Origin of the sequence: Microbacterium radiodurans, from assembly GCF_008710705.1 — a bacterium.
Classification (GTDB): Bacteria; Actinomycetota; Actinomycetes; order Actinomycetales; family Microbacteriaceae; genus Microbacterium; species Microbacterium radiodurans.
This window is the reverse complement of sequence record NZ_VYRZ01000002.1, coordinates 115,344-346,029: the sequence shown is the minus strand read 5'-3', so window position 1 is coordinate 346,029 and position 230,686 is coordinate 115,344. Positions and strand designations below refer to the sequence as shown.

Genomic DNA, 230,686 nt, shown 5'->3' with positions numbered 1-230,686 from the left:
CGCCTCGGCCTGTCGGAGCGAGATCGTCGCCTCGCGGAGCGCTCGCACGTCGGTGAAGGCGAGCGCCTCCAGCCCGCGCAGGTCGAGATCGGCGGCTCGCATCTCGCGGGTGTCGACCTCCTCGACGGTGGTGTTCGCGAATCGGACGCGTTCGAGAGACGCTCCCGGCAGATCGAGCGTGCCGATGACGCAGTCGACCACGAGGACGTCGCGGAGCGTGGCGGCGGGGGCCGAGAGGTAGTCGATCCGCACGCCGCGGAACTCGACCCCCTCGCACCGGGCACGCGTCAGATCGAGCGTGCCGATGCGCCCGCCCGAGACCAGGACGCTCTGCCAGCTGCCTTCGCGCGCCGCGAGGGAGGCCGCCGCCGGATCGTCGAAGCGGACGTCGCTGAGGATCGCCCCGGTCAGGTCGAGGCGATCGACGGATGCCGCGGCCACGACGCTCTCGGAGATGCGCGCGAACGCGCCGTCGGCGTCGGCCGGACCGGGCTGGACGAGTGCTTCGACGACGTCGGCCGAGCGCGCCAGCGGGGTCGGCGCCGGGTCCGGTGGCAGGTCGGGCGCGGTGGCACGGGGCGGGGCGGGGCGGGTGCGCGGTCGAGCCATCCGTTCAGCGTAGGCCGCCGTATGATGGTTCCATCAGCACCGATCCGGCCATCACCGGGGAGCTCTCGGAAGAACAGCGGCTCGCCGCCCAGTAGAACCGAGCGGGTCAGGCCCGTGACAGCCGTCGGAAGAGAGGCCCTTCGGGGCAAGCGGGGTGGTACCGCGGTCGCACGATCGTCCTCGCAGGAAGTCCGACCCTGCGAGAGATGCCATGACCTATCCGAAGTCCTCAGCTTTCGGCCCCGCCGCCGACAGCGTCGTGCCGAGCCCCCGCTTCCCCGATGTCGAGCACGACGTGCTGGCCTTCTGGGAGCGAGACGACACGTTCCGCGCGTCGATCCAGCAGCGCGACGGCGCGCCCGAGTGGGTCTTCTACGACGGTCCGCCTTTCGCCAACGGCCTGCCGCACTACGGTCACCTGCTCACCGGATACGCGAAGGACGTCTTCCCGCGTTTCCAGACGATGCGCGGCAAGAAGGTCGACCGGGTCTTCGGGTGGGACACCCACGGTCTTCCCGCCGAGCTGGAGGCGATGAAACAGCTCGGCATCACCGAGAAGAGCCAGATCGAGCAGATGGGCATCGCCGCCTTCAACGAGAAGGCCCGGTCGTCGGTGCTGGAGTACACCCGCGAGTGGGAGGACTACGTCACGCGGCAGGCGCGATGGGTCGACTTCGAGCGCGGGTACAAGACGCTCGACACCGGCTTCATGGAGTCGGTGCTGTGGGCCTTCAGAGAGCTGTGGGATAAGGACCTCGCCTACGAGGGCCACCGCGTGCTGCCCTACTGCTGGCGGGACGAGACCCCGCTCTCGAACCACGAGCTCCGCATGGACGACGACGTCTACAAGATGCGCCAGGATCCCTCCGTGACGGTGACCTTCCCGTTCGTCGGTGCGAAGGCGGAGTCGCTCGGGCTGACGGGCGTGCGTGCTCTCGCATGGACGACGACGCCCTGGACGCTCCCGACGAACCTCGCCCTCGCCGTCGGCCCGGCCATCGACTACGTCATCCTTCCCGGCGGGCCTTTGGGTGCTTCCGACGTGCACGAGGACCGTGCCGAGGCCGACGCCCACCGGTACCTCCTGGCCGCGGACCTCCTCGCCGCCCACGCGAAGGACCTGGGTTACGCCTCCGCCGACGACGCGCGGGACGCGGTCGAGCGCACGGTGCGCGGCGCCGACCTCGCCGACGTCCAGTACGACCGGCTCTTCGACTATTACGCCGACGCCGAGACCTGGGGCACCGGCTCCGCCTGGCGGGTGCTCGTCGACGACTACGTCACGACGACCGACGGAACCGGCATCGTCCACCAGGCCCCGGCCTACGGTGAGGACGACCAGCGTGTGACCGGGGCCGCCGGCATCCCGCTGATCATGAGCCTCGACGACGGCGGACGCTTCCTGCCGCAGGTGAGCGACGTCGCCGGCGAGCTGTGGATGGACGCCAATCGCCCGCTCATCCGACTGCTGAAGGCGGAGGGACGCCTGCTGCGCGAGGCCAGCTACGAGCACTCCTACCCGCACTGCTGGCGCTGCCGGAACCCCCTCATCTACAAGGCCGTCTCGAGCTGGTTCGTCCGCGTGACCGCGATCAAGGATCGGCTGCTCGAGCTGAACGACCAGATCACGTGGGCGCCCGAGAACGTCAAGCACGGACAGTTCGGGAAGTGGCTGGAAGGAGCGCGCGACTGGTCCATCAGCCGCAACCGCTTCTGGGGGTCGCCCATCCCGGTGTGGAAGAGCGATGACCCCGCGTACCCGCGGACGGACGTCTACGGGTCGCTCGCCGACATCGAGCGCGATTTCGGCCGCCTGCCGCGCAACGAGGCGGGCGAGGTCGACCTCCACCGCCCGTTCATCGACGAGCTGACCCGGCCGAACCCCGACGACCCGACGGGACGCTCCACGATGCGCCGCATCGAGGACGTCTTCGACGTGTGGTTCGACTCGGGGTCGATGCCCTACGCCCAGGTGCACTACCCGTTCGAGAACCGCGCGTGGTTCGACGAGCACGCGCCCGCGGACTTCATCGTCGAGTACATCGGGCAGACCCGCGGCTGGTTCTACGTCATGCACGTGCTCTCCGGCGCCCTGTTCGACCGTCCGGCCTTCTCGGGCGTGGCCTGCCACGGCATCGTGCTCGGCAGCGACGGGCAGAAGATGTCGAAGTCGCTGCGGAACTATCCCGACGTGTCGGAGGTCTTCGACCGCGACGGCTCCGATGCCATGCGGTGGTTCCTCATGGGGTCGTCGGTGCTGCGCGGCGGCAACCTCGTCGTGACCGAGGAGGGCATCCGGGCGGGCGTCCGGGAGTTCCTGCTGCCGCTGTGGAACACCTGGTACTTCTTCGCGACGTACGCCAACGCCGCCGGCGGGCCCGGGGGCGGCGGGTACGAGGCTCGCTGGCGCACCGATTCGACGAACGTGCTCGATCGCTACATCCTCGCGCTCACGGGCGACCTGGTGCGCGACGTCGCGGCCGATCTCGAGGCGCTCGATTCGACGATGGCCGCTGCCAAGCTGCGGGACTTCGCCGAGGCGCTCACGAACTGGTACATCCGCCGTTCGCGTGACCGCTTCTGGCAGGGCGCAGAGGCCGGCGACACCACCGCGACCGAGGCGTTCGACACGCTCTACACGGTGCTCGAGACCCTCACGCGCGTCGCCGCACCGCTCCTTCCGCTCGTCAGCGAGCGCATCTGGCAGGGACTCACCGGGGGACGCAGTGTCCACCTGGAGGACTGGCCCGACGCCGACGCATTCGCCCCGGCGAGCGACATCCGCACCGCGATGGACGCCGTCCGCGAGGTGTCGTCGGTCGCCAACGCCCTGCGGAAGAAGGAGGGCAAGCGCGTCCGGCTGCCGCTGCCGCAGCTGACGGTCGCGGTGACGGATGCCGCGGCGCTCGCGCAGTTCGAGGACATCCTGCGCGACGAGCTCAACGTCAAGGCCGTCTCCCTGGCCGAACTGGCCGACGACCTCGCAGCCTCGTACGGCATCACTCAGCGACTGTCGGTGAACGCCCGCGCCGCGGGCCCCCGGCTCGGCAAGCAGGTGCAGCACGTCATCGCCGGTGCCCGCGCGGGGCTGTGGAGCGAGCAGGACGGGGTGGTCGTCGTGGACGGCGTCGCACTCGAGGCGGGGGAGTACGAGCTCACCCTCGAGGCCGGCGGCGTCGCCGAGGGCACAGCGATCGCGCTGCTCTCGGGCGGCGGGTTCGTCCTGCTCGACACGACGACGACACCGGAGCTCGAGGCGGAGGGGCTCGCGCGCGACGTCGTGCGCGCCGTGCAGGACACACGCAAGGCCGCCGGCTTCGACGTCAGCGACCGCATCCGTCTCGTGCTCGCGTTCCAATCGCCCGACGACGCCGCCGCGATCCGCAGCGGCGAGCTGCTGCAGCGGATCGCCGACGAGACCCTCGCGGTCGACGGGATCACCGTGCTGGTGGGCCAGGAGACGGCGCCGCTCGGCTCGCACACCGAGACCTTCGCGGCGGGGGACTTCGCCAACGAGGGGGCGTTCGACGTGGACGTCACCCGGATCGGAGACGACGCATGACCGACCAGGCCCGAGCCGACGCCGTGTACGCGGCGCTCCTGCAGCGACAGGGCGAGCAGTGGGTGCAGCCGCGCGTCGAGCGCACCCGCCGCGTGCTCGAGCTCCTCGACGACCCGCAGCGGACCTACCGCGTCGTCCACGTCACCGGCACCAACGGCAAGACCTCGACGAGCCGGATGATCGAGAGCATCGTGCGCGCCCACGGGCTGCGGACAGGGCTGTTCACCAGCCCCCACCTCGAGCGCTTCACCGAACGCATCATGGTCGACGGCGAGCCGATCGCCGACGCCGCGGTCGCGGAGGCCTGGGAGGAGATCTCGCCCTTCGTCGACCTCGTCGACGCCGAGCTGGATGCCGCCGGCGACGCGCCGCTGACCTTCTTCGAACTCCTCACTGTTCTCGCCTTCGTCGCCTTCGCCGACGCGCCGGTCGATGTCGCCGTGATCGAGGTCGGGATGGGTGGGGCATGGGATTCCACGAACACGGCCGACGGCGACGTCGCGGTGATCGGCCCGATCGATCTCGATCACGCGGACCGTCTCGGCGACACGATCGCGGAGATCGCAGAGGTGAAGAGCGGCATCATCAAGCCGGGCGCCGTCGCGGTATCGGCGGTGCAGCGCCCCGAGGCCCTCGCGGCCCTCCGCCGCCGAGCCGACGAGGTCGGTGCGACGCTCGCGATCGCCGGCGAGGGGTTCGGTCTCACCGGGCACAGTCTCGCCGTGGGCGGACAGCAGGTGAGCGTGCGGGGACGCGCCGGCGACTATCCGGAGCTGTACCTGCCGCTCTACGGGGCGCACCAGGCCGAGAACGCCGCTCTCGCGGTGGCGGCCGTCGAGGCGCTCATCGGCGCGGACGATCAGCCGCTGCATCCCGAGGTCGTGGCCGATGGGCTCGGCGCGGTGACCTCTCCCGGACGCCTGCAGCTGCTCGGGGTGGCGCCCACCGTACTGGTCGACAGCGCGCACAACCCGCACGGCGCGCGCGCTCTCGCCGCGGCCCTCCGCGAGTCGTTCGACTTCGATTCGTGGGGCATCGTGCTGGGTGTGCTCGGCGACAAGGATGCCGCGGGCATCGTCGCCGAGCTGGCCCCGCTGGCCGCGCACGTGTTCGCGACCGCGCCCGACTCCGAGCGGGCCTCCGAGGCGAGCCTCGTGGCCGACCTGGCCGAGGCGCAGGGTCTCGCCGTCACCGAGCACCGCGATCTGATGGAGGCGGCCGAGGCCGCGCGCGAATGGGCGGCCGCCGGGGAGCGCCGCGCCGTCGCGATCGCGGGGTCGGTCGTGCTCGCGGGAGAGGCCATCGCCCTCGCCGCGGCGGAGGACTGGAAGTCGGGGTGGCAGGCGTGAGCCGGTCGCGTCGGCGCCGTGGCGCCGCCGAGTCGCTGGGCTCGGTCGTCCTCGGATTCGAGTCGGTCGTCGTCTTCCTCGGCGGACTCACCGTGTACGGACTCGACCCGCTGCCCGCCGCCGTCCCGGCCTGGTGGGGTGTCGTCGTCGGCTCGGTCCTGGCCGTCGTGATGATCCTCACGGCCGGTCTGCTCCGTCACCGCTGGGGGATCGCCCTCGGCTGGGCGCTGCAGGTGATCCTCGCACTCGGGGCCTTCCTCGTGCCCGCGCTCGCGATCGTCGCGCTCATTTTCGGCGGCATGTACGCGTATGCGACGATCAAGGGGTCGGCGCTGGACCGCCGCAATGCGGCTCTGGCAGCCGACCGAACGAACGGAGAATGACCATGCCCACCGAAGAGACCCTCGTCCTCGTCAAGCCCGACGGCGTCGCTCGCGGCCTCACCGGCGCGATCCTCGCCCGCATCGAGGCGAAGGGCTACGCCCTGGTCGACATCCGTCTGGTCGAGCCCGACCGCGAACGCCTCGAGAAGCACTACGCCGAGCACGCGGGCAAGCCGTTCTACGAGCCCCTCCTGGAGTTCATGCAGAGCGGCCCGTCGGTCGCCATCCGCCTCGCGGGCAACCGTGTCATCGAGGGTTTCCGATCCCTCGCCGGTACGACCGACCCGACGACGGCCGCACCCGGCACCGTCCGCGGCGACCTCGGTCGTGACTGGGGCCTCGCCGTCCAGCAGAACCTCGTCCACGGCTCCGACAGCCCGGAGTCCGCGGCGCGCGAGCTGGGGATCTGGTTCGGCTGACGAGCAGCTCGCGGCATCCAGCCCGCGAGTCGATCCGCATCGCGCGATCGGCTCGCGGGCTTTGTCGTGGGGTCAGAGGAAGCTGAGCCAGTCGAGGCGGATCTGAGCAATCACCGCGATGGCCACGTAGCTGAGCACGGCCATCAGCGGCACCCAGCCGCTCAGTGTGCCCGCGACCTCGCGGGCGCGGCGCGAGAGGGGGACGACCCCCGAGCGCAGCAGGTGCAGCGTCACCGCGTAGAAGCTCGGAATCGTGACGAACCAGGTGACCATGCACCACGGGCAGAGCGTTCCGATCGAGAAGATGCTCTGCGAGATCAGCCACACGATGAAGCCGAAGGCGAACGCCATGCCGGCCCAGAACAGCATCCAGAACCATCGCGCGAACCGGGCGCCCGCGAGGACCGCCGCACCCACCACGATCGGCGCGACCCAGCCGGTCAGTCCGAGCAGCGGATTGGGGAAGCCGAACACCGATCCCTGCGGCGACGCGAGATTGGCGCCGCACTGCACGACGATGTTGAAGTCGCAGGATGCCGAATCGCTCGGATTCTGCAGCAGGTGGATGCGCTCGGCGGTCAGCGCGAAGGCCGCGATCCACCCGATGACACCGGCGGCGATGAGCCAGATGGCGAGGGCGACCGGTCGGTGATGCGTGCGGGGAGCGGCCATGATCGCGATTATCCCATCGGCGTCGATGCGTCCGCCGAGAGAGCCGAGACGGGCGGGTCCCACACTCCGGCGCGCGAGATGCGATACTGGTCGTCGATGCACAATCGCGGCCGCGTCGCGAACCGCATCAGCTGAGACTTCGGGCAACGGATGCCCATCGCAGACCGCGCCGAGAGCCGGCTGCACACCGAGTGAGTTCGCGGCTCGTCCTTCCGGAGCGGCGCCGCCAGAGAATTGCCGGATGGCGCGCGGTGCCGTCCGAAGAGGAGTACGCCAGTGATGGCCGATGATCGCAACGACGTCAATGAGTCCGACAACCCGGCCGAGCCGGTAGACCCCGCAGCGGCGGAGCTCGCGGCGGCGGTCGCCTCGATCGACGCCACCGAGGAGCACATCGACAGCGGACGGGCCACGGACGCTGACGAGGCGCCGCAGGATGAAGCTCGGGCGGAGGAGCCCGCTCCGGCGGAGGAGCCCGCTCCGGCGGAGGAGCCCGCTCCGGCGGAGGAGCCCGCTCCGGCGGAGGAGCCCGCTCCGGCGGAGGAGCCCGCTCCGGCGGATGAGCCCGCTCCGGCGGATGAGCCCGCCCCGGCGGATGAGCCCGCTCCCGCGGATGAGCCCGCCCCGGCGGATGAGCCCGCTCCCGCGGATGAGCCCGCTCCCGCGGATGAGCCCGCTCCCGCGGAGGAGCCCGCTCCCGCGGAGGAGCCCGCTCCCGCGGAGGAGCCCGCTCCCGCGGATGAGCCCGCTCCGGAGGAGGCGGCGCCGGTCACGGCCGTGTCGCTCGGTCTCCTGCCGGCCGAGTTCGTCTCGGCCGTGTCGACCGCGCTGCACTTCTACGCCCCGGAGGTCGTGCCGCTTCCCGCACGGATCGACGAGGAGGACGACGACGATGCCGGAACGGGCGTCGCCGCCGGCTCGTCCTCGCGCCGCCGCGGCCGTCGTCGCGGCGGATCGGGAGACACCGACGAGCAGCAGCCCCGCCAGCGTGCCGTCGAGCTGATCACCGAGCCCCAGCGCATCAAGGGGTCGACCCGTCTCGAGGCCAAGAAGCAGCGTCGCCGCGACGGCCGTGAGGCCGGTCGTCGCCGCACGGTCGTCACCGAGGCGGAGTTCCTCGCACGCCGCGAGGCCGTCGACCGCGTCATGATCGTGCGTTCGAAGAACGGCCGCATCCAGATCGCCGTGCTCGAGGACAACGTGCTCGTGGAGCACTACGTCGCGCGGAACCAGGACGCGTCGCTCATCGGCAACGTCTACCTCGGCCGCGTGCAGAACGTGCTGCCGAGCATGGAGGCGGCCTTCGTCGACATCGGCCGCGGACGCAACGCTGTGCTCTACTCGGGCGAGGTCGACTGGGATGCCGTCGAGACCGGCAACCAGCCGCGGCGCATCGAACTCGCGCTGAAGTCGGGCGACCGCGTGCTGGTGCAGGTCACGAAGGACCCCGTCGGGCACAAGGGCGCACGCCTGACCAGTCAGATCTCGCTCCCCGGCCGATACCTCGTGTACGTCCCCGGCGGCGCCATGAACGGCATCTCGCGGAAGCTCCCCGACACCGAGCGCGCGCGCCTCAAGCGCATCCTCAAGGAGGTGCTGCCCGAATCGAGCGGCGTCATCGTCCGCACGGCCGCGGAGGGCGCGACCGAGGAGCAGCTCACCCGCGACGTGCAGCGTCTGACGTCGCAGTGGGAGCACATCAGCTCGCAGGTCGAGAAGCAGCAGGCGCCCGCGCTGCTGCACAGCGAGCCCGACCTCCTCGTCAAGATCGTCCGCGACGTGTTCAACGAGGACTTCTCGCGCATGCTCATCCAGGGCGATGACGCGCACGCCACCATCACCGCCTACCTCACGGGCGTCGCGCCCGACCTGCTCGAGCGCATCGAGAAGTACGAGGACGAGCAGGACCCCTTCGACGCGTTCCGCGTCACGGAGCAGATCGAGAAGGCGCTCGACCGGAAGGTCTGGCTGCCGTCGGGTGGATCACTCGTCATCGACCGAACCGAGGCCATGACGGTCGTCGACGTGAACACCGGCAAGTTCGTCGGCTCGGGCGGCAACCTCGAGGAGACGGTCACGAAGAACAACCTGGAGGCGGCCGAGGAGATCGTGCGACAGCTCCGGCTTCGCGACATCGGCGGCATCATCGTCGTCGACTTCATCGACATGGTGCTCGAGTCCAACCGCGACCTCGTCCTGCGGCGACTGATCGAATGCCTGAGCCGCGACCGGACGAAGCACCAGGTCGCGGAGGTGACGTCGCTGGGTCTCGTCCAGATGACCCGCAAGAAGCTCGGGCTGGGTCTCCTGGAGACCTTCAGCGAGGCGTGCGACGTCTGCGCCGGCCGGGGGGTCATCGTGCACCACGATCCGGTCGTGAAGCACCGTGGTCCTTCGTCTCAGAACGGCAACGGCTCCGGCCGTCGCGGCGGCCGCGGCAACGCTCCGGCGGCTGCGCCCGCGGGCGGCGGCACGCACACGATCACCGAAGGTGCGAAGAGCGCGCTCGCCCAGATCGCCGCCTCGACGATCCATCCGTCGGCGATCGAGGATGCCGCGACCGACGCGCCCGTCGTCGTCGAGGCCGAGCAGGCTCCCGCGGAGCGGCCCAAGAAGCCGCGGCGCAAGAAGACCGAGCCGAAGACGCCGCGCACGGAGAAGGATCTGCTCCTGGACTCGGTGCTCAACGCGCTGCCCGAGCCCAAGGCGCCCGGTCAGGGGCGCGGCCGTCGTCGCGTCACCACCGCCGGACTGAGCGGTACGCCGGTCTCCACCGCACCCGCGACCGAGAACTGATCGCCGTCGAACGCCGCGGGTGCGCGATCAGCGCCCGCGGCGTTCGCGTGCCGTGATGCGGAGTCCCGAGCCGATGAGCCGCCGCACGAGCTCACCTCCGGAGACGAACTCCGCCCCGCCGGCCACGAGACGGTCGAAGGCGGCGTCGGGCACGTCGTAGTGATCGAGATCGAAGCTGCGGCCGGGGAGATCGTGCGCGCGAGCGAATGCGTGCAGCTCATCGAGGCTGGTGTCGCTGACCAGGTGCGACCACAGCCGACCGTGCGCCGGCCACCGGGGTGCGTCGATGAGGATGGCCACCCTCCGATCCTACGAACGCGAGGCGGGACATCGGGCGGCCCGCGACACACCCGGGCGAGCTTTTGCCGGATGTCGCGGCATCCGGTAAAGTGGACCCTTGGTGCACCGAGTTCGCCGGCCTCCGGCCGCGGATCGACTCGTACAGGACGGCTGTGGTCGTCGGCACCAAGACTTCCCCGTCCTGCACGGACAGAGTCTCGCAAAGACAATCGGAGCCGAGCGCTCCACAGAAGAAACAGGTGTGAAGTGGTTTACGCAGTTGTGCGCGCCGGCGGCCGTCAGGAAAAGGTCGAGGTCGGCACGATCGTCGTCCTGGACCGTCAGGCGGCCTCGGTCGGCGACAAGCTCGAGCTTCCCGCCGTCCTCCTCGTCGACGGCGACGCCGTGACGACCGACGCCGACAAGCTCGCGAAGGTCACTGTCACCGCTGAGGTCCTCGGCGAGGAGCGCGGCCCGAAGATCGTGATCCAGAAGTTCAAGAACAAGACCGGCTACAAGAAGCGCCAGGGCCACCGTCAGGACCTCACGCGCGTCAAGATCACCGGCATCAAGTAAGCCAGGGAGACGCAGAGATGGCACACAAAAAGGGCGCAAGCTCCACCCGCAACGGTCGTGACTCCAACGCTCAGCGCCTCGGCGTGAAGCGCTTCGGCGGTCAGGCCGTCAACGCCGGCGAGATCCTCGTCCGCCAGCGCGGCACGCACTTCCACCCGGGCGCCAACGTCGGCCGCGGTGGCGACGACACGCTGTTCGCTCTCGCGGCGGGCGCTGTCGAGTTCGGCACGAAGGGCGGCCGCAAGGTCGTCAACATCGTGGCGGCCGCCGAGTAACTCGGTACAGACCACTTCGCGGCGAGGGGCGGGCTTCGGCTCGCCCCTCGCCCTGTTTTCAGGAGGCACCAGATGGTGACGTTCGTCGACCGCGTGACACTGCACCTGCGTGCGGGCAAGGGCGGCAACGGCTGCGTCTCGGTGCGCCGTGAGAAGTTCAAGCCCCTCGCCGGCCCCGATGGCGGCAACGGCGGCAGCGGCGGCGACGTCGTCCTCGTCGCCGACCCCCAGGTGACGACGCTGCTGTCGTATCACCACTCGCCCCACCGCTCCGGCGGCAACGGGGGCTTCGGCATGGGCGACAATCGCGCCGGTGCCGCGGGGGAGCACCTCGAGCTGCCGGTTCCCGTCGGAACGGTCGTGAAGGACCCGAACGGCGAGACGCTCGTCGACATGGTCACTCCCGGCATGCGCTTCGTGGCCGCTCCCGGCGGCCAAGGCGGCCTCGGCAACGCCGCGCTCGCCTCGCCGAAGCGCAAAGCACCCGGCTTCGCTCTTCTCGGCACCCCCGGGTGGGAGGGCGATGTCCAGCTCGAGCTGAAGGTCGTCGCCGACATCGCCCTCGTCGGATTCCCCTCCGCGGGCAAGTCGAGCCTCGTCGCCGCGGTCTCGGCGGCACGCCCCAAGATCGCCGATTATCCGTTCACGACGCTCCACCCGAACCTCGGCGTCGTTCAGGCGGGCGATGTCCGCTACACGATCGCCGATGTCCCGGGGCTCATCGAAGGCGCGAGCGAAGGACGCGGCCTCGGACTGGAGTTCCTCCGTCACGTCGAGCGGTGCTCGGCCCTCGTCCATGTGCTGGACTGCGCGACCCTCGAACCGGGGCGCGATCCGCTCACCGACCTCGACGTCATCCTCGCCGAACTCGGCGCGTACCCCGTCCCCGAGGGGCAGGTGCCGTTGCTCGAGCGCCCGCAGCTCATCGCTCTGAACAAGACCGACGTGCCCGAGGCGCGCGATCTGGCCGACCTCGTGCGCCCCGATCTGGAGGCGCGCGGCTACCGCGTCTTCGAGGTCTCGACGGTCAGCCGCCACGGCCTGCGGGAACTGTCCTTCGCCATGGCCGAGCTCGTCGCGGAACACCGCGCAGCGGTGGCAGAGCAGCCGCAGGCCGAGCGCGTCGTCATCCGGCCGAAGGGGTCGGAGCGCGAGTTCACGGTGCGCGTCGAAGGCGGCACGTACGGCAACATCTATCGGATCCTCGGAGCCAAGCCGGTGCGCTGGGTCCAGCAGACCGATTTCCAGAACGAGGAGGCGGTGGGCTTCCTCGCCGACCGCCTCGACAAGCTCGGCGTCGAAGACGAGCTCTTCCGTGCCGGCGCGGCACCGGGTTCGACCGTCGTGATCGGCGAGGGCGACGGAATCGTCTTCGACTGGCATCCCTCGCTCTCCTCTGCGGCCGAGCTCATGACCGCGCCGCGCGGCACCGACCCGCGTCTGGACATGAGCACTCGCCGCACCTCGAGCGAGCGCCGCGATCGCTACCACGAGCGGATGGACGCCAAGGCAGAGGCACGGGCAGAGCTCGAAGCCGAACGACGCGCCGAGAAGGCGCGACCCGCCGACGAACGAGGTGTCGACGAGGGCGAGGCGTGAGCCTGAACTCGCGCTCCGAGCTGAGCGGTGCGCGTCGTGTCGTGGTGAAGGTCGGCTCGTCGTCGATCAGCGGCGCGAACGCCGACAAGATCGAGTCGCTCGTGGATGCTCTCGCGGCCGCGCACGCGCGGGGGACGGAAGTCGTCCTCGTGTCGTCGGGAGCGATCGCGACGGGGATGCCGTACCTTCGCCTCGAGGAGCGACCCACCGATCTCGCGACACAGCAGGCGGCGGCCGCCGTCGGTCAGAACGTCCTGGTCTACCGCTATCAGAACGCCCTCCGCGAGTTCGGGATCGTCGCCGGTCAGGTCCTTCTCACCGCGGGGGACTTCGAGGACCCGACCCATCGCTCCAACGCCCGTCGGGCGATGGAGCGTCTGCTCGGTCTGCGCATCCTGCCGATCGTCAACGAGAACGATACCGTCGCGACCCACGAGATCCGTTTCGGCGACAACGACCGGCTCGCGGCACTCGTGTCCCGGCTGATCGGCGCCGATGCCCTCGTGCTGCTGAGCGACATCGCCTGCCTGTACACCCGGCCGCCGAGCGAGCCCGACGCTCGTCCGATCCATGAGGTCCCGTTCTCCGATGACCTCAGCGGGTACGAGTTCGGCGCCACCGTCGTCAACAGCGTCGGGACCGGCGGCGCTGCCACCAAGGCGTCCGCTGCGCGGCTCGCCGCCGCCGGCGGGGTGGCAGCACTCGTGACGAGTATCGACCTCGCCGATCAGGCCCTCGCCGGTGCCGACATCGGCACGTGGTTCGAGGCCGACCCGGCCGCGCCGCCGCACGTGGCGACCGGCACGGTCACCGTGCCGGCCGGCTGAACCGCCGTCACTAGACTGGGGCCATGAGCACCGTTGTCTCCGGCGTCTCGGAGCGCCTGCACGCGGCGCGCCGAGCCGCGCGCCAGATCGGCCTGCTGAGCGACGAGCGGAAGGCCGCCGTGCTCGCGCGCATCGCGGATGAGATCGTCGCCGCGTCGGAGGACATCGTCGCCGCGAACTCGGTCGATCTCGAACGCGGTGACGCCGACGGGATCGCCGCGGGCCTGCGCGATCGTCTCCTCCTGAATCGTGATCGCATCGTCGCCCTCGCGGACGCGGTGCGCTCCGTCGCCGCGCTGCCCGACCCGGTCGGTCGGGTCATCGACGAGCGCTTCCTTCCGAGCGGGGTGCGGCTCCAGAAGGTGTCGGTGCCGTTCGGCGTCGTCGCGTCCATCTACGAGGCGCGTCCGAACGTCACCGTCGACATCACGGCGCTGGCGCTGCGCTCGGGCAACGCGGTGGCGCTGCGCGGCGGGTCGGCGGCGCTCGAGACGAACGCCGCTCTCGTCCGCGCGATGCGCTCCGCGCTCGAGAGCGAAGGCGTGGATCCCGACGGCATCCAGACGGTCGACGACTTCGGGCGCGAGGGCGCTCGCGCGCTGATGCGCGCGCGCGGACTGGTCGATGTCCTCGTGCCGCGGGGAAGCGCGCAGCTGATCGAGACCGTCGTGACGGAGTCGACCGTGCCGGTCATCGAGACCGGCGCGGGTGTCGTGCACATCGTGCTCGACGAATCGGCCCCCCTCGACTGGGCACGCGACATCGTCGTCAACGCGAAGGTCCAGCGCCCGAGCGTCTGCAACGCGGTGGAGACCGTCCTCGTCGTGCGCGCGGCCGCGGAGCGGCTCATCCCCGCCGTCGCCGGCGCCCTGGTCGAGGCGGGTGCGACGGTGCACGGCGACGCCGAGGTGCAGCGACTCGTGCCGGACGCCGTCCCGGCCGTCGACGCGGATTGGGGGACCGAGCACATGAGCCTCGACCTCTCGATGCGCGTCGTGGACGATCTCGACGAGGCGCTGGCGCACATCCGCCGGTATTCGACGATGCACACCGAGTCGATCATCACCGCCGACGACGGCAACGCGGAGCGCTTCCTCGCAGAGGTGGATGCCGCTGTCGTCATGGCGAACGCCTCGACGCGCTTCACGGACGGCGGCGAGTTCGGCTTCGGTGCCGAGGTCGGCATCTCGACGCAGAAGCTGCACGCCCGTGGGCCGATGGGCCTTCCCGAATTGACCAGCACGAAGTGGCTCGCGCGCGGCGCCGGGCAGACCCGCGCCTGACCGCCTAAACTAGGACGAGCGCCGCCGCGCGAAACCGAACGGAGCCCCGATGACCCTCGCCACGATCGCCGCCATCGCCGCTGAGCAGACCGAGCACCACGGCAATGTGCAGGCGGAGACGATGATCTTCGGAGTGATCGCGCTCGTGATCTTCCTGAGCCTCGGTCTCGTCACCCTGTCGTACCGCAACGTGTCCAACCGCCACGCGGGCAAGGCCGAGGCCTACGCCGCGAAGCACGCGCCGCAGCTCACGCAGTCGGGGAACGGCCACCACTGAGGTCGCATCCATGACGGGAACACGTGCGCCGCGCATCGGCGTGATGGGCGGCACGTTCGACCCGATCCACCACGGTCACCTCGTGGCCGCGAGCGAGGTGGCGCAGTCCTTCGATCTCGACGAGGTCGTCTTCGTGCCGACCGGTACGCCTTGGCAGAAGTCGTTCGTCTCTCCGGGCGAGGATCGCTATCTCATGACGGTGATCGCGACGGCATCCAACCCGATGTTCACGGTCAGTCGGGTCGACATCGACCGCGACGGGCCCACCTACACGATCGACACACTCCGCGATCTGAAGGCGCAGCGGCCCGACGCCGACTTCTTCTTCATCACCGGAGCCGATGCGATCGCGCAGATTCTCAGCTGGAGGGACCATGATGAGCTCTGGGAACTCGCGCATTTCGTGGCGGTCTCCCGCCCCGGGCACACCCTGAGCAGCGCAGGCCTCCCCAGCGAGGACGTGAGTCTTCTCGAGATCCCCGCGCTCGCGATCTCCTCGACCGATTGCCGGGCGCGCGTCGGACGCGGTCACCCGGTGTGGTACCTCGTTCCCGACGGGGTCGTCCAATACATTGCGAAGCACCATCTCTATCGGAGTAAGGCATGAGCGAGAACGAGAACGAGAACGAGCACCAGCCACCGTCGTCTCCCCAGCTCACCCGTCGGCAGCTGCGCGAACTGCGCAACACCGCGTCGACGCCCATCATCATGGGCGATCCGGAACAGGCCGATGCCGACGCCTCGGCCCAGGGTGCGGACAGCGACGGCTCCCGCGGCGACGATCTCGCCGGCGGTCGGAGCGAGGCGGGAGCGACACCCGCACCGTCGGCTCCGCTGCCGCGTCCCGCCGACGATGCCGTGATCGCCGATGTTCCCGTGTTCGACCCCTCGGTCGACCTCGGTTCGCCCGCCCTCACGCGTCGTCAGGCCCGTCAGCAGGAGAAGATCCGAACCGCCTCGGTCCCCATCATCGCGCCGGAGGCGGCGGAGGCGGATGCCGCCGACCGGCTCGCGGTCGCCGGCGACGACAGCGCGGACCAGAGCAAAGACACCGACGAGAGCGTCGAGACCGACGAGAGCGTCGAGACCGACGAGAGCGTCGAGACCGACGAGAGCGTCGAGACCGACGAGAGCGTCGAGACCGACGAGAGCGTCGAGACCGACGAGAGCGTCGAGACCGACGAGAGCGACAACACCGACGAGAACGTCGAGAGCGTCGACGAGCTGCTCTCCGGGTCGTCCGGCGAGGGTGAGGACGCGTCCGACGAGGACGAACCGATCGTCGCCGGAGACGAGCGCACGGCAGCCGACGTCGAGTCCACCGTGGCCGACGACGGCGAGGCAGCGGAGCGCGAGCCGACGATCCTCGACGACGAGCCGGTGCCGGCCGAAGACGATGTCGACGAAGAGCGCCACGTGGTCTCCGAGGATCTCGGTGCCGCCCTGCTGAGCGGAGACATCGCCGCCGCGCCCGGGGGGGACGTGCCGGCGTCCTTCGACCAGCTGATCTCCCGCAGCGCTGCCGCGACCGGCGCGTTCACCGCGCCGAACGCGCTCATCCTCACGCAGTCGCCGGATGACGGACCCCTCGTCGCCCCGGTGACCGCGACGGGCGAAGTGCTCATCACGGGGACTTTCGCGCTTCCCGAGAACTACGGCTCGACGGGCGTCGTGCCCGGTTCCGCCGACGGCAAGGAGGTGGACGCCGTTCTCATCGACGGCGAGCTCCCCGCGTCCTCGTCACCCACACCGATCGCCGCGAGCGCGGCGATCTCCACGATCAAGAGCGCCGAGGACGTCATCCGTCCGCCGGCGCCGGAGAAGGGCAGTCGCTGGATGTTCGCCCTTGCCATCACGGCCGGCGTGCTCGCCGCCGCGCTGGTGGGCGTCCTCATCTACGCGCTGGCCACAGGAGTGTAAGTCATGTCATCACCCGCAGTCATCGAGATGGTCGGCATCGCCGCCGCGGCCGCCGACAGCAAGGGAGGCGAGGACCTCGTCGCCCTGGACGTGTCGCAGCCGCTGCCCCTGGTCGACGCGTTCCTGCTCGTCAGCGGCAGCAGCGAGCGGAACGTCGCCGCGATCGCGGACGCGGTCGAGGAGGCAATGCTCGAGGCCGGTCACAAGCGTCTGCGCCGTGAGGGCCGCACCGAGTCGCGCTGGGTGCTGATCGACTTCGGTGACCTCGTCGTCCACGTCTTCCACGACGAGGAGCGGATCTACTACGGGCTCGAGCGCCTGTGGAAGGACTGCCCGGTCATCCCCGTGGAGCTCGCCGTGGTCGGGAGCACGTCCGACGATGTAGTAAGCTAGACGAGTTGCCGCGAGAGCGGGAACGAGGGCCTGTGGCGCAGCTGGTAGCGCACCTGCATGGCATGCAGGGGGTCAGGGGTTCGAGTCCCCTCAGGTCCACCGAAAGCCCCCCGGTTCATCGGGGGGCTTCTTGGTTTTCAGTCCTGATCTGTGGTTCCTCGCACGAGGCGAGCGAGCGGCCCCTCCGGAAGCGCGATCCAGCCCTCCCGGCGCGCAGCCTCGAGGTGAGCAGTACTCGGCCTCTCGAAGAGACCGCGGCCGGCGGCGCGCGTCGCGAGTGATGCGATGACGGCATCGAACGCGTCGGCCGAGCTGACCATCAGTCGTTCGAGAGGACCGAGCGTGAGCCACGGTGCCTCCGCGTGCAGGCGCCCGATCAGCGTCTCGCGCGCCGAATGCGACGTCTTGTAGCCGCGCGTGTCGAACCCCCAGCCACGAAGCGCAGCACCGGGGTAGACCTCGAAGACGCCGTCCTCGCCCGAGCGGCGGAGCGGGGGCCCGTCGGGGCGCAGGCGGTGGAGGAGACCCGCGCAACGGAGCGCGGTCACACCGAGGCGATCGGTGGAGACGCTCAACGGCCAGCGGTTCGTCTTCTCGTGCACGACGAAATCCGTCACCCGGTAGGCGAGGGACCGGCGCCACTCGGGACCGCCGTCGACCTCTCGCGGGTCCGTGACGCCGTGCGCGTGCGCGGAGACGAACGCGACGAAGGAGTCCGGCCAGCCGAGCGGACAGTCGATCCCCACGACGTCGGCGGCATCCGCCAGCTCGACGATGTCCGCGTCATCGAGGCCGACCCGGAGATCGGTGAGGGTGGCCTCCCCGTTCCGCCAGGAGATCAGCGCCCCCGCCGTACCGGCGGGGGCGGCGGCGAGATCGATGCCCAGGGTGTCCACGAACTCAGCGCCTCACCGACATGGACGCATCAGGGGCGGTCTTCGCACCGAGGCCAGGCATCACGCGACGACATCGTCGGCGGCGCCGTCCGGAACACCGACGGCGTCCAGGACGGCGCCTCGCAGGAGCTGCGAGCGCTCGCTCAGCGCGCGCTGCTCGCGCACGTAGCGAGCCTTGCCCTCCGCGGTCTCGATGGGCACCGGTGCGTAGCCCCAGCCGGTCAGGTCGTACGGCGAGGCGCGCATGTCGAGCTCGCGGATGTCGCGCGCGAGTTCGAACGCGTCGAGGAGGAGGTGGCCGGGAACGAGCGGGCCGAGCTTGACGATCCACTTGTAGACGTCCATACCGGCGTGCAGGCAGCCGGGCTGTTCCCGAGCGCTGACGCCGACTCGATCGAGTACCTCTCGATTGCGCGGGACGGCCTCCGCGGTGAAGAAGCGGAAGGCGTCGAAATGGGTGCAGCGCAGCTCGGAGGCGGCGACGACCTCGTCGGTACCGGCCGGCCCCAATCGCAGCGGGAGGTCGTGCCGTAGGTGATCGGCTCGGTAGACCATCGCCCATTCGTGGAGGCCGAAGCAGCCGAACTGAGCGGTCCGTGCCCGTGTGGCGCGAAGCAGCCCCACGACACCGCGGTACAGCTGGCCTCTCTCGTCGCGGAAACGCGGGTCGTCGACGACCGCTCCCGTGTCGCCGACCGGCGCGTACCACCGCCAGGCGCGGCGCTCGTCGGCATCCTCGAGCACGACGCCGATGCCCGGGTGCCACCGGCGGAGAACCGCGGGCTTGTAGGAGTAGTACGTGAAGAGGAAGTCCTCGACCGGATGCTTCTCGCCGCGGGAAGCCCGACGGCGGTGTGCCGACGTCAGCGCGAGTGCGCGTTCGTCGTGCGTCTCCGCGAGCCCTCGCCATTCCGACGCCGGGACGGCGACGACCGCGCGCGCGGGCCCGAGCATCACTCCGCGCTCGACGCGCTCGACGCAGCGCCGTCCGCTGCGGTCGCCGCTGTCGTCCCGTCGACGGGGTCGATGAGCGACGGGTCGTCGTTGCGCACGTTCCCGACGGCCTTGCCGACCGGAACGGCGATCAGCTCGTCGGCACGAGCCGGCGCGGCATCGACGACGGCGTCGAGCAGGTCTCCGGCATACTCGGTGGTCGGGTCGAGCCACACGTCGGCGTGATCGGCGTCGATGAACAACGGCATCCGGTCATGGATGGATCCGAGTTCACCGACGGCATCCCGCGTGAGAATCGTGAAACTCAGCAGCCAACGCTGCGGGTCGTCCGCGGCGCGCGCGTCGTCCTTCCACCACTCGTACAGCCCGGCGAGCAGCAGCGGCTCGTCGGCTTCGGGGCGGATGTAGAACGGCGTCTTGCCGCCGGCATCCGTCCGCCATTCGTAATAGCCGGATGCCGGGATCACGGCGCGGCGCGCGGCGAGGGCGCCGCGGAACATCGGCTTGTCGGCAGCCTCCTCGGACCGTGCGTTGAACGCGCGGGACCCGATCGAGGGGTCCTTCGCCCACGGGGGAACGAGCCCCCATCGCGCGGCGGCGATGCGGCGGGTCGGCGGCTCGGTCTTGGCCGAGTCGAGCACGATCGCCGCCCGCGCCGTCGGCGCGATGTTGAACGAGGGAGCGGGCAGGTCGTCGGCGACGACGTCGGCACGCAGCACTCCGGCGAGCTCGGAGCCGACACGAGCCACCACGAATCGACCGCACATCACTCCAGCGTACGCGGGGCCGCCGACACCGTGCCCGATGAGGCGGCGTCAGGTGCCCGGATGGACCCCGACGTCGGTGAGGCGATCGAGGAGCGCGGCGCCGTCCGAGCCGGTCACCCACGGCACGTCGGCCGCGGCGTGGTCGTTGACAGCCGTACGACCACCCGCGAGCACGGCCTCGGCGGGGGAGAGCCGGCGGATCGCCACCCCGCGGACGCGGTCGGGGTGCTCGCTCGCGAACGCCGTGTAGAGCGCGTCGTCGTGCTGACCGTCGTCGCCGACGAGCAGCCAGCGGATATGCGGGAACTCCTTCGCGAGGCGCTGCAGATTCTCCGCCTTGTGGTCCTGTCCGCTGCGGAACCAGCGATCGTGGGTCGGGCCCCAGTCGGTGAGGAGCATCGGTCCCGAGGGGAAGAGGTGGCGGCGCAGGAAACGCATGAGCGTCGGGGCGACGTTCCAGGCGCCCGTCGACAGGTAGATCACGGGGGTGCCGGGCCGGTCGCGGGTGAGCCGCTCGAGCATGACGGCCATGCCGGGGACCGGCTGCCGCGCGTGCTCGTCGAGGACGAAGGAGTTCCAGGCGGCGACGAACGGGCGGGGGAGGGCGGTCACCATCACGGTGTCGTCGATGTCCGACACGATGCCGAAGTCGACGTCGGACGAGACGATGAAGACGCGGGTCTCGATGACATCCGATCCCTCGACGGACATCGAGATCGTCTGCCAGCCGGGGGTGAGGTCACCCGGCAGCTCGACGTCGATCACACCGCCGCGGTCGGCGACCACGTCGTGCGTGACGCCGTCGACCTCGATGCTCACCTGCGCGAAGGCGACGGGCACCGAGGCGAAGCTGCGCCACCCGCGGACGCTGGCGTACTCGCCGCCGCCGAGGGGCTTGACCTTCGGCGCGATGAGGACGCGGCCGAGGACGCGGACCCAGCCCTCGCCGCCGTACCCCGGGAATGCGGCGACCGTCGGGCGCTGCCCGCGTGCTCGTGCACGGCGCTCGCGCCAGGAGTGGAATCGCCGCTCGACGCGCGCGAGCCAGAGGATGTTCTTCCGCGGTGTCGATGGCATCGGTTCAGTCTTTCATGCCATCGCCGTCGGGCGAGGCATCACGCGCGGTGGCGAGGTGGCGGGCCTCCCGCCGCGAGATCGTCTTCTTGATCAGGACCACGAGCAGCAGGAATGCGACGATCACGGCGACGAAGAGATAGCCCGCGTACTGGATGTTGTCGGAGACCTCGCGGTACGTGTTCGCCGCAGCGGCGACGACCCCGACGTAGAGCGACGACCAGATGATGCACGCCGGAGTCGTCCAGGCGAGGAAGCGGCGGTACGAGTAGCCGCTCATGCCGACCGTGAGCGGGACGAGCGAATGGAGGATGGGGAGAAAGCGCGAGAGGAAGATCGCCGGCCCCCCGCGGCGGCGCAGATACAGCTCCGAGCGCACCCAGTTCCGCTCGCCGATGCGCCGGCCCAGACGCGAGAACCGGAACCGGGGACCGAGCCACCGTCCGAGGAAGAAGCCGATGCTCTCACCGGTGAGGGCGCCGACGACCACGACCGCTGCGAGGACGATTCCCTCGCCCACACCGTCCACGGCGGTGGCCGCGACGATGACGACGGTGTCGCCGGGAACGATCAGTCCGATGAGCACACTGGTTTCGAGCATGATGGCGATCCCCGCGACGATCGTCCGCAGCACGGGGTCGATGCTCTGCACCGTGTTCAGAATCCCATCGAGGATCTCGTTCACCCTCCGAGCCTACGGGGGATGCCACGCCTCTAGCCTGGGATCGTGCCCGATACCCCTGCGACGCACCAGCGCGTCGCCTGGACCGACCCCGCCACCGTCTTCGCGGGAATCGTGAACTCGCACGCCTTCTGGCTCGACGGCGGCGTCGACGCCACCGGCGGCTGGAGCTGGGTCGGTGTCGGCGAGCCGGACGACCGGCCCGACGTGTCGTTCGCCTCGGCATCCCGGACCGGCCGGGTGCCCACGTCTCCCGCCGGTCCGTTCCTCGGCGGCTGGGTGGGCTGGGAGTCGTACGACGCGGCGGCCCTGCTCGCCGGTGCTCCCGCCCGAGTCGATGCCACGGCTCCCGCGAGCGCGTGGATGCGGGTGACCCGCCTCGTCGCGTTCGACCACGAGCATCGCGAGTGCTGGCTCGTGGCCGAGCCCCGCGAGATCGATGCCTTCGCCACCGAAGCGGCGGGGTGGGTCGAACGGGGAACGGCCTCCCTCGCCACCCGGCCCGCTCCGGCGCCCCAGCGCACCGCGGAGGCGCGTGTCGCACCCGATCGCTACGCCGAGCTCATCGGGGACTGCCGCGCGGCCATCCGGCGGGGCGACGCCTACCAGCTCTGCCTCACGACGCGCTTCAGCGTGACGGATGCCGCGGCCATCGACCCCCTCGACGTCTTCCTCCGCCTGCGGGCGGCGACCTCGTCACATCACGGCGGCCTCATCAGGATCGGCCGCTCCGCCCTCGCGAGCGCGAGCCCGGAGCGATTCATCCAGGTCGACGACGATCTGGTGCGGACGAGCCCGATCAAGGGGACGCGGCCCCGGGGGGAGGATCGCGTCGCCGACGACCGACTCGCCGCCGATCTTCTGTCGAGCCCGAAGGAGCGGGCGGAGAACGTCATGATCGTCGACCTCATGCGCAACGACCTGCAGCGCGTGTGCCGCCCGGGCAGCGTCGTGGTCGAGAAGCTGCTGACGGTCGAGTCCTACCCGGCCGTGCATCAGCTCGTGAGCACGGTCGTCGGGACGCTGGATCCGGGGACCGCGTTCGCCGACCTGCTGTCGGCGACGTTCCCGGCGGGCAGCATGACCGGGGCGCCGAAGCTGTCGGCCATGACGCTCCTCCACGGACTCGAGGGCGCCCCGCGCGGCGCCTACGCCGGGTGTTTCGGTTGGGTGGGCGCGGACGGTTCCGCGGCTGACCTGGCGATGGTGATCCGCAGTGTCGTCTTCCATCCGGGCGGCGCCTACGTCGGTGCCGGCGGCGGGATCACGTGGCTCTCGAACGCGGATGAGGAGGTCGCGGAGGTCGCGGTGAAGGCCCGCGCTCCGCTCGCCGCCCTGGGGGCGTCGCTGCCGCCCCGGTGGGCGGAACGGGTCCGGTAGCCTGGGAAGCCGCGCCCCCGGCGCGTTCCCCGCACTTCCCAGATAGGACCACCGGTGACCGGTAACCCGACTGATCGCGCCGCGCTGCCCGAGAACTCCGCCTTCGACGCCCACGCCATCCAGGCGAGATGGCAGCGGGCGTGGGCCGACGCAGACCCGTTCCGCGCGGGCGGCGACGCCGACACCCGTCCCCGTAAGTACGTCCTCGCGATGTTCCCGTACCCCTCCGGCGACCTGCACATGGGGCACGCCGAGAACTACCTCTACTCCGACATCGTGGCGCGCTTCTGGCGTCACCGGGGCTACAACGTGCTGCACCCGATCGGCTGGGACAGCTTCGGCCTGCCGGCCGAGAACGCCGCCATCAAGCGCGGCGCCGACCCGCGGGCGTGGACCTACGACAACATCGCGCAGCAGAAGTCGAGCCTGCACGAGTACGGCGTCTCGTTCGACTGGAGCCGCGTGCTCCACACGAGCGACCCCGAGTACTACACCTGGAACCAGTGGCTGTTCCAGAAGCTGCACGAGAAGGGCCTGGCCTACCGCAAGGAGAGCCCGGTCAACTGGTGCCCCAACGATCAGACGGTCCTCGCGAACGAGCAGGTCGTGGACGGTCACTGCGAACGCTGCGGCTTCGAGGTCGTGAAGAAGAAGCTGACGCAGTGGTACTTCAAGATCACCGACTACGCCGACCGCCTCCTCGACGACCTGAACCAGCTCGAGGGGTTCTGGCCGCAGAAGGTCATCCAGATGCAGCGCAACTGGATCGGCCGTTCCGTCGGGGCCGACATCGACTTCGCCATCGAGGGCCGGGACGAGAAGGTCACCGTCTTCTCGACCCGTCCCGACACGCTCCATGGCGCGACGTTCATGGTCGTCGCCCCCGACTCGGACCTCGCCGCCGAGCTCGCGGCCGGTTCGTCCGCCGAGGTCCAGAAGCGATTCGGCGACTATCTGCAGACCGTCCAGAAGACCAGCGAGATCGACCGACAGACCGCGGATCGGCCGAAGACCGGTGTGTTCCTCGACCGGTACGCCGTCAACCCGATCAACGGCGAGCGCCTCCCGATCTGGGCCGCGGATTACGTGCTCGCGGACTACGGCCACGGCGCGGTCATGGCCGTGCCGGCGCACGACCAGCGTGATCTCGACTTCGCCCGCGCCTTCGACCTGCCGGTGCGCGTCGTCGTCGACACCACAGCGCCGGTGACCGGCGCGATGCCGGTGATCGAGCTCGACGACGACGGCGTTCCCATCGACCCGGGCGCCGGTCTCGACGACGTCGACCCGGTGCGCACCGGAATCGCGCTCACCGGCGATGGTCGCATGATCAACTCCGGAGCGCTCGATGGGCTCAGCAAGCGCAACGCGATCGCGCGTGCCATCGAGCAGCTCGAGGCGAGCGGCACCGGCCGCGGAGCGAAGACGTACCGGCTCCGCGACTGGCTCATCTCGCGTCAGCGGTTCTGGGGGACGCCCATCCCGATGGTCCACACGGACGACGGGCGCATCCTGCCGGTTCCGGCCGACCAGCTGCCGGTGCAGCTCCCTTCGGTCGATGGGCTGGATCTGACCCCGAAGGGCACGTCCCCGCTCGGCGGGGCGACCGAGTGGGTCACGACGACCGATCCCGAGACGGGTGAGCCGGCGCGCCGCGACCCCGACACGATGGACACGTTCGTCGACAGCTCGTGGTACTTCCTGCGCTTCCTCTCGCCGAACGATCCCACGCAGGCGTTCGCGGCGCGCGAGGCCGACAAGTGGGGGCCGGTCGACTTCTACATCGGCGGCGTCGAGCACGCGATCCTCCACCTGCTCTACGCGCGCTTCATCACCAAGGCGCTCTTCGACATGGGGCTCGTGGAGTTCACGGAGCCCTTCTCGAGCCTGATCAATCAGGGCATGGTGATCCTCGACGGCGCGAAGATGTCGAAGAGCAAGGGGAACCTCGTGCTCTTCCAGGACGAGCTCGAAGCCCACGGCGCCGACGTGTTGCGCGTCGCGCTCGCCTTCGCCGGTCCCGTGGAGGACGACAAGGACTGGGCCGACGTCTCGACCACGGGGGCCGCGAAGTTCCTCGCGCGGGCGCTGCGGATCGCCGCGGACGTCGACAGCGAGACCGACGTCGTCTGGGCCGAGGGCGACGCCGGCCTGCGCCGTGTCACCCACCGCGTCTGGGCCGACGTCCCCGGCCTCGTCGAGCAGACGAAGTTCAACGTCGTCGTCGCACGCCTCATGGAGCTCGTGAACGCCACCCGCAAGGTCATCGACAGCGGCGCCGGCGCCGGCGACCCGGCGGTTCGCGAGGCAGCGGAGGCCATCGCCATGGTGCTGGACCTGTTCGCCCCGCACTCCGCCGAGGAGATGTGGTCGCTGCTGGGCTACCAGCCGTTCGTCGGCCTCGCGGTGTGGCGTCAGCCCGACCCGACGCTCCTCGTCGAGGAGTCGGTCACGGCCGTCGTGCAGATCGACGGCAAGGTGCGCGGCACGCTGAGCGTCTCCGCGAAGATCTCCGCCGACGAGCTCGAGGCGCGGGCGCGCGCTGACGAAAAGGTCGTCCGTGCACTGAACGGGCGCGAGATCGCGCGCGCCGTCGTCCGCGCGCCGAAGGTGGTCAGCTTCACCACGGCACGGTGAACGTTCCCGGGTGATCCTCCGGTGAGGACCCCGCGGCGGGGAGGACGGCGCGCTGCGCTCCCTCCCCGACGGTGTCTCCGGCGCGCCTGTCCACCGGGTTCGGCGGTGCGCGGCGAGGCGGGCGGACCGCCTCCGTAATCTGACCGGGTGGAGCCGGGCGAACGACGGGATCAGCGCCGCAGGATCGGTGCCGGCGCGGCCGTCGTCCTGGTCCTCGCGGTAGCGACCCTCACCGTCGTCGTCGGTCTGGTCCGCACGTCGTCGGCTTCGACGCAGAGCGAGCTGCCGGCGCCACAGGTGACCTCGACGACAGCGGATGCCGCGGCGTACGTCCACGTGTCGGGCGCCGTGGCTGCTCCCGGTCTGTACCGCCTCGCCGTCGACGCTCGGGTCGTCGACGCGGTCGCGGCGGCCGGGGGCTTCACACCGTCGGCCGATCGCGCTGCCGTCAATCTTGCCCGCCCGATCTCCGACGGCGAGCAGCTGATCGTCCCGGAGGTGGGCGCCGCGCCGGCTCCGGCTCCCGGCACCGTCGCGGGCGGCGGGGCGGACGCCGTCATCGATCTCAACACGGCGGACGCGGCTCTCCTCGAGACGCTGCCCCGGATCGGCCCCGCCCTTGCGCAGCGGATCGTCTCCTGGCGCGAGGAGAACGGGCGGTTCACGAACGTCGAGGATCTGCTGTCGGTCTCGGGCATCGGCGAGAAGCTGCTCGACGGGATCCGCGAGCGGGTGCGGGTATGACGGCTCGGCGGGCTGTGACGGCCGCACGGTCGGGGCGGCGCGCGCGACGCCGCGACCTGCGCCTTCTTCCGGTCGCCCTCGGGACATGGGCCGCAGCGCTGGTCTCGACGGCGGCGCCGGGCGCCGCGCCGGGGATGGCGGTGGCGGGCTGGAGCGCCGCTGCGACGGTGACGGGACTGCTGCTCGTCGGTCGAAGCGAACGAGCCGTGGCCGGTCGGAACGCCACACGTGGTGCCCCCGTCGTCATCGTGCTCGTGCTCGCGGCCGTTGCCGCCGTCGCGTCGGGTGTCGCGGCTGCCGAGCCGGTACGCGCTCGGGTCTCGGACCTGCCGATCGGGGGTGGGCGCGTCCTCACCGTCGACGCGGTCGTCTCGGGGAAGGTGGAGCGAAGTCCTTCGGGCTGGCGCTTCGACGCGGTGTCCGAGCGAGCGCAGGCGGGACAGGCGGTGGCCAACGCGGCGGTACCGATTGTCGTGCGATCGGCCGAGCGTCCGGACGGCCTCGACCTCGGATCGTCCGTGACGATCTCCGGTACCGCCTTCGCAGCCGGCCCCGGAGAGCGCGCGGTGCTCGTCGTGGACGCCACCGCCTCGCTCGAGGTCACGGGCGCACCGACGGGCGTGCTCGCCGTCGCCGCCGAGCTGCGAAGCGCCCTCGTCGCCGAAGCCCGCAGCCTGCCGCAGCCGGGCGGCGGTCTCGTCGCGGGGATGGCGGTGGGGGAGACGAGCGGCGTGTCGGAGGACCTCGATGCGGACATGAAGACCGCGTCCCTGTCGCATCTGACAGCGGTCTCGGGCGCGAACTGCGCGCTGATCGTCGTGATCGCGTACGGGCTCGTGGCTGCCTGCGGCGCACGACGGGGCGTCCGTGTCGCGACGGGAGGGGTGGCGCTCGGAGCCTTCGTCGTTCTGGTGACGCCGGAGCCGAGCGTCGTCCGCGCCGCCGCGATGGCCGGGATCGCCATGATCGCGCTGCTCCTCGGCCGCGCCGGCGCGGGGGTCTCCGTGCTCTGCCTCGCCGTCACCGTGGCGCTCGTCCTGGATCCGTGGCTCGCGGGGTCGGTGGGGTTCGGACTCTCCGCAGCAGCGACCGCGGCCCTTCTCCTGTTCGCCGGACCCATGGCCGACCGGCTCGGACGGGTGCTGCCCCGCCCGCTCGCCCTGGCGGTCGCCACCTCGCTGTCCGCCCAGTTGGCGGTCATGCCGCTGATCATCACCATCGATCCGCGGATGCCGGTCTACGCGGTGATCGCGAACATGCTCGCCGCGCCCGCAGCCCCGGTCGCCACCGTGCTGGGGCTCGCGGCGTGCCTGGCCGCTCCTGTCCCCGTGCTCGCAAGCGGCCTCTCAGCCCTCGCGTGGATCCCCTGCGCCTGGGTCGCGGCGATCGCCGGGACCGCCGCCGATCTGCCGTTCAGCTCCGTTCCGTGGGTTCCCGGGTGGGGCGGAGCCGTCCTCGCGGCACTCGTCTGCGCCGCCGCGCTCGCATGGCTCACCCTGCCGGTCGACACCGCGCGGCGGCGGTGGGCGCGAGCCGTCGTCGCGGTCGTCGTCGGCGTCGTCACCGGGAGCGCGCTCCTCGCGGGGCCGATCACGCGCGCGAACACCCCGACCGATTGGGCGATCGTCGCCTGCGACGTCGGGCAGGGCGACGCCGTGCTGCTGCGCTCGGCGGGTCGGGTCGCCCTGGTCGACACCGGCCCCGACCCCGATGCCCTCGGGCGATGCCTCGACCGCTTCGGCGTCGGCGTCGTCGACATCCTCGTGCTCACGCATTTCGACCTCGACCATCGGGGTGGTGTCGACGCTGTCGTGGGTCGCGTCGGGGCGGTGCTCCACGGGCCGGTGAGCCGCGGCGACGACCAGAGTGCGCTGGCGATGCTCGGCGGGGGAGGGGCGCGCGTGATCCCGGTCGCGGCGGGCGTGAGCGGGACGCTCGGTGACGCCCGCTGGCGGGTGCTCTGGCCGCGAGAGCGTCGGAACGGCATCCCGGCCATGGCGACGCCGCCCGCGGAGTCCGGCAACGATGCGAGCGTCGTCATCGACATCCGGGGCGGGGGCATCCCGGCGACCGTCCTGTTGGGCGATCTCAGCGAAGAACCGCAGCGGATGCTGGCCGCCGGGGCGCGAGCGATCGGCACGGTGGACGTGGTGAAGGTCGCCCATCACGGCAGTGCCGACCAGTTCGCCGAGCTCTACCGGCGCATCGCGCCGCGGATAGCCCTGGTCTCGGTGGGCGAGAACGATTACGGTCACCCGCGCCGGGAGATCCTCGACGTCCTCATCGGCGCGGGCGCCGCCGTCGCGCGCACGGATCGCGCCGGGAGCGTCGCCGTGCTCGCGTCGGGCCCCGGCCCGGCGGGGGCGCTCAGGCTGTGGACCGAGCACCCCGACGGTGTCGGGCCCGACGATTAGGCTGGAGTCATGTCCCCGAGCCCGCGTCGTGCCCCCGCGCGCGGCGCCGCGCGCACACCTGCGAAGTCCGCCATTCCGCAGCTGTCGTGGCGGTCGCCCGAGCCCGCTCCCATCGTGCTGGTCTCGGGTCCCGAAGAGGTGTGCGCCGAGCGTGCCACGGCCGGTGTGCGCGACTATCTCAAGGCCGAAGACCCGAGCCTCGAGGTCTCCGATCTGCGCGCGGACGACTACGCCTCCGGGTCGCTGCTCGCGATGTCCTCGCCCTCGCTGTTCGGCGAGCCCCGCCTCATCCGCGTCGCGGGCGTCGAGAAGTGCTCCGACGCGTTCCTGACCGAGGCGCTGGCTTACATCGAGAATCCCCAGGACGGTGCGACGGTCGTCCTGCGGCACACCGGCTCGAGCGTCCGAGGCAAGAAGCTCCTCGACGCGATCCGTGCCGGCACGGGCGGCGGAGTCGAGGTCGCCTGCCCCGCCGTCAAGCGCGATTCCGACCGATTCGATTTCGCGGCCGGCGAGTTCAAGACGGCGGGCAAACGCATTGCGCCGTCGGCTCTCCGCACGCTCGTCTCGGCGTTCGCCGATGATCTGACCGAGCTCGCGGCCGCGTGCCAGCAGCTCATCGCGGATGTGCCGGGGGACATCGGTGATCAGGTGGTCGAGCGGTACTACGGCGGCCGTGTCGAGACGACGGCGTTCGCGGTGGCGGACACCGCGATCGCGGGTCGCTACGGCGAAGCCCTCCTGACGCTTCGCCACGCCCTCGCCAGTGGCGCCGACCCCGTGCCCCTGGTCGCGGCGATCGCATCGAAGCTCCGGACGATGGCCCGCGTCGTGGGCTCGCGGGAGCCGTCGACGGCTCTGGCCGCCCGCCTGGGGATGAAGGACTGGCAGGTCGACCGCGCCAAGCGCGACCTCGTCGGATGGTCGGAGTCGGCTCTCGCCACGGCGATCCAGGCCACGGCCCGTGCCGACGCGGAGGTGAAGGGCGCCTCGCGTGACCCGGTGTTCGCGGTCGAACGCCTCGTCACGGTGATCGCGACGCGGGCTCCCTACGGGGCCTGACCCGCCCCCATCGCGCGAGACATCAGTTCCGCGCCGAGACCGTGGGGCAACCCCGGTCTCTCGGCGCGAGAGTGCTGTCTCGCGGACACGCGTGCCGGGACGAACGAGAAGGCCCGCCCCGGGATCGGGACGGGCCTTCTCGGCGGGCGCTGCGGCTCAGAGAGCGGCGACCTGCTTGGCGATCGAGGACTTGCGGTTCGCAGCCTGGTTCTCGTGGATGACGCCCTTGCTCACAGCCTTGTCGAGCTTCTTGGTGGCCGTGGCCAGTGCCTTCTCGGCGGCGGCCTTGTCGCCCGCGGCGATGGCCTCGCGGGTGCGACGCACCTCGGTCTTGAGCGCGCTCTTGACGGCCTTGTTGCGCTCGCGCGCCTTCTCGTTGGTCTTGTTGCGCTTGATCTGCGACTTGATGTTCGCCACGTTCGACGTCTTTCGTTCGGAGTTTCGGTTGAGTGTGCCGTGCGACAGTAGAGGGATGCCGCGCGGCGGTCGTGTGAGGGAGGAACTCACACGGCAAGCCGACTACAGAGTCTATCAGGTCGCGCTGCGCGAGCCGGTATCGGCGAGCGTGGCGAGCGCGAGGTCGACCACCGCGTTGAAGACCCGCGGGCGCATCGCGGTCACGAGGTGACTCGTCCGCGGGATGACGATCAGCTCGGCGGCGGGGGCGAGCCTGGCGAAGAGGCGCTCGTTGAGGCGGAGCTGGTCGTACTGCCCGTTGACGAACCACATCGGGACGTCGATGCGGCGGAGCGCTGCGAGAAGATCGAGCACCGACAGACTCGCGAGGGCCACGTCCTGCGCGTCGTAGGCGTAGCCGCCCGCGCCGAAGTCGGGTCGCGTCTCGACGGGAAGGGTGCGGTCGAGCACCCAGTCGGTGATGCGCTGTCCGCGGCCGGGTAGACGGTCGAAGCCCAGGGCGAGCGCACGGTAGATCGCGAGACCGACACCTCGCGGGATCGCGGTGCATGACGCGGCGATGAACGCCGACACCGGTGGCCGATCCTCGCGCCCCACGTACGCCGTGCTCAGCAGCCCACCCATCGAATGCCCGATGAGCAGCACCGGGCCGCGCTCCGCCGCCTGTCGCACGGCGCCGTCGATCGTCTCGAACGCGCCGTCGAGGGTGAAGGGCTCCGCCATACGGGTGCCGTGGCCGGGCAGATCGACGGCGGTCACCGGGACTCCCCGGTCGCGCAGATGGGCGACCTGCGCGCGCCACATCGTCGCCGACGTTCGGATGCCGTGAACGAGCACCACCTGCGCAGCCATGCCCCCACTCTACGAAAGTCGGCCGGGGCGACGCCGATGCGGCGGCGCCCGGACCGAGGTCCGGACGCCGCCGCATCCGCGAGCTTCGCGCTGCGCTCGTCAGTCGTGCGCGCGCACCGTCCGCCGACGCGTCACAGTCAGCACTCCGCCGGCCACGAGCAGCATCGCGAGGGCGAGCATCACGCCGAGCGGAGTCTCCGCGCCGGTCGCCGCCAGCTGCCCGGCGGGCACGACGGTGATGGCGTACTCGAGCGGCTCTTCGCCCGCCGCCGTGATCTGCAGGGTGTGCGCGCCGAGCGACAGGTTCGCCGGGATCGCGACCCGGAACGACGTCACGCCAGCGGCGTTCGCGGCCGGGATGCCCGACACGACGATCGGATCGCTGAAGAGGGTCGCGCCGATCTGCTGGCCGGGAGCGAGACCCGACACGCGCACGTCGATCGATCCGCCGCGCTCGACGCGGGTGGTCGACAGCTCGACCTGCGCCCACGCGTCCGCACCGGGCTCCGCACCCGGTGCGGTGCCGGGCTCGCCGGCAGCGGCCACCTGCACGGGAACCGTGACCGTGGTTCCGGGCACGTCCGTCGTGAGCACGAGCTCGGTCGCACCGCCCGGCAGGTCGTCCGGCAACGTGACCGTGACGACCGCGCTGCCGCTCGCGACGGGCGCCGTTGCGAGGACCGCGCCGTTCCACGAGACGTCCAGCGCCGCGGTCTCCGGCGCACCCAGACTCGTCATGTTCAGATTCGACACGGTGAGCGTCAGCTCCGAGCCGGGAGCGGCCGTCTCGGGCACGCCCTGGACCTGGACCGCGTGCTTGGCGAACGACGGCGCGACCGTCTCCTGCGCACCGAGGTACTCGATCCAGGCCTCGTGGTCGAGGAAACCGGTGTCGACGTAGTCGGTGCCGGCGGCGAACGCCCGGAAGTTGTCTCCCGAACCCGTCGCGAGGAAGGAGAGCGTTCCGATGCGGTACTCGGCCGCCTCATCGAGCGGCTGCCCGTCGACGGTCACGGAGGTGATCCGGTCGCCCTCGGGCCGCGTCTCGTCGTACGTGTAGGTCACGTTGTCGGAGAGCCCCAGCTGCAGGTACGGCCGGGAGGGGACCGAGCCGTCCGCGGCGCGCTGCCACTGCTGCTCGAGCACCTTCACGAAGTCGGCACCCGTGAGGGTCACGAGGGCCATCGTGTTGTTGAACGGCAGCACGGCGTACGCCTGGCCCCACGTGATCTGGCCGTCGCCGACACCGGGCACGGCGTTCTCGCCGAACTCGGCCTGCGTGTCGTAGAGCTCGGCCCGCAGACCGCCCGAGTTCGTGATGCCGATCTGAGCACCGTTCGGCAGGTTGGCGAGGTTCGATCGGATCGACTCGGCCACGAGGTTGCCGAGCGACGACTCGGCCGCCCGGTTGTCGCGGGCACCGCCGGTGTAGACCCCGTTGGCGTACGTTCCACCGGCGTGAGCGGTCGTGATGTCGCTGTCGATCGTCGCGACCGGCGTGTTGCCGATCTCGGCGAAGTCGGCGAGCGCCTGCTGGACGATCGCGTTCACCTCGGCCACTCGGGGATAGGCCGCGATGAGATCGGCCGCGAGCGTCGCGGTCCGACTCACGTTCTCCTGGGTGTGCGCGAGCACGTCGCCGGTACGCGGGTCGACCGTCAGGACGACCTTGCCGATGTTGGCGCCGTACGAGCCGGTCTGGACGATCGGGCGGGTGCGCTCGGTGCCGGGGATCGTCGCCGACCAGGCGTAGAGCTTGTGCGTGTGGCCGGTGAAGATCGCCGCGACCTCGGGTGAGGTCTGCTCGACGATCCGGCGGAAGACCGCGCTGTCGGCGACGGCCTCGTCGAGGCTCGCCGACGAGGCGTCGTCGGGCGCCCCCTCGTGGTACACCGCCACGATCACGTCGGCCTGGTCGCCCTCGCCGTCGGTGAGGTCGGCTGCGACGCGGTTGACCGCGGCCACCGGGTCGCCGAACTCGAGCCCGGCGATGCCGGCGCCGCTGACGAGAGAGGCGGTCTCCTGGGTCACGACTCCGATGACGCCGACCGTCAGGCCCTGCGACTCGACCAGCTGGTACTCGTCGAGCTGCGGCGTCTCGGTACCCGCGGCGTAGACATTCGCGCCGAGGTGCGAGAAGTCGGCGCTCGGGATCACACGGTCGCGCAGGTCGGGGAACCCGCGGTCGAACTCGTGGTTCCCGACCGCGCTGGCCTCGAGGCCGAGAGCGTTCAGCACGTCGATCGTGGGCTGGTCCTGCGCGAGCGAGGATGCCGGGAGTGAGGCGCCGATGTTGTCGCCGGCCGAGAGCAGCACCGCGTCGGGTGCGTCGGCGCGCAGCTCCTCGATGGTCCCCGCGAAGCCGACCGTGCCGGCGTTCTCCGGCTGCGCCGGCGTCGTTCCCGCCGCCGGCTTCGGGGGTGTGATCCCCGTGATGCGGCCGTGGAAGTCGTTGAAGCCGAGCAGGGTGAGCTCGACCGGGTCCACCGGAGCCGCGGCATCCGCCGACAGACCGACCTTCACCGGATCGTGGTCCGAGGACCGGTACGGGCCGTCGGCGTGGAAGTCCACCGGGAAATAGTTGTGCCGGCTGTACTCGAGGAAGACCGATTCCCCGGCGTTGATGTTCCAGATGTCGGCATCCGTCGCACGCTCGTACGCGGCTTCGTTCATGAGGATGTGATCGAGCGATCCCGAGAGCCCCTCGAAGAGGTAGGTCGGCTGCGCGAGATCGAACTCGACGCTCGCGTTGACGTACCCCGACTCGTAGAAGACCTCGAGCGGATCCTCCTGCGAATACGAGTTGAAATCTCCGGCCAGGAGCACCGCGTCGACGTCGCCCTGCACCTCGGCGACCCAGGCATCGAGCGCTTCCGCCTGACGCACGCGCGATTCGTTGGAGAATCCCTGACCGTCGCGCGCATCGGCATCGCCGGGCCACGGACCGGCAGAACCCTTGGACTTGAAGTGGTTGACGACGAACAGGAACTCCTCGCCGCCGTCAGCCGGCTCGAAGACCTGACCGATCGGCGCGCGAGCGTTCTGGAACGCCTCGCCGTCGGCGGACTGATCACCGAGCGCCCGCGAGTCGCCCACGCGCTCGACCTCTGCCGGCTGGTAGATGATCGCGTTCGTGATGACGTCGCGCCCCGAGGCGGCGGGGAGCTCGTCAGACGACGGGACGAATGCCCACCGATCGGTTCCCGCGGCGGTGTTCAGAGCCTCGACGAGCGTCGAGACGGCTTCATCCTCGTCCTCGCCGAGGCTGGCCGAGTCCTCGATCTCCATGAGGCCGACGACCGACGCGTCAAGCGCGGTGATGGCGGACACGATCTTGGACTGCTGACGCTCGAACGACGCCGCGTCCCAGGCGCCGCGCTGCGGGCAGCCGGTGCGGACGTTGGTCCCCTGCCCCTGGCGGTCGGTGAAGGGCTGGCAGCTCGCGTTCTCGTCGCCGAGCGTCGTGAAGTAGTTGAGCACGTTGAACGAGGCGACGGTGACATCGCCGCCGACCGCCGCGGGGGCGTCCGTGCGGGTGTCGGCCACCGTGATGCCGTCGGTGCGAGCGCCGTCGCCGACGATGTGCCGCACCGGGTTCAGCTTCCAGGTGTTGTTGCGGTAGTCCAGAACCACAGGCTCGTCGAACGTCACCGCCGCGCCCACGCGAACCGGCTCCGTCGTCGAGATGTACGGGGGAGTGAGTGCGTCGGTGCGGAGATCGATCTTCGATCCGTCATCGAGGACGACGCGCCGAGCGGCGTTGTCGGCGACGACGGCCGCTGCCTCGGCCGAGCCCGGCCGGGCCACGTCGGTCGGCTGCCGCAGCGGCTCCGAGCCGGAGGCGAGCACGAGTTCGCCGTACGTGTTGAGGCTGTAGTTGTCCGCGACCACGAACTCGCCCTGCGGCGCCAGGAGCATCGACTGGAGCGACTCGCGCTGCGCCGAGTCGGTGGGCCACGCGACCTGCGCGGGAGCGACCGGAGCACCGTCCTCGACCGCGGTCGCCTCGCCTGCCGACACCGTCAGCTGAGTCAGACCGAAGTAGTCGCCGACCGTGCCGGTGACGCGCACCGTCTGGCCGGGCGCGACCTCGCCGACGCCGTCCGGTGAGTAGACGAAGATCGCGTCGGACGCCGCGTGGGTCGCGAGATCGATCGCACCGCCCGTCCCGGGCGTCTGGATGACGTACCCGTCGTAGCCGCCGGTCGGGTAATGGGCCGTCACGATTCCGACGGTGGTCACCCGCTGACCGTCGAGACGGGAGATGCCGCCGGCGCCCTGGATCTCGGCGATACTCGCCTCGACCGCAGCGCCGGGCTGCTCCGGCTCGCCGGGCTGTTCGGGCTCGCCGGGCTGTTCGGGTTCGCCGGGCTGCTCCGGCGCGCCGGATCCCTGCGGGGTGGGCGCGCCGGTCGTGAAGTCGGCGGCGTTGTCGGCGGTGTTCGTCGACGCGGCATCCCGCGAAACGCTCGTGGCGTTGGTCGTCGCGGGGGCGGCGGCCGAACCGGCGAAGTCGCTTGCTCCGCCCCAGCCGACGAAGTCGACGACGGCGTCCGTCGTGGTCAGTCCGGAGGACCCGCTCAGGATGGACGTGCCCGCGGGGAGCTTGGCGTCGTCGACCAGCGCGACCTTGCCCGTGGTGCCGCTCATGTTGATGGAGCCGTCAACGTCGACGTCGAGGGCGGGAAGGTCGCGGTTCCCGCCGAAGGCCTGTCCGACCAGCAGATACCCGCCCGGCTCGATCGATGCGTTCTCGAGCGTCGTCTTCTGCCACAGCGACGATCCGGCCCCGCCGGTGGCGGAGGCGTACTGCACGCTCCAGCCGCTGAGGTCCACGACCGCGTCGGAGACGTTGCGAAGCTCGACGAAATCGCGGTTGTACGCGGCGCCCGAGTTGCCGCCGCCGCCGTAGATCTCGTTGATCACGACGGGTGCGTCGGCCGAGACGGCCGCGCTGGCCGGTACCGCGGCCACCCCCACACCCCCCGTCGCGATCACGAGAGCGGCGCACGAGGCCACCCAGGGTCGGATCGATCGTCGCGGGCGCGCGACAGGTCGTGCTGTGCTCACGGTGTTCTCCCGAACGGCGTCCCGGGCGCGGAGGATTTCGCGCAGTTGCCGACCGCCTCATTGAGCATTCGATGCGATGAATGTGTTCGGCAAGTAGCGGATTGGTTAATTGTTTTTCACGGAGGTGATCTCTGGCGTGTCCCGGCGGGGCGCGCGTAGCCTCCCGCGCGCGAGGCGCGCCGGCACCGGCCGCGGCTCGCATCGCGGACGCCGGGACCGGCCCCGGGTAGACTTCCCGGGACATGTCTCCGCGCGCATCCCAGCCGCTCGCGCCTGCCGCAACGCCGCCCGAGCTCATCCGCAACTTCTGCATCATCGCCCACATCGACCACGGCAAGTCGACGTTGGCCGACCGCATGCTGCAGATCACCGGCGTCGTCGCCGACCGCGACATGCGCGCGCAGTACCTCGATCGCATGGACATCGAGCGCGAGCGCGGCATCACGATCAAGAGCCAGGCGGTGCGGATGCCGTGGGCCGCCGACGGCGGCACGTTCGCCCTCAACATGATCGACACGCCCGGCCACGTCGACTTCACCTACGAGGTCAGCCGCTCGCTCGCCGCGTGCGAGGGCGCGATCCTGCTCGTCGATGCGGCACAGGGCATCGAGGCGCAGACCCTCGCGAATCTGTACCTCGCGCTCGAGAACGACCTGCAGATCATCCCCGTGCTGAACAAGATCGATCTTCCTGCGGCCGACCCGGCGAAGTACGCGGCGGAGCTGGCGAACCTCATCGGCGGTTCGCCGGAGGACGTCCTGCGCGTGAGCGGCAAGACCGGAATGGGCGTCGAGGATCTCCTCGACCGCATCGTCGAGAAGATCCCGGCGCCGGTCGGCGACGCCGACGCACCGGCCCGGGCGATGATCTTCGACTCGGTCTACGACGCGTACCGAGGGGTCGTGACCTACGTGCGCATGGTCGACGGCAAGCTCGAGCCGCGCGAGCGCATCCAGATGATGTCGACCCGTGCTACCCATGAACTGCTCGAGATCGGCGTCTCGAGCCCGGAGCCCATCCCGACGAAGGGACTCGGCGTCGGCGAGGTCGGTTACCTGATCACCGGCGTGAAGGACGTGCGTCAGTCGAAGGTCGGCGATACGATCACCAACCATCGCAAGCCCGCGACCCAAGCGCTGCCCGGTTACACCGACCCCAAGCCGATGGTGTTCTCGGGGATCTACCCGATCGACGGCAGCGACTACGGGGATCTGCGCGAGGCGCTCGACAAGCTCAAGCTCTCGGACGCGTCGCTGCAGTACGAGCCCGAGACCTCCGTCGCGCTCGGCTTCGGCTTCCGGTGCGGGTTCCTCGGCCTGCTGCACCTCGAGATCATCACCGAACGGCTCTCGCGCGAGTTCGGGCTCGACCTCATCACGACAGCCCCGTCGGTGACCTACGAGGTCGCCACCGACACGGGCGAGACCGTCGTCGTGACCAATCCCAGCGAGTACCCCGACGGCCGCGTGGCCGAGGTGTCCGAGCCGGTCGTGAAGGTCGGCATCCTGCTGCCGAAGGACTACGTCGGCACGGTGATGGAGCTCTGCCAGACGCGGCGCGGCACGCTGCTCGGCATGGACTACCTTTCCGAGGACCGCGTCGAGCTGCGCTACAACATGCCGCTCGGCGAGATCGTGTTCGACTTCTTCGACCACCTGAAGTCCAAGACGCAGGGCTACGCGAGCCTCGACTACGAGCCCGCCGGCTCCCAGACCGCCGACCTCGTCAAGGTCGACATCCTGCTGCAAGGTGAGAAGGTCGACGCATTCAGCTCGATCGTGCACCGCGAGAAGGCGTACGCCTACGGCACGCTGATGACTGAGCGCCTGCGCAAGCTCATCCCGCGCCAGCAGTTCGAGGTCCCCATCCAGGCTGCGATCGGCGCGCGCATCATCGCCCGCGAGAACATCCGGGCCATCCGCAAGGACGTCCTCGCCAAGTGCTACGGCGGCGACATCACCCGCAAGCGCAAGCTGCTCGAGAAGCAGAAGGAGGGCAAGAAGCGCATGAAGATGGTCGGGCGGGTCGAGGTGCCCCAGGAGGCCTTCATCGCCGCGCTCTCGGGCGACGTCGAGGGCAAGGACAAGAAGTAGCCCGTCAGCACGACTGACAGCGGGGAACGAGGAATCCGATGCACCAGCGACGCGGTACCTTCCGAGACGAGACCGTCGACTACGCGGCGGTCGGCGCGACGCGCGCGCACGACCTGATGGCGTACCCGCCCGAGCGGAGCCTTCCGGCCGAGGATGCGTGGCGCATCGGCAGCGGCGAGGCGCGGTTCGCCACGGCCGCCGAGCAGCTCATGTCGTGGACGGCGCTGCGCGGCGCCGGGCTGCGCGTCGAGGACGTGCGACCGGCGTCGGGTCCGATGTACACCGGCGTCGCGTTCGACGAGGAGGGCAATGCCGTCGCGCCCAGCAGCCTGGCGCAGGAGCAGCGCTTCGACGCCGACGGCACGCCGTACGTCGGCGCCGGGACGACGCTGCGCCTGCACGGGCGGGTCGGCGGGCAGCGCGCCGACGCCGAGCTCCGGGTGATCTTCGTCGACGAGGAGCCCCGTCGCGTCGCATTCGCATTGGGAACCGTCGGGGGCTCCGTCGTCAGCGGCGAGGAGTCGTTCCTGCTCGAGTGGCGCGACAACGACGAGGTCTGGTTCACCGTGCGATCCTTCGACCGCCCGACGGCGTTCGCCTACCGGATGCTGCCGGCACTGGTGCGGCGCCGGCGGCGCCAGCTCTTCCAGGGCTACCTGCGGGCGCTCTCGCCGCTGTACGCCACGCCGACGCTCTGATGGGCTCGACCCTGCCGCTGGGAGATCCCGCCCCGTCCGACGGCGCCCTGCCGATCGACGTCGTCGCCGACGCGAACACCGATTTCGGTGTCTACCTGCACGTCCCGTTCTGCCGGGTCCGGTGCGGCTACTGCGACTTCAACACCTACACGGCGACCGAGCTGCGCGGAGCTCGCCAGGACGCCTATGCCGACGAGGTGCTCCACGAGATCGACCTCTCACGACGAGTGCTCGGCGACCGCGGACCGCTCCGTCCGGCGCAGACGGTCTTCTTCGGCGGGGGCACCCCCACCCTCCTTCCGCCGGGCGACCTCGCGCGCATGCTCGCCGGCGTCCGAGCGGCGTTCGGGATCGCGCCGGGGGCGGAGGTCACGGTCGAGGCCAATCCCGACACCGTGAGCCCGGAGCTCGCCGGCATCCTCGCCGACGCCGGCGTGACGCGACTGTCCATCGGCATGCAGTCGGCTGTGCCGCACGTGCTCGCGGCTCTCGATCGCACCCACGACCCGGCGAACGTCGCCACGGCCGTCGCCGCAGCACGCGATGCGGGCCTCCACGTCTCGCTCGACCTCATCTACGGGGCACCGGGGGAGAGCCTCGACGACTGGCGCCGATCGGTGGATGCCGCCGTGGCGTTGCGGCCGGACCACATCTCGGCCTACGCGCTGATCATCGAGGACGGCACCAAGCTCGAGCGACAGATCCGTCGCGGCGAGGTCCCGGCGCCGGACGACGACCTCCAGGCCGACATGTACGAGCTCGCCGACGATGTCTTCGCCGCCGCCGGATACGGCTGGTACGAGGTCTCCAACTGGGCGCGGTCCGCCGCCGACCGCTCGCGCCACAACCTGGCGTACTGGCGCGGCACCGACTGGTGGGGGTACGGGCCCGGGGCCCACAGCCACGTCGGCGGCCTGCGATGGTGGAACGTGAAGCACCCCGCCGCCTACGCGCAGCGGCTGGCCGCATCCGAGTCGCCGGCCGCCGGGCGTGAGCGTCCGGATGACGAGGCCCGTCGCCTGGAAGCGGTGCTGCTCAGAACGCGCATCGCCGAGGGCCTCGGTCTCGACGAGCTCCCCGCCGACGCCCGTCGCGCTGCGGCCGCGCTCATCGCGGACGGTCTGATCGACGGTGCGGCGGCCGTCCGTGGGCGGGTCATCCTCACGCGGCGGGGACGCCTCATGGCGGATGCCGTGGTCCGGGCTCTCACGGAGTGACGCGCCGGCGGCACGGCCGCGGCCGCTCGCGATAGAATTGGCACTCAGAGCCGACGAGTGCCAGCGAGGAGGGGTCATGGTTTCGGAGCGCGGACTGCAGGTGCTGCGCGCGATCGTCCAGGACTACGTGGACACGCGCGAGCCCGTCGGAAGCAAGACCATCGTCGAGCGGCACGCCTTCGGCGTCTCGGCGGCGACGATCCGGAACGACATGGCACTGCTCGAGGACGAGGACCTCATCGCGGCGCCGCACACGTCGTCGGGGCGCGTCCCCACCGACAAGGGCTATCGCGTCTTCGTCGACCACCTCGCGGGACTGCGCCCGCTCAGCACCGCCCAGCGGTCGGCGATCTCGACCTTCCTCGACGGCCCCGCCGACCTCGACGATCTGCTCGTCCGCACGGTGCGGGCGCTCTCGCAGCTGACCGGCCAGGTCGCCATGGTGCAGTATCCGTCGTTCGCACGGGCGCACGTGTCCCACATCGAGCTCGTCGATCTCGGCTCCGGCCGCATCGTCGTGATCGTCGTCACCGACACCGGTCGCGTCTCGCAGCGCGTCGGCGTCATCCGCACGGTGCTCGACGACGCCGGTTTCACCGCGGCGAAGACCGCCCTCCGCACCGCGGTCACGGGGCTGTCGCTGCGCGACGCATCGGTCGCCGTGTCCGCCCTCGCCGCAGACGCCCCGGGCGCCGGCGCCGTCGCCGACGCGGTGCGCGAGCTCGCCGTGATCCTCGACGAGGAGCTCGACACCTTCCGACAGGACCGCCTCGTGATGGCGGGCACCGCGACGCTGGCCCGCCGCGAAGCCGACTTCCGCGGCAGCATCTATCCGCTCCTGGAGGCGATCGAGGAGCAGGTCACCCTGCTGCGGCTGATGGGCGAGATGGTCGCCGACGAGCATGGCCTCGCCGCGAGCATCGGACGCGAGAACGAAGCGTTCGGCCTGTCCGAGGCCTCCGTCGTCGCGGGCGACTACGACGTCCCGGGCTCGTCCGCGCGCATCGGTCTGATGGGGCCGACCCGCATGGACTACCCGACGAACCTGGCGACGGTGCGTGCCGTCGCCCATTACCTCAGCCGGCTCCTCGACGAGGACGAGAACGCCCGCTGACCCGAACCGACCCGCCCGAACGGGCTGAAAGGCGATCCGTGGCCGACCACTACGACGTCCTGGGCGTCGCGCGCGACGCGTCCCCCGAAGAGATCAAGAAGGCGTACCGCCGCCTGGCGCGCGAGCTCCACCCCGACGTGAACCCGGGGGAGGACGCATCCGAGCGCTTCAAGCTCGTCACCCACGCCTACGACGTCCTCAGCGACCCCGAGCAGCGGCAACGCTACGACATGGGCGGAGACGGCTCGGGCGGATTCGGCGGGGCGGGCTTCGGCGGCTTCGGCGACATCTTCGAGACCTTCTTCGGCGGCGGGGGAGCCGGCGGCGGCCGCGCCGGCCGACCCCGGTCGCGGCGCGAGCGCGGACAGGACGCTCTCGTGCGCGTCACGCTCGAGCTCGGCGAGGTCGTCTTCGGCGTGCACCGCGACATCGAGGTCGACACCGCGGTGCTGTGCGAGACCTGCCAGGGGTCGTGCTGCCAGCCCGGCACGCAGCCGGTGACCTGCGACGTCTGCCACGGCGCCGGGAACGTGCAGCGAACCGTCCGCAGCCTTCTCGGCAACGTCGTCACGTCGCAGCCCTGCAACGTCTGCCAGGGCTACGGGACGACCATTCCCTATCCCTGCACGACGTGCCAGGGGCAGGGCCGGGTGCGCGCGCGCCGCACCGTCTCGCTCGACATCCCCGCCGGCGTCGAAACCGGTCTGCGTCTTCAGCTTCCCGGTTCGGGCGAGGTCGGCCCGGCCGGCGGCCCGAACGGCGACCTGTACCTCGAGGTGACCGTCGCCGCGCACGACGTCTTCAGCCGCGAGGGCGACGACCTCCTCGCCACCCTCGAGGTCTCGATGCCCGACGCCGTCCTGGGAGCGACGACGACCATCGAATCGCTCGACGGACCCGTCGACCTCGAGCTGCGGGCCGGCGTGCAGTCGGGCGATGTGCTGACGATCAAGGGACGCGGCATCACGCCGCTGCGCGGCTCGAATCGCGGTGACCTCCGGGTCGGCGTCCACGTCGTCACACCGACCCGACTGGACGCGAAGGAGCGCGCCCTCATCGAGGAGCTCCGCAAGCGCACGAAGTCGCCCGAGCCCCGCCTCGCCGAGTTCCACCAGGGCCTCTTCGCGAAGCTGCGCGACCGGTTCCGGACCAGCTGATCGTGGCGCTGCACTTCCTCGCCGACGACGCAGCACGCGCGAGTGCGGGCGACGAGGTGACGCTGACCGGGACCGAGGCGCACCACGCGGCGGCGGTGCGCCGCATCCGCATCGATGAGGAGGTGACGCTCGGCGACGGTCGCGGCGCGTGGCTCACGGCCGTGGTCGTGTCGGCGTCGCCGCGCGAGGTCGTCGTGCGCGTCCTGCGGCGTGCCGACATCGCCGACGACAACCCGCGCATCGTGCTCGTCCAGGCCCTCGCGAAGGGTGATCGCGACGAGCTGGCGGTCCAGGCCGCGACGGAGCTCGGAGTCGCCGAGATCGTCCCCTGGCAGGCGGCGCGCAGCGTCTCGCGCTGGGACGGCAAAGAGGCCAAGGGCGTCGCGCGGTGGTCGACCATCGTGCGCGAAGCCGCGAAGCAGGCTCACCGCGCATGGGTGCCGACCGTGCGGGAGCCGGTTCGGCTGGACGGGCTCGTGGAGCTCGCCGGCCGGAGCAGGATGATGCTCCTCGACCCTTACGCGTCGACGACGCTCGGCAGCGCCCCCCACGACCCGGTGGATGCCCGCGACATCGTGCTCGTCGTCGGTCCCGAGGGCGGGATCGCGGCCGAGGAGTCTGCGGCACTGGCGGCCGCCGGGGCCGAGAGCGTCCGACTCGGTTCGACCGTGCTGCGCACGTCCACGGCCGGTGCCGCCGCGATCGTCGCCCTCAATCTCCGGCTCGGCCGGTGGTGACGGCGCGCGAGCGGCAGCGTCGAACGGCCGCCGCGGCGACGCCGCGGATAGACTGGGAGCATGTCTGAGCCGTCCGTCTTCACACGCATCCTGACGGGCGAGATTCCGTCGGAGATCATCGCCGAGACCGAGAACGTGTTCGCGATCCGCGACATCGCACCGCAGGCTCCCGTGCACCTGCTCGTGATCCCCAAGACCGAGCGCTACCGCAACGTCGTGGAGCTGGCGGCCGGCGATCCCGACCTGCTCACCGAGCTCGTCGGACTCGCCAACGCCGTCGCGGCCGAGCACGCCGACGGGGATTTCCGACTCGTCTTCAACACCGGCGCCGGCGCCGGACAGACCGTTTTCCACGTCCACGCCCACGTGCTGGCCGGGAACCTGGCAGAAGGGAGCCTCGGTGCCTGAGGCGTCCGAGCACTCCGGCGCGTCCGAGCCGACCGTCGCCACGATCCTCGCCGACGGAGTCGCGATGGTGCAGCTCCTCGGCCCGCAGGACCGGCTGCTCCGGGTCGTCGAGCGGGAGCATCCCGACGTCGACGTGCTGGTGCGCGGGAACGAGATCACCCTCACGGGTTCGGCCGACGCCGTCTCCGCAGCGCGATCGCTCGTCGACGAGCTCATCGCGATGGCGCGGGCGGGCCAGGGTCTCGACCCGAGCGACGTGACGACGAGCAGCCGCATCCTGCAGCGACGGTCCGGCGACGATGGCCTGCGGCCCTCCGAGGTGCTCGGTGAGGCGATCCTGTCGTCACGCGGGCGCGTCATCCGGCCGAAGACCCTGGGGCAGAAGGCGTATGTCGACTCGATCGATGAGAACACGATCGTGTTCGGCATCGGCCCCGCCGGCACGGGCAAGACCTATCTCGCGATGGCGAAGGCGGTCCAGGCGCTGCAGCGCAAAGAGGTCAATCGCATCATCCTGACCCGGCCCGCCGTCGAAGCCGGCGAGCGTCTCGGGTTCCTGCCGGGCACGCTGACCGACAAGATCGACCCGTACCTCCGCCCGCTCTACGACGCCCTCAACGAGATGCTCGACCCCGAGCTCGTGCCGAAGCTCATGGCGACCGGCACGATCGAGGTCGCGCCGCTGGCCTACATGCGCGGTCGCACGCTGAACGATTCCTTCGTGGTGCTCGACGAGGCGCAGAACACGACGCCCGAGCAGATGAAGATGTTCCTCACACGCCTCGGGTTCGGCACCCGGATGGTCGTGACCGGCGACATCACGCAGGTCGACCTGCCGCAGGGTGCATCCGGACTGCGCACGGTCACCCGGGTGCTCAAGAACGTCGACGACATCCACTTCGCGACCCTGACGAGCGACGATGTCGTCCGTCACACGCTCGTGGGCCGCATCGTCGACGCGTACAGCGAGTACGACGAGCAGCGTCTCGCCTCCCGGCGCGAGCGCGACGAAGCGACCGAGTTCGCCAATCGCGCCGAGCGGCGCTCGAGCGCGCGCCCGGCCGGGCCGCGCGACCGTCTCCCGAAACGAGGACGCTCATCATGACGATCGAGATCACGAACGAATCCGGCGTCGAGGTCGACGAGACGGTGCTGCTGCGCCTGACCGAGCACAACCTCGCGCAGCTGAACGTGAGCGCCGACGCCGATCTGGCGATCCTGCTGGTCGACGAGGGTGCGATGGAGTCGCTCCACGTGCAGTGGATGGACGAACCGGGACCCACCGACGTCCTCAGCTTCCCGATGGACGAGCTGCGGCCCGGCACCGAGGAGGCGCCGACCCCGCCCGGGCTCCTCGGCGACATCGTGCTGTGCCCCCAGGTGGCCGAGACGCAGGCCCAGGCCGCGCGGCACACGACGCTCGACGAGCTCGTCCTCCTCACCACGCACGGGCTGCTGCACCTGCTCGGGTACGACCATGCCGAGCCCGACGAGGAGCGCGAGATGTTCGGGCTCCAGCGCGAGCTCATCGCGGCCTTCGGCGCCAGCGAGCGCCGCCGGTCGTGACCGAACTCGTCCTCGCCCTCGGCGCCGTCCTCCTGGTGGCTCTCGGGGGTCTGATGGCGGCGCTCGACGCGGCGCTGGGCGTCACCTCCCGAGCCGACCTCGGGGATTGGGCCGAACGCGGCCGGAACGCGGCGGCGCTGCGTCGGATCGCCGACGATCCGGCGGCGCACGGAAATGCGGTCGTCTTCATCCGCATCCTGACCGAATCGACCGCAGCGGTGTTCGTGACCGCCGCTCTCACGATCGCGCTCCAGAACCTCTGGTGGGCGATCCTCGTCGCCGCGCTCCTCATGACCGCCGTCTCGTTCGTCCTCGTCGGCGCGAGCCCGCGCTCGGTCGGACGCCAGCATGCGCGCGGCCTGCTGATCGCCTGCGCCCCGATCGTGCGGGGCGCCCGCCTCTTCCTCGGTCCGCTCGCGCACCTCCTCGTCATCGTGGGCAATCGTGTGACCCCGGGAATCTCGCGCAGCACGTCCTTCGCCTCGGAAGAGCAGCTTCTCAGCATGGTCGACGAGGCCGCCTCGCAGGACCTCATCGAGGCGGACGACCGCGATCTCATCCACTCGGTGTTCGACTTCACCGACACCTTCGTCCGGACCGTGATGGTGCCCCGCACCGACATGGTCACCGTTCCGCAGACCGCCACGACGCACGAGGCCATGGCCCTGTTCCTCGAGCGCGGGGTCTCGCGGGTGCCGGTCACCGATGACGAGCACGACGACATCGTCGGCGTCGTCTACCTGAAGGATCTCGTTCAGTTCTCCTACGCCGAGGCTCGCGGGTGGCGGGATGTGCCCGTCGGCCAGGTCGCGCGTGCCGCGGTCTTCGTCCCGGAGTCGATGCGCGCCGAGACCCTGCTCCAGCAGATGAAGAAGGATGCCGTCCACGTCTGCCTCGTCATCGACGAGTACGGCGGGGTCGCCGGCCTCATCACGCTCGAGGACCTGATCGAAGAGCTCGTGGGCGAGATCGCCGACGAGTACGACCGCGGTGCCGCCGAGGTCGTCGAACTGCAGCCGGGGCGATACCGCGTGAGCGCCCGCCTCGGCCTCGACGAGGTCGGCGATCTGTTCGGCCTCGAGCTCGAAGACGACGACATCGATTCCATCGGCGGTCTGCTCGGCAAGAGCCTCGGGCGGATCCCGCTGCCGGGCGCGAGCGTCGTCGTCTCGGGACTCCGCATCACCGGAGGCGCCTCGCGGGGACGCGGCCGGGGCCTCGCGACGGTCTTCGTCGAGCGCGCGCCGCTCGAGGACGACGACACCGCCACCACCTCGACCGGATCGATCCGCGTCGCATCCCAGGGAGAGCAGAGATGACCCACCCCCACCGTTCCGGCTTCGTCACCTTCGTCGGCCGGCCCAACGTGGGCAAGTCGACGCTCACGAACGCGCTCGTCGGCGAGAAGGTCGCGATCACCAGCGACAAGCCGCAGACGACGCGCCGGGCGATCCGCGGCATCCTGAACCGTCCCACCGGGCAGCTCGTGATCGTCGACACCCCCGGCATCCACAAGCCTCGCACCCTGCTGGGGCAGCGCCTCAACGATCTCGTCGAGCAGGTGCTGGGCGATGTCGACGTCATCGGGTTCCTCGTCCCCGCCGTCGACAAGGTCGGCCCCGGAGACCGGCGCATCGCGGCGTCGCTCGACGGATACCCGCGCGCGAAGAAGGTGGCGATCGTCACCAAGACCGACATCGCATCCCGCGACGAGATCATGGAGCGCCTCATGGAGGTCGACAGCCTCCGGGAGGACTGGGCCGCCGTGATCCCGCTCTCGGCTGTGACCACCGACCAGCTCGACATCCTCTCGGACGAGCTGCTCGGCCTCATGCCCGCAGGACCCGCGCTCTATCCCGACGACATCGTGACCGACGAGTCGACCGAGGACCGGATCGCGGAGATCATCCGCGAGGCCGCCCTCGACGGCGTCCGCGACGAACTGCCGCACTCCATCGCGGTGACCATCGAGGACCTGTCGCGGCGCGAGGACTCCGACCTCACCGACGTGTTCGCGAACATCGTCGTCGAGCGCGACAGCCAGAAGGCGATCATCATCGGTCGCGGCGGCAGCCGCCTGCGTGACGTCGGCGCCCGTGCGCGCACGCAGATCGAGCCGCTCGTCGGGACCCGTGTCTTCCTGTCGCTGCGCGTGCGGGTCGCCAAGGAATGGCAGCGCGACCCCAAGCAGCTGGGGCGGCTGGGCTTCTAGCTCTCGCCGATCGGGCGGAGAGCCGACTGCACGACGACCACGTCGTCGCCGAACTCGGCATCCGCCGCCCTCTGCAGGGTGCCGTCGTCCCAGACGACCGTGACCCACAGGCGGCCGTCGTAGGCGCCGGATGCCAGGACGGTGTCACCGAGGGTGTCGCGAACGCGTTCTTCGACGGTCCGCAGGGTCGCGTCGTCGGCCGTGCCCGGTACGCCGCCAGTCGGGTCGGGGAGGGGCAGGGCGTCGTAGAGCGCGAGCGGGACGGGTTCGGCCGTGACCGCGATCGTCGTGCCGTCGAAATCTCCCTGCACGGCATACGAGCCCCAGGTCGAGCCGGACGCCCGCTCGGCGTCGGTGCGCGCGGACCAGTCCCATCCGGCGAGGGGCAGGCCGCTGCACTGCGGAGGGTGCGACTCGGCGACGCCGCCGAGGCACAGCTGCGCTCCCGAGCCGTCATCGAGCACCGTTCCGGTGCCCACGACCTCGCCCGCGGGCGGGTCGGGCACGAGCTCCGACGGGGTGCCCGCAGCCGTCGTCGCGCAGCCGGCCGTCGCCAGCAGAGCGGTCATGGTGACCACGGTGACGGCGCGGGAGATCGGACGAGTGCTCATACTCCGTCAGTGTCGCGGATGCCGGGGCCGTCTCGTCGACGACGCGCCCGTGCGCGCGCGGCCCGCGAGCGGGTGTAGCCTGGGCGCATGCGCTTCGGCCGACTTCTCCTTCTTAGTCGCCGCGACGAGTCCTCGTTCTAGGGCCTCCCTCGTCGCGGAGCTTCGCGTTGGCCCGCCATCCCCGCTGAGGAAGAGCGAGACCACCATGGAGAACACCCAGAAGCCCTCGGGCATGCCGATCCACAAGTATCGGCCGTTCCACGAGCAGATCCGTGTCGATCTGCCCGACCGCACCTGGCCGTCGCGGCGTATCGAGACGGCGCCCCGCTGGTGCGCCGTCGATCTGCGCGACGGCAACCAGGCGCTCATCGACCCGATGAGCCCCGAGCGCAAGCGCGTGATGTTCGAGCTGCTCGTGAAGATGGGCTACAAGGAGATCGAGGTCGGCTTCCCGAGCGCGAGCCAGACGGACTTCGACTTCGTGCGGCAGCTGATCGAGGACGGGCTGATCCCCGACGACGTGACCATCCAGGTGCTGACCCAGGCGCGCGATCATCTGATCAAGCGGACCTACGAGGCGATCGCCGGTGCGAAGCAGGCCATCGTCCACCTGTACAACTCCACGAGCGTGCTGCAGCGCGAGGTCGTCTTCCGCACGGATCGCCAGGGGATCATCGACATCGCCCTCGAGGGTGCGCGCCTGTGTCGGGAGTACGAGAAGACCATCCCCGAGACGGCCGTGTACTACGAGTACTCGCCCGAAAGCTACACCGGGACGGAGCTCGATTTCGCTCTCGAGGTCTGCAACCAGGTGATCGAGATCTTCGAGCCCGCGCCCGATCGCAAGGTCATCATCAACCTTCCCGCCACGGTCGAGATGGCGACGCCGAACGTGTACGCCGACTCCATCGAGTGGATGAGCCGGCACCTGGCGCACCGCGAGAACGTCATCCTGTCGCTGCATCCCCACAACGACCGCGGCACCGCCATCGCCGCCGCCGAGCTCGGCTACATGGCCGGGGCCGACCGCATCGAAGGGTGCCTGTTCGGGAACGGCGAACGTACCGGGAACGTCGACCTCGTCGCGCTGGGCATCAACCTGTTCACGCAGGGCATCGACCCGCAGATCGACTTCGGCGACGTCGATGGGATCAAGCGGACCGTCGAGTACTGCAACCAGCTCCCGGTTCCCGAGCGGAGCCCGTGGGCGGGCGACCTGGTGTTCACCGCCTTCAGCGGCTCGCACCAGGACGCGATCAAGAAGGGCTTCGAGGCCATGGCGGCTCAGGCTGCCGCGGCGGATGTCTCTATCGACGAGATCGCGTGGTCGGTGCCGTATCTGCCCGTCGACCCGAAGGACCTGGGCCGATCGTACGAAGCGGTCATCCGAGTGAATTCGCAGTCCGGCAAGGGCGGAGTCGCGTACCTGCTGAAGAGCGACCACGCGCTGGACCTGCCTCGCAAGCTCCAGATCGAGTTCTCCGGCGTCGTCCAGGAGAAGACGGATGCCGAAGGCGGCGAGGTCACGAGCGCGCAGATCTGGTCGATCTTCACGGACGAGTATCTGCCGGCGGATGCCGACCACGACAAGTGGGGGCGATTCGAGCTCCTCGCGACCCGCACGCAGAGCGACATGTCCGGCGACGTCCGCCTGGACGTCACCCTGCGCGACGGCGACGAGCGCGACGAGGTCTCGGGCTCGGGCAACGGTCCGATCGCGGCCTTCATCGAGGTGCTGGGCCGTCGCGGCTTCGAGATCTCGCTCTACGACTACGTGGAGCACACGCTGAGCTCGGGTGGCGACGCGCAGGCCGCGGCCTACGTCGAGCTTCAGGTCGACGACCAGCGCCTCTGGGGCGTCGGCATCGACGGCGACATCTCCACGGCGAGCCTCAAGGCGATCGTGTCGTGCGTGAATCGGGCGATCCGCACGCGAGAGCGCGCCGGCGAGCTCGCCGCGGTCTGACCAGGATCTATGCGCAGGAGGGCGGTCATCATCGCGATGGCCGCCCTCCTCGTCGTGATGAGCTCGTGAGCACCGCCGGCTCAGCGGATGGGCCAGGCGCCGTCGATCTCGGCGTCGAGACGTCCGATGCTGACGAAGTACTCGCTCAGGCTCGCCGCCTGAGCGCGCGCCCACCCGATCTGCCGGGTGTGGAGCTCTGCAGCCGAGGGCGGCAGCCCGTCGGCGAACCGCGTCGCGAGCACTTGGGCCACGCGGCCCGCCGCGATGGCGTCGGCCGCGGCTTCGTGCGCGCCCATGAGGAGGACCGCGTAATGCTCGGCGACGACCGCGAGCGTTCGCTTGCCCCGTCGGTAGCGGTCGTAGCGCTTGTCGATCACGAGCGGGTCGATGACGGGCGAGGGGTCGAGGATGGGCTCGATGCCGTGGCGGAGCGCCTCGTACTTGAGCAGGGAGAAGTCGAACGGCGCGTTGTAGGCGACGACGGGGATGCCCGCGTCGAAGAGTCCGCGAAGAGCCGTCACCACCTCCGACACGACCTCTCCCACGGGGCGTCCCTCGCATCGGGCGCGTTCGGTCGTGATGCCGTGGATCGCGGCGGCGGCGTCGGGGATGTCGACCCCGGGATCGGCCAACCAGGTCTGCGCGCTGACGGCGCCGCCCTCGGCATCGAGCAGGCCGACGTGCGCCGTGACGATACGGTCCGACGTGACGTCGACCCCGGTCGTCTCGAGGTCGAACACCCCGACGAGCCGGCACCACCCCGGCGCCTCGACCGGCCAGAGGTCGAGCTGTTCGTCGACGAGAGCCGGCAGCGGGTCGGGTCGGGCGCGGTCGGATTCCACGTTCCGAGGCTAGGACGCCCCGCCGACACCGCTGCGGGGGCGCGCCGCATCCGTAGACTCGAAGCGTGTCTTCGCCCTCGCCCTACGCAGACCGTCTCTCGCGCATCCCGGTCGAACGGCGCGAGGCGGACGTGCTGGGCGCGATGACGGCCTACTGGGTCTACGGGCGCAGCGACGCCCCGCTGACGCTCCTCGCCGTTCACGGCTTCCGCGGTGAGCACCACGGACTCGAGCCGGTCGTGGCCCATCTCGGCGACGTGCGCGTCGTGATGCCGGATCTGCCCGGCTTCGGCGAGACCCCGCCGCTGCCGGGACGCACCCACGATCTCGCGGCATACGCGGAGTGGCTGACCGCCTTCGCCGCGGCCGCAGCACCCGGCGCCGTCGTCGTGGGCCACTCGTTCGGCTCGATCGTCGCGGCAGCGGCGGTGGCAGGGGGCCTCGCGACTCCGCGCCTCGTGCTCATCAACCCGATCGGCGCACCGGCGCTCGAGGGGCCGCGCGGCATCTTCACGAGGTTCGCCGTCTGGTACTACGCGCTCGGTGCGCGCCTGCCGCGTCGCGCAGGGGAGGCGCTGCTGCGCAACCGGGTGATCGTGCGGGTCATGAGCCTCGCCATGGTCAAGACCCGCGACACGTCGCTCCGCCGATTCGTGCACGATCAGCACGACACCTTCTTCTCGAGCTTCGCCGACCGCGACGTGCTGCGCGATGCATTCAAAACGTCGGTCTCGAATGATGTGCGCGCCTTCGCGCCGAGCATCTCGCAGCCCACGCTCCTCGTCGCCGCCGTTCAGGACGACATCACGCCGATCGCGGCGGAGCGGCACCTTCGCACGCTCTTCCCCGATGCCGAGCTGGTGGAGATCGACGGCGTGGGGCACCTGATCCACTACGAGACGCCGGCCGAGGCCGCCGCGGCGATCAGGCGGTTCCTGCCGCCTTCCGGCGCCGATACGCGATGACGTTCATGCGGTTGCCGCAGTTGCCGGTGTCGCAGTAGCGCTTCGAGCCGTTCTTCGAGAAGTCCACGTAGACGGCGGCGCAATCGTCGGCCTCGCACACCCGGACGCGGTCGTAGGCGTCGGCGCGAATCACGTCGACGAAGGCCATCGCGGCCTCGACGAGGATGCGGGTCGCCAGCGGAGCGTCGCCGGGAGTCGCGTGGATGTGCCAGTCGTAGTCGTCGTGGATGACGAGCTGCGGCTGAGCGTCGCCGTCCCGCAGCATCGCATTGACGTGCTCGACCGCTTCGTCTCGTTCCAGATCCCACAGGCGACGGAGTCGCGGCCGGATGGCGCGGATCTCCTGCAGCTCGGTGTCGTCGCGCACGATCGCCCCGGTGAAGGCGAAGTCGGCGAGGAAGTCGTCGAGGTCGGCGCGCTCGATCAGCGTGTCGGCCGTTCCCGCCGACGTGCGGGGGAGCGTGTTGACGAGGGCGGCCGTCGCTCGCAGCGACAGCTGCGTGTCATTGATGAAAACCATGTTGACTCCTGACAATCCGTCCCGCTACTGTCACTAGCGTAATCACTTTCACTGCTGACAATCGAGGGTGCTCATGACGAACCCCACCGCGTCCCTCCCCATCATCCCGGCTCCGCTCGACGTCCCTCGGCAGCTGTCGGCGGGTCGGCGCTCCGCCGGTATGGCGATGGCCGTCGCATCAGCTCTGGCGTTCTCATCCAGCGGCCCGCTCGTCAAGCCGCTCCTCGAGAACGGGTGGACGCTCGGCACGGCGCTCCTCGTGCGCATCGGGATGGCGGCGCTCATCCTCTCGCCGTTCCTCATTCGAGCCGTCGCCCGAGAGCGCGGACTGTTCCGCCGGCACGGGCTCTCGTTCCTCGCTTTCGGCCTCATGCCGGTCGTGGGATGTCAGCTGTTCTACTTCTCGGCGATGCAGCGGATGCCGGTGGCCGTCGCACTCCTCATCCAGTACCTGGCCCCCGTGCTCCTCGTCGCCTGGGTGTGGCTGCGCACCCGCCGTCGCCCGTCTCGCGTCGTGATGGCCGGCACGGTCGTCGCGATGCTCGGTCTCGTGCTGGTCGTCGACATCGCGGGGGCGCGCTTCGACTCCTGGGGCACCGTCCTCGCCCTCGGGGCCGCCGTCTGCACCTGCGTCTACTTCGTCATGGCCGAGCGAACCGGCGACGCGCTGCCGCCGCTGGTGCTCGCCGCGGGCGGCATGGTCGTCGCGACCGCCGCGATCGGGCTGCTGCTGCTCACCGGCATCCTGCCGTTCGCCGTCGACGGCGCCCTCGCGCCCGTTCTCGGGCTCGACGTCCCGCCCCTGCTCGTGCTCGTCTGGGTCGGAACGGCGACCGGCATCGCTTACGCCCTCGGCGTCACGGCCGTCCCCCGGACGGGGTCACGGCTGGCATCCTTCATCGGGCTGTCCGAGGTGCTCTTCGCCCTCGGGTTCGCGTGGCTTCTGCTGAACGAGGCGCCGGCTCCGGTGCAGTTCCTCGGCGGCGCGCTCATCCTGATCGGGGTCGTCCTCGTCCGACTCGATCCCGCGGAATCGACGGTGCTCAGCTCTGTCGACGACCCTGTTCCAGCAGCGGGCGGACGCGATGCGAGATCACCTCGTCCATGATGAGCGAGGTCTCGGTGCGCTCGACGCCGTCGATCGCGAGGATGCGTGCATCGATCGCGAAGAGATGCTGGGTGTCACGCGCCACGACGCGCACCATCAGGTCGACCTGGCCGCTGAGGCCCTGAGCCTGGATCACCTCGGGGATCAGCTCGAGCTCGGCCGCGATCCGGGGGAGGTCCGGCTGGCGCAGCACGACGCTCACCAGGGCCTCGATCGGGAACCCGAGCGAGCGCGTCGAGATCGAGCGTTCGTACGACAGGAACGCGCCCGAACGCTCGAGCCGTGTCATGCGCGCCTGGATGGTGTTGCGCGACATCCTGAGTCGTTCCGAGAGGGCGACGACGGTCGCTCGGGGATCGTCCGCCAGCGCATCGAGAAGTGCGAGGTCGACGGAATCGTGGCTTGCCATATCGCTGAACGCTAGCACCGCGGATGCCGCGATCCGACGCGATGTGCGCTCTATGACGCGCGCATCGAACGAGACCGTCGGTGCCGCCGGTGGCGCGCGCAGGGGGTCGGTGTCATGCGGGCAGCAGGACGGGCGAGTCGATGAGGCTCAGCCGGTCGCGCTCCCAGCGGAAGGTGTGGATCGAACCGTTGGCCAGCCGCACGCCCTGCGCGGGGAAGGACCCGCCGGTCGCATGACGGATGACCTCGCGGATGAGCGCGCCGTGAGCGACGACCACGAGATCGGGGGAGGCGGATGCGTGGTGGCGACGGGCGTCGCCGACGGCATCGCCGAGGGCGGCGAGTGCACGGCGACGGACATCGGGCCAGGGCTCGGCGCCGGGGACGTCGGCGACGGCCCACTCGCCCCACCGCGCGTGGAACTCCTCGATGCCGACGCCTTCCGCATCGCCGTAGTTGCGTTCGCGGAGTCCGGCGTAGGTGCGCGGCGGCCTCACCTCGAGGGCGGACGCGATCAGCTCGGCGGTCTCCCGCGCTCGCGCGAGGTCGCTCGAGGCGACGGCGAGGGCCGCATCCGCGGGCAGCGCGGCGCGGAGAGCAGCCCCGACCGCGCGCGCCTGATCGCGACCCGTCTCGTTGAGGGGGATGTCGGTGCTCCCCTGGATCCGCCGCTCGCGGTTCCAGTCGGTCTCACCGTGTCTCACGAGCGTCAGGATCGTCACCCCTCGAGCCTACGCGCCGCCCCGGGTCAGGCCGGGCGGGGGAGGGTGTCGGCGAGCGCCCGCAGCACCTCGGACGCGCCGCCGTCGATCTTGACGGTCGCCTTGGGGTCCGACCTCGTCGCGCCGCGATTGACGATGACGACGGGCAGGCGCCGCCGCCGTGCGCGCTCGACGAGGCGGACACCGGAATTGACCACGAGCGATGACCCGGCGATCAGCAGCGCGTCGCTCGTCCGGACCAGCTGCTCGGCCTCGGCGAACTTCTCGACGGGGACGAACTCGCCGAAGAAGACGACGTCGGGCTTGAGGACACCCCCGCACACCGTGCACAGGGGCACGACGAACTGATCACTCGCGCCCGGCAGGACATCGCCGTCCGGTCCGATCTCGACGTTCTCGGGGACGGAGATCCACGGATTGTCGGCTTCGATGCGTGCGGCGAGATCGCGGCGGTCGAAGACCTGCCCGCAGTGCATGCAGTACGCGCGGCGCATCGTGCCGTGCAGCTCGACCACGCGGCGATTGCCCGCCCGCAGGTGCAGCCCGTCCACGTTCTGCGTGATGACGCCCGACACGACGCCGGATCGCTCGAGGTCGGCGAGGGCGAGGTGTCCCTCGTTGGGATGCGCCGCGGCGAAGATCTTCCAGCCGAGGTGACTGCCGATCCAATACCGCCGCCGAGCGGTGTCGCTGGCGGCGAACTCCTGCGAGGTCATGGGGGTGCGAACCGGCGCACCGGCGCCGCGATAGTCGGGGATGCCGGAATCAGTCGAGACCCCGGCGCCCGTCAGCACCGCGATCCGGCGGCCGCTCAGGGCCTCGACCGCCCGCGCGAACTCGTCGCCGTCGGCGACCGGAGGACTCGGATGCTGCACGCCTCCCACTCTACGAGCGTCGACGTGCTCGGGACGCGTGTCAGAGTGGGGGCGTGCCTGTCATCGCCGTGGACGACCCCGCCGACCCCCGCCTCGCGGACTACCGCGACCTCACCGACGTCGCCCTGCGCCGGGTGCTGGAGCCGGCCGGCGGGCTGTACATGGCGGAGTCGGCGAAGGTCATCTCGCGTGCCCGCGCCGCCGGCCACCGGCCGCGTTCGCTCCTCGTGCAGGAGAAGTGGCTGGACGACGCGATCCCCCTCGCGGGCGACGCGCCCGTGTACGTCGTCTCCGACGCCGTCGCCGAGCAGCTCACGGGGTACGCCGTGCACCGGGGCGCGCTGGCCGCGATGCATCGTCCCGAGCTGCCGGCGCCGGCCGACGTCGTCGCGGGATCGCGCCTCGTGCTCATCCTCGAGGACATCGTCGATCACACGAACGTCGGGGCCGCCTTCCGCGCGGCGGCCGGCCTCGGCGCCGACGCCGTGCTGGTGTCGGAGCGCTGCGCGGATCCGCTGTACCGCCGTTCGGTGCGGGTCAGCATGGGGACGGTCTTCCAGGTGCCGTGGACGCGGCTGCCCGCCTGGCCGGAGGCACGCAGCATCCTGGGCGACGCGGGCATCCATCTCGCCGCGCTGGCCCTCGCCGACGACGCCGTCTCGCTCGAGGACTTCGCCGCAGCGCGACCCGAACGCCTCGCGCTGCTCCTGGGCTCGGAGGGCGACGGGCTCAGCCGCCGCGCTCTGGCCGCCGCCGACACGGTCGTGACGATCCCCATGGCGGGCGGCGTGGATTCGCTCAACGTCGCCGCGGCGAGCGCCGTCGCGCTCTGGGCGCTGCGCTGAAGCCGGCCCCCGCGGCGCGATCTCAGTTGCCGGGGTCGTCGGGGCGACGGGGCGCGACGGGAAGGGGCTCCGGACGCTTCGCCGTGACGTTGTCGCCGGAGGACTGGTGCCGCAGTCGTCGGAGCACCCACGGCACCAGGTACTCCCGCGCCCACACCAGATCGTTGCCGCGAGCGGCGCGCCAGGTGAGCGGGCGCAACGTCTCGGGCTGCATGGGCTGCAGCTCGTTCGGCACATTCAGCGTGCGCAGCACCATACGGGCGATCTCGTGGTGTCCGAGCGCGTTGTAGTGCAGCCGGTCGTCGTCGAAGAAGCGCATGTCCTGCACCTCTTTGAGCGCCCACTGGTCGGCGACGATGGCGTCGTACCGGTCGGCGATCGCCCGGATGTTCTCGTTGTAGATCGCCACCCGGCCGCGGATGCCGCGGAACACCGGCGTGAAGTTCGTGTCGATGCCGGTGAACAGCACGAGGGTCGCCCCCGTCGACGCGAGGCGGACGACGGCATCCTCGAACTGCTGGGCCACCGCGTCGGGATCGGCACCCGGTCGGATGACGTCGTTGCCGCCCGCCGAGAAGGTCACGAGGTCGGGCTTGAGCTCGAGGGCCGGCTCGATCTGGTTCGCGACGATCTGGCCGATCAGCTTGCCGCGGACGGCGAGGTTGGCGTAGGCGAAGTCCGGGACCTGCGAGGCGAGCACGTCGGCGACGCGATCGGCCCAGCCCCGGTGGCCGCCGGGGGAGTGCGGCTCGGGGTCTCCGATGCCCTCCGTGAACGAGTCGCCGATGGCGACCATACGGCGCCACGGGTGGGCCGTCTCGTTCGCGACGTAGGGACTGCGGGCGGCGTCCTCGGACGGCTCGTTCCTTCTCATCGACTCCCACCTTCCGGCCGCGCGATCGGCACGGCTCCATCGAGGCTATCTCCCGTGCGGGCGCCGGTGTGGGCGGTGTCGTTTAAGGTGGTCCCTCGTGACAGAGGACCAGCAGGAGCATTTCGGAAGCTTCGCCGCCGAGCACCTGTCGCCCTCCTTCCCGCAGCGCGCCCCGTGGGGAACGGCCCAGCGCCTGCGAGCGTGGCAGGCCGAGGCGCTCGATCAGTACTTCGGGGCAGACGGGCCCGACGGGGTCGGGCGCGGCCCGCGCGACTTCCTCGCCGCCGCGACCCCGGGCGCCGGCAAGACGACCTTCGCGCTCCGATTGGCCTCCGAGCTGCTGCGACGGAACGTCGTGGACCGCATCGTCGTCGTCGCCCCGACCGAGCATCTGAAGACCCAGTGGGCGGATGCGGCCGGCCGTGTCGGCATCCGGCTCGACCCGCGCTTCAGCAACCGGCATGCCGTGCCTGCCCGCCACTACCAGGGCGTCGCCGTGACCTACGCGCAGGTCGCCGTGAAGGCGTCCGTGCATCAGCGCCTGACGATGGACGCGCGCACGCTCGTCATCCTCGACGAGGTGCACCACGGCGGTGACGCCCTCAGCTGGGGAGACGCACTGCGCGAGGCCTACGGCCGCGCGACCCGGCGCCTGCTGCTCTCGGGCACGCCGTTCCGCAGCGACACCGCGCCGATCCCGTTCGTCGAGTACCACCCCAACGACAAGGGCATCCGGCTCTCTCGCACGGACTTCAACTACGGGTACGGCCGCGCCCTCGCCGACGGCGTCGTGCGGCCCGTGCTCTTCCTCGTGTACGCGGGCCACATGAAGTGGCGCACGAAGACCGGCGACGAGTTCGAGGCGCACCTCGGTCAGGACAACACGAAGGACATCACCTCGCAGGCGTGGCGGACGGCTCTCAACCCCGAGGGCGACTGGATCCCCGCGGTGCTGCAGTCCGCCGATCGCCGCCTCAGCGAGGTGCGCCAGGATGTTCCGGATGCCGGCGGCCTCGTGATCGCGACGGATCAGACGGCTGCTCGCGCCTACGCCGACATCCTGCACCGGATCACCGGCGAGGCACCGACGGTCGTGCTCTCGGACGACAAGGCCGCGTCGGGCAACATCGAGATCTTCGCGCAGGCGACGACGCGCTGGATGGTCGCCGTCCGGATGGTCTCCGAAGGCGTCGACGTGCCGCGTCTGGCTGTGGGCGTGTATGCCACATCGTCGTCGACCCCGCTCTTCTTCGCGCAGGCCATCGGACGATTCGTCCGCGCCCGTCGTCGCGGTGAGACGGCGAGCGTCTTCCTCCCGAACGTTCCCGTGCTGCTCGGCCTCGCGTCCGAGATGGAGCGCCAGCGCGACCATGCCCTCGATCGCGAATCGGGCGACGACGACGGGCTCGAGGACACGCTCCTAGCCGAGGCCGAGAGCGAAGACAAGGCGTCCGACGCGCTGACCGAGGAGTTCTCGTTCCAGGCGCTCGGATCGGTCGCCCACTTCGACCGCGTGATGTTCGACGGGGCGGAGTTCGGTCAGCTCGCGGTACCCGGCACCCCCGAGGAGGAGGAGTTCCTCGGCATCCCGGGGCTGCTCGAACCCGAGCACGTGCACGAACTCCTCATGCAGCGGCAGACGCGTCAGTCCCGTCACCGGACCGCTCGCGAGGCGCGCGAGAAGGAGGCGGGAGCGCCGAGCGAGCCCGCCGAGCCGCAGAGCACACTCCCCGAACCGCTTCATCGATCCCTGAAGGAGCAGCGGCAGCTTCTGAACAGCCTCGTCGGGCTGTACGCCCGACAGAGCGGCGAGCCGCACGGTCAGATCCACGCCGAGCTGCGGCGCGTGTGCGGTGGACCGGCGGTCTCGCACGCGACCGTCGCCCAGCTCCAGGCGCGGATCGGCGTTCTGCGCTCCCGCGTGCGGTCGTGAGAATCTGCGCGCGCCACGCCCGGCGTGCCGCCGATTCTTCGGCACCGCGGCGACGTGTTAGTGTTGATCCTCGGTTGGGAACAACCGGAAAAACACTGCGCGGGTGGCGGAATAGGTAGACGCGCTAGCTTGAGGTGCTAGTGCCCGTATAGGGCGTGGGGGTTCAAGTCCCCCCTCGCGCACAGTGCGAGAAGGCCCCGGACGAGATGCAGATCTCGGCCGGGGCCTTCTTCGTTTCCGCGTGCGATGCGGCGGTCGGGCGGGCGTGCGCGTCGCGGGTAGCGTTGGACCATGCCCGAGCTCGACGAACTCCCCGAGGTCGCCCGCGTCGCGCGAGACCTCATCCGATTCGACACCACGAACTTCGGCGAGGGGCGGTCCCGGGGCGAGCGCGAAGCGGCCGAGTACGTCGGGTCCTACCTCGAGTCGCTCGGGCTCCGCCCGGAGTACTACGAGCCCGTCGAACGACGCACGAACGTGAGCGTGCGCATCCCGGGCGCGAACCGCGACAAGCCGGCACTCGTCCTCCACGGGCACCTGGACGTGGTCCCGGCGGTCGCGGAGGACTGGAGCGTCGACCCGTTCGGCGGTGTCGTCCGCGACGGCATGCTGTGGGGTCGCGGCGCCGTGGACATGAAGAACATGGACGCGATGATCCTCACGTCGGTCGCGGATCTCCTGCGCGCCGGTCAGCAGCCGGAGCGGGACCTCATCGTCACGTTCTTCGCCGACGAGGAGAACGGCGGCGTCGAGGGCTCTCAGCTGGTCGTCCGCGATCGGCCGGAGTGGTTCTCGGGAGCGACCGAGGCGATCAGCGAAGTGGGCGGGTACTCGATCGGCGTCGACGGGCGGCGTGCCTATCTGCTCCAGGTGGGGGAGAAGGCACTGGTCTGGCTCCGCCTGCACGCGACGGGTCGTGCCGGTCACGGAAGCCGGCTGCATCCCGACAACGCGATCACGCGGCTCAGCGAGGCCGTCGCCCGGCTCGGACGCGCGCAGTGGCCGATCGAGCTGACGTCGACGACCCGCCGGCTCGTCGACGACCTCGCCGCCCTGAGCGGTCGCGACGCGGCCGACCCGGACGGGGTCGTCGCAGCCACCGGCGCGACGAGCCCCTTCCTCGCGTCGACGTTCCGCACGACGGCGAACCCGACCGGACTCGCCGCCGGCTACAAGCACAACGTGATTCCGGATGCCGCATCCGCCGCCATCGACGTGCGCACCCTGCCGGGTCAGGAGGACGCTGTCCTCGCGGAGATCCAGCGGATCGTCGGCGACGACATCCGCATCGAGATCGTGCACCGAGACATCGGCCTGGAGGTCCCCTTCGAGGGGTCCCTCGTCGACGCGATGGTCGGCGCGCTCGGGCGCCACGATCCCGGTGTGCCGGTGCTGCCGTACCTCATGGGCGGCGGAACCGACAACAAGGCCCTCGCGGAGCTCGGCATCGCCGGGTTCGGTTTCGCGCCGTTGCGCCTCCCGCCCGAGCTCGACTTCACCGGTATGTTCCACGGTGTCGACGAGCGCGTCCCGATCGATGCGCTCGTCTTCGGCCAGCGCGTGCTCGCCGATCTCATCCGCACGTACTGAAAGGCCCCCATGCAGCTTCTCGAGGCCATCATCCTGGGCGTGATCCAGGGCCTGACCGAGTTCCTGCCGATCTCCTCGAGCGCGCACCTGCGCATCGTGGGGGAGTTCCTGCCCTCCGCGCAGGACCCCGGCGCCACGTTCACCGCGATCACGCAGATCGGCACCGAGCTCGCCGTGCTCGTGTACTTCTGGAAGAAGATCACCCGGATCATCGGCCGCTGGTTCCGCTCGTTCACCGGCTCCGTCCCGCGCAACGATCCCGACGTGCGCCTGGGCTGGGTCGTCATCATCGGGACGGTTCCGATCGGCGCCCTCGGGTTCCTCTTCCAGGACGTCATCCGCGACACCTTCCGGAACCTCTGGCTCGTCGCGGTCGTCCTCATCGTCTTCGGCATCCTGCTCGGCGTCGCCGACGCGCTCGGGCGCCGCGTCCGAACCGAGAAGGATATGACCTACGGGCACGGTCTCACGCTGGGCTTCGCCCAGGCCCTCGCTCTCGTGCCGGGCGTGTCGCGCTCGGGGGCGACGACCACGATGGGGCTGGCGCTCGGCTACACGCGGCCCGCCGCCGCGGAGGTCGCCTTCCTGCTCGCGGTTCCGGCCGTCTTCGGCTCCGGCCTCTACGAGCTGCTGCAGGCGCTGCGCGAACCGGGCTCGGCGGTCTTCAGCCTCGGCGAGACGGCCGTCGCGACGGCCGTCGCATTCGGTGTCGGACTCGCCGTGATCGCCTTCCTCATGCAGTACCTCAAGCGCGGCAGCTTCCTGCCGTTCGTGCTGTACCGGCTGGGTCTGGGCGCCGTGCTCATCGTCCTGCTGGCGACCGGGGTCGTGCAGGCGTACTGAGCGGCGGTCTGGGCCGAACGCTCAGCGACGCGGCGGCCGGCCCCGCCCGGGGCCGGGGCCGCCGTCGCCGCGGTGGCGCAGGTAGCGCTCGAACTCCTGGGCGATCGCCTCGCCCGACGCTTCGGGTGAGTCCCACGTGTCGCGGGTCTGCTCGAGCTGCCGGATGTACTCCGTCATCTCCTCGTCGTCGGCCGCGGCGGCGTCGATCGTCGCCTCCCACGCCAGCGCCTCGCCGGGAAGCGAGCCCCGGGCGACCTTCGCTCCCGTGATCTCCTCGAGCTTGTCGAGGAGGGCGAGCGTCGCCTTCGGCGACGGCGAATGGCCCGCGACGTAGTGCGGCACGCTGGCCCAGAGCGACGCGGTCGGGATGCCGGCCTCCTCGGCGGCAGAGGTGATGACCGACAGGATGCCGACGGGTCCCTCGTACGTCGAGCGCTCGAGCGAGAGCGCGCTGCGCAGCTCGTCGTTCTCGCTGCTGCTGAACACGGTGATGGGGCGGGTGTGGGGGACGTCCGACATCATCGAGCCGAGGGCGACGATCCCCGTGACGTCCTCGCTCAGCGCCGCATCGATGAGGTCGGCTGCGAAGGACTTCCACGCGCGCGCCGGCTCGGCGCCCGACAGGATCCACAGTCGAGTGCCGCGCGCGGTGGCCTGCGGACGCCAGATCGTGGCTTCGGGCCAGCGCAACGCGCGGCGGCCGTCGGCATCCGTCTCGACGTGAGGGCGCGAGTACATGTAGTCGAAGTAGAGCTCGGGATCGACCGAGAACACGCGCTCGTACGAGCGGGAGCCGCGAAGCTGGTCGGTCGCGGCCGTGGCGGCCTCGCCGGCGTCGTTCCATCCGTCGAAGGCCACGACCAGTACCCGCCGTCCGAGTGTGTGCACCCGTCCTCCTTCCGCGCGACAGGTCTCCACGATACGCCGCACCCGGCGGCCCCGGGTCGGCGCCGCGCCTGCCGCGATGCCGAGACACGGCGTGCCCCGCCCGTCGGTAGCATGGGGCGAGTGACTTCGCCGCTCCCCGCCGCCGTCCTCTGGGACATGGACGGCACCCTCGTCGACACCGAACCGTACTGGATGGCCGCCGAAGGCCCGCTCGTGACGAGCCACGGCGGCACGTGGACCCACGAGCAGGCGCTCGGGCTCGTGGGGCTCGGACTCCACGACTCCGCCCGCATCCTTCAGGACGCCGGCGTGCAGATGGCTGCCGACGACATCATCGACCACCTCACCGAGACCGTCTCGCAGCAGCTCCGCACCGACGGCAACCCGTTCCGGCCGGGTGCTCTCGAGCTGCTGCGCGGCCTTCGCGAGGCCGGCATCAAGACGGCTCTCGTCACCATGTCGATGCGCCGGATGGCCGATACCGTCGTGTCGGCGATGCCGTTCGACGCCTTCGACGCGGTCATCGCCGGAGACGATGCGCGGCGCCCGAAGCCCCATCCGGACGGATATCTGCAGGCGTGCGAGGCTCTCGGCGTCGATGTGGCGGACGCCGTCGCGATCGAGGACTCCCCGAACGGCCTGCGCGCCGCCGTGGCCTCCGGGGCCGTGAGCATCGGCGTCCCCCTCATGGTGCCTCTCGAGGGCGTCGGGGCGCATGCCCTCTGGGACACGCTCGAGGGCCGCACCGTCGCGGACCTCGCCGCCCTTTTCGCCGAGCACCGAACCGGAGACCGATCATGACCGAAGATCTGCAGCCCCGCGGTCCGTTCCGTTACGGCGACCGCGTGCAGCTGACGGGGCCGAAGGGCCGGATGCACACCATCACCCTGCGGGAGGGCGGCGAGCTCCACACCCACCACGGCGTTCTGCGGCACGAGGCGCTCGTCGGCCAGCCTGACGGCTCGGTCGCCGTCAACAGCGGCGGCCACGAGTATCTCGCGCTGCGGCCACTGCTGCGCGACTTCGTGATGTCGATGCCCCGCGGCGCCGCCATCGTCTATCCGAAGGACGCGGCGCAGATCCTCGCGGCGGGCGACATCTTCCCCGGAGCCACGGTCGTCGAGGCCGGCGTGGGCTCGGGTGCGCTGTCGCTGTGGCTCCTGCGCGCCATCGGGTCGACGGGGCGGCTGCGTTCGTTCGAGCGACGCGAGGAGTTCGCCGAGGTCGCCACGGCGAACGTGACGACGTTCACCGGTGGCCTGCCCGACAACTGGGACGTCGTCGTCGGCGACCTCGTCGAGGAGCTGCCCGGCGCCGTCGAGCCCGGATCGGTCGACCGCGTCGTCCTCGACATGCTCGCGCCCTGGGAGTGCATCGACGTCGTGGCGGACGCTCTGGCACCCGGGGGAGTCGTGCTCTGCTACATCGCGACCGCCACCCAGCTCAGCCGTGTCGCGGAGTTCATCCGCGGCACCGGGCTGTTCACCGACCCCGAGGCCTCCGAGACGATGATCCGCGGGTGGCACGTGCAGGGCCTCGCCGTGCGCCCGGACCACCGGATGGTCGCCCACACCGGCTTCCTGCTGACCGCGCGCCGCCTCGCACCCGGTGCCGTGCCGCCCGACGTGCGCAAGCGGGCTTTGAAGAAGCCGACCTACGCCGATGACGACGTCGAGATGTGGACTCCGGGAGCCGTCGGCGACCGCGAGATCACCGACAAGAATCTCCGCAAGCGCGTCCGCGAGGCCCAGCGCGCGGCCGACGGCGCTCGGATCGCGGCGTCGGGCGGCGACGGCGAGTCCGCGTAGACTGCTGCGGTGCGTAGGATCCTCGCCGCCGCCGGCGCTCTCTCCCTGTCCGTGCTCGCTCTGACGGCCTGCTCGACGGGCTCGTCGAGCGTCGCATCCTGCACACGCGACCTGCCGGCCTCGAGTGCGCTGGATCTCGTGCAGGTGGGCGACACCGCCGTGGGCACGCGCCCGGACATCTCGCTGACCGCCCCCGTCCACGTCGGCTCCACGTCGGTCGCGGACCGTATCGTCGGCGAGGGCGAAGCGGTCACCTCCGACACGCAGGACGTGGTGTTCGACCTCACGGTCATCGACGGCTCGTCGGGAACGACGGTCGCCGCATCCGGCTACACGGGCGACCTCTCGCAGGTATACCCCGTCGACAGCTGGCAGGAGACCTTCCCCGGTCTCGTCGACGCCCTGGACTGCGCGACGGAGGGCTCGCGGATCGTCATGGCGCTCGGCCCGGACGACGTCGCCGCCGACACGCGCTCGCGCTTCGGTATCGGCGAGGACGCCTCGACGGTCGTCGTCCTCGATCTCCAGAAGGTGTACCTGGCCGCGGCCGACGGCGCGGATCAATTCAACGACCGCGCCGGCATGCCCTCGGTGGTGCGCGCGCCCGACGGCCGTCCCGGCATCGTCGTCCCCGACGGCGACGCCCCCGACGAGCTCGCCGTGGAGACCCTCAAGCGGGGCGACGGCGAGGTCGTGACGGGCGACGTGCCCGTTCGCGTGCACTACACCGGGGTGACCTGGGACGACCACGAGGTCTTCGAATCGACGTGGGGAAGCGGGGCGCAGTCCGTCGATCTGTCGACGATGATCCCCGGCTTCGCCGACGCGCTCCGCGGCGCGACGGTCGGTTCGCAGATCCTGGCGGTGATCCCTCCGGACCAGGCTTACGGCGACGCCGGTCAGGGCGCGATACCGGGAGGGGCGACTCTCGTGTTCGTCATCGACGTGCTCGGGCTCGACGCGCCGGCCTGACCGGTCGCGGCCCATCGACGCCGCCTAGAATGACTGGGTGCCGTCACCCGCTCTCCGCGTTCCCCCCGAGGAGCGCCTGGTCAACCTCGTCGTCGCCCTGATGGCGACGGAGCAGGGCCTGACGAAGGACACCATCCTCGGGTCGGTCTCGGGTTATCGGGAGCAGACCGAGGCGGGAGCGGGCAAGGACGCCCTCGAGAAGATGTTCGAGCGCGACAAGGAGAACCTCCGCGCGCTCGGCGTGCCGATCGAGACGATCGGCGACTGGATGGATCCGGACGATCTCCGCGCGGCTCGCTACCGCGTGCCCTCGTCGGACTACGAGCTCCCCGAGGACATCACCTTCACGCCCGCGGAACTCGCCCTCCTGACGCTCGCGGGCGGCGTGTGGGGCGAGCGTTCCATGTCGGCCGGCGCGCGATCGGGACTTCGGAAGATCCGTTCGCTGGGCATCGACGTCGACGAGCCGATCATCGGCTTCGCGCCGCGGCTGAACTCCCCGGAAGCCGCTTTCGCCCCGCTGCAGCGCGCCATCGAGCAGGGGCGCGTCGTCACCTTCGACTACTTGCGACCGGGTGCCTCGGATCCTCGTCGACGACGGGTCCGGCCCCTCGCCCTCGTCGAATTCGAGGCGCGCTGGCACGTCTTCGGCTACGACGAGAACGTCGAGGCCGAGCGGACGTTCCTCCTCTCCCGGATCTGCTCGACCGTCGACATCACGCGAGCCCGGTTCGAGATGGCCGAATTCGCGGGCTCGGGCGAGCGCGCGCTGGCCGGCCTCGAGGCGCTGGCCGAGCGCCAGCGCGCGCTCCTGGAGGTGACTGCCGGCACCGAGGCGGCGGTGCGGCTCGGACGCCGGGCTGTCGCCGACACCGCCGACCCGCAGGGCATCCGCGTCCCGTACGTCGACACCGAGGTGTTCGCCGACGAGCTCGCCTCATACGGCCCCGAGGTGCGGGTGGTCGAGCCGGCGGATCTCCGGGCGGCCGTCATCACGCGTCTGCGGGGCGCAGCGAATTCGGAGGGCACGCGATGACGCCCGCGGAGCCAATGGTCGCGACCGATCGCGCGGCCCTGATCCTGCAGCTCGTGCCGTACCTGGTGGGGAAGGGCGAGGTCACGGTCGAGGAGGCCGCGCGGGATTTCGACGTCACTCCGGAACAGGTCCGCTCGATGGTCGAGAAGCTGACCGTCATCGGGCTGCCGGGTGAGAGCGGCTTCTGGCAGATGGCGAACGACCTCTTCGACATCGACTGGGATCTCCTCGACACGCAGGGGCGGATCGTGATCACGAACACCGTGGGTCTCGAGCGCTCGCCTCGCCTCACCGCCCGTGAGGCCGCCGCCCTGCTCGCCGGCCTGCGTGTCGCCGTGTCGTTCCCGGGCGTGGGAGACAGCGACCTCGTGCAGGGCCTCCTCGCGAAGCTGGCTCGCGGAGCCGGTGGCCGGCCCGCCGACGTCATCGTCGCCCCCGCTCCGGTCGATGAGGTCCGCGAGAGCGTCGCCGCGGCGCTGCGTCGGGGCGTCGCGCTGTCGTTCACGTACCGCGCTCCGGATTCCGCACCCACCACCCGCACCGTCGACCCGGTGAAGGTCTCGATCTCCGCCGGGCAGTGGTATCTCCAGGGGTGGTGCCACACGCGCGAGGCGATGCGCACGTTCCACCTCGACCGCGTGAGCGAGGCCGTCCTCACCGAGATCGCGGCCACCCATTCGGGTGAACCGGTGCCCGAGCTGTTCGAGCCGAGCGCCGACGAATCCCTCGCTCAGCTCCGGTACCGCCGCGGGCAGGAAGCGCTGCTCGGCGAGTATCTCGCCCGCGCCGACGTCAGCGGCACAGGCGAGTGGCGGACAGCCCGCATCCACGTCGCCGACCCGCGGTCGCTCAAACGTCTCGTCGCGCGCTCGGGCGGTGCGGTGGAGATCGTCGGACCCTCCGAAGCTGCTGCGGCGGCGGTCGACTGGGCACGCGCGGGTCTCGCCCAATACGGCTGACCCCCGGTTCGGCCGGGTTAGACTGACCGAAACAAACGACGAGGAGACGTCATGGGCAATCTGCTCGCAGGGCCGCACCTGTGGATCCTTCTCATCGTCATCCTGCTCCTGTTCGGTGCTGCGAAGCTGCCGGCGCTCGCCAAGAGCATGGGACAGTCCGCCCGCATCTTCAAGGGCGAGATGAAGGCGATGAAGGACGACGACGGCGCGACCGGCACCCCGACCACCACCGCTGACGCGGCCCCCGTCGAGAAGCCGGCGGAACCCCGGAGCGGTCCCGCCACGCCCTCGCCCTGACGTCCGTGGTGACGGCTGAACGCGCGTCCTTCGGGGCGAGCGAAGCTCCGCGGCGCGACAAGCGCATGTCGCTTGCGCAGCATCTCGTCGAGCTGCGCAAGCGACTCATGATCGGGGCCATCGCCCTCGTGGTGTCGATGGTGGCGTCCTTCTTCCTCACCGACTGGATCATCTGGGCGATGACGGAGCCGATCCGTGTCGTCGCGGCGCAGCGGAGCGCCGAGGAGAGCCAGGCGGTGACCCTGATGTACTCGACGATCACTGGCCCCTTCGACATGCGTCTGCGGATCTCGTTCTCGGTGGGCATCCTCCTGTCGGCACCGGTGTGGCTGTGGCAGATCTGGGCGTTCCTCATGCCGGGCCTCACGAAGAAGGAGGTCCGCTACACGATCGGCTTCGTCTCGGCGGCGGTGCCGCTCTTCTTCGGCGGCGTCTTCACGGGCTGGCTCGTCATGCCCCACATCGTCGAGATCATGGCGACGTTCTCCCCGGACGGCTCGTCGAACTTCTACGAGGGCAAGTACTACTACGACTTCGTCTTCAAGCTGCTTCTCGTGGTGGGCGTCGCGTACGTCATCCCCGTCTTCCTCGTGGCGCTGAACTTCGCGGGGATCATGAGCGGCAAGGCGATCCTCAAAGGCTGGCGCGTCGCCATCCTCGTCGCGGTGGTGTTCTCCGGACTGGCCACCCCGGCCGCCGACATCGTGAGCATGCTGATGCTCGCCGTGATCCTGACCATCCTGTACTTCGCGGCAGCCGGTCTCTCGCTGCTGCTCGACTTCCGTCGTTCCCGGCGGAGGCCCGATCTGACGGCGCCATCGCCTGCGCCGACCGCGGGACCCCTCGCGTGAGCGACGGAAGCCCGGCCGCCCGGTATCTCGCGGCGCAATCGGCGCGGGCGCATCCGTTGACGGCGGCCTTCGCCGCACGGCAGCGCTTCGAACTCGACCCGTTCCAGGTCGCGGCATGCCAGTCGCTCGAAGACGGGCGCAGTGTTCTCGTCGCCGCGCCCACGGGGGCGGGCAAGACGATCGTCGGGGAGTTCGCCGTGCACCTCGCGATGCGCGAGCCCGGCGCCAAGGCGTTCTACACGACGCCCATGAAGGCGTTGTCGAACCAGAAGTTCCGCGAACTCGTCGACGTCTACGGGGCGGACGAGGTCGGCCTCCTCACGGGGGACACGAACATCAACGGCAGCGCCCGCATCGTCGTCATGACGACCGAGGTGCTCCGCAACATGCTCTACGCGGACTCGCCGGCCCTTCGTGGTCTGCAGTTCGTCGTGATGGACGAGGTGCACTACCTCGCCGACCGCTTCCGCGGCGCCGTGTGGGAGGAGGTCATCATCCATCTGCACCGCTCGGTGCGCATGATCGCGCTGTCCGCGACGGTCTCCAACGCGGAGGAGTTCGGCGACTGGCTCGACACCGTGCGCGGCGACACCGACGTCGTGGTCTCCGAGACCCGTCCCGTTCCCCTCGAGCAGCATGTGCTGGTCCGCGGCGACCTCCTGCCGCTGTTCGACGAGCGCGCGGGGGCCGCGGCATCCCAGGTCAATCAGGAGCTGCTCCGGCTGCGATCGCCGAAAGGCCAGCAGTTCTCGTCCGACCGCCGACGCGATCAGCGCGGCTCGGGTCGCCGGGACGGCGACGCGCATCGCAATGCGCAACGCGGGGGACGAGGGGGCACCCGTGCCGCGTACGCTCCGCGCATGGAGCGGATCGATCGCCCCGAGGTCGTCTCGCTGCTCGCGCGCTCGAACCTCCTGCCCGCGATCTTCTTCATCTTCAGCCGGGTCGGATGCGACGCGGCGGTCCAGCAGGTGCGTCGATCCGGCGTGCGCCTGACAACCGCCGAGGAGCGTACCGAGATCCGCGAGATCGTCGAGGATCGCACGCGCGCCCTCGCCGAGGAGGACCTGGCGGTTCTCGGCTACTGGGAGTGGCGCGACAACCTCGAGCGCGGAGTCGCGGCGCACCACGCGGGCCTGCTGCCCGCGTTCAAGGAGGTCGTCGAGGAGCTTTTCAAACGCAAGCTCGTGAAAGTGGTCTTCGCGACGGAGACGCTCGCTCTCGGCATCAACATGCCGGCGCGTACGGTGGTGCTCGAGAAGCTCGAGAAGTTCAACGGCGAGGCCCGCGTGGCGATCACCTCCGGCGAGTACACGCAGCTGACCGGTCGCGCGGGACGCCGCGGCATCGACGTCGAGGGCCACGCCGTCATCCAGTGGACCGAGTCGCTCGACCCGCAGTCGGTCGCCGCTCTCGCGTCGAGGCGCACGTATCCGCTGAACTCGAGCTTCCGGCCGACGTACAACATGGCCGTCAACCTCATCGATCAGTTCGGTCGCGACCGCGCGCGGGAGGTCTTGGAATCGTCGTTCGCGCAGTTCCAGGCCGACCGCTCCGTCGTCGGGATCGCGCGCCAGGCGCGCGAGAAGGAGCAGAGCCTCGCGGGATACGCCGACGCGATGACCTGCGACCGCGGCGACTTCGCCGAGTACTCCGGCATCCGGCGCGACCTCAGCGACCTCGAGAAGCTCAACCGCAACGATCGGACGGCTCCCGCGAAGATCCGGCAGCGGCGACAGAACGAGCTGCAGGACCTCCGCCGACGGATGCAGCGGCATCCGTGTCACGAGTGTCCCGATCGCGAGAATCACGCCCGCTGGGCGGAGCGCTACTGGCGGCTTCGCCGCGACGTGCAGAGGCTCCGCCAGCAGATCGAGTCGCGCACCGGAACCGTCGCCCGCGTCTTCGACCGGGTCGTCGACGTCCTCTCCGAACTCGACTACGTCTCGGTCGACTCCGAGGGCCGGACCACACTCACCGCGGCGGGCGGCACGATGCGTCGCATCTATGGCGAACGCGATCTCCTCGTCGCCGAGGCGCTGCGTCGTGGGTTGTGGGATCGGCTCGACGCGCCCGCGCTCGCAGCCCTCGCATGCTGCCTCGTCTACGAGCCGCGGCGCGAGGGCGACGGTCCGGGCGAGTACGGCCTGCCGCGGGGTGCGTTCCGCACGGCGCTGTCGGAGACGCAGGAGCTCTGGGCCGTGCTCGACGACCTCGAACGCGATCACCGGCTGCCCGGCAGCGAACCGGTCGCGACCGGGTTGGCGACCGCGATGCACTCGTGGGCGCGCGGGATGCTGCTCGATCGCGTCCTGCTCGAAGCCGACATGGCGGCGGGCGACTTCGTCCGCTGGGCCAAGCAGACGATCGACCTGCTCGATCAGCTCTCCCTCGTGGCCGACGCCTCGCTCGCCTCGACCGCGCGCGACGCACTCGACGCGGTACGACGGGGAATCGTCGCCTACTCGGGCGTTTAGGCTCGAAGCGTGCCCGACGCTCCGCCGGCCGCCGAACGGCCGCTCATCCCGCTGTGGCTGGCTCTCGTCGGCGCGCTCGTGGGCGGAGCCGTCCTCGACGCGGCGTTCCCCGACATCGGGTGGTGGCCTCTCGCCTTCATCGGCGTCGCGTTCTCGCTCGTCGGGCTGATCGGTCGCTCGGCCTGGGGCGCAGTGGCGGTGGGGGCCGTGTTCGGTGCGTCGTTCTACTTCATCCACATCTCGTGGATCACCCGCTACCTCGGACCCGTCCCGTGGTTCGGGCTGGCGGGCATCGAGACGATCTTCTTCGCGGCCGGCTCGGTGCCGCTGGCGCTCGCATACCGGTGGCTGCCGCGTCTGCTGCCGAGCGCCCGGGCGCGACTGATGGCGCTGCCGCCCCTCGTGGCAGGCCTGTGGACGGCACGAGAGCTCTTCATGGGCTCGTGGCCGTACACCGGCTTCCCGTGGGGCCGGATCGGCATGAGTCAATCCGAGAGCCCGCTGGCGCACATCGCGTCGTGGACGGGAGTCTCCGGCCTCACCTTCCTCATCGTCTTCGTGGTGGCCGCCGCCCTCGAGTGGGTCCGGCTCGGCGGCTTCCGGCGGATGATCGGCGTCGTGCCGACTGCGGCCGCACTCGTGCTGCTGGTAGTCGTCCCCGCCTTCCCGACGACGGATGCCGGGACCTACCGCGTCGGGTCGGTGCAGGGCGACGGACCCGCCGGCTACTTCGACCAGCGTGAGCGCTACGACGTCTTCCGCGCTCAGCTCGACGCGACCGAACCGCTGCTGGGCGAACCCCTGGACCTGCTCGTCTGGCCGGAGGGGGGCATCGACGGCGACCCGCTGTCGAACACCTCCGTCGCCTCGACGCTCGATCGGCTGGCCCGCCGTGCGGACGCGCCACTCCTCGTGAACGCGGCGACGACGCGCGGCGAGGACATCTACAACACGTCGATGCTCTGGGAGGCGGGCGGCGACAACCCGGTCGCCCTGCACGACAAGTCGCGACCGGTGCCGATGGGGGAGTACGTCCCCGACCGATGGTTCTTCGAGCTGATCGTTCCGGACCTCATCTCGCTCATCCAACGGGAGTACACGCCCGGCACGAATGCGCCCTTCATCGATGTGGACGGTGTCGGCGTCGGGCTCGCCATCTGCTTCGACGTCCTCTACGACGACGTCATCTGGTCGGGAGCCCGGGACGGTGCCCAGCTGTACGTCTTCCAGACGAACAACGCCGACTTCCGCGACACCGACGAGAACCTCCAGCAGCTGGCATTCGCGCGGATGCGCGCGATCGAGACCGGACGCTCCGTCGTGAACATCTCGACCGTGGGGACGAGCCAGGTCATCGCTCCCGACGGGTCGGAGATCGATGGCCTTCCTGCCGCCGAGGCGGGTGCGATGCTGACCGAGGTGCCGCTGCGCACGGGGCTCACCCCGGCGTCGATCATCGGCGGCGGCGTGCAGGCGCTGCTCGGATGGGGCAGCATCCTCGTGCTCGTCGCGCTCGGCGCCGTCGGACGCATGCGGGGCACGATCGGCGGACGCCGACTCCGGCGCCGCCCTCGCGGCTGAGGCTCGGATGCCGGGGCCGTGCCGCATCGCAAGGCGTGGTGTGCGACGCGCCGAGACAGACGGTCCGTCAACCGGGTGTCGCGCACGATTCCTTGCATCGGGGCCCGGATGACGGGGAGTGGCCCGAGCCGCGACGGAACACGAATCAGCGCCGGCCCCCGTGAGAGCCGGCGCTGATGACGCGAGGTCGGGGGGTCAGGCGCTGAGCTTCGAGCCGCGACGCTCGCGAAGCAGCGCGAGGCGCTCTTCGAGCAGCTCCTCGAGCTCGGGAATCGTCCGGCGCTCGAGCAGCATGTCCCAGTGGGTGCGGGCGGTCTTGTCGCCCGAGTGGTCGACCTCGACGACGGTCTCGCCCACGCGGAGCAGAGCCTCGGCGCCGCAGGCGCGGCATTCCCAGGTCTCGGGTGCTTCGGCGTCGGCCGCGAACGTCATGACGGTCTCGTGTGAACAGCGCGAGCACACGTACGTGTGGTTGACGCGATCGTGGAAGACGACGCCCTCTTCGCTCTGTAGGCTCGAGGCGCCGAGTCGGATGCCGCGCAAACTGCGGTCTGCCATTGTGTGGTCCTCTCGTCGGCTATCAGTTGTAACGTGCGCGGCTGTGTGCATCATCCGAACGACCGTGCATCGGTCGGCTTTCACAGCCGATGTTCAGAGTGATCGGATCACGGACGTCCGGAGAGGATGTGCAGAGCACGATCGGCGCGGTCGGTGACGATCCCGTCGACACCCGCCGCGAGCAGACGACGCATGTCCGCGGCGTCGTTCACGGTCCACACGTGCACCTCCACGCCGCACCGGTGCGCCCAGCGGATCACGGCGGGAGTGACGATGCGGAGCGGACCTCGTCGCTCGGGAACCTGCAGGGCGTCGAGACCGCGGAACGCTCGTCGGATGAGCACCGGCAGACGCGTCGCGACGGCGGCGACGATCGCGGCGGTGCGCACGCTCCCGGCGGACGTCGCCGGCGTCGCGCCGGCCTCGGCCGCGGCTCCCAGCGCGCGCCGTCGGCGGCCGTCGTCGAAGCTCGTGACGAGGACCCGGTCCGCGAATGGGGCCACCGTCCGTCCCACCGCTTCGGCGGCGGCATCCGCCTTCACATCGAGATTGAACCGCAGCGTGGGAAAGGCGTCGAGCGCCTGGACGAGGGTGATCAGCCCGCCGCGCTCGGACATGAGGTCCTCGAGCTCGCGGTCGCCGACCTCCGAGACCCGCCGCGGATCGCCGGTCACCCGCGACAGGTCGACGTCGTGGAACAGGATGACGGTGCCATCGGCGCTCAGGTGACAATCCGATTCGACGATGCCGATGCCCAGGGCGTGAGCGGCGGCGACGGCGGCGAAGGAGTTCTCGACGATGCCCTCGGCATCCGCCGGGACGAAGCCGCGGTGCGCGAGGATCCGCGGCGGCGGATCCGAGAGGAACGGGTGCGTCACGGAGCGGTCGGGGGAGTGGGCGTACCCCGCCCCGCGCTGAAGCCGTTGCTCAGCCCCTTGAGCGCGTCGGTGAACTCGCTCGGGATGATCCAGAGCTTGCTGGAGGAGCTCTCGCTGATCTTCGGCAGCGTCTGGAGGTACTGGTAGGCGAGGAGCTTGTCGTCCGCGTTGCCGGCGTGGATCGCTCGGAACACCGACTCGATCGCGGCGGACTCGCCCTCGGCGCGGAGGATCTGCGCCTGCTTGTCGCCCTCCGCGCGCAGGATCTCGGCCTGCCGGCGGCCCTCCGCCTCGAGGATCTGCGACTGCTTGGAACCCTCCGCGGTGAGGATCGCGGCGCGGCGGTCGCGTTCCGCGCGCATCTGCTTCTCCATGGAGTCCTGAATGGATGTGGGGGGCTCGATCGCCTTGAGCTCAACCCGCGACACGCGGATGCCCCACTTGCCCGTCGCCTCGTCGAGGACGAGGCGCAGGCGGCTGTTGATCTCATCACGACTCGTGAGCGCCTGCTCGAGGTTCAGTCCGCCGACGACGTTGCGGAGCGTGGTCGTCGTGAGCTGCTCGACGGCGCCGAGGTAGTTGTTGATCTCGTAGGTGGCGTCGCGCGCGTCGGTGACCTGGAAATAGACGACCGTGTCGATGGAGACGACGAGGTTGTCCTCGGTGATGACGGGCTGCGGCGGGAAGGAGACGACCTGCTCGCGCATGTCGACCAGGGGCAGGACCCGATCGATGAAGGGAACGAGCAGGTTCAGGCCGGGTGCCAGGGTTCGCTGGTACCGGCCGAGCCGCTCCACGACGCCCGCGTAGGCCTGCGGGATGATCCGGATCGCGCGGAAGAGGACGACGATCACGAAGATCGCCAGGACGACCAGCAGGACGATCACGAAGATCTGTCCGATGAAGGGGCCGATGTCAACCATGGGGGGAGTCCTTATCGTCGGGGAGGGGGCTCTCGCCGTGCGGGGATGCGCCGCCGGGGGCGGCCCGTGCCGCGTCGGCGAGTTCGACGACGACGGTCGCGCCGCGCACGGCCAGCACGACCACCGGCGCGCCGACGACGGGGGACGAGGCTCCGGCAGCGACACGCGCCGTCCAGGTCTCGCCGTTGTCGAGCTTGACGGAGCCCGCTCCGTCGACGAACGGTGCCACCGCGCGGCCGCCGATGCCGGCGAGCGCATCGACGTTCGTGCGCACCGCGACGCTGCTCCGGTGCAGGGCGCGCAGAAGCAGCGGCCGGATCGTGAAGAGCAGAAGCGCCGAGACCGCGGCCGCGGCAGCCACCTGCAGCCACCACGGTGCGCTCAGGAGGTTCGTGCCGAGACCTCCGATGAGCGTTCCGGCCGCGAGCATGAGGAACGTGAACTCGAGCGTGACCAGCTCGACGATGACGAACACCAGGGCGAGGACGAGCCACGCGATCCAGAGGTATTGCACGAGATCCGGCAACATCGGCGCTCCTTCGACTCCCTTCCGAACCTAGCATCCGGTGGTCGACGCGAGGCCGGTTGGTAGGCTCGGACGGTCCGGCATCCGCCGGCCCGCCACCCCGATCCACCCCGGAGCAGCCGACATGTCCCAGCCCCTTCCCGCCGGAACCCTCGCCGGCCGCACCGCTCTGGTCACCGGTTCTTCTCGCGGCATCGGCGCCGACACGGCTCGCTATCTCGCCCAGGCCGGGGCCAACGTCGTCATCAACTTCCGCAACAAGGCCCCGCGGGCCGAGAAGCTCGCCACCGAGCTGCGCGCGCTGGGTGTGCAGGTACTCGTCGTCGGCGCCGACCTGACCGACCGCGCCTCCGTCGACGAGATGTTCGCCGCTGTGCGCGAGGCGTTCGGCGCCCTCGATCTGCTCGTGCTGAACGCATCGGGCGGCATGGAGGGCGGCATGGCCGCCGACTACGCGCTCACTCTCAATCGCGACGCGCAGGTCGGCGTCCTGGATGCCGCGCTGCCCCTGCTCTCCGACGGCTCGCGTGTCGTGTTCGTCACCAGTCACCAGGCGCACTTCATCCGGACGACGCCCACCATGCCCGAGTACGAACCCGTCGCCCTCTCCAAGCGCGCCGGCGAGGACGCTCTGCGCGACCGCATCCCGGAGCTGAACGAGCGCGGCATCGATTTCGTCGTCGTCTCGGGCGACATGATCGAGGGCACCATCACGGCCACGCTGCTCGAGCGCGCCAACCCCGGAGCGATCGCCGACCGCCGCGAGTCGGCCGGCAAGCTCTACAACGTCTCGGAGTTCGCCGCCGAGGTGGCTCTCGCGGCGGTCGAGCCCATTCCCTCGGACAACACGCGTCTCGTCGGCGACACATCGTCCTTCGGCGGCGAGTGATCGTGCGCCCCGAGCAGATCGAGGCCCTCACGACGATCGGTCGTCCGAGTGTGACGCCCGACGGGTCGGTCGCGATCTTCGCCGCCACTCGCCCGGACCTCGGCGCCGATCGCTACGTCGGGCAGCTGTGGCGGGTCGACCTCGATCGCGGCGCACCTCGCCGCCTGACCCGGGGCACGTCCGACACCGCGCCGCGCGTGTCGCCCGACGGCGGCACCGTTGCGTTCCTCCGCGCCGACGAGAACGGCAAGCCGCAGCTGCACCTGGTCGCGCTGACGGGTTCCGAGCCGATCCAGATGACCGACGCGCCGCTCGGCGTGGGGTCATTCGCCTGGTCGCCGGCCGGGACCTCCCTGGCGTTCACCGCACGGATCCCGGAAGCCGGCCGCTACGGCAGCGTCCCCGGGATCTCGGCCGAGGCGGAGCCGCCCCGTCGCATCACGGGCGTGCGCTGGCACGCGAACGGCATCGGGTACATCGGCGATCGCCCGGCGCAGGTGTTCGTCGTCGACACCGTCGAGACGGACTCCGAGCCCTTCTACGCACCCGCTCCCGCACCCGGCGCTCCCGATGGAGCGCGCCGGATCGTTCCCGCTGCGGCGCGCCAGCTGACAGACGGCGCGCGTTCGTACGACGGCGTGGTCTTCAGCGCAAACGGTGCGGAGGTGTTGACGACGACCGACGACATCGAAGTCGACGCCCGTGACCTGCGCACCCCGCTCATCGCCGTTGCCGTCGACGGGTCGGGGGAGCGGGAGCTCCTGCCCGCTCAGCTGTCGATCTCGGACGTCGCGGTCGGCCCCGACGGAGTCGTGGCGATCCTCGCGTCCGACCCCGGGCCGACGGGCGTCGATTTCGTCGCGCCGGGCGTCGCGCTCTGGCTTCTCGAGCCCTCCGGACCGCGTCGGCTGACGGACCCCGAGACCATCGACCTCGGTGAGGTCGGGTCCCACATCACCCCGATCGGCGACGACTTCCTCGTCCAGAACCGCACCCGCGGCGAGCTCCACCTGCTCCGCGTCGACCGCTCCGGCGGTGCGACGCGTCTGCGCGGTGGGCTCGAGGTCACCGGCCATGCCGCGGACGCCGCGGGGGAGAGGATCGTCTGCTCCGTCGCCACCGCCCGTTCGGCCGGCGAGATCCTCGTGCTCAGTGCGGACGGCGCCGAGGCCCGCATGCCGACCGCGTTCGGCGACGCGGCGGCATCCACCGGGATCGTCCTCCCGCGGGAGATCGAGATCCCCGGACGTGACGGCTATCCGGTCCACGGCTGGGTGGCGACGCCCACGGGTGACGGGCCGTTCCCCGTGCTGCTGCAGATCCATGGCGGGCCGTACGCGTCATACGGCGTGCACCTGTTCGAAGAGACGCAGGTGCTCGTCGACGCCGGCTACGCGGTCGTCTACTGCAATCCGCGCGGGAGCGCCGGCTACGGCCGCGCGCACGGACGCAGCATCCGACAGGCGATGGGAACGCTCGACCTGGCCGATGTCCTCGACTTCCTCGACGGAGCTCTGGCGAGCGATGGACGACTCGACGCCGCGCGCGTCGGCATCATGGGCGGCTCGTACGGCGGGTATCTGACGGCCTGGACGATCGCGCACGAGCACCGGTTCGCCGCGGCCATCGTCGAGCGCGGGTTCCTCGACCCGGCATCGTTCCGGGGAACGAGCGACATAGGATCGTTCTTCGGCGACGAGTACGTCGGCACCGACCCCGCTGCGATGATCGCGCAGAGCCCGTTCGCCGTCGTCGACAGGGTGCGGACGCCGACGCTCGTCATGCACTCCGAACTCGACTTCCGGTGCCCGCTCGAGCAGGCGACCCGCTACTACACGGCCCTCAAGCGGCAGGGGACCGATGCGGAGATGCTCATCTTCCCGGGAGAGGACCACGAACTCACGCGGTCGGGCCGTCCGCGGCATCGGGTGGAGCGGTTCGAGGCCATCCTCGACTGGTGGGGACGCTTCCTCCCGGTGTGAGCCGGCGTCCCGGGAGCCGACCGCGGATCAACCCTCGCGCATCGACAGGCCGCGAACGATGTTCGCGATTCCCAGGGCGACGGCGGAGATGCCGAGCAGCCACCACAGCACGATGGCGCCCCACAGCGGCGAGAACAGCAGCATGACGCCGGCGATCAGCGACAGGATCGCGAAGGCGATCGTCCACCCTCGGTTGCGCGCGTGACCGATCGTCGACAGCGAGACGGCGCCCTCGACGATCCACAGGATGCCGACGAGCGCGCCCAGGAAAAGCGCGAACGAGATCGTGAAAGCCGCGAGATTCGCGAAGGCGACGACCCCGACGACGACGAAGAACACCCCGAGCGCGACGTGGCCGGCTCGCGACCAGCCCCGCTTCGAACCCGATGCGATGCCGACAGCGGCATACACGAGGCCCGCGATGATCGTGTAGGCCGCGATGATCCCCGTCAGCACCTGAGCCGTGCGGCCCGGCCAGATGAGGATCAGAAGACCGAGGACGACGGAGAGGATGCCGCCGATGATGAAGGCGATTCGGAACGAGCGTGCGATCGTGCGGCCGGTGGAGTCGCTGGTGGTGACCATGATCGGCGTCCTCTCTGTCAGGGCGATCTCGGCGACGGAGTCCGAGTCGGCTCAAAGCTAGTGGAGACGCTCGGATGCCGCCAGCCATCTCGGGGTTCAGCCGAGAACGACCGTCACGGCGAGAAGCACGGGGACGCATCCGACCGTGGTGACGAAGACGGTGTCGCGCGCGACGGTTTCGCCGATCTCGTACCGTTGCGCGAAGTTGAAGACGTTCTGCGCGGTCGGCAGCGCCGCGAGCACCGTGACCGCGAGCACCTCCGCGGGGGAGAGGGCGAAGCCGAAGCGGGCGATCGCCCAGGCGACGACGGGCATGACGAGCAGTTTGAGCGCGCTCGCGAGGAGGACGTCGCGCCGGTGGCCCGTTGTCGAGAGCACGCGCTGACCGTGCAGCGACATGCCGTAGGAGATGAGCAGGACCGGCACGGTGGCATCGGCCACGAGGGTCAGTGGATCGAGCACGATCGGCGGAAGGGTCAGCCCGCTGACCGATACCAGGACGCCGCTGATGCTCGCGATGACGATCGGGTTGGTGAACGTCCGCCGCAGGATCGGCAGCGGGCGTCGCTGCCCCGTGGTGACCGCCTCGAGGATCGCCATCGTGATGGGCGTGAACACGACGAGCTGCAGGAGGATGACGGGAGCCGACAGCGCCGCTGAGCCCAGCAGATACAGCGACAGCGGGATGCCGATGTTGTTCGAGTTCACCTGACCGGCCGACAGCATCCCGATCAGCGTCGCGCCGACGGAGCGTCTCCAGACGAGACGGGCGATGGCGGCGTACACGAGGAACGCGGCCGCCGCCGCGAGAGCCGAGACCGGCAGCAGCGCCGAGAACAGCGTCGAGACGTCGGCCTGCGAGAGCACGACGAACATGAGGAACGGCGACAGGACGAAGAAGATCAGCCGCGCCAGAACGGGTCGTCCGTGCGGGCCCAGCAGATCGATGCGTCCGATGACGTACCCCAGGACGATCGCCACTCCGACGACGACGAATCCCGTGAGCACCTGCACGTCATCGAGCCTAGGACGCCGATCGTCCGGTGGCGTACGCGTCTGACGCCCGGTGGTTCCGGGTGCGCCGATAATGCACATTATGTCAGGTTGGGCGCTGAGCCGCTCTCTCGCGCCCGACGTCGCGATACGCTCGAGCATGCCCGATGATCACAGAAGGATCGAGTTGATCCTCCGTCGTCCCCGCCTCGCACTGTGGGCCGGCGTTCGGCCGACACTCGTGATCGGCGGCAACGGACAGCCGACGCAGTGGGGTTCGGGTACGTGGCGGGTGTCGGCGACCGAACCCGTCGAGCTGCGGGTCTTCCTCTTCGCCCGCGGTTGGCGGTTCGGCGAGGCCGTCACGACGCTCGCGCCTGCGACGACCGGACGCGTCATCTACCGCGCGCCCGTCCTGCCGTTCGGCGCCGGCCGGTTCACCCTCGCCTGAGCGTCCGACGTCCTCGACGTCGTGTGCCCGGCGCTAGCTCCGCGCGCGGACTCGCAGCCAGGCGAATCCGTGAGCCGGAATGGTCAGACCACCGTCCAGGTCGCGGCGGCGACCCGAGACGAGATCCCACGCGGACGTCTCCCACGCTCCGAAGGTCTCCACGGGGATGCCGACCTCGTGGTCGCCAACGTTCCCGAGGACGAGGACGGCTTCCCCGTCACCCGCCGGTCGCGTGAATCCGACGACCGACGGATGCGGAGCGTGGAACGGCACGAGCTCGTTGCCTCCGAACTCCGGGGTGTCACGCCTCACGCGAAGAAGGTGGGAGAGCCTGCCGTAGATGCGCCCGGCCGCGGTGCCCTCGTCGCGGCGCGCTGCGTATGCCGCGGACGGCCGAACCGGCCGATGCACCCAGCGACTGTCCGTGCTCCGATCGGGATCGTCGAGATACGAGTAGTCGTTGAGCTGCCCGACCTCGTCTCCGAGGTAGAGCAGCGGGATGCCGCCGGTCGACATCGCGAGCGCGTGAGCGAGCACGACGCGATCCTCGCCGCCGCCGTCCCCGGCCTCGACGCCGGCGAGCGACGCGGTGGTGCCCGCGATGCGGGCGTCGCCGGTGCGCGGGTTCTCCTGGAACGGGACTCCCCGTGAGAACGAGCCGTCGAATCGCCCCACGTAGAACCGGTTCAGGAACGCGCGGTGCGGGCCGCCGACGATCCCGAGTTCAGCGGCATCCTCGTCGGCGAAGGTCCAGCCGATGTCGTCGTGGCTGCGGACGTAGTTGACCCAGGCGGTCCCGGCGGGCAAGGCGTGCCGTTCGTCCAGGGCCTTCTGCAGGAGGCGCGCGTCGCGGGTGGCGAGAGCCTCCCAGGTCAGCGCCATCTGCAGAGGGTTGTAGGACAGCCGGCACTCCCCCGGCGAGATGTAGTCCATGACCTCGTCGGGGTGCACGATCGCCTCGGACTTGAAGACCACGGCCGGCGCGGCGATGCGGAGGACCGCGTTGAACGCCTGGAGCAGCAGGTGCGCCTCGGGAAGCGACTCGCAGGGCGTGCCGAGCCGCTTCCAGATGAAGGCGACGGCGTCCATGCGGAGGATCTCGACGCCCTGATTCGCCAGGAACAGCATCTCCCCCGCCATCGCGGCGAAGACGGCCGGGTTGGCGTAGTTGAGGTCCCACTGGAAGCGGTAGAACGTCGCCCAGATCCAGCGCCCGTCCTCGAGCTGGACGAACGAGCCCGGGTGATCGTCGGGGAAGATCTCGCGCGTGGTGCGCTCGTACGCGTCGGGCATCTCGCGATCGGGGAAGATCAGGTAGAAATCCTCGTAGCCCCGCTCCCCGGCGACGGCTCGTCGAGCCCAGGAGTGCTCGTCGGAGGTGTGGTTGAAAATGAAGTCCAGGACGAGCGAGATGCCGTTCGAGCGAAGCTCCTCGGCGAGGGCGCGCAGATCGGCCATGGTGCCGAGCGCGGGATCGATCTCGCGGTAGTCCGACACCGCGTAGCCGCCGTAGTTGTTCCCCTCGGGGCTGCGGAAGAGCGGCATGAGGTGCAGGTAGGTGAGGCCGAGCTCCCGGAAGTACGGAATGGACGCGCGCACGCCCTCCAGGCCCCCGGCATAGCGGTCGACGTAGCAGACGCCGCCGACCATCGCCGGGTCCTGGAACCATTCCGGATCGGCGTTCCGCCGGGCGTCGAGCGCGCGGAGATCCACGCTGCGGGCGTCGTTCGCGTCGAGCGCGAGACGCACGAGTCCCTCGAGCGCCTCCGCGGCATCGGAGCGGTCGCCGTACAGCTGCGCGAAGAGCGCGTGAAGGCGGGGCAGCTCCTCCTCGAGGCGGTCGAAGACGGTCGGATCCTGGGGAGCGGGCCGTCTCATGACCGCCGTCGCGATGCGCTCCGCGTCCACGGCGAAACTCGAGAGGGCGCTCATGCCGGCGTCACCGAGATGCTCATCCGTGCATCATCTCAGATGCTCCACCTCGGCCGACGGCAGTAGCGTTGTCGGGTGACGTCCGTGGCGCGAACCGACTCCCCCGGGCTGCGCGCATGGCTGATCTGGGGAACGGGCGTCGCCGCCTACGTCCTCTCGGTCACCAACCGCACCTCGCTGGCCGCCGTCGGCGTGGACGCGGCGGAGCGATTCCAGGCGGATGCCGCCACGCTCTCGATGTTCGCGGTCGTGCAGCTCGCGGTCTACGGAGGGATGCAGCTGCCGGTCGGAGTCCTGCTCGACCGTTACGGGTCTCGACCCATCATGACCATCGGGATGGTGCTCATGGCCGCGGGGCAGGTGACCATGGCCCTCTCACCCAGTGTCGGCGTCGCGATCCTCGCGCGGATGCTGCTCGGCGCCGGCGACGCCGCCATCTTCCCCGCCGTGCTCCGCCTCGTCGCGACCTGGTTCCCCGCTCAGCGCGGGCCGGTCATGGTCCAACTCACCGGCATCCTCGGTCAAGCCGGGCAGCTCGCCGCCGTCATCCCCCTCTCGGCGCTCCTCCACGCGACGACGTGGACGATCACCTTCGGGAGCGTCGCCGGCCTCTGCGTGCTGTTCGGCGTTCTGGTCTTCCTGATCATCCGCAACCACCCGCCCGAAGTCGCGTCCGACGTGTCGGTCAACACCGACACCGGCGCCATCCGCGTCGTCACGTCGAGCATCGACACCGGCGTCGGCATCCGTGCGGCCTGGGCGCACCCGGGAACGCGGCTCGCCTTCTGGTCGCACTTCACGACGCCGTTCGCGGGAACCGCATTCATCCTGCTGTGGGGCATCCCGTTCCTCACCGCGGGTGAAGGACGCAGTCAGGCCGAGGCCACTCTCATCACGACGCTCTACATCGGTGCCGGAATGGTGCTCGGCCCCATCATCGGCGACCTGTCGCGGCGCGTGCCGCATCTGCGGTCGAAGGCGCTGGTGCTGCCGGCGGTCGCCGCACAGGCGTCGGCGTGGCTCGCGGTCGTCGTCTGGCCGGGGCCTGCGCCCCTCTGGCTGCTCCTTGTGCTCATGGCAGCGCTCGCGACCGGCGGGCCGGCATCCATGATCGCGTTCGATCACGCACGGACGCACAATCCGTCGCACCGGCTGAGCACCGCGACCGGCGTGACGAACGCGGGCGGCTTCCTCGCGGCGCTCATCGCCGTCTTCGCGATCGGCGTGGCACTGGACCTGCAGAACGCCGGAACGCCCGCCACCTACACACTCGACGCGTTCCGACTGGCCTTCCTCACCCAGGTTCCCCTATGGGTGCTGGGCGGGAAGTTCATCGCGATCGAACGGAAGAAGACCCGCATCCGGATCGGCATGGATCCGCCGCGGCGGCCCCGGCGCTGAGGTCCCGCGGCCGCCGCATGGCGAACGCCGGTCACACCATCGGGTCGCCGGAGGTGGACGTGCTGTTGCGCGTCACGCGCTGCCCGGTGGCCGGATCGACGGCGGTGCGGCTGACGCTGTCGGTCTGGCGGCGGCGCGCCATGAACACGAGGCCCAGCACGAAGACGACAGCGCCGGCCCCCATCAGGATGTAACCGATGAGGTCGAGATTCACGTATTCGACCTCGACGTTGACGGCGAACGCGAGGATCGCGCCGATGACGAAGAGGACGATTCCTGCACCAATGCTCATGGCGACTCCTTCTCTGGTCGGACGGACCGATCATCGCGGGGCCGCGAGCGTCCCCGCATCCGCTTGACAGAGCGCCGGGAATCTCTCAGGTGGTCGGTGCGACCTCGACCCAGGTTCCGAACTTCGGCCGGCGGCCGTCGCCCGAAGACGTGCCCGTCAGACGCCGACGAACCCAGGGAGCGAGGTGCTCACGGAAGTACTCGCCACGGGCGAGCACCGGCGCCGCTTCGGCGACCGGCAGCGACCACCACGCGTCGGGCGCCTGCTCCTCCAGAGCGGTCAGAACCCGTGCCGCGACCCGGTGGTGGCCGCGCGCGTTCATGTGAAGCCGATCAGCGGACCAGAACGAGGGATGCGTCAGCGCCCGGTCGGGCCAGTTGAGGGCGGTGATGACCCCTGCGCGATCGCCGAGGAGCTCGAGGACCGCGGCAGAGAGCTCGTCGCCGCGACGTCCGATGAGCCCGCCGAGCGGAAGCTGTGCCGACGGGTTCGCCCCCGACAGCAGGATCAGCTGCACGCCGGACTCGGCGCACCGCGCGGCGACCTGCTCGAAGGCATCGGTGATGTCGCGGATCGACGTGCGGGGTCGCAGCATGTCGTTCCCACCGCCGTTGAACGACAGGTGGGTGGGTTCGAGCGCGAGCGCCGCCTCCAGCTGCTCGTCGACGATGGGGCGAACGAGCTTGCCGCGGATGGCGAGGTTGGCGTATTCGATCGGCCGACCGAGCGAGTCCGCCCATCCGGCCGCGACGAGGTCCGCCCAGCCTCGCACGACACCGTCCGGGAGCTCGTCGCCGACGCCCTCCGTGAACGAATCGCCGATCGCGACGTAGCGGATGCCGGATGCCGGCGTGTCAGCGTTCATCGAGCTGCATTCCCTTCCGGTCGACGAGTCCCCACGCGCCCAGAGCCGCGCCGGCGAAGAACACCGCGAACACCACGAAGAGGAGGGGGGCGCCACCGACTGCCAGCAGCGGCGGCACGCTGAGCGGTGCGAGGATCGACGCGATGCGTCCGGCACCCGCCGCCCACCCGGCCCCGGTGCCGCGCAGCGACGTCGGATACATCTCGGGGGTCACGGCGTACAGTGCGCCCCAGGCGCCGAGGTTGAAGAACGACAGCGCCATGCCCGAAGCGATGATCACGGGTTCGGTCGTCGCCGTGCCGAACACGACGGCGGCGCCGGCCGACCCGACCAGGAACACCGACAGGGTCGCACGACGTCCCCACACCTCGATCAGCCACGCGGCGACGGCGTACCCGGGAAGCTGCGCGAGCGTGATGATCAGCGTGAAGCCGAACGAGCGGACGAGGTCGTATCCCTGCGAGTACAGGATGGTCGGGATCCAGATGAAGGCACCGTAGTAGGAGAAGTTCACGCAGAACCAGACGAGCCACAGACAGGCCGTCCGCACGCGGAACTCCCCCGACCACAGCGAGCGCAGGCGATCACCGGTGGAGACCGCCGCGGGAGCGGGGCGACTCGCCGACGCCTCGTCGGGATGCGCGTCGTGGACCGGGGGTGCGGAGCTCGCCGCGCCGGAGTCCGCCTCGAACGAGCGGACGACCGCATCCGCTTCGTCGCGCCGTCCCTGGCGTTCGAGCCAGCGCGCGGACTCCGGAAGTCCCCAGCGGACGACGATCGCGTACACGGCGGGGATTGCTCCGATGACGAGAGCCCAGCGCCACCCGCCGTCGACGTTCGGGATGACGAAGTACCCGATGAGCGCCGCGGCCGTCCATCCGACGGCCCAGAAAGCTTCGAGGATCACGATGACGCGACCGCGGATGCGCGCCGGCGCGAACTCGCTCACGTAGGTGCTCGCCACCGGCAGCTCGGCACCGAGGCCGAGCCCCACGAGGAAGCGGAGAACGAGCAGGACCGCGAGTCCGCCCACGAGGGCGCTCGCGCCGGTCGCCACACCGTAGATCAGGAGCGTGACCGCGAAGATCGAGCGTCGGCCGAAGCGGTCGGCGAGCAGTCCTCCGACGCTCGCCCCCACAGCCATCCCGGCGAAGCCGGCGGATGCGATCCAGGACGCCTGCGTGGTGTCGAGCGACCACTCCGCGATGAGCGCGGTGATGACGAAGGAGATGAGCCCGACGTCCATCGCGTCGAGTGCCCAGCCGAGCCCCGAGCCGGTGAGGACCTTGAGATGGCGTCGGCCGAAGGGCAGGTCGTCGAGTCGGCGCCCCACCGTGGGGGTCGCGGTATCGGTCATCGCACCAGCCTATTGATCCGGCGCCGCCCGGCGTGCCAAGGGCGCCCGACGCGCCCGTCAGTCGTCGGCGAGCATGTCGTAAACGAGGGGTGCCACGCGTGTGCCGTAGAGCTCGATCGAGCGCAGCATCTTCTCGTGGGCGAGCGTGCCGTTCGAGAACTTCAGGTCGAAACGGTCGAGGCCGAGGGTGCGCACCGTCGCCGCCACCTTCTTCGCGACGGTCTCCGGAGATCCGGCGTAGACGGACCCCTCGGGCCCCAGATCGTGCTGGAACTGCAGACGGGAGTACGGCGGCCAGCCGCGCTCGGCCCCGATGGCGTCGCGGTTCGCCTTCATCGCGGAATAGAGCTCCTCCCACGCCTGCTCGTCGCTGTCCGCGACATGACCGGGCGAGTGGACGCCCACCGGAAGCAGCTCGGCGCCCATCGCCGCGCGTGTGCGGTGGAAGAGGTCGACATAGGGCCGGAACCGGGCGGCCGCTCCCCCGATGATCGCGAGGAGGAGCCCGTAGCCGTGGTGCGCCGTGCGCACGACCGACTCGGGAGACCCGCCGACCCCGATCCAGGTCCGGAGGCCGTTCTCGGTCTTGGGAAAGACATCCGCACCGCTGAGAGCCGGTCGCGTCCGCCCCTGCCAGGTCACCGGCTGCTCGGAACGCAGCATCCCGAACAGATCGAGACGCTCCTCGAACAGCTCCTCGTAGTCGGCGAGATCGAACCCGAAGAGCGGAAAGGACTCGGTGAACGATCCACGACCGAGGATGACCTCGGCGCGACCGCCGGAGACCGCATCCAGCGTCGCGAAGCGCTCGTAGAGCCGCACCGGGTCATCGCTCGAGAGAACGGTGACGGCGGTGCCGAGGTGGATGTTGCTCGTCCGGGATGCCGCGGCGGCCAGCACGATCTCGGGGCTCGACACGGCGAACTCCCGCCGGTGGTGCTCGCCCACCCCGAAGAAGGCCAGGCCCACCTCGTCGGCGATGACCGCCTGGTCGACGACGTTCCGGATGGTCTCGGCATCGCTGAGGAGCTCGCCCGTTGCGCCACGGGTGACGTCTCCGAACGTATCGAGGCCCAGTTCGACGGGGGTCGCGGTCATGATCGCACCTTTCATTCACGTGCATACAACGGGGGGTCGGGAACAGTATTCCCGACCCCCCGTCGCGGTCCGTCGTGGACTGCGAATATGCGACCGTCAGTCCTGCGTCAGTGCCATCCGGAGCGTGTCGAGGCCGACGCCGCCCAGGCGGAGCGCCGTCATGTGGAAGGCCTTGATGTCGAAGGCGCTCCCCTGCCGCGCGGCGTACTCGTCGCGGATCTGCTCCCAGATGCGCTGGCCGACCTTGTAGGACGGCGCCTGCCCGGGCCAGCCGAGGTAGCGGTTCACTTCGAAGCGGACGAATTCGTCGGGCATGTTGACGTTGCGCTGCATGAAGGCGAGGGCGTACTCGGCGTCCCACGCGCCCTCGCCGTCCGGCCGGACCTTGCCCAGGTGCACGCCGATGTCGAGTACGACGCGCGCTGCGCGCATGCGCTGCCCGTCGAGCATGCCGAGACGATCGGCCGGGTCGTCCAGGTAGCCGAGCTGCTCCATGAGTCGTTCGGCGTAGAGCGCCCAGCCTTCGGCGTGTCCGCTCGAGCCGGCGAGGAGTCGGCGCCACGAGTTGAGCTCCGCACGGTTGTAGACCGACTGCGCGATCTGCAGGTGATGGCCCGGGACCCCCTCGTGGTACACGGTCGTGAGCTCGCGCCACGTGTCGAAGGAGTCGACGCCCTCGGGCACCGACCACCACATCCGCCCGGGGCGCGAGAAGTCGTCGGTCGGACCGGTGTAGTAGATCCCGCCCTCATTGGTGGGGGCGATCATGCACTCGAGCGTGCGGATGGGCTCGGGGATGTCGAAGTGGCTCCGGCCGAGCTCGGCGACGGCCCGGTCGCTGGTCTCCTGCATCCAGCGCTGCAGCGCTTCGGTGCCGTGGAGCTTGCGGGAGGCGTCCTGCTCGAGGAAGGCCACGGCCTCTTCGACCGATGAGCCGGGCAGGATCTCGTTCGCGACGGATTCCTGCTCGGCGACCATGCGGGCGAGCTCCTCGAGGCCCCACTCGTAGGTCTCGTCGAGGTCGATCGTCGCGCCGAGGAACCGTCGGGAGTGCAGCGCGTAGAGCTCTCGTCCGACGGCGTCGGTGTCGCCGGCGGCGGGCAGGAGCTCGCTCGTGAAGAAGCCCGCCAGGTCGTCGTAGGCGACCCGCGCCGCGTTGGCGTTGTCGGCGAGCTCTCGCGCGAGCGATGCCGGGAGTGCGCCTTCCGACGGAGCCGCGTCGCCGGCGAAAACGGCGAAGAAGCCGGCGTCCGCGGTGTAGCGACCGATCTGCGTGGCGACCTCGGCGACCTGACGTCGCGCGGGGACGGTGCCCTCGGCGATGCCCTGTCGCAGCGTCTGGATGTAGCCGGCCAGCGCTCCCGGCACGGCGGCCAGACGCGTGGAGATGACCGACCAGTCCTCGACGGTGTCGGTGGGCATGAGATCGAAGGTGCTGCGGATGTCCTGAGCCGGCGAGGCGATCACGTTCACGTCGCGCAGGTGCGCTCCGGCTTCGTGCAGCTCGATCTGCAGCCTCAGGTCTCCCGCGAGGTCGGCCTGGGTCACGCGGTCGACGTCGTCGATCGGCTGGGCGGCTTCGAGCCGCGTGAGGGTGTCGCGCGCGGCGGCCACCGTCCGCTCGGCGCCCGCGGGCGAGAGGTCGTCGAGACGTCCGTTGTGCTCGAACCGGCCGATGTAGGTCGCCAAGCCGGGCGAGAGCTCGGCCACGGTGTCGACCCACGCGTCCGCGATCGTGTCGATCGGCGTGGGGGTGCGCTGGGATTCGGTCATCTTTCGAGCCTACTCGCGGCGGACTCCGTCCTGCGGATGGCCGGTCTTCAGTGTCCCGCCACGTCCCAGTCGCCGCCTCGGCCGATCTGAACCTCGAGCGGGACGGTCAGATCGGCGGCGTCTCCCATCCGGTCGCGGACGATCCGCTCTGCGGCATCCCACTCCCCCGTCGACACCTCGACGACGAGTTCGTCGTGGATCTGGAGCAGCACCCGGGATCGCAGCCCCTGGGCGCGGAACTCCTCGTGGATGTTGACGAGGGCGATCTTCATGATGTCGGCTGCGCTGCCCTGGATCGGAGCGTTCAGCGCAGCCCGCTCGGCGTTCTCGCGGAGGACGCGGTTGGGGCTCGCGAGGTCGGGGAACGGCCGACGGCGCCCGAAGATCGTCTCGGTGAAGCCGTCGATGCGGGCCTGCTCGACGCTCGAGCGCAGGTAGTCGCGGACGGAGCCGAAGCGCGCGAAGTACTCGAGCATGAGCTGCTTCGCCTCGGACTGCTCGATGCGCAGCTGCTTGGAGAGCCCGAACGCCGAGAGGCCGTAGACGAGGCCGTACGACATGGCCTTCACCTTCGTGCGCATCGCCGGTGTGACCTCTTCCGGGTCCACACCGAAGACTCGTGCGCCGACGAACCGGTGGAGGTCCTCGCCGGAGACGAACGCCTCGATGAGGCCGGGGTCTTCGGACAGATGCGCCATGATGCGCATCTCGATCTGCGAGTAGTCGGCGGTCAGGAGCGTCTCGAATCCCTCACCCACCTCGAACGCGGCGCGGATCCGGCGGCTCTCCTCGTTGCGGATCGGGATGTTCTGGAGGTTCGGGTCCGTGCTCGAGAGCCGGCCGGTCTGGCTTCCGGTCTGCACGTACGTCGTGTGGATCCGGTCGTCGGCCGCGATGGCCGTGTCGAGTGATTCGATGATCTGACGGAGCTTCGTCGCCTCGCGATGCTGCAGCAGCAGTTCGAGGAATGGATGGGGGTTCGACTCCTGGAGGTCGGCGAGCACCGCCGCATCCGTCGAGTACCCCGTCTTCGTCTTGCGGGTCTTCGGCAGCTGTAGCTGCTCGAACAGCACCTCCTGCAGCTGCTTCGGCGACCCGAGGTTCACCTCGCGATCGATCGTCGCGAACGCGCGCTGGGCGATGTCGTCGGAGCGGGCGCCGAGCTCGGCCGAGAACGTCGAGAGCTTCTCGTGCGACACGGAGACGCCGGCGAGTTCCATGTCTGCGAGCGTTCCGAGGGTGGGGAGCTCGATCTCGGTGAGAACGCGCGCGACGGATGCCGGCAGCTCGCCGCGCAGCGCGTCGGCCACGCGCAGCACGAACCACGACAGCTGTCCGGGCGTCGCGCCCTCGGTCTCGGGCACGAGCTGCGCCGGATCGGACTCGGGGAGCTTCTCGTCGAGGTAGCGGTGGACGAGGTCCGCGAGCGACTTGTCCGGGAAGCTCGGCCGGAGGAGCCACCCCGCGAGGAGCGGGTCGAACACGAGGCCACCGAGACGGATGCCGGCGCGACGCAGCGCCTTCACCTGCTGCTTCGCGTCGTTCAGAACCTTCGGCGCGTCGGACTCGAGCCAATCGCGCAGCGCCGCCGCCACGTCGTCGTCCCACGTCGACTCGACCGCGGCATCGGCGGAGGCGAGCCCGATCCGCTGCGGGAACCCGCCGGCGACGATGACGCTCACGCCGACCTCGCCGGTCTGCGCCGTCGCCCACTCGGCCAGCCCGGCGGCGTCGGGCTCGCCGGCGGTGGGGGCGGGAACGGCCGGAGCCGCCGTCTCGACGGCCATCGCCGGATCGGCGCCCGCTGCCTCGAACACCCGCGGGAGGAGCGTGCGGAACTCGAGGCGCGCGAAGATGTCGCGAACCGCCTCGGCGTCGATCGGCCCGACGGCGAGGTCAGCCGGCGCGACCGGGAGCTCGACGTCGCGGAGCAACCGGTTCAGCGTGCGGTTGCGCCGGACATCGTCGAGGTGGTCGCGGAGATTTCCGCCGACGACTCCGCCGATCTTGTCGGCGTTCTCGAGGAGCGCGTCGAGCGTGCCCCACTGCGTCAGCCACTTCACCGCCGTCTTCTCCCCCACTTTCGGGACACCGGGCAGGTTGTCGCTGGTCTCACCGACCAGGGCGGCGATGTCGGGGTAGTTCTCGGGCGGCAGACCGTACTTCTCCACGACGGCGTCGGGGGTGTAGCGCTTCAGCTGCGAGACCCCCTGAACGCTCGGATAGAGCAGGGTGACGTCGTCGGTGACCAGCTGGATCGTGTCGCGATCGCCCGAGCAGACCAGGACGTCGAAGCCGTCCGCCGCGCCCTGCGTCGCCAGGGTCGCGAGGATGTCGTCGGCCTCGACGTCCTCCTTGGTGAGGACGGTCACGTTCATCGCGGCCAGACACTCCTGCAGGAGGGGGATCTGACCCTTGAACTCCGCGGGCGACTCGGACCGGTTGGCCTTGTACTCGCTGTATTCGCGCGTGCGGAACGACTGACGGGACGTGTCGAAGGCCACCGCGAGGTGGGTCGGCTTCTCGGCCTTGATGAGGTTGACGAACATCGACAGGAAGCCGTAGATGCCGTTCGTGTGCTGCCCGTCCTTCGTCGTGAAGTTGTCCACCGGGAGGGCGAAGAAGGCCCGGTAGGCCAGCGAATGGCCGTCGACGACCAGGAGGGTAGGCTTCGAGGAGTCCGTCACCCGACCAGCCTAACGAGCGCGGCGGACACGACGACCCGCTGCGACTGAGGGTGGAGCATGCCTGAGACGATCGACCCGGAGATGACCGACATCGACACCGCACGCGACGACGCCGGGGACGGGCTCGCCTGGGCTCAGGGTCGGGGCAAGGGAGCCCTCGCCGAGCGGATGGGGATCGAGTTCGTCGAGTTCGCCGCCGAGCGGTGCGTCGCGACGATGCCCGTCGAGGGGAATACCCAGCCGGTCGGCCTCCTCCACGGCGGTGCGTACGTCGTACTCGGTGAATCGCTCGGTTCCATGGCTGCCAACATGCACGCCGGTCCGGGCCGCCTCGCGGTCGGTGTCGACATCAACGCCACGCACACACGGTCGGCGACGTCCGGCATCGTGACGGGAACCTGCATCCCGCTCCACCTCGGCCGCTCGATGACGGTTCACGAGATCGTCGTGACGGACGAGCAGGGCCGCCGGTGCTCGACGATCCGGATCACCAACATGATCAAGGACGCACCCGCCGCATCCTGAACCGGCTCCCCCGCGCGAGAAAGCACTTTCGCGCCGAGACCGCGGGTAGAACCCGGGCTCTCGGCGCGAAAGAGACGTCTCGCGGAGCGGACTACTTCTTGGGGGCGAGCTGCTCGATGATGGCCTTCGCGACGTCCTGCATCGTGAGGCGGCGGTCCATCGACGCCTTCTGGATCCAGCGGAACGCCTCGGGCTCGCTCAGACCCATCTTCTCGTTGAGGAGGCCCTTCGCGCGATCGACCAGCTTGCGGGTCTCGAAGCGCTCGACCATGTCGGCGACCTCGGCCTCGAGAGTGATGATCTGCTCGTAGCGGGCCAGCGCGATCTCGATCGCGGGCAGCAGGTCGTTCGGGGTGAAGGGCTTGACGACGTACGCGAGGGCGCCGGCCTCGGTCGCCCGCTCGACGAGCTCCTTCTGGCTGAAGGCCGTGAGGAGCACGACCGGCGCGATGTGCGCCTTGCCGAGGCGCTCGGCCGCGGAGATGCCGTCGAGGATGGGCATCTTCACGTCCATGATCACGAGGTCGGGACGCAGGTCGGTCGCGAGCTGAACGGCGGTCTCGCCGTCGCCCGCCTCGCCGACCACGTCGTAACCGTTGTCGCGCAGGATCTCGACGATGTCGAGACGGATCAGCGACTCGTCCTCGGCGACGACCACGCGACGGGGCGCGGGTGCGGAGGCGGCGGGGGCGGCTTCTTGCTCTGTCACCGTTCGATCCTACGGTATCGGCCTCCCGGGCAGCGCTCGGAGGCGGCCGACGGCGCGGTAGGCTCGTTCCCACGTGCGCCGATGTGGCGGAATGGCAGACGCGACCGACTCAAACTCGGTTGTCTTCGGACGTGTGGGTTCGACTCCCACCATCGGCACCAGCGGGTCCGGCACCGGGCCGACGACGACAGCGGGCGGGCGTCTCGAGATGAGACACCCGCCCGCTGTGCGCGTGAGGACCGGAGACTACTGCGCCGCCTGGTAGATCGGAGCGCGGCCGTTCACGGCGTCACCGATCTTGTGGATGCGGATGTCGTTGGTCGCGCCCTCGATTCCGGGAGGGGACCCCGAGATCACGACCACCTTGTCGCCGACTTCGGCGAGCCCGTTCGAGAGGAAGTAGTCGTCCACCTGGTGGTACATCAGGTCGGTGTGCGCGACCTCCTCGACGAGGCTCGAGCGGATGCCCCACGTGAGCGCCATGCGACGGCGGATCGCCGGGTCGGTGGCGAACGCGATCATGGGGATCGCGGGCCGCAGACGCGACATCCGGCGGGCCGTGTCGCCCGACTCGGTGAACATGCAGAGGAATTTCGCCTCGATGAACTGGGCGACCTCCATCGCGGCGAGCGTGATCGCACCACCCTGCGTGCGGGGCTTGGCCGTCAGCGGCGCGATGCGCTCGAGGCCGTGCGTCTCGGTCGAATCGACGATCCGCGCCATGGTCTCGACGACGACGACGGGGTACTTGCCCACGCTCGTCTCGCCCGAGAGCATCACGGCGTCGGCACCGTCGAGGACGGCGTTGGCGACGTCGCTCGTCTCGGCGCGGGTCGGCACCGGGTTCTCGATCATCGACTCGAGCATCTGCGTCGCGACGATGACGGGCTTGGCCATCCGGCGGCAGAGCGCGACCGCGCGCTTCTGCACGATCGGCACGGCCTCGAGGGGCAGCTCGACCCCGAGGTCGCCACGGGCGACCATGATCCCGTCGAAGGCGTCGATGATCTCCTCGAGGTTGTCGACAGCCTGCGGCTTCTCGATCTTCGCGATGACGGGGACCTTGCGGCCCTCCTCCGCCATGATCTCGTGCACGCGGGTGATGTCGGCTGCGTCGCGCACGAACGACAGCGCGATGATGTCCGCGCCCTGCTGGAGGCCCCAGCGCAGGTCGGACTCGTCCTTGTCGGACAGGGCCGGCACGCTCACCGCGACACCGGGAAGGTTGATCCCCTTGTTGTTCGACACCGGGCCCGCGACGATCACCTTGGTGGTGACGACCGACCCCTCGACCGACACGACCTCGACCCGCACCTTGCCGTCGTCGATCAGCAGGAAGTCGCCCGCCTTCACGTCGCCCGGCAGTCCCTTGAAGGTCGTGGAGACGATCTCCTTGGTGCCGAGGATGTCATCGGTCGTGATCTTGAAGATGTCGCCCACGGCGAGGTGGTGCGGGCCGTTCTCGAACTTGCCGAGGCGGATCTTGGGGCCCTGCAGGTCGACGAGGATCGCGACGGGGCGACCGGCGTCGTCGGCGGCCTTGCGGACGTTGGCCCAGCGGACCTCGTGCTCCGAATAGTCTCCGTGGCTGAGGTTGAAGCGGGTCACGTCCACGCCGGCGTCGATGATGGCTCGCACCATCTCATAGCTGGCTGTGGCCGGTCCCAGGGTGGCGACGATCTTGGCGCGTCTCACTGAATCTCCGGTGTTGTCGGGTCGAGAGGGGATGGGTCCAGCCTATGCCCGCTGGAGTCCGATCGCGACGTCGGTCGGGCGCACCGGCGCGGGGAGGTCGGTGTCCCCCATCAGGAAGCGGTCGACGGCGGATGCCGCGGCGCGCCCCTCGGCGATGGCCCACACGATGAGCGACTGACCGCGTCCGGCGTCCCCGGCGACGAACACGCCGGGTGCGGTCGTCTGGTAGTCGCCGGCGCGCTCGATCTGACCACGGTCGCTGAAGACGGCACCGAGCTGGTGCTCGAGGTCCGTGCGCTCGGGTCCGGTGAAGCCCATGGCGATGAGGACGAGATCGGCCGGGATCTCGCGCTCGGTGCCGCTCTTGGGCACGCGACGACCGTCCACGAACTCGGTCTCGGCCACGCGCAGCGCACGCACTTCGCCGGCGTCGTTGGCCAGGAACTCGACGGTCGACGCGAGATAGCTGCGCTCCCCGCCCTCTTCGTGGGCCGACGCCACTTCGAACACGGTCGGCATCATCGGCCACGGCTGGTGGTCGGGACGATCCGACGGCGGCTGCTGGCCGATCGCGAGGTTCGTCACGCTCAGCGCGCCCTGGCGGTGGGCGGTACCGATGCAGTCCGCTCCCGTGTCACCGCCGCCGATCACGACGACGTGCTTGCCCTCGGCGTGGATCTGGTTCGACACCTGGTCGCCGGCGACGGCCTTGTTCGACTCGACGAGGTACTCCATCGCGAAGTGCACGCCCGCGTGGTCGCGACCGGGGATCGCGAGGTCGCGCGGCAGCGTCGCACCGGTCGCGACGACGACCGCGTCGTAACGCGCCCGCAGCGCGTCCCACGTGATGTCCTTGCCGATCTCGACGCCGGCGCGGAACCGCGTGCCCTCGTCCTGCATCTGACGGAGCCGCGCCTCGATGTGACGCTTCTCCATCTTGAAGTCGGGGATGCCGTAGCGCAGCAGTCCGCCGATGCGGTCGTCGCGCTCGTACACCGCGACGGTGTGGCCGGCGCGCGTGAGCTGCTGCGCGGCGGCGAGGCCGGCCGGTCCCGAGCCGACGACCGCGACCGTCTTGCCGGTCAGGCGCCCCGGGGGCTCCGCCTCGACCCAGCCGTTCGCGAAGGCGTCGTCGATCGTCGACACCTCGATCTGCTTGATCGTCACCGGCGGCTGGTTGATGCCGAGCACGCACGAGCTCTCGCAGGGCGCCGGGCAGAGCCGTCCGGTGAACTCCGGGAAGTTGTTGGTCGCGTGGAGCCGCTCGATGGCCGAGCGGCCTTCGCCGCGCCACATCAGGTCGTTCCACTCCGGGATGAGGTTGCCGAGCGGGCAGCCCTGGTGGCAGAACGGCACGCCGCAGTCCATGCAGCGTCCGGCCTGACGGCGCAGCACGGCGGAATCGCCGGGCTCGTACACCTCGCGCCAGTCCATGATGCGCACGGGGACCGGGCGCCGCTGGGGCAGCTCGCGCTCGGTCGTCTTCAGGAAGCCCTTCGGGTCAGCCACCTGTCACCTCCAGGATGCGGTTCCACACGACGTCGCCGTCGGGGTCGAGCCCCTCGGCGGCCGCCGTCTGACGGGTTTCGAGCACCGCGGCGTAATCCCGCGGCACCACACGGACGAAGTTCTGCGCCTCGTCCTCGAAGTTCTCGAGCAGCCGGGCGGCGAGCTCGGAGTCGGTCTCGGCGACGTGCCGCTCGAGAAGGTCGCGCAGCATCTCGACGTCGCCCGACCCCATCTCGGCGAGCTCGAGCTCGCCGCTGGCGATCGCTTCGCGGTTCACGTTCGCCCGGTCGAGCCGGTAGACGTAGGCGTTTCCGCCGGACATGCCGGCGCCGAGGTTGCGGCCGGTCTCGCCGAGGATGACCGCGAGTCCGCCCGTCATGTACTCCAGGGCGTGGTCGCCGACACCCTCGACGACCGCTGTCGCGCCGGAGTTCCGGACGAGGAATCGCTCCCCCACGACACCCCGCAGGAACATGGTCCCCTGCGTGGCGCCGTAGCCGATGACATTGCCCGCGATGACGTTCTGCGAGGCGTCGAAGACGGCGCCGCGCGGCGGCCGCACGACGATCTGACCACCGGAGAGCCCCTTGCCGACGTAGTCGTTCGAGTCGCCCTCGAGCCGGAGCGTGATCCCCGACGGCAGGAAGGCGCCGAAGGACTGCCCGGCCGAACCGGTCAGCGACACGACGATCGAGTCCGTCGGCAGGCCGTTCTCCCCGTGCGCGAGCGTGACGCGGTTCCCGAGCATCGTGCCGACGGCGCGTTCGGTGTTGCGGATCGGCAGGTCGATGCGGATGCTGCCGCCGTGCGCGACGACGTCCTGGGCGCGCTCGATGAGCTGCACGTCGAAGTGCTCGTCCAGCTCGTGATCCTGATCGCGCAGGTGGCGGCGCGCGGCGTCCTCGGCGAAGGCCGGTCCGGTGAGGATCGGCGCGAGGTCGAGGCCGCGGGCCTTCCAATGCTCGATCGCGCCGTCGACATCGAGCACGTCGTTCCGGCCGATCGCCTCGTCGAGCGAGCGGAAGCCGAGCTCGGCGAGGTACTCGCGCACCTCCTGCGCGACGAACTCCATGAAGTTGACGACGAACTCGGGCTTGCCCGTGAAGCGCTGGCGCAGCACCGGGTTCTGGGTCGCGACACCCACGGGGCAGGTGTCGAGGTGGCAGACCCGCATCATGATGCAGCCCTCGACGACGAGTGCGGTCGTGGCGAAGCCGAACTCCTCGGCGCCCAGGAGCGCCGCGATGACGACATCGCGACCGGTCTTCAGCTGACCGTCGGCCTGCACGACGACGCGGTCGCGCATGTCGTTGAGCATCAGGGTCTGCTGCGTCTCGGCGAGACCGAGCTCCCACGGCGTCCCCGCGTGCTTGAGCGAGTTCAACGGGCTCGCGCCCGTTCCGCCGTCGTGACCCGACACGAGGATCACGTCGGCGAGAGCCTTGGCCGTGCCGGCGGCGACCGCCCCGATGCCCGACTGGCTGACGAGCTTCACGTGGACGCGCGCCGACGGGTTCGCGCGCTTCAGATCGAAGATCAGCTGCTTCAGATCCTCGATCGAGTAGATGTCGTGGTGCGGCGGCGGCGAGATGAGCCCGACGCCCGGGGTGCCGCCGCGGGTGCGGGCGATCCACGGGTACACCTTGCCCGGGGGCAGCTGGCCGCCCTCGCCCGGCTTGGCGCCCTGCGCGAGCTTGATCTGGATGTCCTCGGCGTGGGTCAGGTACATGCTCGTCACACCGAACCGGCCCGACGCCACCTGCTTGATGGCGCTGCGGCGTTCGGGGTCGAGCAGGCGGTCGACGTCCTCGCCGCCCTCGCCCGTGTTCGACTTCGCACCGAGGCGGTTCATCGCGATCGCGAGGGTCTCGTGCGCCTCCTGCGAGATCGAGCCGTAGCTCATCGCTCCCGTGGAGAAGCGCTTGACGATCGACGCGACCGACTCGACCTCGTCGATCGGCACCGCCGGCCGCGTGCCGGTGCGCAGGCGGAACATTCCGCGGAGCGTCTTCAGCTCGCTGGCCTGGTCGTCGACGAGCTTCGTGTACTCGCGGAAGATGTCGTAGCGACGCGTGCGCGTCGCGTGCTGCAGGCGGAACACCGTCTCGGGGTTGAAGAGGTGCGGTGCGCCGTCTCGACGCCACTGGTACTCGCCGCCGGTCCAGAGCCGCTCGTGCGCGCGCACAGCGGCGTCCTCCGGGTACGCGTAGGCGTGACGGGCCGCGTTCTCGGCCGCGATGACCTCGATCCCGATGCCGCCGAGCTTCGTCTCGGTGCCGGTGAAGTAGTTCGTGACGAACTCCTGCGACAGGCCGACGGCCTCGAAGACCTGCGCGCCGGCGTAGGACGACACCGTGGAGATGCCCATCTTCGACATGATCTTCAGCACGCCCTTGCCGAGCGCGTAGATCAGGTTCCGAACGGCCTTCTCGGGAGCGACGCCGGTGATGTATCCGGCGCGCACGAGGTACTCGACCGTCTCCATCGCGAGGTACGGGTTGACCGCCGACGCACCGTACCCGAGGAGGGTCGCGACGTGGTGGACCTCGCGCACGTCGCCCGCTTCGACGACCAGGCCCACCCGCATCCGGGTCTCCTGCCGGATGAGGTGGTGGTGGACCGCCGCGAGCATGAGCAGCGACGGGATCGGCGCGAGGTCCTTGTTCGAGTCGCGGTCGCTGAGCACGAGGAACTCGGCCCCGTCCTCGATCGCCTGGTCGGCCTCGGCGCACATCTGCGCGAGACGCTTCTGCATCCCCTTGTGCCCCGCCTCGACGCGGTACAGCCCGCGGATCGTGACCGACGAGCGCCCGGGGAGAGCGGTGTCGATGTGCTGGATCTTCGCGAGCTCGTCGTTGTCGATCACCGGGAAGTCGAGTGTCACGGTGCGCGTGTGCTTGGAGCCCCACGAGAGCAGGTTCGCCTCGGGACCGAGCCCGAGCGAGAGCGAGGTGACGACCTCCTCGCGGATCGAGTCGAGCGGCGGGTTGGTGACCTGCGCGAACTGCTGCGTGAAGTAGTCGAACAGCAGCCGTGGCCGCTCGCTCAGCACGGCGACCGGGGTGTCGCTGCCCATCGCACCGAGCGGCTCGGCGCCGACCTGCCCCATGGGGGTCAGGAGGATGCGCACCTCTTCCTCGGTGTAGCCGAATGTGCGCTGACGGCGGGTGATCGAGGCGATCGGGTGCACGATGTGCTCGCGCTCGGGGAGATCCTTGAGGCGGACGCGCCCGGCGTCGAGCCACTGCTTCCACGGGTGCAGGGTGGCGAGGTCGCGCTTGATCTCGTCGTCCTCGACGATGCGGCCCTGTGCCGTGTCGACGACGAACATGCGTCCCGGACGCAGGCGCCCGCGCCGTTTGATGCGCTCGGGGGCGAAGTCGAGCACGCCGGTCTCGCTGCCGATGACGACGAGCCCGTCGGTGGTCTCGGTCCAGCGGCCCGGGCGCAGGCCGTTGCGGTCGAGCGTGGCGCCGACGAGCGTGCCGTCGGTGAAGATGAGCGCGGCCGGACCGTCCCACGGCTCCATCTGGATCGAGTGGTAGTCGTAGAACGCCCGCAGGTCGGGATCGATGTCGGCCTGCTTCTCGTAGGCCTCCGGCACCATCATCATCACGGCGTGCGGAAGGCTCCGGCCGGTGAGGGTGAGGAGCTCGAGGACCTCGTCGAACGACGCCGAGTCGCTCGCGCCGTCGGTGCAGATCGGCAGCAGCGGGCGCACGTCGCCGAGCAGCTCGGACTCGAGCTGCGACTGGCGCGCACGCATCCAGTTCCGGTTGCCCTTCACGGTGTTGATCTCGCCGTTGTGGGCCAGCATCCGCAGCGGCTGCGCGAGCGGCCACGACGGGAAGGTGTTCGTCGAGTAGCGCGAGTGCACGACGGCGAGCTCGGTGGCGAAGCGCTCGTCCTGCAGGTCGGGGTAGAACGGCTCGAGCTGCAGGGTCGTGACCATGCCCTTGTAGCCGAGGGTGCGGCTCGAGAGCGACACGAAGTACGCGTCCTGCTCGTGCTTCGCGCGCTTGCGCAGGCGGTAGACGCGGCGGTCGAGCTCGATGCCCGAGAGCGCCGGCGCATCCCCGACCGCGGGACGCGACACGAACAGCTGCTCGAAGACCGGACGCGCTGCGAACGCGAGCTTGCCGAGATTGTCATCCTCGGTGGGCACGTCGCGCCAGCCGAGGACGACGAGTCCTTCGGATGCGGCGAGCTGCTCGATACCCGATTTGAGCGCGGCGCGCTCGTCGGCGTCGCGCGGCAGGAAGGCCATGCCCGCGGCGTATTGGCCGACGGGGGGCAGGTCGAAGTCGACGACCGCGCGCAGGAACGCGTCGGGCATCTGGGTCAGGATGCCGGCGCCGTCGCCCGTGCCGGCGTCGGAGCCGATGGCGCCGCGGTGCTCGAGGTTGCGGAGCGCCGTCAGCGCGAGATCGACGATGTCGTGGCCGGCTTCACCACGCAGCGTGGCGACCATCGCCAGGCCGCAGGCATCCTTCTCGAATGCCGGGTTGTACATGCCCTGCTTGGCGGGGAAGGCTCCGAATCCGGGCGTTACGGGTCGAGGGCTCGAGGCCATGCTGACCGTCCTCACATTGGTGCTGAACCGGGACGACGTCGGCCCTGGGGAACTACTGCTTCGCGGAGACTGTGCTTGTGGCACTGCCGGTTGTGGCACCGTCGGTGAGAGCTTCGGGCGTCGGGGGTGCGCTCAGATCCACGAAGTCATCGGTGCTCTGCGATTGTAGCGCGCTCGGCGACACCCACTCGCGACCCGCCTGGTAGGGCGACGACTCGTCCCCGGTGTGACGCCGGGACTGCACGACGATGATCGCGACGCCCACGAGCACGCCGAGGATGGCCGCCCACACGTTCGTGCGGAGACCGAGGATGATCTCGCTCGGATCGATGCGGATCGACTCCCACACGATGCGGCCGGCGCCGTACCAGACGAGGTACAGGCCGAAGAGCTTCCCCCACTGCGCCCAGGCGCTGCGGCCGACCCACAGGAGCACGAGCACGCCCAGGCCGTTCCAGATCACCTCGTACAGGAAGGTGGGGTGGAACAGCGTGTCGGCGGCGAGGCCGGCCGGGAACGCGGGGTTGCTGCTGTCGATCTCGAGCCCCCACGGCAGATCGGTGGGAAGGCCGAAGAGCTCCTGGTTGAACCAGTTGCCGAAGCGTCCCATCGCCTGCGCCAGAAGCAGACCGGGCGCGAGGGCGTCGGCGAAGCTCCAGAACCGGATGCCGGTCCACTTGCATCCGAGGTACGCACCGACAGCGCCGCCGATGAGGGCGCCGAAGATGGCGATGCCGCCCTCCCAGATGAAGAACACCGCCCAGATGTTCTTGCCCTCGCCGAAGTAGAAGCCCGGGTGGGTCAGCACGTGGAAGACGCGCGCCCCCACGAGAGCGAGGGGGACGGCCAGCAGGGCGATGTCGATCACGACCCACGGCTCGGCGCCGCGGCGGGTCAGCCGGTAATTCGTGATGAGCGTCGCGACGATGATGCCGGCGATGATGCACAGCGCGTAGAAGTGGACGCGCATCGGACCGAGGTCGATGTAGCTGACCGATGGGCTCGGAATGCTCGCGACGAGCGTGTGTGCGGCGTGGATCATCGGATCGCTTCCTGGGTATCGGTGGTCGGGGCGACCGGGAAAGTCTAGACCGCGCGGGCAGCAGCACCCGCGGCGAGGCCGCGCGCGGCCTCGGCGAGACCGTCGACGCCGCCGTCGCGGAGCGCACGCACCAGGGCCGTGCCGACGATGGCCCCGTCGGCGTACTCGACGACGCCGGCCACCTGCTCGGGCGAAGAGATGCCGATGCCGACGCACGCGTGGCGGGCCCCGGCATCCCGCAGCCGGGTGACGAGGGCGCGTGCAGCCGCATCGAGCTCGGTCCGCTCCCCGGTGATGCCCATCGTGGAGACGGTGTAGACGAAACCCGTCGAGTTCTCGACGATCATCCGCAGGCGCTCGTCGGTCGAGGTCGGTGCGGCGAGGAAGACGCGATCGAGACCGGTCCGCTCGGATGCGGCGATCCAGTCGGGAGCGGCGTCCGGGGTGATGTCGGGCGTGATGAGCCCCGCTCCGCCCGCGGCGACGAGGTCGTCGGCGAAGCGGTCGACGCCGTACTGCAGCACGGGGTTCCAGTACGTCATGACGAGGATCGGGACATCGACCCGCTCCGCGATCGCGCGAACCGCTGTGAACGTGTCGGCGAGTCGGAACCCCGCGGCCAGCGCGGTCTGCGTCGCCTCCTGGATGACGACGCCGTCCATCACCGGGTCCGAGTAGGGCGGGCCGAGCTCGAGGACGTCGGCGCCCGCCTCGGCCAGCGCGACGGCGGCATCGATGCTCGTCGGAAGGTCCGGGAAGCCGAGCGGCAGGTAACCTACGAAGGCGCCGCGTCCGGCGCTGTGGGCCGCGTCGATGGCGGCCGCGACGCGCGAGGCGGTCACAGCTCCACTCCCTCACCCGAGGCGGCCTCGTCGTGCTCCGGCTCGACGACCGGCTCCGCACCCTCGTCGTAGAGCTGGAACCAGCGCGCCGCCGTGTCCATGTCCTTGTCGCCGCGACCCGAGAGGTTCACCGCGATGATCGCGTCGGAGCCGAGCTCCTGTCCGATGCGCAGGGCGCCGGCGAGTGCGTGCGCGGATTCGATGGCGGGGATGATGCCCTCGGTGCGGCTGAGCAGGCGGAGCGCCTCCATCGCCTCGGTGTCGGTGGCCGGGATGTACTGCGCCCGACCGATCGAGGCGAGCCACGCGTGCTCCGGGCCGACGCCCGGGTAGTCGAGTCCCGCGGAGATCGAGTGCGACTCGACGGTCTGCCCGTCGCCGTCTTGGAGCACGAACGTCTTGGCGCCGTGGAGCACGCCCGGACGTCCCCGCTCGATCGAGGCGGCGTGGCGTTCGGTGTCGACGCCGTCGCCGGCAGCCTCCACGCCGTAGAGCGCGACCGATTCGTCGTCGAGGAACGCGTCGAACATCCCGATCGCGTTCGACCCGCCGCCGACGCAGGCGACGACCGCGTCGGGAAGGCGGCCGGTCTCGGCCAGGAGCTGCTCCCGCGCCTCTTCGGAGATGATCTTCTGGAAGTCGCGCACCATCGCGGGGAAGGGGTGGGGCCCCGCCGCGGTGCCGAAGATGTAGTTGGTCGTCTCGACCGAGGCGACCCAGTCGCGATACGCCTCGTTGATCGCGTCCTTGAGCGTCCGCGACCCGGTCGTCACCGGAATGACCTCCGCCCCGAGCAGCCGCATGCGTGCGACGTTCAGCGCCTGACGCTCGGTGTCGACCTCGCCCATGTAGATCGTGCAGTCGAATCCGAACAGCGCCGCCGCGGTGGCCGTGGCGACGCCGTGCTGTCCGGCGCCCGTCTCGGCGATGACGCGCGTCTTGCCCAGGCGCTTCGTCAGCAGCGCCTGGCCGATGACGTTGTTGATCTTGTGCGACCCGGTGTGGTTGAGATCCTCGCGTTTGAGGAAGACCCGTGCGCCGCCGGCGTGCGCGGCGAAGCGCGGCACCTCGGTGAGCGCCGACGGGCGTCCGGCGTACGTCGCGAGGATCTGCGACAGCTCGGCGCTGAAGGCCGGGTCGGCCATCGCCGTCTCGTAGACGGCGGTGAGCTCGTCGATCGCCGCGATGAGCGACTCGGGCATGAACCGCCCGCCGAACTCGCCGAAGAACGGTCCGTGCTGGTCTCTCAGGCTCATGCGCCGGCCTCCAGGAACGCGTGCAGTGTTGCGACGGGATCGCCCGTGACGAGCGCCTCGCCGATCAGGACCGCGTCGGCGCCCGCCGCGCGGTAGTGCGCGACGTCCGCCGGGGTCAGCACGGCCGACTCGGCGATCTTGACGGCGTCGGACGGCAGATGGTCGACGAGGCGTCCGAACAGATCGCGATCGAGCTCGAAGGTGGACAGGTTCCGGGCGTTCACCCCGACGAGCCGGGCACCGACGTCCGCGGCCCGATGGACCTCCTCGAGGGAGTGCGTCTCGACGAGCGGCGTCATCCCGAGCTCGAGCACGAGCTCGTGCAGCTGGGCGAGGACCGGCTGCTCGAGCGCGGCGACGATCAGCAGCACGAGGTCCGCGCCGGACGCGCGGGCCTCGAGCACCTGATACGGCGTGGCGATGAAATCCTTCCGCAGGACGGGCAGCTCGACGGCATCCCTCACGGACTCGAGGTCCGCGAGGCTCCCCTTGAACCTGCGTCCCTCGGTGAGGACCGAGATGACCGCGGCGCCGCCTTCTTCGTAGCGGCGGGCCTGGAGGGCGGGATCGGGAATCGCTGCGAGGTCGCCGCGCGACGGGCTGGCGCGCTTGACCTCGGCGATGATCCTCACCCGGTCTGCGGGTGCGAGCGCCGCGAGGGCGTCGCGGGCGGGCGGCTGCGCTAGCGCGGCGCGCTCGACGACGGCGAGGGGGCGATCGGCCGCACGGGCCTCGGCATCCTCGACGGCGCCGGCCGTGAGACCGGCCAGCACGTCAGTGGGCTTTCGGGGTGTACTTGTCGCCGTACGCGCCGTAGCCGGCCTTCGACATCGCCCATCCGACGATGGCGCCGACGGCGAGCAGGCCCACGGACGCCCAGACGAGCACGGGCATGTCGAGCCAGAAGAACAGGGTGCCCAGCGCGAACGCGAGGAGCATGATCACCACTGCCGTCCATGCGGCCGGGGAGTGTCCGTGGCCGGGGTCGCCGATGTTGCTCATTGTTCTCCTTCGCGGGATTTCTCGGGCGGGATCAGTCTACCGGGGCTCACGCCGTGGGATCGGACCCGCGGCTCAGGTCGTCCCACGAATCGATGGGGTCGTGGGAGTCGTGCGGGCGCGACCCGCGCGGACCCGCCACCTGCGCGGGGTCCGTGCGGTAGCGGCGGGCCGTGCTCCGCCACGACCGGGCGGTCACGAGCGTGAACACGCCGCCCGCGGCGACGAGGAGCGCGCCGACGGCGGTGAGCCAGGGCCACACGGTCGGGACGATCGACTCCACGAGGGCCGTCACCGCCGAGACGCCCGAGAGTCCCGTCGCGTCGGCGACGGCCGTGACGACGGCCTGGGGCGGGGTCGTGAGCGCGATCCGCACGGATTCCGCGAGCAGCGCGCCGCCGATGAGCACCCCGATCGCGCCGAACACGTACCGCAGCACGGGTCCCACGATCGACAGGGCGAGCCCGAGCGCGAGGGCCGCGAGTCCGAGCGGCGTCACGAGCGGAAGGGCGTCGGTGCCGGGAACGGGAAGGACGGCGTGCGCGCCGTCGCGGAGGGTCGCCTCGAGCCACGGCTGCGTCGAGCCGATGACGGCGAGACCGCCGCCGACGACCGCCGCCAGGACGGCCGACGTGCGGGCGCGCCGACTCACGGGGCGACCTCGACCTCGGGATGCAGGTCGTCGGAGTCGAAGCACGTGCGGGTCCCCGTGTGGCAGGCGGCGCCGACCTGTTCGACGAGAAGGAGCACCGCATCGCCGTCGCAGTCGAGACGGGCGCCGCGCACGAGCTGGATGTGACCCGAGGTGTCGCCCTTGCGCCAGTACTCCTGTCGCGAACGCGACCAGTAGGTCACGCGCCCGCTCGTCAGGGTGCGTCGGAGCGCCTCGGCATCCATCCACGCGAGCATGAGCACCTCGCGCGTGTCGTGCTGCTGCACGATCGCGGCGACGAGACCGGAGGCGTCGAAGGCGACCCGTGCGATGCGCTCCTCGACGCTCTCGGCGATGCTGTCGTCGGGGGTCACCGGCGCACCTCCACTCCGTCGTGGACGAGGGCGGCCTTGACGTCGCCGATCGTGAGCTGCCCGGAGTGGAAGACGGATGCGGCGAGCACGGCGTCGGCGCCTGCGGCGATCGCCGGGGCGAAGTGCGACGCGTCGCCCGCGCCGCCCGAGGCGATGACCGGCACGCTCGAGACCTCGCGCATGAGGCGGACGAGCTCGAGATCGAAGCCGTCCTTCGTGCCGTCGGCGTCGATCGAGTTCACCAGCAGCTCGCCGGCGCCCCGCTCGATCGCCTCGCGCGCCCAGTCGAGCGCGTCGAGGGTGGTCGCCACACGGCCCCCGTGGGTCGTGACGACGAAGCCCGAGCGCGTGCCCGGTGCCCGCTTGACATCGAGCGAGAGCACGAGGACCTGAGCGCCGAAGCGGTCGGCGATCTCGTCGATCAGCTGCGGGCGCGCGATCGCCGCGGAGTTCACGCCGACCTTGTCGGCGCCCACGGCGAGCAGACGCGCGACGTCGTCGACCGTGCGGACTCCCCCGCCGACCGTCAACGGGATGAACACCTGCTCGGCGGTCCGGCGGACGACGTCGTAGGTCGTCGCACGCTCGTCGACGGTCGCGGTCACATCGAGGAAGGTCAGTTCGTCCGCACCCTGGGCGAAGTAGCGCTGGGCGAGCTCGACCGGGTCGCCCATCTCGCGGAGATTCTCGAAGTTCACGCCCTTGACGACGCGGCCGGCGGCCACGTCGAGACACGGGATGACGCGGCGCGCCAGCGACACCTCAGAGCCTCGCGTTGTGGATCGCGGTGACCAGGAGGGCGCGGGCGCCGATGGCGTACAGGTCGTCCATCGTCTTGTTGACGCTCGCGCGCGGCACCATCACGCGGACGGCGACCCAATCGGGGTCTCGCAGCGGCGAGATGGTCGGCGACTCGATGCCCGAGGCGATGGCGACGGCCGCGTCGACCAGGGCCGCGGGCAGGTCGTAGTCGAGCAGCACGTAGCGCCGAGCCACGAGCACGCCGCGGAGGCGCCGCAGGAGCCGATCGGTGCCCTCGACGTCCGACGGCCCGGCGATCAGCACGGCCTCGGACCGGAGGATCTCGGGCCCGAAGACCGCGAGCCCGGCCTGTCGGAGCGTCGTGCCGGTCTCCACGACGTCGGCGATCGCATCGGCGACGCCCAACTGCACCGCGGACTCCACGGCGCCGTCGAGGGGGACGAGGTCCACCGCGATCCCGCGCTCGTCGAGGAACGCGTCGACGAGACCGGGGTACGACGTCGCGATGCGCTTGCCCTCGAGCTCGGCGACGTCCGAGAACGTGCCGGTCGGCGCGGCGAAGCGGAAGGTCGATCCGGCGAAGCCCAACGCCTCGATCTCGCGGGCTCCCGGCATCCGGGCGTCGAGGAGCAGGTCCCGCCCGGTGATGCCGACATCGAGCGCGCCGGAGCCGACGTACGTGGCGATGTCCTTCGGACGCAGGTAGAAGAATTCGACCTCGTTCGCGGGGTCGATGACGTGCAGGTCCTTCGAATCCCGCCGGCCGGTGTACCCGGCCTCGGCGAGCATCTCGGCGGCGGTCTCGGCGAGCGATCCCTTGTTCGGGACGGCGATGCGCAGCATGGGGGTGTCTCTTTCTCGGTGCGAAGCGGTGGGGGCGTCGCTCAGAGATGTCGGTAGACGTCGGCCGGCGTGAGACCGCGGCTGATCATCAGGACCTGCAGGTGGTAGAGCAGCTGCGAGATCTCCTCGGCCGTCTCGGTGTCGGACTGGTACTCCGCGGCCATCCAGACCTCGGCGGCCTCCTCGACGATCTTCTTGCCGATCGCGTGGACGCCCCGGTCGAGTTGCGCGACGGTGCCGGAGCCCTCGGGCCGGGCCTCGGCGATCGAGGTGAGCTCGGCGAACAGCGCGTCGAAGGTCTTCACCTCCCCAGGGTACCGGGAGCGGCGGAGCCCTCCGACCGCGAGCGCCGACCGCGCGGCCGGTCAGTGACGGTGTGCTCGTGCCGCACCGGATCGCAGGGCGGCGATCGCCGCCGCCGGATCGTCGGCGCCGAAGACGGCCGAGCCGGCGACGAAGGTGTCGGCTCCGGCATCCGCGGCCTGCGCGATCGTCGATTCCGAGATCCCGCCGTCGACCTGGAGCCACACCTGCGACCCCCTCGAGCGCGCTTCGGCGGACAGGCGCGCGAGCTTCGGCATCTGATCGGCACGGAAGCTCTGTCCGCCGAAGCCGGGCTCGACGGTCATGACGAGGATCTGATCGAACTCGTCGAGCACGTCGAACAGGCCCTCCACCGGGGTGTCGGGTTTGACAGCCACGCCGGCACGCGCGCCGATCGAGCGCAGCCGACGAGCGAGGGTCACCGGATGCGCCGTGGCCTCGAGGTGGAACGTGACGCTGGCGGCGCCCAGCTCGGCGTAGCCCGGCGCCCACCGGTCGACGTCCTCGATCATCAGGTGGACATCGAGCGGCACCGGGCTGGTGGCCTGAACGCGCTCGACCATCTGGGGGCCGAACGTGAGGTTCGGGACGAAATGGTTGTCCATGACGTCGACGTGGACGAAATCCGCCGTGCCGATGCGTTCGAGATCGCTCTGCATGTTCGCGAAATCGGCGGAGAGGATGCTCGGATTGATGCGGATCGCTGCGGCGTCGGTCACCCTGTCATTATCCGACAGGGCGACTCAGCGCTTGCGCAGGAGACTGATCGACATCGCATCCGTGCCGTGACGGTGCGGCCACAGCTGCGCGCGTCCCGTTCCGTCGGCACGCTCGGGAAGATCGAGGTCGGCACGCGAGGCGCTGCGGACGGCGGCACGCGCGTCGAGCTCCTCGACGTCCTCGCGCCGGCGGAGCACGTCCCCGACCACGGCCGCCGTCTCGGCGAGGTGGGGCGAGCACGTCACGTAGGCGACGAGACCCCCGGGGAGGAGCGCGTCGATCGCGGCCTCGAGCAGCTCCTGCTGGAGCGCGGCGAGGTCGGGCACGTCCGCCGGCGACTTCCGCCAGCGCGCCTCCGGGCGGCGGCGCAGTGCGCCGAGGCCGGTGCACGGTGCGTCGACGAGGATGCGGTCGTAGCGTCCGCGTGCCGCGCGTTCGCGGCCGTCCTCCTCCGACACCGGCACGTTCAGCGGGATGCCGGCGACGGACGTGCGGACGAGCCGTGCACGGGCCGACGAGATCTCGTTGGCTTCGAGCTCGGCGCCCCCCGACAGCGCCTCGGCTGCGAGCACGGCGGTCTTGCCCCCCGGCGCGGCGCACAGGTCGAGCCAGCGTTCGCCGGCACGCGCGGGCGCCGCCCGGGTGAGTGCGAGCGCGGCCAGCTGGGAGCCCTCGTCCTGGACGCGGATGCGACCTCCGGCCGCGCGCACGACGGGCTCCGGATCGCCGCCGCCGAGGCGGAAGCCGATCGGTGAGTACGGCGTGCGTGCCGCCTGCGGCGGGATCTCCGCGATGCCCGGCAACGCCGTCATCGTGACCGCCGGCGAGACGTTGTCGGCGGCGAGGAGCTCTTCGAGCTCGTCGGCGCGGCCCTCGGCCGCGAGCGCGCGGCGGAAGGCGCGGATCACCCAGACCGGATGCGCGTATCGCAGACCCAGGCGCTCGTCGTCCGACCGGGCGGCGTCCGCGACCCGCTGCAGCCAGTCGCCGGGATTGTCGCGCGCGACGCGCCGCAGCACGGCGTTGGCGAACCCTGCCGCCCCCGGGGCGGAGCGGCGCACGAGTTCGACGCTCTCGTTCACGGCGGCATGCGAGGCGACCCGCGTGGACAGGAGCTGATGGACGCCCAGCCGCAGGGCGTCGAGCACGGGCGGATCGATCGCGTCGACGGAGCGTCCGGCGGCGTGCTCGACGATCGCGTCGTATGTTCCCCGGCGACGGAGCGTTCCGTACGTCAGCTCGGTGGCGAGTGCGGCATCTGCCGGCGTCAGCCCGGCACGGGACAGCTCCTGGGGCAGCAGGAGGTTGGCGTACGCGTCGGACGAGTCGACGGCGCGGAGCACGTCGAAGGCGACGCGGCGCGCGGGGTTCACGCGTCCACCGCCAGGCTCTCCGCACGCAGACCGCGCCACCAGTCGGCGGCCGGCATCGCACCGCGCCCCGCGGGTTGCACGGCGCGCAGGACGATGGTCCCGTCCGCGGTTCCGACGAGCACCTGCTTGCCGACGAGCCGGATCACGCCGGCGGGCTGCTCGACATCCGGTCCTCGGAGCGCATCGAGCACCTTCAGCCGTGCGCCGCCGATGCTCGTGTGCGCCCCCGGCTCGGGGGTCGTGCCCCGGTAGCGGTCGAGAACGGCATCCGCCCCCTGGGAGAAGTCGAGGAGGCCGTCGCCGAGCGAGAGCTTCGGAGCGAGGGACACCTCCCCCTCCTGCGGTCGGGACACCGCGGTGCCGTCGGCGATCGCGCCGACGACGTCCGAGAGCGTGGCGGCGCCCACCTCCGCGAGATCGGCGAGGACGTCCGCGGCCGTGGCGCCGCGGGGCACGTCGTACGGCTCGCGCGCGAAGACGTCGCCGGCGTCGAGGGCGGGGACCAGCTGGAAGACGCTGACGCCGCTGACGCGGTCGCCCGCGATCAGCGCGTGCTGCACGGGCGCGGCGCCGCGCCAGGCCGGCAGCAGCGAGAAGTGCAGATTGATCCAGCCGTGCGGCGGAAGCGACAGGAGCGGCTCGCGCACGAGACCGCCGTAGGCGACGATGACGCCCACGTCCGGCTGCAGCTGCGCGATCTGCGACGTCGCAGAGTCGTCGAGCCGGTCGGTCTTCACGACGGGCAGACCCATCTCGTCCGCGAGCATCGCCACGGGCGACGGCGTCAGCACGCGCTTGCGACCGAGGGGGGCGTCGCGGCGGGTGACGACGCCCACGACGTCGTGATCGGATGCCGCCAGCCGCCGCAGCGACGGCAATGCCGGTTCGGGGGTGCCGGCGAACACGATGCGCATGGCGCTCCTCACAGGTCGGGGATTCGGCTCCCGGTTCGCGGGACGGCCGAGGCGGTCGGGACGGCGGCCCCTCTCACAGGTCGAGATCGGGCACGTCGAGCCGCACTCTGAGTGTATTCCGCGGCCCCGGGACGGAACCGCGGCGCCGCCCGCGCAGCGCCTGCGCGATCACTGCGGCGCGCAGCGACTCCGCCACCGCGCGGCCGGCGGAGAACTCGAAACGGACGAGGGCACGCACGGATCCCTCCTCCCCCGGCACCGGCCCGAGGACGGCGCCGTCGGCGAGGGTGGGCACGTCGTCGCGGAGCTGGCGCAGGCTCGCACCGACGGCTGCAGCCGCGCCCTCGACCGCCGCGACCCGCACCGTCGGGGGCATCTGCAGCGGTGCGCGTTCGGCGAGCTCGGCCCGCGCGTGGGCCGCCTGGCTCCACGTCGCCAGTGCCCGTGCCGCGGGGCCGGCGACGCCGACGAGATGCACGGGGGCCCGGGGGGCGGCGAGGGCCGCGGCGTCGGACCACCAGCGCAGGCACGCCTCGGCGATGCGCAGCTGCTCGGTCATGAGCATCCGATCGCCGTCGAGGAGGATCACCGCGCGATACCCCTCGGGCGCGAAGGGCTCGGCTCCGCGGGTCGCGACGACGAGCGCGGGGCGGCCGTCGATCTCGGTGACCTGGTGCTCGCCGTCCGAGACGATGACCCGGGTGTTCGGGAAGGCGCGCCCCAGCTCGTCGGCTGTCCGCTCGTTCCCCGACGACGCCATGCGCAGCCGTATCGAAGAGCACGACGAGCACGACCAGGCGGGCGCCGACCGCCCGCACCACGTGCAATCGGGCACGGCGCCCGGTCGACGCGCGCGGAGCGGGCCCGCGCAGTGCGGGCACCGCGCGGGCGTCCGGCAGTCGGCGCACACGAGAACAGGGGCGTAGCCGGGTCGCGCGACCTGGACGAGCACGGGTCCGTTCGCGAGCGCCTCGCGCGCAGCTGCGAAGGCCGCTGACGGCACGCGCGTACCGCGCGACTCCCCCTCGCGGGTCGCCGACAGGACGACCGTCGGGCTCTCGCGGCGACGGGCGGACGCCTCGTGCACCCAGCCGACGGCCACCAGGCGCTCGACGTCGGTCGTCCGGGTGTGTCCGGCGAGAACGAGCGCGCTGCCCTCGGTCTCCTGGCGGAGGAGCGCCGCATCTCGCGCGTGGACACCGGGGCTCAGCGGCTCCGCGAGCAGGGGGTCGCCGTCGTTCCAGATGAGCACCGCGCCCACCTCGGATGCCGGCGCGTACACGGTCGACCGATTGCCGACCACCACGATCGGAGCCGGGGCGAGGAGCCGCAGGTAGCTCGCGTATCGCTCGGGACCCGAGCGGCGGGCGTCGTCGCGGATGACGGCATCCGCGGGCAGCTGCTCACCGAGCACGGACAGGACATGCGTCTCGTCGCGATGGTCGGGGACGACGATGATCGCGCTCCGACCCGCCGCGAGTGTGATGACCGCGATCGCCGCGAGCAGCTCGGCCCAGGCCGGATGGCCGGCACCCGGGCGCGGCGGCGCGTCGACGGCGAGTCGCTCCCCCGCCGCGACCGCGTCCGCCAGCGTCGGGAACGGGGCGATGATCGTCTGCGCCCACGCGAGCGCATCCGAGGACACCTCGGGCGTCCTGGGCGCCGGCGCAGCGGCCCACGCCTTCTCGGCCCGCACCATCCGCTTCGGGATCACGAGCCGCAGGATGTCGCTCGCCGATCCCGCCGCGCGGTCGGCAGCCCGTCGGGCGAGATCGTAGAGAGCCGGCACGAGGACGGGCACGGGTGAGACGACGTCCTCGAGGTCCGAGAGGGGCCGCTCGCCCTCCGACCGCTCGGCGAGGTCGACGAGATACCCCTCGACCGTCCGGCCGGCGGAGCGCAGCGGAACCTTCACGCGCACCCCGGGTACCGCGCGCTCGGCCAGGTCATCGGGAACGGCGTAGTCGAACAGCCGGTCGAGCTGAGGCAGCGGCGAGTCGATGAGCACCCGGGCGACCCGGCGCGAGGTCACGAGGGGCCTCAGAGGGCGGCGGCCGCGCGCAGCTCCTCGACGCGATCCGTGCGCTCCCAGGTGAATTCGGGAAGCTCTCGGCCGAAGTGTCCGTAGGCGGCCGTCTGCGCGTAGATCGGACGGAGGAGATCGAGGCGGTCGATGATCGCCTGCGGTCTCAGGTCGAAGACGTCTCGGATGGCGGTCGTGATGACGTCGTCGGCGACCTTCCCCGTGCCGAACGTCTCGACGTAGAGACCGACCGGGGCGGCGCGGCCGATCGCGTACGCCACCTGCACCTCGAGGCGGTCGGCCAGACCGGCAGCGACGGCGTTCTTCGCCACCCATCGCATCGCGTAGGCGGCCGAGCGGTCGACCTTGGAGGGATCCTTGCCGCTGAAGGCGCCGCCACCGTGCCGTGCCGCGCCGCCGTACGTGTCGATGATGATCTTGCGGCCGGTGAGTCCCGCGTCGCCCTTGGGCCCGCCCGTGACGAACGCGCCGGCGGGGTTGATGACGTACTCGACATCGGAGAGATCGAGGCCCGTCTGCTCGAGCACCGGCTCGATCACCTCGGCCTGGACCGCGGCCCGCAGCGCAGCGAGGGAGATGTCGGGCTGATGCTGCGTCGAGACGACCACCGTCTCGACGGTCTTCGGTGTCGCGCCGTCGTAGCCGAGCGTCACCTGGGTCTTGCCGTCGGGACGCAGGAAGGGCAGCGCGCCGGATCGGCGGGCCGAGGTGAGCCGCTCCGCGATGCGGTGGGCGGTCCAGATCGCCGTGGGCATGAGCTGCGGCGTCTCGTTCGTCGCGTACCCGAACATGATCCCCTGGTCGCCCGCCCCGAGGGAGTCGATCGGGTCGACGGACCCCTGCTCACGATGTTCGAGCGCATTGTCGACGCCCGCGGCGATGTCGGAGGACTGCTCGCCGATCGAGACCGTGACGCCGCAGGAGTCGCCGTCGAATCCCGTCTCGCTCGAGGTGTAGCCGATGCGGTTCACGACGCCGCGGACGATTCCGGGGATGTCGGCGTAGCCGTCGGTGCGAACCTCGCCGGCGACGTGCACGAGCCCGGTCGTGACGAGGGTCTCGACGGCGACGCGCGAGCCGGGGTCGACCGTCAGGAGAGCGTCGAGGATACTGTCCGAGATCTGGTCGCAGATCTTGTCGGGGTGCCCCTCGGTGACGGACTCGGACGTGAACAGGCGCAACGGGCTCATCGGAACTCCAGGAGGACGGGCTGACGGGCGGTGCCCCGGACGAAGTCGGAGGCGACGGGAACGATTCTGCCCGCGGCATCCGACATGCGGGTGCCGCGGGCAGGAATATGACGGTGCGGGGCGCTCAGTCGAGCGAGCGCAGGCGCAGCTTGTCCTCGTGGATCTCGTGCATCGCGATGGTCAGGGGCTTGTCCTCGACCGACGAGTCGACGAGCGGGCCGACGTTGTCGAAGAGGTTCCCCTCGTGGAGGTCGGAGTAGTAGTCGTTGATCTGACGCGCCCGCTTGGATGCGTAGATGACGAGCTGGTACTTCGAGTCGACCTTGTCGAGCAGGGCGTCGATGGGCGGGTCGATGATGCCTTCGTTGCTTCCGGCCATGGCGGATCCTTCCGGGATCGATGGATGTGGAGAGTCGGCTGCCGCGCGGCGCGCGCAGGCATCCTCCCATTCTACAGGGCGACCGCTCGACGATGCGTGCGGACGGCTCAGCGTGCGAGCGAGGCGACCTCGTCGGCTGCGCGCTCGACGGTGTCGTTGACCACGTGGTAGTCGAACTCCCCCTGGGAGGCGAGTTCGACGCGAGCGGTGCGCAGGCGACGCGTGCGCTCCTCGGCATCCTCCGTCCCGCGCCCGACGAGTCGGTCCACGAGTTCGTCCCAGCTGGGCGGCAGCAGGAAGACGAGCGTGGCGTCGGGCGCCGCCGCGCGCACCTGGCGCGCGCCCTGCAGGTCGATCTCGAGCAGCACCGTGCGTCCCTCCGCCAGCGCCGCCTGGATGGGAGCGCGGGGCGTGCCGTAGCGGTGTCGGTTGTGCACGGTCGCCCACTCGAGCAGCTCGCCCGCCGCGATCATCCGGTCGAACTCGGCGTCGTCGACGAAGTAGTAGTGCTCGCCGTCGACCTCGCCGGGACGCGGCGCGCGCGTCGTCGCCGAGACGGACAGCAGGATCTCGGGGTGGGTCCGCCGGATCTGCGCCGCGACGGTCCCCTTGCCGACGGCGGTCGGCCCCGCGAGCACCAACAGGCGCGAGCGACCCGTGCGCGGCTGCGGCTCGGGCCAGCGACGGTCGAGGAAGGAACGCAGGGCCACGCGCTGGCGCGGGCCGAGACCGGCCAGCTTCTTCACGCGGGCGATGTCGAGCTCCTGGAGGATGCGGTCGCGCTTGCCCTCGCCGATCGCCGGGATGCTGGTGAGGAAGTCGGTCACGCGCATCGCACCCGCCGCGGAATCCGGCGCATCGTGCGCACGCCGCAGGAGCTCCTGCGGCGAGATCACGCGCATGGCCACGTCCTTCTTCAGCGCTGCGCGCTCGCGACGTGCCTTCACGGCGCGCCGCGACGCGGCGACGCGGTCGACCTCGGGCGGGTGCGGTCGTTCAGCCACGGTTCTCCTCCCGGAGTGCATCGGCGAGTTCGGCGTTGTGCGAATCGATGGCGGTGACGATACCGTCCGGTCCCGACGCGAGGACGCTGCGGCTCGCGCTGGCGACCACCTGCGGCGCGAAACGCCCGAAGATCGTGCCGATGTCGCGCAGCCCCGCGCCCTGCGCACCGAAGCCGGGTGCGAGAAGCGGCGCGCCGCGGAGGCTGCCGTCGGACAGGCCGACCTCGGAGCGGTCGACGGTCGCGCCGACGACGAGGCCGACCGGGCCCAGACCGCCCGCGTCCGCGGGGACCCGGTTCGCCCAGGCGACACCGTCGGCCACCCAGTCGGCGACCGTCTGGCCGCGCTCGGCCGCCACGACGGTGACCTCCGCGGACTGCAGTCCGACCGCTTCGGGGTTGCTGGTCGCCGCGAGGACGAACACGCCCTTCCCGGCGCGCACCGCCGCCGCGATCGTCGCTCGGAGCGACGCGGGGCCGAGGTACGGGCTCACGGTCACGGCGTCCGCCTCGAGCGGCGACCCCGGCTCGAGCCACGCCGCGACGTAACCGTCCATCGTGCTTCCGATATCGCCGCGCTTCGCATCGGCGATCACGAGCAGGCCCGCCGCGCGGGCGGCCGCCTGCACCTCCTCGAGCGCGGCGAATCCCGCCGAGCCGAAGCGCTCGAAGAACGCCACCTGGGGCTTGACGACGCCGACGCGGCCCCGGCAGGCGTCGACGACGCGCAGTCCGAACTCGCGCACCCCGGCGGCCGACGCGGGCAGCCCCCACGCCTGCAGCAGCCCGCCGTGCGGGTCGATGCCGACGCAGAGCTGCCCGACCTCGTCGAAAGCCGCGCGCAGGCGGTCGCCGAATCCGTTCACACGCGGGCCGCGCGGTCGCGGGCGTAGTCCTGCAGGCTCTTCACCTCGAAGCCCTCGCGGAGCACCGGCAGCGCCGCCACGGCGGCGCCGAGCACCGCCATCGTCGTGAACAGCGCGCGGTCGCCCGCGACGGCTGCCGCCCGGATCTCGTAGCCGTCGGCCCGCGCCGTCCCGCCCGAGGGCGTGTTCACCACGATGTCGACCTCGCCGGCGTTGATGAGATCGATGACGTTGCGCTCACCGGTCTCGGACGCCTCGGAGTACTTGCCGACCACCTCGACCCGGATGCCGTTGCGCGCGAGGATCTCCGCGGTGCCGGCGGTCGCGATGAGCCGGAAGCCGAGCTCCTGCAGCCGGTGCGCGGGCAGGATCACGGCGCGCTTGTCGTCGTCGGCCACCGACAGGAACACCGTTCCCGAGGTCGGCAGTCCGCCGTACGCCGCCGCCTGACTCTTCGCGAACGCCGTCGGGAAGTCGCGGTCGATCCCCATGACCTCGCCGGTCGAGCGCATCTCCGGGCCGAGGACGGAATCGACCGTACGACCGTCGGCGGTGCGGAACCGCTTGAACGGCAGCACGGCCTCCTTGACGGCGACCGGCGCGTCGAGCGGCACGCGCGACCCGTCGTTCTCGGGCAGCAGGCCCTCGGACTTCAGCTCGGCGATCGACGACCCAGCCATGATCCGCGATGCGGCCTTGGCGAGCGGGATGCCGAGAGCCTTCGACACGAACGGGACGGTGCGGCTCGCGCGCGGGTTCGCCTCGATGACGTACAGCACGCCGGCCGAGACGGCGAACTGGACGTTCAGCAGACCGCGGACTCCGACGCCGCGCGCGATCGCCAGGGTCGCCTCGCGGACGCGGTCGATCTCGGTGCGGCCGAGCGACATGGGCGGCAGCGTGCAGCTGGAGTCGCCGGAGTGGATGCCGGCCTCCTCCAGGTGCTCCATGACGCCGCCGATGTACAGCTCCTCGCCGTCGAACAGCGCGTCGACGTCGAGCTCCACGGCGTCGTCGAGGAAGCGGTCGACCAGGAGCGGCAGCCCCGGTCCGATGATCGCCTGGTCGGCGACCCGGACGAAGTAGTCGCGGAGGCTGGCGGTGTCGTAGACGATCTCCATGCCGCGGCCGCCGAGCACGAAGCTCGGTCGTACGAGCACCGGGTACCCGATGGACTCGGCGACTCCCACGGCGCCGTCGACGTCGATCGCGGTGCCGCTGCGCGGGGCGACGAGACCGGCCTCGTCGAGCACGCGCGAGAACAGCTCGCGCTCCTCGGCGAGATCGATCGCCGCGGGCTGGGTCCCGAGGATCGTGTAGCCGGCGGCCTCGATGCCCTTCGCGAGCCCGAGCGGCGTCTGCCCGCCGAGCTGGCACACCACCCCGAGGATCGTGCCGGACCGGGCCTCCGCGTGCAGCACCTCGAGGACGTCCTCGAGCGTGAGCGGCTCGAAGTACAGCCGGTCGCTCGTGTCGTAGTCGGTCGAGACCGTCTCGGGGTTGCAGTTGACCATGATCGTCTCGTACCCGGCATCCGAGAGCGCGAAGCTCGCGTGGACGCACGAGTAGTCGAACTCGACGCCCTGGCCGATGCGGTTCGGACCCGAGCCGATGATGACGACCTTCGTGCGATCGGACGGCGTGACCTCGGTCTCGCTGTCGTACGAGGAGTAGTGGTAGGGGGTCAGGGCGGGGAACTCCCCCGCGCACGTGTCGACGGTCTTGAACACCGGGCGGATGCCGAGCCCGTGGCGGACGCCGCGGACCTCGGCCTCGTCGAGCCCGCGAAGCTGCGCGAGCTGAGCATCGCTGAAGCCGTGGTCCTTCGCGATCCGGATGACGTGGTCGTCGAGCTCGGCGGCGTCGGCGACGAAGCGGGCGACCTCGTTGATCAGGTCGATCTGGTCGAGGAACCACGGGTCGATCGCGGTCGCGTCGAAGGCCTGCTCGACCGTCGCGCCCTTGCGCATCGCCTGCTGCAGCACGACGATGCGGCCGTCGGTCGGCGTCTTCGCGATCTCGAGCAGCTCGTCGACCGAGCGCTCCTCCTCGCCCCAGTGGAAGCTCGAGCCGCGCTTCTCGAGCGAGCGGAGCGCCTTCTGCAGGGCGGTCGCGTAGTTGCGGCCGATCGCCATCGCCTCGCCGACGGACTTCATGGTGGTCGTCAGCGTGGTGTCGGCGGCGGGGAACTTCTCGAAGTTGAAGCGCGGCACCTTGACGACGACGTAGTCGAGCGTGGGCTCGAAGCTCGCCGGTGTGACCTTCGTGATGTCGTTGGGGATCTCGTCGAGGCGGTAGCCGATCGCGAGCTTGGCGGCGATCTTCGCGATCGGGAAACCCGTCGCCTTCGACGCCAGCGCCGAGGAGCGCGACACGCGCGGATTCATCTCGATGACGATGATGCGTCCGGTCGCCGGGTCGACGGCGAACTGGATGTTGCACCCCCCGGTGTCGACGCCGACGGCGCGGATGATGTCGATGCCGATGTCGCGGAGCTTCTGGTACTCGCGGTCGGTCAGCGTCAGGGCGGGAGCCACCGTGATGGAGTCGCCGGTGTGGACGCCGACCGGGTCGACGTTCTCGATCGAGCAGACGACGACGGTGTTGTCGGCCGTGTCGCGCATGAGCTCGAGCTCGTACTCCTTCCACCCCAGGATCGACTCCTCGAGGAGCACCTCGGTCGTGGGCGAGTCGCGGAGCCCGGCGCCGGCGATGCGGCGCAGATCGTTGTCGTCGTAGGCGAAGCCCGAGCCGAGTCCACCCATCGTGAAGGACGGCCGCACGACGAGCGGGTAGCCGAGCTCGGCGGCACCTGCGAGGACCTCGTCCATGGTGTGGCAGATGCGGCTGTCGGCGACGTCGGCGCCGGAGTCGAGCACGAGCTGCTTGAAGATCTGGCGGTCCTCGCCCTTGTTGATCGCCTCGAAGTTCGCGCCGATCAGCTCGATGTCGTACTTCTCGAGGATGCCGTGGTTGTGCAGGTCGATCGCGGCGTTCAGCGCCGTCTGACCGCCGAGGGTCGGCAGGATCGCGTCGGGGCGCTCTTTCGCGATGATCGTCTCGATGACCTGCCAGGTGATCGGTTCGATGTAGGTGGCATCGGCGAAATCGGGGTCGGTCATGATCGTCGCCGGGTTCGAGTTCACCAGGACGACGCGCACGCCCTCCTCGCGGAGGACGCGGCACGCCTGGGTGCCGGAGTAGTCGAACTCGCACGCCTGGCCGATCACGATCGGGCCCGACCCGATGACGAGGACGCTCTGGATATCGTCGCGCTTGGGCATCAGTTCTTGGTCTCCTGGTTCGCGATCACGAGGTCGCGGAAGCGGTCGAAGAGGTAGTTGGCGTCGTGCGGACCGGCCGCCGCCTCGGGGTGGTACTGCACCGAGAAGGCGGGGAGATCGAGGGCGCGCAGACCCTCCACGACGTTGTCGTTGAGGCCCACGTGGCTGACCTCGACGCGGCCGAAGCCCGCCGGGCTGTCGATGACGCCCTCGATCGGCGCGTCGACGGCGAAGCCGTGGTTGTGAGCGGTGATCTCGACGCGGCCCGTCTGCTTGTCGAGGACCGGCTGGTTGATCCCGCGGTGGCCGAAGGGCAGCTTGTAGGTGCCGAAGCCGAGGGCACGGCCGAGGAGCTGGTTCCCGAAGCAGATGCCGAAGAACGGCAGCTTCTCGGCGAGCACGCCCCGCAGGAGTTCGACGTGGTGGTCGCTCGCGGCCGGGTCGCCCGGGCCGTTGGAGTAGAACACCGCGATCGGGTCGATCGCGCGCAGCTGCTCGAGCGTGACGTCCTGCGGCAGGACGTGGACGTCGAAGCCGCGCCGGGCGAGGTTGTCGACCGTCGCCTGCTTCACTCCGAGATCGAGCACGGCCAGGTTGCCGAGCCGCTCGCCCACGGCCGGCGTCACTTCGGCCGCGCCGACGGAGACCTCGGCCGACAGGTTGCGGCCCGCCATCGCGGGAGCCTCGCGCACGATGCGCAGCTGCTCGTCCGGGTCGATGTCCGCGGCGTCACCGCTGAACACGCCGCCGCGCATCGAACCGGCCGAGCGGAGGACGCGGGTGATCGCGCGGGTGTCGATGCCGCTGATGCCGACGATGCCGTCCTTCTCGAGGGAGTCGTCGAGCGAGTTCTCGGAACGCCAGTTCGACACCACGCGCGAGGGGTCGCGCACGATGTAGCCGGCGACCCAGATGCGCCGCGACTCGACGTCTTCGGCGTTCATGCCGGTGTTGCCGATGTGGGGAGCGGTCTGCAGCACGATCTGACCGGCGTAGGACGGGTCGGTCAGCGTCTCCTGGTAGCCGGTCATGCCCGTGGCGAAGACGACTTCGCCGAGGGTCGTGCCGCGCGCGCCGTAGGCGCGACCGGCGTAGCGGGAACCGTCCTCGAGCACGAGCACGGCGGGGTCGCGGGTGAACAGGGTCACGCGTCGCCTCCTGGGGTGAGGGGGAAGTGGGGAATCGTGCGGATCGCGTCGACGAGCGCGCGAGCCGAGGACGTCTGGGGACGGAAGTAGCTGTCGACCGGATGCTGCCCGTCGAGGCGCCACGAGAGGCGGGCGAGGCCCTCCTTCTCGACGACGCGATCGATCGCGACGGTCGCCTGGTCGACTCCGTCGATCCGATCGGTCGCGATGAACAGACGCGGCTGACCGGTGAGATCGAGCGCGACACCGCCGGTCGTCACCACGACGTCGACCCGCGAGCGGAAGCCGAGACGCCTGATGGCGAGTCGCTCGAGCGGCTCGTCTCGGCGCGTGGTCGCCACGTACAGGCCGGAGAACTGCGCCAGCGTCGCCGCGTCGGCGGGTGCTTCGCCGACCGGCGCGTGCAGACCGCTGTCGCGCCGCGTCCGTCGTCGCCACGCCCAGACGCCGAGGCCGAGGAGCGCGAGAGCGACGACGACCATGACGATCAGCGCGGCCTCGCGGCTCACGCGCGCACCCCCGGGGTGTCGAGGAGTGCGCCGTCGGCGACGGTCGCCGCGCCGCCGAAGAAGGTCCAGCGCACCTCGCCCGGGAGCTCGCGGCCGAGGTACGGCGAGTTCACGCTCCGGCCGTGGAGGTCGTCGGTCGAGAAGGCCCGGACCGGCCGCGGATCGTAGAGGGTCAGCGAGGCGGGCTGTCCCGCCGCGAGCGGGGTGCCCGCGGCATCCAGCCGGCCGATGCGCGCCGGCGCCGACGACATGACGCGCGCGACGTCGTCCCAGTCGAGCATCCCGGTGTCGACGACCGCCTGCTGGACGACGCGGAGGGCCGTCTCGAGGCCCACCATGCCGTTGGCCGCCGCCGCCCACTCGCAGGACTTGGCCTCGGCGGGATGCGGAGCGTGGTCGGTCGCCACGATGTCGATCGTGCCGTCGGCGAGACCCGCGCGCACGGCGAGGACGTCCTCGTCGCGGCGCAGCGGCGGGTTCACCTTGAACCGCGCGTCGTAGCCGCGGACGAGCTCCTCGGTGAGGAGGAGATGATGCGGGGTGACCTCGGCCGTCACGTTCACGCCGCGCCTCTTGGCCCAGCGGATGATGTCGACCGAGCCCGCGGTCGAGAGGTGACACACATGCAGGCGCGAGCCGACGTGCTCGGCGAGGAGGACGTCGCGCGCGATGATCGACTCCTCCGCCACCGCCGGCCAGCCGGCCAGACCGAGATCGGCCGAGACGGTGCCCTCGTTCATCTGAGCGCCCTCGGTCAGCCGCGGGTCCTGCGCGTGCTGGGCGACGACGCCGTCGAACGACTTCACGTACTCGAGCGCGCGGCGCATGATGAGCGGATCGAAGACGCAGAACCCGTCGTCGCTGAAGACGCGCACGCGGGCCCGGGAGGCGGCCATCGCACCGAGCTCGGCGAGGCGTTCGCCCTTCTGCCCCACGGTCACGGCCCCGATCGGCTGGACCCGCGCGAACCCGGCTGCCTCGCCGAGGGCGAGCTCCTGCTCGACCACACCCGCGGTATCGGCGACTGGCGAGGTGTTGGGCATCGCGAAGACGGTCGTGAAACCGCCGGCCGCTGCCGCGCGCGAGCCCGTCAGGATGGTCTCGGACGCCTCGTAGCCCGGCTCTCGCAGGTGCGTGTGCAGGTCGACCAGGCCGGGCAGGGCGATGAGGCCGTCCGCATCGACCACCGTGGCGCCGACGGCGCTCACCCCGGTGCCGACCTCGCGGATCGCGCCGTCGGAGATGAGCATGTCGACAGCCGGTCCGCCCTGGGGCCGCGCGCCGCGGATGAGGAAGCTCTCGCTCATCGTCCGTCCTCCTCGGTCTCGGTGCGCTCCCCCGCCAGCAGCAGGTAGAGCACGGCCATCCGCACCGAAACGCCGTTCGCCACCTGCTCGAGCACGGTCGAACGGGGGGAATCGGCGGCGGCGGCGGAGATCTCCATCCCCCGGTTCATGGGTCCGGGGTGCAGCACAATGCTACCGGGCGGCAGCGCCGCCGACCGTGCCGCGTCCAATCCCCACGTCCGCGAATACTCCCGTTCAGTCGGGAAATACGCGGCATTCATCCGCTCGAGCTGAATGCGGAGCATCATGAGGGCGTCCGGACCCGACGCGATCGCCTCGTCGAGGTCGTAGACGACCCGCACCGGCCACGCCGACACATCCTGCGGTACGAGGGTCGGCGGTGCGACCAGCGTCACCTCCGCACCGAGGGTCGTCAGGAGCCAGACGTTCGAGCGCGCGACGCGCGAGTGCAGGATGTCGCCGACGATCGTCACCCGCAGCCCCGAGAGGTCGCGTCCGCGGCTGGCCGCGCCGAAGAATCGCGAGCGGATGGTGAAGGCGTCCAGGAGCGCCTGCGTGGGATGAGCGTGCGTGCCGTCGCCGGCGTTGACGACGCCCGCCGTGATCCACCCGCTCGTGGCGAGCGTCTGCGGTGCGCCGGACGCCCCGTGGCGGATGACGACGGCATCCGCGCCCATGGCCTGCAGCGTCTGCGCGGTGTCCTGCAGCGATTCCCCCTTCGAGACCGAGGAGCCTTTCGCCGAGAAGTTGATGACATCGGCCGAGAGCCGCTTGGCCGCGGCCTCGAAGGAGATGCGCGTGCGCGTGGAGTCCTCGAAGAACAGGTTCACGACCGTCCTGCCCCGGAGCGTCGGGAGCTTCCGCACCTCACGGTGCTGGGTGGCGGCCATGTCCTCGGCGACGTCGAGGATGCGGATGGCGTCCGCACGGGCGAGGTCGCGGGTGTCGAGCAGATGCCTCATGATCCGATCGTCACCTCGTCGGCGCCGTCGATCTCGCGCAGCCGCACGTTGACGCGTTCCTCGCGGGCGCTCGGCAGGTTCTTGCCGACGAAATCGGGACGGATGGGGAGCTCGCGGTGTCCGCGATCGATCAGGGTCGCCAAGCGGACCGCGGCGGGCCTGCCGATGTCCTGCAGCGCGTCGAGCGCGGCGCGGATGGAACGACCGGAGAAGAGGACGTCGTCGACCAGGACCACGACCTTGCCGTCGACGCCGCCGTCGGGGATCTGCGTCGGCCGCGGCGTGCGCGTGGGGTGACGGCGGAGGTCGTCGCGGTACATCGTGACGTCGAGGGCGCCGACCGGGACGGCTGTGCCGGAGATGTCCCCGAGGATCGCGCCGATGCGGGCGGCCAGGGGCGCGCCGCGACTCGGGATCCCGAGGACGACGAGTTCTGCGGGGCCCCGGTTCGATTCGAGGATCTCGTGCGAGATCCTCGTCAGGGCCCGGGCGATGTCGGCTTCGTGCAGCACGGTTCGCGTGCTCATCCGCCGCTCCCTTCTCCGCCTCACGGGACGGTGTTAAAGGTTGCTGGGTGCGGCGCCCATGATAGCGCCCACCGCTCCCCGGAGCACATTCGCCGGGCCTCCAGGTCCGCCCCGGGACGGACTGTTACGCTCAACGAAATTCCATGACTGCATCGACCGACGTCCCCCTTGCACCGGACGCCCCTCCGCAGGTGACGCACGGCACGACCGCAGCGCCCGCCGCGACGGGCCGAGCCGGTGCGAAGGCGATCCTGATCGGCGAGCACGCCGTGGTCTACGGTCGTCCGGCGCTGGCGATTCCGGTCCGCGCGCTCGAGGCGCGCGCGGAGGCGCGAGCGATCTCCGGGCCCTCGCGTCTGCGGAGCGCCCTGTACACGGGGCAGGCCGCGCGTGCACCGGAACGTCTGCGGGTGACGGTGACGGCGATGGCCGCCGCCCTGGAGGCGGCGGGATCGCCCGACACGGCCCTCGAGATCGCGATCGAGAGCAGCATCCCCGCCGAGCGGGGACTCGGATCGAGCGCCGCGGTGTCGGCGGCCGTGATCGAGGCGGCCCTCGCCGCCTGCGGCGCGCGGGTCGACGACGAGCGCATGCACGAACTCATCCAGACCGCCGAGCGCGCCGCGCACGGGTCGCCGAGCGGGCTCGACGCCCGCACGGTGCGCGCCCGCGCCGCCGTGTGGTTCGAGGCCGGCCGGATCGAACCGGTCTCGGTCGGGTCGGACCTCACCTTCGTCATCGCCGACAGCGGGGTCCGCGGTCGCACGCGGGAGGCCGTCGCCGCCGTCGCCGCGCGCCGCGCAGCGGATCCGGCCGCGGTCGATGCGTCGCTGGACGAGCTGGGCGCCCTGGCGACGGCGGTCCGCGGCCAGGTGTCGGCGGGCGAGAGCGACGGGATCGGCGCCGCGATGACGCGCGCGCACACGCTCCTGAACGGTCTCGGCGTGGGAGATCCCGCCCTCGATCGCCTCTTCGCCGCAGCCGTCTCGGCGGGCGCGCTCGGTGCCAAGCTCACCGGGGGCGGCCGCGGCGGATGCGTCCTCGCGCTCGTGCGCGACACCGACGCCGCGGCCGAACTGAGCGACCACCTCACCCGCGTCGGCGCCGCCGCGGTCTGGACCACGACCGTCGAAGGAGGGGCATGAGCACCGCGACCGCCATCGCGCACCCGAACATCGCCCTCGTCAAGTACTGGGGCAAACGCGACAGCGACATCAACCTGCCGGCCACGGGCAGCCTGTCGATGACGCTCGACATCTTCCCGACCACGACGACGGTGACCGTCGATGACGCCGCCGTCGCGGACGTCCTCGTCTACGGCGGCGAGGAGCGGGTCGACGGACCGGCCGAGCGCGTGACGCGCTTCCTCGATCTCGTGCGCGAGCTCGCCGGCAGCGATCGTCGCGCTCGTGTGGAGACGGTGAACACCGTGCCGTCCGCGGCCGGGCTCGCGTCGTCGGCCTCAGGCTTCGCCGCACTCGCGGTGGCGGCGTCGGCGGCATACGGGCTCGAGCTCGACACACCGGCACTGAGCCGCCTCGCCCGCCGGGGCTCGGGCTCGGCATCGCGGTCGGTCATCCCGGGATTCGCGATCTGGCACGCCGGCGACGACGATGCGTCGTCTTTCGCCGAGCACATCGACGCCCCCGATCTCGCGATGGTCGTCGCGATGGTCGAGAAGGGGCAGAAGGCCGTCTCGAGCCGGGAGGCCATGCGCCGCACCATCCTGACCTCGCCCTTCTACCCCGCGTGGGTCTCCTCGACGGCCGAGAGCCTCGAGTCGGCGGCGGAGGCCTGCCGCGCCGGCGACGTCGAGCGCCTCGGCCGCATCACCGAGGTCAACGCCCTCCGGATGCACGCCCTGATCCAGTCGTGCGATCCGCCGATCCGCTACCTGAACCCCACGAGCACGGAGATCTTCGATCGCGTCGTCGCGCTGCGGGACGCCGGGGTCGGTGCCTGGGCGACGGCCGACGCCGGCCCGAACGTCGTCGTCCTCACCCGCCCGGACGACGTGCCCGCGGTGACCGCGGCGCTCGCGGGTGTCGCCGAACTCGCCGTCGCGGCCCCGGGTCCGGCCGCGTCGCTCGTCACCCGGACGCAGGGATGAGCGCGTCTGCTCGACCGGATGCGATCGTCGTCCGCGCCGCCGGCAAGCTGTTCGTCGCCGGCGAGTACGCCGTCGTGTCGCCGGGCCAGCCGTCGGTGCTCATCGCGGTCGATCGCTACCTGACGGTCTCGCTCACCGCGGGGGTCGACGCCGGCAGCATCCACTCCCCCGAATACAGCCGGATGCCGGTGCGCTGGACGCGCGGAGTGGACGGTCTGACGCTCGACCGCGAGCATCACCCGTACGACTACGTGATCGCGGCGATCGAGGCCGCCGAGCAGCTGCGCGCCTCGCGCGGCCTCGCGCCCCGCTTCTTCGACCTGCGCATCGACAGCGGACTCGACGACCCGAGCGGCCGCAAGTTCGGTCTCGGATCGTCCGCGGCGGTGACGGTGGCCACGATCGCCGCGATCGACGCGTTCTACGGCCTCCGGCTGACGCTTCGCGAGCGCTACGAACTCGCCATGCTGGCGACGATCGTCGTCGCCCCGAACGCCTCGGGCGGCGATGTCGCCGCGAGCACCTACGGCGGGTGGATCGGCTACCGCTCGCCCGACCGCGACCTCCTGCGACGGGCCCGCGCGGAATCCGGCGTGGCCGGCGTCCTCGGCTCTCCGGCCTGGGGCGACGCGGAGATCGTCCGACTCGAACCGCCGTCCGGCCTCGACCTGCTCGTGGGCTGGACGGGTCATCCCGCCTCCACCGAGCGTCTCGTCAGCGGCGTCTCGCGGGGGACGAACGCCACGAGCACCGATCAGACGGCGTTCCTCGCCGCCTCGCGGGCATGCGTCGACGATCTGTGGCGGGCGCTCTCGCGCGATCAGGATGCCGCGTCCGCGGACCTCGCTCTCGCCTCCCTCCGCCGCAACCGCCGACTGCTCCAGGAGCTCGGCGCGCGCTCCGGTGTCACGATCGAGACCGATCGCCTGCGCATCCTCTGCGACGCCGCCGAGGACATCGGCGCGGCGGCGAAGCCTTCCGGCGCCGGCGGCGGCGACTGCGGCATCGTCCTGGCGCCGGCCGGAGCCGACCTCGCCGGCATGCTCCGCGCCTGGGAGACGAACGACATCCGACACCTCACGATCGGCGTGCATCCGCCGGAAGGAGAGCACCATGCCGGCTGAACAGGCCTCCGAGCGCAAGGACGACCACGTCCGTCTCGCCGCCGCGCAGCAGCGCGAGACCCCGCCGCCGGGCGGCTGGGACGACATCGCCTTCGTGCATCACGCCCTCGCGGGAGTCGACGCCGACACCGTCGACCTCCACGTCGAGGTCGCCGGCTCGCGATGGTCGCTGCCGTTCTACGTCAACGCGATGACCGGCGGCAGCGCCTCGACGGGCGACATCAACCGGGATCTCGCGATCGCGGCGCGCGAGACCGGCGTCGCCATCGCGTCAGGTTCGCTGAGCATCGCGCTCGACAACCCCGCGCTGCTCAGCACGTTCCGCGTCATCCGCGACGAGAACCCCGACGGCTTCGTCATGGCCAACGTCGGCATCGAGCGCTCCCCCGTCGACGCGCAGCGAGCCGTCGACGCACTCGGAGCCGACGCTCTCCAGGTCCACATCAACGCGGTCCAGGAGACCGTGATGCCCGAGGGAAGCCGCTCGTTCTCGAGCTGGCCCGCCTCCCTCGAAGCCATCCTGGCGGCCGTCGATGTGCCGGTGATCGTCAAAGAGGTCGGCTTCGGGCTGAGCGCGGCGACCCTCGCGCGCCTCGCGGATATGGGAGTGCGGTACGCGGACGTGTCGGGCGCGGGCGGCACCGACTTCATGCGCATCGAGAACTCCCGTCGCGCCGGCGGCGACTACGCCTACCTCGCCGGGTGGGGGCAGTCCGCCGCGGAGTGCCTGCTCGAGGCGCCCGCCGACGCACCGACCCTGCTGGCCTCGGGCGGCGTGCGGACGCCGCTCGACGTCGCGCGGGCCCTCGCGCTCGGCGCCCGGGCGGTGGGCGCATCCGGCTCGTTCCTCTCCGTCGTGCTCGACGGCGGCGCGGAAGCGCTGATCACGCGGATCCGGGAATGGTCAGACCACCTGACGGCGTTGCATTCACTGGTGGGGGCGACCGACCCCGGAGCCCTCCGCCGCACCGACCTGATCGTCCGTGGTCGCGCCGCCGAATTCGCGCGCGCTCGCGGCATCGACCTCGAGAGCCTGGCGCACCGCGCCGGCGGGAAGGACGCGTGATGAGCGCCGAGTTCACCCCGATCCCCCTGCGCTGGGTCGGCCCGCTCCGCCTGACCGGCGACGTCGAGGCCGAGCAGGAGGTGCCGCTGGCGACGTACGAGTCGCCGCTGTGGCCCTCGGTCGGTCGCGGCGCCCGCATCTCGCGGCTCGTCGAGGACGGCATCCGCGTGACGGTGGTCGACGAACGGATGACCCGCTCGTCGCTCTTCGTGGCCGACAGCGCCGCCGCCGCGGTCGCCGCATCCCGCGCGATCACCGCACGCTTCGACGAGCTCGGCGCCGCCGTGTCGGAGCGAAGTCGGCACGCGAAGCTCATCGACCTCGACACCGAGATCGTCGGCAACCTGCTCTACGTGCGCTTCGCGCTCACGACCGGCGACGCCTCGGGGCACAACATGGTGACGCTCGCGGCCCAGACGCTCATGGAGCGGGTGCTCTCGTGGCATCCCGAGCTGTCGTACGGATCGATCTCGGGCAACTACTGCACCGACAAGAAGGCGACCGCCGTCAACGGCATCCTCGGCCGCGGCCGCAGCGTCATCGCCGAGATCACGATCCCCGCCGAGCTCGTCGAGAAGCAGCTGCGCTCGAGCGCCCAGCGCATCGTCGATCTCAACGTGCAGAAGAACCTGGTCGGATCGACCGTCGCCGGGGCCCTCCGCTCCGCGAACGCGCACTATGCGAACATGCTGCTGGCGTTCTACCTGGCCACGGGACAGGATGCCGCGAACATCGTCGAGGGCTCGCAGGGCTTCACGTGGGCCGAGGTCCGCGGCGACGGCGACCTCTACTTCTCGTGCACGCTCCCGCACCTCATCGTCGGAACGGTGGGCAACGGCAAGGACCTGCCCGCCGTCGACGACGCCCTCGCCCGCATCGGCTGCCGCGAGGAGCGCGAGCCCGGCGCGAACGCCCGCCGCCTGGCCGGGCTCATCGCCGCCACCGTGCTCTGCGGCGAGCTGTCGCTTCTTGCCGCCCAGACAAATCCCGGGGAGCTGATGCAGTCGCACCTGCTCCTCGAGCGTCGAAAGGACTCCTCCTCGTGACCTCCCCCGCCATCGGCATCCACGATCTCGCCGTCGCCACGACGTCGCGCGTGGTCGACCTCGACGACCTCGCCGCGCGCACCGGCGTCGACCCGGCCAAGTTCCACGTCGGTCTTGGCCAGGACCAGATGAGCATCCCCGGCCCCGACGAGGACATCGTCACCATGGGTGCCGCCGCGGCCCAGCGGATCATCGAGCGCCACGGCGTCGAGGGCATCCGGACGCTCTTCTTCGCGACCGAGACCGGCATCGACCAGTCGCGGGCGGCGGGCGTGCACGTCCACGAGCTGCTGGGCCTTCCGCGGACCGTGCGTGTGGTGGAGCTGAAGCAGGCCTGCTACTCGGCCACGGCCGCGCTGCAGTCCGCGGCCGGGCTCATCGCCCGCAACCCCGATGAGCGCGTGCTGGTGATCGCCAGCGACGTCGCCCGCTACGAGGTCGACACCGCCGCCGAGCCCACGCAGGGCGCAGGCGCGGTGGCCTTCCTGGTGACGGCCGATCCCGCCCTGGCCGTGCTCGAGACGGCGGCCGGCGTCCACACCGCCGAGGTCGACGACTTCTGGCGCCCGAACGACAGCATGACGGCGGTCGTCGACGGCAAGCTGTCGATCAGCGCCTACCTCGACGGCATCGCCGGGGCGTGGGACGACTACGCCTCCCGCGGCGGCGCGCCGATCGCCGAGATCGACTACTTCTGCCACCACCAGCCCTTCACGAAGATGGCGGTGAAGGCGCATCGTGCGCTCGGTCAGCACGTCGGCGTCGAGCTCGATCCCGAGCTCGTCCTCGCCACGACGGGATACAACCGCCGGATCGGCAACTCGTACACGGCGTCGCTCTACATCGCGCTGGCCGCGCTCCTCGAGGGCGACCGCGATCTCGCCGGCGCGCGCATCGGCATGTTCAGCTACGGATCGGGTTCGGTGAGCGAGTTCTTCTCGCTCGTCGTGCAGGACGGATACCGCGCCGTCACGCGCGCGGCCGAGACCGAGGCCCTGCTGGCCGGCCGCGACCGCGTCGACATCGACGCCTACCGCGCACTGCACGCCCTGGGCTCGCGCGACAGCAACGTCGATGTCGACATCCCCGGCGAGTCGGCGGTGCCGTTCCACTTCGCCGGCATCTCGGGCCGAGCCCGTCGGTACACCCGGAGCTGAGGGCACGGGGCGCTCGTCGGCGGATCAGTCGGCGACGAGCGCCCCGCCCATCTCGTCGAGGAACCGCACGATGACATCGATCTCGTCATCGCTGTAGGGCTCGAGCGCGGCCCGCATGTGGGCCATCCGCGCGCCGAAATGGCGGAAGAAATCGGCCCGAGACGATTCGGTGAGCTTGATGACGAGAGCGCGACGATCGTGCGGATGCGGCTCCCGCTCGACGAACCCCTCGTGCGAGAGCCGATCGAGGAGCTTGGTCGTGGACGCGCTCGAGATGCCGAGGTGGCGCGCGAGGTCGTGCGGCTTCACCAGTTCGCCCCGCCCCTCGCGGATGATGAGCATCCGGAGCGCCGAGAGGTCCGTCGCGTTCATGTCCATGTCGCCGCGCAGACCCGTGTGCATGCGATCCATCGCATCGCTGAAGGCGCGGACGGCCTCCAGGGCGCGACGGACGGTGCGCGCGCGACCGGCGGTGAGCTGCGGGTCAACCATGTGGACACCGCCCTCCGCTCGTGGCATCATCGATTAAACGCTAGTTAAGCTAGCAAATGCCTCGTCGGACGGCTAGCACCTGACACGGTCGACCGGCAGACCTGGATGGTGACGATGATCTCTGTGCCCGACTCAAGTATGTCGGCGATCGACGATGCCGTTCGCGCCGCCATGTCGAAGCTGGCTTGCCGGGCCCTCCCGCGGGGCGCCTCGGCCCTCGCCCTCATCGACGCCGCAACGCGCGCCGCCGCAGGCGGCAAGCGCTTCCGGCCGGCCCTCGTGGTCGCCGCGTTCGAGGCCTTCGGCGGCGACGCGGACTCCACGCCCGGCCTCTGGGACGTGGCCGCCGCCTTCGAGCTCCTCCACACCGCGTTCGTCATCCACGACGATCTGATCGATCGCGACACCGAGCGCCGCGGCGAACCGAATGTCGGCGGCACGTTCCGGGCGCGCGCGCGTGCACACGGGATCGACGAGCCGGAGGCCGGACGCATCGGCGACGCCGCGGCCGTCCTCGCCGGCGACATCCTGCTCTACGAGGCGACGCGACTGGTCGCCATGGCCGACGTCCCCGCAGCGGTTCGCTCCGCCCTCTTCTCGCTCCTGGACGACGCGGTCCTGGTCTCGGCCCTGGGAGAGCTCGCCGACGTGGAGCAGGCGATGACGCCGGACGAGCCCGACACCGCCCACCTGCTGTCGACCGCCCACGACAAGACGGCGGTGTACTCGTTCTGCGCACCGCTCGCCGCCGGCGCTGCTCTCGCGGGCGCCGACGAGGGCGACCGCGCCCTCCTGATCGCCGCGGGAGCGGATCTCGGACTCGCGTTCCAGCTCGTCGACGACCTCATCGGCACCTTCGGCGACGAGAAGCAGGCCGGGCGCATCTCGGGGGCCGACCTCCGCGAGGCCAAGCGCACGCCGCTCATCGCGCTCGCTCGCGACAGCGCGGCGTGGCCGCAGGTCTCGACCGCGCTCGCGCTCGCGCCGACCGGCCCCGTCGCGATCCAGGCCGCCCAGCGGGAGCTCGATGCCAGCGGTGCCCGCGAGCGGCTCGTCACCCTCATCGGACACACTCTCGGCTCGGTGCGGCGTCGCATCGCGGAGCTGCCCGATCCGCCTCGTACGCTGATCGAAGACATCACCACCGCCATCGAAGGACGCATTCCGTGAGCCCCGATTCCACCGGCCTCGATCTGTACGACCGCACGGCCCGCGAGGCCGCCGCGGTCGTCATCGGGTCGTACTCGACGTCGTTCGGCATGGCCGCGCGCCTCCTCGGCCCGCGGGTGCGCCCGCACGTCCGCACCATCTACGCCCTCGTGCGCGTCGCGGACGAGATCGTCGACGGGTCGGCGACCGAGGCTGGGATGCCGCCGTCCGCCCAGCGTCGGGTGCTCGACGCCCTCGAGACCGAGACCCTGACCGCGATCGACGAGGGCTTCAGCGCGAACCTCGTCGTGCACGCCTTCGCCCGCACGGCGCGCGAGTGCGGAATCGGCGCCGATCTGATCTCCCCGTTCTTCGCGTCGATGCGCACCGACCTCGACGTCGCCTCGCACGATGCCGCCTCGCACGAGGCGTACGTCTACGGCTCGGCCCAGGTCGTCGGCCTGATGTGCCTGCAGGCCTTCGTCAACGCGGGCGGGGCGGTCGCTCATCCCGCGGATCCCGACCTCGTCGACGGCGCCCGCCGGCTCGGATCGGCCTTCCAGGACGTCAACTTCCTCCGCGACCTCCCGCACGACGTCGACACGCTCGGCCGCGACTACCTCGGCGTCGGGACGGCGGCCTCCCGCGAGGACGTCCTCGATCGCATCGATGCCGACCTCGACGCCGCCGCGGCGATGATCCCCCGGCTCCCCGGCGACTGCCGGCGGGCCGTCACCGCCGCCCACGACCTGTTCGCCGCGCTCTCTCGCCGCCTGCGCCGCGCGGGGGCCACGCGTGAGCGGGTCCGGGTGCCGGGTCCGGTGAAGCTCGGACTCGCCGCCCGGGCGACCGTCGGCGCCGCTCCGCTGCGAGCTCACTCATGAGCCGCCCCAGCAGCGCCGTGACCGGCTCGCAGCGCGTGGTCGTCATCGGCGGCGGCATCGCAGGACTCGCCACCGCGGCCCTTCTCGCCGAAGAGGGCCACTCGGTCGTCGTCGTCGAGGCCCGGGGCGAGACCGGCGGCCGGGCCGGCTCCTGGGAGCACGACGGATTCCGCTTCGACACCGGCCCGAGCTGGTACCTCATGCCGGAGGTGTTCGACCACTTCTTCGCGCTCCTCGGCACTTCCGCTGCGGCCGAGCTCGACCTCGTGCCGCTCTCCCCCGCCTACCGCGTGTACGGCGAGCCCGAGGGCACCGGACCCGCCGAGGCGGTCGACGTCGTCTCGGGGCGGGCCGAGGCGACGGCCCTCTTCGAAAGTCGCGAGGCCGGCGCCGGCGACCGGCTCGCGGACTATCTCGACTCGGCCGGGGATGCCTACGACCTCTCCGTCACGAAGTTCCTCTACGACACCTACGCGTCGAGCGAGGGCTTGCGCGACCCCGACCTGCTGCGTCGTCTGCCGACGCTCGCACCGCTGCTCACCCGCTCGCTCGTCCGTCACATCGAGTCTCGGTTCGACGATCCGATCCTCCGTCAGATCCTCGGCTATCCCGCTGTCTTCCTCGGCTCCTCCCCCTACGACGTCCCGAGCCTCTACCACCTGATGAGCCACCTCGACCTCGACGACGCGGTGCTCTATCCGCGCGGCGGGTTCACCGAGGTCATCGCGGCGATCGAGCGCCTGGCCGTCGCCCGCGGCGTCGAGGTGCGCACCGGCATCCCGGTCGCCCAGATCCTCACCGGCACCGATGGTCGGGCCCGCGGGGTCCGGCTCGCCGACACCACCGAGCTCGACGCCGACATCGTCGTCTCGACGGCCGATCTCCACCACACCGAGACCGTTCTGCTGCCGCCCGACCAGCGCTCGTACCCCGAATCATGGTGGCGCAAGCGGACACCCAGCTTCGGCGCCCTGCTGGTGCTCCTCGGCGTCGAGGGCGAGCTTCCCGAGCTCGCGCATCACACGCTGCTGTTCACGCGCGACTGGCGCGAGAACTTCGAGGCGATCTCGGGCCGCGACGCGACGATCCCCGACCCGGCGTCGCTGTACGTCTGCCGACCGAGTGCGACCGATGACACGGTCGCGCCCGCGGGCGCCGAGAACCTGTTCGTCCTGGTGCCGATCCCCGCCGACCCGGCGCTCGGACGCGGCGGGGTCGACGGGGCGGGTGACGCGCTCATCGAAGCGGCGGCCGACCGCGCGATCGATCAGATCGCATCGTGGACGGGCGCCTCCGACCTGCGGGCGCGCATCCGCGTTCGTCGGACGATCGCCCCGGGCGATTTCGCAGCCGACCTCGGGGCGTGGCGCGGCAACGCCCTCGGTCTCGCGCACACGCTCGGGCAGAGCGCGCTGTTCCGCCCCGGAAACGCGTCGAAGAAGGTGTCCGGCCTGCTCTACGCGGGCGGTTCGGTGCTGCCCGGTATCGGTCTGCCGATGTGCCTCATCTCGGCGGAGCTCGTCGTCAAACGCCTGCGCGGCGACACGAGTGCCGGGCCGATCGCCGAGCCGATCGCCGATGAGGCCGCGATCGACGGCGGCGCGGACGCGGGAATCGCGACCGGCACGACGACGGCGTGACGGTGCCGGGACTGTACCTGCTGGCACTGGTCGTCTCCATCGGCGGCGTCGCGCTGCTCGACCGGCGGTTCCGCCTCGCGTTCTGGCGCGATCGGCGATCGACCGTGATCGCCACCGCGATCGGCACGGCGTTCTTCCTCGTATGGGATGCCGTCGGCATCGCGACCGGTGTCTTCGTCAAGGGCGAAAGCACGCTGCTGCTCGGTGTGGATCTCGCGCCGCACCTCCCGCTCGAGGAGCCGGTGTTCCTCGCGTTCCTCTGCTACCTCGCGCTCGTCTGCTTCGGAGCGGCGTCAGCGCGGGCGCGGCCGTCGGCGACGGAACCCCGCCGGAGCGGGGACGGGGGGCGCGGATGACCTATCCGCTCATCGTCATCCCGTTCGTGGTGATCACCGTCGTCGTCACCCTGGCGACGCGACGCCGCCCCCGCTTCGCCGCCCGGATGCGTGCGTCGGCACTGGCCGCGCTGATGCTGCTGGCACTCACGGCGGTGTTCGACAACGTCATGATCGCCGTCGGGCTCTTCACCTATCCCGAGGAGCATCTGAGCGGCATCCGGATCGGCCTCGCGCCGCTCGAGGACTTCGCCTACCCCCTGTGCGCCGCCTTCCTCATCCCCGCCGTCGCGACCCTGCTGGAGAAGAAGCCCCGATGACCGCCGCCTCGCTCCCGCGTCAGCTCGTCCTCGCCTCGCGCCCCGTGAGCTGGATCAACACCGCCTATCCGTTCGCCGCCGCCTACCTCCTCACGGCGGGCGAGATCGATCTCCTCCTCATCGTGGGGACGCTCTTCTTCCTCGTGCCGTACAACCTGGCGATGTACGGCGTCAACGACGTGTTCGACTACGAATCCGACCTCCGCAACCCGCGCAAGGGAGGAGCGCACGGCGCGGTCCTCGATCGCCGCCTGCACGCGCCGACGCTGTGGGCCGCGGGGCTGTCGTGCCTGCCCTTCGTGGTGTTCCTCGTCGCCGTCGGCTCCCCGCTGTCGTGGCTCGTCCTGGCTCTCAGCCTCTTCTTCGTCGTGTTCTACAGTGCGCCGCCGTTGCGGCTGAAGGAGCGACCGTTCGCGGATTCGATGACGAGCAGCATCCACTTCTTCTCCCCCGCCGTCTACGGCCTCGTGCTCGCCGACGCGGCCTGGACCTGGCAGCTCGCGCTCGTCATCGTCGCGTTCGCGGCCTGGGGCGTCGCCTCGCACGCCTTCGGCGCGGTGCAGGACGTCCTGGCCGACCGCGAGGCCGGCATCGCCTCGATCGCGACCGTGCGGGGGGCGCGCTGGACGGTGCGGTTCGCGCTCGCCTGCTACACCGTCGCCGGACTCGTGATGCTCGCCACGGCGTGGCCCGGTCCCCTCGCCGCCGTCGTCGCTCTGCCCTATCTCGTCGCGGTGTGGCCGTACCGGAACATCACCGATGCCACGTGCGAGCGCGCCACCGTCGGCTGGGGCCGCTTCCTGTGGCTGAATCAGGTGGCGGGATTCCTCGTGACCCTCCTCCTCATCTGGTGGTGGCTGCAGCGCCGATGACCGGCGCGCCGCCCGCGTGCTACGTCCGTCGGGCCGGTGGTGCGGATGCCGTCACCGGGATGGCTGCAGGCAACACGCGCACCAGGCCTCCGACGGACGTATCACGAGAGAACGGCTGAGGGCCCGGGGATGATCCTCGGGCCCTCAGCCGTCGTGGTGCGATGCGGGCCTCAGCCCTGGCCGTCGCCCTCCAGCTCGAGCAGGCGCTCGACGGCCTGCGTGAGCTTGTCCTCGGCCTGGCCGTACGCGGTCCAGTCGGCGTTCTGCAGAGCCGTGTTCCGCTCGGCGAGAGCGTCGCGCGCCTGGTCGAGCGCAGCCTGCCGGTCGAGGGTCGGAATGGTCGGCGTCGTGGTGCCGCCGCCGTCTGCCGGCTCGGTCGGGGTGGGGGTCGGCGTCGCGCCGTCACCCGGGACCGGATCGGGGATCACGTCGGTGTCGCCCGTGCTCGCACCGGAGTCGCCGCCGAAGAGGACATCGAGCGCCTCCTGCAGCGTGTTCTCGAACGCGACCTCGTCACCGAATCCGACGAGCACCTTCTGGAGCGTCGGCAGCTTGGTCGCACCCGAGGACTGGACGAACACCGGCTGCACGTAGAGCAGACCGCCGCCGACCGGAAGCGTCAGCAGGTTTCCGTTGATGACCTCGGACTGACCCTGCTGCAGGATGTTCGAGAACGACGAGACGTCGGGGTCGGCGTCGAAGGTGTTCTGCACCTGACCGGGACCCGGGACCGGCGTCTCGGCGTTGATCTCCAGCATCCTGAGCTTGCCGTACTCGCTCCCCACGACCCCGGCTTCGGAGCCCGCGTCGGAGTCGACCGACAGGTAGCCCATCAGGACGTTCCGGGTGTCCTGACCACCGGGGATGAACGACGAGAACATGGAGTACGAGGGCGACTCCTGGCCCGGCATCTTCATCGTGAGGTAGTACGGCGGCTGCAGCTGCGTGTCGAGCTGCGGGTCGTTCGGCGTCTTCCACGCGTTGTCGCGCGAGTAGAACGACTGCGCGGTGTCGACGTGGTAGGTCCCGAGCATCGCGCGCTGCACCTTGAACAGGTCGGTCGGGTAGCGCACGTGGCTCATCAGATCGCCGCTCATGTCGCTGATCGGCTTGAGCGTGTTCGGATAGACCTTCTGCCAGGCCTGCAGCAGCGGGTCCTCCGCATCCCAGGCGTACAGCGTGACCTCGCCCGAGTAGGCGTCGACCGTGGCCTTCACCGAGTTGCGGATGTAGTTGATGTTGTCGAGGGCCACGCGAGGCTGCGGGTTCGACGAGTCCGAGATCGCATCGCTCAGGCTGACGATCGACGAGTACGGGTAATTCGCGCTGAGCGTGTATCCGTCGACGATCCAGACGATCCGGCCGTCCACCACGGACGGGTACGGGTCGTTGTCGAGCTCGAGGTAGGGCGCAGCCTTCTGCACGCGCGTCGAGGGATCCCGGTCGTAGAGGATCTGCGACTGGTCGTTGATCGCGTCGGAGAAGAGGATGTCGGTCGACTGGAACTTCAGCGAGTAGATCAGGCGGTGGAACACGTCGCCGATCGAGGGGCCGCCGTCGCCGTCGAAGGTCGTCTTCGTCTGGCTCTCGCCCTCCTGACCGCGCGGGTAATCGAGCTCGATCGGGGAGGTGTCCTCTGGTGCGCCGACGATCGAGTAGGTCGGCGAGAACTCGCCGAAGTAGACGCGCGGCTCGTACTCCTGATCGAGGGTCAACTCACCCGAGGTGGGGATGCCGCGCTCGACGAAGACGGGGTTGCCGTCGGCCGTGCGCTCGTTGCCCTTGGCCGCGACCATGCCGTAGCCGTGCGTGTAGACGAGGGTCGTGTTGTACCAGGATGCGGCGTCGCCGAGCTGGTTCACGTTGAGCTCTCGCACCGACACGACGGTGTCCTGCGTCTGGCCGTCGATCTCGTAACGGTCGACGTCGAGGGGCTCGGCGAACTGGTAGTACGACCGGTACTGCTCGATCTGGCGGACGGTGGGTCCGATGATCGCGGGGTCCATGATGCGGATGGATGCGGTCGTGTCGGCGTCGGCGCGGAGCTGTCCGGGCTCGACGTCCGTGACCGCCTCGAAGTCGGTCTTCTCGAGACCGTCGATGTTGTACGCGGCCTTCGTGCTCGCGAGGTTCCGCTCGTAGAACTGCGACTCGAGAGTCAGCTGGTTCGGGCGCACCTGCACGTTGTTGACGAACCACGGGTAGGCGATGCCGACGACCAGCGACGAGACGATGAGGAGCGCCGTGCCGATGAGGGGATAGCGCCACCGGCCGATGACGGCGGTGACGAAGAACGCCACGGCGACGATCGCGGCTGCGATCGCGAGGATCGCCTGACCGGGGATGACGGCGTTCACATCGACGTACCCGGCGCCGGTGATGCGGTCGTTCGGCGTCACGAGGGTGCGGTAGCGGTCGAGCCACAGGCTCGCGCCCTGGATGAGCAGGTAGATGCCCGCGATGACCGCCAGCTGGATGCGGGCGGACTTCGAGATGCGCAGCTCGCGCTGGCCCACGCGGACCGAGCCGTACAGGTACGACACGAGAGCCGTCACGAGGAGGCAGACGATGACGACCGCCGACGCGAATCCGACGACCGCCGAGAGGAAGGGCATCGTGAAGAGGTAGAAGCCCGTGTCGAGGCCGAACTCGGGGTCGGTCGTGCCGGTCGAGACGCCGTTGAACCACAGCGCGACGGTCTCCCACTGGGCGGAGGCCGCGAAGCCGGCGAAGAATCCGAAGAAGGTCGGGATCCCCCACATGCCCAGGCGACGCAGCGGCTCGACGACCTCCTGGTAGCGGTCGAGCTGCGAGCTCAGCCGCGCGTAGACCGGCCGCAGCCGGTAGGCCAGCTGGATCGAGAGCCACACCGGCACCGCCATGGCGATGAAGCCCACCGCGAACATGATGACGCGCGCCACCCACTGCGTGACGAGAACCCCGTCGAAGCCGAGCTGGCGGTACCAGAGCCAGTCGGCGTAGAGGCTCGCGAAGACGAAGAAGGCCACCACGAGTGCCGCGATGACGGCGAGTGTGATGGCGATGGCACGGCGGGATCTGCTGGGTGTGGCCGGTGGCGGCGCTGAGGTCGTGGTCACCAGGCCAGTCTAGGCGGCGTGCGCTGTGCGGGAGCCGTGGGAGGGTGGCGGGTCACCCGGCGGTGCAGGTCGGCAGCGCGTCGAGATCGCCGTCCGAGGTGACCGCGTCGAGCGCCGTCAGCGCGTCGTCGAGGGTGCTCACCGAGAAGACCCGGAGTCCGTCGGGAACATGGCCGACGACCTCGCCGCAGTTCTGTTCCGGCGCGAGGAACCAGGTGGCCCCGGCCTCCTGCGCGCCGTAGAGCTTCTGCCGGATGCCGCCGATCGGCCCGACCTGGCCGGCGGCGTCGATCGTGCCGGTTCCGGCGAACCGCTCGCCGCCCGTCAGCTCGCCGGGCGTCAGCGTGTCGATGATGCCGAGAGCGAACATCATCCCGGCGCTCGGGCCGCCGACGTTGTTGAGCGCGATCGAGACGTCGATGGGGAAGTCGAAGTCCTGCATGATCGTGACCCCGATCACCCAGCGGTTCTCCCCGGTGGAGTCGTCCTGCTCCGGCGCGACGGTGACCGTCTGCTCCTGACCGTCCCGGTCCAACACGATCGTCAGCGCCGCGCCGTCGGCGGCGTTGATGGCGTCGCGAAGCGCCGTCGTGGTGGGGGTCGCGACGCCGTCGACGGAACGGATCACATCTCCCGCCTCGATAAGGCCCGCCGCCGGCGAGGTGCCGGTCAGGCCGTGGACGCGCACGAGCTCGCCGACGTCGTAGCCGAGCTCGGCGAGGGCGGCAGCCGTCGCCTCCTTCTGGGAGTCGACCATCAGGGCGGCGTTCTCCTCCTGGCGCTGCTCGGTCGTGACGCCCTGGGGGAAGATGTCGTCGATCGGCACGACGGCGCGGGCCGGGTCGAACCACGCGGCCGCCAGCTCGAACCACGATGGCGTCCGCTCGCGATTGCCGAGCACCTCGACCGTCAGCAGATCGAGGGTTCCCGAGGTCGGGTAGGTCTCGGCGCCCGAGATCGAGATGAGGGGCTGCTCGGCGCCGTCGCTCGTGGACGCCGTACCGAGGGTGTCGTAGACCGGCCCCGGTCGCTGGATCACGAACGAGGTCGGCAGCAGGGTCAGCACGAGCAGCGCGACGAGCGACAGCGACAGCGCCCACAGGCCCACGACCGCCGATCCGGCGAGACGCCGACGCGGCGGCGCCTCCGGCGCGGGCGTGGGCGTCGATCCCTCGAACAGTGACACGTTGAGCCTTCTTCTCCCGGTCGTTCGCGACCGGCGAAAGCGAGCGGGGCTCGATCGGACCGTGCGACGAAGTCGTGCGACTAGCGTAGAACGCGAGCCGACCGCCCTGCTGAAAGGCGCCTGACATGTCCGATGACGACCGCTCCCCCGAAGAGGAATTCCAGGAACTGCTGCGAGGTCTCCTCGGCGAGGGCGGCTCGCTCGGTCCCGAACAGCTCGAACGCCTCTCGGGCATGGGCGTGGACCCCGCGATGCTCCAGCAGGTCATGCGTCACCTGCAGGGCGCGTTCGCCGGTGGCGGCGAAGGCGGCATCGACTGGGGGGCCACGCGCACGCAGGCCCTGCACCTGGCGAACAAGGACGGGCACGGTATCAGCAGCGGCGACCGCCAGGACTTCAGCGAGGCGTTCGCGCTCGCGACGCTCTGGCTGAGCGAGGCGACGGCGATCTCCGACCTCACGACGGCGCCGCGCGCACTCACGCGCGGCGCGTGGGTGGAGGCGACCCTCCCGGTGTGGCAGGAGATGGCCGAGCCGGTGGCGACCTCGATCGCGGACGCCCTGACCGCGGCGCTCGAGTCTCAGGCCCCGGAGGAGATGCAGGGCATGATCGCGGGTGCCGGCCGGCTCATGCGGACGGTGGGAGGTTCGCTCTTCGCCGCTCAGCTCGGTGCGGTCATCGGCAAGCTCTCGCTCGAGGTGGTCTCCGGCGGCGACGTCGGGATCCCGCTCATGCCCGACGGCGAAGCGGCCATCCTGCCCCAGAACTTCGCCGACTTCGGCCGCGACCTCGAGATCGACGACGACCAGCTGGCGCTCTCGCTCGCCGCGCGGGAGCTCGCACACGCACGCCTCTTCCGTCACGCGCGCTGGCTGCGCCTCCACGTCATCTCGCAGGTGACCGATTTCGCCCGCGGCATCCACGTCGACACCGACGCCCTCGAGGGGCTCGCCTCGCGCTTCGACCCGTCCGAGCCCGAGGAGCTGCGGCGCGCGCTCGAGAGCGGCGTCCTCCTCCCCCAGCGCTCCGAGGCTCAGACGGCTGCGCTCACCCGGCTCGAGCATCTCCTCGCGACGATCGAAGGGTGGGTCGACGTCGTCGCCGCCGACGCGACGAACCGGCTGCCGAGCGCCGGGCGCATCAGCGAGGCCGTACGCCGCCGCCGGGCCGTCGGCGGACCCGCCGAGCAGGCGATGGCCTCGCTCGTCGGCCTGGAGCTGCGCCCCCGGCGCCTCCGCGAAGCCGCGGCGATGTGGCGGGCGATCACAGACGCCGTCGGGCGCGACGCGCGTGACAGTCTCTGGGACTACCCCGATCTGATGCCGACGCCCGACGACGTCGACGACCCGACCGGCATCATCGCGCGTCTGCAGGCGCGCGCTCGCGGCGAGGCGCCCGAGCGCGACGAGATGGACGACGCCCTCGAGGCCCTCCTCGCCTCGGCGGCCGACGACGCGGGATCGGAGACCGACACGGCGACGGACGCCGACGGCGCCACCGGCTCGAGCGGAGGTCACGAGCCGACGGATGACGGTCCCGCGGGGCCGCGTCCGGTCTGAGCGCGTCGCTCGGCGCATCCGCTGTGGACAGCCGCGCCCCGGGTCACGGGTCGCGACGCATGATCGTCGCATGCTCCGACTCGCGCCTTCCGCCCTGCCGTTGTGGCGAACACCGACCTCTCTGCAGCTGGGCACATTGGGCGAGATCGTCGTCGACGATGTCGCCCCGTGGCAGGAACGCCTGATCGACGCGCTGCACGGCGGCATCGCGGACGGGATGCTGCCGGCGCTCGCCGTCTCCATCGGCGCGACGCCCGAGGCGGCCCGGGCCTTCGTCGCCGGCATCGCAGCGGCGCTGACCCCGCCCGTCGACCCGCGGCATCCTCTCGTCCTCGACGTCGACGACCGCGTGCACCCCGACGACGTCCGGATCGCCTCGGCCGTGGCGGCTCTGCTCGACCCCGTCGACCCCGGCAGTGCCGGCCGGGGCGTGGGCTCCGAGCCGACCGGGACGATCGGCGCACCGCCCGTCGTCCTCGTCGGCGCCTACCTGATCGACCCGCGGCGTGCGGCGGCCCTGGTGTCGCGAGACGTCCCGCACGTGCCGGTCGAGCTCTCCGGCGACCTCGTGCGGGTCGGTCCCGCGGTCGTCCCGGGAGCGACGGCGTGCACGGCGTGCGTCCATGCCGCGCACCGCGACCGCGACGGCGCGTGGCCCGCCGTCGCGTCCCAGCTGCTGGCCCGGGCGGCCGGACCGACAGATCCGGCGCTCGTGGTGGCCGCCGTCGGGATCGCCCGTCGCCTGCTCAGCGTGCCGGCGACGGGCGTGACCCGCTCCGCGATCCTGCGGACGGGGGACGACGTCCCGCGCTGGGACGAGCACCGCCCGCATCCAGCGTGCTGGTGCCGATCTCCCGGACGAAGCGCGACACCTGTCGCTCGTGACGCCCCGATGTCCGCGCCCACGAGAGCGACAGGGTGAGCGCCGCCCGGGTGATCCCCACGTAGGCGAGACGACGTTCCTCGTCGACGTGCTCGAAGCTCGTCGCGTACGAGATCGGCAGCAGGCCCTCGGAGAGGCCGACGAGGTGTACATGCGGCCACTCGAGCCCCTTGGCGGCGTGGAGGGTCGACAGCGTGACGGTGCGCGTCGGTATCTCGTGCTGGTCCTTCGCGCGGGCCTGCAGGTCGTCGGTGAAGGCCCGCAGCGAGGTCCCGGCGGGCGCCTCCTCTGCGAGGCGCAGGAGTGCCGCGCGTGCCTCCCACGACTCCCGCAGCGGCCCGCCCGCAGCCGGCGGCTCCTCGGTCAGACCGAGCGAGGCGAGGACGGCGCGCACGTCGGCGACCAGGTCGCTCGTCGCCGGCGCGACCGAGGCGCCGCGCAGCGCCATGACGGCCTGGCGCACCTCGGGCAGGTCGAAGAACCGCTTGCCCCCGAGCACGGATGCCGCGATCCCCCGCCGGGACAGTGCGGCCAGGATCGGAGCGGACTGGGCGTTCGCCCGATACAGCACCGCGATCGACCGCGGATCCGCCCCGCCGGCGAGCTGCGCGGCGATCGCCCCGGCGACTCCGTCGGCCTCGGCCGCGTCGTCGTCGTACGCCGTGACGCGCGGGCGCGGATTGTCGGGGGCGTCGCGCTGCGGCTGCAGCTCGAGCGCGCCCGGACGCCCGCGCATGAGGGCGTTCGCCACGGCGACCACGGTCGCCTCGGAGCGGTAGTTGCGCTCGAGACGCAGCACGCGCGCATCCGGGAAGCGCGAACCGAAGTCGAGGAGGTATCGCGGATCGGCCCCGGCGAACGAATAGACCGTCTGACTCGCATCCCCCACGACGCACAGGTCGTGGCGATCACCCAGCCACAGCTCGAGCAGCCGGTTCTGCACCGGCGACACGTCCTGGAACTCGTCGACCGTGAAGTGGCGGTACTGCTCGCGCACCGCGGCCACCACGCGCGGCTCGGCCTCCAGCATCCCGGCGCAGGCGAGCAGCACGTCCTCGAAGTCCAGCTGCCGCCGCTCGTCCTTCAACTTCTCGTACGCCTCCTGCAGGGCGACCACCGCATCGAGCGAGAGGTGGCCGACGGCGTCGGGCCGCTCGCGCGCGTAATCCTCGATCGAGCGCATTGTGACCTTCCGCCACTCGATGCGGGCGGCCACGTCGCGGAGCGTGGCGGGATCGGCGTTCAGACCGACGGTGTCGGCCGCCTGCGCGAGCACACGCACCTTGCCGCTGAGGATCGTCGGCGCGGAGTCGCCGGCGAGCTGCGGCCAGAAGTAGTTCAGCTGAGCGAGGGCCGCAGCGTGGAAGGTGCGCGCCGCCACGCCCCCGACACCCAGGCTGCGCAGCCGTCCGCGCATCTCACCGGCGGCCTTCGCGGTGAAGGTGACCGCCATGACCCGGCCCGGCGAGTACGCGCCGGTGTCGACGCCGTGCGCGATGCGGTGCGTGATGACGCGCGTCTTTCCCGACCCGGCTCCCGCGAGGACGCAGACCGGACCGCGCAGCACGGATGCCGCCTGCCGCTGCTGCTCGTCGAGTCCGCTCAGCGGATCGCTCACGCGCCGCCCTCGCACCAGTCGCGGATGAGCCGGCGGGCGATCGATGCCGACCCGGGGAGTGCGACGGGCCCCGTTCCCGCGAGTGCGTCCGCGATCTCGGCGCGAGAGAACCATCGGACGGCCACGATCTCCTCGCCGTCGGGACGCGCCGCCGCCGGGTCGACCGCCGTGGCATGGAAGCCCAGCATGAGCGAACGCGGGTACGGCCACGCCTGCGACGAACGGTAGGTCGCATCGGCGACCTGCACGCCGGCCTCCTCGAGGAGCTCGCGCGAGACGGCCGACTCGAGCGATTCGCCGGCCTCGACGAAGCCGGCGAAGGTCGAGAAGCGCCCGGCGGCGGCCCACGAGGCGTTCTGCCCGAGGAGGATGTGCTCGTCTGCGGCGTCGCGCACCGCCACGATGATCGCCGGATCGGTTCGGGGGAACTGCTCGCGCCCGCACCCGGTGCACCGGCGCGACCACCCCGACTGGCGCAGCAGGGCCGGCGCGCCGCACCTCGGGCAGAACCCGAAATCGGCGAACCACCGGGCGAGCGCGACGGCCGTGACGAAGGCGGCCGCCTCGGTCGGGGCGAGGTCGCCGGCACTCATCCGGAGGGACTCCCACCCGGCGGCGCCCGTCTCGTCGGCGATCACGCCGGCGATCGGCGGGAGCGCCGCCACGAGCACCGCGTCGCCGTCCTCATCGCGTCCGAGGAACCCCCACTCGGCGGCCTCCGCCACATCCGCCGGCGCGCGCCACACCAGCGCACCGCCGCGCAGCTGGGCGCGGTCGCCGCGGACGGCGAGGACGCGTGTCGTCGGCGTGGCGCGCAGCCGCTCGATCAGGTCCGGCTGGGGCCGCTCGTCGGCGGCCGCGTCGAGGACGAATCCGCTCGGAGGCTGCGATGGCATCTCGGGGACCTTTCTCGCGGGCGTGGCGCGTCGGTCCGAGCCGCCGCCCGACCTACCCTGATTGCATGGCTCGCTCTCCCATCACTCTAGCCGCGTCGGTCACCTCGGCTCTCCCGCGAGCAGACGTCGTCGGCGCCGCCGAGCTGACCGAGGGAACCGGCGGTCGGTACGACAGCGCCCTCGTGACGCTGCAGGACGGCCGTCGCGTCGTCGTCCGGATCCCCGTGGACGCCGACGCGGACGCCGAGCTCGTCGCCGAGGCCCGCGCACTGCGCGCTCTCACGGCGGGCGTGCGCAGCCTGCTTCCCTTCGGCATCCCCTCGGCGCTGGGGACGACCACCGTCGATCGTTTCACGGCCCTGGTGCAGGAGTACGTCGCCGGGTACCGCGTCGACGCCGCGCACATCCCCGCCGGGCGCGGTGCCGCCTGGTCCCTGGGTGCGGCCATCGCGCGGGTCCACGCCCTCCCCGCGGCGGTGGTGACCGACGCCGCGCTGCCGGCGCGGACCAGCGCCGAGGTCCGTGCCGACGCCGAGAAGCTCCTCGACCGCGCCGAAGCCACCGGTTCCCTGCCCTTCGGGCTCCTCCGCCGCTGGAGCACCGCCCTCGGCTCGGACCGTCTCTGGCGCTTCGAGACGACGGTCACCCTCGGCGGTGTGGACCCCGCCAGCTTCGTCTTCCGCGACACCGACGCGGGTCCGACGGTCACCGGCCTGCTCGCGTGGCACGGCCTCGGCATCGGCGATCCCGCGCAGGACCTCCGCTGGCTCGCCTCGGCCCCCGAGGCGCGTGACGACGTGCTCGCCGCCTACGCTGACGCCTCGCGTTCCACGCCCGACAGCGCCCTCGCCGCTCGCGCCCGCCTCTACGCCGAGCTCGAGTTCGCACGGTGGCTCGCGCACGGCCACGAGGTCGGTGCGACGCGGATCGTCGACGACGCGGTGGCGCTCCTGACCTCGCTCGACGAGGGCGTGCGCGACGAGCCGCTCCTGTCGGAGTCGTCGGCCGGGGTGGACGATGCGCTGGAGATCCTCGGCCGCACGCCGTCGACGACCGCCGGGGCCGGCGACACGTCGATGCAGACCGACACGTACGACCCGGCGATGCTCGCGGCCTACATCGCCGACGACCAGACCGCCGAGCAGGCTGACATCGAGACCATCCCGATCGACCTCTCCGACTGGACCCCGGACGGATTCTCGGCGGACCGCCGGCCCGGTGAGTCCGCGAGCGCGGAGGATGCCGCGGGCGCGCCCACCGACGGGTCCGACAGCCGCGTCACCGACCGCGACGGTGGCGCCGGAGCCGCGGTGGGGCCCGAGCACGACGACCCGGAACACGCCGAGGCGGCGCGCAACGCCCTGCGTCGCTGGGCCGGCAGCGACTGACCGGTCCCGGCGGCGCCCGGACGAGGGCCGAGAGGCCGCCCGCTCAGCCGCGCAGAACGAGGTCGTCGGCCACGTAGTAAAGCGCGACGTCGATCTCGGCCGGGTCGACGTCGTGCCGCCGGGCGTACGCACGCCGGTAGAGCTCGAGCTGCAGCATCCGCTCGCGGCGATCCGCCTCGGATCGCGGAGGTCGACCGGTCTTCCAGTCGACGATCTCGATCCGGCCGCCACGATCCTCGCGCCGATAGACGGCGTCGAGCTTGCAGATGATGACGTGCGGGCGTCCGTCGGGCAGAAGCGTGTCGTCGGCGAAGTCGATCTCGGTCTCGACCTCGATCGGCTGCAGCGTCGCCCACTCCGATCGGAGGAAGTTCTGCTGGAGAGCGCGCAGGTCCTCGCCCCCGTGCACGTCCGGGTCGTGTCGGGCAGCGTCGCCCGCGTCTCGGAGATCGAGATCGTCGTCGCGCTCCCAGAGCGGCGCGTCCACGTGCGGGCCGGCAGCGACGACTCCGGCACGCTGCTCCACCCACGCGTGGAACCGCGTTCCGAGCCGCGTCTGCCGGTAGGGCCGCTCGGGCAGCGGTCGCAGCGTCGCCGAGACCGCGGCGTCGTAGTCGGCGATGTAGTCCTTGAAGCGCGACGCCGGGATGCGGGTGGGCGCGAGACCGCGATCGCCGCGCTCGCGCTCCGCGCGCTCGGCGAGGAGCAGCGCGAGGTCCCGGCTCGGTTCGACGCGTGGCGCCGCCTGTGCGAGCCGGACCTGCTCCGCCGCCCACGTGACGCGCGACCGCCGAGCGCCGAGCGGGTCGATCGGCCACTGCAGCAGCTGTCGCCGCTCGAGGTAGGGATTGTCGCCGGGATCGGTCTCGACGAGATCCGCGCCCATCGCGGCGGCGATCTCCACGAGGAACGGACTCGGGCCGCGGGGATTTCGCGTGCCGGCCCACGGCGATCCGCTCAGCAGCAGGAGGTCGCGTGCGCGGGTGACGGCCACGTATGCGAGGCGGCGCTCCTCGTCGCGCTGCCGGTCCGCGTTGGCGTCGGAGAACCGGGCGAACGCGGTCTTCAGGTCCTGCTGCGTGGGTGAGGCGGACTCCGTCCATGCCAGCTCCGGCAGCCATCGGGCGTCGCCGCGGAAGGCGAACGGGAGCACGCCGAAGCCGAGCCACCCCTGCTTGTCGCGGGCGCGCGCCGGGAGCTCGTCGACGACCACGCGCCCCACCGCGACGGCATCCCATTCCAGGCCCTTCGACCCGTGGATGGTGAGGATCTGCACGACGTCGCTCTCGGGCGGCTCCGTCCGAGGCGCGAACTCGTCCTGACGCTCGGCGTGATCGAGCCACGCGAGCAGGCTCGGCAGCGATCCCGCTTCGTCGGTCGCGAGGAACCCGTGGAGCTCGTCGACGAAGGCGCGGAGCTGATCGGATGCCACCCGCGCCGGGCCGCGGCTCTCGTTGGCGGCGAGTTCGATGTCGAGACGGAGCTCGCTCTCGATGAGCCGCACCAGATCCGGGATCGGCATCCCCGAGGCGCGACGCAGCCCGGCGAAGACGGCGCCCGCTTCCCGCAGCCGCGCACGCGCGTCGGGAGTGAACGATGCGAGCCAGCTGTGATCATCGGGTACGCGCACGACGAAATCGAGCGCATCGATGAGCGACGCGCGATCCTCCCCGTCCCCGGATCGGACGCGCTCCGCCACGGCCGGCTCCAGCGGCTGCAGGGCGGCGTCCGAGCGCGCCAGGCGGCGGGCGAGCTCGTTCAGCACGCGCAGGTCGGCGAGCCCGATGGCCCACCGCGGGCCGCCGAGCAGTCGCAGGAGGGCGGAACCCGCGCGCGGGTCGCTGATCACCCGCAGCGCCGCGACGACGTCGACGACCTCCGGCGTGCTGAGCAGGCCGCCGAGTCCGAGGATGCGATGCGGGATGCCGCGACGTCCGAGGGCGTCGGCGAAACGGGTCATGTGGCGCTTGCTGCGCAGCAGGATCGCCCCGGTCGTCGCCAGCCCCGCGTCGGCCCGGCGGGCGCGAACGGTCTCGAACCACGCCGCGACGCGTTCGGTCTCGGCGTCGAGATCGCCCGCGAACGCGATCTCGACCTCGCCCCCGGGCGCACCTGGACGTGGCCGGAGCTCGTCCACCGGGACGGGGGCGCGCGACGCGAGCGGCGCGAGGACGGCGTTCGCGGCATCGAGGACGCGCGCGCTGTTGCGCCAGCTCGTCGCGAGCGCGAACCGCTCGGCGCGGCCGTCGCTCGAGAACGCGCGGGCGAAGTCTCCGAGGTTGCCGGCACTCGCACCGCGCCAGCCGTAGATGGACTGGTGGGGGTCGCCGACGGCCATGACAGCCGAATCGGCGAACGCGGTGGCCAGCAGGTCGGTCTGGACGACGGAGGTGTCCTGGTACTCGTCCAGCAGGACGACGCTGTACCGGCCGCGGACGTCGTCGCGCACGGCCGTGTGACCGCCCACGACCTCGAGCGCGCCGGCGACCTGGTCGGCGAAGTCGATGACGCCCATCCGGCGCTTGCGCCGCTGATACTCCGCTGCGAGGTCCGACAGCAGAGCGAGCCCGCCCACCTGCTCCGCGGCCTTCGCGACCTCGGCGTAGACGGTCGTGCCGCTCCGGGTCGAGGGACGCTCCAGCACGCTCGCGAACTCGTCGCCGAACCGGGCCAGGTCGGCGAGGTCGACCAGGTTGTCGACCCCGTCGCGCGCGATGCGCAGTGCGCCGTCGATGATGGAGCGCAGCGCGTTCTCGCGCCGCTCGAGCCGCTCGTCGTCGGAGTCGAGGACGACGCGCCGCATGAGCAGCCACGCGGCCGACTCGCTGAGGACCGCCGCCTCGGGATCTCGCCCGATGCGAACCGCGTGCTCCCGCACGATGCCGTCGGCGAAGCTGTTGTAGGTCGCGACGGTCGGACGATCGAGCAGCGAGTCCGCGGAGGCTGCGGCCGGAGACGCTCCCGCGTCGCGCGCGAGCCGCGTGAGCGCCTCGTGGCGCGCGGCCTCCCCGCCGCCTCGCTGCTCGATGTCGAAGAAGACATCGAGTGCCCCGCGCGCGTGCAGCGCGTCGAGATGGGGAAGGAGTCCCGCGGCCTCGAACTCGGCCAGCCGCCGCAGCCGCGAGCCGATGCGCTCCGCGAGCTCGCCCGCCGCCTTCCGGGTGAAGGTCAGGCCGAGGATCCGCTCGCGCGGCACCGCTCCCCCGGCGACGAGCCAGACGACACGCCCGGCCATCGTCTCGGTCTTGCCGCTGCCCGCGCCGGCCACGACGAGCGCCGGGGCGAGCGGCGCGGCGATCACTGCGCTCTGCTCGGCCGTCGGCGGGAACTGCCCGAGCGCGGCGGCCAGCGCCTGGGGCGAGACGGGCGCGTTCACAGGGCGCTCACCGGTCCGATCGTGTGGATCCGGCACAGCCCGAACGAGTGATCGTCCCGGCAGTGCTCCTCGAACGGCGCCTCGAACGTCGCCCCGCGCATCACATCGGCCGCCGCACGCACCCGGGTGTCGAAGGCGGCACGCGTGTCGTCGTCGAGGGGCGGCTGGCGGGGCGTCGCATAGTCCTTCGTCGCCGCGGTCGGACGCAGGAGGAGCAGCATCGCACCCCCGGACGGGTGTCCCGCGGCCGCGGGGATCGCCCCGCGCTCGTGCGCGAGCTGATAGGCCGCGAGCTGAGCGTGCGCGGCGACGCCGCGATCGGTCTGCGGCTCGCGCTTGCCGGTCTTGAGGTCCACGATCACGACGCTCCCGTCCGCACGCAGTTCGACACGGTCGACGGCTCCGCTCACGATGATGCGCGCGCTGTCGTCGTCGGCCGCCGCCAGCTCGACCTCGAACCGCGGCTCGGCGCCCAGCAGCACGCCGCCGTCGCGCTCGAAATGACGGAGGTAGACGGCGAGCCGACGGACGAGGTCGCGCGCCCGCGCGCGCTCGGCGCGCTCACGCCACGCCGATTCGAACTCCAGCTCGCCCCAACGCGACTCGACGGCGCGCCACAGCGCCTCCTCGTCGGGATCGGCGACCTCGAGCGCCCCGTGCACGATCGTGCCGATGCCGGCGGTCGCGCTCCCGGAATCGCCGCCGAGGTCGCCGATGACCCAGTTCAGCTGACACTCCTCGAGGGTCTCCATCCGCGACGGCGAGATCCGGATGCCGTCCGCCGCAGCATCGCGCAGCGGTGCCGTCGACGACGGCGCAGCGACGCCGAACCACTGCTCGGGGTCGGCCCCGGGAACGGCGGCATCGGCGAGGAGCGCGAGCTGCGCCGCGGCATCCGCCCGTTCCTCCACCGTACGCCGATCCTCGGTGAGTGTCCGGCGGGAGCGGGCGACGAGACCGCGGAGCGTCAGCGGGTGCGCCGCCTCGGGCGGTGCGGACTCGGGATCGGGCAGCAGATCGAACAGCGGACTGGGACCGGTGTCGTCGTCGTCGACCGCGGTGACGACGAGCAGCGTTCGAGCGCGCGAGACGGCGCGCGCGAAGAGCCGGAGCTCGTCGTGCAGCACCGCGCGCCGGCGGTCGAACGCGTCGGCTGCCGCCCTGTCGGCGAAGCCGAGCCGCCACGTGTCGAGCAGTCCGCCGCGAACGCGGAGATTGGGCCAGACGCCCTCCTGCACCCCCGCGATCACGACCGTGTCGAACTCGGTGCCGAGCGCGGCGGCGGGGGTCAGCACGCGGACGGCTCCCGACATCGGCGGCGCCACGAAGCGGTCGTCGCCGACGTCGGCGTCGAGCACGCTGCGGAGGAACGCGATGGGGGCGGTGCCGTCCTCGCGCTCGCCGTGGCGCTTGGCCGCCTGCACGAGCGTCACGACGGCGTCGAGGTCGCGACCCGCCTGCGCCGCGAGGGCGCCCTGCCCGCGAGCCGCCTCCCGCAGGGCTCGCTCCCGCCCCGAGCCCCCCCACGCGATCCACAGCAGCTCGTGGGCGTCCGCGCCGTCGGCGAGTCCCGCTCGCAGGCGCGCGAGCGTCTCGGCGACGCGCGACGCGCGCCGCGCCTCGCGCAGGTCGAACACCGCGAACTCGAGCGGGTTCGCCAGCGCCGAGAGCAGAGCCTCCCAGGCCGACCCGACGGCGGCGGGGTCCTCGCGCAGCTCGGCGTGGCGGAGTGCGGTGCGCAGTCGCCGCTGATCGACAGCGTCGAGGCCGCCGCCGCGGAGCGCTTCGACCACGTCGTCGCGGCTCCACTCCGCCACCGGGCGCGCGGAGAGGTCGACGAGGCGCAGGAGGTCGCGCACGACCGGTGACGAACCGAGCGATGCTCCCGCGCCGGAGGCGACGGTGGGGACATCGCGGGCCGCGAGCTCGGCTTCGAGCGCCGCGACCTGACGCGTGTCGTGCGCGATGACCGCGCACGACACCCACGGCACGGCGCCGTGCACGTGCCGTTCGCGCAGGAGCCGGGCGATCGCGTCGTACTCCTCTCCGCGTGATCGCAGCGCGAATGCGCGGACCGAGCCGTCCGGCGCCGCACCGATCGGAGCGCGGCGATGCGCCACGACGCCCACCGCGCCGATGCGCGACGTCACGTCCGCGACGAGGTCGTTCTGCGCCGACGAGGATCGATGACCCTCCGACAGCACGAGCACGGGATGCCGCCCGGCGAGGCGCGCGAAGTTCTCGGGTGTGGCGCCGCGGAACGCGCCCGAGCCGACATCCGGGTCGCCGAACGCGAGCACCGCGACGCCGCGGCGGGCGCAGGCCTCGAGGAGCTCGACGCCCGCACGCGTGAGCTCCTGCGCGTCGTCGACGATGAGGACGCGCACGCCGCCCGGCAGCCGGTGCCCGGCGGCGACGATGCCGGCCGCTTCTCGGACGAGGCCCGCGGCATCGCGATGAGGCGCCCGCATGGCGGCGCGGACCGCGCGGTACTCGCTCAGGAAGGAGGCCATCGCCGCCCATGCCGGGCGGCTCTCGTGCTCCGCGCGCGTCGTGAGCTCGGCGGGGCCGATGCCCGCCTCGGTGCAGTCGGCGATGAACGCGCGCACCTCGGCGCGGAACGATCGGGTCGACCGCACGGCCGTCGGAAGCTCCGCCGGCCAGCGCCGCACGCCGGCATCCTCGTCTTCGGCGTCGCCGTCGAGCAGGTCGCGGATCATCACGTCCTCGTCGGCGCCGGTGAGCAGCCGGGGCGGCTCCTCGCCGCTCGCCGCCGCGGCCGCACGGACGATCTGGAAGGCGAACGCGGCGACGGATCGGGCGAGCGGTCCCGCCGTCGCGACACCGACCGCGACACCCAGCCGGTCACGCAGCTCGGTCGCCGCCTGGCGCGTCGGCGTGAGGACCGCGACCGCATCGGGTGAGACGCCCTCGGCGACGAGCCGCCGCACCCGCTCCACGACGACGGTCGACTTGCCGCTCCCGGGGGCTCCGACCACGACCGCCGAGGCGTCGGCCGGGAGCTCGAGCACGCGTGATTGCGAGGCGTCCAGGACGACGCCGGAAGGCTCGGCACTCATGCCCTCCACGGTATCCGCCGTGTCCGACACGCGCCCGCGGACGAGACGTTCGCCCTCAGCGTGAGAGGCGTCGCCGGTGGCCTGGCGCAGGTGCCGTAGAGTCGGAAAGCACCCACCGGAACGGGTGCGGAGGAGGACGTCACGTGGAGATCCGCATCGGCATCGCGAACACCGGCCGCGAGCTCGGCTTCGAATCGGGCGAATCGGCCGAAGCCGTTCGCAGCACGATCAGCGAAGCGCTCACCTCGGGTGCGGCCTTCGTCACGCTGACCGACATCAAGGGCAGCTCCTACATCGTTCCCACCGCGGGGATCGCGTTCGTCGAGGTCGGCACCGACCAGTCACGGCGCGTCGGCTTCGTGGCCTGACGCATGCAGATCATCCTCGCGCTCATCTTCGGCGCGGCGATCGGCCTCGCCGCCGAGTTCGCCGTGCCGGGGCGCGAGTCCCGGGGCACGGCGCTCGCGCCGGCGCTGGGCACGGTCGTCGCCGCGGCCACCTGGCTGATCGCGACCTGGGCAGGCCTCACCGTCGCCGGTCCGCTGATCTGGATCGTGACGGTCGCGGTTCCCGTCGTCGTCGTCGCGCCGGTGCTGATGGTGCTGCGGCGGGTGCGCGCGGCCCACGACGCGAGCGAACGGCGGCGTCTGCGGATCAGCTGATCCCGGAGCTCGTCAGGCCTCGAGACCCATGGCGGCCATGCGCCGCGCGTGCGCGGCCATGACATCGGCGAAGGTCGGTTCGACGCGCTTCTCGTCCGCTGCGTCGAGGAACGTCGGGCGGAGCGCCGCGCGGGCGATGATCAGGGTGTCGCCCACGAGCCGGCGACCCCACATCGAGAGCAGGGCCCGCCACTGTTCGTCCGCGGCGATCGCGTCGGTGATGATCTTCACGAGCGCGCTGCGGTCGTCGTGTGCGCGGAGGATCACCGCGACCTCGCGGCCGGTCTCGGCGTAGCTGGCCGAGAGCGCGATGTAGAAGTCGTCCAGCATCCCCGCCGTCAGGTGCACCGAGAGCATGGATTCCAGCGGGCGCGCTCCGTGGGTGGCCCGGCGGAACGCGTCGAGAGGCTCGCGGAACGGGAGCATCAGCTCGAGCGGATCGGCGCCCCGATCACGGATGACGGCCACGATCTCGCGGTGCTTGAGCAGGGCGGTGCCGGCCGCGAGGCTCAGCGACTCCTTCTGGGCCAGCTCCGGCGTCGCCGCGATGAGATCGCTGAGCGTCTCGAAGTAGCCGAGCTGCAGATAGGCGGCCTGCCCGAGGAAGGTGTCGACGTCGGGTGCCAGCTCTTCGAAATCGACGCGTCGGACGTCGCCGTAGTCGCCGCGCGATCGCAGCCGGAGCGTCCGCCCCACGGGTCGTTTGCGTTTGAAGAACCAGGTCGCCACGGCTCCAGCCTAGGGTCGCGATAGGCTGTGCACGCCCCGGCATCGGACCGGGGCCCCGCGCCTGTGGCTGAGTGAAGGGCGTGGACCCGTACTCCCGGCGGCCTCTCACCGCCAGACAGGCATGTCACCCATGACAACATTCGCCGAACTCGGAATCGACCAGGACATCGTCGACTCCCTCGCCGAGAAGGGGATCGTCGACGCCTTCCCCATTCAGGAGCAGACCATCCCGCTCGGCCTTCCCGGCCAAGACATCATCGGCCAGGCCAAGACCGGCACCGGCAAGACCTTCGGCTTCGGCATCCCCGTCGTCCAGCGCCTGGGTCTCGATCCCGCACCGGGTGTCAAGGCGCTCATCGTCGTGCCGACCCGCGAGCTCGCGGTGCAGGTCTACGAAGACATGGACATGCTGACGCGCGGCCGCTCGACGAGCGTCGTCGCGATCTACGGCGGGAAGGCCTACGAGGGTCAGATCGATCAGCTGAAGGCGGGCGCCCAGATCGTCGTCGGCACGCCCGGCCGCCTCATCGACCTCGCCGGTCAGCGCCTGCTCGATCTGTCGAACGCCACCGAGGTCGTCCTCGACGAGGCCGACAAGATGCTGGACCTCGGCTTCCTCCCCGACATCGAGAAGATCTTCCAGAAGGTCGCACCGGTGCGGCACACGATGCTCTACTCGGCCACCATGCCCGGGCCCATCGTCGCCCTCGCGCGCCGCTTCATGTCCAACCCCATCCACATCCGCGCGAGCGACCCCGACGAGGGACTGACGCAGGCGAACATCAAGCATCTCGTCTACCGTGCGCACTCGCTCGACAAGGACGAGGTCATCGCGCGCATCCTGCAGGCCGAGGGTCGCGGCAAGACCGTCATCTTCACCCGCACCAAGCGGGCCGCCCAGCGACTCGTGGACGAGCTGAGCGACCGCGGCTTCAACGCCGGCGCCGTCCACGGCGACATGAGCCAGGAGGCTCGCGAGCGATCGATGGCCGGCTTCAAGGCGGGCAAGCGCGACGTCCTCATCGCGACCGACGTCGCGGCCCGCGGGATCGACGTCGACGACGTCACGCACGTCATCAACCACACCATCCCCGACGACGAGAAGACCTATCTCCACCGCGCCGGGCGCACCGGCCGTGCCGGCAAGACCGGCATCGCCGTGACCTTCGTCGACTGGGAGGACCTGCACAAGTGGGCCCTCATCAACCGCGCCCTCGACTTCGGCCAGCCCGAGCCGGTCGAGACGTACTCCTCGAGCCCGCACCTGTTCGAGGACCTCGACATCCCGGCGGGCACGAAGGGGCGCCTGCGCAAGATGCCGGCCACCGCGGCGGTTCCGACGGTGTCCGGCGAAGCCGGAGGCGAGGCGGGCGCGAGTCGCCCGCGACGCCGACGGACGCGCGGCTCGGGCGGCGGTTCGACCGACGGCGCAGCGACCGAGAACCGCTCCGCATCGGGCGAGGGCGCCGGCACGCACGACGGCGGCGGTTCCGAGCACCACGACGGCAAGTCCGCCCCGCGCCGCCGGCGTCGCCGCCGCGGCTCCGGCAGCGGTGCGGGTGCGGGCTCCGCGCCCGCGGCCGGCTGACACCCGCGCCCACAACGGCCCCCGTCGGGGAGAGCGCTCAGGCGAAGACGGGGGCCGTTCCGTGCGCCCCGGCGATGATGCGCGCGACAGCGGCGTCACTCGTCGTGTTCTCTCCCGGCTGATTCGGCTTGCCGTGGCCGTGGTAGTCGCTCGAACCCGTCACGATCAGATCGAGCGCGGCGGCGAGCGACGCCAGGGCCGCCTTCCCGTCCTCGGTGTTCTCGCGGTGCCCGATCTCGAAGCCCGCCAGACCGTGGCGGACCAGGTCCCGGAGCGTCCGCTCGTCCATCATCCGTTCGCGCCCGTGCGGCGCCGGGTGGGCGAGCACGGGAACGCCACCGGCGGCGACGACGAGTTCGACGGCGGTGAAGGGGTCGGGCGCGTAGTGGGGAACGAAGTGTCCGCGCCGGGGATGAAGGATGCCGTCGAAGGCCTCGGCGCGGTCGCGGACGAAACCGCGGGCGATGAGCGCGTCCGCGATGTGCGGGCGACCCACGGTCGCCCCTACCTGGGTCTGCGCGAGGACGTCGTCCCAGCTGAGGTCGTACTCGCGGGCGATGGACCGGACGATGCGCTCGGCACGCCCGAGGCGGTCGGCGCGGATGCGTTCCATCTCGGCGCGCAGCTCGGCGTGGTCCGGGTCGAAGAGGTACGCGAGGACGTGGACCGTCCGCCACTCGTGTCGCGCGCTCAACTCCATCCCCGGGAGCAGCGTCATCCCGAGGGACGCCGTGGCCTCCGCGGCCTCGGCCCAGCCGGCCGTCGTGTCGTGGTCGGTCAGCGCGATGGTCCGCAGTCCGTGCCGATGCGCGGCGTGCACGACGGCGGCGGGGGGCTCCGTCCCATCGGAGCGCAGGGAATGCAGATGCAGGTCGCTCGGACCGGAGAACGATCCCTCCGCGCGCACTGATCCCATTCTCGACAGCGTACCGGCGCCCGTGAACTCCCAGGCTCGCTCTTCTAGAGTCGAGGCGTGAAGCGGGTGATCGGAGCCATCGTCGTGCTGCTGTGCGCGGGGGCCGCCGCGCTGGTCACCTGGCCCCAGCTGCTTCGCCAGGAGCGGGAGTTCCCCTTCGCGCAGATCGTGTCGATCCGGCCCGTCGTGGTGCTCGCGTTCGCGGCGCTGGCGGTTCTCTTCCTCGTCTTCGCCCTCGGTCGCCGTATCCGCGCGTTCTGTCTCACGCTGGCCCTCGTCTTCCTCGTCGCGGCCGGCGCCGGCGGCTTCACGCTGGTCTCGCGCGGGCTCGGCTCCGACGAGCTCCCACCGAAGGAGAACGGCGAGATCCGCGTCATGACCTGGAACACGGCGGGACCCGCGACCGACGCCGCCGTCATCGCCGAGACCGCCGTGGCGATGCAGGCGGACATCGTCGCCCTGCCCGAGACCACCATCGACACCGGACGCGCGGTGGCGGTGTCGATGGGCGAGCGCGGTCACCCCATGTGGGCTCACGTCGACGAGTACGAGGGCGGATGGGACGCGAACTCGACGGCCCTGCTGATCTCGCCCGATCTCGGCGACTACGCCGTCATCGAGTCCGAGGCGGGCGGATCCAGCAACACCACGATCGTTCCGAGCGCCGTCGCCATGCCCGTCGACGGAGACGGCCCGATCGTCGTGGCCGTGCACGCCGTGGCTCCCCGTCCCGATGCGATGGCGGGCTGGCGGAGCGACCTGCAGTGGCTCGCCGATCAGTGCGCGGCCGACGATGTGATCATGGCCGGCGACTTCAATGCGACGGTCGACCACATGGACCGCCTGGGGATCGATGGAGCGGACCTCGGTCGCTGCACGGATGCCGCGCGACTGACCGGCAGCGGCGGCGTCGGCACCTGGCCGACCGACGTGCCGTCGCGCTTGGGCGCACCGATCGACCACATCATGGCCACCGACGCGTGGCGGCCCGTGGCATCCGTCGTGATCCGATCGCTCGACGACTCCGGAAGCGACCACCGTCCGCTCGTCGTGCAATACGCGCGGCGGTGAACCGCCCGCCCCACACACCACGATCGCCGCGCGCGAGTGGGAGACTGGTGGCATGAGCACGAGCGACGTCGAGACCGCGACCCCCGAGCAGCCGCAGCTGAGCGAGACGACCGAAGCGCCGGAGGAGAACGCCAACCGGCGACAGCCCTTCCCCCGCGGCTTCCTCGACACGATCTCGACCGGGTGGGCCGAGCGGAGCGAGGTCGCGGCGAGCCCCGGTCCGCAGGCGGCTGCCGCCTCGGCGCGCCGGGCCCGTCTGTCGGAGCAGTTCCCGGGCCGGCGCCTCGTCATCCCCGCGGGCTCCCTCAAGCAGCGCTCCAACGACACCGACTACCCCTTCCGCGCCCACACCGCCTTCTCGCACCTGACCGGGTGGGGCGCGGACGCGGTCCCCGATTCCGTGCTCGTGCTCGACCCCACCGGGAACGGCCACGAGGCGACCCTGTACCTGCGCGACCGTGCGGACCGGACCTCCGCGGAGTTCTACGCGGACGCCTCGGTCGGCGAGTTCTGGATCGGCCCGCGTCCGTCGCTGTCGGCGGTCGCGATCGAGCTCGGTGTCGCGACCGAGCACCTCGAGCGCGTCGAGCTGCGCGCCGGCGACCTCGTCGTCGATGCCGACGCCGATCTGACCCGCGCCGTGTCCGAGCTCCGGCTCGTGAAGGACGAGGTCGAGATCGAGCAGATGCGGCTGGCCGTCGCCGCGACGGCGCGCGGATTCGACGACATCGTCGCCGACCTGCCCCGCATCATCGCGACGCCTCGCGGGGAACGCGCCGTCGAGGGGGTCTTCCACCGCCGCGCGCGTACGGACGGCAACGGCGAGGGCTACGACACGATCGCCGCCTCGGGCCCGCACGCCTGCTACCTGCACTGGACCCGCAACGACGGCGCCGTCGTTCCGGGCGACCTCATCCTCATCGACGCCGGTGTCGAGGTCGACAGCCTCTACACCGCCGACATCACGCGCACGCTGCCGGTCTCGGGTCGCTTCACCGACATCCAGCGCCGTGTCTACGAGACCGTCCGCGAGGCGGCCGACACCGCGTTCGCCGCGGCGCGACCCGGTGCGACCTTCCGATCCGTCCACGAGGCGGCCATGGGCGTGATCGCGCGGCGCGTCGCGGAGTGGGGACTGCTCCCGGTCACGGCCGAGGAAGCGCTCGACGGCGACCGTGGCGGCCAGCATCGCCGTTACATGGTGCACGGGACGAGCCACCACCTCGGCATCGACGTCCACGACTGCGCGCAGGCCCGGCGCGAGATGTACTACGACGGCGTCCTCGAAGCCGGCATGGTCTTCACGATCGAGCCCGGCCTCTACTTCCAGATCGACGACCTCACCGTGCCGGCCGAGTATCGCGGCATCGGCGTGCGCATCGAGGACGACATCCTCATGACGGCGGACGGCCCCGTGAACCTGTCGGCCGGCATCCCCCGCACCGCCGACGACGTCGAGGCCTGGATCGCACGACTCGCCTCGTGAATCGCCCTTTCTCCGCACCGCCCGCGCATCTCAGCCGGCCGCTGCTGCGCGGCACGTTCGGCATGAGCTCGTCGACGCACTGGCTCGCCACAGCCGCCGCGCAGTCCGTGCTCGAGCGGGGCGGCAACGCGTTCGACGCCGTCGTCGCGGGCGGCTTCGTGCTCCATGTCGTCGAGCCGCACCTGAACGGTCCGGGCGGCGACCTCGTCGGGCTGTTCCACGCCGCCGATGAGGCGTCGCCCCGCGTCCTCGTCGGACAGGGTCCGGCTCCCGCCGGCGCGACGATCGGCCACATGCGCGGCGAAGGCCTCGACGCGGTGCCCGGTGCGGGAGCTCTCGCCGCGGCGATCCCCGGGGCGGTCGATGCCTGGCTGCTCCTCCTGCGCGATCACGGGACGTGGGAGCTCGCGGATGTGCTCGGATACGCCATCGGCTACGCGCGGGACGGGCACCCGATGCTGCCGGCCGCCGCAGCCGTCATCGGGCGCGTCGCCGACCTGTTCCGGGAATCGTGGCCGAGCTCCGCCGCGCTCTGGATGCCGCAGGGCCGCCCGCCCGTCGCCGGCGAGCTGCACCGCAACCCGGCGTACGCCGCGGTTCTCGAGGAGCTGGTCCTGGCGAGCGAGGCCCGACCCGGTGGCACCCGCGCGCAGCGGATCGACGCTGCGCGCGAGGAATGGCGGACGGGCCGCGTCGCCCGAGCGATCGACGCCTTCGTGCGGACCCCGCACCGGCACTCGGACGGCCGCGATCACGCGGGCGTGCTGACCGCCGCCGATCTCGCCGGCTTCGCCGCGTCGTACGAGGAGCCGATGACCGTTCCGTTCCGCGGACGGGTCGTCGCGAAGGCGGGCGCCTGGTCGCAGGGACCTGCGCTCCTGCAGGCGCTCGCCCTGCTCGACCCCCTCGACGACGCGGATGTCGATCCCGCGACCGCGTCGGGCGCGCACAACGTCCTCGAGGCGCTCAAACTCGCCCTCGCAGACCGGGACGCGCACCTCGGTGACGGCGTCGACGCCGCGGCGGATGCGGCACGGATGCTCGCCGCCGACTACATCTCCGAGCGCCGTGCGCTCATCGGCGACCGTGCCTCCACGACGTGGCGCGCGGGATGGCTGTCGGAATCGACCGCGCCGTTCGCACCGCCGCTCGCCGAGACCGCCGCCGGCCCGGCGCCCCGCGGCGCGACCGGCGAACCGACCGTCGCCCGCACCGGTGAGACGCGCGGCGACACCTGCCAGATCGATGTCGTCGACCGCTGGGGCAACATCGTCGCCGTGACGCCCTCGGGCGGCTGGCTGCAGTCGTCCCCGACCATTCCGGAACTGGGATTCTGTCTGGGCACGCGGCTGCAGATGACGTGGCTCGACGAGCGCTCGTCGGCGGCCCTCCGCCCGGGCCACCGACCGCGCACGACGCTCTCTCCCACCTTGGTCCTGCGCGACGGCCGCACCGAGATCGCGCTCGGCACCCCCGGGGGCGACCAGCAGGAGCAGTGGCAGCTGCCGATGCTTCTGCGGATGCTCGTCGGCGGCTGGAACGCCCAGCAGGCGATCGACGCGCCGACGCTCCACACCACCGCCGTGATCGACTCGTTCTGGCCGCGAACCTGGACGCCTGCCGGCGCTGTCGTCGAGAGCCGCCTCGGCGACGACGTCATCGCGTCTCTCGCCGCCCGCGGTCACGACGTCGTCCGCGCGGCCGACTGGGCGCTCGGTCGGCTCTCAGCGGTCGGAATCGATGCCGGCGACGGAACGGCCGCCGAGCGCACCCTGTGGGCAGCCGCCAACCCCCGCGGGCAGCAGGGTTACGCCGCCGGGCGCTGACGGCCCCCGCTGCGCGCGCGGATCAGGGTGCGAGGCGGCGGGTGACCCACGCGGTCACCGCGTCGGCGGCATCGGAACCGAGCTCGGCCGCCGAGCGGCGCGTCGCCGCCACCTCGAACGAGTGACCGCCGCCCGCGACCGGGACCAGCTCGGCGTCGCGACACGACGCGACCGCATCCTCCAGGTCCGCCCACGGCTGGACGAAAGCGTCCCGGGTCCCCGACAGGAACAGCTGCGGGATCGGGATCTCCGGCAGATGCGCGACGCGTGGGCGGTCCGGGCGGCCGGGGGGATGCAGCGGGTACCCCAGGTACGCGAGCGCCTGCGGCGAGATCTCGCCGGCTGCGGCCGCCATCGACGCCATCCGGCCGCCGTAGGACTTCCCCGCCGCGACGACGGGCAGGCCGTCGGCTCGAGCCGACACGGCATCGATGACGGCGCGCCAGGCCGCGATCGCGTGAGCGGCGGGTCCCGGCATCCGTCGTCCCGCGACGACGTACGGGAACGGGAAGCGGACCACGTCGTGCCCCGCCGAGGCCGCCGCGCTCGCGAACCCCGCGAGGAAGGGGTGGTCGGGTCCGGCGCCCGCGCCGTGGGCGAGAACGATGACGGTCCGCGGATCGGGCGCGGCATCGACGATCACCGGCACCGCGACCGTCCCGGTCGGGAGATCGACGGCGACGGTGTCGCTCATCGTGCGGGCGGCTGCCCCGGGAGCGGGTCGGTCGTGTCCCCGGCGCGGGGCGCCGACGGTCCGGGGGCGGGCGGAGCCGCCGGTCCGGTCGGGGGCACTGCAGGTCCGGTCGGGGGCGCTGCAGGTCCGGTCGGGGGCGCTGCCGGGCCGCCGGCGGGCGGAGCGTCGGGGCCGGGCGCGGGGCGGTCGGCGGGCGGGGCGGGGACCGGGTCGACCCGCTCGCCGTAGCGCGGCGGTTCGGCGGTCGCGGGGTGCGGCGCGGGAGCCGCGGCCGCTGTCGGCGCGGTGTTCAGCGCACCGCGGGCACGGTGGATGCTGCCCGACTGCACGGTGACCTCGTAGTGGTCGGCGACGACCTGGGTCACCGAGGCGAAGTCGCGGCGGCGTCGGACCAGCGCGAACATCACGAGGCTCGTCGCCATGCCGACCGCGACGCCCACGAGCATGACGCCCAGGAAGAGCTGGATCGCGGCGTCGGGGGTGCCGAAGACGAAGATGAGCGAGAAGACGAGACCGAGGAGGATGCCGTTGATCGCCCCCGTGCGCGCGGCGGTCGCATAGCCGAGGCGTCCGGTGACCGTTTCGACCGAGCGGAGACCGGTCCCGACGATCGCGATCTCCCGCGCGGGGATGTCCGCGGCGATGAGCTTCGAGACGGCTTTCTGCGCGCCCTCGTACGACGCGAACTCCGCGACCTTCTCGCCCGCGACGGGAGGCGTCCCGCTCATCATGCTCATCGGACCATCTTGTCACGCAGGACGCGGACTACGCTGGGACGGTGAGTACGCAGAGGGTTTTCGTAGCGCGCCTGGTCGGCTGCGTCGTGTTCGACCCCGCGGGCGATCGGCTCGGCAAGGTCCGCGATGTCGTCGTCATCTTCCGCAAGGAGGATCCTCCCCGGGTGATCGGTCTCGTCGTCGAGATCCCCGGTCGACGCAACGTCTTCCTCTCGATCGGACGGGTGACCTCGATCGCCACCGGCCAGGTCATCACGACGGGCCTCATCAACGTGCGGCGCTTCCAGCAGCGCGGCGGCGAGGTCCGCGTCATGGCGGAGCTGCTCGGCCGGAAGGTGTACCTGCGCGACGGGTCGGGCGAGGCCGTGATCGAGGATGCCGCGATCGAGCGCGACCGGCTCGGCGAGTGGGACATCGGCCAGCTCTTCCTGCGTCGCCCGAAGACGAGCGCGTCCCCCTTCGCCAAGGGCCCCACCACGTTCGCGGCATGGACAGACGTTCGTCAGGACCGCACCCCCGGCGGCGCGCAGTCCGCCGAACAGCTCGTCGCCACCTACTCCGAGCTGAAGCCCGCCGACCTCGCCAACACCCTGCTCGACCTGCCGGAGGAGCGACTCCTCGAGGTCGCCGAAGAGCTGCCCGACGACCGGCTCGCCGACGCCCTCGAGGAGATGCCCGAAGACGAGCAGGTCCACATCCTCGAGCGTCTCGGCGACGAGCGTGCGGCCGACATCCTCGATGCTATGGAGCCGGACGATGCGGCCGACCTCCTGGGACAGCTCCCGGAGGGCCGCATCGAGCAGCTGCTCGAGCTGATGGAGCCCGAGGAGGCCGAGGACGTGCGCGCCCTCCTCGAGTACGGTCCCGACACCGCCGGCGGTCTGATGACGAGCGATCCGATCGTCCTCTCGGCCGAGGCGACGGTCGCCGAGGCGCTCGCTCTCATCCGCCGCCACGAGCTGCATCCCGCCCTGGCGGCGTCGGTGTTCGTCACCCTGCCGCCGTACGAGACGCCGACCGGGCGGCTGCTCGGCACGGTCCACTTCCAGCGGATGCTGCGCTACCCGCCCCACGAGCGGCTCGGCACCATCATCGACGACACCGTGGAGCCGGTCGCGGCATCCTCATCGGCGGCGGAGGTCGCCCGCATGCTCGCGAGCTACAACCTCGTCTCCGTTCCCGTCATCGATCAGGCGCACCGACTCGTCGGCGTGGTCAGCGTCGACGACGTGCTCGATCACCTGCTTCCGGACGACTGGCGTTCGCAGGATGTCGAGCCCGAGGATGCCGCGGCGTTGCGAGGCCGGCGATGATGGCGCGTTCGACGAAGAAGGTCTCGCTCGAGGCGCCGCGCGGTCGCCGCGCGAGCGTCCTGCCCGCGCGCACCCCGCAGCCCTCGCGGGACAGGTTCGGCCGCTTCACCGAGTGGGTGGCGCGCGCGATGGGCACACCGCAGTTCCTCGTCATGCTGACGCTCTTCTGCGTGCTGTGGATCGCCTGGAACACCCTCGCCCCCGAAGGGGTCCAGTTCGATTCGGCGGATCTCGGTTTCACGGCGCTGACCCTCGTGCTGTCGCTGCAGGCGTCGTACGCCGCCCCCCTGATCCTGCTGGCGCAGAACCGTCAGGACGACCGCGACCGTGTGCAGATCGAGCAGGACCGGCAGCGCGCCGAGCGGAACCTGGCCGACACGGAGTACCTCGCCCGCGAGGTGGTGGCGCTCCGGATGGCCATCTCGGACCTGACCGACGGCATCGTGACGAAGGACACGCTCCGCACCGAGCTTCGCAGCGCCCTCGAACGACTCGACGCCGGCGACGAGCGGCCGGAGACGCCGTGACGGCCGCCGCGGTGCGCGCTGCCGTCGCCGCGGTGCACGATCCCGAGCTGCGCCGCCCCCTCGGCGAGCTCGACATGGTGCGGGACGTGTCGGTCGACGACGCCGGTGTCGCCCACGTCGGCGTGGCGCTCACGATCGTCGGATGTCCCGCCGCCGACCGGATCGAGCGGGAGGTGCGCGCGGCCGCGCTGACCGTCGCGAACGTCACGGCCGTGGAGCTCGAGCTGGGGGTGATGAGTCCCGCCGAACGCGCGGCGCTGACCGAGAAGCTCCGCGGCGGGCGGCCGGCCCGCCAGATCCCTTTCGGTCCCGAATCCCTCACCCGCGTCATCGTGGTCACGAGCGGCAAGGGCGGCGTCGGCAAATCCACCCTGACCGCCAACCTCGCTACCGCTCTCGCGGCGCAGGGCCTGCAGGTCGGCCTCGTGGACGCCGACGTCCATGGATTCTCGATCCCCGCGCTCCTCGGTCTCGGGGGCGCGGAGACGCCGCCCCCGCAGCCGACGCGCATCGACGGCCTCATGATCCCGCCCGTCGCCCACGGCGTCCGGACCATCTCCATCGGGATGTTCCTCGGCGCGGACGGCCACGCCCCCGGCGCCGTGGCGTGGCGGGGGCCGATGCTGCACCGGACCGTCACGCAGTTCCTCGCCGACGTGTGGTTCGGAGACATCGATGTGCTCCTCATCGACATGCCGCCGGGAACCGGCGACGTCGCCATCTCGGTCGGCCAGCTCCTCCCCCACGCCGAGGTCGTCGTCGTCACCACGCCTCAGACCGCCGCCGCCGACATCGCCGTCCGCAGCGGTCTCGTCGCACGGCAGACCGGACAGCGCGTCCTCGGCGTCATCGAGAACATGGCCCCGCTCACGCTCCCCGACGGCACGCGCCTCGATCTGTTCGGCGAAGGCGGCGGGCAGCAGGTGGCCGACGCGCTCTCGAACGACGCGCCCGTCCCGCTCCTCGGCTCCGTCCCGCTCAGCCCCCAGCTACGCTCGGACGCCGATGAGGGCCGCCCGGTCGTCGTCGCGCATCCGGATGACGCGGCCGCTCGGGCCATCGTCGAGGTCGCCCGCGCGATCGCCGGCACCCGACGTCCGCTGCTCGGCCGGACGCTGCCCGTGCGCGTGCGCTGATCAGGTCGCTTCGTCGTCGAAGGGAACCGCGGCGCCGCGCTCGAATCGCAGGCGTTCGGCGCCGGCGGCATCCATGCCCACGGCCGCGGCCGTCGTGATGGCGGCACCGGCCGCCGCGGCACGCACCGTCGGCACCGGCGCGTCCTCGAGCAGGGCATCGCGGATGATGCGGCGGGGGTCGTACTGACGAGGGTCGAGCTTTCGCCACTCGACGTCGGAGAAGTCCTCGCCCATCTCGTCGCGGACGCGATCCTTCGCCCCGTTCACCCAGTCGCGCGCACGCACGGTGACGCGGGCCAGGGTCTCGGCGAGCTGGGGAAGCCGCTCGGGTCCCAGCAGCAGGACCGCCACGACCCCGATGAGGACGAGCTTGTCCCAGTCGAGGCCGAAGAACATGCCACCAGATTACCCGTGCGCCTGCGCGGTGGACGCCGCCGCGACGCGTACGCTGGCACGCGGGAGGTCGGACATGGGCGATCAAGAGGCGGTTCGCAGGTTCGCGGTCGAGGCGACCGTCGAACCCGATCACATCGCGCGTGCCCGCGCTCACGCTCTCGAGATCGGCGCCGCCCCGGTGAGCGCCCCGGTGGGCGCGCAGACGGCCGTGCTCGCGGCCGCCACCGGCGCCCTGAACATCGTCGAGATCGGCACGGGAGGCGGCGTCTCCGGCCTCTGGCTGCTCCACGGCTCGCCGCGGGCGACCCTCACCACGATCGACATCGAGCCCGAGCACCTCGCGGTGGCACGGCAGTCGTTCGCCGAGGCCAGGATCCCGCCCGCTCGCGCACGCTTCATCACGGGTCGTGCGGCCGACGTCCTCCCCCGCATGAACGAAGCCTCCTACGACATCGTCTTCGTCGATGCGGATGCCGAGGGCGTGATCGAGTACGTCGAGCACGGACTGCGCCTGGTGCGGCCGGGGGGAACCGTCCTCGTCCCCCGGGTCCTCGCCGGCGGGGCTGTCGCCGATCCCGTGCGACGGGACGACGTCACCCGCGCCTATCGCTCGATCATCCACGAGACGCAGTCGTCGCCGGCCGTCCTGGGCGCTCTCTCGATCGTCGGTGAGGGCCTGCTGCAGCTGACGACGGTCGCCACACCCTGACACTCCGCGTTCCGCACTCGGTCGCGCCGCAGGCGCCCGCATACGACGAACGGCCGGTCCCCTCGGGACCGGCCGTTCGTCGTATGCGGGAGCGTCAGGCGGCGCCGACGACTCCGCTCAGCACACTGTGGAGCTCCTTGGCCTCTTCGTCGTTGACGGAGACCACCAGACGTCCACCGCCTTCGAGCGGCACGCGCACGATGATGAGTCGCCCCTCCTTCACGGCCTCCATCGGTCCGTCTCCGGTTCGCGGCTTCATGGCTGCCATCGCGGCTTCCTTTCGTCATGAGGACTTCCCGGCAAGTTTATCGTGCACCGCGCGGGCGTGCCGTACATCGCGTCACGGAACCTGCCAGTAGGTGTTGCCGAACGCATACATCGCCACGATCCATCCCGCCTGCGCGACGAGTCCGGCCAGCAGCACCGAGACCCGCCAGGGCGTCGACCGCGGTGCCGCGAGTGCGCCCGTCAGCGGCGCGAGCGGCAGGAGCAGTCGGAAGGTGCTCGACTGGGGGAAGAAGACCGCGAGCAGATAGAGCAGGTAGCTCGCCGACCACAGCTGTGTCGGGACGCCGAGCCGGCGGACGTGCCTCGAGAAGATCAGCACCAACGCCACCGCGACGATCACCGTCACCAGCGCCGCCGGCCCGAGCCAAGACGGAAGGCCCCAGAGCTCGAACCACAGCGCAGCCGCCCGCACCGCACCGTCGAAGGGCACGAAACCGCCGTGATCGCCGATCCAGCTCCGCCGCCACGCGAGCTCCGTGTGCAGATACGCCTGCGGATCCCCCGTCGCGATTCCCGTGATCACCGGCCAGAGCAGCCCGAGAGCCGCGGCGAGCAGCCCCGAGACGACGATGTGCACGATCTGGGAGGGCGGAAGCGGATCCGTTCGACGCCGGACGAACCGCCAGATGCCGTAGAGCGCGAGGAACAGCGAGAACGCGAGCACACCCGGTCGCGTGAAGGCGAGCAGCGGCACGAGCGCGTAGAGCCACCACCACCGTCGCCGCTCGACGGCCAGGAGCGCGAGCAGCAGCCAGAGGAGGAAGAGCGACTCCGCGTAGCCGATCTGGAAGATCGCGGCGAGCGGCCCGGCCGCGAAGAACGCCACCGCCCAGAGAGTCGCAGCCCGATCGAGCCGCGACCGCAGCAGCGCCGCGAGCGCCAGGCACGCGAAGTACCCCGCGATCAGCGAGACGACGGGCGCCGCGACCGGGTATCCGCCGACCACGGCGCCGAGGGTGTTCGAGACCCACGGATAGATCGGCATGAACGCCCAGGCGTTCTCGGCGACGGTCCCCGCCGCGTCAGCAGGGAGCGTCGACGGGTAGCCGCTGTACGCGATCGTCCAGTACCACTGCGCATCCCACCCCATCGCGAGCACTCCGAGGGACGGCCGGGTGCCGAATCGTGACGCGGGTCCGCTCAGTTGCGCCGCGAGGAGCAAGAAGCCGGTCGTCGTCAGCCGAGCCGCGACGTAGATGACGGCGATCGCACCCGCCGGCGGCAGGCGCGTGGCGAGGTGACGCAGACGGGTCACGAGCCCGAGAGCCAGGCGCGGAGCCCCTTCTCGACGGCGTCGATCTGCGCGACGGGAACCCGCTCCTCGTCGTGGTGGGCGAGTAGCGGGTCGCCGGGGCCGTAGTTGACCGCCGGCACACCGAGTGCCGAGAAGCGTGCGACGTCCGTCCACCCGTACTTCGGGCGCGGCTCCGCGCCGACGGCGGCGACGAACTCACGGGCGAGCGGGGCGTCCAGGCCGGGCCGCGCTCCGCCGGCGATGTCGACGATCTCGACCTCGAAGCCCGCGAAGACCTCACGGACGATCGCGACGGCGTCGTCGGTGCTGCGGCTCGGCGCGAAGCGGTAGTTGACCTCGACCTCGCAGAGATCCGGAATCACATTGCCCGCGACGCCGCCGGAGATGCGGACGGCGTTGAGCCCCTCGCGATAGACGAGCCCCTCGACCTCGACCTCGGGAGGGATGTGGTCGGCGAGCCGCTGCAGGATCGGGGCCGCCCGGTGGATCGCGTTGTCGCCGATCCAGGCGCGGGCACTGTGGGAGCGCCGACCGTGCGTTCGGACGACGGCGCGGAGAGTCCCGTTGCATCCGCCCTCGACCTGCCCGTTCGACGGCTCTCCGAGGATGGCGAAGTCGCCGGCGAACAGGTCCGGGTGATTCTCGGCGAGTCGGCCGAGACCGTTCTCGTCCGACGACACCTCTTCGTGGTCGTACCACATCCAGGTGATGTCGACCCGGGGGTCGGCGAGCTCGGCGGCGAGTTTCAGCTGCACCGCGACGCCGGCCTTCATGTCGACCGTGCCGCGACCCCAGATGAGATCCTCGCCGTTCTCGACGACGTCGCGTGTGGGGAGGTTGTCGTTGATCGGCACCGTGTCGATGTGCCCCGCGATGACCACCCGCTGAGCGCGTCCCAGGTTCGTCCGCGCGACGATCGTGTCGCCGTCTCGCACGACGTCGAGATGCGGGAGGAGGGACACCGCCGCGTGGATGGCGTCGGCCAGGGTGGTCTCGTCGTCCGACACGCTCGGGATGTCGCAGATCACCCGGGTCAGATCGGCGCTGGAGACGGTCAGATCGAGCTCAGGCATGCCGCGAGTCTATCGACGCCGACCGCACCGATAACCTGGAGGGCATGAGCGAACGGCAGGCCTGGGGCATCGGACTTACCACCACGAGCGCGGACGGAACCGTCCTCGACGCCTGGTTCCCGGAGCCCGCCCTCGGGACCGCGACGGCGGCGGACACCGCCGCCTCCATGGTGACGTGGGCGCCGCTCGCCGCCGACGACGAGCGGCGCGGTGTGCGCGTGACGGCCGAGACGGTCTCGATCGATCTGGATGCCGCGCCCGCCTCCACGCCCGACGCCTACCTGCGCCTGCATCTGCTCTCGCACCGGCTGGTCGAGCCGAACGGTCTCAACCTCGACGGCGTCTTCGGACACCTGCCGATCGTCGCGTGGACGACGGCGGGCCCGATGCACCCCGACGAGGCGATTCGCCGGCGCCCGCTCCTGCAGCGCGACGGCATCCAGGTGCACAGTCTCGACAAGTTCCCGCGTCTGCTCGACTACGTCACCCCGTCCGGCGTCCGCATCGCCGACGCCGCGCGCGTGCGCCTCGGCGCCCACCTGGCATCGGGCACGACCGTCATGCACGAGGGCTTCGTCAACTTCAACGCCGGCACCCTCGGAGCCTCGATGGTCGAGGGCCGGATCTCGCAGGGCGTCGTCGTCGGAGACGGCAGCGACATCGGCGGCGGCGCCTCGATCATGGGGACCCTGTCGGGCGGCGGGACGCACCGCGTCTCGATCGGTCGCCGCACCCTGCTCGGAGCGAACGCCGGTATCGGCATCTCGCTCGGTGACGACTGCGTCGTCGAGGCCGGGCTCTACGTCACGGCCGGCTCGAAGATCGTGCTCGTGGACGAGGCGCCGACGGCGGACGGCTTCCGTCCGACGGTGAAGGGCGCGGAGCTGTCGGGACGCGACGGCATCCTCTTCCGGCGCAATTCCGTGACGGGTGCCATCGAGGCGTCGCGCCGTGCGGGCGTCGGTGTGACGTTGAACGAGTCGCTGCACGCGTGAGCGACTAGGCTCGGGCGCACACACGGAGGTGCGCCGATGGTCGACAGACTGCCCAAGAAGCTCTACGAACGCGAGCTGAAGCGCCTCCAGGCGCAACTCGTCGACATGCAGGCGTGGGTCCAGGCCTCCGGCGCCCGCATCGTCGTCGTCTTCGAGGGCCGCGACGCCGCGGGCAAGGGCTCGACGATCAAACGCGTCGCCGAATACCTCAACCCGCGGGTCGCGCGCATCGTCGCTCTGCCGGCTCCGACCGAGCGCGAGAAGACGCAGTGGTACTTCCAGCGCTACGTCGCACACCTGCCGGCCGCCGGCGAGATCGTGCTGATGGACCGCTCCTGGTACAACCGAGCCGGCGTCGAGCGGGTCATGGGGTACTGCACATCCGACGAGTACCACCGCTTCCTGCACCAGGCGCCGATCTTCGAGCGGATGCTGGTGGAAGACGGCATCCTGCTGCTGAAGTACTGGTTCAGCGTGTCGGACGTGGAGCAGGAGAAGCGCTTCCGGTCCCGCAACGAGGATCCGATGCGCCGGTGGAAGCTCTCCCCCAACGACGTGCTCTCGATCACCAAGTGGGAGGACTATTCGCGGGCCAAGGACACGATGTTCGTGCACACCGACATCCCCGAGGCGCGCTGGCACGAGGTCGACAACGAGGACAAGCGCCGCGGGCGGATCAACATGATCCACCACCTTCTCGACAGCGTCCCGTACGAGGTGGTCGAGCGACCCGAGATCGAGATCCCGCCGCGGCCGCCCTCCGGCGGGTACGACCGGCCGCCGCAGCAGCTGGACGGGTACGTACCGGACTACGCCGCGACGCTCACCGAGGAGTGAGCATCGCGGTCGGGCGAGGTCAGGCCTGCGGGTAGTCGCGCGCGGCGGAGCCCACGTAGAGCTGCTGCGGGCGCCCGATCTTCGTCTGCGGGTCGTTCTGCATCTCGCGCCAGTGCGCGAGCCACCCGGGGAGACGACCGATCGCGAAGAGGGGCGTGAACATCCGCGTCGGGAACCCCATCGCCTTGTAGATCACCCCGGTGTAGAAGTCGACGTTGGGGTACAGGCGACGCTCCTTGAAGTAGTCGTCGCTGAGCGCGATCTCCTCGAGCTCCTTCGCCAGATCCAGCAGCGGGTCGACGACGCCGAGCTCGGTGAGCACCTCGTCGGCCGACTCCTTCACGAGCTTCGCACGCGGGTCGTAGTTCTTGTAGACGCGGTGCCCGAAGCCCATGAGCTTCACCCCGTCCTCCTTGTTCTTCACCCGCTCGACGAAGCGCTCGACACTCTCGCCGGAGTCGCGGATGCGCCCGAGCATGTCGAGCACCGCTTCGTTCGCGCCGCCGTGCAGCGGTCCGTAGAGCGCGTTGATGCCCGCCGAGATCGAGGAGAACTGGTTGGCGCCGGTCGAGCCGACCAGCCGTACCGTCGAGGTCGATGCGTTCTGCTCGTGATCCTCGTGGAGGATGAGCAGGCGCTCGAGCGCGCGCGAGACCACCGGGTTGACCCGGTACTCCTCGGCGAGGACGCCGAAGTTCAGCTTCAGGAAGTTGTCGACGAAGCTCAGCGAGTTGTCGGGGTAGAGGAACGCCTGACCGATGCTCTTCTTGTGGGCGTACGCCGCGATCACCGGAAGCTTCGCGAGGAGCCGGACGGTGTTCAGCTCGACGTGCTCGGGGTTGTTCGGATCGGACTGGTCCTCGTAGTAGGTCGACAGCGCGGCGGTGGCGGCCGAGAGCACCGACATCGGGTGCGCCGTATGCGGCAGGGAGGAGAAGAAGTGCTTCAGGTCCTCGTGCAGCAGCGTGTGTCGCCGAATGCGGTCGTCGAAGTCGGCGAGCTCGCTCGCGCTCGGCAGATCGCCGTAGAGCAGCAGCCAGGCGACTTCGAGATAGGTCGAATGCTGCGCGATCTGCTCGATGGGGTAGCCGCGGTAGCGGAGGATGCCCTTGTCGCCGTCGATGTAGGTGACGGCCGAGCGCGTGGCCGCGGTGTTGACGAACCCGTAGTCCAGGCTCGTGTGGCCCGTCTGCTTGGTGAACGTCGAGAAATCGACGCTCGGAACCCCCTCGGTTCCCTGCAGCACCGGCAGTTCCGCGGTGCGGTCTCCGATGGTGACGGTGGCCTTCTGCGGGGTGCCCGTGTCGTTCACGAAGCCTCCTTGCGATCGTCCGGTGCGGTTCCTACAGCCTATCGGGCGCGTGGGCCTACTGCGTGCGGGCCCAATAGAACCGCGGATTCGTGTGAGGGAACCTACGAAACCCGCAGGCGTGCGGCCGCCGCGACGATCCGCTCGGTCGGGGCTGTGAGGGAGAACCTCACATGCTGCGGGAAGTGGGACCCGTAGAAGTGGCCCGGGCCCGCGAGGATGCCGAGGTCGGCCAGGCGTCCGATGGACTGCCATGCATCCTCCCCCGCCGTCGCCCACAGGTACAGGCCCGCTCGGCTGTGGTCGATGCGGAAGCCGGCCGCCTCGAGAGCCGGACGGAGGATGTCGCGTCGCTCGCGGTAGAGCTGCTTCTGCGCCGCGACGTGCTCATCGTCCGAGAGCGCGGCGACCATCGCCTCCTGCACCGGCATCGGCAGCATCAGGCCGAGATGCTTGCGCGCGGTCAGCAGACGACTGAGGAGGTCGGCATCTCCGGCGAGGAACGCCGCCCGGTAGCCGGCTAGATTCGACTGCTTGCTGAGCGAGTACACCGACAGCAGTCCCGCGACGTCGCCGCCCGTGACCTCAGGAGCCAGGATGCTGGGGACCGAGCGCTCGTCCCACGGGGCGTCCCAGCCGAGCTCGGCGTAGCACTCGTCCGATGCCACGACGGCGCCGAGGACCCGCGCGCGAGCGACGACCTCGCGCAGCTCCCGGTGATCGAGGACGCGTCCATCGGGGTTTCCCGGGGAGTTGATCCAGACCAGCCGGGTGCCCTCGGGCCATTCGTCGGGCTCGTCGGCCGCGACGGGTGTGGCGCCGACCAGGCGTGCACCGACCTCGTAGGTCGGGTAGGCCGCGCGCGGATGCGCCACGATGTCACCGGCGCCGAGGCCGAGCAGCAGCGGCAGGAGCGCTACCAGCTCTTTCGAGCCGATCGTGGGCAGGACCTGACCCGGCGTGAGGTCGGGGACGCCGCGCCGACGTGCGTACCAGTCGCACACCGCGTCACGCAGGCGGGGCGTCCCGACGGTCTGCGGATAGGCGTGTGCGTCCGTCGCACGGGTGAGGGCATCGGCGACCACCGTCGGAGTGGGATCGACCGGCGACCCGATCGACAGGTCGACGATGCCGTCGGGGTGACGGCGGGCGGTCGCGGCGTAGGGGGCGACGGCATCCCAGGGGTACTCGGCGAGGTCGTGGACGCTCAATGGACCTCCCCCTGCGGCGGCAGCGCTGCCACGAGGGGGTGGTCCTTGTCGATCACGCCGACCTTCGCCGCGCCGCCGGGCGACCCGAGATCCGAGAAGAACTCGACGTTCGCCGTGTAGTAGTCCTGCCACTCGTCGGGGAGGTCGTCTTCGTAGTAGATCGCCTCGACCGGGCAGACCGGTTCGCATGCACCGCAATCGACGCATTCGTCGGGATGGATGTAGAGCGATCGCTCACCCTCGTAGATGCAGTCAACGGGACATTCGTCGATGCATGCGCGGTCTTTCACGTCCACGCACGGGAGGGCGATCACATAAGTCACCGTTCGAGTCTAGTTCGTGTGCACGCGGCGGGCGGCAGCGAGCGACGGCCAGCCGACCACGATCGCGACGACGACCGGGACCGCGAAGGTCCAGATGATCCCGGTGCTGATCGACGCGTCGACGGGCGCCGGGACGACCACCGAACCACCGGGACCACGGCCCGAGAACAGCATCGTGGTCAGAACCGCGCCCAATCCGCACGCGAGCGCCGTCCACCGATCGCCCGTGACGAGTCGGAGTCCGCCGACGAGCCCCGTGATGCCGAGCACGGCGACGATGAGACCGACGGGGAGGACCCCGAACATGTACGCCTGCCCGATCGTCCCGGCGACGCCGAAGATGCCGCCCGCCACGAGTGACACGAACCACGCGGCCAGCCGCGCCCACCTCTGCTGCACCGGCACAGTCTAGGTGCGATCCCGCGGTTCGACCGCCCGGACGACGGCTACGCGGCCCAGCCCCACAGCCGCAGCAGCGCCGCGACCCCGGCCGCCGCGAGCACGACGACGAGGAACGGCGCGCGCAGCACGAGCAGGACGGCGGCGACGCCGAGCGCCGGGACGCGCGCGTCGATCACGATCGCCGTGCCCGCCGCGAGCGTCTGCACCGCGACGAGGGCGGCCAGGAGCGCCACGGTGACCTGATCGATCACGCGCTGCGTCCGCGGGCCGTCGAACCAGCGCGCCGGCAGCAGGTAGCCGAGCGCCTTCAGCGCGACGCAGGCGATCGATGCGAGAAGGATGCCGGTCCAGAGAGTCACGGCATCCCCCTCCGCTCCGCGACGTCGTCGGGCTCGGCGGCGTCGTCCCGCCCGGCCACGCGCGTGCGCGGCCGGAGAAGGGCGATCGTCACGGCTACCGCCGCGGCGATCAGGACCGGGATGCCGGGCATCGTCAGCGGCGTCGCGACGGCGGCCACGACCGCGGCCGCCGCGCCGACGGCCCGCGCCTGCACCGCCCTCAGCCGGGGCCACAGCAGGGCGAGGAACGCGGCAGCGGCGGCGGCGTCCAGGCCCCAGGCCCGTGGGTCCCCCAGGACGTCGCCGAGCAGAGCGCCCGCCAGAGTCGAGAGGTTCCAGCCGACGTAGATTCCGACGCCGGTGACCCAGAACCCGATCCTCCGAGCGCGCGGCTGCTCCTGCGAGAGCGCGACGGCCGTCGACTCGTCGATCGTCATCGGCACCGCGAGGCCGCGGCGGAACGCGCCGCCGCCGACGATCGGTGACATCCGGAGCCCGTACGCGACGTTCCGGACGCCCAGCAGCCCGGCGGACGCGACCGCGGCGGGGAGGGCCGCCACGCCGCCCGAGGCGAACACACCGACGAAGGCGAACTGGGAGCCCCCGGTGAACATCAGCAGACTCAGCACGCAGGTCTGCCAGATGTCGAGGCCGGCGGCGACGCCGAGCGCCCCGAACGAGATCCCGTACGCGCTCGTAGCCGCGGCTACGCCGAGGCCGTCGCGCCACGCTCGGCGCGACGCGGCATCCTGTCCCATTCGACCGATCGTAGCGAGCGGAGCGCCCTCGGCGGTTCCGACGGTGCGAGCTACGCTGGCCGCATGAGCCGCATCTTCGGGGTCAGCGTCGCGTCCGTGTACGTCCACTACGTCGCGAAGGCCGAACGCAAGGGTCGCACCCGCGCCGATGTCGACGAGGTCACCCGCTGGCTCACGGGGTTCGACCAGGACGAGCTCGAGCACCACCTCGCTGCCGAGACGACCTTCGCCGACTTCTTCGCGGCGGCTCGGATGAATCCGAACGCGTCGCTGATCACCGGTGTCATCTGCGGCATCCGCGTCGAGGACATCGACGATCCCCTCATGCAGCGCATCCGCTACCTGGACAAGCTCGTCGACGAGGTCGCGCGCGGCAAGCAGATGACGAAGGTCCTGCGCGCCTGAGAACGGCGCGCAGGACCTTCGGGTGATCGGTGACGATCAGGCGTTCGCGTCCTGACGCTTCTGCCGGGCGGTCGCGCGCGCACGCTCGGTCGCGGCGAGGGCGACCTTGCGGATGCGGACCTTCTCGGGGGTCACCTCGACGCATTCGTCGTCCCGCGCGAACTCGAGCGACTCCTCGAGCGTCAGCACGCGCGGCGGGGTCATCGACTCGAAGGAGTCGGAGGTCGACGAACGCATGTTCGTCAGCTTCTTCTCCTTGGTGATGTTGACGTCCATGTCGTCGGCGCGCGAGTTCTCGCCGATGACCATGCCCTCATAGACCTCTTCGGTCGGCTGCACGAAGAAGCTCATGCGCTCCTGGAGCGCGATCATCGCGAACGGCGTCACGACGCCCGAGCGGTCGGCGACGATGGAGCCGTTCTGACGCGTCGAGATCGATCCCGCCCACTCGTCGTAGCCGTGCGAGATCGCGTTGGCGATGCCGGTGCCGCGCGTGATCGTGAGGAACTCGCTGCGGAACCCGATGAGGCCGCGCGACGGGACGACGAACTCCATGCGCACCCAGCCGGTGCCGTGGTTCGTCATGGTGTCCATGCGGCCCTTGCGTGCCGCCATCAGCTGCGTGATCGCGCCGAGGTGCTCCTCGGGCGCGTCGATCGTGAGGTGCTCGAAGGGCTCGGTCAGCTTGCCGTTCTCGTCGCGACGGGTGACGACCTGCGGCTTGCCCACGGTGAGCTCGAAGCCTTCGCGGCGCATGTTCTCGACGAGGATCGCGAGCGCGAGCTCGCCGCGGCCCTGCACCTCCCACGCGTCGGGACGGCCGATGTCGACGACCTTCAGCGAGACGTTTCCGATGAGCTCACGATCGAGGCGGTCCTTGACCATGCGCGCGGTGAGCTTGTGCCCCTTGACCTTGCCCATGAGCGGCGAGGTGTTGGTGCCGATCGTCATCGAGATGGCGGGATCGTCGACCGTGATGGCCGGCAGCGGTCGGACGTCCTCGGGGTCGGCGATCGTCTCGCCGATCGTGATGTCCTCGATGCCCGCGATCGCGACGATGTCGCCGGGGCCGGCGGACTCGGCCGGGAAGCGATCGAGCGCCTGCGTCTTGAGCAGCTCGGTGATGCGGGCGTTCGAGTGCGTGCCGTCATGACGCACCCAGGCGACCGTCTGGCCCTTCTTGAGGGTGCCGTTGAAGACGCGCAGCAGCGCGAGACGACCGAGGAACGGGCTCGAGTCGAGGTTCGTCACCCACGCCTGCAGGGGCGCCTCGTCGTCGTACGACGGGGCCGGGACGTGCTCGAGGATCGCGTCGAACAGCGGCTCGAGGTCGTCGTTGTCGGGCAGCTCGCCATTGGCGGGCCGGTTGCGCGACGCTGCGCCGGCGCGACCCGAGGCGTAGACGACGGGGACGTCGAGCAGGGCGTCGACGTCGAGGTCGGGAACGTCGTCGACGAGGTCGCCGGCGAGTCCGAGCAGCAGGTCGTGCGCCTCCTCCTCGACCTCGGCGATGCGAGCGTCGGGGCGGTCGGTCTTGTTGACGAGCAGGATGACGGGGAGCTTCGCCTCGAGCGCCTTGCGCAGCACGAAGCGGGTCTGCGGCAGCGGACCCTCGGAGGCGTCGACGAGCAGCACGACGCCGTCGACCATCGACAGTCCGCGCTCGACCTCGCCGCCGAAGTCGGCGTGGCCGGGGGTGTCGATCACGTTGATCGTGACCGGAACGTCGGTGTGGGCGCCGTTGTAGGTGATCGCGGTGTTCTTCGCGAGGATCGTGATGCCCTTCTCGCGCTCGAGATCGTTCGAGTCCATCGCGCGTTCTTCGACGTGCGAGTGCTCGCCGAACGAGCCGGTCTGGCGGAGCATGGCGTCGACGAGGGTCGTCTTGCCGTGGTCGACGTGCGCGACGATCGCGACGTTTCGGAGGTCAGGACGAAGGGCGTGCGCCATGAAGGGTTCCTCAAGAGAAGGGGTAGCGGCCGGGATGCCGGCACCCGAGTTTACCGCAGGCACCCGGCACGGATGCGGGGTGCCCGCGGAGAGAGCCGATCCGCGGCCTCAGGAGGCGCCGAGAGCGGCGCGACGCTCTTCGCGACGACGACGCTGCTCGATCGGATCGGGTACGGGCGACGCCGCGAGGAGCTCCCGCGTGTAGGCCTCGTGCGGCTGCAGCAGCACGCGCGACGTCGGCCCCTGCTCGACCGTCCGGCCGGATTTCAGGACGAGGATCTGGTCCGAGAGCTGATCGACCACCGCGAGGTCGTGACTGACCAGGATGCAGGCGAACGAATAGGTCTCCTGGAGCTCCTTGAGCATGTCGAGCACCGCTGCCTGGACCGAGACGTCGAGCGCAGACGTCGGCTCGTCGGCGACGAAGAGCTTCGGACGCAGCGTGAGCGCACGAGCGATCGAGACGCGCTGACGCTGACCGCCGGAGAGCTCGTGCGGGTACCGCTCGAGGACATCCCGCGGCAGCCGCACGGCATCCAGCAGCTCGCGGGCGCGGTCGAGGCGCTCCGCCTTGGTGCCCACGCGGTGGATCGCCATCGGTTCGATGATGCAGTCGCCGATGGGGAACCGCGGGTCGAGCGAGGCCGCGGGGTCCTGGAACACCACGCCGATGTCGCGACGCACGTCCTTCGCCTTGCGCCCTCGCAGCTTCGCGAGGTCCTTGCCGCCCAGGCTCAACGACCCGCCGGCGACCGGCATCAGTCCGAGGACGGCCCGCGCGATCGTCGACTTGCCCGACCCGGACTCGCCGACGATGCCGAGGACCTCGCCCGCGGCGAGGTCGAAGGACACGTCCTCGACCGCGCGGAAGGTCTTTCCTCGACCCGCGTACTCGAGCACGAGTCCCTTCGCCTCGAGCACGACGTCGCGTCCACCGCCGGTGGCGGCCCGAGCGGTCAGCTCGGGGTCCAGACGCGGCACCGCTGCGAGCAGCTTCTTCGTGTACGGATGCTGCGGCCGCGTGAGCACGTCCTCGACCCGCCCGACCTCGACAAGATCGCCGCGGTACATCACGGCGACACGGTCGGCGATGTCGGCGACGACCCCCATGTTGTGGGTGATGAGGAGGATGCCGGCATCCCGCTCGTCCTTGAGGCGCCGCAGCAGATCGAGGATCTCGGCCTGCACCGTGACGTCGAGCGCGGTCGTCGGCTCATCGGCGATGATCACCTTCGGGTCCAGCGCGATCGCCATGGCGATGACGATCCGCTGCCGCTGCCCGCCCGAGAACTGATGCGGGAACTGCTTGATCCGGCGCTCGGGCTCGGGGATGCCCACGGTGCGGAGGAGCTCGATCGACCGGTCCCGAGCGTCCTCGCCGTAGGCGACGTCGTGCAGCTCGAAGATCTCGGTCAGCTGACGCTCGATCGTGAGGACCGGGTTCAGTGCCGTCATCGGCTCCTGGAAGATCATGGCGATCTCGCTCGCGCGCAGCTTGCGCATGCGCTCGTTCGGCAGCCCGATCACCTCGGTCTCGCCGACGGCGACAGAACCGCGGACGATCGCGTTCTCCGCGAGGAGTCCCATCGCCGCGAGCGAGGTGACCGACTTGCCCGATCCCGACTCGCCCACGACGGCCACGACCTCACCGGGCGCGACCTCGAGCGAGATGCCCTTCACGGCGTTGACGTCGCCCGACCCGGTGAGAAAGGTGACCGAGAGGTCGGTGAACTTCAGTGCAGAACGCGTGGCGGTCATGCTCATGCGCGGTTCCTCCTCTTGATCTCCCGACGCACGCTGCGCGACTGGCGCGGGTCGTACGCGTCGCGGATGCCGTCGCCGAGGAAGTTGATGGACAGGGCGATCGCGAGGATCATCATGCCCGGCCACCAGAACAGCCACGGCCTGCTGGTGAAGCTGCCCTGGTACTGGCTGATGAGCAGGCCCAGCGACGTCTCGGGGGGCTGCACGCCGAACCCGAGGAACGACAGCGAGCTCTCCAGCAGGATCGCGCCGGCGATCGCGAACGTCGCATTCACCGCGATGACGCCGACCGTGTTCGGAAGCAGGTGACGGAAGATGATGCGCGCCCCGCCTGCACCCGATGCGCGCGCCGCGAGGACGAAGTCCCGCTCGCGCAGCGAGAGGACCTCACCGCGCACGAGACGGGCGAGGCCCGTCCAGGTCAGCAGCGACAGCATGAACGCCAGCAGGATCGGGTTCTCGCCGATGTTGCCGGCGATCTGACCGACGACGGCCGCGAGGGCGAGCAGCGGGATGACGATGAACAGGTCGGTGATGCGCATGAGCACGGAGTCGACCCAGCCGCGGTAGTAGCCCGCCACCGCGCCGATGATGCTGCCGATCACGGTGGACGAGATGCCGAGGACGAGGCCCAGCAGAATCGAGCGCTGCGTGCCCATCATCGTCAGAGCGAAGTAGTCCTTGCCGGTGTTCTCCTGCCCGAACGGGTGCTCGCCGATGCGGATGCCGTCTCCGCCGAGCCACTCGGGGATCAGGCTCAGGGTGGGCACGCCGCCGTTGACGACGTCACCTGCGGCGCGGTAGTCCTTCGGCCACCATCCTGGAATGCCGAAGAAGCCGACCGAGGTGAAGCTCAGGAGTGTCAGCACGATCAGGACGACGGCGGAGATCGTCGCCGCACGGTGGCGGAGGAAGCGGCCCCACACGATGCGCGCCTGCGAACGGGGGGCGGCGGTGCTCTTGGCCAGCGCGGCGTCCTCGGCCTCGGCGACCGAGAGGACCGACGTCGTGGTCGGCACGTTGTCGTTCGGGTTCGTCATACTCGGATCCTCGGGTCGATGACGGCGTAGAAGATGTCCGCCAGCATGTTGAAGATGATCGCGGCGAGGCCGGTCACGAGGAAGAAGGCCATGACGGGGTTCGGGTCGACCTCGGCGAGGCCCGTCGCGAACAGCTCCCCCATCCCCTTCCAGCCGAACACGCGTTCCGTGATCACCGCGCCGCCGATGAGTCCCGCGAAGTCGAACGCGGCGATCGTGGCGATCGGGATCAGCGCGTTGCGGAACGCGTGACGGAAGATCACGAGCCGCTCGGGGACGCCCTTCGCCCGCGCGGTGCGGATGAAGTCCTGATTTCCGACCTCGAGCATCGACGTCCGCGTGTAGCGGCTGTAGGACGCGAGTGAGATCACGGTCAGCAGGAGCGTCGGCAGCAGCATCTGCGTGCCGATGTCGAGGAAGGTCTGCCAGAACGTCCCGTCGAAGTTCGGCGTCTGCGCGCCGATCGTCGAGATCGGGCGCGGCTTGCGCTGCAGGAACGACGGCCAGACGCGGAACAGCGCATCGACGACGGTCAGAAGCGCTCCGCCGAAGATCGTCGCGAACGAGACGACCGTGGCCGGGCCGCGGAAGCGTCCACCGAAGAATCGCCCGATCAGGAACGGCACGATGATCGCGAGGAGCGCTCCAGCGGCGAGCACGCCCCCGTTCATGTAATAGATGAAGACGTTCGTCAGCGCCAGGTGCATCACGATCACGAGGCCCGCGCTCGACAGTCCGATGACGAGCACGCGGCGATTGTGGAGCCCCACGGACGCGACCGTGGCGCTCAGCGCGAGAGCGACCGTCAGCACGGCGACGCCGATCACCGTCAGTCGAGGACTGCGGAACGCATCGACTGCGAGCATGATGGGCAACGCTGCCCCGATGAAGCCCGCGGTGACGGCGAACGTGATCACACGGCGCTTGACCGTACCGCCGCCGAGCACCTGCACCAGGAGTCCGGCGAGCAATGCGATGACGATGATCTGCGCGGGTGTCAGCTGCGGGTCCCGGATCCAGTCGTTGTATCCGATCGCGCGGTACTCCTTGAAGAGCACCGCGGCCCAGAACACCGGAAGCGAGAAGAACAGGAAGGTCAGGAAGGTCACGCCGTAGTCGAGACCCGAGTACTGGCGGATCGCGGTGATGATGCCGATGGCGATCCCGATGATCAACGCGAGGATCGTGGCGAGCAGCACCAGCCTCAGCGTCGAGGCCGCCGCCTGCCCGACGAGCGTGGAGACCTCGACGCCCTGACGGGTGAGTCCGAGGTCGCACTGCCCGATCAGGCACTTGCTCGCACCGACCAGCCAGGTGAAGTAGCGCGAATACCACGGCTGGTCGAGGTTCATGTACTCGGTGCGGCGGGCGATCAACTGATCGCGATTGTCCGCGTTGCTCTCGCGCAGGTCAGCCAGCGGGTCGCCCGAGTTGATTGTGAGGACGTACATCAGGAGGGATGCGGCGAGCATGATGCCCGCCGCCGCCGCCAATCGGCGGAGGATGAATTTCAGCACGGAAGTGGTGGTCCCTTGGTCGTACTCGGGGCACAGATGTGCCCCTCACGGGAGTGTGGACCGTCACCGCAGCGACGGCCCACACTCTGGTCGTGTCAGAGACAGAATATGTTTATTCTGCGCGCGACCACTTCTCGGCGTTCCACATGATGCCGCTCTGTCCCACAGAGTGGATGGCGTTGTCGATGTCGGCGGCGGCAGCGTCGACACCGGGGTGAGCGAACAGCGGGATGCCGAACAGGTCGTCCCACAGCTGCTTCTCGATGATCTTCGTCTGCTCGAGGTGCACCGACTCGTCGAGGCTCGTCACGAGCGTCTCCCAGGCCTGGTCGACGACCGGGCTCGAGTAACCGCCGTAGTTCTGCGGCTTGTCGGTGGCGTAGATGTTCTGGCCCGAGGTGATCTGGCCGGAGCCGGCCCAGGCGAACAGAGCCACGTCGTAGTCGCCGCGCTCCTGGGTGCCGCCGGGCTGGAAGAAGTCGGCGTTGCCGACGTCCTGGATGTCGAAGCCGGCCTGGTCACATGACGACTTGATGAGGGCGATCTCGTCGGCACGACGCGGGTTGGGCGCCGAGTATCCGATGCGGACGACCGTGCCGGCAGCCCCGGCGGCGTCGACGAGAGCCTTGGCGCCCTCGACGTCGGGTTCGTCGTAACGGCCGTCGTACGACTCGGAGACGACCTCGTCGTAGTTCTCCTGGAAGGGGAAGACCTCGCGCGCGTTCATGACGACGGCATCGGGGTTGACCGGCTTGATGAGGTTGTCGACGATCTGCTGGCGCGGAACGCACATCGCGAACGCCTGGCGCAGCTCGAGGCTGTTCGCGAGCGACGCGTTGCCCGTGAAGTTGAAGTCGAGGTGCTCCCAGGTCAGGGTCTGTCCGGTCAGCAGCTGAGCGGCGTCGCCGAGCTCCTCGATCTGCGAGACCGTGTCGACGGTGGGCTGCGGAGCGATCACGTCGAGGTCGCCGTTCTGCAGCGCCTGGACCATCGCGTCCTGCGCGACGAAGCGGATGACGAGCTCGTCGTTGGCGGCGGGCTCACCGTAGTAGGCCTCGTTGCGCTTCAGCGTGACCGACTGACCGGCCTCCCACGACGAGAGGACGTACGGGCCGGAGCTGGGGATGAGGGCCTCGTCCGGCAGCGTGCCCGGGTCGGTGTTCCACCCGGTGTTCCAGAACTCCGCTGCGGTCGTGAGCGCCGCAGCGTCGCCGCCGCGGATGGCGTCGACGAGCTCCTCGGTCGACATGCCGCCCTGCTCGGCGACCACGTGCGCGGGGCTGTACAGCCACGTCTGGATCTGCCAGTCCGGGTCGGGAGCGGCGAACTCGACGGTGAACGACTTCGCGTCGGCGTCACCCTGCGGGCCCTCGGGAACGGTGTCGCCGAGGTCCTGCGAGACCGAGTTGAACAGCGGTCCGTCGGCACCGGCGAGGTTGGGGTTCTGCACGCCCCACGCCAGCACGGCATCGGCGACGGTGATGGGGGTGCCATCGGACCACACGGCGTCATCGGCGATCGTGTACTCGACGACCATCGGGTCCTCGGAGATCAGCTCGTACGAGCCGAGGTCGCTGTTCGGCTGGATGGCGCCGACCTCGTCGAAGTAGCTGAAGCCCGCGAAGATCCGGTCCACGATCGCCGAGTTGTAGGTCGAGTAGGTCTCGGGGGTGAAGCCGTTGTAGCTGATGAAGTCGTTGGGACCCACGGAAACGGCGATGGACTGGCTCGCCGCCGTCGTCGTGTCCTGGTCGCCGCCGTCCGCCGGCGCGCAGCCGGCAACGACGAGCGCCAGGGCAGCGGCGCTCGCGGCCGTCAAGGAGATACGCGTGAAACGCATTCCCACTCCTGTTCTCTTAATGATCCGGGCGGCGGAAGACCTTTCCGCTCCCCCACTCAGCATCCATGTCGCTGAGTTCAGATGCCCCCTACCTTTGCGCGCGTTCGTTTCCAGCGTGTTGCACGAAACGAGTTCGTTAGCAAAATGTGTCCTGCGCATTGCGGCCCGACAGCTCTGCTTGCTCACCCGAACGGGGCGACGATGAGCACTTCTGCCCACGCCTCGATGAGTCGGTCGGATGGGCCACGGTGGGTCGGGTCAACCGAGGATGAGGGTGAGCGCGATGCCCGCGGCGATGACCGCGAACGGGATGAGGACCTGTCGGTTCCACGACGTTGTCACGGACGTCTCTCCCGGCGCATCGACGTTCGCGCGCCACGTCTCACGGATCTCCTCCGCTTCGCGCACCGAGGCGGGCGTGCGCGCCGCCTCATCGACCTCGCTTCGTCGCGCGCCGCGGAGGGGACGGGCGGGTCTGCCCGGAGAGGGGCCGCCGAAGGCGGAGACCGACCGGCCGTCGGTCGTGTCGACGACGATCTGCCAGCGGAGCCGGACGTCCGTCACGGCGGGCCACGGCGCACGTGTCACCCGCAGCGGGTTGGCGATGACGATAGCGCGCTCGTCGACGGCCACCGAGGGCGCGAACAACGTGGCGTAGATCGCCCAGACCACGAGTGCGACCCACGGCGTGAGGCGCAGTCCCTGCGCGACGCCTCCCCGGATGAAGACGTCGCCGAGCAGGAACACCGCGAGGAGACCGGAGCCCACGACCACAACGGTCGCCGACGCCGGCCGGTACGTCTTCCTCACGCGCGCGGGTCAGACGCCGAACTGGAAGCCGGCGCCGGGGATGGCCGCGAGCAGCTCGCGGGTGTAGTCCTCGGTCGAATGGTCGAACACCTCGTCGGTCGTCGCGGACTCGACGAGTCGCCCGCGGCGCATGACCGAGACGTTGTCCGCCACCAGGCGCACGACCGCGAGGTCGTGGGTGATGAACAGGTAGGTCAGATCGAGCTCGGTCTGCAGCTCGGTGAGCAGGTTCAGGATCTGACCCTGCACGAGGACGTCGAGCGCCGACACGGCTTCATCGAGGACGAGCACGTCCGGTTTCAGGGCGAGAGCGCGCGCGATCGCGACGCGCTGGCGCTGACCGCCCGAGAGCTCGCTCGGATACCGGTCCTTCGCGGCGATGGGCAGCGACACCTGATCGAGAAGTTCGCGCACGCGCGCCGAGCGATCCTTCTGCGTGCCGAACTTGTGGACGCGCATCGGCTCGGCGATGGTGTCGCCGACGCTGTACTGCGGATCGAGTGTGCCGTACGGATCCTGGAACACGGGCTGCACACGACGACGGAACGCCAGCTCATCGGCGCGAGAGAGCCCGCCCAGCTTCTTCCCGTCGAAATGGATCTCACCCGACGTCAGCTGCTCGAGCTGCAGGAACAGCTTCGCAAGCGTGGACTTGCCCGACCCGGACTCGCCCACGATCGCGGTCGTGGTGCCCTTGGCGACCTGGATGCTGACATCGTCGACCGCGACGATCTCCTTGGAGGAGAGCCCGCCCGTCCGCACCTTGTAGACGCGGCGGGCGTTGCGGATGTCGATGAAATCGGCGGGCGCTTCGACGGCCTCCGCCTCGGCCTCCCGCTCTTCGGCTCGGGCGAGGAACTCCTCACCCGCACCGAACACGTCGACGTCCTCGTGATGACGCACGGCCTGGATGCGCCGCGACGCGAGGCTCGGCGCAGCAGAGACGAGTCGCTTCGTGTAGGGATGCTGCGGGTCGGCGAGGATCTGCTTCGACGGACCCGACTCGACGACGCGGCCGCGATACATCACCACGAGGTGCTCGGCACGCTCGGCGGCGAGGCCCAGGTCGTGGGTGATGAACAGCACCGACGTTCCGAAGTCGGTCGTCAGCGTGCCGAGGTGGTCGAGGATCTGACGCTGCACCGTCACGTCGAGGGCCGACGTCGGCTCATCGGCGATCAGGAGTTTCGGACGCGCCGACAGGCCGATGCCGATCAGGGCGCGCTGACGCATTCCCCCGGAGAACTGATGGGGGTACTGCCGCATCCGATCCTGCGCGTCCGGCAGCCCGGCTTCGGTGAGCACTTCGACGGAGCGGTCCCGAACAGCCGCGCGACCGGTTGCGCTCCGGTTCGAGCGAACGGCCTCTCGCACCTGGAATCCGACGGTGAGCACCGGGTTCAGGTTCGACATCGGGTCCTGCGGCACGTAGCCGATCTGCGCACCGCGAACCGACTGCAGCTCGCGGTTCGACAGCGCCGCGAGATCGCGACCCTCGAACATGATCTGCCCATCGGTGACACGGCCCGTGCCGGGGAGCAGCCGGATGATGGCCTGCGCGGTCGTGGACTTGCCCGAACCGGACTCGCCGACGATCGCGACGGACTGGCGCGGGTAGATCGTCAGGTCGACGCCTCGCACCGCCGGGACGAGGCCCGCCTTCGTCTGGAAGCCGACGTGCAGATTGCGGATGTCCAGCAGTGGCGTGGCATCGGAGGACGTGGTGTCGCTCATCGGCGCGCACGCTCCTTCGGGTCGAGGGCGTCGCGCACGACGTCGCCCAGCATGAGGAAGGACAGCACCGTCACGGAGAGAGCGGCGGCGGGGTAGATCAGCACCATCGGGCTGGTGGTCAGCGACTGCCGGGCGGCGTTGATGTCGTTGCCCCAGCTCATGACCGTCGGCGGCAGCCCGATGCCCAGGAACGACAGGGTCGCCTCGGCGACGATGAACGTTCCGAGCGAGACGGTCGCGACGGCGATCACCGGTGCGATCGCGTTCGGCAGCACGTGACGCAGCAGCACTCGCCAGCGCGAGACGCCGAGGGCGATCGACGCGACGACGTAGTCGGCCTGTTTGGCCGTGAGCACCGCGCCGCGCATGATGCGGGCGATCTGCGGCCAGGCGAAGACGGCGATGACGAGCGCCACCACGAGCGGTGTGCGCTCGGGGACGACCGACATGAACACGATGGCGCCCAGCACGGTGGGGATGGCGAAGAAGATGTCGGCGACGCGCGAGAGGATCGCGTCGAGGATGCCTCCGTAGTAGCCCGCGAGCGCGCCGACGATCGAGCCGAAGATCGCCACCATGAGGGTCGCGACGACGCCGACGAGAATCGAGGATTGCGTGCCGTAGATGACGCGTGCGTAGACGTCGCACCCCTGGCGGGTGAAACCGAACGGGTGCCCCGCCGCGGGGCCGCCGTTGCTGTCGGCGAGCTGGCAGTTCGCCGTCGGCGACACCGGCGAGAACAGTCCTGGGAACGCCGCGATGACGAGGATGAGGACGATCAGCACGGCGGAGACCCAGAACATGGGCCGACGGCGCATCGACTGCCACGCGTCGCTCCAGACGGTGCGGGGCTTGTCGTCGGTCGACACCGCGTCGATCGCCTGGAGCGGCGTCTCCTCCTCGGGAGCGACGAAGTGGTCCTGATTCCGGCGGAGATTACTTGGCATAGCGGATCCTCGGGTCGAGCCAGGCGTAGAGAAGATCGACGAGCAGGTTCGCCAGCATGATGATGATCACCATGATGGCGACGAAGGACACGACCGTGGGTCCCTCGCCGATCGTGATGGCGCGATAGATCGTGCCGCCGACGCCGTTGATGTTGAAGATGCTCTCCGTGACGATCGCGCCGACCATGAGGGACCCGAGGTCGACGCCCAGGTAGGTCACGACGGGGACGAGCGAATTGCGGAGCACGTGGACGGTGACGACGCGGGGGCGGCTGAGCCCCTTCGCGGTGGCCGTGCGCACGAAGTCCGCGGACAGGTTCTCCGCGACCGACGAGCGCGTGAGGCGCACGATGTACGCGAACGAGACGGTCGCCAGCACGATCGCGGGCAGGAGCAGCTCGTCCCAGGGCGCGCCCGCGCTCACGGTGGTGCGGAACCACCCCAGCCTGATGCCGAGGAGATACTGCAGGACGAAGCCGATGACGAACGTGGGCACCGAGATCAGCAGAAGGCTCACGACCAGGGCGCTCGCGTCGAACAGCTTGCCCTTGCGGAGGCCGGCGATGAGGCCGATGACGATGCCGAACACGGCCTCGATGGCGAGCGCGAGGACGGCGAGGCGAAGGGTGATCGGGAACGCCTGGGCCATCACATCGATGACGGGGCGTCCCGAGAAGGTCGTGCCCCAGTCGCCCTGCAGCAGCGCCCCGATGTAGAGGAAGTACTGCACGATGAAGGGCTTGTCGAGGTTGTACTGCGCGCGCACCGCCTCGATGACCGCGGGCGACGGCTGTCGATCGCCGTACAGGGCGGCGATCGGGTCTCCCGGCAGCAGGAAGACGAGGGCGTAGATGAGAAGGGTCGCCCCGAAGAAGACGGGGATCAGCTGCAGCAGCCGTCGACCGATGAACCAGAGCATCGACGAATAGTTCCTAAATGGGTACGGGGTGGCGGAGGGCGATGAGGCCGATCAGCACGGTGTCCGGGACGCGAAGCGCCCCGGACACCGTACTCGATGATCGACGGAAGCCGAACTCAGCCCTTGGTCACCTGGTTGTACAGCGGCACCGAGTCCCAGCCGAAGACGACGTTCTCGACGCCCTCGCCCCAGACGCCGACCGCGTTCTGGTACCACAGCGGAACGCTGGGCAGGTCACGCATCAGGATCTCCTGAGCCTGCTCGTACAGACCGGCCGCGTCCTCGACGGACGGAGCCGAGGCGGCCTCGGTCAGGAGCGCATCGAACTCGGGGTTGGTGTAGCCCTCGTAGTTCGAGCTGCCGCCGGTGCTGTACTGCGCCGACAGGAAGTTGCCCTGCGACGGGTAGTCCGCCTGCCATCCGGCGCGGGTGGCGCCGGTGAGCGTGCCGGTGGTGCGGAGGTCCAGAGCCGCGGCGAAGGTCGGGAACGGCAGGCCGCTCGCCTCGATGCCGAGGGTGTTGGAGATGCTGTTCGCGACCGCGTCGACCCATGCCTGGTGTCCGCCGTCGGAGTTGTAGGCGAGCGTGAACGGACCGGTGTAGGCGTTGATCGCCTCGGCCTCGGCCCACTTGGCCTTCGCCTCCTCGGGGTTGTACTCGAGGACCTCGGAGCCGGGCAGGTCATCGCTCCAGCCCTCGACGACCGGCGACGTGAAGTCGGTCGCCGGGGTGCGGGTGCCCTGGAAGATCGTCTCGGTGATCTCGTCGCGGTTGATCGCCATCGAGATCGCCGCACGGCGGAGCTGGCCCTCTTCGTCGTTGCCGAAGCCCGGCAGGTAGAAGGGGACGTTGAAGCCCTGGTAGATCGCGGCGGGCTGGTTGACCGAACGCTCGGGGAAGTCGTTCTCGTACGTCGCGAACGCGGTGTCGGGCACCGTGTCGAGCACGTCGAGGTTGCCGCCCTGAGCGTCGGCGTAGGCCGACTCGAGCGAGGTGTAGAAGACGATGTTCAGACCGTCGTTCGCGACCTCGCGAACACCGTTGTAGTCGGGGTTCGGAACGAGGTTGATGCCCTCGTTGTGGCGCCAGGCGCCCTCGTCCTCGAGCATGTACGGACCGTTGCCGATCGGGCTCTCGCCGAACGCTGCGAGATCGTCGAACGCGACCGACGGGAGCGGCATGTAGGCCGTGTAGCCGAGGCGGAGCGGGAAGTCGGCGTCGGGCGCCTTGAGCGTGACGGTGAACGTCATGTCGTCGACGACCTCGAGGCCGGTGGGAGCGGTGCTTCCGTCGTCCGACGCGCCCTCGATCGTGTAGAACCAGTACGCGCCGTCGACGTCCTGAGCACCTGCGGTCCAGGTGTCGACGAAGGTCTGCGCGGTGATCGCGTCACCGTTGCTGAACGTCCAGCCGTCGGCGACGGTGATCGTCCAGACGACGTTGTCGTCGCTCTCGATCGAGGAGGCGACCTCGTTCTGGATGCTTCCGTCGGCGTTGTAGCTGACGAGACCCGCGTAGATCGAGGTGAGGATGCGCCCACCGCCGGTCTCGGTGGTCCCGAACGTGACCAGCGGGTTCTGCGGCTCGGTGCCGTTCGTGGTGATGATCGCGGAGGCATTGGAGCCTCCGCCCGTGTCGCCGTCGCCGCCGGCCGAGCAACCGGTCAGCGTGAGCGTGACGGCGGACACCAGCGCGATCGCGCCGACTCCCCAACGTCGTCTCGACATGTTTCCTCCTGGGTGACGGGTACGCGCTCGCAGACCGCGACGGTGAAACCACGCCGACGTCCGGAGCACGGGATATACAGCGACGATAAGCGTGCACGGGCCTCGTGGTCGCATCGAGCCCGAAACCGTTACATGTCGGCAATAATTCTCGCGCCGAGGTTGTCATCCTGCTCGCGCTGATGCGCCGGTGCTGCGCGTAGAGATCGGTGCGCCATCCCCGCGGGCTGACGACGAGGTGTCCTGGGCCTTCGATACTGACGAGAATGGTTCGAACAACCTCTGTAACGAAGGCCGGAGCACGGCTTCGACCCAGTGATGTAAAGTCGCGGTCAACCGCACGTCGCGGCCGAACCGACCGGAAGAGAGCAGCCGTGGTGGACGACGCCATCCTCATCTACGCGAGCACACTGGCCGCAGACATGCGCCACGTCATTCCTCACGACGTGCACGATCCGTTCCTGTACATCGAGATCGGCGGGGCTCCGCACGTGGCGATCAAATCGCTCGAGGCGGCGCGCATGCGCGATGTTCCCGGCATGACGGTCTTCCCCCTCGACGAACTCGGCTTCGACGACTTCCGCGCCGCGGGTCAGGACCCGGATCTCGCCGAACTGTCGACGCTCGTCGCGGCCTGCCGTCGACTCGGCGTGTCCGCGGCGGCCGTCCCGCCGACCTTCCCGCTCGAGGTCGCCGATCACCTGCGTGCGAACGGCATCGACGTGCAGGTCGACCGCGATCTGTTCGTGCAGCGTCGCCGGGTCAAGACGCCGCACGAGCTCGCCGGCATCCGTCGCGCTCAGGTCGCCGCCGAGGCCGGGGTCTCACTCGTCGCCGATGCGATCGATCGTGCGACGCTCGACGCCGACGGCGGTCTGGTGCTCGACGGTGTGCCGCTGACCTGCGAGGACCTGAAGGACCGCATCCGCGCCGTGTTCCTGCGCAACGGCTGCGAGGACGCCGGCATGATCGTGGCCCACGGCCCGCAGACGTGCATCGGCCACCACGCCGGATCGGGTCAGATCCTGGCCGGCGAACCGGTGACCGTCGACATCTGCCCGCGCGACATCGCGTCGGGTGGCAACTCGGACATGACGCGGACGTTCGTCAAGGGAGACATCGACGACGAGCTGGCGTTCTACTACGACATCGTCAAGAAGTCGTTCGACGCGACGCTCGCCGCCATCCGCCCCGGTCTGCCGGTCGCCGAGCTGCACCGCATCTCCTGCGAGCCCATCGAGGCGGCCGGTCAGCCCACGCAGCTGACGAAGAAGCCCGGCGAAGTCCTCGACGAGGGCTACTTCCACTCGCTCGGCCACGGCGTCGGCCTCGAGGTGCACGAGCCGCCGAGCCTCAACCAGAACGACGCCGTGCTCGTGGCCGGCGACGTCATCGCCATCGAGCCGGGGTGCTACCGACAGGGCTTCGGCGGCGTCCGCCTCGAGGACATCGTGCTCGTCACCGAGGACGGCTACGAGCTGATCTCGGACTACCCGTACGAGCTCACCCCGGTCTCGCTCCCCCGAGGCAAGTGACGGTGGCCCGCGATCCGCGGATCGACCGCGACGCCGCCGACATCGTCGGAAGCTGGCAGGATCTCTGCCGCTTCCCGACGGTCGCCGGCGACCTCGACGCGATCGGCCAGGCCGCCGACTGGATCGAGGAACGGCTCGCGCCCCTGATGGACCGCGTCGACCGGTACGAGATCCCCGGCTACGGGCCCGTGGTCGTCGGCTTCCGCGCCGGCGAGAGCGACGCTTCCCTGCTGCTCTACAACCACTACGACGTGCAGCCCGAGGGCGATCCGGCGCGTTGGTCCTCGCCCCCGTACGCCGCCGAGATCCGAGACGGAGCGATGTACGCCCGCGGCGCCTGCGACGACAAGGCGGATGCCGCGGGGCGCCTCGCGTCGTTGCGGCTGTGGATCGAGGAGCACGACGGCCGGACGCCGTTCGGCCTGATCTACCTCGCCGACCCCTGCGAGGAGATCGGGAGTCCCGGACTCGGCGACGTCCTCGCGGCCCACGCTCGCGAGCTCCGTGCCGATGCGTGCCTGTGGGAGAGCTACCTGCGTGAAGAGGACGGTCGCCCCGCCGTCGGCTTCGGCTGCCGCGGCTCGCTCGAGATCGAGCTTACGCTCGACATCCTCGCCTCGGCGCAGCATCCGTCCTACTCGTCCATCCTGCGGTCTGCGCCGCTCGAGCTCATGGCCGCCGTCTCCTCGCTGCGCACCGCGGACGGGCGCATCGCCGTCGCGGGTGTCCGTGAGAAGGCCCTCGTCCCGGACGCGCGCGCGGAACGTCGCACCGCGGACATCACGCTTCCGGGGCCCTCGATCGCTCGGCCCGGGGTGACCCCTCATCTCCCGGGGACGGCCGCGGAGCTCGCCACGCGTTTCATCTTCGAACCGTCCATCAGCCTGTCCGGCTTCGACCTCGACGAGGGTGTGCGTCAAAGCATCCCGGCCTCGGCGACGGCGCGCGTGCGATTCGGGCTCGTCCCCGGAATGGAGCCGGAGCAGATCGTCGACGCCGTCCGCGCGCACCTCGCCGAGCTGAACCCGGACGTCGTCCTCACCGTCGTGCGGTCGATTCCCCCGGCGTTCTCGCCCGTCGAGTCGGCGTTCGGCGATGCCGTTCTCCGTGCGGCCGGCAGCGCTTTCGGAGCCGAGCCGGTCGTGTACGACGTCATGACGGGCGCGGGCCCGGGTGCGCTGTTCCTCGAGCACCTCGGCGCTCCGATCATCTCCCCCACCGGCACGCTCCGACCCGCCGGCAACATGCACGGCTACGATGAGCACGGCTACGTCGAGGACTTCCTCGACCACGTGCATTTCACCCTCGAGGTGCTCCGCGAGCTCGAGCGGAGCGGCTTCGCGGACACCGCCCGGGGAGGGGTATGACGACCGATCCGACCCGTCTGCGCGCCCTTCTCGAACCCGAGCGCGAGGTGCTCGAGATCGACGACGTCGACCGGCGCATCCTGCACCGCCTGCACGAGGACGCCCGCGCCTCGATGCGGAGCATCGCGGCCGACGTGGGGATGTCGGCACCCGCGGTGGCCGAGCGGATCGCACGCATGGAGCGCGGTCACATCATCCGCCGCCACACGATCGAGCTCGACTGGGCCGCGCTCGGCTACCCGATGCTCGTCGTGATGCCGCTCCGGCTCACCGGCGATGCCGACGCGGCCGCCGTGCTGTCGGCACTGAAGGCCGTCGACGCGATGACCGAAGTGCTGGTGCTTGCTGCCGGCTACGACCTGATGGCCCGGTTCCGCGTGCGCGATCATGCCGACCTGCAGCGACTCCTCGTCGAGGAGGTCTGGCCGATCCCCGGGATCGACCGCGTCGAGACGATGCTCGCGATCGGTCGCCTGGCCGACCCCCAGCCGCTCGAACATGTCCTCGCGACCGAATCACCCACGCGCAAGCGCCGACGCCCGTGATGTCGACCTCACAGCTCTGACATCGCGGGGGGTTGAAGGATGATGCACGTGTCACGCACTCGTCTCTGGTGGGAGATCGCCCTCGTCCTGGCGGTATCCGTGGGTCGCTCGGCCTTCTTCTCGGTGCTTTCGCTCGTGCAGGCTCTCACGCGGGAGGCGAGCCTCGGCGAGCAGTCGACCTCGCTGAATCCGGGGGCCGCGACGATCGACCCGTGGTCGATCGTGTCTCAGGTGTTCTCGCATCTGTTCAACCTCGCGCCCGTCGCCCTCGCGATCTACTTCCTGTGGCAGCCCGGGTGCTCGGCGTTCCGCCGGATCGGCCTCGACTTCCGGATGTTCGGCCGGAACGTCGGCGGCGGCATCCTTCTGGTCGTGGTGATCGGGGTGCCGGGCCTTGGCCTCTACGCGCTCGGTCGCGCGCTCGGGATCACGGTGCAGGTGGGTGCCGCGCCCCTCGACGGCGCGTGGACCGCGATCCTGCTCCTGACTCTCGCTGCTCTCCGGGCCGGACTCACCGAGGAGGTCATCTTCATCGGCTACCTCTTCGACCGGCTGCGCCGCCTCGGCTGGAGCACGTGGACGATCATCCTGAGCACCGCGGCGCTGCGCGGGGCCTACCACGCCTACCAGGGCATCGGTCCGATCTTCGGCAACATCGCGATGGGCATCGTCTTCGGCTGGGTGTATCACCGCTGGGGGCGAGTCATGCCCCTCGTCGTCGCCCACGTGCTGATCGACCTCATCGCCTTCATCGGCTACCCGCTCGCCGTAGCCTGGTGGCCCGCCCTCTTCTGACCCACCCCGTCCGCGCCCTGCGTTTCCGCGAGACAGCACTTCCGCGCCGAGAGCGTGGCGTTCGCCCGCGGTTTCGGCGCGAAACTGACGTCTCGCGGGAGGGCAACCGGACCCGGGGCTCCTCCACAGCGCGGCTGGGACGACGCGCTGTGCCCGGGCGGGTGCGAGGGCGCGAGCTCGGTGGGCCGCCGGGTGCAGCGTGACCGGATGACTCATCGAATTCCCGTGTTGCGTCCATCGCCCGTCGCGCTGCTGCGCGCTCGCGGCATCCCGCACCCCGACCGAGCGGTCAGGGCCGGGGAGCTCGTGCCGGTGCGCCGCGGGGTGTACGCGCCCGCAGACGCCTGGAGGCAGCTCGCGCCCTGGGACCGCTACCTCGCGCGCGTGCACGCTGTGGCCCTGCTGCGCACCGGCGTCGTCTTCAGCCACGAGTCGGCTGCGGTTCTCCTCGGGATGCCGATCATCGGCGAGCCTGCGGAAGTGCACGTGCTCGCGGACGGCAGATCTACCGGAGGCGACCGGGGTGGGCTACGCGTCCATACGACCGACGACGCACGCGAGATCATCGAGATGGGGGCGATCGCACTCACGAGTGCCGCCGAATGCGCGGTCGATATCGCCCGCAGTCGACCCGAACTGCTCAGCCTCAGTGTCGCCGACGCAGCTCGCGCCTTTCCGGGTTCGGCGGCAGACCTCGTCGGCCTGAACGAGGTACGACGCAGCAGCCGCGGACGGCGCCTCGCCCGCTGGTCTCTCGAGCGCGCCTCCCCCGTGCCCGAATCGTCGCTCGAATCGGTCAGCCGTGGCGTCACGGAACTCCTGGGGTTCGACTCACCGGAACTGCAGGTCGTCATCGGCCCGGACCGCGTGGACTTCCGCTGGCCCGAGGACCGCATCGTCGGGGAGGCGGACGGCGACCTCAAGTACGACGGCAGATTCGGCGACGCCGCGGAACTCCTGCGCGCTCGACGCGACCGCGACGCTCGCCTCCGCAGGGCGGGCAGTCGCCACGTCCTCCACTGGGGCTGGTCGGATGCCGTCGAATTCGACCGGCTCGACAGCATCCTCACCGCCGCGGGGGTCCGCCGCATCCGGCCGCCGGATCTGGCCCGCCTCGTCCGCTCCCGCAGTGCGCTCCGCCCGAGTGCTCTCGGCGCGAGACTGCACTCTCGCGCCGAGAGCGCGGGCTGAACCCATCGTCTCGGCGCGACAGTGCTGTCTCGCGGGCGGAGGCGCGCGGAGGCGGGAGGCGGCGGGGTCAGGCGAAGGCGTCGGGCGGCGGGCAGGAGCACACGAGGTTGCGGTCGCCGTAGGCCTGGTCGATGCGGCGGACGGGCGGCCAGTACTTCGTGCGAACGAGGGAACGGACGGGGTAGACCGCCTCCTCGCGCGTGTACGGATGCCGCCACTCGCCCACCACGGTCGACACCGCCGTGTGCGGGGCACCGACGAGCGGGTTGTCGTCCGCGGGCCAGTCCCCCGCCGCGACGCGATCGGCCTCGGCCCGGATCGCGACCATCGCCTCGACGAACCGGTCGATCTCGGCGAGATCCTCCGACTCGGTGGGTTCGACCATGAGCGTTCCGGCGACCGGGAAGGACATCGTCGGGGCGTGGAAGCCGTAGTCGATCAGCCGCTTGGCGACGTCGTCGACCGTGATGCCGGTGCTTTCGCGCAGCGGACGCAGGTCCAGGATGCACTCGTGCGCCACGAGTCCGCCCTCTCCCGCGTACAGAACCGGGTAGTGATCCCGCAGCCGCGCGGCGACGTAGTTGGCCGCGAGCACCGCGGCACCGGTCGCCGCCCGCAGCCCGGCCGCCCCCATCATGCGCACGTACGCCCACGAGATCGGCAGGATCGACGCCGAGCCGTACGGCGCGGCCGAGACCGGTCCGCCGTCGAAGAGGAATCCGCCCGCGTGCTCGGCCCGCTGAGCGAGCGGATGCGACGGCAGGAAGGGCGCGAGGTGCGCCTTGGCGGCCACCGGGCCGACGCCCGGTCCGCCGCCGCCGTGCGGGATCGCGAACGTCTTGTGCAGGTTCAGGTGGGAGACGTCGCCGCCGAGGTCGCCGAAGCGCGCGTAGCCGAGCAGGGCGTTGAGGTTCGCGCCGTCGACGTACACCTGGCCGCCGGCGTCGTGCACCGCCCCCGTGATCGCGAGCACGTCGTGCTCGTAGACGCCGTGGGTCGACGGGTACGTGATCATCAGCGCCGCGAGCGCATCGGCGTGCGCGGCGATCTTCGCGCGGAGGTCGTCGAGGTCGACGTTGCCGGCCTCGTCGCACGCGACCACGATCACGCGCATCCCGGCCAGGACGGCCGAGGCGGCGTTGGTGCCGTGGGCCGACGACGGGATGAGGCACACGTCGCGCGCCTCGTCACCGCGGGAGCGGTGATAGCCCCGGATCGCGAGGAGCCCGGCCAGCTCGCCCTGCGATCCGGCGTTCGGCTGCAGCGAGACGGCGTCGTAACCGGTGACCTCGGCGAGCCACGACTCCAGCTGGTCGACGAGATCGAGGTATCCGCGCACATCGTCGGCCGGAGCGAACGGATGGACCCGCGCGACCTCGGGCCACGACACCGCCGCCATCTCGGTCGCCGCATTGAGCTTCATCGTGCACGAGCCGAGCGGGATCATGCCGCGATCGAGCGCATAGTCGCGGTCGGCGAGCTGCTTGAGGTACCGCATCATCGCCGTCTCGGACCGATGCGTGTTGAACACCGGGTGCGTGAGGTACTCGTCGTCGCGAGCGAGCGACGCGTCGGTGTGCCGTGCGGAGAGCGCGCCCGCGGCGAAGCCGAACGCGCGCTGCGCCGGGCCTCCGAAGGCCTGCGCCACCACGTGCAGATCGGTCGTCGTCGTGGTCTCGTCGACCGAGATGCCGACGGTGTCGGCGTCCCACCGCCACAGCTGATAGCCGCGGTCATGCGCGGTGGCGACGACCTCGTCCGCGCGACCGGGGACGCGGACAGTCAGCGTGTCGAAGAAGGTCTCGTGGACGACCTCGGCGCCGGCCTCGATCAGCCACTCGGCGAGGAGAGCCGCGCGTCCGGCGACGACCTCGGCGATCCGGCGGAGGCCGTCGGGGCCGTGGTAGACGGCGTACATCGACGCCATGACCGCGAGGAGCACCTGCGCAGTGCAGATGTTCGAGGTCGCCTTCTCGCGCCGGATGTGCTGCTCGCGGGTCTGCAGGGAGAGCCGGTAGGCGGGGTCGCCGGCGGCGTCGACCGAGACGCCGACGAGGCGCCCCGGCAGCTGTCGCTCGAGACCGGCGCGCACCGCGAGATAGCCGGCGTGCGGGCCGCCGAAACCCATCGGCACCCCGAAGCGCTGCGTCGTACCGGCCGCGACGTCGGCGCCCAGTGCGCCGGGCGAGCGCAGCAGGGTGAGGGCCAGCAGATCGGCGGCGACGACGACGAGGCCGCCGCGCTCCTGGACAGCGGCGATCGCACGGCTCGGATCGACGACACGTCCGGACGCGCCGGGGTACTGGATGAGGATGCCGAAAGCCTCCGGCAGCGCCGCCGCGTCGGCCGTGATCTCCACCTCGTGCAGCTCGATGCCGACCGCGTCGGCCCGGTGCGCCAGCAGAGCCTTGGTCTGCGGCAGCGCGTCGGCGTCGACCAGGAAGACCGACGAGCGGCTCTTCGACGCCCGGCGCGCGACGAGCATCCCCTCGACGACCGCCGTCGACTCGTCGAGCATCGACGCCCCGGCCGTCGCGAGACCGGTCAGGTCGGTGACCATCGTCTGGAAGTTGATGAGCGCCTCGAGCCGCCCCTGGGAGATCTCCGGCTGGTACGGCGTGTAGGCGGTGTACCACGACGGGTTCTCGAGGACGTTCCGCTGGATGACCGCGGGCGTGTGCGTGTCGTAGTAGCCGAGCCCGATCATCGACCGAGCCGACCCGTTCCGACCCGCGAGCGCTCGGAGCTCCGCGAGCGCCTCGTCCTCCGACGCGGCGGGCGGGATCACGCTGTCGGCCGGCGGAGCCGCGTGGATCGCCGACGGGACCGCTCGTCCGACGAGGTCGTCGAGAGCGTCGTAGCCGAGCGCGTCGAGCATGCGGCGCTGCGCCGCCCCGTCGGTGCCGATGTGGCGGGCAGCGAAGTCGGTGCTCATGCGTCTCCGCCGGTCAGCGCGGCGTAGGCGGCGCGATCGAGCAGTCCGTCGGCGTCGGCCGGGTCGACCTCGATGCGCAGCAGCCAGCCCTCGCCGAACGGCCCTGCGTTCACGAGCGACGGGTCGTCGACGACGGCGTCGTTGATCTCGACGACGCGGCCGCTCAGCGGGGCGTAGAGCTCGCCGACCGACTTCGTCGATTCGATCTCGCCGCAGACCTGATCGGCGGTGACGACGCTCCCCACGGCGGGCAGGTCGACGTACACGACGTCGCCCAGCTTCTCGGCGGCGAAATCGGTGATGCCGACGGTCGCGGTCGTGCCCGAGAGGTCGACCCACTCGTGCTCGGAGGTGTACTTCAGGGCGTCGAGATCGGTCATTTCTTCCTCCGGTAGAACGGCAGCGGGGTCACGGTGGCGGGGATGATGGTGCCGCGGACGTCGATGGCGAGCTCGGTGCCGGGCTGGGATGCCGCGGGGTCGACGTACGCGAGGGCGATGGGGTGGCCGAGGGTGGGGCTGAGCGCCCCGCTCGTGATCTCGCCGACGCGGTGGCCGTCGGCATCGATGACGGCGTAGCCGGCGCGACCGGCGCGGCGGCCCTCGGCCGCGAGACCGACGAGCACGGGAGCGCCGGCGTCCGATCGCTCGGCGAGTGCCGTCTTCCCGACGAAGTCGGCCTTGTCGTCGGCGACGGCGCGGGCGAGTCCGGCCTGCGTGGGCGTGACGGCGCGCGAGAGCTCGTGTCCGTACAGCGGCATCCCCGCCTCGAGACGGAGCGTGTCTCGCGAGGCGAGCCCCGCAGGCACCAGTCCGAACGGCGCGCCTGCCGCGAGCAGGGCGTCCCAGAGCCCCTCCGCGGCGGCGACCGGGATCATCAGCTCGAATCCCGCCTCGCCGGTGTAGCCGGTCGTGGCGATGACGACGGACCGGCCGTCGAACTCCGCGGTCGTGAAGGCGTAGTAGCCGAGCTCGGCGAGCGGCACGCCCGTCACCTCGATCTCAGCGACGGCCTGGACGACCTCGAGCGCGCGGGGGCCCTGCACGGCCACGAGCGCCATCTGATCGGTGATGTCGGTGATGTGCGGCACCTCGCCACCGACGACGAAGGCGAACGAACCATCGGCGCTGTCGACGCCCGGGGCGGGCCGGGACGCCCGCCAGGGTTCGACGGCGGCCGCGAGGGCGGTGGCGACGGCAGCGCGATTGCCCGCGTTGGCGATGACGAGGAAGGCCACGGGACCGGTGCGGTAGACGATGACGTCGTCGACGATGCCGCCGTCGGGCGCGAGCACGAGCGAGTACTTCGCCTTGCCCACCCGCATCGACGAGATGCGGCCCGCGAGGGCGTGGTCGAGGAAGCCGGCGGCATCGCCGTACTCGACCGAGAACTCGGCCATGTGCGAGATGTCGAACAGTCCCGCCGCGGCGCGCACGGCGTGATGCTCGGCGAGGTCGGACGTGTAGCGCACCGGCATGAGCCAGCCGCCGAAGTCGGTGAAGGAGGCGCCGAGGTCGGCGTGACGATGGTGCAGGACGGTGGAGCGGGGCTCTGACATGAGTTCTCCCGTGACGGGCGGGCGGATGCCGCGGCCACGGCATCCGGGAACTCCCCCTCTGTCTTGGGCCTGAGAGCTTCACCGGGGTCGCCTGCGCAGGCGGCACCCGGTTTTCACCGTGGGCGGATCTCGATCGAGATCGCTTTCCAGAGCGGCCGGACGTGCGCGGTACACGGACCTGAGAGATTGGCGGGGAGGCTTGCTCCTTCGGTGCCCGGCGGATGCCGGAGCTCTCCCGCGTGCGTCATGCGGCCTGTCTTCAGTTGCGCGATCAGCATAGCGGCACGGCGCCGCTGCGCCGAGACCCGAATGCGGTCAGGATGTGCAGCGGCCCGAGGATACGGCGGGCGAGCCGGCGTCCACGGATTCGAGAACCGGCAGCAGCTCATCGGTGGTCATCGCGTACCCGCGACGCTCGTCGTCGGCGCCGCGCGCGAACACGACACCGGCGATCGTCCCGTCGGCGGTGAGCAGCGGCCCGCCGGAGTTGCCGGGCCGGACGTCGGCGTCGAGGGCGTAGATCTCGCGCGGGGCCCGGCTGGCGTCGTAGATGTCGGCGACGGGAGCCACACCGACCGAGACGACGAAGGCCGACCCGCTCGTGAACGGTCCGCCGAGCGGGTATCCCTGGACGGCGACGGCCGTGCCCGCCGCGACCGGCGCGGTGATCGGGATCGGCGCGGCGGCGAGGTCCTGTACGGCGATGATCGCGAGGTCGTGGACCGGGTCGAACGCCACGACCCGTCCTTCGCGCGGGCTCTGGCCCGGCAGCTCGATGAGCGGAGCGTCGACTCCTGCGACGACGTGCGCGTTGGTGACGATGAGGTCGGAGCCGGCGACGAAGCCGGAGCCCGTCATCGACACGCCGCACGCGTAGGCGGTTCCGCTGATGCGGGCGACGGAGGCCGCGGCCCGCTCCAACTCGGGATCATCGAGCGCGACAGGCGGCGCCGTCGGCTCGACCTCCGGGCGCAGCAGCTCGCCGATGCGCGGGATCCCCTCGTCCACGACGAAACCGCGCACCTCGGCGAGCGCCGAGTCGACCGGGTCGGGCGTGAGCGCGTCGATGAAGCCGAGCACTCGGGACGACGCGACCGCGGTCGACACCACCGGCATCCCGCTCGCGGTGACGGCACCGGCCCCGAGGAGGAGCACGAGCGCGCCCGCGATCGTCGCCGCACCGGCACCGAGGAGCCGGTCGAGCACGCGCAGCTTCGCCCGCTCGACTCCGCGCCGCAGTGCCGCCCCCACGGCGGTGCCGAGCACCGTGACGAGCGCGATGATGCCGATCGCGCACGCGGTGAGCACGAGCGAGCGGTACTCCCAGTCGGCGACGCCCGGCGCGATCAGCGGGATCGCCCAGACCGCCAGCAGCGACCCGACGACGAGACCCGCGAGTGAGCCCGCGATGGCCACGAGGCCGCGCGTGGCGCCGATGGCGAGAGCGGCCACGAGGAGGATCACGACGAGAACGTCGACCAGCAGCACGGGACCTCCTCGGGTGGGTCTCCAGGGTACGCGGCGTCGCTGGGAGTACCCCGGTTTGCCCTTCGGGTGCGGCGCACCTTAAGATCGTTCTCGGAGGACTTATGGTCAAGATGACAAAAACCGACGACGGGGCGATCCGCGTCGCGGTGTCGACGGTGATCTTCAGCCTCCGCCACCGGGATGACGGCGCCGTACCCGACGTCGTCATGCCCCTCGTCCGGCGCACGCGCGATCCGCACGACGGGCAGTGGGCGCTGCCGGGCGGCTGGCTGCGCCGCTCCGAAGGACTCGAGGCCGCGGCATCCCGCACACTCGGCGAGACGACCGCCCTGGCCCCGCGCTACCTCGAGCAGCTCTACGCCTTCGGCGACCCCGACCGCTCCCCCTCCCGCGTCGTGTCGATCGTCTACTGGGCCCTCGTGCGCGAAGAGATCGCGGCGACTCCGCTCCCCGCGGACGAGAACGTCGCCTGGTTCGACGCGGCCGCGCTGCCGCCCCTCGCCTTCGACCACGCCCACATCGTCGACTACGCACTGTGGCGTCTGCGCAACAAGGTCGGCTACAGCCGCATCGCCCACGGCCTGCTGCCGGATCTGTTCACCCTCGCCGACCTCCGCGAGGTCTACGAGGCGATCGGCGGGAGGCGGCTCGACCCCGCCAACTTCCGCCGCCAGGTCGAGGGCTCGGGAACACTCATCCCGACCGACGACTTCCGCACGGGCAGCCACCGCCCGGCGCGCCTGTACCGCTACAACCACGACGTCGAGCTCGCCGACCGCGGCCCGCTCCCCGCGCCGAAGGACCCGTCATGACCTCGCCCCTCACCCTCATCCCGCGCCCCGACGACGCTCGTCCGCTCGACCCGAGCGTCGATCACGGCATCCAGGCCATCGTCACCGGCGCGTCGACGGCCGAGACGTGCACCACGGACCTGGCGGCCGGGCCGTGGGACTTCGACGTGCGGCCCGGCTACGGACCGGGCTCGTCGATGGGAGACGTCATCCCGACCGGCGCCCCGCGTCAGGGCGAGCTGCCCGCGCCGTACCGCGTCGCCACGGAGGCGGATCTCCACGACCGCATCCGTCGCGCGAAGGAGGCGCTCGGCGACCGGGTCGTCGTGCTCGGGCACTTCTACCAGCGCGAGGAGGTGGTCGTCCACGCCGACTACGTCGGCGACTCCTTCCAGCTCGCGGGGGCGGCGCAGGCGCACCCCGAGGCGGAGACCATCGTCTTCTGCGGCGTGCACTTCATGGCCGAGACGGCCGACCTGCTCTCACGCCCCGAGCAGGCCGTCGTCCTCCCGAACCTCGCCGCCGGCTGCTCGATGGCCGACATGGCCTCGATCGACGACGTCGAGGACTGCTGGGAGCAGCTCGCCGAGGTCTACGGCGACCTCGACACCCCCGACGCCGATGGCCTGCTCCCCGTCATCCCCGTGACGTACATGAACTCCTCGGCCGCGATCAAGGGCTTCGTCGGTCGCCACGGCGGCATCGTCTGCACGTCGTCGAACGCCCGGACGGTGCTCGAGTGGGCCTTCGCTCGGGGACGGCGCGTGCTGTTCTTCCCCGACCAGCACCTCGGACGCAACACCGCGAAGGCGATGGGCGTCCCGCTCGACCGGATGCCGATGTGGAACCCGCGCCGGCCGTGGGGCGGTACCGACGAGCAGACCCTCGCCGACGCGCAGGTCGTCCTCTGGCACGGGTTCTGCTCGGTGCACCGACGTTTCACCGTCGGGCAGATCGACAAGGCCCGTTCCGAGCATCCCGACGTCCGCGTCATCGTGCACCCCGAATGCCCGATGGAGGTCGTCGACGCAGCGGACGAGTCGGGCTCCACCGACTACATCCGCAAGGCGATCGCCGCGGCGACGACTCCGACGACCTTCGCGATCGGCACCGAGATCAACCTCGTCCAGCGGCTCGCCGCCGAGTACCCGCAGCACCGGATCTTCTGTCTCGATCCCGTGGTCTGCCCGTGCTCGACGATGTACCGCATCCACCCCGGGTACCTCGCCTGGGTTCTCGAAGAGCTCGTCGCCGGCCGCACGCCCAACCGGATCACGGTCTCGGCCGACGTCTCCGCTCCCGCGCGCGTCGCGCTCGACCGGATGCTGGCGGCCCGGCCGTGACCAGGCGCGTCGTCGTGATCGGGTCGGGTCTGGCCGGTCTCACGTGCGCGCTTCACGCGGCCGCGGCGGGCTGCCTCGTGACGGTCGTGACGAAGGCCGCGCTCGGCGACGGCAACACGGCACGCGCGCAGGGCGGCATCGCCGCCGCCGTGCTCCCCGGCGACTCGCCCGCAGCGCACGCGTCCGACACGCTCGGAGCCGGAGCCGGCTTCGCCGTCGAATCGGCGGTCGCCACCCTCGTCGCAGGCGCTTCGGCGGTCGTGCGCGAGCTGGTGACACGCGGCGTCGCGTTCGACCGCGACGCCACGGGCGTCCTGCGCGGAGGGCTCGAGGGTGCGCACTCGTTCGCCCGCATCCTCCACGCCGGCGGGGATGCGACCGGCGCCGCCATCCAGCAGGCGCTCTCAGCCGCGGTGCGCGACGCACCCGTCGAGCTGCTCGAGCACGCATTCGCGACCGATGTCGTCGTGCGCGGCGGTCGCGCCCGCGGGGTCGAGATCCTCGTCGGCGGACACCGCCGCACGCTTCCCGCCGACGCGGTCGTGCTCGCGACGGGCGGAGCCGGTCAGCTGTTCGAGCACACCACGAACCCCGCGGTCGCGACCGGCGACGGCATCGCGCTCGCCCTGCGCGCCGGTGCCGAGACGGCCGATCTCGAGTTCGTCCAGTTCCACCCGACCGCGCTGGCGGACGGCACACTCGTGTCCGAAGCCGTGCGCGGCGAGGGCGCGGTCCTGCGCGATGCCGACGGCCGCCGGTTCGCCCTCGACGCGCACCCGGCGGGCGAACTCGCACCGCGCGATGTCGTCGCCCGGGCCATCGCGACCGCCATGGCGCGGCAGCACGGCGCCCCCGTGCTGCTCGATGCCACCGGCATCCGTCCGACCCGCGCCGAAACCGCGGCGTTCCTGGCCGAGCGGTTCCCGACGGTCGACGCGGCCGTCCGCGCCCGCGGCTGGGACTGGTCGCGCGAGGGCGTACCGGTCACCCCCGCCGCGCACTATCTCATGGGCGGCGTGACGACCGACCTCGACGGCCGCACCAGCGTCCCCGGCCTCTTCGCGGTCGGCGAGGTCGCGCGGACGGGCGTGCACGGGGCCAATCGCCTGGCATCGAACTCGCTGCTCGAGGCCGCCGTGTTCGGTGCCCGGGCCGGCCTGGCCGTCGGCGACACCGGGGACACCGACGGGCCGGGGCCGGTGCGGATGCCGGCAGCCACGGTGGCGGGCGTCGCTGCGGTCACCGGTTCGACGACGCCCTCCGCCCTCGATCGATCCCCAGGACCGTTCTCCCGCCCGGAGCTGCAACGACTCATGTGGCGCGACGCCGGGCTCGCGCGCGACGCCGCCGGCCTCGAGCGCGCGGCCTTCCAGCTCGAGCGGTGGCACCGGAGCTTCGTTCCCGACGGGTCGATCGCTGCGCTCGAGGACGGCAACCTGCTCAGCGTGGCGCGTGCCGTGGTCGCCGCGGCGATCGCGCGCCCGACGTCCCTCGGTGCGCACCACCGCTCCGACGACATCCGCCGAGAAGAGGCCGCGTGATGCTGACCCCCGCCCACATCGCCCGTGCCGTCTCGGCCGCCCTCGACGAGGACGCGCCGTGGGGCGATCTGACGAGCGAGACGTTCATCCCCGCCGATGCGCGGGCGACGGCCCGGCTCGTGACGCGGGAGGACGGAGTGTTCAGCGGCGGTGCCGTGTTCGCGGCCGCCTTCACCCTCTCGGATCCGACCTGCGCGGTCGAGCAGCACCTCGCCGACGGCGCGCGCATGCGCGCCGGGGATGTCGTCGCCACGGTGGTCGGACCGGCGCGCGCGGTGCTCACCGCGGAACGGATCGGACTGAACTTCGCACAGCGCATGTCGGGGATCGCGACGCTCACTCGCCGCTACGTCGATGCCGTGGCCGGCACCGGCGTCCGCATCGCCGACACCCGCAAGACGACACCCGGTCTCCGAGCGATCGAGCGGGCGGCCGTCCGCGACGGCGGCGGATCGAATCACCGCTTCTCGCTCTCGGACGCCGTCATGGTGAAGGACAACCACCTGGGCGTGCTCGCCGGCGCCGGGCCCGGCGATGTGACCGCGGCCCTCCGAACGGCGATCGCCCGACTCCCTCACACGACCCACGTCGAGGTGGAGGTCGATCGCATCGAGCAGATCGAGCCGGTGCTGGCAGCCGGCATCCACACGATCATGCTCGACAACTTCTCGCTCGACGACCTTCGCCGCGGCGTGGACCAGGTGGCCGGTCGCGCCGTGGTCGAGGCATCGGGAGGCGTGAGACTCGACACCGTGCGCGCGATCGCCGGGACAGGCGTCGACGTGATCTCGGTCGGTGCTCTCACGCACTCGGCCGCCGCCCTCGATCTCGGCCTCGACCTCGCCGTGAGCGCGTCGTGAGCGCGTCGTGAGCGCGTCGTGAGCGCGCTTCACGCACGAGCCGGTCGCGCCTGATGCTCTACCTCGATCACGCGGCGAGCGGGCCGGTGCGACCCGAGGTGCTCGAGGCGATGGCACCCTTCCTCACGCGCCGCTACGGCAACCCGTCGAGCGTCCACGGATACGGCGAGGACGTCTCGTCGGCGCTCGAGGACGCCCGAGCGCGCGTCGCTCGCGTCGTGGGCATGAGACCGGGTGACATCGTCTTCACCTCCGGCGGCACCGAGGCGAACAACCTCGCCGTCGCGGGCATCACCCTCGGCGCGCGCGGGCGCACACCCGGACACGTGGTGACTACCGCGGTCGAGCACGAATCGGTCCTCGCGGCGTGCGATCACCTGCGGCGCCTGCACGGCTACACGATCACCGTGCTCCCCGTCGACGGCAACGGTCGTGTCGACCCGGATGCCGTCGCCGCGGCGGTCCGCGACGACACCGCCCTCGTGAGCGTGGGCTGGGCGAACAACGAGACCGGCACGGTCCAGGACCTGCCGGCCGTCGTCGCCGCGGTGGCAGCCGCGGGCCGGCCCGTGCCGGTGCACAGCGACGCCGTGCAGGCGGCGGGATGGCTGCCGCTCGGCGGATCGGGGGTCTCGGCGCTCTCGATCACCGGGCACAAGCTGGGCGCACCCGCCGGCACGGGTGTCGCGGCGATCCGCGGCCGGATCCCGCTCGAACCCGTCATCCACGGCGGCGGTCAGGAGCGGGGCAGACGTTCGGGGACGCAGAACGTCGCCGGCGCCGTCGGCATCGCCCGCGCCCTCGAGCTGGCCGAGCACGAGCGGGCGGATGCCGCCGCGTCCGCCCGCTCGGTGCGCGACGCGTTCGGCGCGCAGGTGGTGGCCGAGGTGCCCGGGGCCCGTGTGACGGCGGCGGGTGCCGAGCGCCTGCCGGGCCTGATCGCCTTCACCTTCGCCGGCGCGTCGGGTGAGGCCGTCCTGCTCGAGCTCGAACGACGCGGGATCGTGACGAGCAGCGGCTCGGCGTGCGCGGCGGGGAGCTCCGATGCCTCGCACGTGCTGCTCGCGCTCGGCCTCGACGACGACGCCACGCGCACCGCGGTCCGGTTCTCCTTCGGCCGGACTCCCGCACCCGACCCCGCCGGGCTCGCGTCGTCGCTGGCTGCGGCGGTGGCGGCATCCGTCGCGGCAGTACGATCGGGTCCGTGAGCACGCCCGTCGTCACCGTCGTCGTTCCCGGTCGCGACATCGCCCCCTACGCGGGAGCGGCGCTCGATTCCCTCCGACGGCAGACGCGCGCCGACTGGCGAGCCGTTCTCGTCGACGACGGGTCGCTCGACGGCACTCCGGCGATCTTCGACGAGGCGGCCGAGGCGGACACGCGATTCAGCGTCGTCCGCAACGAGCGTCCGCTCGGTCTGGGCGCCGCGCGCAACCTCGGCCTGGATCTCGTCGATACCCCCTTCGTCGCGTTCCTCGACGCCGACGACCTCTTCACGCCGACGGCGATCGAGCGCCTCGTCGGCACGCTCGACGCCTCGGGCTCGGACTTCGTCGCCGGAGCCTACGTGCGGCTGCGTCCCGTCGGCGAGGAGTACGAGCCGGGAATCGTGCAGCCGTGGGTCGCCGCGGCCACGGCCCCCGAACGGCTCGGCACGACCCTCGCCGATCATCCGGCGGCGTCGGGCAACATCGTCGCCTGGTCGAAGGCGAGTCGGATCGAGTTCTGGCGACGGCACGGCCTGCGCTTCCCCGAGGGCCGGCTGTACGAGGACCAGGTGCTCGCACAGCAGATGTACACGCGCGCTCGCGCCTTCGACGTCATCCCCGATGTCGTCGTGCACTGGCGCGAGCGCGCCGACGGGTCGTCGATCACACAGCACCGCGAGCGGCTCGCCGTGCTGCAGGACTATCTCGACGGGCTGCGCGGCGGCCTCGCGGTGCTCGACGCCGCCGGGGCGCACTCCGCGAGTGCCGCGCGCGTCGATCTCATCCTCCGGATGGACCTGCCGCCGCTCGCGGGCATCGCCGCCCGGCATCCGGATGCCAAGTATCGCCGTCTCGTGGGGTCGATCGTGCGCGACCTGCTGGCCCGCGGCGACGAGCCGGCTCGTGAGGAATCCGCGTCGGCGGAGCTGCTGCGCGCGGCCCGACTGTGGTGAGCCGACGCGACCGGGAATAATCGGAAGGCGGACGTCGTTGCGTCGGCCGGGACCCGGCCTCGAGAGCGCGCGTCCGTCAGCACCGGAGGAGACCCCATGGCCGCCGCGCCCTCATCGACGACCACCGCATCCACACCCGGTTCCGTATCGAGCGTCGTGTCGCCCGAGGCCAACCGCGTCATCTGGCTGCTGCTGGTGGCCGCCTTCGTCGCGATCCTCAACGAGACGACGATGGGCGTCGCCATCCCGCACCTCATCGGCGACCTCGGCATCACGGCCGTGGCCGCGCAGTGGCTGACGACGGCGTTCATGCTGACGATGGCGGTGGTCATCCCGATCACCGGGTTCCTGCTGCAGCGGTTCACGACGAGGGTCGTCTTCGCGACGGCGATGAGCCTGTTCTCGACGGGCACGCTCATCGCGCTCCTCGCCCCGGGCTTCGAGGTTCTGCTCGTGGCCCGCGTCGTGCAGGCTTCGGGAACCGCGATCATGATGCCGCTTCTGATGACGACGCTCATGACCGTCGTGCCGGCGCACGCGCGCGGACGCATGATGGGGCGCGTCAGCATCGTCATGTCGCTCGCCCCGGCGATCGGCCCGACCCTCTCGGGCTTCCTGCTCGACACCCTCAGCTGGCGCTCGATCTTCGGCGTCGTGCTGCCGATCGCGCTGGTCTCACTCGGCATCGGGGTGCGCTGGATCCACAACCTCGGCGAGACCCGCCGCGCGCCGCTCGACGTCGCATCCGTCGTCCTGTCGGCCTTCGGCTTCGGCGGCCTGGTCTTCGGACTGAGCCAGATCGGCGGCGCGGGCCACGGCGGGGGCGACGCCGCAGCGGCGGGGGGACCGACGATGGCCCTCGTGATCGCCCTGTCGGTGGGCGTCCTCGGACTCGCCGCGTTCGTGTGGCGCCAGCTCCGGTTGCAGCGCATCGACAGCGCTCTGCTCGATCTGCGCGTGTTCCGTTCGCGCAACTTCTCGCTCTCGGTCGCCCAGCTCGCGGTCATGTCGATGGCGTTCTTCGGAACCATCACGCTCCTGCCGCTCTACATGCAGAACGTCCTCGGCCTGAGCGCGCTGGAGTCCGGACTCATCGTCCTTCCCGGCTCGCTCGCGATGGGCATCGCCGGACCGTTCATCGGCCGCATCTACGACCGGTGGGGCACGCGCGTGCTCCTCGTTCCCGGGGCGGTCATCGTCACCGGCATCCTTTGGACCTTCACGACGCTCTCCGAGTTCACGCCGGTGTGGTTCCTGCTCGCCCTGCAGACCGTGCTCTCGCTCGGCCTCGCGATGTCGTTCACGCCGCTGTTCACGGCGTCGCTCGCGTCGCTCGAGCCGCGCTTCTATTCCTACGGCAGCGCGATCGTCTCGACGCTGCAGCAGGTGGCGGGAGCAGCGGGGATCGCGCTGCTCATCACCGTGATGGCCGGGACGGCCGCGGCTGCGGGAGACCCGGAGTCGGTGGCGGCCGGTGCAGCGGGTGCGCGTGCGGCATTCCTCGTGGCGGCGATCATCGCGTCGCCGCTGATCGTGGGGGCACTCCTCATCCGCAAGCCTGCGGACTCGCCGGCCGGGGTTCCCGCCGGGCACTGACGGGGGCACGCGTGACGGGCGTGGCCTCCCCGCCGGAGGCTCAGTCGGCCGAGCAGCATCCTCCGCCGCAGCACGAGGAACCCTCGGGGGCGGCGAGCAGGTTCTTCTCGTCGGGAACCGGCTGGAGGGTCTGGGGCTTCGAATCGGATGCCGTGGACATACCGCCATCGTAACCCCGCGCGGCACCACGCGGTGCCGGACGTGTCAAGGCGGTCGAAGCCGGCCGAGCCGGTGCGTAGCGTCGTGTACATGAGCACTCTCGATGGCAAGAAGATCGCATTCCTGGCAACCGACGGCTTCGAGGACAGCGAGCTGACTTCGCCCTGGCAGGCGGTGACGGATGCCGGCGCGACGGTCGTGCTCGTCGCTCCCGAGGCGGGCGAGATCACCGGCAAGAACGGTCATTCGCAGAAGGTCGACCTCGTCTCGGCCGATGCGGATGCCGCAGACTACGATGCGCTCGTCCTGCCCGGCGGTGTCGTGAACGCCGACAACCTCCGCCTCGACACCGACGCCGTCCGATTCGCGAAGGACTTCTTCGCGCAGCACAAGCCCGTCGGCGCGATCTGCCACGCGGCCTGGATCCTCACGGAGGCCGACGTCCTCTCCGGACGGACGCTGACCAGCTTCCCGAGCCTGCGCACCGATCTGATCAATGCCGGCGCGACCTGGGTCGACGAGGAGGTCGTCGTCGACGAGGGACTCGTCTCGAGCCGGACGCCGGATGACCTCCCCGCGTTCAACGCGAAGGTCGTCGAGGAGGTCTCCGAGGGCACCCACTCGGGCCAGACCGCCTGATCGGCCGGGGCGCCCGCGCCCTGCTCCGCACCCGCGGGTCAGGGCGCCACCGCGACGCGCAGGTCCGGCCGGCGCCGAGCGAGGTCGATCGCCTCGTCCAGGCGCGCGAGCGGCAGGGGCGGAGCGACGACATCGGCGAACGGGAATCGCCGCGTCGCGGGGTTGCGGACGAAGGCGACGGCTTCCCTGAGATCGTCGTGTGTCGGGACGGCCGGCGCAGTGGCGGCATGGGCCGTGACGACACCCCGCGGTCCCCCGGCGACGGCCGTCGCCGAGACGGTGGCGGATGGTTCGCCGCTCCGGACGCTCGACGCACCGAAGCGAACCGCCAGCGTGCGGGTTCGCGCGTCGGCGGAGGCGGCGTCGACGATCGCGCCGCGGTCGGCGGCCATGGCCACGAGCGCGAGGGCCGCGAGTCCGTCGCCCGCGACGCTGACCCGGGACCCGGCGAGTTCGACGGCCTCATCGAGTTCCCGGGCGACAGCCACGGCCCGCGCGATCGCCCCCGCCGCCGGGGCGAGCAAGCACGCGGCAAGCGTCTCTCCGACGCGGACGATCGGGACATCGGCGCCGAGGTGGACGTGGGTCGCGAACGCGCCGACGAGCTCCCGATGCGCCGCGATCCGCTCGCGCGGGCCCGCTCCGCTCACGACCCGCTCACCGAGCTCGAGCGCGCGGCCGTCCACGGCGGGCGCGGGCGCGCCGACCGCGGCGACGCGGCCGACGAACTCCGACCCGAGCACCGTGGGCATCGGCGGTGACGCTCCGCCGTCGTGCGCGGCGACATCCTCCTCCGCGACGGTGGCGAGTTCCACCCGGAGCAGCACCTCGCCCGGTGCGAGCGAGACGCCGGGCACGGCGATCGTCTCGTGCGGGCGTCCGGGTCCCATCCAGGCGCGTGCGATGGCTGCGGGGCGCAGCAGCACCTCCGAGCGCGCGGCGGAGACGACCGCGGCCGCTCGACTCCGCGCAGGGGTGGGGACCGCCATCTGTGCTCCTTCGCCGGTGGATGCGGTCAACTGTTGCAGTGCCGAGAGAGGCGATCGGCCCCCGCGCCCACCGTTCGGCAGTTGTTCACCGAATCGTGGGCGGCCCGTCTTTCAGCGGCCGCAGCTAGGCTGAGCACGCACGCCCGCACGCAGAGGACTCCCCCATGAAGATCGTCGATTCCGCCGACTGGCGCGATCAGTTGAGCTACGAGACGCCTTACCGTGTGGACGAGGTGATCCCCGGAGATCCGGCTCGCTGCGCGGGCTGCCCGGCCGACGCCGAACCCATCGACCGTTCCGCGCTGTGGGCCGTGAAGCACCGGCATCCCACCAACCACGGGGGCTACGTCCGGTTCTACTGCGCCGACCACCTTCCCGCGCGGCCGGCCGCGCCGGTGGCCCCCGCCGCTAAGCCGGCAGCGCGGCGCGCCGCTCCGCGCGCGACGGCGCGGGCATCGTCGCCGCAGCGCACCACCCCCGCGAACCGCGCCGACGTCGTTCGGGCGATGTGCCCGGACTGCTTCGTCGAGGTGTCCGCCGCGGGCGAGTGCGGAGTCTGCGGCATCCGGATCTGACGGTGTCGTTCCCGACCGCACGGTGGTGCCGATCACGCCGCGGCCGAGCGCTCTGCACGCGACCGACCGGCCACGCCGGGCTCCATAACCGGATGGGCACGTCGCAGATGTGGTCGGAAACCGAGGCCGACCCGCTCGCCTGCCCCGGTGCCGGGTCGGCCGAACGGGCGGCGCCGCCTCTCCCCGACGGTTTCCCGTTCGGGCGAGCGCTGTGCCCCGAGTGCACGGGCTTCGTCGCTCTGGAGCGCAGCCGACTCGCGCCGCACGACGCCTACCGCGCCGGCGATCCCGTTGAGGACGCGCGGCGGGCGGAGTGGTTCAACAGCGTCGGCTGGAACTGAATCGGGCGGTCGAGAGCGGCCGCGCTCATTCCTGCCGGTTCGGGACCGAATGCGGCATGTTGAGCTCATCGGGATCGACCTCGACGTCTCCGACGTCGTCCGGTCCGCCGGTTCCCGGCCGGGTGCGGATGCGATCGTCGGGCACGTCGTCGTCGGGGCTGGTCGCCGCCTCGTCCTGCTTCTCCCGCGTCTCGGTGTCGCTGCCGGGCGTGTAGCGCATGTCCTTCCGGACCGCGTCGGGCTCCGCCAGCGGTTCCTGGCCGCTCGCCGACAGGGGTTCCTGATCGCTCATGGTCTCGCCTTCCCGCCGGGTGCTTCCCGATCGAGGACGACGCTACGTCGTCGCGGTGCGGCGGTTCACGGCGCTTGACCGCACGCGGGGGGCGTGTGATCATCGACCCCCCCTAGGGCATGGCAGTGGAGAAGGCAACAGCACGACAGCGTGCGGCAGCGACGGCGACCATGGGGCCATGAGACGAATCACGTACGCGGGCGACACGGTGATCACGACGGACGATGTGGCGGCGGCGCTGGTCGAACTCACGGCAGCGGTCGCCAACTACGGGCGTGCCGAAGCCGTCCGCATCCCGATCGTCCTCGAGGAGTCGGGCCGCACCGACGAGGCCGAGCTCGTGATCGGTGTCGGCAATGATGTCCTGTCCGCGCCGGTCTCGTGGACGGACGACGAGCCGGACTTCTCGGAGGGCGCCGAGTCGCTGCGGATGCACGAGAGCTACCCCCGTCGTCAGACCGGTGCGCACCTGTATCCGGTCGACGAGGTTCCCACCCAGTGGGACCCCGACCTCGAGGGCTTCCGCGACGCCTGAGCCCCGCGGACTCTCGGCGCCGACGGGGCGCGTACGCTGTCTCCCGTGCGAGCGGTGGTGATCGAGGCGCCCGGTGGTACGCCGACGGTGCGGGAGGTTCCCGATCCCGAGACGCCTGCCGACGGGGTTCTCGTCGAGGTGCACGCCACCGGCCTCTGCCGCAGCGACTGGCATGCGTGGGCGGGGCACGACGACGTCGGACTCCCCTACGTACCGGGTCATGAGTTCGCCGGCATCGTCGCGGCCGTCGGCGCCGACGTGCGTGGCTGGAACGTCGGCGACCGGGTCACGGCGCCATTCGTCAACGGCTGCGGCGCGTGCGATTGGTGCCGTGCGGGCGACGCGCAGGTATGCCCGGCTCAGCGACAGCCCGGGTTCACCGACGCCGGCTCGTTCGCGGAGCGCGTGGCGGTCTTCGCCGCCGAGACGAACCTGGTGCGGGTGCCCGACGATGTGCCGCTTTCCGCGGCGGCGTCGCTCGGATGCCGCTTCGCGACCGCTTTCCGTGCCCTGACGGCTCGAGCGCGGGTGCAGCCCGGCGAGTGGGTCGCCGTGGTCGGTGCGGGCGGGGTGGGACTGAGTGCCGTGATGATCGCACGCGCGCTCGGAGCGCGCGTGGTGGCGGTCGATCGATCGTCCGCCGCTCTGGATCTGGCTCGCCGAGTCGGCGCAGAGGCGACGGTCGCGGCCGGGATCGCGGACGACGTCGCGGCGGCGGTCGTCGCGGTCACCGGCGGTGGCGCGCACGTCTCCGTCGATGCGGTCGGCAGCGAGCGGACCTGCGCCGGCGCCGTGCTCTCGCTGCGCCGGCGTGGTCGGCACGTGCAGATCGGGCTTCTCGCCTCGGAGGACGGGCTGACGCCGGTCGCCCTCTCTCGAGCCGTGGCGTGGGAGCTCGACCTGCTCGGGAGCCACGGGATGGCGGCGCGAGACTATCCGGCGATGCTCGAGCTGATCGCCGGTGGAGCACTGCGGCCCGCCGACCTCGTGTCCCGGACCGTCGGGTTGGCGGAAGGCGCAGCGTTGCTGCCGTCGATGGTGGATCGGCCCGCTGGCGGCATCACGATCATCGACCCGCGGCGGTGACGAGGCGCCGGGGCGCGGTCAGCTCCAGCGAGCCCGCCCCTGCGAGGCGTCGTCGATGCGGACGCGGAGGCGCGCGAGGCGCTCGTCGTCGATCTCGACGGTGATGGTGACGTCACGGTGGTGATCGGCGGCGAGCGGAGTCACTCCGGCGTTGTCGATCTCACGGCGCACGACGCCCTCGATCGCGTAGGGAATCGTCACGCTGACGACCGAGGTCCGGACGAGTCGGATCCGCTCGACGCCGTCGAGCGCGTCGGCGACGGCCTGGGTGTAGGCGCGGACGAGCCCGCCGGCACCGAGCTTGACGCCGCCGAAGTAGCGGACGACGGTGGCGAGCACGCCCTCGAGCTGCTGGTGGCGGAGCACCTCGATCATCGGACGCCCGGCCGTTCCGCTCGGCTCGCCGTCGTCGTTCGCGGACGAGTGACCGCCCGCGAGGAACGCCGAGCAGACGTGACGCGCATCGGGATGCCGACGTCGGAGATCGGCGATGCGGGATGCCGCTTCGTCGCGGTTTGAGAGGGGTTCGACGCAGCCCAGGAAACGGCTCTTGCGGACCACCAGCTCGCTCGTAGCGGCAGTCGACAGCGTGAAGGCCATGCCCGCTCCCCCGCGCTCGTCTCGTCTCCCGTGATCGGGCTCCGCGCCACACAGCCCGGCCGGCCACCCGCCGACTCTACCCGTCCGCCCCTCCCGCACCGTGAGCCTCGAGCACGGCGACGGGTCCGAACCGTGGGCGCGTTGGAGTGGTTTCGACTCGCCGGGGCTCGCTCGAAGCCTGGGAGCGGGGCGGGCAGCTGTCAGAACGGGGGTGGTGGTTCGGGTGGGGGTCGTTCGGCGACGAACTCAGGCGTGAAGCAGACCGATGGAACAGCAAGATCTTCGCGGTAGATGCGCCCGGTGGGTGAGGTCCATTGGATCACCCCGGCGCCGAGTTGAACGACGAGCCAGTCGGTGAACTGCTTCATCGAGTGGTGCCGTTGGCACAGGTTGCACAGGTTCGACTCGCACGTCGGCCCACCCAGGGCGTGATCGATCGAATGGTCCAGTTCGCACCGGATCGCGGGGAGGTGGCATCCCGGCCACCGGCAGTGTCGGTCGCGGGCTTGCAGCATCCGGCGGAGCGCGGCCGGTGGCCGGTACTGATCGACACGCGTCACGGTCTTCGTCGTCGCGTCCAGGTAGACCCGGTCCCACAGGGCGGCATCCCCGGCCAGGGTGCGGGCAGTGTCCGCGTCGATCAGGCCCGCGCCGACGAGTTCGGCGGCGCGGTCGTCCTTCCCTGCGAGGGTGTCGGCGGTGACGACGAGCTGCACGCGCGCGCGGATCGCCCCGAGCGAGGTCTTTCCGTCCCTCCCGTGCGTGGGGTCTATTGCGGGTCCGCCGGTCAGGCCCAGATCGCAGAGCACGTCCGCTCGGACCTGCTGACGGGTGCGCGTATCGGGCTCGTGCTCCTCGCCCGCCGCGCGAGCATCCACGGCCGCTTCCTTCGCCGCATCGATCGTCGACACCGCCATCTGGTTGAGCCGATCGTCGATCGCGACCAGCAGCGTCGTCGCGCCGCGGAGTGTGAGCTCCGACATCCCGTCACCCAGGTCACGCAGGAACACGCCCCGATCGGCGACAGCCGCTTTGTGGCGTTCCGCGAGCGTGCGGGCGGTGAAGTGCTGCGCCAACGACTCCAATGCCGGGCGGACCCGCGCTGGCACATCCCGTTCGGCGACGGCGATCGCGGCTTCCTGCCATTCCTCGTGGTTCTCCTCGGGGATGTTCCGGCCGAGCTTCACCACATCGTCGACATGCTTGGCCGTGAGCCGGCCCTCTTCCCACGCGGCGAGCACGAGCGGGTTCCCATCGACGATCTCCAACGCCCGCCCGATTTCGTTCTGCACACGCCGATCACCGCATCGCGCGATCGCGGCGAACTCCGCCGCGACGGCCCGCAGCTGCATGTCCGTCTCACGACCCAACAGGCCGTTCCGCCGCGACATCGACAGCGCCTCACGACCGAGGACAGCGAGCTTCCGCAACCGAGCGACCTCGACGGCATCCTGCGAACGAAGCAGCCCCTCGGCGCCGTCGAGCTCGACGCGGATGCGCGCCCACGACTCCTCGTCGCTGCTCGATGGGTTCGTCCGCATGTTCGCCATTTTGCCATGGGGCACCGACACGACACTCGATCACCTCCTCGATCTGTCGACGACGCGACGCTCGATGCCGCTGGGGAGGAGGTGTCCATCGGCCGGACACGCTCGCGCTCGTGGTCAGACGTTGAAGCGGAACTCCACGACGTCGCCGTCCTGCATGACGTAGTCCTTGCCCTCGAGGCGCGCCTTGCCCTTGGAGCGGGCCTCGGCGACGGAACCGGTCGCGACGAGATCGTCGAACGAGATGACCTCGGCCTTGATGAAGCCCTTCTCGAAATCGGTGTGGATGACACCGGCCGCCTGCGGGGCCTTCCATCCCTTGCCGATCGTCCAGGCGCGAGCCTCCTTCGGGCCCGCCGTCAGATACGTCTGCAGTCCGAGCGTGTCGAACCCGATCCGCGCGAGCTGGTCGAGACCCGACTCGTCCTGTCCGGTCGACGCGAGCAGCTCCGCCGCCTCCTCCGGGTCGAGGTCGATGAGCTCCGACTCGATCTTCGCGTCGAGGAAGACGGCCTGCGCGGGAGCGACGAGAGCGGCGAGCTCCGCCTTGCGGGCGTCGTCGGTGAGCACGGCCTCGTCGACGTTGAAGACGAAGATGAAGGGCTTGGCGGTGAGGAGGCCGAGTTCCGCGATCGGCGCGAGATCGAGGGCCGATCCCGACAGCAGCTCGCCGCGCTGCAGCGCATCCTGAGCCGCCTTCGCCGCCTCGAGCACCGCGGGGTCGAGCTTCTTGCCGCGCACCTCCTTCTCGTAGCGGGTGATCGCCTTCTCGAGGGTCTGGAGGTCGGCGAGCTGGAGCTCGGCGTTGATCGTCTCCATGTCGTTCTGCGGGTTGACCGCGCCCTCGACATGCACGACGTCATCGTCGGCGAACCCGCGCACGACCTGCGCGATCGCGTCGGCCTCGCGGATGTTGGCGAGGAACTGGTTGCCGAGTCCCTCGCCTTCCGACGCTCCGCGGACGATGCCGGCGATGTCGACGAACGACACGGCAGCGGGCAGGATGCGCTCCGACGAGAAGATGCCGGCGAGCACCTGCAGGCGCGGGTCGGGCAGGTTCACGACGCCCACATTCGGCTCGATCGTGGCGAACGGGTAGTTCGCCGCGAGAACCTGATTCTTGGTCAGCGCGTTGAAGAGCGTCGACTTGCCGACGTTGGGGAGACCGACGATTCCGATGGTAAGAGCCACGGGAGTCCAGTCTACGCGGGTGGCCTCCCCCCTCCGCGTGCCCGCCCGTCGCGAATCCGGCGCGCCTCCGCGACGACATGCGGCGCCCGGGTGACTCTTGAGGCGTGCCCCTGGACTTCACCGCGATCGACTTCGAGACGGCGAACTCCTCGAGCGCCTCGGCCTGTTCGGTCGGTCTGGTGAGGGTGCGAAACGGCGAGGTCGTCGCCTCGGCCGGCTGGCTGATCCGGCCTCCCGCCGGGCACGACAGGTTCTTCGACATCAACGTGTCGATCCACGGCATCACCCCCGACAGAGTGCGCTCCGCGGCCACGTGGCGGGAGCAGCTGCCCGACCTCCTCGCCTTCATCGGCGACGACGTCCTCGTCGCCCACAACGCGGGGTTCGACGTGGCGGTCCTGCGTCGCGCATGCGAGGCGACGGCGGCGGCTCTCCCGGCCATCCGCTCGCTCTGCAGCGTCCAGCTCGCCCGCAAGACCTACCAGCTCGACTCCTACCGACTGCCGCTGGTCGCCGCAGCCGTCGGCTTCCTCGACTTCGCCCACCACGATGCCCTCGCCGATGCCCTCGCGTGCGCGCACATCGTGATCGACGCCGCGGGACGTGCGGGCGCCTCGGACGTCGTGGAGCTCGCGATGCTCCTCGGCGTGCGCATCCCCGAGCACGACGCCCTCGTGGCAGCCGAGTTCGCGACCGCCTGAGTTCGCTTCGTCTGCCGGTTCACCGGCCGACGGCTCGCCTCGAGTGCGATGTCGGACCCCGCGGGCATCATGGCGGCATGGACGCGTTCCCGCTGATCGTCATCGCTCTGCTGTGTCTGGCCGCCGGCGCCGCCGCAGGCTGGTTCGCAGCGACCGCGCGAATGAGTCAGCACACGGCGGCAGCCCGCGCCGACGCTGAGGCGCGCGCCGCGGTCGCCCGCGCCGAGCGAGACGCCCTTGCCGAGCAGCTCGATCGCCAGCGCGAACTTCAGCGCGAGTTCGGCGCACAGTCCCGGGCGGAACAAGCGGCTCGCGATGAGCGCGAGCGACGCGAACAGGCCGTGCTGCGCGCCCTCGCACCGGTGCAGGAGTCGCTGCAGGCCATGCAGCACAAGGTCGAGACGCTCGAACGCGAGCGCAGTGAGCAGTACGGCTCCGTCGCCGAGCAGCTCCGTCTCGCGCGCGAGACGGATGCCTCCCTCCGGGCAACGACGGAATCGCTCGCGGGAGCGTTGCGCTCGAGTGCGACCCGCGGCGTCTGGGGTGAGACCCAGTTGCGTCGGATCGTCGAGTCGGCCGGGCTCACCCGATACGTCGACTTCGAGACGCAGACGACGATCGCGACGGATGCCGGAGCCGGCCGTCCCGATCTCGTGGTCCGGCTCCCCGGCGACAAGGCTCTGGCCGTCGACGCGAAGGTGCCGCTGGACGCCTACCTCGAAGCGAGCGCGATTCCGGTCACCGCGCAAGGCGACGACGGCGCGCGTCGCAAGGCGCTTCTGGGTGCGCACGTGAAAGCCGTCCGCGCGCATGTCGATGCGCTCGCGAAGAAGACCTACTGGGCGGGGCTGTCGACGAGCCCCGAGTTCGTCGTCTGCTTCATCCCCAGCGAGTCCCTGCTCGCCGCCGCCCTCGACGAGGACCCGGCCCTGCTCGACTACGCCTTCAGCCGACGTGTCGCGCTCGCCTCTCCGGTCAACCTCTGGGCCGTCCTCAAGACCGTCGCCTACACCTGGACGCAGCAGAACGTCTCGGATGACGCGCGCCGGCTCTTCGACCTCGGCACCGAGCTCTATCAGCGTCTCGGCGGTCTGGCGACGCATGCCGGCGAGTTGCGCCGCGCCATCGAACGCACCGTCGAGTCGTACAACCGTTTCGTCGGCAGCCTCGAGAGCCGGGTCCTCGTGACAGCGAGGAAGTTCCCCGGCATCGACGACACCCGACTCGATGCGGCCGCCGCCCCGAGCGGCATCGAGACGGGGCCGCGACCGTTCACGGCGCCGGAGCTGCTCGCGGCGGACGTCGGCGAGCTGCGCGATCGCCTGGAGACGCCCGAGCGCTGAATCAGTGGTCGATCAGGAGGGGAAGGCGTTGACCAGCGCGACGGCGACGACGGAGACGGCGACGAACGCGCCGATCATCCACCATGAGCTGACCTGGTGACCTTCGGGGTGCCGGCGCCGGAGAAGGACGTCGGGACGCCGCGCAGGGTCGATCGGGATCGCGACCTGACCGGTCTGCGGGCTGTTCGCTGTCGTCGACATGGTTCTCCCGGGTGCTGACAAAGGGTGGTCATCTCCGTTGATACCGTCAGTCATTCTGACAGAGCATTGCTGGGAGAGCCCCTGCTTGACACCAGCCGTGTCGCGATAGTTATGTGCGCTCTACCGCCCGTTCACAGCCACTTCGACGTGAGGTGCTCCGACGAGATCCGTCGCAGAGTGCCCGACGCACCGCGGAGCACGACGCTTTCGGTGTAGACGTAGTCGCCCTCTCGACGCACGCCCGCGACGAGCTCGCCGTTGGTGACACCCGTGGCGACGAAGATCGTGTTCTTCCCCCGGACGAGATCGTCGGCCTCGTAGACGTGACCGTCGAGCGCGAGACCCGCATCGATGCCGCGCTGCTTCTCGTCGTCGTCGCGAGCCCAGAGGCGTCCCTGGATGTGCCCGCCGAGCGCCTTGATCGCACACGCGGTGACGATGCCCTCGGGGCTGCCGCCGATGCCGACGCACATGTCGGTGCGGGCGTTGTGCCGCGCCGCGTTGATGCCTCCTGCCACGTCGCCGTCGCTCATGAGGCGCGTGCCGGCGCCCGCCTCGCGGATCTCTTCGATGAGCCGCGCGTGACGCGGACGGTTCAGCACCGAGACCACGAGCTCATCGACGGGCTTGCCCAGCGCCGCCGCGAGTCGCCGGATGTTCTCTCCGACGGGGAGCCGGATGTCGACGACCCCGACACCGGCGGGGCCGGTGACGATCTTGTCCATGTAGAACACCGACGACGCGTCGAGCATCGCCCCGCGGTCGGCGACGGCGATCACCGACAGCGCGTTGTTGCGGCCCTCGGCGGTCAGTGTCGTGCCGTCGATCGGGTCGACCGCGATGTCGGCCTGCGGCCCGCGCCCGGTACCGACGTGCTCGCCGTTGAAGAGCATCGGCGCATTGTCCTTCTCGCCTTCGCCGATCACGATGACGCCGTCGAAGTTGACCGTCGTCAGAAAGGCCCGCATGGCGTCGACGGCAGCACCGTCGGCCTTCTCCTTCGCGCCGCGGCCGATGAACGGCACCGAGCGGATCGCTGCGGCCTCCGTCGCACGGACGAGCTCGAGAGCGAGGTTGCGGTCGGGATGCAGCGGACTCATGTCGGCGGTCAGACTCACCATGCCGCTCAGCTTAGGTCCGACGATATGCGGAATCGTCCGATTTGCCCGCGTCAGCCGACGAAGGAATCCCGATTCTTTACGCTAAGCCCAACCATCCGGACCCTTTCGCGGACCGCAGGAGCCGGCCGCGGCCCGAGGACGTCGCTTCGATAAAGTGGATGCCGGTAACACCGCCGATCTGAGGAGCGCTCATGCCCATCGCCACCCCCGAACAGTACGCAGAGATGCTGGATCGTGCGAAGGCCGGCGGTTTCGCCTACCCCGCGATCAACGCCGCCAGCTCGCAGTCGATCAACGCGGTCCTGCAGGGCCTCACCGAAGCCGGCTCCGACGGCATCATCCAGGTCACCACGGGCGGCGCCGACTACTTCGCCGGTCACACGGTGAAGGGCCGCGCCACCGGCGCTCTCGCCTTCGCGAAGTTCGCACACGAAGTCGCGAAGAACTACCCCGTGACCGTCGCGCTCCACACCGACCACTGCCCGAAGCCGGCCCTCGAGGACTTCCTGCTTCCGCTCATCGGGGCGTCCGAGCAGGCCGTCGCGGACGGCGGCCAGCCGATCTTCCAGTCGCATATGTGGGACGGCTCGGCCGTGCCGTTGGCCGAGAACATCGAGATCGCGAAGGAGCTCCTCCCCCGCATCAAGGCGATCCGCTCGATCCTCGAGGTCGAGATCGGCGTCGTCGGCGGCGAAGAGGACGGCGTGCAGCACGAGGGTTCGAACGATGCCCTCTACACCACCACCGGTGACGTCGCGCAGGTCGTGGAGGCTCTCGGCCTCGGCGACCAGGGCCGCTGGATCGCCGCGCTGACGTTCGGCAACGTGCACGGCGTCTACAAGCCGGGCAACGTCAAGCTCAAGCCCGAGCTGCTCGGTGAGATCCAGGCCGGCATCGCCGCGAAGTTCGGCACCGGTGAGAAGCCGCTCGACCTCGTGTTCCACGGCGGCAGCGGTTCGACCGACGAGGAGATCGCACTCGCGGTCGCGAACGGCGTCGTGAAGATGAACATCGACACCGACACGCAGTACGCCTTCACCCGCTCGGTCGCCGGCTTCATGTTCCAGAACTACGACGGCGTCCTGAAGGTCGACGGCGAGGTGGGCAACAAGAAGGCCTACGACCCGCGCGCCTGGGGCAAGAAGGCCGAGTCGGCGATGGCCGCCCGTGTCGTCGAGGCGACGAAGCAGCTCGGCTCCCACGGCCAGTCGCGGAGCTGACGAACAGCACTCTCGCGAAGCTGACGAACAGCACTCCCACAAGAAACGCGGTCCGGAACCCGACAGGGTCCGAACCGCGTTTCTTCGTTCTACCGCGACGACGCGCGTCCGCTGATCAGCGCGACGTCATGAACCCTTCCATGAATCCCGAGTCGGTCACGAGCGGCACCGTCAGCAGCATCCCGACGATGAGGAACGTCACGATCGCTCCGACCAGCGGGATCCACCACGACAGGCGGCGCGCGGACAGCGACCACCACGTCAGCACCGCCGTGAGCAGCCATCCGATGCTGTAGACGATGGCGGCGGCGATCCCCCAGGCGCGGCCGGCGGCTGGATCGCTGAGGGTCGCGTCGATGCCCGCGGTGCGCATCCACGTGTCGGTGAAGCCGACGAAGTCGACGAGCTGCGGGATCGCGCCGATGACGGTGACGAGCCCGTAGGCGAGGAGCGCGATAGTGATGATCCGGTCGGCCGTCCGGGTCGGGCGCGCTGCCGCCGTGGTCGGGCGGGGCGTGGGCAACCCGCTCGACGCGTCGGCGCGGGCGTCGACCTCGACGACCGCGGTCGGTGCCACATCGGGATGCGGCGCCTCGCCGGTCGTGCCGGCGATCCGCGCGCGCTGCTCCTCGGGGGTCGCGTACTCGCCGTACTGCGGACGTGGACGCGGCGCGGCGTCGGACTCGTCCCGGTCGCTCATGCGCGGGTCCGCCCGCCGCGACCGCGTGCGTCGAGCCCGGCGGCATCGCCGCGCAGCTCCTTCGGGAGCGAGAACATCAGGTCCTCTTCCGCCGTCCGCACCTCGGCCACGTCGCCGTAGCCCGCGTCCGCGAGGGCTGCGAGCACCTCCGAGACGAGCACCTCGGGCACCGACGCTCCGCTCGTGACGCCCACGGTCCGGACGCCCTCGAGCCAGTGCTGCTCGATCTCGTGTGCGTAGTCGACACGATAGGCGGCGCGCGCGCCGTACTCGAGCGCGACCTCGACCAGACGAACGCTGTTCGACGAGTTCGCCGAGCCGACGACGATGACGAGGTCGGAGTCGGCCGCGATCTTCTTGATGGCGACCTGACGGTTCTGCGTGGCGTAGCAGATGTCGTCGGAGGGCGGATCCTGGAGTTCGGGGAAGCGGACGCGCAGGCGGCGCACCGTCTCCATCGTCTCGTCGACCGAGAGCGTCGTCTGCGACAGCCAGACGACGCGCGACGGATCCCGCACCTCGACGACATCGGCGTGCTCGGGAGACGTGACGACGGTGATGTGGTCGGGCGCCTCGCCGGCGGTGCCCTCGACCTCTTCATGGTCCTCGTGACCGATCAGGAGGATCTCGCGCTCATCGCGGGCGAAGCGCACCGCCTCGCGGTGCACCTTGGTGACGAGCGGGCAGGTGGCGTCGATCGCCTGCAGGCCGCGGTCGGCCGCGGCCGACACGACGGCGGGCGAGACGCCGTGGGCGCTGAAGACGACGTGCGCGCCCGCCGGGACGGCATCCACCTCGTCGACGAAGACGGCGCCGCGCGCTTCGAGTTCGCGGACGACGTGGACGTTGTGCACGATCTGCTTGCGCACATAGACCGGGGCGCCGAAGCGCTCGAGCGCCTTCTCGACGGCGACGACCGCGCGGTCGACCCCGGCGCAGTACCCGCGGGGGGCTGCGAGCAGAACCCGTTTCCCGGCGCCCACAGGGATATCCTGGAGACGGCCGTGGCGCCCCGGCACGCGGGGCTCGGGCAGCCGGACAGCGGAAGTGCTCACTCCTGAAGTCTACGAGGCGCGTGCGCCGCGGCGCTCGGAACCGGCCGTGAGGAGTCCCATGCCGTCGTTCGAGGCCGCCGCAGGCGAAGCGCCGCCCGCGGACTCCGTCCATCCTCGCGAATCGTCGCCGCAGACGCCGACCTCGATCTCGCGTCTCAACGAGACCATCCGCGACTTCGTCCAGCGCTGGAGCGCAGTCTGGGTCGAGGGAGAGATCACGTCGTGGAACCTGCGCGGCGGCCACGTGTTCGGTCGCCTCAAGGACACGAGTGCCGACGCGGCCCTGTCGTTCCGGCTGTGGTCGAGCACGCTGCAGCGGCTCGGTGCGAGCCCCCAGGTGGGCGACCGCGTCGTGGCCTGCGTCAAGAGCGACTTCTTCGTCAAGACCGGCGACTTCTCGTTCACTGTCTCGGCGATGCGTCCGACCGGGCTCGGCGATCAGCTCGTGCAGCTCGAACGGCTGCGGGCTCAGCTGCGCGCCGAGGGCCTGTTCGATCCGGCGCGCAAACGGCGACTGCCCTTCCTCCCCCACCACATCGGTCTGATCACGGGTGAGCGCAGCGACGCCGAGCGCGACGTGCACCGCAACGCCGAGCTGCGCTGGCCCCATGTCGAATTCCGGACCGTACACGCCGCCGTGCAGGGCGACCGGTGCGTTCCCGAGACGATCGCCGCTCTGAAGGCTCTCGACGCAGATCCGGACGTCGACGTCATCGTCATCGCACGCGGTGGCGGCGACCCGCAGAGCCTGCTCGGGTTCAGCGACGAGCGGCTGCTGCGCGCCGTCGCCGCCGCGACCACCCCCGTCGTCTCGGCCATCGGGCACGAGAACGATCACCCGCTGCTCGACGACGTCGCCGACCTCCGCGCATCGACGCCGACCGACGCCGCCAAACGGGTCGTGCCCGACGTCGTGGAGCAGCGCGCCGTCGTGGAGCAGCTGCGCTCGCGCGCCCGCACACGTCTGACGCAGCGCGTCGCACACGATCTGGCGCAGCTCGAGCAGCTGCGATCGCGGCCGGTTCTGCGGGATCCGGAGTCGCTCCTGACCACGCGCGCACACGAGCTGCACGTGCTCGATGCGCGCTGCCGGGAGGTCCTCAACCGGCGACTGACCGCCGCCGAGAACGAGACCGGACGGCTCCGCGCATCGCTTCGCGCCCTGTCGCCGGGAGCGACGCTCGATCGCGGGTACGCCATCGCGCATCTCGGCGACGGCGTCATCGTGCGCGACGCCGCGCAGGCCGTCGCCGATGCGTCCGTCGTCGTGACCGTCGCCCGCGGATCGTTCACCGCTCGGTCCGAGGGCGAGATCCCCGAGGACGGCGGCGCCACCGGCGGAACGGATGCCGCGGCACGACCGCTCTAGAATGGACACCATGACCTCGTCGACCGATGGCTCAGCCGCCGACGTCGCGACCCTCAGCTTCGAGCAAGCCCGTGACGAGCTCGTGCGCGTCGTCTCCGAGCTCGAGCAGGGCGCGCCCACGCTCGAGGAGTCGCTCGCGCTGTGGACGCGCGGCGAGCATCTCGCCGCACGCTGCGAAGAGTGGCTCCTCGGTGCTAAGCGCCGCCTCGACGAAGCTCGCGCCGCGCGCGCGAGCGACGACTGATGGCCCGCGGACCGCGCGTCGTCGCGGAGCTCGGCCGGCCCGAGACCGCCGATGAGACCGCAGCCCGCAAGGCCGAGTCCTCGCGGGTGTACCGTTCGAGCCAGACGACCCGCAATCTCATCGCGGCCCTGCTCGTGACCATCGGCATCGTCGTCGTCATCATCCTTGCGGTGCCGCGAGGAACGGCGCCCGCCCGTCCAGGCATCGACGTCGCGGCCGTCGCGGCCGACATCTCGGGCTCGATCGACCGCGAGCTCGTCGTCCCGCAGGTTCCTGCCGAGTGGCTCGTCAATAAGGCCGAGCTCGCCGGCGACAGCGTTCGCGCCTGGGAGATCGTCTACGCACCCGAGAACGGCTACATCAACGTCAATCAGGGCTTCGACGCCGACGAGGGCTGGGCTTCGCGCCAGGTCAGCGGCGCGAGCGTCGGAGGGACCGAGGAGATCGGCGGCGTCGAGTGGGACGTGTTCGACATTCCCGACCCGTCGCGCGCCGGCAACATCTCGGTCGCGCTCTCGGCACGGGCCGGTACCGACACCGTGCTCGTCTACGGCGGCGGCGCGGTCGGCGGCGACACGGTCCGCGAAGCCGCGCGCGGCCTGAGCGAGCAGATCAGTCAGATGCAGGAGGAAGCCCCGTGACCGAGACCAGTCAGCTCCCCAGCCCCCAGGATGTCTGGGAGGAGATGAAGGCGGGCAACGCCCGCTTCGTCGGGGGCACGCCGCGCCATCCCCGTCAGGACGTCGACCGGCGTCAGGCGACCGCGACCGTCCAGAACCCCCGCGCCGCGCTGTTCGGGTGCTCCGACTCGCGCCTGGCCGCGGAGATCATCTTCGACGAGGGACTGGGCGACCTGTTCGTCATCCGGAACGCCGGTCAGGTCGTCTCCGACTCGGTCGTCGGCAGCCTCGAGTACGCCGTCGCCGTGCTGAACGTCCCCCTCATCGTCGTCCTCGCGCATGACGCATGCGGCGCTGTGCGCGCGGCGATCGACAGCACCGGTGCCGACGCCCCTGAGCTGCCGCCGCTCATCTGGCGTCAGATCGCTCCGATCGTCCCGGCCGTGCGCAGCGTCATCCGCTCCACCTCCGAGCCCGGCACGCGTCCCGAGACGGTCGACCCCGAGGCGGTGGGACGCGAGCACCTCCGCGACACGGTGGACCAGCTCCTGCGCGCCTCCGAACTGATCAGCACCGCCGTCACGGAGGGACGCGTCGCCATCGTCGGCGCCAACTACCGTCTCGCCGAGGGCGAGGCGGTTCCCCAGATCATCCGCGGCGCCGTCGACGACGCCGCATCCTGACGACCCACCGAGAGAAGGAACAACGACGTGACCGAGATCGAGTACCGCATCGAGCACGACACCATGGGCGAGGTGCGCGTCCCGCGCGACGCGCTCTACGCCGCGCAGACGCAGCGCGCGGTCGAGAACTTCCCGATCTCGGGTTCGGGTCTCGAATCGAGCCAGATCGCCGCCCTCGCGCGGATCAAGAAGGCCGCCGCGCTCGCCAACAAGGCGCTCGGGACGCTCGACCCGGCCGTCGCCGACGCGATCGCGGCCGCCGCCGACGAGGTCGTGACGGGACGCCACGATGCGAACTTCCCGGTCGACACGTATCAGACCGGTTCGGGCACCTCGTCGAACATGAACATGAACGAAGTGCTCGCGACCCTCGCGACGCGCTCGCTCGGGGCCGCCGTCCATCCGAACGACCACGTCAACGCGTCGCAGTCCTCGAACGACGTCTTCCCGACCTCGGTGCACATCGCGGTGACGCAGGCGCTCATCGACGACCTCATCCCCGCGCTCGACCACCTGGCCGTCTCCCTGGAGACGAAGGCGGACGCATGGCGGAGCGTCGTGAAGTCGGGTCGCACGCACCTCATGGACGCGACCCCGGTGACTCTCGGACAGGAGTTCGGCGGCTACGCGCGCCAGATCCGCCTGGGCATCGAGCGGGTGCAGTCGGTCCTCCCTCGGGTCGGCGAGGTCCCGCTCGGCGGCACGGCGGTCGGCACCGGCATCAACACGCCCGTCGGCTTCCCGCAGAAGGTCATCGAGCTCCTCGCGGCCGAGACCGAGCTGCCCATCACCGAGGCGAAGGACCACTTCGAGGCGCAGGCCAACCGCGACGCGCTCGTGGAGGCATCCGGCGCCCTCCGCACCATCGCCGTCTCGCTGACGAAGATCAACAACGACATCCGCTGGATGGGCTCGGGTCCGAACACCGGTCTCGGCGAACTGCACATCCCCGATCTGCAGCCCGGTTCGTCGATCATGCCCGGCAAAGTGAACCCCGTGGTCCCCGAAGCCGTGCTCATGGTCTCGGCGCGCGTCATCGGCAACGATGCGACGGTCGCCTGGGCCGGCGCGTCCGGGGCGTTCGAGCTCAACGTCGCCATCCCGGTGATGGGGACGGCCCTGCTCGAGTCCATCCGTCTGCTCTCCAACGCGGTCCGCGTCCTCGCCGACAAGACCATCGACGGTCTCGAGGCGAACGTCGAGCGGGCCGCCGCCTTCGCCGGCATGTCCCCCTCGATCGTCACGCCGCTGAACAAACTGATCGGCTACGAAGCCGCCGCCAAGATCGCCAAGCACGCCGTAGCGCAGGGCATCACGGTGCGTGACGCCGTCATCGATCTCGGGTACATCGAGCGGGGCGAGCTGACCGAGGCGCAGCTCGACGAGAAGCTCGATCTCCTCTCGATGACCCACCCGGGTTGATAATCGGAGGGTGAATCCGTCGCGGACAGAGATCCGGCGCACGCGATCGTTGGGAATCCTCCTCGCGATCGTGTGCGCCGGATTCGTCGTCGCCGCGATCGGCGCCCTGCTCGTCTTCGTGCTGGTCGACGGCGAGCTCCCCTGGGCCGCTGTCGCCGTCTTCGCACTGACGGCGCTCGCGACGGTGGTCACGGTCTGGCTCGCCGGGTGGCATCTGCTCGCGCCCGCCGATCAGCCGACGCCGGCTCAGGACGCCTCCGACGTGGCGATCGAGGCTCAGCGGCGCCTCCTCGACGATGTGCGCCACGAGCTCAAGACCCCGATCGCGATCGTCCGCGGACATCTCGAACTGATGGATGCCGCCGACCCCGACGACGTGGCGACGGTACGCGAGATCAGCACGTCCGAACTCGATCGGATGACGCGCCTGATCGGCGACATCGATCTGCTCGCGTCGGTGGAGGGCGACCGATTCCTCACCGACGACGTGGACCTCGACGCCCTGACGCAGCGGATCGCCGATCTCGTGACGATGATTCCGGGCCACGAATGGGCGGTCGAGCCCGCCGAGCAGACGCTCATCCCGGGAGACCGCGATCGCCTCCTGCAGGCGTGGCTGCAGCTGGCCGACAACGCCGCGAAGCACACCCCCCAGGGCACGGCGATCGAGCTCGGCAGCAGCCTCTACGCGGGGGCCGCCCAGCTCTGGGTCCGGGACCACGGACCCGGCATCCCGCCGGCATCTCGCCACCGGATCTTCCGCCGTTTCGACCGCGGCGGACGGCGTCGCTCGGCGGGCGGGTCGGGCCTCGGCCTCGCGATCGTGGACGCGATCGCGAAGGGGCACGGCGGCCGGTGCACCGTGTCGGACACGCCGGGTGGCGGGGCCACCTTCACGATCGAGATACCGCTCCGCTCGACCGCGCGCCTGCCGGCGCCGGTCCGAGCCGATGACGTTGTGACGCAGCGAAAGGAGATCGGATGACGCGGGTACTCCTCGTCGACGACGAACCCCACATCATCACGCTCCTCGAACGCGCACTGCGCGCCGAAGGGCTCGAGCCCGTCGCGTGCGAGGACGGCGAGAGCGCGCTCGAGACGCTCGCCGATGGCGACATCGACCTCGTGCTCCTCGACGTCGGGCTCCCGGGGATCGACGGGTTCGAGGTGCTCCACCGCATCCGTCGCTCCGGCTCGCTGGTCCCCGTCGTCATGCTGACCGCCCGCACGGCGACGCAGGACACCGTGGACGCCCTCGACGGCGGTGCGAGCGACTATGTGCCGAAGCCGTTCGTGGTGGCGGAGCTGATGGCTCGCGTGAGATCGCGTCTGCGCGAGAGCCCGGGGCCCACCACTCAGCTGAGCCGAGGCGGGGTGAGTCTCGACATGCTGGCACGCCGGGCGACGGTGAACGGGCGCGACGTGGACCTCTCGGCGCGCGAGTTCGCCCTCGCGGAGCAGTTCCTGCGTCACCCCGGCGAGGTGCTGAGCCGAGAGGTTCTCCTCAAGCGGGTCTGGGAGCTCGACTTCGATCCCGGGTCGAACGTCGTCGACGTGTACGTCCGGTACCTCCGCGGGAAGGTCGGCGCTGCGCGAATAGTAACGGTCCGGGGCGAGGGCTACCGCTGGGAGTGAGCCCCCGCCCCGCACGCCAGAAGGACTCGGACGTCAGCTGAGCTCGCCGGCCTCCAGCAGGTCGGTCACGAGAGCGGCGATCGCGGAACGCTCCGAGCGCGTCAGGGTCACGTGTCCGAAAAGTCCGTGGCCCTTCAGCGTCTCGATGACCGAGGCGACGCCGTCGTGCCGCCCGACCCGGAGGTTGTCGCGCTGACCCACGTCGTGGGTGAGCACGACGCGCGAGTTCTGCCCGATCCGGCTGAGGACCGTCAGGAGAACGTTCCGCTCGAGCGACTGCGCCTCGTCGACGATCACGAAGGCGTCGTGCAGAGAGCGTCCGCGGATGTGCGTGAGCGGCAG

210 protein-coding genes, 3 tRNA genes and 2 riboswitches (2 of these 215 only partly in view) are annotated in these 230,686 nt (G+C 70.8%); of the genes, 108 read left to right on the top strand and 105 right to left on the bottom strand.

All coding sequences use genetic code 11. The features are described 5' to 3' along the window. Positions 1–609, bottom strand: partial view of a hypothetical protein gene (locus F6B42_RS07385; RefSeq protein WP_150418984.1) — the 5' portion only. The gene continues 75 nt to the left of window position 1, outside the view; only the first 609 of its 684 coding nucleotides appear in the window; the start codon lies at positions 607–609; its stop codon lies beyond the left edge, outside the window. 211 nt (positions 610–820) lie between these two features. On the opposite strand from F6B42_RS07385, the gene ileS reads away from it, so the two are divergent. Genes ileS through ndk form a run of 4 tightly spaced genes read left to right on the top strand, consistent with a single transcriptional unit; the run spans position 821 to position 6,322 of the window. Next, a complete protein-coding gene (gene ileS / locus F6B42_RS07380) occupies positions 821–4,171 on the top strand; it encodes an isoleucine--tRNA ligase (protein ID WP_150418983.1) in 3,351 nt (1,116 codons plus the stop codon). After that, positions 4,168–5,520 carry a bifunctional folylpolyglutamate synthase/dihydrofolate synthase gene (locus F6B42_RS07375; protein WP_150418982.1) on the top strand — a complete coding sequence of 451 codons (1,353 nt, stop codon included), beginning with the start codon at positions 4,168–4,170 and terminating at the stop codon, positions 5,518–5,520. Before ileS ends, F6B42_RS07375 begins: the two co-directional genes overlap by 4 nt. Continuing rightward, positions 5,517–5,903: a DUF4233 domain-containing protein gene (locus tag F6B42_RS07370; RefSeq protein ID WP_223878397.1), complete on the top strand. Its 387-nt coding sequence runs from the start codon at positions 5,517–5,519 to the stop codon at positions 5,901–5,903. The genes F6B42_RS07375 and F6B42_RS07370 overlap by 4 nt, the downstream gene beginning before the upstream one ends. Before the next feature lie 2 nt (positions 5,904–5,905). Next, positions 5,906–6,322 (top strand): nucleoside-diphosphate kinase, encoded by a 417-nt coding sequence (gene ndk / locus F6B42_RS07365; RefSeq protein ID WP_150419553.1) that lies wholly within the window; start codon positions 5,906–5,908, stop codon positions 6,320–6,322. A 72-nt stretch (positions 6,323–6,394) separates the two neighbouring features. On the opposite strand, the gene F6B42_RS07360 is transcribed toward ndk, so the two are convergent. After that, positions 6,395–6,994, bottom strand: a complete 600-nt coding sequence (locus F6B42_RS07360) for a vitamin K epoxide reductase family protein (protein ID WP_150418980.1) — start codon at positions 6,992–6,994, stop codon at positions 6,395–6,397. Positions 6,995–7,273: 279 nt separating this feature from the next. Here F6B42_RS07360 and F6B42_RS07355 point away from each other — a divergent pair, with 279 nt between their 5' ends. Continuing rightward, a complete protein-coding gene (locus F6B42_RS07355; protein ID WP_150418979.1) occupies positions 7,274–9,790 on the top strand; it encodes an Rne/Rng family ribonuclease in 2,517 nt (838 codons plus the stop codon). A 27-nt stretch (positions 9,791–9,817) separates the two neighbouring features. Here the strand turns inward: F6B42_RS07355 and F6B42_RS07350 are convergent, their stop codons facing one another. Then, the gene (locus tag F6B42_RS07350) at positions 9,818–10,090 is read right to left on the bottom strand and encodes a DUF4031 domain-containing protein (RefSeq protein ID WP_150418978.1); all 273 of its coding nucleotides are present in this window, start codon (positions 10,088–10,090) and stop codon (positions 9,818–9,820) included. Between the two features lie 246 nt (positions 10,091–10,336). On the opposite strand from F6B42_RS07350, the gene rplU reads away from it, so the two are divergent. From rplU to F6B42_RS07300, 10 genes are all read left to right on the top strand, one after another. Beyond that, positions 10,337–10,645, top strand: a complete 309-nt coding sequence (gene rplU, locus F6B42_RS07345; RefSeq protein WP_191089300.1) for a 50S ribosomal protein L21 — start codon at positions 10,337–10,339, stop codon at positions 10,643–10,645. A 17-nt stretch (positions 10,646–10,662) separates the two neighbouring features. Further along, complete coding sequence (gene rpmA / locus F6B42_RS07340; protein ID WP_023950785.1) at positions 10,663–10,920, top strand: 50S ribosomal protein L27; 258 nt, start codon at positions 10,663–10,665, stop codon at positions 10,918–10,920. Between the two features lie 72 nt (positions 10,921–10,992). Beyond that, complete coding sequence (gene obgE, locus F6B42_RS07335; protein WP_150418977.1) at positions 10,993–12,519, top strand: GTPase ObgE; 1,527 nt, start codon at positions 10,993–10,995, stop codon at positions 12,517–12,519. Beyond that, positions 12,516–13,346 carry a glutamate 5-kinase gene (gene proB, locus F6B42_RS07330; RefSeq protein ID WP_150418976.1) on the top strand — a complete coding sequence of 277 codons (831 nt, stop codon included), beginning with the start codon at positions 12,516–12,518 and terminating at the stop codon, positions 13,344–13,346. Before obgE ends, proB begins: the two co-directional genes overlap by 4 nt. A gap of 23 nt (positions 13,347–13,369) precedes the next feature. Continuing rightward, positions 13,370–14,629, top strand: coding sequence for a glutamate-5-semialdehyde dehydrogenase (locus F6B42_RS07325; protein WP_150418975.1), 1,260 nt, complete (start codon positions 13,370–13,372; stop codon positions 14,627–14,629). A gap of 49 nt (positions 14,630–14,678) precedes the next feature. Beyond that, positions 14,679–14,906 carry a hypothetical protein gene (locus tag F6B42_RS07320; RefSeq protein WP_150418974.1) on the top strand — a complete coding sequence of 76 codons (228 nt, stop codon included), beginning with the start codon at positions 14,679–14,681 and terminating at the stop codon, positions 14,904–14,906. Positions 14,907–14,916: 10 nt separating this feature from the next. Continuing rightward, entirely contained in the window at positions 14,917–15,513 is a 597-nt protein-coding gene (gene nadD / locus F6B42_RS07315; RefSeq protein ID WP_150418973.1) for a nicotinate-nucleotide adenylyltransferase, read from the top strand. After that, on the top strand, positions 15,510–16,826 hold the full coding sequence (locus F6B42_RS07310; protein WP_150418972.1) for a hypothetical protein: 1,317 nt from the start codon (positions 15,510–15,512) through the stop codon (positions 16,824–16,826). The genes nadD and F6B42_RS07310 overlap by 4 nt, the downstream gene beginning before the upstream one ends. A 3-nt stretch (positions 16,827–16,829) precedes the next feature. Further along, positions 16,830–17,219, top strand: coding sequence for a ribosome silencing factor (rsfS, locus tag F6B42_RS07305; RefSeq protein ID WP_150418971.1), 390 nt, complete (start codon positions 16,830–16,832; stop codon positions 17,217–17,219). 26 nt (positions 17,220–17,245) lie between these two features. Beyond that, a tRNA-Ala gene (locus F6B42_RS07300) sits at positions 17,246–17,318 on the top strand. A 38-nt stretch (positions 17,319–17,356) separates the two neighbouring features. Here F6B42_RS07300 and F6B42_RS07295 read toward each other — a convergent pair. The 5 genes from F6B42_RS07295 to F6B42_RS07275 are packed head-to-tail and all read right to left on the bottom strand — an operon-like array spanning position 17,357 to position 21,595. Further along, complete coding sequence (locus F6B42_RS07295; protein ID WP_150418970.1) at positions 17,357–18,115, bottom strand: DUF429 domain-containing protein; 759 nt, start codon at positions 18,113–18,115, stop codon at positions 17,357–17,359. A gap of 60 nt (positions 18,116–18,175) precedes the next feature. Further along, positions 18,176–19,069, bottom strand: a complete 894-nt coding sequence (locus tag F6B42_RS07290) for a 3-methyladenine DNA glycosylase (RefSeq protein ID WP_150418969.1) — start codon at positions 19,067–19,069, stop codon at positions 18,176–18,178. Further along, positions 19,069–19,836: an SOS response-associated peptidase gene (locus F6B42_RS07285; protein WP_150418968.1), complete on the bottom strand. Its 768-nt coding sequence runs from the start codon at positions 19,834–19,836 to the stop codon at positions 19,069–19,071. Before F6B42_RS07285 ends, F6B42_RS07290 begins: the two co-directional genes overlap by 1 nt. Positions 19,837–19,884: 48 nt before the next feature. Continuing rightward, positions 19,885–20,913, bottom strand: a complete 1,029-nt coding sequence (locus F6B42_RS07280) for an App1 family protein (protein WP_150418967.1) — start codon at positions 20,911–20,913, stop codon at positions 19,885–19,887. Positions 20,914–20,917: 4 nt separating this feature from the next. Further along, positions 20,918–21,595 carry a DedA family protein gene (locus F6B42_RS07275; RefSeq protein WP_150418966.1) on the bottom strand — a complete coding sequence of 226 codons (678 nt, stop codon included), beginning with the start codon at positions 21,593–21,595 and terminating at the stop codon, positions 20,918–20,920. A gap of 42 nt (positions 21,596–21,637) precedes the next feature. Between F6B42_RS07275 and F6B42_RS07270 the strand changes: the two genes are divergently transcribed. From F6B42_RS07270 to holA, 5 genes are all read left to right on the top strand, one after another. Next, a complete protein-coding gene (locus F6B42_RS07270) occupies positions 21,638–22,972 on the top strand; it encodes an anthranilate synthase component I family protein (RefSeq protein WP_191089299.1) in 1,335 nt (444 codons plus the stop codon). Positions 22,973–23,026: 54 nt separating this feature from the next. Next, on the top strand, positions 23,027–25,609 hold the full coding sequence (gene leuS, locus F6B42_RS07265) for a leucine--tRNA ligase (protein ID WP_150418964.1): 2,583 nt from the start codon (positions 23,027–23,029) through the stop codon (positions 25,607–25,609). Between the two features lie 147 nt (positions 25,610–25,756). After that, positions 25,757–26,353 carry a ComEA family DNA-binding protein gene (locus F6B42_RS07260; protein ID WP_150418963.1) on the top strand — a complete coding sequence of 199 codons (597 nt, stop codon included), beginning with the start codon at positions 25,757–25,759 and terminating at the stop codon, positions 26,351–26,353. Further along, the gene (locus F6B42_RS07255) at positions 26,350–28,767 is read left to right on the top strand and encodes a ComEC/Rec2 family competence protein (RefSeq protein ID WP_150418962.1); all 2,418 of its coding nucleotides are present in this window, start codon (positions 26,350–26,352) and stop codon (positions 28,765–28,767) included. The genes F6B42_RS07260 and F6B42_RS07255 overlap by 4 nt, the downstream gene beginning before the upstream one ends. Positions 28,768–28,776: 9 nt before the next feature. Further along, complete coding sequence (gene holA / locus F6B42_RS07250) at positions 28,777–29,829, top strand: DNA polymerase III subunit delta (protein WP_150418961.1); 1,053 nt, start codon at positions 28,777–28,779, stop codon at positions 29,827–29,829. A 156-nt stretch (positions 29,830–29,985) separates the two neighbouring features. Here the strand turns inward: holA and rpsT are convergent, their stop codons facing one another. The 3 genes from rpsT to F6B42_RS07235 all read right to left on the bottom strand — a co-directional run bounded on the left by rpsT (position 29,986) and on the right by F6B42_RS07235 (position 36,072). After that, positions 29,986–30,246, bottom strand: coding sequence for a 30S ribosomal protein S20 (gene rpsT, locus F6B42_RS07245; protein ID WP_150418960.1), 261 nt, complete (start codon positions 30,244–30,246; stop codon positions 29,986–29,988). 114 nt (positions 30,247–30,360) lie between these two features. Continuing rightward, positions 30,361–31,098: an alpha/beta fold hydrolase gene (locus F6B42_RS07240; protein WP_150418959.1), complete on the bottom strand. Its 738-nt coding sequence runs from the start codon at positions 31,096–31,098 to the stop codon at positions 30,361–30,363. A gap of 99 nt (positions 31,099–31,197) precedes the next feature. Beyond that, on the bottom strand, positions 31,198–36,072 hold the full coding sequence (locus F6B42_RS07235) for an ExeM/NucH family extracellular endonuclease (protein WP_223878396.1): 4,875 nt from the start codon (positions 36,070–36,072) through the stop codon (positions 31,198–31,200). A 338-nt stretch (positions 36,073–36,410) separates the two neighbouring features. Here F6B42_RS07235 and lepA point away from each other — a divergent pair, with 338 nt between their 5' ends. The 11 genes from lepA to era all read left to right on the top strand — a co-directional run bounded on the left by lepA (position 36,411) and on the right by era (position 47,370). Beyond that, the gene (gene lepA, locus F6B42_RS07230) at positions 36,411–38,261 is read left to right on the top strand and encodes a translation elongation factor 4 (RefSeq protein WP_150418958.1); all 1,851 of its coding nucleotides are present in this window, start codon (positions 36,411–36,413) and stop codon (positions 38,259–38,261) included. Positions 38,262–38,299: 38 nt separating this feature from the next. Next, positions 38,300–38,959: a DUF1990 family protein gene (locus tag F6B42_RS07225; RefSeq protein WP_150418957.1), complete on the top strand. Its 660-nt coding sequence runs from the start codon at positions 38,300–38,302 to the stop codon at positions 38,957–38,959. After that, a complete protein-coding gene (gene hemW, locus F6B42_RS07220) occupies positions 38,959–40,176 on the top strand; it encodes a radical SAM family heme chaperone HemW (RefSeq protein ID WP_150418956.1) in 1,218 nt (405 codons plus the stop codon). The genes F6B42_RS07225 and hemW overlap by 1 nt, the downstream gene beginning before the upstream one ends. A 76-nt stretch (positions 40,177–40,252) precedes the next feature. Beyond that, the gene (gene hrcA / locus F6B42_RS07215) at positions 40,253–41,290 is read left to right on the top strand and encodes a heat-inducible transcriptional repressor HrcA (RefSeq protein ID WP_150418955.1); all 1,038 of its coding nucleotides are present in this window, start codon (positions 40,253–40,255) and stop codon (positions 41,288–41,290) included. A gap of 38 nt (positions 41,291–41,328) precedes the next feature. Then, complete coding sequence (gene dnaJ, locus F6B42_RS07210) at positions 41,329–42,447, top strand: molecular chaperone DnaJ (RefSeq protein WP_150418954.1); 1,119 nt, start codon at positions 41,329–41,331, stop codon at positions 42,445–42,447. A 2-nt stretch (positions 42,448–42,449) separates the two neighbouring features. Further along, the gene (locus F6B42_RS07205) at positions 42,450–43,184 is read left to right on the top strand and encodes a 16S rRNA (uracil(1498)-N(3))-methyltransferase (protein ID WP_150418953.1); all 735 of its coding nucleotides are present in this window, start codon (positions 42,450–42,452) and stop codon (positions 43,182–43,184) included. A 60-nt stretch (positions 43,185–43,244) separates the two neighbouring features. Beyond that, positions 43,245–43,592 carry an HIT domain-containing protein gene (locus F6B42_RS07200; protein ID WP_150418952.1) on the top strand — a complete coding sequence of 116 codons (348 nt, stop codon included), beginning with the start codon at positions 43,245–43,247 and terminating at the stop codon, positions 43,590–43,592. Between the two features lie 64 nt (positions 43,593–43,656). Then, positions 43,657–44,697, top strand: coding sequence for a PhoH family protein (locus tag F6B42_RS07195; protein ID WP_150419550.1), 1,041 nt, complete (start codon positions 43,657–43,659; stop codon positions 44,695–44,697). After that, positions 44,694–45,158, top strand: coding sequence for an rRNA maturation RNase YbeY (gene ybeY / locus F6B42_RS07190; protein WP_150418951.1), 465 nt, complete (start codon positions 44,694–44,696; stop codon positions 45,156–45,158). Before F6B42_RS07195 ends, ybeY begins: the two co-directional genes overlap by 4 nt. Further along, positions 45,155–46,477: a hemolysin family protein gene (locus F6B42_RS07185; protein ID WP_150418950.1), complete on the top strand. Its 1,323-nt coding sequence runs from the start codon at positions 45,155–45,157 to the stop codon at positions 46,475–46,477. Before ybeY ends, F6B42_RS07185 begins: the two co-directional genes overlap by 4 nt. Continuing rightward, entirely contained in the window at positions 46,474–47,370 is an 897-nt protein-coding gene (era, locus tag F6B42_RS07180; RefSeq protein ID WP_150418949.1) for a GTPase Era, read from the top strand. The genes F6B42_RS07185 and era overlap by 4 nt, the downstream gene beginning before the upstream one ends. On the opposite strand, the gene F6B42_RS07175 is transcribed toward era, so the two are convergent. Next, on the bottom strand, positions 47,367–47,981 hold the full coding sequence (locus F6B42_RS07175) for a hypothetical protein (RefSeq protein WP_150418948.1): 615 nt from the start codon (positions 47,979–47,981) through the stop codon (positions 47,367–47,369). The two genes, era and F6B42_RS07175, sit on opposite strands and share 4 nt — an antisense overlap. A gap of 205 nt (positions 47,982–48,186) precedes the next feature. Between F6B42_RS07175 and leuA the strand changes: the two genes are divergently transcribed. Continuing rightward, positions 48,187–49,947 carry a 2-isopropylmalate synthase gene (gene leuA, locus F6B42_RS07170; protein WP_150418947.1) on the top strand — a complete coding sequence of 587 codons (1,761 nt, stop codon included), beginning with the start codon at positions 48,187–48,189 and terminating at the stop codon, positions 49,945–49,947. 80 nt (positions 49,948–50,027) lie between these two features. On the opposite strand, the gene F6B42_RS07165 is transcribed toward leuA, so the two are convergent. Beyond that, positions 50,028–50,759 carry an exonuclease domain-containing protein gene (locus F6B42_RS07165; protein ID WP_396652464.1) on the bottom strand — a complete coding sequence of 244 codons (732 nt, stop codon included), beginning with the start codon at positions 50,757–50,759 and terminating at the stop codon, positions 50,028–50,030. A 95-nt stretch (positions 50,760–50,854) separates the two neighbouring features. Between F6B42_RS07165 and F6B42_RS07160 the strand changes: the two genes are divergently transcribed. Continuing rightward, positions 50,855–51,754 carry an alpha/beta fold hydrolase gene (locus F6B42_RS07160; protein WP_150418945.1) on the top strand — a complete coding sequence of 300 codons (900 nt, stop codon included), beginning with the start codon at positions 50,855–50,857 and terminating at the stop codon, positions 51,752–51,754. On the opposite strand, the gene F6B42_RS07155 is transcribed toward F6B42_RS07160, so the two are convergent. Further along, positions 51,714–52,274, bottom strand: coding sequence for a CGNR zinc finger domain-containing protein (locus F6B42_RS07155; RefSeq protein ID WP_150418944.1), 561 nt, complete (start codon positions 52,272–52,274; stop codon positions 51,714–51,716). The genes F6B42_RS07160 and F6B42_RS07155 overlap by 41 nt on opposite strands. 73 nt (positions 52,275–52,347) lie before the next feature. Here F6B42_RS07155 and F6B42_RS07150 point away from each other — a divergent pair, with 73 nt between their 5' ends. Then, the gene (locus F6B42_RS07150) at positions 52,348–53,382 is read left to right on the top strand and encodes a DMT family transporter (RefSeq protein WP_150418943.1); all 1,035 of its coding nucleotides are present in this window, start codon (positions 52,348–52,350) and stop codon (positions 53,380–53,382) included. Here the strand turns inward: F6B42_RS07150 and F6B42_RS07145 are convergent. From F6B42_RS07145 to F6B42_RS07135, 3 genes are all read right to left on the bottom strand, one after another. Further along, complete coding sequence (locus F6B42_RS07145) at positions 53,318–53,791, bottom strand: Lrp/AsnC family transcriptional regulator (protein WP_150418942.1); 474 nt, start codon at positions 53,789–53,791, stop codon at positions 53,318–53,320. The genes F6B42_RS07150 and F6B42_RS07145 overlap by 65 nt on opposite strands. A gap of 112 nt (positions 53,792–53,903) precedes the next feature. Continuing rightward, positions 53,904–54,512 carry a histidine phosphatase family protein gene (locus F6B42_RS07140; protein ID WP_150418941.1) on the bottom strand — a complete coding sequence of 203 codons (609 nt, stop codon included), beginning with the start codon at positions 54,510–54,512 and terminating at the stop codon, positions 53,904–53,906. 26 nt (positions 54,513–54,538) lie between these two features. Further along, positions 54,539–55,387 (bottom strand): Sir2 family NAD-dependent protein deacetylase, encoded by an 849-nt coding sequence (locus tag F6B42_RS07135; RefSeq protein ID WP_150418940.1) that lies wholly within the window; start codon positions 55,385–55,387, stop codon positions 54,539–54,541. A 53-nt stretch (positions 55,388–55,440) separates the two neighbouring features. Here F6B42_RS07135 and F6B42_RS07130 point away from each other — a divergent pair, with 53 nt between their 5' ends. Continuing rightward, positions 55,441–56,232 (top strand): TrmH family RNA methyltransferase, encoded by a 792-nt coding sequence (locus tag F6B42_RS07130; protein WP_150418939.1) that lies wholly within the window; start codon positions 55,441–55,443, stop codon positions 56,230–56,232. 22 nt (positions 56,233–56,254) lie between these two features. Here the strand turns inward: F6B42_RS07130 and F6B42_RS07125 are convergent, their stop codons facing one another. Continuing rightward, a complete protein-coding gene (locus F6B42_RS07125) occupies positions 56,255–57,106 on the bottom strand; it encodes an SGNH/GDSL hydrolase family protein (RefSeq protein ID WP_150418938.1) in 852 nt (283 codons plus the stop codon). 97 nt (positions 57,107–57,203) lie between these two features. On the opposite strand from F6B42_RS07125, the gene F6B42_RS07120 reads away from it, so the two are divergent. The 4 genes from F6B42_RS07120 to F6B42_RS07105 all read left to right on the top strand — a co-directional run bounded on the left by F6B42_RS07120 (position 57,204) and on the right by F6B42_RS07105 (position 61,472). Next, positions 57,204–59,039: a DEAD/DEAH box helicase gene (locus F6B42_RS07120; RefSeq protein ID WP_150418937.1), complete on the top strand. Its 1,836-nt coding sequence runs from the start codon at positions 57,204–57,206 to the stop codon at positions 59,037–59,039. Positions 59,040–59,136: 97 nt separating this feature from the next. Next, positions 59,137–59,221 (top strand) — tRNA-Leu (locus tag F6B42_RS07115). A gap of 109 nt (positions 59,222–59,330) precedes the next feature. After that, positions 59,331–60,629: a M20/M25/M40 family metallo-hydrolase gene (locus F6B42_RS07110; RefSeq protein WP_150418936.1), complete on the top strand. Its 1,299-nt coding sequence runs from the start codon at positions 59,331–59,333 to the stop codon at positions 60,627–60,629. Between the two features lie 9 nt (positions 60,630–60,638). Then, positions 60,639–61,472 (top strand): undecaprenyl-diphosphate phosphatase, encoded by an 834-nt coding sequence (locus tag F6B42_RS07105; protein WP_150418935.1) that lies wholly within the window; start codon positions 60,639–60,641, stop codon positions 61,470–61,472. A gap of 21 nt (positions 61,473–61,493) precedes the next feature. On the opposite strand, the gene F6B42_RS07100 is transcribed toward F6B42_RS07105, so the two are convergent. After that, positions 61,494–62,360: a PAC2 family protein gene (locus F6B42_RS07100; RefSeq protein ID WP_150418934.1), complete on the bottom strand. Its 867-nt coding sequence runs from the start codon at positions 62,358–62,360 to the stop codon at positions 61,494–61,496. A gap of 120 nt (positions 62,361–62,480) precedes the next feature. Between F6B42_RS07100 and F6B42_RS07095 the strand changes: the two genes are divergently transcribed. The 9 genes from F6B42_RS07095 to lnt all read left to right on the top strand — a co-directional run bounded on the left by F6B42_RS07095 (position 62,481) and on the right by lnt (position 72,341). After that, complete coding sequence (locus F6B42_RS07095; protein WP_150418933.1) at positions 62,481–63,161, top strand: HAD family hydrolase; 681 nt, start codon at positions 62,481–62,483, stop codon at positions 63,159–63,161. Continuing rightward, positions 63,158–64,168, top strand: coding sequence for a tRNA (adenine-N1)-methyltransferase (locus F6B42_RS07090; protein ID WP_150418932.1), 1,011 nt, complete (start codon positions 63,158–63,160; stop codon positions 64,166–64,168). Before F6B42_RS07095 ends, F6B42_RS07090 begins: the two co-directional genes overlap by 4 nt. Before the next feature lie 9 nt (positions 64,169–64,177). Continuing rightward, a complete protein-coding gene (locus tag F6B42_RS07085; protein ID WP_150418931.1) occupies positions 64,178–65,140 on the top strand; it encodes an FKBP-type peptidyl-prolyl cis-trans isomerase in 963 nt (320 codons plus the stop codon). A 37-nt stretch (positions 65,141–65,177) separates the two neighbouring features. Beyond that, on the top strand, positions 65,178–66,176 hold the full coding sequence (locus F6B42_RS07080) for a helix-turn-helix transcriptional regulator (protein WP_150418930.1): 999 nt from the start codon (positions 65,178–65,180) through the stop codon (positions 66,174–66,176). Further along, positions 66,173–67,135 carry a helix-turn-helix transcriptional regulator gene (locus F6B42_RS07075; protein ID WP_150418929.1) on the top strand — a complete coding sequence of 321 codons (963 nt, stop codon included), beginning with the start codon at positions 66,173–66,175 and terminating at the stop codon, positions 67,133–67,135. Before F6B42_RS07080 ends, F6B42_RS07075 begins: the two co-directional genes overlap by 4 nt. A 51-nt stretch (positions 67,136–67,186) precedes the next feature. Then, positions 67,187–67,432, top strand: a complete 246-nt coding sequence (locus tag F6B42_RS07070; RefSeq protein WP_150418928.1) for a twin-arginine translocase TatA/TatE family subunit — start codon at positions 67,187–67,189, stop codon at positions 67,430–67,432. 65 nt (positions 67,433–67,497) lie between these two features. Next, entirely contained in the window at positions 67,498–68,283 is a 786-nt protein-coding gene (gene tatC / locus F6B42_RS07065) for a twin-arginine translocase subunit TatC (protein ID WP_150418927.1), read from the top strand. Then, complete coding sequence (locus F6B42_RS07060; protein WP_150418926.1) at positions 68,280–70,760, top strand: DEAD/DEAH box helicase; 2,481 nt, start codon at positions 68,280–68,282, stop codon at positions 70,758–70,760. The genes tatC and F6B42_RS07060 overlap by 4 nt, the downstream gene beginning before the upstream one ends. Before the next feature lie 9 nt (positions 70,761–70,769). After that, complete coding sequence (gene lnt, locus F6B42_RS07055; RefSeq protein WP_150418925.1) at positions 70,770–72,341, top strand: apolipoprotein N-acyltransferase; 1,572 nt, start codon at positions 70,770–70,772, stop codon at positions 72,339–72,341. Between the two features lie 195 nt (positions 72,342–72,536). Here lnt and F6B42_RS07050 read toward each other — a convergent pair whose 3' ends face one another. From F6B42_RS07050 to F6B42_RS07035, 4 genes are all read right to left on the bottom strand, one after another. Continuing rightward, the gene (locus tag F6B42_RS07050; RefSeq protein WP_150418924.1) at positions 72,537–72,899 is read right to left on the bottom strand and encodes an RNA polymerase-binding protein RbpA; all 363 of its coding nucleotides are present in this window, start codon (positions 72,897–72,899) and stop codon (positions 72,537–72,539) included. A 107-nt stretch (positions 72,900–73,006) separates the two neighbouring features. Next, positions 73,007–73,777 carry a glycerophosphodiester phosphodiesterase family protein gene (locus F6B42_RS07045; protein ID WP_150418923.1) on the bottom strand — a complete coding sequence of 257 codons (771 nt, stop codon included), beginning with the start codon at positions 73,775–73,777 and terminating at the stop codon, positions 73,007–73,009. Then, on the bottom strand, positions 73,774–74,700 hold the full coding sequence (locus F6B42_RS07040; RefSeq protein ID WP_150418922.1) for an SPFH domain-containing protein: 927 nt from the start codon (positions 74,698–74,700) through the stop codon (positions 73,774–73,776). The genes F6B42_RS07045 and F6B42_RS07040 overlap by 4 nt, the downstream gene beginning before the upstream one ends. After that, positions 74,693–75,229 (bottom strand): NfeD family protein, encoded by a 537-nt coding sequence (locus tag F6B42_RS07035; RefSeq protein WP_150418921.1) that lies wholly within the window; start codon positions 75,227–75,229, stop codon positions 74,693–74,695. Before F6B42_RS07035 ends, F6B42_RS07040 begins: the two co-directional genes overlap by 8 nt. Positions 75,230–75,350: 121 nt before the next feature. On the opposite strand from F6B42_RS07035, the gene F6B42_RS07030 reads away from it, so the two are divergent. Both F6B42_RS07030 and F6B42_RS07025 read left to right on the top strand, forming a co-directional pair. Beyond that, positions 75,351–76,115 (top strand): SDR family oxidoreductase, encoded by a 765-nt coding sequence (locus F6B42_RS07030; protein WP_150418920.1) that lies wholly within the window; start codon positions 75,351–75,353, stop codon positions 76,113–76,115. Positions 76,116–76,117: 2 nt separating this feature from the next. Then, positions 76,118–78,097, top strand: coding sequence for a S9 family peptidase (locus F6B42_RS07025; RefSeq protein ID WP_150418919.1), 1,980 nt, complete (start codon positions 76,118–76,120; stop codon positions 78,095–78,097). Between the two features lie 27 nt (positions 78,098–78,124). Here the strand turns inward: F6B42_RS07025 and F6B42_RS07020 are convergent, their stop codons facing one another. Next, a complete protein-coding gene (locus F6B42_RS07020; protein WP_150418918.1) occupies positions 78,125–78,682 on the bottom strand; it encodes an HdeD family acid-resistance protein in 558 nt (185 codons plus the stop codon). Between the two features lie 96 nt (positions 78,683–78,778). Beyond that, positions 78,779–79,696: an AEC family transporter gene (locus F6B42_RS07015; RefSeq protein ID WP_223878395.1), complete on the bottom strand. Its 918-nt coding sequence runs from the start codon at positions 79,694–79,696 to the stop codon at positions 78,779–78,781. Positions 79,697–79,835: 139 nt separating this feature from the next. On the opposite strand from F6B42_RS07015, the gene F6B42_RS07010 reads away from it, so the two are divergent. Then, the gene (locus F6B42_RS07010; RefSeq protein ID WP_150418916.1) at positions 79,836–80,126 is read left to right on the top strand and encodes a hypothetical protein; all 291 of its coding nucleotides are present in this window, start codon (positions 79,836–79,838) and stop codon (positions 80,124–80,126) included. A gap of 33 nt (positions 80,127–80,159) precedes the next feature. Here F6B42_RS07010 and F6B42_RS07005 read toward each other — a convergent pair whose 3' ends face one another. Then, positions 80,160–82,058, bottom strand: a complete 1,899-nt coding sequence (locus F6B42_RS07005) for an alpha-amylase family protein (RefSeq protein ID WP_150418915.1) — start codon at positions 82,056–82,058, stop codon at positions 80,160–80,162. A gap of 75 nt (positions 82,059–82,133) precedes the next feature. Here F6B42_RS07005 and F6B42_RS07000 point away from each other — a divergent pair, with 75 nt between their 5' ends. After that, on the top strand, positions 82,134–83,459 hold the full coding sequence (locus F6B42_RS07000; RefSeq protein ID WP_150418914.1) for an MFS transporter: 1,326 nt from the start codon (positions 82,134–82,136) through the stop codon (positions 83,457–83,459). Between the two features lie 31 nt (positions 83,460–83,490). Here F6B42_RS07000 and F6B42_RS06995 read toward each other — a convergent pair whose 3' ends face one another. The 6 genes from F6B42_RS06995 to polA all read right to left on the bottom strand — a co-directional run bounded on the left by F6B42_RS06995 (position 83,491) and on the right by polA (position 91,531). Then, positions 83,491–83,751 carry a DUF6458 family protein gene (locus tag F6B42_RS06995; RefSeq protein ID WP_150418913.1) on the bottom strand — a complete coding sequence of 87 codons (261 nt, stop codon included), beginning with the start codon at positions 83,749–83,751 and terminating at the stop codon, positions 83,491–83,493. Between the two features lie 85 nt (positions 83,752–83,836). Continuing rightward, entirely contained in the window at positions 83,837–84,616 is a 780-nt protein-coding gene (locus F6B42_RS06990) for an SGNH/GDSL hydrolase family protein (RefSeq protein WP_150418912.1), read from the bottom strand. Then, entirely contained in the window at positions 84,606–85,973 is a 1,368-nt protein-coding gene (locus tag F6B42_RS06985; RefSeq protein WP_150418911.1) for an MFS transporter, read from the bottom strand. Before F6B42_RS06985 ends, F6B42_RS06990 begins: the two co-directional genes overlap by 11 nt. A 57-nt stretch (positions 85,974–86,030) precedes the next feature. Further along, complete coding sequence (locus tag F6B42_RS06980) at positions 86,031–87,071, bottom strand: LLM class flavin-dependent oxidoreductase (RefSeq protein ID WP_150418910.1); 1,041 nt, start codon at positions 87,069–87,071, stop codon at positions 86,031–86,033. 96 nt (positions 87,072–87,167) lie between these two features. Then, a complete protein-coding gene (locus tag F6B42_RS06975; protein ID WP_150418909.1) occupies positions 87,168–88,844 on the bottom strand; it encodes a DUF885 domain-containing protein in 1,677 nt (558 codons plus the stop codon). Positions 88,845–88,891: 47 nt separating this feature from the next. Next, positions 88,892–91,531, bottom strand: coding sequence for a DNA polymerase I (polA, locus tag F6B42_RS06970; RefSeq protein ID WP_150418908.1), 2,640 nt, complete (start codon positions 91,529–91,531; stop codon positions 88,892–88,894). Positions 91,532–91,612: 81 nt separating this feature from the next. Between polA and F6B42_RS06965 the strand changes: the two genes are divergently transcribed. Beyond that, positions 91,613–92,056, top strand: a complete 444-nt coding sequence (locus F6B42_RS06965; RefSeq protein WP_150419549.1) for a hotdog fold thioesterase — start codon at positions 91,613–91,615, stop codon at positions 92,054–92,056. A gap of 91 nt (positions 92,057–92,147) precedes the next feature. On the opposite strand, the gene F6B42_RS06960 is transcribed toward F6B42_RS06965, so the two are convergent. Next, a complete protein-coding gene (locus tag F6B42_RS06960; protein ID WP_150418907.1) occupies positions 92,148–92,765 on the bottom strand; it encodes an ANTAR domain-containing response regulator in 618 nt (205 codons plus the stop codon). A gap of 77 nt (positions 92,766–92,842) precedes the next feature. On the opposite strand from F6B42_RS06960, the gene F6B42_RS06955 reads away from it, so the two are divergent. Beyond that, a tRNA-Leu gene (locus F6B42_RS06955) sits at positions 92,843–92,926 on the top strand. Positions 92,927–93,011: 85 nt separating this feature from the next. Here F6B42_RS06955 and pyk read toward each other — a convergent pair. The 27 genes from pyk to pyrR form a co-directional block, all read right to left on the bottom strand. Beyond that, the gene (gene pyk / locus F6B42_RS06950) at positions 93,012–94,460 is read right to left on the bottom strand and encodes a pyruvate kinase (protein ID WP_150418906.1); all 1,449 of its coding nucleotides are present in this window, start codon (positions 94,458–94,460) and stop codon (positions 93,012–93,014) included. Between the two features lie 42 nt (positions 94,461–94,502). After that, the gene (locus F6B42_RS06945; RefSeq protein ID WP_150418905.1) at positions 94,503–95,969 is read right to left on the bottom strand and encodes a glutamate synthase subunit beta; all 1,467 of its coding nucleotides are present in this window, start codon (positions 95,967–95,969) and stop codon (positions 94,503–94,505) included. After that, a complete protein-coding gene (gltB, locus tag F6B42_RS06940) occupies positions 95,962–100,542 on the bottom strand; it encodes a glutamate synthase large subunit (protein ID WP_150418904.1) in 4,581 nt (1,526 codons plus the stop codon). Before gltB ends, F6B42_RS06945 begins: the two co-directional genes overlap by 8 nt. A 52-nt stretch (positions 100,543–100,594) precedes the next feature. After that, positions 100,595–101,584, bottom strand: a complete 990-nt coding sequence (gene lgt / locus F6B42_RS06935) for a prolipoprotein diacylglyceryl transferase (RefSeq protein ID WP_150418903.1) — start codon at positions 101,582–101,584, stop codon at positions 100,595–100,597. 44 nt (positions 101,585–101,628) lie between these two features. Continuing rightward, the gene (gene trpA, locus F6B42_RS06930; RefSeq protein ID WP_150418902.1) at positions 101,629–102,426 is read right to left on the bottom strand and encodes a tryptophan synthase subunit alpha; all 798 of its coding nucleotides are present in this window, start codon (positions 102,424–102,426) and stop codon (positions 101,629–101,631) included. Further along, positions 102,423–103,682, bottom strand: coding sequence for a tryptophan synthase subunit beta (gene trpB / locus F6B42_RS06925; RefSeq protein WP_150418901.1), 1,260 nt, complete (start codon positions 103,680–103,682; stop codon positions 102,423–102,425). The genes trpA and trpB overlap by 4 nt, the downstream gene beginning before the upstream one ends. Continuing rightward, a complete protein-coding gene (gene trpC, locus F6B42_RS06920; RefSeq protein WP_150418900.1) occupies positions 103,679–104,455 on the bottom strand; it encodes an indole-3-glycerol phosphate synthase TrpC in 777 nt (258 codons plus the stop codon). The genes trpB and trpC overlap by 4 nt, the downstream gene beginning before the upstream one ends. Before the next feature lies 1 nt (position 104,456). Next, complete coding sequence (locus tag F6B42_RS06915) at positions 104,457–104,684, bottom strand: DUF6704 family protein (protein ID WP_150418899.1); 228 nt, start codon at positions 104,682–104,684, stop codon at positions 104,457–104,459. Positions 104,685–104,730: 46 nt separating this feature from the next. After that, on the bottom strand, positions 104,731–105,333 hold the full coding sequence (locus tag F6B42_RS06910; protein ID WP_150418898.1) for a Trp biosynthesis-associated membrane protein: 603 nt from the start codon (positions 105,331–105,333) through the stop codon (positions 104,731–104,733). Further along, entirely contained in the window at positions 105,330–105,689 is a 360-nt protein-coding gene (hisI, locus tag F6B42_RS06905; RefSeq protein WP_150419548.1) for a phosphoribosyl-AMP cyclohydrolase, read from the bottom strand. Before hisI ends, F6B42_RS06910 begins: the two co-directional genes overlap by 4 nt. A 14-nt stretch (positions 105,690–105,703) precedes the next feature. Continuing rightward, the gene (gene hisF / locus F6B42_RS06900; protein WP_150418897.1) at positions 105,704–106,468 is read right to left on the bottom strand and encodes an imidazole glycerol phosphate synthase subunit HisF; all 765 of its coding nucleotides are present in this window, start codon (positions 106,466–106,468) and stop codon (positions 105,704–105,706) included. 1 nt (position 106,469) lies between these two features. Then, entirely contained in the window at positions 106,470–107,312 is an 843-nt protein-coding gene (hisG, locus tag F6B42_RS06895) for an ATP phosphoribosyltransferase (protein WP_150418896.1), read from the bottom strand. A 41-nt stretch (positions 107,313–107,353) separates the two neighbouring features. After that, a complete protein-coding gene (locus tag F6B42_RS06890; RefSeq protein WP_150418895.1) occupies positions 107,354–107,617 on the bottom strand; it encodes a phosphoribosyl-ATP diphosphatase in 264 nt (87 codons plus the stop codon). Between the two features lie 60 nt (positions 107,618–107,677). Beyond that, on the bottom strand, positions 107,678–108,355 hold the full coding sequence (gene rpe, locus F6B42_RS06885) for a ribulose-phosphate 3-epimerase (RefSeq protein ID WP_223878394.1): 678 nt from the start codon (positions 108,353–108,355) through the stop codon (positions 107,678–107,680). A gap of 24 nt (positions 108,356–108,379) precedes the next feature. After that, positions 108,380–109,729 (bottom strand): RsmB/NOP family class I SAM-dependent RNA methyltransferase, encoded by a 1,350-nt coding sequence (locus tag F6B42_RS06880; protein ID WP_150418894.1) that lies wholly within the window; start codon positions 109,727–109,729, stop codon positions 108,380–108,382. Next, positions 109,726–110,643 (bottom strand): methionyl-tRNA formyltransferase, encoded by a 918-nt coding sequence (gene fmt / locus F6B42_RS06875; protein ID WP_150418893.1) that lies wholly within the window; start codon positions 110,641–110,643, stop codon positions 109,726–109,728. The genes F6B42_RS06880 and fmt overlap by 4 nt, the downstream gene beginning before the upstream one ends. Positions 110,644–110,716: 73 nt before the next feature. Beyond that, on the bottom strand, positions 110,717–112,675 hold the full coding sequence (locus F6B42_RS06870; RefSeq protein WP_150418892.1) for a primosomal protein N' family DNA-binding protein: 1,959 nt from the start codon (positions 112,673–112,675) through the stop codon (positions 110,717–110,719). A gap of 8 nt (positions 112,676–112,683) precedes the next feature. Next, entirely contained in the window at positions 112,684–113,877 is a 1,194-nt protein-coding gene (metK, locus tag F6B42_RS06865; protein WP_150418891.1) for a methionine adenosyltransferase, read from the bottom strand. Between the two features lie 124 nt (positions 113,878–114,001). Then, entirely contained in the window at positions 114,002–114,256 is a 255-nt protein-coding gene (gene rpoZ / locus F6B42_RS06860) for a DNA-directed RNA polymerase subunit omega (protein ID WP_023950606.1), read from the bottom strand. A 107-nt stretch (positions 114,257–114,363) separates the two neighbouring features. Then, positions 114,364–115,281: a guanylate kinase gene (gene gmk, locus F6B42_RS06855; protein ID WP_150418890.1), complete on the bottom strand. Its 918-nt coding sequence runs from the start codon at positions 115,279–115,281 to the stop codon at positions 114,364–114,366. Then, positions 115,253–116,125, bottom strand: a complete 873-nt coding sequence (pyrF, locus tag F6B42_RS06850; protein ID WP_150418889.1) for an orotidine-5'-phosphate decarboxylase — start codon at positions 116,123–116,125, stop codon at positions 115,253–115,255. Before pyrF ends, gmk begins: the two co-directional genes overlap by 29 nt. Further along, positions 116,122–119,409, bottom strand: coding sequence for a carbamoyl-phosphate synthase large subunit (carB, locus tag F6B42_RS06845; RefSeq protein WP_150418888.1), 3,288 nt, complete (start codon positions 119,407–119,409; stop codon positions 116,122–116,124). The genes pyrF and carB overlap by 4 nt, the downstream gene beginning before the upstream one ends. Beyond that, complete coding sequence (gene carA, locus F6B42_RS06840) at positions 119,409–120,557, bottom strand: glutamine-hydrolyzing carbamoyl-phosphate synthase small subunit (RefSeq protein ID WP_396652458.1); 1,149 nt, start codon at positions 120,555–120,557, stop codon at positions 119,409–119,411. The genes carB and carA overlap by 1 nt, the downstream gene beginning before the upstream one ends. Beyond that, entirely contained in the window at positions 120,554–121,066 is a 513-nt protein-coding gene (locus F6B42_RS06835; protein ID WP_150418887.1) for a PH-like domain-containing protein, read from the bottom strand. The genes carA and F6B42_RS06835 overlap by 4 nt, the downstream gene beginning before the upstream one ends. Then, a complete protein-coding gene (locus F6B42_RS06830; protein ID WP_150418886.1) occupies positions 121,063–122,373 on the bottom strand; it encodes a dihydroorotase in 1,311 nt (436 codons plus the stop codon). Before F6B42_RS06830 ends, F6B42_RS06835 begins: the two co-directional genes overlap by 4 nt. Continuing rightward, positions 122,370–123,335, bottom strand: a complete 966-nt coding sequence (locus F6B42_RS06825) for an aspartate carbamoyltransferase catalytic subunit (protein WP_150418885.1) — start codon at positions 123,333–123,335, stop codon at positions 122,370–122,372. Before F6B42_RS06825 ends, F6B42_RS06830 begins: the two co-directional genes overlap by 4 nt. Beyond that, the gene (gene pyrR, locus F6B42_RS06820) at positions 123,332–123,862 is read right to left on the bottom strand and encodes a bifunctional pyr operon transcriptional regulator/uracil phosphoribosyltransferase PyrR (protein ID WP_150418884.1); all 531 of its coding nucleotides are present in this window, start codon (positions 123,860–123,862) and stop codon (positions 123,332–123,334) included. Before pyrR ends, F6B42_RS06825 begins: the two co-directional genes overlap by 4 nt. 143 nt (positions 123,863–124,005) lie before the next feature. Here pyrR and mvk point away from each other — a divergent pair, with 143 nt between their 5' ends. Genes mvk through F6B42_RS06790 form a run of 6 tightly spaced genes read left to right on the top strand, consistent with a single transcriptional unit; the run spans position 124,006 to position 130,365 of the window. Beyond that, complete coding sequence (mvk, locus tag F6B42_RS06815; protein WP_150418883.1) at positions 124,006–125,007, top strand: mevalonate kinase; 1,002 nt, start codon at positions 124,006–124,008, stop codon at positions 125,005–125,007. Continuing rightward, entirely contained in the window at positions 125,004–125,972 is a 969-nt protein-coding gene (gene mvaD / locus F6B42_RS06810; RefSeq protein ID WP_150418882.1) for a diphosphomevalonate decarboxylase, read from the top strand. The genes mvk and mvaD overlap by 4 nt, the downstream gene beginning before the upstream one ends. Further along, the gene (locus F6B42_RS06805) at positions 125,969–127,096 is read left to right on the top strand and encodes a phosphomevalonate kinase (RefSeq protein ID WP_150418881.1); all 1,128 of its coding nucleotides are present in this window, start codon (positions 125,969–125,971) and stop codon (positions 127,094–127,096) included. Before mvaD ends, F6B42_RS06805 begins: the two co-directional genes overlap by 4 nt. Further along, a complete protein-coding gene (fni, locus tag F6B42_RS06800) occupies positions 127,086–128,162 on the top strand; it encodes a type 2 isopentenyl-diphosphate Delta-isomerase (protein WP_150418880.1) in 1,077 nt (358 codons plus the stop codon). Before F6B42_RS06805 ends, fni begins: the two co-directional genes overlap by 11 nt. After that, positions 128,162–129,208, top strand: coding sequence for a hydroxymethylglutaryl-CoA reductase (locus tag F6B42_RS06795; protein WP_150418879.1), 1,047 nt, complete (start codon positions 128,162–128,164; stop codon positions 129,206–129,208). The genes fni and F6B42_RS06795 overlap by 1 nt, the downstream gene beginning before the upstream one ends. After that, positions 129,205–130,365: a hydroxymethylglutaryl-CoA synthase gene (locus tag F6B42_RS06790; protein ID WP_150418878.1), complete on the top strand. Its 1,161-nt coding sequence runs from the start codon at positions 129,205–129,207 to the stop codon at positions 130,363–130,365. Before F6B42_RS06795 ends, F6B42_RS06790 begins: the two co-directional genes overlap by 4 nt. A gap of 24 nt (positions 130,366–130,389) precedes the next feature. Here F6B42_RS06790 and F6B42_RS06785 read toward each other — a convergent pair whose 3' ends face one another. Next, complete coding sequence (locus tag F6B42_RS06785) at positions 130,390–130,857, bottom strand: MarR family winged helix-turn-helix transcriptional regulator (protein ID WP_150418877.1); 468 nt, start codon at positions 130,855–130,857, stop codon at positions 130,390–130,392. A 114-nt stretch (positions 130,858–130,971) separates the two neighbouring features. Here F6B42_RS06785 and F6B42_RS06780 point away from each other — a divergent pair, with 114 nt between their 5' ends. The 6 genes from F6B42_RS06780 to F6B42_RS06755 are packed head-to-tail and all read left to right on the top strand — an operon-like array spanning position 130,972 to position 136,057. Further along, positions 130,972–132,027 carry a polyprenyl synthetase family protein gene (locus tag F6B42_RS06780; protein WP_150418876.1) on the top strand — a complete coding sequence of 352 codons (1,056 nt, stop codon included), beginning with the start codon at positions 130,972–130,974 and terminating at the stop codon, positions 132,025–132,027. Then, positions 132,024–132,890: a phytoene/squalene synthase family protein gene (locus F6B42_RS06775; RefSeq protein WP_191089298.1), complete on the top strand. Its 867-nt coding sequence runs from the start codon at positions 132,024–132,026 to the stop codon at positions 132,888–132,890. The genes F6B42_RS06780 and F6B42_RS06775 overlap by 4 nt, the downstream gene beginning before the upstream one ends. Next, complete coding sequence (crtI, locus tag F6B42_RS06770; protein WP_150418875.1) at positions 132,887–134,530, top strand: phytoene desaturase family protein; 1,644 nt, start codon at positions 132,887–132,889, stop codon at positions 134,528–134,530. Before F6B42_RS06775 ends, crtI begins: the two co-directional genes overlap by 4 nt. Then, positions 134,527–134,886, top strand: coding sequence for a lycopene cyclase domain-containing protein (locus tag F6B42_RS06765; protein WP_396652457.1), 360 nt, complete (start codon positions 134,527–134,529; stop codon positions 134,884–134,886). Before crtI ends, F6B42_RS06765 begins: the two co-directional genes overlap by 4 nt. Beyond that, positions 134,883–135,185, top strand: coding sequence for a lycopene cyclase domain-containing protein (locus F6B42_RS06760; protein ID WP_150418874.1), 303 nt, complete (start codon positions 134,883–134,885; stop codon positions 135,183–135,185). Before F6B42_RS06765 ends, F6B42_RS06760 begins: the two co-directional genes overlap by 4 nt. Then, on the top strand, positions 135,182–136,057 hold the full coding sequence (locus tag F6B42_RS06755) for a prenyltransferase (RefSeq protein WP_150418873.1): 876 nt from the start codon (positions 135,182–135,184) through the stop codon (positions 136,055–136,057). Before F6B42_RS06760 ends, F6B42_RS06755 begins: the two co-directional genes overlap by 4 nt. 170 nt (positions 136,058–136,227) lie before the next feature. On the opposite strand, the gene F6B42_RS06750 is transcribed toward F6B42_RS06755, so the two are convergent. Together F6B42_RS06750 and F6B42_RS06745 are read right to left on the bottom strand one after the other, a co-directional pair. Beyond that, positions 136,228–139,155 carry a UPF0182 family membrane protein gene (locus tag F6B42_RS06750; RefSeq protein WP_150418872.1) on the bottom strand — a complete coding sequence of 976 codons (2,928 nt, stop codon included), beginning with the start codon at positions 139,153–139,155 and terminating at the stop codon, positions 136,228–136,230. A 52-nt stretch (positions 139,156–139,207) separates the two neighbouring features. Further along, entirely contained in the window at positions 139,208–140,341 is a 1,134-nt protein-coding gene (locus F6B42_RS06745) for a YlbL family protein (RefSeq protein ID WP_150418871.1), read from the bottom strand. A gap of 125 nt (positions 140,342–140,466) precedes the next feature. Here F6B42_RS06745 and F6B42_RS06740 point away from each other — a divergent pair, with 125 nt between their 5' ends. Further along, entirely contained in the window at positions 140,467–141,900 is a 1,434-nt protein-coding gene (locus tag F6B42_RS06740; protein WP_150418870.1) for a zinc-dependent metalloprotease, read from the top strand. Between the two features lie 746 nt (positions 141,901–142,646). Here the strand turns inward: F6B42_RS06740 and F6B42_RS06735 are convergent. After that, a complete protein-coding gene (locus tag F6B42_RS06735) occupies positions 142,647–144,401 on the bottom strand; it encodes an ATP-dependent helicase (RefSeq protein ID WP_223878393.1) in 1,755 nt (584 codons plus the stop codon). Continuing rightward, complete coding sequence (gene nudC / locus F6B42_RS06730; RefSeq protein WP_150418868.1) at positions 144,398–145,297, bottom strand: NAD(+) diphosphatase; 900 nt, start codon at positions 145,295–145,297, stop codon at positions 144,398–144,400. Before nudC ends, F6B42_RS06735 begins: the two co-directional genes overlap by 4 nt. Positions 145,298–145,362: 65 nt before the next feature. Between nudC and F6B42_RS06725 the strand changes: the two genes are divergently transcribed. Beyond that, positions 145,363–146,685, top strand: a complete 1,323-nt coding sequence (locus tag F6B42_RS06725) for a phosphotransferase (RefSeq protein ID WP_150418867.1) — start codon at positions 145,363–145,365, stop codon at positions 146,683–146,685. A gap of 43 nt (positions 146,686–146,728) precedes the next feature. On the opposite strand, the gene F6B42_RS06720 is transcribed toward F6B42_RS06725, so the two are convergent. Then, positions 146,729–150,061 (bottom strand): ATP-dependent DNA helicase, encoded by a 3,333-nt coding sequence (locus F6B42_RS06720; protein ID WP_150418866.1) that lies wholly within the window; start codon positions 150,059–150,061, stop codon positions 146,729–146,731. Continuing rightward, entirely contained in the window at positions 150,058–153,141 is a 3,084-nt protein-coding gene (locus F6B42_RS06715) for an ATP-dependent helicase (RefSeq protein WP_150418865.1), read from the bottom strand. Before F6B42_RS06715 ends, F6B42_RS06720 begins: the two co-directional genes overlap by 4 nt. A 143-nt stretch (positions 153,142–153,284) precedes the next feature. On the opposite strand from F6B42_RS06715, the gene F6B42_RS06710 reads away from it, so the two are divergent. Then, entirely contained in the window at positions 153,285–153,509 is a 225-nt protein-coding gene (locus F6B42_RS06710) for a DUF3107 domain-containing protein (protein ID WP_150418864.1), read from the top strand. Positions 153,510–153,512: 3 nt separating this feature from the next. Beyond that, positions 153,513–153,803 carry a hypothetical protein gene (locus F6B42_RS06705; RefSeq protein WP_150418863.1) on the top strand — a complete coding sequence of 97 codons (291 nt, stop codon included), beginning with the start codon at positions 153,513–153,515 and terminating at the stop codon, positions 153,801–153,803. Between the two features lie 12 nt (positions 153,804–153,815). Here the strand turns inward: F6B42_RS06705 and F6B42_RS06700 are convergent, their stop codons facing one another. Next, complete coding sequence (locus tag F6B42_RS06700; protein WP_150418862.1) at positions 153,816–154,532, bottom strand: ferritin-like fold-containing protein; 717 nt, start codon at positions 154,530–154,532, stop codon at positions 153,816–153,818. Positions 154,533–154,662: 130 nt separating this feature from the next. Here F6B42_RS06700 and F6B42_RS06695 point away from each other — a divergent pair, with 130 nt between their 5' ends. Then, positions 154,663–156,120 carry a DEAD/DEAH box helicase gene (locus F6B42_RS06695; RefSeq protein WP_150418861.1) on the top strand — a complete coding sequence of 486 codons (1,458 nt, stop codon included), beginning with the start codon at positions 154,663–154,665 and terminating at the stop codon, positions 156,118–156,120. Between the two features lie 37 nt (positions 156,121–156,157). Here F6B42_RS06695 and F6B42_RS06690 read toward each other — a convergent pair whose 3' ends face one another. Further along, positions 156,158–157,036 carry a PHP domain-containing protein gene (locus F6B42_RS06690; protein ID WP_150418860.1) on the bottom strand — a complete coding sequence of 293 codons (879 nt, stop codon included), beginning with the start codon at positions 157,034–157,036 and terminating at the stop codon, positions 156,158–156,160. A gap of 57 nt (positions 157,037–157,093) precedes the next feature. Here F6B42_RS06690 and F6B42_RS06685 point away from each other — a divergent pair, with 57 nt between their 5' ends. The 3 genes from F6B42_RS06685 (at position 157,094) to F6B42_RS06675 (ending at position 161,419) form a co-directional block, all read left to right on the top strand. After that, on the top strand, positions 157,094–158,107 hold the full coding sequence (locus tag F6B42_RS06685; protein WP_150418859.1) for an endonuclease/exonuclease/phosphatase family protein: 1,014 nt from the start codon (positions 157,094–157,096) through the stop codon (positions 158,105–158,107). A 52-nt stretch (positions 158,108–158,159) separates the two neighbouring features. Beyond that, positions 158,160–159,593, top strand: coding sequence for an aminopeptidase P family protein (locus tag F6B42_RS06680; RefSeq protein WP_150418858.1), 1,434 nt, complete (start codon positions 158,160–158,162; stop codon positions 159,591–159,593). Between the two features lie 62 nt (positions 159,594–159,655). Then, the gene (locus tag F6B42_RS06675; RefSeq protein WP_150419543.1) at positions 159,656–161,419 is read left to right on the top strand and encodes a gamma-glutamyltransferase family protein; all 1,764 of its coding nucleotides are present in this window, start codon (positions 159,656–159,658) and stop codon (positions 161,417–161,419) included. 22 nt (positions 161,420–161,441) lie between these two features. On the opposite strand, the gene F6B42_RS06670 is transcribed toward F6B42_RS06675, so the two are convergent. Together F6B42_RS06670 and F6B42_RS06665 are read right to left on the bottom strand one after the other, a co-directional pair. Then, positions 161,442–162,113, bottom strand: a complete 672-nt coding sequence (locus tag F6B42_RS06670; protein WP_150418857.1) for an alpha/beta hydrolase family protein — start codon at positions 162,111–162,113, stop codon at positions 161,442–161,444. Then, positions 162,110–162,850, bottom strand: coding sequence for a general stress protein (locus F6B42_RS06665; RefSeq protein WP_191089297.1), 741 nt, complete (start codon positions 162,848–162,850; stop codon positions 162,110–162,112). The genes F6B42_RS06670 and F6B42_RS06665 overlap by 4 nt, the downstream gene beginning before the upstream one ends. 41 nt (positions 162,851–162,891) lie before the next feature. Here F6B42_RS06665 and F6B42_RS06660 point away from each other — a divergent pair, with 41 nt between their 5' ends. From F6B42_RS06660 to F6B42_RS06655, 3 genes are read left to right on the top strand one after another with little or no spacing between them, the layout of a single operon-like run. Beyond that, entirely contained in the window at positions 162,892–164,163 is a 1,272-nt protein-coding gene (locus F6B42_RS06660) for a magnesium transporter MgtE N-terminal domain-containing protein (protein ID WP_150418856.1), read from the top strand. After that, positions 164,163–164,690, top strand: a complete 528-nt coding sequence (locus tag F6B42_RS14965; protein ID WP_223878392.1) for a DUF1003 domain-containing protein — start codon at positions 164,163–164,165, stop codon at positions 164,688–164,690. The genes F6B42_RS06660 and F6B42_RS14965 overlap by 1 nt, the downstream gene beginning before the upstream one ends. Then, on the top strand, positions 164,687–165,826 hold the full coding sequence (locus tag F6B42_RS06655) for an Mrp/NBP35 family ATP-binding protein (RefSeq protein ID WP_223878391.1): 1,140 nt from the start codon (positions 164,687–164,689) through the stop codon (positions 165,824–165,826). Before F6B42_RS14965 ends, F6B42_RS06655 begins: the two co-directional genes overlap by 4 nt. On the opposite strand, the gene F6B42_RS06650 is transcribed toward F6B42_RS06655, so the two are convergent. Then, positions 165,827–166,222 (bottom strand): twin-arginine translocase TatA/TatE family subunit, encoded by a 396-nt coding sequence (locus tag F6B42_RS06650; protein WP_150418854.1) that lies wholly within the window; start codon positions 166,220–166,222, stop codon positions 165,827–165,829. 73 nt (positions 166,223–166,295) lie between these two features. Here F6B42_RS06650 and F6B42_RS06645 point away from each other — a divergent pair, with 73 nt between their 5' ends. Next, positions 166,296–166,931, top strand: coding sequence for an O-methyltransferase (locus tag F6B42_RS06645; RefSeq protein WP_150418853.1), 636 nt, complete (start codon positions 166,296–166,298; stop codon positions 166,929–166,931). 94 nt (positions 166,932–167,025) lie between these two features. On the opposite strand, the gene F6B42_RS06640 is transcribed toward F6B42_RS06645, so the two are convergent. From F6B42_RS06640 to dapE, 3 genes are all read right to left on the bottom strand, one after another. Beyond that, positions 167,026–167,199 carry a DUF3117 domain-containing protein gene (locus tag F6B42_RS06640; protein ID WP_023950528.1) on the bottom strand — a complete coding sequence of 58 codons (174 nt, stop codon included), beginning with the start codon at positions 167,197–167,199 and terminating at the stop codon, positions 167,026–167,028. A gap of 72 nt (positions 167,200–167,271) precedes the next feature. After that, positions 167,272–168,474: a hypothetical protein gene (locus F6B42_RS06635; protein WP_191089296.1), complete on the bottom strand. Its 1,203-nt coding sequence runs from the start codon at positions 168,472–168,474 to the stop codon at positions 167,272–167,274. Continuing rightward, positions 168,471–169,547 carry a succinyl-diaminopimelate desuccinylase gene (gene dapE / locus F6B42_RS06630; protein WP_150418852.1) on the bottom strand — a complete coding sequence of 359 codons (1,077 nt, stop codon included), beginning with the start codon at positions 169,545–169,547 and terminating at the stop codon, positions 168,471–168,473. Before dapE ends, F6B42_RS06635 begins: the two co-directional genes overlap by 4 nt. Before the next feature lie 44 nt (positions 169,548–169,591). On the opposite strand from dapE, the gene dapD reads away from it, so the two are divergent. Both dapD and ppk2 read left to right on the top strand, forming a co-directional pair. After that, positions 169,592–170,542, top strand: coding sequence for a 2,3,4,5-tetrahydropyridine-2,6-dicarboxylate N-succinyltransferase (gene dapD, locus F6B42_RS06625; protein ID WP_150418851.1), 951 nt, complete (start codon positions 169,592–169,594; stop codon positions 170,540–170,542). 36 nt (positions 170,543–170,578) lie between these two features. Next, positions 170,579–171,379 carry a polyphosphate kinase 2 gene (ppk2, locus tag F6B42_RS06620; protein WP_191089295.1) on the top strand — a complete coding sequence of 267 codons (801 nt, stop codon included), beginning with the start codon at positions 170,579–170,581 and terminating at the stop codon, positions 171,377–171,379. Positions 171,380–171,398: 19 nt separating this feature from the next. Here the strand turns inward: ppk2 and F6B42_RS06615 are convergent, their stop codons facing one another. The 6 genes from F6B42_RS06615 to F6B42_RS06590 form a co-directional block, all read right to left on the bottom strand. After that, entirely contained in the window at positions 171,399–172,691 is a 1,293-nt protein-coding gene (locus F6B42_RS06615; RefSeq protein WP_150418850.1) for a citrate synthase, read from the bottom strand. 101 nt (positions 172,692–172,792) lie between these two features. Further along, positions 172,793–173,899, bottom strand: coding sequence for a succinyldiaminopimelate transaminase (dapC, locus tag F6B42_RS06610; RefSeq protein WP_150418849.1), 1,107 nt, complete (start codon positions 173,897–173,899; stop codon positions 172,793–172,795). Next, complete coding sequence (fdxA, locus tag F6B42_RS06605; RefSeq protein WP_150418848.1) at positions 173,896–174,222, bottom strand: ferredoxin; 327 nt, start codon at positions 174,220–174,222, stop codon at positions 173,896–173,898. The genes dapC and fdxA overlap by 4 nt, the downstream gene beginning before the upstream one ends. A 9-nt stretch (positions 174,223–174,231) precedes the next feature. Beyond that, entirely contained in the window at positions 174,232–174,621 is a 390-nt protein-coding gene (locus tag F6B42_RS06600; RefSeq protein ID WP_150418847.1) for a histidinol dehydrogenase, read from the bottom strand. A gap of 47 nt (positions 174,622–174,668) precedes the next feature. Then, entirely contained in the window at positions 174,669–174,983 is a 315-nt protein-coding gene (locus tag F6B42_RS06595) for an AzlD domain-containing protein (RefSeq protein ID WP_150418846.1), read from the bottom strand. Beyond that, a complete protein-coding gene (locus tag F6B42_RS06590; RefSeq protein ID WP_150418845.1) occupies positions 174,980–175,720 on the bottom strand; it encodes an AzlC family ABC transporter permease in 741 nt (246 codons plus the stop codon). The genes F6B42_RS06595 and F6B42_RS06590 overlap by 4 nt, the downstream gene beginning before the upstream one ends. A 63-nt stretch (positions 175,721–175,783) precedes the next feature. Between F6B42_RS06590 and F6B42_RS06585 the strand changes: the two genes are divergently transcribed. Further along, positions 175,784–176,125 carry a DUF2200 domain-containing protein gene (locus F6B42_RS06585; protein ID WP_150418844.1) on the top strand — a complete coding sequence of 114 codons (342 nt, stop codon included), beginning with the start codon at positions 175,784–175,786 and terminating at the stop codon, positions 176,123–176,125. A 36-nt stretch (positions 176,126–176,161) separates the two neighbouring features. Here F6B42_RS06585 and typA read toward each other — a convergent pair whose 3' ends face one another. The 10 genes from typA to F6B42_RS06535 form a co-directional block, all read right to left on the bottom strand. After that, a complete protein-coding gene (gene typA, locus F6B42_RS06580; protein WP_150418843.1) occupies positions 176,162–178,075 on the bottom strand; it encodes a translational GTPase TypA in 1,914 nt (637 codons plus the stop codon). 108 nt (positions 178,076–178,183) lie between these two features. After that, positions 178,184–179,839, bottom strand: coding sequence for an ABC transporter ATP-binding protein (locus F6B42_RS06575; protein WP_150418842.1), 1,656 nt, complete (start codon positions 179,837–179,839; stop codon positions 178,184–178,186). Further along, on the bottom strand, positions 179,836–180,879 hold the full coding sequence (locus F6B42_RS06570) for an ABC transporter permease (RefSeq protein ID WP_150418841.1): 1,044 nt from the start codon (positions 180,877–180,879) through the stop codon (positions 179,836–179,838). The genes F6B42_RS06575 and F6B42_RS06570 overlap by 4 nt, the downstream gene beginning before the upstream one ends. Beyond that, positions 180,876–182,396 (bottom strand): ABC transporter permease, encoded by a 1,521-nt coding sequence (locus F6B42_RS06565; RefSeq protein ID WP_150418840.1) that lies wholly within the window; start codon positions 182,394–182,396, stop codon positions 180,876–180,878. Before F6B42_RS06565 ends, F6B42_RS06570 begins: the two co-directional genes overlap by 4 nt. A 112-nt stretch (positions 182,397–182,508) precedes the next feature. Continuing rightward, positions 182,509–184,236, bottom strand: coding sequence for an ABC transporter substrate-binding protein (locus tag F6B42_RS06560; protein WP_150418839.1), 1,728 nt, complete (start codon positions 184,234–184,236; stop codon positions 182,509–182,511). 258 nt (positions 184,237–184,494) lie between these two features. Next, a complete protein-coding gene (locus F6B42_RS06555) occupies positions 184,495–185,046 on the bottom strand; it encodes a PH domain-containing protein (RefSeq protein WP_150418838.1) in 552 nt (183 codons plus the stop codon). A 9-nt stretch (positions 185,047–185,055) separates the two neighbouring features. After that, on the bottom strand, positions 185,056–186,780 hold the full coding sequence (locus tag F6B42_RS06550; RefSeq protein ID WP_150418837.1) for a dipeptide ABC transporter ATP-binding protein: 1,725 nt from the start codon (positions 186,778–186,780) through the stop codon (positions 185,056–185,058). Beyond that, entirely contained in the window at positions 186,777–187,727 is a 951-nt protein-coding gene (locus tag F6B42_RS06545; RefSeq protein ID WP_150418836.1) for an ABC transporter permease, read from the bottom strand. Before F6B42_RS06545 ends, F6B42_RS06550 begins: the two co-directional genes overlap by 4 nt. Then, positions 187,717–188,646 (bottom strand): ABC transporter permease, encoded by a 930-nt coding sequence (locus F6B42_RS06540; RefSeq protein WP_150418835.1) that lies wholly within the window; start codon positions 188,644–188,646, stop codon positions 187,717–187,719. The genes F6B42_RS06545 and F6B42_RS06540 overlap by 11 nt, the downstream gene beginning before the upstream one ends. Before the next feature lie 116 nt (positions 188,647–188,762). Further along, positions 188,763–190,373, bottom strand: a complete 1,611-nt coding sequence (locus F6B42_RS06535; protein WP_150418834.1) for a peptide ABC transporter substrate-binding protein — start codon at positions 190,371–190,373, stop codon at positions 188,763–188,765. Positions 190,374–190,744: 371 nt separating this feature from the next. Here F6B42_RS06535 and F6B42_RS06530 point away from each other — a divergent pair, with 371 nt between their 5' ends. The 5 genes from F6B42_RS06530 (at position 190,745) to F6B42_RS06510 (ending at position 195,803) form a co-directional block, all read left to right on the top strand. Next, positions 190,745–191,905 (top strand): M24 family metallopeptidase, encoded by a 1,161-nt coding sequence (locus F6B42_RS06530; RefSeq protein ID WP_191089294.1) that lies wholly within the window; start codon positions 190,745–190,747, stop codon positions 191,903–191,905. A gap of 2 nt (positions 191,906–191,907) precedes the next feature. Then, positions 191,908–193,272, top strand: coding sequence for a M20/M25/M40 family metallo-hydrolase (locus tag F6B42_RS06525; protein ID WP_150418832.1), 1,365 nt, complete (start codon positions 191,908–191,910; stop codon positions 193,270–193,272). Then, on the top strand, positions 193,269–193,817 hold the full coding sequence (locus tag F6B42_RS06520; RefSeq protein ID WP_150418831.1) for an Lrp/AsnC family transcriptional regulator: 549 nt from the start codon (positions 193,269–193,271) through the stop codon (positions 193,815–193,817). Before F6B42_RS06525 ends, F6B42_RS06520 begins: the two co-directional genes overlap by 4 nt. A gap of 48 nt (positions 193,818–193,865) precedes the next feature. After that, positions 193,866–194,612, top strand: a complete 747-nt coding sequence (locus F6B42_RS06515) for a CPBP family intramembrane glutamic endopeptidase (protein WP_223878390.1) — start codon at positions 193,866–193,868, stop codon at positions 194,610–194,612. A gap of 207 nt (positions 194,613–194,819) precedes the next feature. Continuing rightward, positions 194,820–195,803: a type IV toxin-antitoxin system AbiEi family antitoxin domain-containing protein gene (locus F6B42_RS06510; protein ID WP_150418829.1), complete on the top strand. Its 984-nt coding sequence runs from the start codon at positions 194,820–194,822 to the stop codon at positions 195,801–195,803. Positions 195,804–195,870: 67 nt separating this feature from the next. Here F6B42_RS06510 and gcvP read toward each other — a convergent pair whose 3' ends face one another. The 4 genes from gcvP to F6B42_RS06490 form a co-directional block, all read right to left on the bottom strand. Then, positions 195,871–198,738: an aminomethyl-transferring glycine dehydrogenase gene (gcvP, locus tag F6B42_RS06505; protein WP_150418828.1), complete on the bottom strand. Its 2,868-nt coding sequence runs from the start codon at positions 198,736–198,738 to the stop codon at positions 195,871–195,873. Beyond that, a complete protein-coding gene (gcvH, locus tag F6B42_RS06500; protein WP_150418827.1) occupies positions 198,735–199,118 on the bottom strand; it encodes a glycine cleavage system protein GcvH in 384 nt (127 codons plus the stop codon). The genes gcvP and gcvH overlap by 4 nt, the downstream gene beginning before the upstream one ends. Then, on the bottom strand, positions 199,115–200,296 hold the full coding sequence (locus F6B42_RS06495) for a glycine cleavage system aminomethyltransferase GcvT (RefSeq protein WP_150418826.1): 1,182 nt from the start codon (positions 200,294–200,296) through the stop codon (positions 199,115–199,117). Before F6B42_RS06495 ends, gcvH begins: the two co-directional genes overlap by 4 nt. Before the next feature lie 51 nt (positions 200,297–200,347). Then, a riboswitch (glycine riboswitch) is annotated at positions 200,348–200,451 on the bottom strand. Position 200,452: 1 nt separating this feature from the next. After that, positions 200,453–200,544: riboswitch (glycine riboswitch) on the bottom strand. 67 nt (positions 200,545–200,611) lie between these two features. Continuing rightward, the gene (locus F6B42_RS06490) at positions 200,612–201,784 is read right to left on the bottom strand and encodes a MarP family serine protease (protein WP_150418825.1); all 1,173 of its coding nucleotides are present in this window, start codon (positions 201,782–201,784) and stop codon (positions 200,612–200,614) included. A gap of 110 nt (positions 201,785–201,894) precedes the next feature. Between F6B42_RS06490 and F6B42_RS06485 the strand changes: the two genes are divergently transcribed. The 8 genes from F6B42_RS06485 to F6B42_RS06450 all read left to right on the top strand — a co-directional run bounded on the left by F6B42_RS06485 (position 201,895) and on the right by F6B42_RS06450 (position 210,874). Continuing rightward, positions 201,895–202,596, top strand: a complete 702-nt coding sequence (locus F6B42_RS06485) for an NUDIX hydrolase (RefSeq protein ID WP_150418824.1) — start codon at positions 201,895–201,897, stop codon at positions 202,594–202,596. Next, positions 202,593–203,918 carry a quinolinate synthase NadA gene (gene nadA, locus F6B42_RS06480; RefSeq protein ID WP_150418823.1) on the top strand — a complete coding sequence of 442 codons (1,326 nt, stop codon included), beginning with the start codon at positions 202,593–202,595 and terminating at the stop codon, positions 203,916–203,918. The genes F6B42_RS06485 and nadA overlap by 4 nt, the downstream gene beginning before the upstream one ends. Next, positions 203,915–205,459, top strand: a complete 1,545-nt coding sequence (gene nadB, locus F6B42_RS06475; protein ID WP_150418822.1) for an L-aspartate oxidase — start codon at positions 203,915–203,917, stop codon at positions 205,457–205,459. The genes nadA and nadB overlap by 4 nt, the downstream gene beginning before the upstream one ends. Beyond that, positions 205,459–206,319, top strand: coding sequence for a carboxylating nicotinate-nucleotide diphosphorylase (gene nadC / locus F6B42_RS06470; RefSeq protein ID WP_150419540.1), 861 nt, complete (start codon positions 205,459–205,461; stop codon positions 206,317–206,319). Before nadB ends, nadC begins: the two co-directional genes overlap by 1 nt. A gap of 53 nt (positions 206,320–206,372) precedes the next feature. After that, entirely contained in the window at positions 206,373–207,527 is a 1,155-nt protein-coding gene (locus F6B42_RS06465) for a cysteine desulfurase family protein (protein WP_150418821.1), read from the top strand. Further along, positions 207,524–208,480 (top strand): glycosyltransferase family 2 protein, encoded by a 957-nt coding sequence (locus F6B42_RS06460; RefSeq protein ID WP_150418820.1) that lies wholly within the window; start codon positions 207,524–207,526, stop codon positions 208,478–208,480. The genes F6B42_RS06465 and F6B42_RS06460 overlap by 4 nt, the downstream gene beginning before the upstream one ends. Before the next feature lie 96 nt (positions 208,481–208,576). Next, positions 208,577–210,076 carry an MDR family MFS transporter gene (locus F6B42_RS06455; RefSeq protein ID WP_150418819.1) on the top strand — a complete coding sequence of 500 codons (1,500 nt, stop codon included), beginning with the start codon at positions 208,577–208,579 and terminating at the stop codon, positions 210,074–210,076. Between the two features lie 249 nt (positions 210,077–210,325). Continuing rightward, the gene (locus F6B42_RS06450; RefSeq protein WP_150418818.1) at positions 210,326–210,874 is read left to right on the top strand and encodes a type 1 glutamine amidotransferase domain-containing protein; all 549 of its coding nucleotides are present in this window, start codon (positions 210,326–210,328) and stop codon (positions 210,872–210,874) included. A gap of 38 nt (positions 210,875–210,912) precedes the next feature. Here the strand turns inward: F6B42_RS06450 and F6B42_RS06445 are convergent, their stop codons facing one another. Then, complete coding sequence (locus tag F6B42_RS06445; RefSeq protein ID WP_150418817.1) at positions 210,913–211,863, bottom strand: alcohol dehydrogenase catalytic domain-containing protein; 951 nt, start codon at positions 211,861–211,863, stop codon at positions 210,913–210,915. Between the two features lie 164 nt (positions 211,864–212,027). Here F6B42_RS06445 and F6B42_RS06440 point away from each other — a divergent pair, with 164 nt between their 5' ends. Then, the gene (locus F6B42_RS06440; RefSeq protein ID WP_150418816.1) at positions 212,028–212,438 is read left to right on the top strand and encodes a glucose-6-phosphate dehydrogenase; all 411 of its coding nucleotides are present in this window, start codon (positions 212,028–212,030) and stop codon (positions 212,436–212,438) included. A 92-nt stretch (positions 212,439–212,530) separates the two neighbouring features. Further along, complete coding sequence (locus F6B42_RS06435) at positions 212,531–212,779, top strand: hypothetical protein (RefSeq protein WP_223878389.1); 249 nt, start codon at positions 212,531–212,533, stop codon at positions 212,777–212,779. A 25-nt stretch (positions 212,780–212,804) separates the two neighbouring features. Here F6B42_RS06435 and F6B42_RS06430 read toward each other — a convergent pair whose 3' ends face one another. Continuing rightward, a complete protein-coding gene (locus F6B42_RS06430) occupies positions 212,805–213,071 on the bottom strand; it encodes a hypothetical protein (RefSeq protein ID WP_150418815.1) in 267 nt (88 codons plus the stop codon). A gap of 178 nt (positions 213,072–213,249) precedes the next feature. Between F6B42_RS06430 and F6B42_RS06425 the strand changes: the two genes are divergently transcribed. Both F6B42_RS06425 and F6B42_RS06420 read left to right on the top strand, forming a co-directional pair. Further along, positions 213,250–213,606 (top strand): hypothetical protein, encoded by a 357-nt coding sequence (locus tag F6B42_RS06425; RefSeq protein ID WP_150418814.1) that lies wholly within the window; start codon positions 213,250–213,252, stop codon positions 213,604–213,606. 45 nt (positions 213,607–213,651) lie between these two features. Next, the gene (locus tag F6B42_RS06420; protein WP_150418813.1) at positions 213,652–214,692 is read left to right on the top strand and encodes an alcohol dehydrogenase catalytic domain-containing protein; all 1,041 of its coding nucleotides are present in this window, start codon (positions 213,652–213,654) and stop codon (positions 214,690–214,692) included. 18 nt (positions 214,693–214,710) lie between these two features. Here the strand turns inward: F6B42_RS06420 and F6B42_RS06415 are convergent, their stop codons facing one another. The 3 genes from F6B42_RS06415 to ychF form a co-directional block, all read right to left on the bottom strand. After that, complete coding sequence (locus F6B42_RS06415; RefSeq protein WP_150418812.1) at positions 214,711–215,292, bottom strand: IMPACT family protein; 582 nt, start codon at positions 215,290–215,292, stop codon at positions 214,711–214,713. A 200-nt stretch (positions 215,293–215,492) separates the two neighbouring features. Next, positions 215,493–216,833, bottom strand: coding sequence for an HNH endonuclease signature motif containing protein (locus F6B42_RS06410; RefSeq protein WP_150418811.1), 1,341 nt, complete (start codon positions 216,831–216,833; stop codon positions 215,493–215,495). 123 nt (positions 216,834–216,956) lie between these two features. Next, positions 216,957–218,030: a redox-regulated ATPase YchF gene (gene ychF, locus F6B42_RS06405; RefSeq protein ID WP_150418810.1), complete on the bottom strand. Its 1,074-nt coding sequence runs from the start codon at positions 218,028–218,030 to the stop codon at positions 216,957–216,959. A gap of 104 nt (positions 218,031–218,134) precedes the next feature. Between ychF and F6B42_RS06400 the strand changes: the two genes are divergently transcribed. After that, positions 218,135–218,731: an exonuclease domain-containing protein gene (locus F6B42_RS06400; protein WP_150418809.1), complete on the top strand. Its 597-nt coding sequence runs from the start codon at positions 218,135–218,137 to the stop codon at positions 218,729–218,731. A 77-nt stretch (positions 218,732–218,808) separates the two neighbouring features. Next, complete coding sequence (locus F6B42_RS06395) at positions 218,809–220,074, top strand: DNA recombination protein RmuC (protein ID WP_150418808.1); 1,266 nt, start codon at positions 218,809–218,811, stop codon at positions 220,072–220,074. A gap of 12 nt (positions 220,075–220,086) precedes the next feature. On the opposite strand, the gene F6B42_RS06390 is transcribed toward F6B42_RS06395, so the two are convergent. Together F6B42_RS06390 and glpX are read right to left on the bottom strand one after the other, a co-directional pair. Next, complete coding sequence (locus F6B42_RS06390) at positions 220,087–220,275, bottom strand: UDP-N-acetylmuramyl pentapeptide phosphotransferase (RefSeq protein ID WP_150418807.1); 189 nt, start codon at positions 220,273–220,275, stop codon at positions 220,087–220,089. Positions 220,276–220,406: 131 nt separating this feature from the next. After that, on the bottom strand, positions 220,407–221,396 hold the full coding sequence (gene glpX / locus F6B42_RS06385; protein WP_150418806.1) for a class II fructose-bisphosphatase: 990 nt from the start codon (positions 221,394–221,396) through the stop codon (positions 220,407–220,409). A 191-nt stretch (positions 221,397–221,587) separates the two neighbouring features. Here glpX and fbaA point away from each other — a divergent pair, with 191 nt between their 5' ends. Then, positions 221,588–222,616 carry a class II fructose-bisphosphate aldolase gene (gene fbaA, locus F6B42_RS06380; protein WP_150418805.1) on the top strand — a complete coding sequence of 343 codons (1,029 nt, stop codon included), beginning with the start codon at positions 221,588–221,590 and terminating at the stop codon, positions 222,614–222,616. A gap of 115 nt (positions 222,617–222,731) precedes the next feature. On the opposite strand, the gene F6B42_RS06375 is transcribed toward fbaA, so the two are convergent. Both F6B42_RS06375 and F6B42_RS06370 read right to left on the bottom strand, forming a co-directional pair. Next, positions 222,732–223,316 carry a DUF6264 family protein gene (locus F6B42_RS06375; RefSeq protein ID WP_150418804.1) on the bottom strand — a complete coding sequence of 195 codons (585 nt, stop codon included), beginning with the start codon at positions 223,314–223,316 and terminating at the stop codon, positions 222,732–222,734. Beyond that, positions 223,313–224,371, bottom strand: a complete 1,059-nt coding sequence (locus F6B42_RS06370; RefSeq protein WP_191089293.1) for a 4-hydroxy-3-methylbut-2-enyl diphosphate reductase — start codon at positions 224,369–224,371, stop codon at positions 223,313–223,315. Before F6B42_RS06370 ends, F6B42_RS06375 begins: the two co-directional genes overlap by 4 nt. Positions 224,372–224,429: 58 nt before the next feature. Here F6B42_RS06370 and xseA point away from each other — a divergent pair, with 58 nt between their 5' ends. The 7 genes from xseA to F6B42_RS06335 are packed head-to-tail and all read left to right on the top strand — an operon-like array spanning position 224,430 to position 230,344. After that, complete coding sequence (gene xseA / locus F6B42_RS06365) at positions 224,430–225,740, top strand: exodeoxyribonuclease VII large subunit (RefSeq protein ID WP_150418803.1); 1,311 nt, start codon at positions 224,430–224,432, stop codon at positions 225,738–225,740. Position 225,741: 1 nt separating this feature from the next. After that, entirely contained in the window at positions 225,742–225,984 is a 243-nt protein-coding gene (locus tag F6B42_RS06360; protein WP_150418802.1) for an exodeoxyribonuclease VII small subunit, read from the top strand. Continuing rightward, positions 225,984–226,625: a DUF4245 family protein gene (locus F6B42_RS06355; protein WP_150418801.1), complete on the top strand. Its 642-nt coding sequence runs from the start codon at positions 225,984–225,986 to the stop codon at positions 226,623–226,625. Before F6B42_RS06360 ends, F6B42_RS06355 begins: the two co-directional genes overlap by 1 nt. A gap of 44 nt (positions 226,626–226,669) precedes the next feature. After that, entirely contained in the window at positions 226,670–227,287 is a 618-nt protein-coding gene (locus F6B42_RS06350) for a carbonic anhydrase (protein WP_150419537.1), read from the top strand. A 27-nt stretch (positions 227,288–227,314) separates the two neighbouring features. Beyond that, entirely contained in the window at positions 227,315–228,709 is a 1,395-nt protein-coding gene (locus F6B42_RS06345) for a class II fumarate hydratase (RefSeq protein ID WP_150418800.1), read from the top strand. Positions 228,710–228,719: 10 nt separating this feature from the next. Continuing rightward, positions 228,720–229,694 carry a sensor histidine kinase gene (locus F6B42_RS06340; RefSeq protein WP_150418799.1) on the top strand — a complete coding sequence of 325 codons (975 nt, stop codon included), beginning with the start codon at positions 228,720–228,722 and terminating at the stop codon, positions 229,692–229,694. Then, complete coding sequence (locus F6B42_RS06335) at positions 229,691–230,344, top strand: response regulator transcription factor (protein ID WP_150418798.1); 654 nt, start codon at positions 229,691–229,693, stop codon at positions 230,342–230,344. Before F6B42_RS06340 ends, F6B42_RS06335 begins: the two co-directional genes overlap by 4 nt. Before the next feature lie 33 nt (positions 230,345–230,377). Here F6B42_RS06335 and F6B42_RS06330 read toward each other — a convergent pair whose 3' ends face one another. After that, positions 230,378–230,686, bottom strand: the end of a protein-coding gene (locus tag F6B42_RS06330) for a PhoH family protein (RefSeq protein ID WP_150419536.1). 1,011 nt of this gene lie beyond the right edge of the window; only the last 309 of its 1,320 coding nucleotides appear in the window; the start codon falls outside the window, past its right edge — the gene reads right to left on this strand; it ends in the stop codon at positions 230,378–230,380.

Bases quoted from the DNA above. Each gene is read 5' to 3' on its own strand.
- fbaA (WP_150418805.1), top strand. From the start codon at position 221,588: ATGCCCATCGCCACCCCCGAACAGTACGCAGAGATGCTGGATCGTGCG.
- mvaD (WP_150418882.1), top strand. From the start codon at position 125,004: ATGAGCACCGCGACCGCCATCGCGCACCCGAACATCGCCCTCGTCAAG.
- F6B42_RS06975 (WP_150418909.1), bottom strand. From the start codon at position 88,844: ATGACCGAATCCCAGCGCACCCCCACGCCGATCGACACGATCGCGGAC.
- F6B42_RS07050 (WP_150418924.1), bottom strand. From the start codon at position 72,899: ATGGCAGACCGCAGTTTGCGCGGCATCCGACTCGGCGCCTCGAGCCTA.
- F6B42_RS06350 (WP_150419537.1), top strand. From the start codon at position 226,670: ATGAAGGCGGGCAACGCCCGCTTCGTCGGGGGCACGCCGCGCCATCCC.
- F6B42_RS06665 (WP_191089297.1), bottom strand. From the start codon at position 162,850: ATGAGCATGATGAGCGGGACGCCTCCCGTCGCGGGCGAGAAGGTCGCG.
- F6B42_RS06445 (WP_150418817.1), bottom strand. From the start codon at position 211,863: ATGGCGGTCCCCACCCCTGCGCGGAGTCGAGCGGCCGCGGTCGTCTCC.
- F6B42_RS06725 (WP_150418867.1), top strand. From the start codon at position 145,363: ATGGCTCGCTCTCCCATCACTCTAGCCGCGTCGGTCACCTCGGCTCTC.
- F6B42_RS06715 (WP_150418865.1), bottom strand. From the start codon at position 153,141: ATGAGTGCCGAGCCTTCCGGCGTCGTCCTGGACGCCTCGCAATCACGC.
- F6B42_RS06360 (WP_150418802.1), top strand. From the start codon at position 225,742: ATGGACACCATGACCTCGTCGACCGATGGCTCAGCCGCCGACGTCGCG.
- hrcA (WP_150418955.1), top strand. From the start codon at position 40,253: ATGGTTTCGGAGCGCGGACTGCAGGTGCTGCGCGCGATCGTCCAGGAC.
- F6B42_RS14965 (WP_223878392.1), top strand. From the start codon at position 164,163: ATGGCGCGTTCGACGAAGAAGGTCTCGCTCGAGGCGCCGCGCGGTCGC.
- F6B42_RS06705 (WP_150418863.1), top strand. From the start codon at position 153,513: ATGCAGATCATCCTCGCGCTCATCTTCGGCGCGGCGATCGGCCTCGCC.
- nadA (WP_150418823.1), top strand. From the start codon at position 202,593: ATGACCTCGCCCCTCACCCTCATCCCGCGCCCCGACGACGCTCGTCCG.
- F6B42_RS07155 (WP_150418944.1), bottom strand. From the start codon at position 52,274: ATGGTTTTCATCAATGACACGCAGCTGTCGCTGCGAGCGACGGCCGCC.
- F6B42_RS07255 (WP_150418962.1), top strand. From the start codon at position 26,350: ATGACGGCTCGGCGGGCTGTGACGGCCGCACGGTCGGGGCGGCGCGCG.
- F6B42_RS06450 (WP_150418818.1), top strand. From the start codon at position 210,326: ATGAGCACTCTCGATGGCAAGAAGATCGCATTCCTGGCAACCGACGGC.
- lepA (WP_150418958.1), top strand. From the start codon at position 36,411: ATGTCTCCGCGCGCATCCCAGCCGCTCGCGCCTGCCGCAACGCCGCCC.
- F6B42_RS07325 (WP_150418975.1), top strand. From the start codon at position 13,370: ATGAGCACCGTTGTCTCCGGCGTCTCGGAGCGCCTGCACGCGGCGCGC.
- gmk (WP_150418890.1), bottom strand. From the start codon at position 115,281: ATGCACTCCGGGAGGAGAACCGTGGCTGAACGACCGCACCCGCCCGAG.
- F6B42_RS07010 (WP_150418916.1), top strand. From the start codon at position 79,836: ATGCCCGATGATCACAGAAGGATCGAGTTGATCCTCCGTCGTCCCCGC.
- F6B42_RS06435 (WP_223878389.1), top strand. From the start codon at position 212,531: ATGGGCACGTCGCAGATGTGGTCGGAAACCGAGGCCGACCCGCTCGCC.
- ybeY (WP_150418951.1), top strand. From the start codon at position 44,694: ATGACGATCGAGATCACGAACGAATCCGGCGTCGAGGTCGACGAGACG.
- F6B42_RS06780 (WP_150418876.1), top strand. From the start codon at position 130,972: ATGATCTCTGTGCCCGACTCAAGTATGTCGGCGATCGACGATGCCGTT.
- F6B42_RS07145 (WP_150418942.1), bottom strand. From the start codon at position 53,791: ATGGCAAGCCACGATTCCGTCGACCTCGCACTTCTCGATGCGCTGGCG.
- dapD (WP_150418851.1), top strand. From the start codon at position 169,592: ATGAGCGAACGGCAGGCCTGGGGCATCGGACTTACCACCACGAGCGCG.
- glpX (WP_150418806.1), bottom strand. From the start codon at position 221,396: ATGGTGAGTCTGACCGCCGACATGAGTCCGCTGCATCCCGACCGCAAC.
- F6B42_RS07280 (WP_150418967.1), bottom strand. From the start codon at position 20,913: ATGCCATCGACACCGCGGAAGAACATCCTCTGGCTCGCGCGCGTCGAG.
- nadD (WP_150418973.1), top strand. From the start codon at position 14,917: ATGACGGGAACACGTGCGCCGCGCATCGGCGTGATGGGCGGCACGTTC.
- F6B42_RS06675 (WP_150419543.1), top strand. From the start codon at position 159,656: ATGAGCTCGTCGACGCACTGGCTCGCCACAGCCGCCGCGCAGTCCGTG.
- pyrR (WP_150418884.1), bottom strand. From the start codon at position 123,862: ATGAGCACGCGAACCGTGCTGCACGAAGCCGACATCGCCCGGGCCCTG.
- F6B42_RS06510 (WP_150418829.1), top strand. From the start codon at position 194,820: ATGACTCATCGAATTCCCGTGTTGCGTCCATCGCCCGTCGCGCTGCTG.
- F6B42_RS07020 (WP_150418918.1), bottom strand. From the start codon at position 78,682: ATGGTCACCACCAGCGACTCCACCGGCCGCACGATCGCACGCTCGTTC.
- F6B42_RS06990 (WP_150418912.1), bottom strand. From the start codon at position 84,616: ATGAACGCTGACACGCCGGCATCCGGCATCCGCTACGTCGCGATCGGC.
- trpB (WP_150418901.1), bottom strand. From the start codon at position 103,682: ATGAGCCTGAGAGACCAGCACGGACCGTTCTTCGGCGAGTTCGGCGGG.
- leuA (WP_150418947.1), top strand. From the start codon at position 48,187: ATGGAGAACACCCAGAAGCCCTCGGGCATGCCGATCCACAAGTATCGG.
- typA (WP_150418843.1), bottom strand. From the start codon at position 178,075: ATGGCGCACGCCCTTCGTCCTGACCTCCGAAACGTCGCGATCGTCGCG.
- F6B42_RS06495 (WP_150418826.1), bottom strand. From the start codon at position 200,296: ATGTCAGAGCCCCGCTCCACCGTCCTGCACCATCGTCACGCCGACCTC.
- F6B42_RS06395 (WP_150418808.1), top strand. From the start codon at position 218,809: ATGGACGCGTTCCCGCTGATCGTCATCGCTCTGCTGTGTCTGGCCGCC.
- ileS (WP_150418983.1), top strand. From the start codon at position 821: ATGACCTATCCGAAGTCCTCAGCTTTCGGCCCCGCCGCCGACAGCGTC.
- rsfS (WP_150418971.1), top strand. From the start codon at position 16,830: ATGTCATCACCCGCAGTCATCGAGATGGTCGGCATCGCCGCCGCGGCC.
- nadC (WP_150419540.1), top strand. From the start codon at position 205,459: ATGCTGACCCCCGCCCACATCGCCCGTGCCGTCTCGGCCGCCCTCGAC.
- F6B42_RS06740 (WP_150418870.1), top strand. From the start codon at position 140,467: ATGTCCGATGACGACCGCTCCCCCGAAGAGGAATTCCAGGAACTGCTG.
- F6B42_RS06355 (WP_150418801.1), top strand. From the start codon at position 225,984: ATGGCCCGCGGACCGCGCGTCGTCGCGGAGCTCGGCCGGCCCGAGACC.
- nudC (WP_150418868.1), bottom strand. From the start codon at position 145,297: ATGCCATCGCAGCCTCCGAGCGGATTCGTCCTCGACGCGGCCGCCGAC.
- metK (WP_150418891.1), bottom strand. From the start codon at position 113,877: ATGAGCCCGTTGCGCCTGTTCACGTCCGAGTCCGTCACCGAGGGGCAC.
- F6B42_RS06485 (WP_150418824.1), top strand. From the start codon at position 201,895: ATGACAAAAACCGACGACGGGGCGATCCGCGTCGCGGTGTCGACGGTG.
- F6B42_RS07195 (WP_150419550.1), top strand. From the start codon at position 43,657: ATGGTGCAGCTCCTCGGCCCGCAGGACCGGCTGCTCCGGGTCGTCGAG.
- F6B42_RS06980 (WP_150418910.1), bottom strand. From the start codon at position 87,071: ATGACCGCGACCCCCGTCGAACTGGGCCTCGATACGTTCGGAGACGTC.
- F6B42_RS06440 (WP_150418816.1), top strand. From the start codon at position 212,028: ATGAAGATCGTCGATTCCGCCGACTGGCGCGATCAGTTGAGCTACGAG.
- F6B42_RS06785 (WP_150418877.1), bottom strand. From the start codon at position 130,857: ATGGTTGACCCGCAGCTCACCGCCGGTCGCGCGCGCACCGTCCGTCGC.
- F6B42_RS06375 (WP_150418804.1), bottom strand. From the start codon at position 223,316: ATGAGCGACCGGGACGAGTCCGACGCCGCGCCGCGTCCACGTCCGCAG.
- F6B42_RS06560 (WP_150418839.1), bottom strand. From the start codon at position 184,236: ATGCGTTTCACGCGTATCTCCTTGACGGCCGCGAGCGCCGCTGCCCTG.
- fni (WP_150418880.1), top strand. From the start codon at position 127,086: ATGCCGGCTGAACAGGCCTCCGAGCGCAAGGACGACCACGTCCGTCTC.
- F6B42_RS06640 (WP_023950528.1), bottom strand. From the start codon at position 167,199: ATGGCAGCCATGAAGCCGCGAACCGGAGACGGACCGATGGAGGCCGTG.
- F6B42_RS06410 (WP_150418811.1), bottom strand. From the start codon at position 216,833: ATGCGGACGAACCCATCGAGCAGCGACGAGGAGTCGTGGGCGCGCATC.
- F6B42_RS06985 (WP_150418911.1), bottom strand. From the start codon at position 85,973: ATGACCGATACCGCGACCCCCACGGTGGGGCGCCGACTCGACGACCTG.
- F6B42_RS07290 (WP_150418969.1), bottom strand. From the start codon at position 19,069: ATGCTCGGGCCCGCGCGCGCGGTCGTCGCCGTCCCGGCGTCGGAATGG.
- F6B42_RS07320 (WP_150418974.1), top strand. From the start codon at position 14,679: ATGACCCTCGCCACGATCGCCGCCATCGCCGCTGAGCAGACCGAGCAC.
- F6B42_RS06425 (WP_150418814.1), top strand. From the start codon at position 213,250: ATGAGACGAATCACGTACGCGGGCGACACGGTGATCACGACGGACGAT.
- F6B42_RS06540 (WP_150418835.1), bottom strand. From the start codon at position 188,646: ATGCTCTGGTTCATCGGTCGACGGCTGCTGCAGCTGATCCCCGTCTTC.
- crtI (WP_150418875.1), top strand. From the start codon at position 132,887: ATGAGCCGCCCCAGCAGCGCCGTGACCGGCTCGCAGCGCGTGGTCGTC.
- F6B42_RS07310 (WP_150418972.1), top strand. From the start codon at position 15,510: ATGAGCGAGAACGAGAACGAGAACGAGCACCAGCCACCGTCGTCTCCC.
- F6B42_RS06915 (WP_150418899.1), bottom strand. From the start codon at position 104,684: ATGAGCAACATCGGCGACCCCGGCCACGGACACTCCCCGGCCGCATGG.
- gltB (WP_150418904.1), bottom strand. From the start codon at position 100,542: ATGGCCTCGAGCCCTCGACCCGTAACGCCCGGATTCGGAGCCTTCCCC.
- F6B42_RS06650 (WP_150418854.1), bottom strand. From the start codon at position 166,222: ATGTTCTTCGGCCTCGACTGGGACAAGCTCGTCCTCATCGGGGTCGTG.
- hemW (WP_150418956.1), top strand. From the start codon at position 38,959: ATGGGCTCGACCCTGCCGCTGGGAGATCCCGCCCCGTCCGACGGCGCC.
- F6B42_RS06645 (WP_150418853.1), top strand. From the start codon at position 166,296: ATGGGCGATCAAGAGGCGGTTCGCAGGTTCGCGGTCGAGGCGACCGTC.
- era (WP_150418949.1), top strand. From the start codon at position 46,474: ATGACCCACCCCCACCGTTCCGGCTTCGTCACCTTCGTCGGCCGGCCC.
- F6B42_RS07030 (WP_150418920.1), top strand. From the start codon at position 75,351: ATGTCCCAGCCCCTTCCCGCCGGAACCCTCGCCGGCCGCACCGCTCTG.
- F6B42_RS06690 (WP_150418860.1), bottom strand. From the start codon at position 157,036: ATGGGATCAGTGCGCGCGGAGGGATCGTTCTCCGGTCCGAGCGACCTG.
- xseA (WP_150418803.1), top strand. From the start codon at position 224,430: ATGCCGTCGTTCGAGGCCGCCGCAGGCGAAGCGCCGCCCGCGGACTCC.
- F6B42_RS06575 (WP_150418842.1), bottom strand. From the start codon at position 179,839: ATGAGCATGACCGCCACGCGTTCTGCACTGAAGTTCACCGACCTCTCG.
- obgE (WP_150418977.1), top strand. From the start codon at position 10,993: ATGGTGACGTTCGTCGACCGCGTGACACTGCACCTGCGTGCGGGCAAG.
- hisG (WP_150418896.1), bottom strand. From the start codon at position 107,312: ATGCTGCGCATCGCCGTCCCGAACAAGGGATCGCTCGCCGAGACCGCC.
- F6B42_RS06520 (WP_150418831.1), top strand. From the start codon at position 193,269: ATGACGACCGATCCGACCCGTCTGCGCGCCCTTCTCGAACCCGAGCGC.
- F6B42_RS07285 (WP_150418968.1), bottom strand. From the start codon at position 19,836: ATGTGCGGTCGATTCGTGGTGGCTCGTGTCGGCTCCGAGCTCGCCGGA.
- F6B42_RS07355 (WP_150418979.1), top strand. From the start codon at position 7,274: ATGGCCGATGATCGCAACGACGTCAATGAGTCCGACAACCCGGCCGAG.
- F6B42_RS06465 (WP_150418821.1), top strand. From the start codon at position 206,373: ATGCTCTACCTCGATCACGCGGCGAGCGGGCCGGTGCGACCCGAGGTG.
- ndk (WP_150419553.1), top strand. From the start codon at position 5,906: ATGCCCACCGAAGAGACCCTCGTCCTCGTCAAGCCCGACGGCGTCGCT.
- F6B42_RS07200 (WP_150418952.1), top strand. From the start codon at position 43,245: ATGTCTGAGCCGTCCGTCTTCACACGCATCCTGACGGGCGAGATTCCG.
- F6B42_RS07125 (WP_150418938.1), bottom strand. From the start codon at position 57,106: ATGAGAAGGAACGAGCCGTCCGAGGACGCCGCCCGCAGTCCCTACGTC.
- F6B42_RS07070 (WP_150418928.1), top strand. From the start codon at position 67,187: ATGGGCAATCTGCTCGCAGGGCCGCACCTGTGGATCCTTCTCATCGTC.
- F6B42_RS07110 (WP_150418936.1), top strand. From the start codon at position 59,331: ATGCCCGAGCTCGACGAACTCCCCGAGGTCGCCCGCGTCGCGCGAGAC.
- F6B42_RS07075 (WP_150418929.1), top strand. From the start codon at position 66,173: ATGACGCCCGCGGAGCCAATGGTCGCGACCGATCGCGCGGCCCTGATC.
- gcvH (WP_150418827.1), bottom strand. From the start codon at position 199,118: ATGACCGATCTCGACGCCCTGAAGTACACCTCCGAGCACGAGTGGGTC.
- F6B42_RS06760 (WP_150418874.1), top strand. From the start codon at position 134,883: ATGACCTATCCGCTCATCGTCATCCCGTTCGTGGTGATCACCGTCGTC.
- F6B42_RS06585 (WP_150418844.1), top strand. From the start codon at position 175,784: ATGAGCCGCATCTTCGGGGTCAGCGTCGCGTCCGTGTACGTCCACTAC.
- F6B42_RS07035 (WP_150418921.1), bottom strand. From the start codon at position 75,229: ATGTTGCCGGATCTCGTGCAATACCTCTGGATCGCGTGGCTCGTCCTC.
- F6B42_RS07090 (WP_150418932.1), top strand. From the start codon at position 63,158: ATGACCGAAGATCTGCAGCCCCGCGGTCCGTTCCGTTACGGCGACCGC.
- lgt (WP_150418903.1), bottom strand. From the start codon at position 101,584: ATGATCCACGCCGCACACACGCTCGTCGCGAGCATTCCGAGCCCATCG.
- dapE (WP_150418852.1), bottom strand. From the start codon at position 169,547: ATGCCTGAGCTCGATCTGACCGTCTCCAGCGCCGATCTGACCCGGGTG.
- F6B42_RS06390 (WP_150418807.1), bottom strand. From the start codon at position 220,275: ATGTCGACGACAGCGAACAGCCCGCAGACCGGTCAGGTCGCGATCCCG.
- fmt (WP_150418893.1), bottom strand. From the start codon at position 110,643: ATGCGCATCGTGTTCGCCGGCACCCCCGAACCGGCATTGCCGTCGCTG.
- F6B42_RS06830 (WP_150418886.1), bottom strand. From the start codon at position 122,373: ATGAGCGAGAGCTTCCTCATCCGCGGCGCGCGGCCCCAGGGCGGACCG.
- F6B42_RS06335 (WP_150418798.1), top strand. From the start codon at position 229,691: ATGACGCGGGTACTCCTCGTCGACGACGAACCCCACATCATCACGCTC.
- F6B42_RS07240 (WP_150418959.1), bottom strand. From the start codon at position 31,098: ATGGCTGCGCAGGTGGTGCTCGTTCACGGCATCCGAACGTCGGCGACG.
- rpoZ (WP_023950606.1), bottom strand. From the start codon at position 114,256: ATGGCCGGAAGCAACGAAGGCATCATCGACCCGCCCATCGACGCCCTG.
- F6B42_RS06535 (WP_150418834.1), bottom strand. From the start codon at position 190,373: ATGTCGAGACGACGTTGGGGAGTCGGCGCGATCGCGCTGGTGTCCGCC.
- F6B42_RS06670 (WP_150418857.1), bottom strand. From the start codon at position 162,113: ATGAGCGACACCGTCGCCGTCGATCTCCCGACCGGGACGGTCGCGGTG.
- F6B42_RS07150 (WP_150418943.1), top strand. From the start codon at position 52,348: ATGACGAACCCCACCGCGTCCCTCCCCATCATCCCGGCTCCGCTCGAC.
- F6B42_RS06570 (WP_150418841.1), bottom strand. From the start codon at position 180,879: ATGACGAACCCGAACGACAACGTGCCGACCACGACGTCGGTCCTCTCG.
- F6B42_RS07040 (WP_150418922.1), bottom strand. From the start codon at position 74,700: ATGGTTGACATCGGCCCCTTCATCGGACAGATCTTCGTGATCGTCCTG.
- F6B42_RS06795 (WP_150418879.1), top strand. From the start codon at position 128,162: ATGAGCGCCGAGTTCACCCCGATCCCCCTGCGCTGGGTCGGCCCGCTC.
- F6B42_RS07105 (WP_150418935.1), top strand. From the start codon at position 60,639: ATGCAGCTTCTCGAGGCCATCATCCTGGGCGTGATCCAGGGCCTGACC.
- F6B42_RS07005 (WP_150418915.1), bottom strand. From the start codon at position 82,058: ATGAGCGCCCTCTCGAGTTTCGCCGTGGACGCGGAGCGCATCGCGACG.
- holA (WP_150418961.1), top strand. From the start codon at position 28,777: ATGTCCCCGAGCCCGCGTCGTGCCCCCGCGCGCGGCGCCGCGCGCACA.
- F6B42_RS06590 (WP_150418845.1), bottom strand. From the start codon at position 175,720: ATGGGACAGGATGCCGCGTCGCGCCGAGCGTGGCGCGACGGCCTCGGC.
- F6B42_RS06455 (WP_150418819.1), top strand. From the start codon at position 208,577: ATGGCCGCCGCGCCCTCATCGACGACCACCGCATCCACACCCGGTTCC.
- F6B42_RS06430 (WP_150418815.1), bottom strand. From the start codon at position 213,071: ATGAGCGATCAGGAACCCCTGTCGGCGAGCGGCCAGGAACCGCTGGCG.
- mvk (WP_150418883.1), top strand. From the start codon at position 124,006: ATGACTGCATCGACCGACGTCCCCCTTGCACCGGACGCCCCTCCGCAG.
- F6B42_RS06995 (WP_150418913.1), bottom strand. From the start codon at position 83,751: ATGAGCATTGGTGCAGGAATCGTCCTCTTCGTCATCGGCGCGATCCTC.
- F6B42_RS07175 (WP_150418948.1), bottom strand. From the start codon at position 47,981: ATGAGCACTCGTCCGATCTCCCGCGCCGTCACCGTGGTCACCATGACC.
- F6B42_RS06695 (WP_150418861.1), top strand. From the start codon at position 154,663: ATGACAACATTCGCCGAACTCGGAATCGACCAGGACATCGTCGACTCC.
- F6B42_RS06805 (WP_150418881.1), top strand. From the start codon at position 125,969: ATGAGCGCGTCTGCTCGACCGGATGCGATCGTCGTCCGCGCCGCCGGC.
- F6B42_RS06755 (WP_150418873.1), top strand. From the start codon at position 135,182: ATGACCGCCGCCTCGCTCCCGCGTCAGCTCGTCCTCGCCTCGCGCCCC.
- F6B42_RS06415 (WP_150418812.1), bottom strand. From the start codon at position 215,292: ATGGCCTTCACGCTGTCGACTGCCGCTACGAGCGAGCTGGTGGTCCGC.
- tatC (WP_150418927.1), top strand. From the start codon at position 67,498: ATGTCGCTTGCGCAGCATCTCGTCGAGCTGCGCAAGCGACTCATGATC.
- F6B42_RS06965 (WP_150419549.1), top strand. From the start codon at position 91,613: ATGACCGACATCGACACCGCACGCGACGACGCCGGGGACGGGCTCGCC.
- rpmA (WP_023950785.1), top strand. From the start codon at position 10,663: ATGGCACACAAAAAGGGCGCAAGCTCCACCCGCAACGGTCGTGACTCC.
- F6B42_RS07360 (WP_150418980.1), bottom strand. From the start codon at position 6,994: ATGGCCGCTCCCCGCACGCATCACCGACCGGTCGCCCTCGCCATCTGG.
- F6B42_RS06545 (WP_150418836.1), bottom strand. From the start codon at position 187,727: ATGCCAAGTAATCTCCGCCGGAATCAGGACCACTTCGTCGCTCCCGAG.
- gcvP (WP_150418828.1), bottom strand. From the start codon at position 198,738: ATGAGCACCGACTTCGCTGCCCGCCACATCGGCACCGACGGGGCGGCG.
- F6B42_RS06680 (WP_150418858.1), top strand. From the start codon at position 158,160: ATGAGCACGAGCGACGTCGAGACCGCGACCCCCGAGCAGCCGCAGCTG.
- F6B42_RS07375 (WP_150418982.1), top strand. From the start codon at position 4,168: ATGACCGACCAGGCCCGAGCCGACGCCGTGTACGCGGCGCTCCTGCAG.
- F6B42_RS07225 (WP_150418957.1), top strand. From the start codon at position 38,300: ATGCACCAGCGACGCGGTACCTTCCGAGACGAGACCGTCGACTACGCG.
- ppk2 (WP_191089295.1), top strand. From the start codon at position 170,579: ATGGTCGACAGACTGCCCAAGAAGCTCTACGAACGCGAGCTGAAGCGC.
- F6B42_RS06550 (WP_150418837.1), bottom strand. From the start codon at position 186,780: ATGAGCGACACCACGTCCTCCGATGCCACGCCACTGCTGGACATCCGC.
- carB (WP_150418888.1), bottom strand. From the start codon at position 119,409: ATGCCCAAGCGCGACGATATCCAGAGCGTCCTCGTCATCGGGTCGGGC.
- F6B42_RS06825 (WP_150418885.1), bottom strand. From the start codon at position 123,335: ATGAGGCATCTGCTCGACACCCGCGACCTCGCCCGTGCGGACGCCATC.